General features: G+C 69.0%; 258 protein-coding genes, 2 tRNA genes and 1 riboswitch (1 of these 261 only partly in view). Of the genes, 86 read left to right on the top strand and 174 right to left on the bottom strand.

Annotated elements, in window-relative coordinates; all coding sequences use genetic code 11:
* The 34 genes from ABN273_RS16205 to ABN273_RS16040 form a co-directional block, all read right to left on the bottom strand.
* Window positions 1-530, bottom strand: the 5' portion of a protein-coding gene (locus tag ABN273_RS16205; protein ID WP_349449653.1) for a CHAP domain-containing protein. Its footprint begins 202 nt before the window's first position; only the first 530 of its 732 coding nucleotides appear in the window; the start codon lies at window positions 528-530; its stop codon lies off the left edge, out of view.
* Complete coding sequence (locus ABN273_RS16200) at window positions 511-798, bottom strand: hypothetical protein (RefSeq protein ID WP_349449652.1); 288 nt, start codon at window positions 796-798, stop codon at window positions 511-513. The genes ABN273_RS16205 and ABN273_RS16200 overlap by 20 nt, the downstream gene beginning before the upstream one ends.
* Window positions 799-803: 5 nt before the next feature.
* Window positions 804-1,145: a hypothetical protein gene (locus ABN273_RS16195; RefSeq protein WP_349449651.1), complete on the bottom strand. Its 342-nt coding sequence runs from the start codon at window positions 1,143-1,145 to the stop codon at window positions 804-806.
* Window positions 1,142-1,543, bottom strand: a complete 402-nt coding sequence (locus ABN273_RS16190) for a hypothetical protein (protein WP_349449650.1) — start codon at window positions 1,541-1,543, stop codon at window positions 1,142-1,144. Before ABN273_RS16190 ends, ABN273_RS16195 begins: the two co-directional genes overlap by 4 nt.
* A gap of 39 nt (window positions 1,544-1,582) precedes the next feature.
* Window positions 1,583-1,765 (bottom strand): hypothetical protein, encoded by a 183-nt coding sequence (locus tag ABN273_RS16185; RefSeq protein WP_349449649.1) that lies wholly within the window; start codon window positions 1,763-1,765, stop codon window positions 1,583-1,585.
* Complete coding sequence (locus tag ABN273_RS16180; RefSeq protein ID WP_349449648.1) at window positions 1,758-4,898, bottom strand: phage tail protein; 3,141 nt, start codon at window positions 4,896-4,898, stop codon at window positions 1,758-1,760. Before ABN273_RS16180 ends, ABN273_RS16185 begins: the two co-directional genes overlap by 8 nt.
* 52 nt (window positions 4,899-4,950) lie before the next feature.
* Window positions 4,951-6,096 (bottom strand): hypothetical protein, encoded by a 1,146-nt coding sequence (locus tag ABN273_RS16175; RefSeq protein WP_349449646.1) that lies wholly within the window; start codon window positions 6,094-6,096, stop codon window positions 4,951-4,953.
* A gap of 21 nt (window positions 6,097-6,117) precedes the next feature.
* Window positions 6,118-6,669 (bottom strand): hypothetical protein, encoded by a 552-nt coding sequence (locus ABN273_RS16170; RefSeq protein WP_349449645.1) that lies wholly within the window; start codon window positions 6,667-6,669, stop codon window positions 6,118-6,120.
* Window positions 6,670-6,687: 18 nt separating this feature from the next.
* The gene (locus tag ABN273_RS16165) at window positions 6,688-7,569 is read right to left on the bottom strand and encodes a hypothetical protein (protein ID WP_349449643.1); all 882 of its coding nucleotides are present in this window, start codon (window positions 7,567-7,569) and stop codon (window positions 6,688-6,690) included.
* Entirely contained in the window at window positions 7,570-9,942 is a 2,373-nt protein-coding gene (locus ABN273_RS16160; protein ID WP_349449642.1) for a phage tail protein, read from the bottom strand. It lies immediately after the preceding gene.
* 266 nt (window positions 9,943-10,208) lie between these two features.
* Window positions 10,209-10,712, bottom strand: coding sequence for a DUF7426 family protein (locus tag ABN273_RS16155; protein ID WP_349449640.1), 504 nt, complete (start codon window positions 10,710-10,712; stop codon window positions 10,209-10,211).
* Window positions 10,712-11,185, bottom strand: a complete 474-nt coding sequence (locus tag ABN273_RS16150) for a phage tail tube protein (RefSeq protein WP_349449639.1) — start codon at window positions 11,183-11,185, stop codon at window positions 10,712-10,714. Before ABN273_RS16150 ends, ABN273_RS16155 begins: the two co-directional genes overlap by 1 nt.
* 76 nt (window positions 11,186-11,261) lie before the next feature.
* Entirely contained in the window at window positions 11,262-11,711 is a 450-nt protein-coding gene (locus tag ABN273_RS16145; protein WP_349449638.1) for a minor capsid protein, read from the bottom strand.
* Window positions 11,708-12,109: a hypothetical protein gene (locus ABN273_RS16140; RefSeq protein ID WP_349449637.1), complete on the bottom strand. Its 402-nt coding sequence runs from the start codon at window positions 12,107-12,109 to the stop codon at window positions 11,708-11,710. Before ABN273_RS16140 ends, ABN273_RS16145 begins: the two co-directional genes overlap by 4 nt.
* Entirely contained in the window at window positions 12,109-12,417 is a 309-nt protein-coding gene (locus tag ABN273_RS16135) for a hypothetical protein (protein WP_349449636.1), read from the bottom strand. Before ABN273_RS16135 ends, ABN273_RS16140 begins: the two co-directional genes overlap by 1 nt.
* A gap of 6 nt (window positions 12,418-12,423) precedes the next feature.
* Window positions 12,424-12,816, bottom strand: coding sequence for a hypothetical protein (locus ABN273_RS16130; RefSeq protein ID WP_349449635.1), 393 nt, complete (start codon window positions 12,814-12,816; stop codon window positions 12,424-12,426).
* 53 nt (window positions 12,817-12,869) lie between these two features.
* Window positions 12,870-13,211, bottom strand: coding sequence for a hypothetical protein (locus tag ABN273_RS16125; RefSeq protein ID WP_349449634.1), 342 nt, complete (start codon window positions 13,209-13,211; stop codon window positions 12,870-12,872).
* Window positions 13,204-13,536, bottom strand: coding sequence for a hypothetical protein (locus ABN273_RS16120; protein ID WP_349449632.1), 333 nt, complete (start codon window positions 13,534-13,536; stop codon window positions 13,204-13,206). Before ABN273_RS16120 ends, ABN273_RS16125 begins: the two co-directional genes overlap by 8 nt.
* A 5-nt stretch (window positions 13,537-13,541) precedes the next feature.
* Window positions 13,542-14,486 carry a major capsid protein gene (locus ABN273_RS16115; RefSeq protein WP_349449631.1) on the bottom strand — a complete coding sequence of 315 codons (945 nt, stop codon included), beginning with the start codon at window positions 14,484-14,486 and terminating at the stop codon, window positions 13,542-13,544.
* 45 nt (window positions 14,487-14,531) lie between these two features.
* On the bottom strand, window positions 14,532-15,401 hold the full coding sequence (locus ABN273_RS16110) for a hypothetical protein (protein ID WP_349449630.1): 870 nt from the start codon (window positions 15,399-15,401) through the stop codon (window positions 14,532-14,534).
* Window positions 15,402-15,473: 72 nt separating this feature from the next.
* Complete coding sequence (locus tag ABN273_RS16105; protein ID WP_349449628.1) at window positions 15,474-15,647, bottom strand: hypothetical protein; 174 nt, start codon at window positions 15,645-15,647, stop codon at window positions 15,474-15,476.
* A complete protein-coding gene (locus ABN273_RS16100) occupies window positions 15,644-17,518 on the bottom strand; it encodes a phage minor capsid protein (protein ID WP_349449627.1) in 1,875 nt (624 codons plus the stop codon). The genes ABN273_RS16105 and ABN273_RS16100 overlap by 4 nt, the downstream gene beginning before the upstream one ends.
* Before the next feature lies 1 nt (window position 17,519).
* Window positions 17,520-19,091: a phage portal protein gene (locus ABN273_RS16095; RefSeq protein ID WP_349449626.1), complete on the bottom strand. Its 1,572-nt coding sequence runs from the start codon at window positions 19,089-19,091 to the stop codon at window positions 17,520-17,522.
* Between the two features lie 46 nt (window positions 19,092-19,137).
* Window positions 19,138-19,395, bottom strand: a complete 258-nt coding sequence (locus ABN273_RS16090; protein WP_349449625.1) for a hypothetical protein — start codon at window positions 19,393-19,395, stop codon at window positions 19,138-19,140.
* A 9-nt stretch (window positions 19,396-19,404) separates the two neighbouring features.
* Complete coding sequence (locus ABN273_RS16085; RefSeq protein ID WP_349449623.1) at window positions 19,405-19,704, bottom strand: hypothetical protein; 300 nt, start codon at window positions 19,702-19,704, stop codon at window positions 19,405-19,407.
* A 10-nt stretch (window positions 19,705-19,714) separates the two neighbouring features.
* Window positions 19,715-21,463 (bottom strand): hypothetical protein, encoded by a 1,749-nt coding sequence (locus ABN273_RS16080; RefSeq protein ID WP_349449622.1) that lies wholly within the window; start codon window positions 21,461-21,463, stop codon window positions 19,715-19,717.
* An 11-nt stretch (window positions 21,464-21,474) separates the two neighbouring features.
* Window positions 21,475-21,957 (bottom strand): hypothetical protein, encoded by a 483-nt coding sequence (locus ABN273_RS16075; RefSeq protein WP_349449621.1) that lies wholly within the window; start codon window positions 21,955-21,957, stop codon window positions 21,475-21,477.
* 186 nt (window positions 21,958-22,143) lie between these two features.
* Window positions 22,144-23,433, bottom strand: a complete 1,290-nt coding sequence (locus tag ABN273_RS16070) for a PBSX family phage terminase large subunit (protein ID WP_349449619.1) — start codon at window positions 23,431-23,433, stop codon at window positions 22,144-22,146.
* The gene (locus ABN273_RS16065) at window positions 23,430-23,924 is read right to left on the bottom strand and encodes a hypothetical protein (protein ID WP_349449617.1); all 495 of its coding nucleotides are present in this window, start codon (window positions 23,922-23,924) and stop codon (window positions 23,430-23,432) included. The genes ABN273_RS16070 and ABN273_RS16065 overlap by 4 nt, the downstream gene beginning before the upstream one ends.
* 35 nt (window positions 23,925-23,959) lie before the next feature.
* Entirely contained in the window at window positions 23,960-24,697 is a 738-nt protein-coding gene (locus ABN273_RS16060; RefSeq protein WP_349449616.1) for a ParB/RepB/Spo0J family partition protein, read from the bottom strand.
* The gene (locus tag ABN273_RS16055) at window positions 24,697-24,957 is read right to left on the bottom strand and encodes a hypothetical protein (RefSeq protein WP_349449615.1); all 261 of its coding nucleotides are present in this window, start codon (window positions 24,955-24,957) and stop codon (window positions 24,697-24,699) included. The genes ABN273_RS16060 and ABN273_RS16055 overlap by 1 nt, the downstream gene beginning before the upstream one ends.
* Window positions 24,957-25,244: a hypothetical protein gene (locus tag ABN273_RS16050; protein ID WP_349449614.1), complete on the bottom strand. Its 288-nt coding sequence runs from the start codon at window positions 25,242-25,244 to the stop codon at window positions 24,957-24,959. Before ABN273_RS16050 ends, ABN273_RS16055 begins: the two co-directional genes overlap by 1 nt.
* Window positions 25,245-25,281: 37 nt before the next feature.
* Window positions 25,282-25,995, bottom strand: a complete 714-nt coding sequence (locus tag ABN273_RS16045; protein ID WP_349449613.1) for a GIY-YIG nuclease family protein — start codon at window positions 25,993-25,995, stop codon at window positions 25,282-25,284.
* A gap of 149 nt (window positions 25,996-26,144) precedes the next feature.
* Complete coding sequence (locus tag ABN273_RS16040) at window positions 26,145-26,930, bottom strand: DNA adenine methylase (protein WP_349449612.1); 786 nt, start codon at window positions 26,928-26,930, stop codon at window positions 26,145-26,147.
* Between the two features lie 15 nt (window positions 26,931-26,945).
* Here ABN273_RS16040 and ABN273_RS16035 point away from each other — a divergent pair, with 15 nt between their 5' ends.
* Together ABN273_RS16035 and ABN273_RS16030 are read left to right on the top strand one after the other, a co-directional pair.
* Window positions 26,946-27,113 carry a hypothetical protein gene (locus ABN273_RS16035; protein WP_349449611.1) on the top strand — a complete coding sequence of 56 codons (168 nt, stop codon included), beginning with the start codon at window positions 26,946-26,948 and terminating at the stop codon, window positions 27,111-27,113.
* Window positions 27,114-27,531: 418 nt separating this feature from the next.
* Window positions 27,532-27,849, top strand: coding sequence for a hypothetical protein (locus tag ABN273_RS16030; protein ID WP_349449610.1), 318 nt, complete (start codon window positions 27,532-27,534; stop codon window positions 27,847-27,849).
* 127 nt (window positions 27,850-27,976) lie between these two features.
* Here ABN273_RS16030 and ABN273_RS16025 read toward each other — a convergent pair whose 3' ends face one another.
* The 6 genes from ABN273_RS16025 to ABN273_RS16000 all read right to left on the bottom strand — a co-directional run bounded on the left by ABN273_RS16025 (window position 27,977) and on the right by ABN273_RS16000 (window position 30,147).
* Window positions 27,977-28,864 carry a tyrosine-type recombinase/integrase gene (locus tag ABN273_RS16025; RefSeq protein ID WP_349449609.1) on the bottom strand — a complete coding sequence of 296 codons (888 nt, stop codon included), beginning with the start codon at window positions 28,862-28,864 and terminating at the stop codon, window positions 27,977-27,979.
* An 83-nt stretch (window positions 28,865-28,947) separates the two neighbouring features.
* Window positions 28,948-29,166 carry a helix-turn-helix domain-containing protein gene (locus tag ABN273_RS16020; RefSeq protein WP_349449608.1) on the bottom strand — a complete coding sequence of 73 codons (219 nt, stop codon included), beginning with the start codon at window positions 29,164-29,166 and terminating at the stop codon, window positions 28,948-28,950.
* Window positions 29,163-29,381, bottom strand: a complete 219-nt coding sequence (locus ABN273_RS16015; protein WP_349449607.1) for a hypothetical protein — start codon at window positions 29,379-29,381, stop codon at window positions 29,163-29,165. Before ABN273_RS16015 ends, ABN273_RS16020 begins: the two co-directional genes overlap by 4 nt.
* Window positions 29,381-29,629 carry a hypothetical protein gene (locus ABN273_RS16010; RefSeq protein ID WP_349449606.1) on the bottom strand — a complete coding sequence of 83 codons (249 nt, stop codon included), beginning with the start codon at window positions 29,627-29,629 and terminating at the stop codon, window positions 29,381-29,383. Before ABN273_RS16010 ends, ABN273_RS16015 begins: the two co-directional genes overlap by 1 nt.
* A gap of 56 nt (window positions 29,630-29,685) precedes the next feature.
* Window positions 29,686-29,898, bottom strand: a complete 213-nt coding sequence (locus ABN273_RS16005) for a helix-turn-helix domain-containing protein (protein ID WP_349449605.1) — start codon at window positions 29,896-29,898, stop codon at window positions 29,686-29,688.
* A gap of 15 nt (window positions 29,899-29,913) precedes the next feature.
* Entirely contained in the window at window positions 29,914-30,147 is a 234-nt protein-coding gene (locus ABN273_RS16000; protein WP_349449604.1) for a hypothetical protein, read from the bottom strand.
* Between the two features lie 727 nt (window positions 30,148-30,874).
* Here ABN273_RS16000 and ABN273_RS15995 point away from each other — a divergent pair.
* Window positions 30,875-31,405 (top strand): hypothetical protein, encoded by a 531-nt coding sequence (locus ABN273_RS15995; RefSeq protein WP_349449603.1) that lies wholly within the window; start codon window positions 30,875-30,877, stop codon window positions 31,403-31,405.
* A 1-nt stretch (window position 31,406) separates the two neighbouring features.
* On the opposite strand, the gene ABN273_RS15990 is transcribed toward ABN273_RS15995, so the two are convergent.
* The 27 genes from ABN273_RS15990 to ABN273_RS15860 form a co-directional block, all read right to left on the bottom strand.
* Window positions 31,407-31,832, bottom strand: a complete 426-nt coding sequence (locus tag ABN273_RS15990; protein ID WP_349449602.1) for a hypothetical protein — start codon at window positions 31,830-31,832, stop codon at window positions 31,407-31,409.
* A gap of 486 nt (window positions 31,833-32,318) precedes the next feature.
* Entirely contained in the window at window positions 32,319-33,050 is a 732-nt protein-coding gene (locus tag ABN273_RS15985) for a hypothetical protein (protein WP_349449601.1), read from the bottom strand.
* A 76-nt stretch (window positions 33,051-33,126) separates the two neighbouring features.
* Window positions 33,127-33,825 carry a hypothetical protein gene (locus ABN273_RS15980; protein WP_349449600.1) on the bottom strand — a complete coding sequence of 233 codons (699 nt, stop codon included), beginning with the start codon at window positions 33,823-33,825 and terminating at the stop codon, window positions 33,127-33,129.
* 1,277 nt (window positions 33,826-35,102) lie between these two features.
* Window positions 35,103-35,675 carry a hypothetical protein gene (locus ABN273_RS15975; RefSeq protein ID WP_349449599.1) on the bottom strand — a complete coding sequence of 191 codons (573 nt, stop codon included), beginning with the start codon at window positions 35,673-35,675 and terminating at the stop codon, window positions 35,103-35,105.
* A gap of 891 nt (window positions 35,676-36,566) precedes the next feature.
* Window positions 36,567-37,103, bottom strand: a complete 537-nt coding sequence (locus tag ABN273_RS59465; RefSeq protein WP_502911039.1) for a J domain-containing protein — start codon at window positions 37,101-37,103, stop codon at window positions 36,567-36,569.
* A gap of 47 nt (window positions 37,104-37,150) precedes the next feature.
* Window positions 37,151-37,441, bottom strand: coding sequence for a hypothetical protein (locus tag ABN273_RS15965; RefSeq protein ID WP_349449598.1), 291 nt, complete (start codon window positions 37,439-37,441; stop codon window positions 37,151-37,153).
* Window positions 37,438-37,725, bottom strand: a complete 288-nt coding sequence (locus tag ABN273_RS15960; protein ID WP_349449597.1) for a hypothetical protein — start codon at window positions 37,723-37,725, stop codon at window positions 37,438-37,440. The genes ABN273_RS15965 and ABN273_RS15960 overlap by 4 nt, the downstream gene beginning before the upstream one ends.
* A complete protein-coding gene (locus ABN273_RS15955; RefSeq protein ID WP_349449596.1) occupies window positions 37,712-38,101 on the bottom strand; it encodes a hypothetical protein in 390 nt (129 codons plus the stop codon). The genes ABN273_RS15960 and ABN273_RS15955 overlap by 14 nt, the downstream gene beginning before the upstream one ends.
* Entirely contained in the window at window positions 38,098-38,397 is a 300-nt protein-coding gene (locus ABN273_RS15950; RefSeq protein WP_349449595.1) for a hypothetical protein, read from the bottom strand. Before ABN273_RS15950 ends, ABN273_RS15955 begins: the two co-directional genes overlap by 4 nt.
* On the bottom strand, window positions 38,394-38,711 hold the full coding sequence (locus tag ABN273_RS15945) for a helix-turn-helix domain-containing protein (RefSeq protein ID WP_349449594.1): 318 nt from the start codon (window positions 38,709-38,711) through the stop codon (window positions 38,394-38,396). Before ABN273_RS15945 ends, ABN273_RS15950 begins: the two co-directional genes overlap by 4 nt.
* 15 nt (window positions 38,712-38,726) lie before the next feature.
* On the bottom strand, window positions 38,727-38,861 hold the full coding sequence (locus ABN273_RS15940) for a hypothetical protein (RefSeq protein ID WP_349449593.1): 135 nt from the start codon (window positions 38,859-38,861) through the stop codon (window positions 38,727-38,729).
* A 159-nt stretch (window positions 38,862-39,020) separates the two neighbouring features.
* A complete protein-coding gene (locus ABN273_RS15935; RefSeq protein ID WP_349449592.1) occupies window positions 39,021-39,200 on the bottom strand; it encodes a hypothetical protein in 180 nt (59 codons plus the stop codon).
* On the bottom strand, window positions 39,197-39,754 hold the full coding sequence (locus ABN273_RS15930) for a hypothetical protein (RefSeq protein ID WP_349449591.1): 558 nt from the start codon (window positions 39,752-39,754) through the stop codon (window positions 39,197-39,199). The genes ABN273_RS15935 and ABN273_RS15930 overlap by 4 nt, the downstream gene beginning before the upstream one ends.
* Window positions 39,751-40,017 (bottom strand): hypothetical protein, encoded by a 267-nt coding sequence (locus tag ABN273_RS15925; RefSeq protein WP_349449590.1) that lies wholly within the window; start codon window positions 40,015-40,017, stop codon window positions 39,751-39,753. The genes ABN273_RS15930 and ABN273_RS15925 overlap by 4 nt, the downstream gene beginning before the upstream one ends.
* Complete coding sequence (locus ABN273_RS15920; protein ID WP_349449589.1) at window positions 40,014-40,427, bottom strand: hypothetical protein; 414 nt, start codon at window positions 40,425-40,427, stop codon at window positions 40,014-40,016. Before ABN273_RS15920 ends, ABN273_RS15925 begins: the two co-directional genes overlap by 4 nt.
* Complete coding sequence (locus ABN273_RS15915; RefSeq protein WP_349449587.1) at window positions 40,424-40,810, bottom strand: DUF6197 family protein; 387 nt, start codon at window positions 40,808-40,810, stop codon at window positions 40,424-40,426. The genes ABN273_RS15920 and ABN273_RS15915 overlap by 4 nt, the downstream gene beginning before the upstream one ends.
* Window positions 40,807-41,181, bottom strand: coding sequence for a DUF6197 family protein (locus tag ABN273_RS15910; protein WP_349449586.1), 375 nt, complete (start codon window positions 41,179-41,181; stop codon window positions 40,807-40,809). Before ABN273_RS15910 ends, ABN273_RS15915 begins: the two co-directional genes overlap by 4 nt.
* 5 nt (window positions 41,182-41,186) lie before the next feature.
* On the bottom strand, window positions 41,187-41,546 hold the full coding sequence (locus ABN273_RS15905) for a hypothetical protein (RefSeq protein WP_349449584.1): 360 nt from the start codon (window positions 41,544-41,546) through the stop codon (window positions 41,187-41,189).
* Window positions 41,543-41,821: a hypothetical protein gene (locus ABN273_RS15900; RefSeq protein WP_349449583.1), complete on the bottom strand. Its 279-nt coding sequence runs from the start codon at window positions 41,819-41,821 to the stop codon at window positions 41,543-41,545. Before ABN273_RS15900 ends, ABN273_RS15905 begins: the two co-directional genes overlap by 4 nt.
* Complete coding sequence (locus ABN273_RS15895; protein ID WP_349449582.1) at window positions 41,818-42,213, bottom strand: hypothetical protein; 396 nt, start codon at window positions 42,211-42,213, stop codon at window positions 41,818-41,820. Before ABN273_RS15895 ends, ABN273_RS15900 begins: the two co-directional genes overlap by 4 nt.
* An 86-nt stretch (window positions 42,214-42,299) precedes the next feature.
* Window positions 42,300-42,695, bottom strand: coding sequence for a hypothetical protein (locus ABN273_RS15890; protein ID WP_349449581.1), 396 nt, complete (start codon window positions 42,693-42,695; stop codon window positions 42,300-42,302).
* On the bottom strand, window positions 42,695-44,098 hold the full coding sequence (locus tag ABN273_RS15885; RefSeq protein ID WP_349449580.1) for a hypothetical protein: 1,404 nt from the start codon (window positions 44,096-44,098) through the stop codon (window positions 42,695-42,697). The genes ABN273_RS15890 and ABN273_RS15885 overlap by 1 nt, the downstream gene beginning before the upstream one ends.
* Window positions 44,095-45,057 (bottom strand): YqaJ viral recombinase family nuclease, encoded by a 963-nt coding sequence (locus tag ABN273_RS15880; protein ID WP_349449579.1) that lies wholly within the window; start codon window positions 45,055-45,057, stop codon window positions 44,095-44,097. Before ABN273_RS15880 ends, ABN273_RS15885 begins: the two co-directional genes overlap by 4 nt.
* Entirely contained in the window at window positions 45,057-45,443 is a 387-nt protein-coding gene (locus tag ABN273_RS15875; protein ID WP_349449577.1) for a hypothetical protein, read from the bottom strand. The genes ABN273_RS15880 and ABN273_RS15875 overlap by 1 nt, the downstream gene beginning before the upstream one ends.
* Window positions 45,443-45,637 carry a hypothetical protein gene (locus tag ABN273_RS15870; protein WP_349449576.1) on the bottom strand — a complete coding sequence of 65 codons (195 nt, stop codon included), beginning with the start codon at window positions 45,635-45,637 and terminating at the stop codon, window positions 45,443-45,445. The genes ABN273_RS15875 and ABN273_RS15870 overlap by 1 nt, the downstream gene beginning before the upstream one ends.
* Complete coding sequence (locus ABN273_RS15865; protein WP_349449574.1) at window positions 45,634-46,623, bottom strand: hypothetical protein; 990 nt, start codon at window positions 46,621-46,623, stop codon at window positions 45,634-45,636. Before ABN273_RS15865 ends, ABN273_RS15870 begins: the two co-directional genes overlap by 4 nt.
* Window positions 46,620-46,955 (bottom strand): hypothetical protein, encoded by a 336-nt coding sequence (locus ABN273_RS15860; protein WP_349449573.1) that lies wholly within the window; start codon window positions 46,953-46,955, stop codon window positions 46,620-46,622. The genes ABN273_RS15865 and ABN273_RS15860 overlap by 4 nt, the downstream gene beginning before the upstream one ends.
* Window positions 46,956-47,217: 262 nt before the next feature.
* Here ABN273_RS15860 and ABN273_RS15855 point away from each other — a divergent pair, with 262 nt between their 5' ends.
* Window positions 47,218-47,706 carry a hypothetical protein gene (locus ABN273_RS15855; protein WP_349449572.1) on the top strand — a complete coding sequence of 163 codons (489 nt, stop codon included), beginning with the start codon at window positions 47,218-47,220 and terminating at the stop codon, window positions 47,704-47,706.
* Between the two features lie 21 nt (window positions 47,707-47,727).
* On the opposite strand, the gene ABN273_RS15850 is transcribed toward ABN273_RS15855, so the two are convergent.
* Genes ABN273_RS15850 through ABN273_RS15840 form a run of 3 tightly spaced genes read right to left on the bottom strand, consistent with a single transcriptional unit; the run spans window position 47,728 to window position 49,331 of the window.
* Window positions 47,728-48,693: a hypothetical protein gene (locus ABN273_RS15850; RefSeq protein ID WP_349449571.1), complete on the bottom strand. Its 966-nt coding sequence runs from the start codon at window positions 48,691-48,693 to the stop codon at window positions 47,728-47,730.
* A 30-nt stretch (window positions 48,694-48,723) separates the two neighbouring features.
* The gene (locus ABN273_RS15845; RefSeq protein WP_349449570.1) at window positions 48,724-48,936 is read right to left on the bottom strand and encodes a hypothetical protein; all 213 of its coding nucleotides are present in this window, start codon (window positions 48,934-48,936) and stop codon (window positions 48,724-48,726) included.
* A 59-nt stretch (window positions 48,937-48,995) separates the two neighbouring features.
* Window positions 48,996-49,331 (bottom strand): hypothetical protein, encoded by a 336-nt coding sequence (locus ABN273_RS15840; protein WP_349449569.1) that lies wholly within the window; start codon window positions 49,329-49,331, stop codon window positions 48,996-48,998.
* 297 nt (window positions 49,332-49,628) lie between these two features.
* Here ABN273_RS15840 and ABN273_RS15835 point away from each other — a divergent pair, with 297 nt between their 5' ends.
* Window positions 49,629-49,877 (top strand): hypothetical protein, encoded by a 249-nt coding sequence (locus ABN273_RS15835; protein WP_349449568.1) that lies wholly within the window; start codon window positions 49,629-49,631, stop codon window positions 49,875-49,877.
* A 12-nt stretch (window positions 49,878-49,889) separates the two neighbouring features.
* On the opposite strand, the gene ABN273_RS15830 is transcribed toward ABN273_RS15835, so the two are convergent.
* The 4 genes from ABN273_RS15830 to ABN273_RS15815 are packed head-to-tail and all read right to left on the bottom strand — an operon-like array spanning window position 49,890 to window position 52,208.
* On the bottom strand, window positions 49,890-50,087 hold the full coding sequence (locus ABN273_RS15830; RefSeq protein ID WP_349449567.1) for a DUF397 domain-containing protein: 198 nt from the start codon (window positions 50,085-50,087) through the stop codon (window positions 49,890-49,892).
* Window positions 50,081-50,932 carry a helix-turn-helix domain-containing protein gene (locus ABN273_RS15825; protein WP_349449566.1) on the bottom strand — a complete coding sequence of 284 codons (852 nt, stop codon included), beginning with the start codon at window positions 50,930-50,932 and terminating at the stop codon, window positions 50,081-50,083. The genes ABN273_RS15830 and ABN273_RS15825 overlap by 7 nt, the downstream gene beginning before the upstream one ends.
* 56 nt (window positions 50,933-50,988) lie before the next feature.
* The gene (locus tag ABN273_RS15820) at window positions 50,989-51,702 is read right to left on the bottom strand and encodes a winged helix-turn-helix domain-containing protein (protein ID WP_349449565.1); all 714 of its coding nucleotides are present in this window, start codon (window positions 51,700-51,702) and stop codon (window positions 50,989-50,991) included.
* Window positions 51,703-51,740: 38 nt separating this feature from the next.
* Window positions 51,741-52,208: a GntR family transcriptional regulator gene (locus tag ABN273_RS15815; RefSeq protein WP_349449564.1), complete on the bottom strand. Its 468-nt coding sequence runs from the start codon at window positions 52,206-52,208 to the stop codon at window positions 51,741-51,743.
* Between the two features lie 165 nt (window positions 52,209-52,373).
* On the opposite strand from ABN273_RS15815, the gene ABN273_RS15810 reads away from it, so the two are divergent.
* Window positions 52,374-53,462, top strand: coding sequence for a hypothetical protein (locus ABN273_RS15810; protein ID WP_349449563.1), 1,089 nt, complete (start codon window positions 52,374-52,376; stop codon window positions 53,460-53,462).
* A gap of 275 nt (window positions 53,463-53,737) precedes the next feature.
* On the opposite strand, the gene ABN273_RS15805 is transcribed toward ABN273_RS15810, so the two are convergent.
* Both ABN273_RS15805 and ABN273_RS15800 read right to left on the bottom strand, forming a co-directional pair.
* Window positions 53,738-53,935 carry a hypothetical protein gene (locus ABN273_RS15805; RefSeq protein WP_349449562.1) on the bottom strand — a complete coding sequence of 66 codons (198 nt, stop codon included), beginning with the start codon at window positions 53,933-53,935 and terminating at the stop codon, window positions 53,738-53,740.
* A 13-nt stretch (window positions 53,936-53,948) separates the two neighbouring features.
* Complete coding sequence (locus ABN273_RS15800) at window positions 53,949-54,329, bottom strand: hypothetical protein (protein ID WP_349449560.1); 381 nt, start codon at window positions 54,327-54,329, stop codon at window positions 53,949-53,951.
* 420 nt (window positions 54,330-54,749) lie between these two features.
* Between ABN273_RS15800 and ABN273_RS15795 the strand changes: the two genes are divergently transcribed.
* Window positions 54,750-55,067 carry a hypothetical protein gene (locus ABN273_RS15795; protein ID WP_349449559.1) on the top strand — a complete coding sequence of 106 codons (318 nt, stop codon included), beginning with the start codon at window positions 54,750-54,752 and terminating at the stop codon, window positions 55,065-55,067.
* Between the two features lie 125 nt (window positions 55,068-55,192).
* On the opposite strand, the gene ABN273_RS15790 is transcribed toward ABN273_RS15795, so the two are convergent.
* From ABN273_RS15790 to ABN273_RS15665, 26 genes are all read right to left on the bottom strand, one after another.
* Window positions 55,193-55,801 (bottom strand): hypothetical protein, encoded by a 609-nt coding sequence (locus ABN273_RS15790; protein ID WP_349449557.1) that lies wholly within the window; start codon window positions 55,799-55,801, stop codon window positions 55,193-55,195.
* Window positions 55,802-55,951: 150 nt separating this feature from the next.
* Window positions 55,952-56,260, bottom strand: a complete 309-nt coding sequence (locus ABN273_RS15785) for an HU family DNA-binding protein (RefSeq protein ID WP_349449556.1) — start codon at window positions 56,258-56,260, stop codon at window positions 55,952-55,954.
* Between the two features lie 58 nt (window positions 56,261-56,318).
* Window positions 56,319-56,870 carry a DUF6349 family protein gene (locus ABN273_RS15780; protein ID WP_349449555.1) on the bottom strand — a complete coding sequence of 184 codons (552 nt, stop codon included), beginning with the start codon at window positions 56,868-56,870 and terminating at the stop codon, window positions 56,319-56,321.
* An 89-nt stretch (window positions 56,871-56,959) separates the two neighbouring features.
* A complete protein-coding gene (locus tag ABN273_RS15775) occupies window positions 56,960-57,409 on the bottom strand; it encodes a hypothetical protein (RefSeq protein ID WP_349449554.1) in 450 nt (149 codons plus the stop codon).
* Entirely contained in the window at window positions 57,403-57,681 is a 279-nt protein-coding gene (locus ABN273_RS15770) for a hypothetical protein (protein ID WP_349449553.1), read from the bottom strand. Before ABN273_RS15770 ends, ABN273_RS15775 begins: the two co-directional genes overlap by 7 nt.
* Window positions 57,682-57,691: 10 nt before the next feature.
* Complete coding sequence (locus tag ABN273_RS15765; protein WP_349449551.1) at window positions 57,692-58,432, bottom strand: hypothetical protein; 741 nt, start codon at window positions 58,430-58,432, stop codon at window positions 57,692-57,694.
* A 19-nt stretch (window positions 58,433-58,451) separates the two neighbouring features.
* Window positions 58,452-58,817: a hypothetical protein gene (locus ABN273_RS15760; RefSeq protein WP_349449550.1), complete on the bottom strand. Its 366-nt coding sequence runs from the start codon at window positions 58,815-58,817 to the stop codon at window positions 58,452-58,454.
* Window positions 58,817-59,158 (bottom strand): hypothetical protein, encoded by a 342-nt coding sequence (locus ABN273_RS15755; RefSeq protein WP_349449549.1) that lies wholly within the window; start codon window positions 59,156-59,158, stop codon window positions 58,817-58,819. The genes ABN273_RS15760 and ABN273_RS15755 overlap by 1 nt, the downstream gene beginning before the upstream one ends.
* 81 nt (window positions 59,159-59,239) lie before the next feature.
* Complete coding sequence (locus ABN273_RS15750; RefSeq protein ID WP_349449547.1) at window positions 59,240-61,135, bottom strand: DNA cytosine methyltransferase; 1,896 nt, start codon at window positions 61,133-61,135, stop codon at window positions 59,240-59,242.
* The gene (locus ABN273_RS15745) at window positions 61,123-61,458 is read right to left on the bottom strand and encodes a hypothetical protein (RefSeq protein ID WP_349449546.1); all 336 of its coding nucleotides are present in this window, start codon (window positions 61,456-61,458) and stop codon (window positions 61,123-61,125) included. Before ABN273_RS15745 ends, ABN273_RS15750 begins: the two co-directional genes overlap by 13 nt.
* A 100-nt stretch (window positions 61,459-61,558) precedes the next feature.
* On the bottom strand, window positions 61,559-63,178 hold the full coding sequence (locus ABN273_RS15740) for a DUF3560 domain-containing protein (protein WP_349449544.1): 1,620 nt from the start codon (window positions 63,176-63,178) through the stop codon (window positions 61,559-61,561).
* The gene (locus ABN273_RS15735; protein WP_349449543.1) at window positions 63,175-63,825 is read right to left on the bottom strand and encodes a hypothetical protein; all 651 of its coding nucleotides are present in this window, start codon (window positions 63,823-63,825) and stop codon (window positions 63,175-63,177) included. The genes ABN273_RS15740 and ABN273_RS15735 overlap by 4 nt, the downstream gene beginning before the upstream one ends.
* Before the next feature lie 94 nt (window positions 63,826-63,919).
* Window positions 63,920-64,420: a hypothetical protein gene (locus ABN273_RS15730; RefSeq protein WP_349449542.1), complete on the bottom strand. Its 501-nt coding sequence runs from the start codon at window positions 64,418-64,420 to the stop codon at window positions 63,920-63,922.
* Window positions 64,408-64,836 carry a hypothetical protein gene (locus tag ABN273_RS15725; RefSeq protein ID WP_349449541.1) on the bottom strand — a complete coding sequence of 143 codons (429 nt, stop codon included), beginning with the start codon at window positions 64,834-64,836 and terminating at the stop codon, window positions 64,408-64,410. The genes ABN273_RS15730 and ABN273_RS15725 overlap by 13 nt, the downstream gene beginning before the upstream one ends.
* Window positions 64,833-65,474, bottom strand: a complete 642-nt coding sequence (locus ABN273_RS15720; RefSeq protein WP_349449539.1) for a BAR domain-containing protein — start codon at window positions 65,472-65,474, stop codon at window positions 64,833-64,835. Before ABN273_RS15720 ends, ABN273_RS15725 begins: the two co-directional genes overlap by 4 nt.
* Complete coding sequence (locus ABN273_RS15715) at window positions 65,467-65,772, bottom strand: hypothetical protein (RefSeq protein WP_349449538.1); 306 nt, start codon at window positions 65,770-65,772, stop codon at window positions 65,467-65,469. The genes ABN273_RS15720 and ABN273_RS15715 overlap by 8 nt, the downstream gene beginning before the upstream one ends.
* The gene (locus ABN273_RS15710; RefSeq protein WP_349449537.1) at window positions 65,769-65,966 is read right to left on the bottom strand and encodes a hypothetical protein; all 198 of its coding nucleotides are present in this window, start codon (window positions 65,964-65,966) and stop codon (window positions 65,769-65,771) included. The genes ABN273_RS15715 and ABN273_RS15710 overlap by 4 nt, the downstream gene beginning before the upstream one ends.
* Window positions 65,963-66,103 (bottom strand): hypothetical protein, encoded by a 141-nt coding sequence (locus ABN273_RS15705; protein WP_349449535.1) that lies wholly within the window; start codon window positions 66,101-66,103, stop codon window positions 65,963-65,965. The genes ABN273_RS15710 and ABN273_RS15705 overlap by 4 nt, the downstream gene beginning before the upstream one ends.
* Window positions 66,100-66,384 carry a hypothetical protein gene (locus ABN273_RS15700; RefSeq protein WP_349449534.1) on the bottom strand — a complete coding sequence of 95 codons (285 nt, stop codon included), beginning with the start codon at window positions 66,382-66,384 and terminating at the stop codon, window positions 66,100-66,102. The genes ABN273_RS15705 and ABN273_RS15700 overlap by 4 nt, the downstream gene beginning before the upstream one ends.
* 158 nt (window positions 66,385-66,542) lie before the next feature.
* A complete protein-coding gene (locus tag ABN273_RS15695) occupies window positions 66,543-66,815 on the bottom strand; it encodes a hypothetical protein (protein ID WP_349449533.1) in 273 nt (90 codons plus the stop codon).
* A 13-nt stretch (window positions 66,816-66,828) separates the two neighbouring features.
* On the bottom strand, window positions 66,829-67,107 hold the full coding sequence (locus ABN273_RS15690; protein WP_349449532.1) for a hypothetical protein: 279 nt from the start codon (window positions 67,105-67,107) through the stop codon (window positions 66,829-66,831).
* A 5-nt stretch (window positions 67,108-67,112) separates the two neighbouring features.
* Window positions 67,113-67,370, bottom strand: a complete 258-nt coding sequence (locus ABN273_RS15685; protein WP_349449531.1) for a hypothetical protein — start codon at window positions 67,368-67,370, stop codon at window positions 67,113-67,115.
* On the bottom strand, window positions 67,367-67,669 hold the full coding sequence (locus ABN273_RS15680; RefSeq protein WP_349449529.1) for a hypothetical protein: 303 nt from the start codon (window positions 67,667-67,669) through the stop codon (window positions 67,367-67,369). The genes ABN273_RS15685 and ABN273_RS15680 overlap by 4 nt, the downstream gene beginning before the upstream one ends.
* 83 nt (window positions 67,670-67,752) lie before the next feature.
* The gene (locus tag ABN273_RS15675) at window positions 67,753-68,640 is read right to left on the bottom strand and encodes a hypothetical protein (RefSeq protein WP_349449528.1); all 888 of its coding nucleotides are present in this window, start codon (window positions 68,638-68,640) and stop codon (window positions 67,753-67,755) included.
* A gap of 614 nt (window positions 68,641-69,254) precedes the next feature.
* Window positions 69,255-70,499: a hypothetical protein gene (locus tag ABN273_RS15670; RefSeq protein WP_349449527.1), complete on the bottom strand. Its 1,245-nt coding sequence runs from the start codon at window positions 70,497-70,499 to the stop codon at window positions 69,255-69,257.
* A 94-nt stretch (window positions 70,500-70,593) separates the two neighbouring features.
* Window positions 70,594-70,667, bottom strand: a tRNA-Arg gene (locus ABN273_RS15665).
* 229 nt (window positions 70,668-70,896) lie between these two features.
* Between ABN273_RS15665 and ABN273_RS15660 the strand changes: the two genes are divergently transcribed.
* Together ABN273_RS15660 and ABN273_RS15655 are read left to right on the top strand one after the other, a co-directional pair.
* The gene (locus ABN273_RS15660; RefSeq protein ID WP_349449526.1) at window positions 70,897-71,679 is read left to right on the top strand and encodes a phosphotransferase; all 783 of its coding nucleotides are present in this window, start codon (window positions 70,897-70,899) and stop codon (window positions 71,677-71,679) included.
* Window positions 71,663-72,589 (top strand): cobalamin biosynthesis protein, encoded by a 927-nt coding sequence (locus ABN273_RS15655; protein ID WP_349449525.1) that lies wholly within the window; start codon window positions 71,663-71,665, stop codon window positions 72,587-72,589. Before ABN273_RS15660 ends, ABN273_RS15655 begins: the two co-directional genes overlap by 17 nt.
* 69 nt (window positions 72,590-72,658) lie before the next feature.
* On the opposite strand, the gene ABN273_RS15650 is transcribed toward ABN273_RS15655, so the two are convergent.
* Together ABN273_RS15650 and ABN273_RS15645 are read right to left on the bottom strand one after the other, a co-directional pair.
* Window positions 72,659-72,892 (bottom strand): hypothetical protein, encoded by a 234-nt coding sequence (locus tag ABN273_RS15650; protein WP_349449523.1) that lies wholly within the window; start codon window positions 72,890-72,892, stop codon window positions 72,659-72,661.
* A gap of 91 nt (window positions 72,893-72,983) precedes the next feature.
* Entirely contained in the window at window positions 72,984-73,778 is a 795-nt protein-coding gene (locus tag ABN273_RS15645) for an exodeoxyribonuclease III (RefSeq protein ID WP_349449522.1), read from the bottom strand.
* Window positions 73,779-73,835: 57 nt separating this feature from the next.
* Here ABN273_RS15645 and ABN273_RS15640 point away from each other — a divergent pair, with 57 nt between their 5' ends.
* Window positions 73,836-74,168, top strand: a complete 333-nt coding sequence (locus ABN273_RS15640; RefSeq protein ID WP_349449521.1) for a DUF4326 domain-containing protein — start codon at window positions 73,836-73,838, stop codon at window positions 74,166-74,168.
* 1 nt (window position 74,169) lies between these two features.
* Here the strand turns inward: ABN273_RS15640 and ABN273_RS15635 are convergent, their stop codons facing one another.
* A complete protein-coding gene (locus ABN273_RS15635; protein WP_349449796.1) occupies window positions 74,170-74,799 on the bottom strand; it encodes a hypothetical protein in 630 nt (209 codons plus the stop codon).
* Window positions 74,800-74,820: 21 nt separating this feature from the next.
* Between ABN273_RS15635 and ABN273_RS15630 the strand changes: the two genes are divergently transcribed.
* On the top strand, window positions 74,821-75,015 hold the full coding sequence (locus ABN273_RS15630) for a hypothetical protein (RefSeq protein WP_349449520.1): 195 nt from the start codon (window positions 74,821-74,823) through the stop codon (window positions 75,013-75,015).
* Here the strand turns inward: ABN273_RS15630 and ABN273_RS15625 are convergent.
* A complete protein-coding gene (locus ABN273_RS15625; protein WP_349449519.1) occupies window positions 74,991-76,550 on the bottom strand; it encodes an ABC transporter substrate-binding protein in 1,560 nt (519 codons plus the stop codon). The genes ABN273_RS15630 and ABN273_RS15625 overlap by 25 nt on opposite strands.
* Before the next feature lie 196 nt (window positions 76,551-76,746).
* On the opposite strand from ABN273_RS15625, the gene ABN273_RS15620 reads away from it, so the two are divergent.
* Entirely contained in the window at window positions 76,747-78,609 is a 1,863-nt protein-coding gene (locus ABN273_RS15620) for a sensor histidine kinase (RefSeq protein ID WP_349449518.1), read from the top strand.
* Complete coding sequence (locus ABN273_RS15615; protein WP_349449517.1) at window positions 78,602-78,958, top strand: DUF742 domain-containing protein; 357 nt, start codon at window positions 78,602-78,604, stop codon at window positions 78,956-78,958. The genes ABN273_RS15620 and ABN273_RS15615 overlap by 8 nt, the downstream gene beginning before the upstream one ends.
* Here ABN273_RS15615 and ABN273_RS15610 read toward each other — a convergent pair.
* Window positions 78,936-80,342 carry an MFS transporter gene (locus tag ABN273_RS15610; RefSeq protein WP_349449516.1) on the bottom strand — a complete coding sequence of 469 codons (1,407 nt, stop codon included), beginning with the start codon at window positions 80,340-80,342 and terminating at the stop codon, window positions 78,936-78,938. The genes ABN273_RS15615 and ABN273_RS15610 overlap by 23 nt on opposite strands.
* A gap of 75 nt (window positions 80,343-80,417) precedes the next feature.
* Between ABN273_RS15610 and ABN273_RS15605 the strand changes: the two genes are divergently transcribed.
* Window positions 80,418-80,876, top strand: a complete 459-nt coding sequence (locus ABN273_RS15605) for a MarR family winged helix-turn-helix transcriptional regulator (protein WP_349449515.1) — start codon at window positions 80,418-80,420, stop codon at window positions 80,874-80,876.
* Here ABN273_RS15605 and ABN273_RS15600 read toward each other — a convergent pair.
* From ABN273_RS15600 to ABN273_RS15570, 7 genes are read right to left on the bottom strand one after another with little or no spacing between them, the layout of a single operon-like run.
* Complete coding sequence (locus tag ABN273_RS15600) at window positions 80,869-81,735, bottom strand: ABC transporter ATP-binding protein (protein WP_349449795.1); 867 nt, start codon at window positions 81,733-81,735, stop codon at window positions 80,869-80,871. The two genes, ABN273_RS15605 and ABN273_RS15600, sit on opposite strands and share 8 nt — an antisense overlap.
* 2 nt (window positions 81,736-81,737) lie before the next feature.
* Complete coding sequence (locus ABN273_RS15595; protein ID WP_349449514.1) at window positions 81,738-82,616, bottom strand: ATP-binding cassette domain-containing protein; 879 nt, start codon at window positions 82,614-82,616, stop codon at window positions 81,738-81,740.
* Window positions 82,613-83,455 carry an ABC transporter permease gene (locus tag ABN273_RS15590; RefSeq protein WP_349449513.1) on the bottom strand — a complete coding sequence of 281 codons (843 nt, stop codon included), beginning with the start codon at window positions 83,453-83,455 and terminating at the stop codon, window positions 82,613-82,615. Before ABN273_RS15590 ends, ABN273_RS15595 begins: the two co-directional genes overlap by 4 nt.
* The gene (locus ABN273_RS15585) at window positions 83,452-84,468 is read right to left on the bottom strand and encodes an ABC transporter permease (RefSeq protein ID WP_349449512.1); all 1,017 of its coding nucleotides are present in this window, start codon (window positions 84,466-84,468) and stop codon (window positions 83,452-83,454) included. The genes ABN273_RS15590 and ABN273_RS15585 overlap by 4 nt, the downstream gene beginning before the upstream one ends.
* Before the next feature lie 3 nt (window positions 84,469-84,471).
* Window positions 84,472-86,082 (bottom strand): ABC transporter substrate-binding protein, encoded by a 1,611-nt coding sequence (locus ABN273_RS15580; protein ID WP_349449511.1) that lies wholly within the window; start codon window positions 86,080-86,082, stop codon window positions 84,472-84,474.
* A 23-nt stretch (window positions 86,083-86,105) separates the two neighbouring features.
* Entirely contained in the window at window positions 86,106-87,671 is a 1,566-nt protein-coding gene (locus ABN273_RS15575) for a hydantoinase/oxoprolinase N-terminal domain-containing protein (protein ID WP_349449509.1), read from the bottom strand.
* The gene (locus tag ABN273_RS15570) at window positions 87,664-88,734 is read right to left on the bottom strand and encodes an S-methyl thiohydantoin desulfurase family protein (protein WP_349449508.1); all 1,071 of its coding nucleotides are present in this window, start codon (window positions 88,732-88,734) and stop codon (window positions 87,664-87,666) included. Before ABN273_RS15570 ends, ABN273_RS15575 begins: the two co-directional genes overlap by 8 nt.
* A gap of 112 nt (window positions 88,735-88,846) precedes the next feature.
* Here ABN273_RS15570 and ABN273_RS15565 point away from each other — a divergent pair, with 112 nt between their 5' ends.
* From ABN273_RS15565 to ABN273_RS15540, 6 genes are all read left to right on the top strand, one after another.
* On the top strand, window positions 88,847-89,281 hold the full coding sequence (locus ABN273_RS15565) for an RpiB/LacA/LacB family sugar-phosphate isomerase (protein ID WP_349449507.1): 435 nt from the start codon (window positions 88,847-88,849) through the stop codon (window positions 89,279-89,281).
* A gap of 15 nt (window positions 89,282-89,296) precedes the next feature.
* A complete protein-coding gene (locus tag ABN273_RS15560) occupies window positions 89,297-89,518 on the top strand; it encodes a hypothetical protein (protein WP_349449506.1) in 222 nt (73 codons plus the stop codon).
* Between the two features lie 229 nt (window positions 89,519-89,747).
* Window positions 89,748-90,911, top strand: a complete 1,164-nt coding sequence (locus tag ABN273_RS15555; protein ID WP_349449505.1) for an amidohydrolase — start codon at window positions 89,748-89,750, stop codon at window positions 90,909-90,911.
* Between the two features lie 27 nt (window positions 90,912-90,938).
* A complete protein-coding gene (locus ABN273_RS15550; RefSeq protein ID WP_349449504.1) occupies window positions 90,939-93,398 on the top strand; it encodes a Tex family protein in 2,460 nt (819 codons plus the stop codon).
* 246 nt (window positions 93,399-93,644) lie between these two features.
* Window positions 93,645-94,670: a hypothetical protein gene (locus tag ABN273_RS15545; protein ID WP_349449503.1), complete on the top strand. Its 1,026-nt coding sequence runs from the start codon at window positions 93,645-93,647 to the stop codon at window positions 94,668-94,670.
* A 406-nt stretch (window positions 94,671-95,076) separates the two neighbouring features.
* Window positions 95,077-95,328 (top strand): hypothetical protein, encoded by a 252-nt coding sequence (locus ABN273_RS15540; RefSeq protein ID WP_349449502.1) that lies wholly within the window; start codon window positions 95,077-95,079, stop codon window positions 95,326-95,328.
* On the opposite strand, the gene ABN273_RS15535 is transcribed toward ABN273_RS15540, so the two are convergent.
* Window positions 95,322-95,936 (bottom strand): TetR/AcrR family transcriptional regulator, encoded by a 615-nt coding sequence (locus ABN273_RS15535; protein ID WP_349449501.1) that lies wholly within the window; start codon window positions 95,934-95,936, stop codon window positions 95,322-95,324. The genes ABN273_RS15540 and ABN273_RS15535 overlap by 7 nt on opposite strands.
* A gap of 49 nt (window positions 95,937-95,985) precedes the next feature.
* On the opposite strand from ABN273_RS15535, the gene ABN273_RS15530 reads away from it, so the two are divergent.
* Window positions 95,986-96,933: an NADP-dependent oxidoreductase gene (locus ABN273_RS15530; protein WP_349449500.1), complete on the top strand. Its 948-nt coding sequence runs from the start codon at window positions 95,986-95,988 to the stop codon at window positions 96,931-96,933.
* Window positions 96,934-97,043: 110 nt separating this feature from the next.
* Here ABN273_RS15530 and ABN273_RS15525 read toward each other — a convergent pair whose 3' ends face one another.
* A complete protein-coding gene (locus ABN273_RS15525; RefSeq protein WP_349449499.1) occupies window positions 97,044-97,526 on the bottom strand; it encodes a MarR family winged helix-turn-helix transcriptional regulator in 483 nt (160 codons plus the stop codon).
* A gap of 92 nt (window positions 97,527-97,618) precedes the next feature.
* Here ABN273_RS15525 and ABN273_RS15520 point away from each other — a divergent pair, with 92 nt between their 5' ends.
* From ABN273_RS15520 to ABN273_RS15510, 3 genes are all read left to right on the top strand, one after another.
* Complete coding sequence (locus ABN273_RS15520; RefSeq protein ID WP_349449497.1) at window positions 97,619-98,422, top strand: alpha/beta fold hydrolase; 804 nt, start codon at window positions 97,619-97,621, stop codon at window positions 98,420-98,422.
* The gene (locus ABN273_RS15515) at window positions 98,419-99,324 is read left to right on the top strand and encodes an alpha/beta hydrolase (RefSeq protein ID WP_349449496.1); all 906 of its coding nucleotides are present in this window, start codon (window positions 98,419-98,421) and stop codon (window positions 99,322-99,324) included. Before ABN273_RS15520 ends, ABN273_RS15515 begins: the two co-directional genes overlap by 4 nt.
* 121 nt (window positions 99,325-99,445) lie before the next feature.
* Window positions 99,446-99,640, top strand: a complete 195-nt coding sequence (locus ABN273_RS15510) for a helix-turn-helix domain-containing protein (protein WP_349449495.1) — start codon at window positions 99,446-99,448, stop codon at window positions 99,638-99,640.
* Between the two features lie 76 nt (window positions 99,641-99,716).
* On the opposite strand, the gene ABN273_RS15505 is transcribed toward ABN273_RS15510, so the two are convergent.
* Together ABN273_RS15505 and ABN273_RS15500 are read right to left on the bottom strand one after the other, a co-directional pair.
* On the bottom strand, window positions 99,717-100,598 hold the full coding sequence (locus tag ABN273_RS15505) for a PhzF family phenazine biosynthesis protein (RefSeq protein WP_349449493.1): 882 nt from the start codon (window positions 100,596-100,598) through the stop codon (window positions 99,717-99,719).
* Window positions 100,599-100,873: 275 nt separating this feature from the next.
* Entirely contained in the window at window positions 100,874-101,179 is a 306-nt protein-coding gene (locus ABN273_RS15500) for a DUF1330 domain-containing protein (RefSeq protein WP_349449491.1), read from the bottom strand.
* Between the two features lie 188 nt (window positions 101,180-101,367).
* Here ABN273_RS15500 and ABN273_RS15495 point away from each other — a divergent pair, with 188 nt between their 5' ends.
* The gene (locus ABN273_RS15495; RefSeq protein ID WP_349449490.1) at window positions 101,368-102,270 is read left to right on the top strand and encodes a LysR family transcriptional regulator; all 903 of its coding nucleotides are present in this window, start codon (window positions 101,368-101,370) and stop codon (window positions 102,268-102,270) included.
* A 563-nt stretch (window positions 102,271-102,833) separates the two neighbouring features.
* Here the strand turns inward: ABN273_RS15495 and ABN273_RS15490 are convergent.
* A complete protein-coding gene (locus ABN273_RS15490) occupies window positions 102,834-103,250 on the bottom strand; it encodes an NUDIX domain-containing protein (protein ID WP_349449489.1) in 417 nt (138 codons plus the stop codon).
* A 173-nt stretch (window positions 103,251-103,423) separates the two neighbouring features.
* A complete protein-coding gene (locus ABN273_RS15485) occupies window positions 103,424-103,594 on the bottom strand; it encodes a hypothetical protein (RefSeq protein ID WP_349449488.1) in 171 nt (56 codons plus the stop codon).
* A gap of 36 nt (window positions 103,595-103,630) precedes the next feature.
* On the opposite strand from ABN273_RS15485, the gene ABN273_RS15480 reads away from it, so the two are divergent.
* From ABN273_RS15480 to ABN273_RS15460, 5 genes are read left to right on the top strand one after another with little or no spacing between them, the layout of a single operon-like run.
* Entirely contained in the window at window positions 103,631-104,035 is a 405-nt protein-coding gene (locus ABN273_RS15480) for a GntR family transcriptional regulator (protein ID WP_349449487.1), read from the top strand.
* Window positions 104,032-104,955 (top strand): ABC transporter ATP-binding protein, encoded by a 924-nt coding sequence (locus tag ABN273_RS15475; RefSeq protein ID WP_349449486.1) that lies wholly within the window; start codon window positions 104,032-104,034, stop codon window positions 104,953-104,955. The genes ABN273_RS15480 and ABN273_RS15475 overlap by 4 nt, the downstream gene beginning before the upstream one ends.
* A complete protein-coding gene (locus ABN273_RS15470; RefSeq protein ID WP_349449485.1) occupies window positions 104,952-106,001 on the top strand; it encodes an ABC-2 membrane transporter-related protein in 1,050 nt (349 codons plus the stop codon). Before ABN273_RS15475 ends, ABN273_RS15470 begins: the two co-directional genes overlap by 4 nt.
* Complete coding sequence (locus ABN273_RS15465) at window positions 105,998-107,416, top strand: S41 family peptidase (protein ID WP_349449484.1); 1,419 nt, start codon at window positions 105,998-106,000, stop codon at window positions 107,414-107,416. The genes ABN273_RS15470 and ABN273_RS15465 overlap by 4 nt, the downstream gene beginning before the upstream one ends.
* Before the next feature lie 12 nt (window positions 107,417-107,428).
* Window positions 107,429-108,583 carry an alpha/beta hydrolase family protein gene (locus tag ABN273_RS15460; protein ID WP_349449483.1) on the top strand — a complete coding sequence of 385 codons (1,155 nt, stop codon included), beginning with the start codon at window positions 107,429-107,431 and terminating at the stop codon, window positions 108,581-108,583.
* On the opposite strand, the gene ABN273_RS15455 is transcribed toward ABN273_RS15460, so the two are convergent.
* Window positions 108,574-109,287: a TetR/AcrR family transcriptional regulator gene (locus tag ABN273_RS15455; RefSeq protein ID WP_349449482.1), complete on the bottom strand. Its 714-nt coding sequence runs from the start codon at window positions 109,285-109,287 to the stop codon at window positions 108,574-108,576. The genes ABN273_RS15460 and ABN273_RS15455 overlap by 10 nt on opposite strands.
* 101 nt (window positions 109,288-109,388) lie before the next feature.
* Here ABN273_RS15455 and ABN273_RS15450 point away from each other — a divergent pair, with 101 nt between their 5' ends.
* Together ABN273_RS15450 and ilvD are read left to right on the top strand one after the other, a co-directional pair.
* Window positions 109,389-110,609, top strand: coding sequence for a saccharopine dehydrogenase family protein (locus tag ABN273_RS15450; RefSeq protein ID WP_349449480.1), 1,221 nt, complete (start codon window positions 109,389-109,391; stop codon window positions 110,607-110,609).
* A 48-nt stretch (window positions 110,610-110,657) separates the two neighbouring features.
* A complete protein-coding gene (gene ilvD / locus ABN273_RS15445; RefSeq protein ID WP_349449479.1) occupies window positions 110,658-112,307 on the top strand; it encodes a dihydroxy-acid dehydratase in 1,650 nt (549 codons plus the stop codon).
* A gap of 206 nt (window positions 112,308-112,513) precedes the next feature.
* Here ilvD and ABN273_RS15440 read toward each other — a convergent pair whose 3' ends face one another.
* The 5 genes from ABN273_RS15440 to ABN273_RS15420 all read right to left on the bottom strand — a co-directional run bounded on the left by ABN273_RS15440 (window position 112,514) and on the right by ABN273_RS15420 (window position 117,005).
* The gene (locus ABN273_RS15440) at window positions 112,514-112,960 is read right to left on the bottom strand and encodes a hypothetical protein (RefSeq protein WP_349449478.1); all 447 of its coding nucleotides are present in this window, start codon (window positions 112,958-112,960) and stop codon (window positions 112,514-112,516) included.
* 151 nt (window positions 112,961-113,111) lie between these two features.
* On the bottom strand, window positions 113,112-113,498 hold the full coding sequence (locus ABN273_RS15435) for an STAS domain-containing protein (RefSeq protein WP_349449477.1): 387 nt from the start codon (window positions 113,496-113,498) through the stop codon (window positions 113,112-113,114).
* A gap of 41 nt (window positions 113,499-113,539) precedes the next feature.
* Entirely contained in the window at window positions 113,540-114,517 is a 978-nt protein-coding gene (locus tag ABN273_RS15430) for a phosphotriesterase family protein (protein WP_349449476.1), read from the bottom strand.
* 59 nt (window positions 114,518-114,576) lie between these two features.
* The gene (gene metG, locus ABN273_RS15425; protein WP_349449475.1) at window positions 114,577-115,989 is read right to left on the bottom strand and encodes a methionine--tRNA ligase; all 1,413 of its coding nucleotides are present in this window, start codon (window positions 115,987-115,989) and stop codon (window positions 114,577-114,579) included.
* 605 nt (window positions 115,990-116,594) lie between these two features.
* Window positions 116,595-117,005: a DUF8711 family protein gene (locus ABN273_RS15420; RefSeq protein WP_349449474.1), complete on the bottom strand. Its 411-nt coding sequence runs from the start codon at window positions 117,003-117,005 to the stop codon at window positions 116,595-116,597.
* A gap of 131 nt (window positions 117,006-117,136) precedes the next feature.
* On the opposite strand from ABN273_RS15420, the gene ABN273_RS59460 reads away from it, so the two are divergent.
* Window positions 117,137-117,319 (top strand): Rieske 2Fe-2S domain-containing protein, encoded by a 183-nt coding sequence (locus tag ABN273_RS59460; RefSeq protein WP_502911030.1) that lies wholly within the window; start codon window positions 117,137-117,139, stop codon window positions 117,317-117,319.
* Window positions 117,244-117,963 (top strand): SRPBCC family protein, encoded by a 720-nt coding sequence (locus ABN273_RS15415; RefSeq protein ID WP_502911029.1) that lies wholly within the window; start codon window positions 117,244-117,246, stop codon window positions 117,961-117,963. The genes ABN273_RS59460 and ABN273_RS15415 overlap by 76 nt, the downstream gene beginning before the upstream one ends.
* On the opposite strand, the gene ABN273_RS15410 is transcribed toward ABN273_RS15415, so the two are convergent.
* Window positions 117,933-118,487 (bottom strand): DUF1707 SHOCT-like domain-containing protein, encoded by a 555-nt coding sequence (locus ABN273_RS15410; protein ID WP_349449472.1) that lies wholly within the window; start codon window positions 118,485-118,487, stop codon window positions 117,933-117,935. The genes ABN273_RS15415 and ABN273_RS15410 overlap by 31 nt on opposite strands.
* Before the next feature lie 185 nt (window positions 118,488-118,672).
* Here ABN273_RS15410 and ABN273_RS15405 point away from each other — a divergent pair, with 185 nt between their 5' ends.
* On the top strand, window positions 118,673-119,596 hold the full coding sequence (locus tag ABN273_RS15405; RefSeq protein ID WP_349449471.1) for an anti-sigma factor RsbA family regulatory protein: 924 nt from the start codon (window positions 118,673-118,675) through the stop codon (window positions 119,594-119,596).
* Window positions 119,597-119,625: 29 nt separating this feature from the next.
* Here ABN273_RS15405 and ABN273_RS15400 read toward each other — a convergent pair whose 3' ends face one another.
* Window positions 119,626-120,600 carry an aldo/keto reductase gene (locus ABN273_RS15400; protein ID WP_349449470.1) on the bottom strand — a complete coding sequence of 325 codons (975 nt, stop codon included), beginning with the start codon at window positions 120,598-120,600 and terminating at the stop codon, window positions 119,626-119,628.
* A gap of 250 nt (window positions 120,601-120,850) precedes the next feature.
* Here ABN273_RS15400 and ABN273_RS15395 point away from each other — a divergent pair, with 250 nt between their 5' ends.
* The 5 genes from ABN273_RS15395 (at window position 120,851) to ABN273_RS15375 (ending at window position 126,506) form a co-directional block, all read left to right on the top strand.
* A complete protein-coding gene (locus tag ABN273_RS15395) occupies window positions 120,851-121,468 on the top strand; it encodes a DUF998 domain-containing protein (protein WP_349449469.1) in 618 nt (205 codons plus the stop codon).
* A gap of 53 nt (window positions 121,469-121,521) precedes the next feature.
* Entirely contained in the window at window positions 121,522-121,980 is a 459-nt protein-coding gene (locus ABN273_RS15390; RefSeq protein WP_349449468.1) for a universal stress protein, read from the top strand.
* Between the two features lie 99 nt (window positions 121,981-122,079).
* Window positions 122,080-123,381 (top strand): APC family permease, encoded by a 1,302-nt coding sequence (locus ABN273_RS15385; RefSeq protein ID WP_349449466.1) that lies wholly within the window; start codon window positions 122,080-122,082, stop codon window positions 123,379-123,381.
* Between the two features lie 363 nt (window positions 123,382-123,744).
* Window positions 123,745-123,924 (top strand): hypothetical protein, encoded by a 180-nt coding sequence (locus tag ABN273_RS15380; RefSeq protein ID WP_349449465.1) that lies wholly within the window; start codon window positions 123,745-123,747, stop codon window positions 123,922-123,924.
* A 1,115-nt stretch (window positions 123,925-125,039) separates the two neighbouring features.
* Window positions 125,040-126,506: a DUF2079 domain-containing protein gene (locus tag ABN273_RS15375; RefSeq protein ID WP_349449464.1), complete on the top strand. Its 1,467-nt coding sequence runs from the start codon at window positions 125,040-125,042 to the stop codon at window positions 126,504-126,506.
* On the opposite strand, the gene ABN273_RS15370 is transcribed toward ABN273_RS15375, so the two are convergent.
* Window positions 126,467-127,564, bottom strand: a complete 1,098-nt coding sequence (locus ABN273_RS15370) for a glycosyltransferase (protein WP_349449462.1) — start codon at window positions 127,562-127,564, stop codon at window positions 126,467-126,469. The genes ABN273_RS15375 and ABN273_RS15370 overlap by 40 nt on opposite strands.
* A gap of 38 nt (window positions 127,565-127,602) precedes the next feature.
* Between ABN273_RS15370 and ABN273_RS15365 the strand changes: the two genes are divergently transcribed.
* Genes ABN273_RS15365 through ABN273_RS15355 form a run of 3 tightly spaced genes read left to right on the top strand, consistent with a single transcriptional unit; the run spans window position 127,603 to window position 132,994 of the window.
* A complete protein-coding gene (locus tag ABN273_RS15365) occupies window positions 127,603-128,421 on the top strand; it encodes a PIG-L deacetylase family protein (protein WP_349449461.1) in 819 nt (272 codons plus the stop codon).
* A 49-nt stretch (window positions 128,422-128,470) separates the two neighbouring features.
* Entirely contained in the window at window positions 128,471-129,529 is a 1,059-nt protein-coding gene (locus tag ABN273_RS15360; protein WP_349449460.1) for a lysylphosphatidylglycerol synthase domain-containing protein, read from the top strand.
* Between the two features lie 54 nt (window positions 129,530-129,583).
* Window positions 129,584-132,994 (top strand): ATP-binding protein, encoded by a 3,411-nt coding sequence (locus ABN273_RS15355; RefSeq protein ID WP_349449459.1) that lies wholly within the window; start codon window positions 129,584-129,586, stop codon window positions 132,992-132,994.
* Here ABN273_RS15355 and ABN273_RS15350 read toward each other — a convergent pair.
* Window positions 132,971-133,237, bottom strand: coding sequence for a hypothetical protein (locus tag ABN273_RS15350; RefSeq protein ID WP_349449457.1), 267 nt, complete (start codon window positions 133,235-133,237; stop codon window positions 132,971-132,973). The genes ABN273_RS15355 and ABN273_RS15350 overlap by 24 nt on opposite strands.
* Window positions 133,238-133,389: 152 nt before the next feature.
* Between ABN273_RS15350 and ABN273_RS15345 the strand changes: the two genes are divergently transcribed.
* Window positions 133,390-133,908, top strand: a complete 519-nt coding sequence (locus ABN273_RS15345) for a DedA family protein (RefSeq protein ID WP_349449456.1) — start codon at window positions 133,390-133,392, stop codon at window positions 133,906-133,908.
* Here ABN273_RS15345 and ABN273_RS15340 read toward each other — a convergent pair.
* Window positions 133,888-134,094, bottom strand: coding sequence for a YegP family protein (locus tag ABN273_RS15340; protein ID WP_349449455.1), 207 nt, complete (start codon window positions 134,092-134,094; stop codon window positions 133,888-133,890). The two genes, ABN273_RS15345 and ABN273_RS15340, sit on opposite strands and share 21 nt — an antisense overlap.
* A gap of 102 nt (window positions 134,095-134,196) precedes the next feature.
* On the opposite strand from ABN273_RS15340, the gene ABN273_RS15335 reads away from it, so the two are divergent.
* On the top strand, window positions 134,197-135,033 hold the full coding sequence (locus ABN273_RS15335) for a D-alanyl-D-alanine carboxypeptidase family protein (RefSeq protein WP_349449454.1): 837 nt from the start codon (window positions 134,197-134,199) through the stop codon (window positions 135,031-135,033).
* Here ABN273_RS15335 and ABN273_RS15330 read toward each other — a convergent pair.
* The 4 genes from ABN273_RS15330 to ABN273_RS15315 are packed head-to-tail and all read right to left on the bottom strand — an operon-like array spanning window position 135,030 to window position 137,981.
* Window positions 135,030-135,635 (bottom strand): MBL fold metallo-hydrolase, encoded by a 606-nt coding sequence (locus tag ABN273_RS15330; protein WP_349449453.1) that lies wholly within the window; start codon window positions 135,633-135,635, stop codon window positions 135,030-135,032. The genes ABN273_RS15335 and ABN273_RS15330 overlap by 4 nt on opposite strands.
* Window positions 135,632-136,999 carry a hypothetical protein gene (locus tag ABN273_RS15325; protein ID WP_349449451.1) on the bottom strand — a complete coding sequence of 456 codons (1,368 nt, stop codon included), beginning with the start codon at window positions 136,997-136,999 and terminating at the stop codon, window positions 135,632-135,634. Before ABN273_RS15325 ends, ABN273_RS15330 begins: the two co-directional genes overlap by 4 nt.
* A complete protein-coding gene (locus ABN273_RS15320) occupies window positions 136,992-137,759 on the bottom strand; it encodes an alpha/beta fold hydrolase (protein ID WP_349449450.1) in 768 nt (255 codons plus the stop codon). Before ABN273_RS15320 ends, ABN273_RS15325 begins: the two co-directional genes overlap by 8 nt.
* A 42-nt stretch (window positions 137,760-137,801) precedes the next feature.
* Complete coding sequence (locus ABN273_RS15315; protein ID WP_349449449.1) at window positions 137,802-137,981, bottom strand: hypothetical protein; 180 nt, start codon at window positions 137,979-137,981, stop codon at window positions 137,802-137,804.
* 72 nt (window positions 137,982-138,053) lie between these two features.
* Here ABN273_RS15315 and ABN273_RS15310 point away from each other — a divergent pair, with 72 nt between their 5' ends.
* Together ABN273_RS15310 and ABN273_RS15305 are read left to right on the top strand one after the other, a co-directional pair.
* Window positions 138,054-139,106, top strand: a complete 1,053-nt coding sequence (locus ABN273_RS15310; RefSeq protein WP_349449448.1) for a LacI family DNA-binding transcriptional regulator — start codon at window positions 138,054-138,056, stop codon at window positions 139,104-139,106.
* A 168-nt stretch (window positions 139,107-139,274) separates the two neighbouring features.
* On the top strand, window positions 139,275-139,565 hold the full coding sequence (locus ABN273_RS15305) for a hypothetical protein (RefSeq protein ID WP_349449447.1): 291 nt from the start codon (window positions 139,275-139,277) through the stop codon (window positions 139,563-139,565).
* A 4-nt stretch (window positions 139,566-139,569) separates the two neighbouring features.
* Here the strand turns inward: ABN273_RS15305 and ABN273_RS15300 are convergent, their stop codons facing one another.
* From ABN273_RS15300 to ABN273_RS15280, 5 genes are read right to left on the bottom strand one after another with little or no spacing between them, the layout of a single operon-like run.
* Window positions 139,570-140,007, bottom strand: a complete 438-nt coding sequence (locus ABN273_RS15300) for a group II truncated hemoglobin (protein ID WP_349449446.1) — start codon at window positions 140,005-140,007, stop codon at window positions 139,570-139,572.
* Window positions 140,008-140,057: 50 nt separating this feature from the next.
* Window positions 140,058-141,458: an MmgE/PrpD family protein gene (locus tag ABN273_RS15295; protein WP_349449444.1), complete on the bottom strand. Its 1,401-nt coding sequence runs from the start codon at window positions 141,456-141,458 to the stop codon at window positions 140,058-140,060.
* Window positions 141,459-141,471: 13 nt separating this feature from the next.
* Window positions 141,472-142,266 carry a cyclase family protein gene (locus tag ABN273_RS15290; protein WP_349449443.1) on the bottom strand — a complete coding sequence of 265 codons (795 nt, stop codon included), beginning with the start codon at window positions 142,264-142,266 and terminating at the stop codon, window positions 141,472-141,474.
* A gap of 59 nt (window positions 142,267-142,325) precedes the next feature.
* Entirely contained in the window at window positions 142,326-143,135 is an 810-nt protein-coding gene (locus ABN273_RS15285; RefSeq protein ID WP_349449441.1) for a TrmH family RNA methyltransferase, read from the bottom strand.
* Complete coding sequence (locus tag ABN273_RS15280; protein ID WP_349449440.1) at window positions 143,128-143,898, bottom strand: DUF4184 family protein; 771 nt, start codon at window positions 143,896-143,898, stop codon at window positions 143,128-143,130. Before ABN273_RS15280 ends, ABN273_RS15285 begins: the two co-directional genes overlap by 8 nt.
* 143 nt (window positions 143,899-144,041) lie before the next feature.
* Between ABN273_RS15280 and ABN273_RS15275 the strand changes: the two genes are divergently transcribed.
* From ABN273_RS15275 to ABN273_RS15220, 12 genes are all read left to right on the top strand, one after another.
* The gene (locus ABN273_RS15275; protein ID WP_349449439.1) at window positions 144,042-144,680 is read left to right on the top strand and encodes a cation diffusion facilitator family transporter; all 639 of its coding nucleotides are present in this window, start codon (window positions 144,042-144,044) and stop codon (window positions 144,678-144,680) included.
* A 317-nt stretch (window positions 144,681-144,997) separates the two neighbouring features.
* Window positions 144,998-146,680: a substrate-binding domain-containing protein gene (locus ABN273_RS15270; protein ID WP_349449438.1), complete on the top strand. Its 1,683-nt coding sequence runs from the start codon at window positions 144,998-145,000 to the stop codon at window positions 146,678-146,680.
* 111 nt (window positions 146,681-146,791) lie between these two features.
* A complete protein-coding gene (locus tag ABN273_RS15265; protein WP_349449437.1) occupies window positions 146,792-148,321 on the top strand; it encodes a sigma-70 family RNA polymerase sigma factor in 1,530 nt (509 codons plus the stop codon).
* 522 nt (window positions 148,322-148,843) lie between these two features.
* Window positions 148,844-148,990 (top strand): hypothetical protein, encoded by a 147-nt coding sequence (locus tag ABN273_RS15260; protein ID WP_349449436.1) that lies wholly within the window; start codon window positions 148,844-148,846, stop codon window positions 148,988-148,990.
* Window positions 148,987-150,117 (top strand): GNAT family N-acetyltransferase, encoded by a 1,131-nt coding sequence (locus tag ABN273_RS15255; RefSeq protein WP_349449435.1) that lies wholly within the window; start codon window positions 148,987-148,989, stop codon window positions 150,115-150,117. Before ABN273_RS15260 ends, ABN273_RS15255 begins: the two co-directional genes overlap by 4 nt.
* A gap of 142 nt (window positions 150,118-150,259) precedes the next feature.
* Entirely contained in the window at window positions 150,260-151,090 is an 831-nt protein-coding gene (locus tag ABN273_RS15250) for a glycosyltransferase family 2 protein (protein ID WP_349449434.1), read from the top strand.
* Between the two features lie 10 nt (window positions 151,091-151,100).
* Window positions 151,101-152,042, top strand: coding sequence for a glycosyltransferase family 2 protein (locus tag ABN273_RS15245; RefSeq protein WP_349449432.1), 942 nt, complete (start codon window positions 151,101-151,103; stop codon window positions 152,040-152,042).
* Window positions 152,039-152,842, top strand: coding sequence for a polysaccharide deacetylase family protein (locus ABN273_RS15240; protein WP_349449431.1), 804 nt, complete (start codon window positions 152,039-152,041; stop codon window positions 152,840-152,842). The genes ABN273_RS15245 and ABN273_RS15240 overlap by 4 nt, the downstream gene beginning before the upstream one ends.
* Window positions 152,835-154,151 carry a lipopolysaccharide biosynthesis protein gene (locus tag ABN273_RS15235; RefSeq protein WP_349449430.1) on the top strand — a complete coding sequence of 439 codons (1,317 nt, stop codon included), beginning with the start codon at window positions 152,835-152,837 and terminating at the stop codon, window positions 154,149-154,151. Before ABN273_RS15240 ends, ABN273_RS15235 begins: the two co-directional genes overlap by 8 nt.
* A gap of 8 nt (window positions 154,152-154,159) precedes the next feature.
* Window positions 154,160-156,757 (top strand): hypothetical protein, encoded by a 2,598-nt coding sequence (locus ABN273_RS15230; protein ID WP_349449429.1) that lies wholly within the window; start codon window positions 154,160-154,162, stop codon window positions 156,755-156,757.
* A gap of 110 nt (window positions 156,758-156,867) precedes the next feature.
* Window positions 156,868-158,046 carry a DUF418 domain-containing protein gene (locus ABN273_RS15225; protein WP_349449428.1) on the top strand — a complete coding sequence of 393 codons (1,179 nt, stop codon included), beginning with the start codon at window positions 156,868-156,870 and terminating at the stop codon, window positions 158,044-158,046.
* A 56-nt stretch (window positions 158,047-158,102) separates the two neighbouring features.
* Entirely contained in the window at window positions 158,103-158,735 is a 633-nt protein-coding gene (locus tag ABN273_RS15220; RefSeq protein ID WP_349449427.1) for a GNAT family N-acetyltransferase, read from the top strand.
* Between the two features lie 12 nt (window positions 158,736-158,747).
* On the opposite strand, the gene ABN273_RS15215 is transcribed toward ABN273_RS15220, so the two are convergent.
* Entirely contained in the window at window positions 158,748-159,197 is a 450-nt protein-coding gene (locus tag ABN273_RS15215; protein ID WP_349449425.1) for an ATP-binding protein, read from the bottom strand.
* 196 nt (window positions 159,198-159,393) lie between these two features.
* Here ABN273_RS15215 and ABN273_RS15210 point away from each other — a divergent pair, with 196 nt between their 5' ends.
* Together ABN273_RS15210 and ABN273_RS15205 are read left to right on the top strand one after the other, a co-directional pair.
* On the top strand, window positions 159,394-160,221 hold the full coding sequence (locus ABN273_RS15210) for a helix-turn-helix domain-containing protein (protein ID WP_349449423.1): 828 nt from the start codon (window positions 159,394-159,396) through the stop codon (window positions 160,219-160,221).
* Window positions 160,211-160,423, top strand: a complete 213-nt coding sequence (locus ABN273_RS15205) for a DUF397 domain-containing protein (protein WP_349449422.1) — start codon at window positions 160,211-160,213, stop codon at window positions 160,421-160,423. Before ABN273_RS15210 ends, ABN273_RS15205 begins: the two co-directional genes overlap by 11 nt.
* A gap of 94 nt (window positions 160,424-160,517) precedes the next feature.
* On the opposite strand, the gene ABN273_RS15200 is transcribed toward ABN273_RS15205, so the two are convergent.
* The 3 genes from ABN273_RS15200 to ABN273_RS15190 form a co-directional block, all read right to left on the bottom strand.
* Window positions 160,518-161,795 (bottom strand): xylan 1,4-beta-xylosidase, encoded by a 1,278-nt coding sequence (locus ABN273_RS15200; RefSeq protein WP_349449421.1) that lies wholly within the window; start codon window positions 161,793-161,795, stop codon window positions 160,518-160,520.
* Between the two features lie 261 nt (window positions 161,796-162,056).
* Window positions 162,057-162,806 (bottom strand): SDR family oxidoreductase, encoded by a 750-nt coding sequence (locus ABN273_RS15195; RefSeq protein WP_349449420.1) that lies wholly within the window; start codon window positions 162,804-162,806, stop codon window positions 162,057-162,059.
* A gap of 51 nt (window positions 162,807-162,857) precedes the next feature.
* Complete coding sequence (locus tag ABN273_RS15190) at window positions 162,858-163,892, bottom strand: phosphotransferase family protein (protein WP_349449419.1); 1,035 nt, start codon at window positions 163,890-163,892, stop codon at window positions 162,858-162,860.
* A gap of 156 nt (window positions 163,893-164,048) precedes the next feature.
* Between ABN273_RS15190 and ABN273_RS15185 the strand changes: the two genes are divergently transcribed.
* Together ABN273_RS15185 and ABN273_RS15180 are read left to right on the top strand one after the other, a co-directional pair.
* A complete protein-coding gene (locus tag ABN273_RS15185) occupies window positions 164,049-165,131 on the top strand; it encodes a GNAT family N-acetyltransferase (protein WP_349449418.1) in 1,083 nt (360 codons plus the stop codon).
* Window positions 165,128-166,249 carry a DegT/DnrJ/EryC1/StrS family aminotransferase gene (locus ABN273_RS15180; protein WP_349449417.1) on the top strand — a complete coding sequence of 374 codons (1,122 nt, stop codon included), beginning with the start codon at window positions 165,128-165,130 and terminating at the stop codon, window positions 166,247-166,249. The genes ABN273_RS15185 and ABN273_RS15180 overlap by 4 nt, the downstream gene beginning before the upstream one ends.
* A 13-nt stretch (window positions 166,250-166,262) precedes the next feature.
* Here ABN273_RS15180 and pdxR read toward each other — a convergent pair whose 3' ends face one another.
* Complete coding sequence (pdxR, locus tag ABN273_RS15175; protein ID WP_349449416.1) at window positions 166,263-167,717, bottom strand: MocR-like pyridoxine biosynthesis transcription factor PdxR; 1,455 nt, start codon at window positions 167,715-167,717, stop codon at window positions 166,263-166,265.
* Window positions 167,718-167,752: 35 nt separating this feature from the next.
* On the opposite strand from pdxR, the gene ABN273_RS15170 reads away from it, so the two are divergent.
* The 8 genes from ABN273_RS15170 to ABN273_RS15135 all read left to right on the top strand — a co-directional run bounded on the left by ABN273_RS15170 (window position 167,753) and on the right by ABN273_RS15135 (window position 176,183).
* Window positions 167,753-168,391 carry a pyridoxamine 5'-phosphate oxidase family protein gene (locus ABN273_RS15170; RefSeq protein WP_349449415.1) on the top strand — a complete coding sequence of 213 codons (639 nt, stop codon included), beginning with the start codon at window positions 167,753-167,755 and terminating at the stop codon, window positions 168,389-168,391.
* Between the two features lie 42 nt (window positions 168,392-168,433).
* On the top strand, window positions 168,434-170,719 hold the full coding sequence (locus ABN273_RS15165; protein ID WP_349449414.1) for a serine/threonine-protein kinase: 2,286 nt from the start codon (window positions 168,434-168,436) through the stop codon (window positions 170,717-170,719).
* Window positions 170,720-170,813: 94 nt separating this feature from the next.
* Window positions 170,814-172,496: a serine/threonine-protein kinase gene (locus ABN273_RS15160; protein WP_349449413.1), complete on the top strand. Its 1,683-nt coding sequence runs from the start codon at window positions 170,814-170,816 to the stop codon at window positions 172,494-172,496.
* 20 nt (window positions 172,497-172,516) lie between these two features.
* Window positions 172,517-173,854, top strand: a complete 1,338-nt coding sequence (locus ABN273_RS15155; RefSeq protein ID WP_349449412.1) for a protein kinase family protein — start codon at window positions 172,517-172,519, stop codon at window positions 173,852-173,854.
* 49 nt (window positions 173,855-173,903) lie between these two features.
* Window positions 173,904-174,995 carry a DUF2510 domain-containing protein gene (locus ABN273_RS15150; RefSeq protein WP_349449411.1) on the top strand — a complete coding sequence of 364 codons (1,092 nt, stop codon included), beginning with the start codon at window positions 173,904-173,906 and terminating at the stop codon, window positions 174,993-174,995.
* A gap of 68 nt (window positions 174,996-175,063) precedes the next feature.
* Window positions 175,064-175,657, top strand: a complete 594-nt coding sequence (gene orn / locus ABN273_RS15145) for an oligoribonuclease (RefSeq protein ID WP_349449410.1) — start codon at window positions 175,064-175,066, stop codon at window positions 175,655-175,657.
* A 68-nt stretch (window positions 175,658-175,725) separates the two neighbouring features.
* A tRNA-His gene (locus tag ABN273_RS15140) sits at window positions 175,726-175,801 on the top strand.
* 157 nt (window positions 175,802-175,958) lie between these two features.
* Window positions 175,959-176,183, top strand: a complete 225-nt coding sequence (locus ABN273_RS15135) for a helix-turn-helix domain-containing protein (protein WP_344990895.1) — start codon at window positions 175,959-175,961, stop codon at window positions 176,181-176,183.
* Window positions 176,184-176,488: 305 nt separating this feature from the next.
* On the opposite strand, the gene ABN273_RS15130 is transcribed toward ABN273_RS15135, so the two are convergent.
* Both ABN273_RS15130 and ABN273_RS15125 read right to left on the bottom strand, forming a co-directional pair.
* Window positions 176,489-178,039 (bottom strand): FAD-dependent oxidoreductase, encoded by a 1,551-nt coding sequence (locus tag ABN273_RS15130; RefSeq protein WP_349449409.1) that lies wholly within the window; start codon window positions 178,037-178,039, stop codon window positions 176,489-176,491.
* On the bottom strand, window positions 178,029-178,664 hold the full coding sequence (locus tag ABN273_RS15125; RefSeq protein WP_349449408.1) for an acyl-CoA-like ligand-binding transcription factor: 636 nt from the start codon (window positions 178,662-178,664) through the stop codon (window positions 178,029-178,031). The genes ABN273_RS15130 and ABN273_RS15125 overlap by 11 nt, the downstream gene beginning before the upstream one ends.
* 101 nt (window positions 178,665-178,765) lie before the next feature.
* On the opposite strand from ABN273_RS15125, the gene ABN273_RS15120 reads away from it, so the two are divergent.
* Entirely contained in the window at window positions 178,766-179,986 is a 1,221-nt protein-coding gene (locus ABN273_RS15120) for an NAD(P)/FAD-dependent oxidoreductase (RefSeq protein WP_349449407.1), read from the top strand.
* On the opposite strand, the gene lat is transcribed toward ABN273_RS15120, so the two are convergent.
* The 5 genes from lat to ABN273_RS15095 all read right to left on the bottom strand — a co-directional run bounded on the left by lat (window position 179,976) and on the right by ABN273_RS15095 (window position 184,414).
* A complete protein-coding gene (gene lat / locus ABN273_RS15115; protein WP_349449406.1) occupies window positions 179,976-181,250 on the bottom strand; it encodes an L-lysine 6-transaminase in 1,275 nt (424 codons plus the stop codon). The two genes, ABN273_RS15120 and lat, sit on opposite strands and share 11 nt — an antisense overlap.
* 64 nt (window positions 181,251-181,314) lie before the next feature.
* Window positions 181,315-181,899, bottom strand: coding sequence for an HdeD family acid-resistance protein (locus ABN273_RS15110; protein WP_349449405.1), 585 nt, complete (start codon window positions 181,897-181,899; stop codon window positions 181,315-181,317).
* A gap of 4 nt (window positions 181,900-181,903) precedes the next feature.
* Entirely contained in the window at window positions 181,904-182,269 is a 366-nt protein-coding gene (locus ABN273_RS15105) for a PPOX class F420-dependent oxidoreductase (RefSeq protein WP_349449404.1), read from the bottom strand.
* Window positions 182,266-182,913, bottom strand: a complete 648-nt coding sequence (gene trhA, locus ABN273_RS15100; protein ID WP_349449403.1) for a PAQR family membrane homeostasis protein TrhA — start codon at window positions 182,911-182,913, stop codon at window positions 182,266-182,268. Before trhA ends, ABN273_RS15105 begins: the two co-directional genes overlap by 4 nt.
* A 37-nt stretch (window positions 182,914-182,950) precedes the next feature.
* Window positions 182,951-184,414 carry a penicillin-binding transpeptidase domain-containing protein gene (locus ABN273_RS15095; RefSeq protein WP_349449402.1) on the bottom strand — a complete coding sequence of 488 codons (1,464 nt, stop codon included), beginning with the start codon at window positions 184,412-184,414 and terminating at the stop codon, window positions 182,951-182,953.
* A 122-nt stretch (window positions 184,415-184,536) separates the two neighbouring features.
* On the opposite strand from ABN273_RS15095, the gene ABN273_RS15090 reads away from it, so the two are divergent.
* The 3 genes from ABN273_RS15090 (at window position 184,537) to ABN273_RS15080 (ending at window position 187,070) form a co-directional block, all read left to right on the top strand.
* Window positions 184,537-185,358 (top strand): spermidine synthase, encoded by an 822-nt coding sequence (locus ABN273_RS15090; RefSeq protein ID WP_349449401.1) that lies wholly within the window; start codon window positions 184,537-184,539, stop codon window positions 185,356-185,358.
* A 285-nt stretch (window positions 185,359-185,643) separates the two neighbouring features.
* The gene (locus ABN273_RS15085) at window positions 185,644-185,934 is read left to right on the top strand and encodes a hypothetical protein (protein ID WP_349449400.1); all 291 of its coding nucleotides are present in this window, start codon (window positions 185,644-185,646) and stop codon (window positions 185,932-185,934) included.
* A 5-nt stretch (window positions 185,935-185,939) separates the two neighbouring features.
* Window positions 185,940-187,070 (top strand): hypothetical protein, encoded by a 1,131-nt coding sequence (locus tag ABN273_RS15080; RefSeq protein ID WP_349449399.1) that lies wholly within the window; start codon window positions 185,940-185,942, stop codon window positions 187,068-187,070.
* A 38-nt stretch (window positions 187,071-187,108) separates the two neighbouring features.
* Here the strand turns inward: ABN273_RS15080 and ABN273_RS15075 are convergent, their stop codons facing one another.
* The gene (locus ABN273_RS15075) at window positions 187,109-187,792 is read right to left on the bottom strand and encodes a response regulator transcription factor (protein ID WP_349449398.1); all 684 of its coding nucleotides are present in this window, start codon (window positions 187,790-187,792) and stop codon (window positions 187,109-187,111) included.
* The gene (locus tag ABN273_RS15070) at window positions 187,785-189,524 is read right to left on the bottom strand and encodes an ATP-binding protein (protein ID WP_349449397.1); all 1,740 of its coding nucleotides are present in this window, start codon (window positions 189,522-189,524) and stop codon (window positions 187,785-187,787) included. Before ABN273_RS15070 ends, ABN273_RS15075 begins: the two co-directional genes overlap by 8 nt.
* Window positions 189,525-189,687: 163 nt before the next feature.
* On the opposite strand from ABN273_RS15070, the gene ABN273_RS15065 reads away from it, so the two are divergent.
* Complete coding sequence (locus ABN273_RS15065; RefSeq protein WP_349449396.1) at window positions 189,688-191,025, top strand: serine hydrolase; 1,338 nt, start codon at window positions 189,688-189,690, stop codon at window positions 191,023-191,025.
* A 38-nt stretch (window positions 191,026-191,063) separates the two neighbouring features.
* Complete coding sequence (locus tag ABN273_RS15060; RefSeq protein WP_349449395.1) at window positions 191,064-191,216, top strand: hypothetical protein; 153 nt, start codon at window positions 191,064-191,066, stop codon at window positions 191,214-191,216.
* Here ABN273_RS15060 and ABN273_RS15055 read toward each other — a convergent pair.
* The 6 genes from ABN273_RS15055 to ABN273_RS15030 form a co-directional block, all read right to left on the bottom strand.
* Window positions 191,209-191,538: a nuclear transport factor 2 family protein gene (locus tag ABN273_RS15055; RefSeq protein WP_349449394.1), complete on the bottom strand. Its 330-nt coding sequence runs from the start codon at window positions 191,536-191,538 to the stop codon at window positions 191,209-191,211. The genes ABN273_RS15060 and ABN273_RS15055 overlap by 8 nt on opposite strands.
* A complete protein-coding gene (locus ABN273_RS15050) occupies window positions 191,535-192,623 on the bottom strand; it encodes a low temperature requirement protein A (RefSeq protein ID WP_349449393.1) in 1,089 nt (362 codons plus the stop codon). Before ABN273_RS15050 ends, ABN273_RS15055 begins: the two co-directional genes overlap by 4 nt.
* 52 nt (window positions 192,624-192,675) lie before the next feature.
* Complete coding sequence (locus ABN273_RS15045) at window positions 192,676-193,236, bottom strand: hypothetical protein (protein ID WP_349449392.1); 561 nt, start codon at window positions 193,234-193,236, stop codon at window positions 192,676-192,678.
* A gap of 95 nt (window positions 193,237-193,331) precedes the next feature.
* Window positions 193,332-193,592, bottom strand: coding sequence for a 4a-hydroxytetrahydrobiopterin dehydratase (locus tag ABN273_RS15040; protein ID WP_349449391.1), 261 nt, complete (start codon window positions 193,590-193,592; stop codon window positions 193,332-193,334).
* Window positions 193,593-193,710: 118 nt separating this feature from the next.
* The gene (locus ABN273_RS15035; protein WP_349449390.1) at window positions 193,711-194,316 is read right to left on the bottom strand and encodes a hypothetical protein; all 606 of its coding nucleotides are present in this window, start codon (window positions 194,314-194,316) and stop codon (window positions 193,711-193,713) included.
* Between the two features lie 71 nt (window positions 194,317-194,387).
* A complete protein-coding gene (locus tag ABN273_RS15030; protein ID WP_349449389.1) occupies window positions 194,388-194,696 on the bottom strand; it encodes a winged helix-turn-helix transcriptional regulator in 309 nt (102 codons plus the stop codon).
* A 96-nt stretch (window positions 194,697-194,792) separates the two neighbouring features.
* Between ABN273_RS15030 and ABN273_RS15025 the strand changes: the two genes are divergently transcribed.
* Complete coding sequence (locus ABN273_RS15025) at window positions 194,793-195,395, top strand: NAD(P)-dependent oxidoreductase (protein WP_349449388.1); 603 nt, start codon at window positions 194,793-194,795, stop codon at window positions 195,393-195,395.
* Here ABN273_RS15025 and ABN273_RS15020 read toward each other — a convergent pair.
* Window positions 195,389-196,597, bottom strand: coding sequence for a DUF4032 domain-containing protein (locus ABN273_RS15020; RefSeq protein WP_349449387.1), 1,209 nt, complete (start codon window positions 196,595-196,597; stop codon window positions 195,389-195,391). The two genes, ABN273_RS15025 and ABN273_RS15020, sit on opposite strands and share 7 nt — an antisense overlap.
* Before the next feature lie 22 nt (window positions 196,598-196,619).
* Here ABN273_RS15020 and ABN273_RS15015 point away from each other — a divergent pair, with 22 nt between their 5' ends.
* Window positions 196,620-198,188: a DUF885 domain-containing protein gene (locus ABN273_RS15015; protein WP_349449386.1), complete on the top strand. Its 1,569-nt coding sequence runs from the start codon at window positions 196,620-196,622 to the stop codon at window positions 198,186-198,188.
* Here ABN273_RS15015 and ABN273_RS15010 read toward each other — a convergent pair.
* Window positions 198,183-198,818: a class II aldolase/adducin family protein gene (locus tag ABN273_RS15010; RefSeq protein WP_349449385.1), complete on the bottom strand. Its 636-nt coding sequence runs from the start codon at window positions 198,816-198,818 to the stop codon at window positions 198,183-198,185. The two genes, ABN273_RS15015 and ABN273_RS15010, sit on opposite strands and share 6 nt — an antisense overlap.
* Window positions 198,819-198,856: 38 nt before the next feature.
* A complete protein-coding gene (locus ABN273_RS15005; protein WP_349449384.1) occupies window positions 198,857-199,441 on the bottom strand; it encodes a TetR/AcrR family transcriptional regulator in 585 nt (194 codons plus the stop codon).
* A gap of 46 nt (window positions 199,442-199,487) precedes the next feature.
* Here ABN273_RS15005 and ABN273_RS15000 point away from each other — a divergent pair, with 46 nt between their 5' ends.
* Together ABN273_RS15000 and ABN273_RS14995 are read left to right on the top strand one after the other, a co-directional pair.
* A complete protein-coding gene (locus tag ABN273_RS15000) occupies window positions 199,488-200,405 on the top strand; it encodes a carbohydrate kinase family protein (protein WP_349449383.1) in 918 nt (305 codons plus the stop codon).
* Window positions 200,402-201,616, top strand: a complete 1,215-nt coding sequence (locus ABN273_RS14995; protein ID WP_349449382.1) for an aminotransferase class III-fold pyridoxal phosphate-dependent enzyme — start codon at window positions 200,402-200,404, stop codon at window positions 201,614-201,616. Before ABN273_RS15000 ends, ABN273_RS14995 begins: the two co-directional genes overlap by 4 nt.
* On the opposite strand, the gene ABN273_RS14990 is transcribed toward ABN273_RS14995, so the two are convergent.
* The 7 genes from ABN273_RS14990 to ABN273_RS14960 form a co-directional block, all read right to left on the bottom strand.
* The gene (locus tag ABN273_RS14990) at window positions 201,613-203,580 is read right to left on the bottom strand and encodes a CehA/McbA family metallohydrolase (protein ID WP_349449381.1); all 1,968 of its coding nucleotides are present in this window, start codon (window positions 203,578-203,580) and stop codon (window positions 201,613-201,615) included. The two genes, ABN273_RS14995 and ABN273_RS14990, sit on opposite strands and share 4 nt — an antisense overlap.
* 11 nt (window positions 203,581-203,591) lie before the next feature.
* Window positions 203,592-204,029 (bottom strand): tetratricopeptide repeat protein, encoded by a 438-nt coding sequence (locus tag ABN273_RS14985; RefSeq protein ID WP_349449380.1) that lies wholly within the window; start codon window positions 204,027-204,029, stop codon window positions 203,592-203,594.
* 4 nt (window positions 204,030-204,033) lie between these two features.
* The gene (locus tag ABN273_RS14980) at window positions 204,034-204,525 is read right to left on the bottom strand and encodes a tetratricopeptide repeat protein (protein ID WP_349449379.1); all 492 of its coding nucleotides are present in this window, start codon (window positions 204,523-204,525) and stop codon (window positions 204,034-204,036) included.
* Window positions 204,526-204,688: 163 nt separating this feature from the next.
* Window positions 204,689-205,534, bottom strand: coding sequence for an alpha/beta fold hydrolase (locus tag ABN273_RS14975; protein WP_349449378.1), 846 nt, complete (start codon window positions 205,532-205,534; stop codon window positions 204,689-204,691).
* Window positions 205,535-205,580: 46 nt separating this feature from the next.
* Complete coding sequence (locus ABN273_RS14970; RefSeq protein ID WP_349449377.1) at window positions 205,581-206,258, bottom strand: hypothetical protein; 678 nt, start codon at window positions 206,256-206,258, stop codon at window positions 205,581-205,583.
* Window positions 206,259-206,447: 189 nt separating this feature from the next.
* Window positions 206,448-206,583: riboswitch (cyclic di-AMP (ydaO/yuaA leader) on the bottom strand.
* Window positions 206,584-206,751: 168 nt separating this feature from the next.
* A complete protein-coding gene (locus tag ABN273_RS14965) occupies window positions 206,752-206,952 on the bottom strand; it encodes a DUF5302 domain-containing protein (RefSeq protein WP_349449376.1) in 201 nt (66 codons plus the stop codon).
* A gap of 114 nt (window positions 206,953-207,066) precedes the next feature.
* Window positions 207,067-207,633 (bottom strand): class I SAM-dependent methyltransferase, encoded by a 567-nt coding sequence (locus ABN273_RS14960; RefSeq protein ID WP_349449375.1) that lies wholly within the window; start codon window positions 207,631-207,633, stop codon window positions 207,067-207,069.
* Between the two features lie 136 nt (window positions 207,634-207,769).
* On the opposite strand from ABN273_RS14960, the gene ABN273_RS14955 reads away from it, so the two are divergent.
* Entirely contained in the window at window positions 207,770-208,771 is a 1,002-nt protein-coding gene (locus ABN273_RS14955) for a rod shape-determining protein (RefSeq protein WP_349449374.1), read from the top strand.
* A 117-nt stretch (window positions 208,772-208,888) separates the two neighbouring features.
* Here the strand turns inward: ABN273_RS14955 and ABN273_RS14950 are convergent, their stop codons facing one another.
* From ABN273_RS14950 to ABN273_RS14935, 4 genes are read right to left on the bottom strand one after another with little or no spacing between them, the layout of a single operon-like run.
* Complete coding sequence (locus tag ABN273_RS14950) at window positions 208,889-210,109, bottom strand: ABC transporter permease (RefSeq protein ID WP_349449373.1); 1,221 nt, start codon at window positions 210,107-210,109, stop codon at window positions 208,889-208,891.
* Window positions 210,109-210,804: an ABC transporter ATP-binding protein gene (locus ABN273_RS14945; RefSeq protein ID WP_349449372.1), complete on the bottom strand. Its 696-nt coding sequence runs from the start codon at window positions 210,802-210,804 to the stop codon at window positions 210,109-210,111. Before ABN273_RS14945 ends, ABN273_RS14950 begins: the two co-directional genes overlap by 1 nt.
* Entirely contained in the window at window positions 210,801-211,958 is a 1,158-nt protein-coding gene (locus ABN273_RS14940) for a peptidoglycan-binding protein (RefSeq protein ID WP_349449371.1), read from the bottom strand. Before ABN273_RS14940 ends, ABN273_RS14945 begins: the two co-directional genes overlap by 4 nt.
* Entirely contained in the window at window positions 211,958-212,473 is a 516-nt protein-coding gene (locus ABN273_RS14935) for a hypothetical protein (protein ID WP_349449370.1), read from the bottom strand. The genes ABN273_RS14940 and ABN273_RS14935 overlap by 1 nt, the downstream gene beginning before the upstream one ends.
* A 144-nt stretch (window positions 212,474-212,617) precedes the next feature.
* Between ABN273_RS14935 and ABN273_RS14930 the strand changes: the two genes are divergently transcribed.
* The 4 genes from ABN273_RS14930 to ABN273_RS14915 all read left to right on the top strand — a co-directional run.
* Window positions 212,618-213,274, top strand: coding sequence for a response regulator transcription factor (locus ABN273_RS14930; RefSeq protein ID WP_349449369.1), 657 nt, complete (start codon window positions 212,618-212,620; stop codon window positions 213,272-213,274).
* Window positions 213,271-214,461 carry a sensor histidine kinase gene (locus tag ABN273_RS14925; protein WP_349449368.1) on the top strand — a complete coding sequence of 397 codons (1,191 nt, stop codon included), beginning with the start codon at window positions 213,271-213,273 and terminating at the stop codon, window positions 214,459-214,461. Before ABN273_RS14930 ends, ABN273_RS14925 begins: the two co-directional genes overlap by 4 nt.
* A 14-nt stretch (window positions 214,462-214,475) precedes the next feature.
* Window positions 214,476-215,222 carry a polysaccharide deacetylase family protein gene (locus ABN273_RS14920; protein WP_349449367.1) on the top strand — a complete coding sequence of 249 codons (747 nt, stop codon included), beginning with the start codon at window positions 214,476-214,478 and terminating at the stop codon, window positions 215,220-215,222.
* 144 nt (window positions 215,223-215,366) lie between these two features.
* On the top strand, window positions 215,367-216,384 hold a 1,018-nt coding region (locus ABN273_RS14915; RefSeq protein ID WP_349449366.1), incomplete at its 3' end, for a serine/threonine-protein kinase.

Here is a 216,384-nt window from a genome sequence, read left to right as displayed (position 1 = left end):
CGCAGTAGGGGCAGGGTCTTCACGATCTCCTCCGTCCAGGACACCTCAGGCTTGGGTACGGGCTTGCTCGAGTAGGCCGGGTAGCCGAAGCCCGCGATCACGCTCATGGAACGTTCGCGGCGCTTGACCTGGTTGGAGGTGTTGCCCTCGATCGTCACCACCGTGCCGTTCGAGCGGACGGCCTCCACGATGCCGACGTGGTCGATCGCCGGGATCGACTTCGAGCCGGCCCAGTCGAAGAACACGATGGCGCCCTTGCGCGGGACGCGCCCCCAGCGGTCGCGGGCCTTGAACCACTGCGCGTGCCCAACCGTCCACGCCGAATCGCCCACCACCGCGGACACGCCCACCTGATCGGCCGCCCACGAGATGAACATGTCGCACCACGGCGCCAGCGCCCAATCCTCCGTCTTGCCGTGCCGCTTGCCCCACCACGCGCCGAACTTCGTCCAGCCCGACCCGCTCTCGGTGTAGCCGAGCTGCGAGCGGACGACGTCGAGCAGCGCGTCCTCAGGCTTCTTCGCCACCATCCGCCCCCTTCTCCTCGTCGTCGGGGCTCTCGTCCTCGACGGCCGACCCCGGCTCCTGCGGCAGCCACGACTGATCGGGATCCAGCTCGGTAACGTCCGCGTCCATCCACGGCCGCGGCGGCAGCTCGTCGTCAGGCATCACGTCCTCCTTGAGAGTGTTGAGGCCAAGCCAGTCCGCCACGGTGAGCTTCAAGTCCGCGTTGGACAGGCGCATAGGGAGCACAGCGGGCACGACAAACACGCCGTCCTCGATGGGAAACACGGTCAACGGGGTCAGCCTCGGGTCAGGCTGATCAGCGCGATGACGGCGCTGGCCACGGTCACAAGCACGCCGACGACGGCGATGATCTGCTTGGTCCGGTCGGTAAGTTGCGTGCGCGTCACCGCCTCACGCTCGACGGCGTCAAGACGCGCCTCCAGCGCTGCATGCCGGATGTCGGCCGCCGCCCGGTCCTGCTCGACCCGCTGCACCAGCTCGGCATGCCGGTCGTCGGCCTGTTCCAGGCGCTGCAAGATGAGCTGCGTCAGGCCGTTGTTCTTCTCGAACCCGACCTCGACCAGGCGCCGCAGCTCCGACAAGGCGAGTGCCAGGTTCGGCACCTCCTCACTGGTCACAGCGGCACCGACTCGGCGCCCAGGTCGTAGGTGATCTCCCAGTCGTCGTACTTGCGTACCACCACGGTCCGCCCTCGGGTGGTGAGCCCATGGGCGAACTCCACGGCCGACACTGGCTCCGTCTTGTAACCGGTGAGCCCGGTCGGCCGGTCCACGACGGCGTACAGCACCCACGCCGGCGCCGGGCCGGAGGTGTCGCGCACACACACCAGCCACGTCCGGTCGCTGCGGATCACCGTCTGGCCGCCCGCGTAGATGCCGCGCACCCCGGCGTGGCCGTACTTGTAGAACAGCGTTGCCGCCGCATCGACCTTCGCCACGTCCGGGCCCGGCCCGCCCTGCGGGTCGTCACCGATCGGCAGCTCCATGTCGGTGTCGGGCGGGATGTAAAGCAGCATCAGGTGTCTCCCATCAGGGGCGATCAAGACAAGTGGAGGTCACGCGTCAGCGGATGGCTGCTCGCGGTCGGCGAGCCGGGCGCGGAGCTGATCCCGCTCCGCGATGGCCTGCTCTGCGACGGCCCGCCACTGAGCGGCCTCGTCCAGCGCGGTGTTCCGTTGGGCGGTGACAGCCTGGGCAAATCCGTCCAGGGGAACGGGGAGAGACTGCTGGTTATCCATGAGATTCCTTGATCGTGTAGTAGCGGTACGGCCCGTCGCCATGCACGTCGACTTGCTCACGGCGTGGCTCGACCATCAACGGCGGAATGTCCGCCCGTACGGCCTTGACCAGCCAAGACACCTCAGTGCCGGGCGGGCCATCGAGAGTGAAGCACCCACCGGCAGGACGGCTGGCCGTGATCAGCCCACCGCCAGTCAGCGGCGTGACCAGGACGACCCTGTCCCGCTTCGCAGTGAGCGCCTCGAAGTAGCCAGGCAGCTCCACAACGGCCTTGCCATGCTCGTCCAGAACGGCTTCGCCCCAGTATTCGACCCCGTTGTGCGGGCTCTCCGTCGTGGCGTGGACGAGGTAGGAGTCATCCCGCATGGGGTGATCGATGATGAACGTCTTGGAGTTGCCGTTCACCAAGAGGGAGCCTTCGACCCGGACCGGGTTGCCGAACAGCCAGATCGTTCCGTTGCTGGTGTTGATCGAGATGTTGGTACCCGACAGGGTGGCTTGGCCATCCCAGTTGAGCAAGAGCGTTGAGCCGTGTGGGGTGACTAGATTGATGTGGTTTTGAGTACCGGACACGTAGGTAGCAGCGCCTGCGTCGTCCGTGTGCCAGAGCAGAAACTCTGACTCGGAGATATCGAGACGAGACTTGCTCAGCCATTGGGTGGACGAATGGAGCTGCAGGGTGGTCCGTTCGCCTCGGGGCGGGACAACGATCCGGCAGTAAGATGAGCCGTTGTCGTCGTAGAAGCGGATCTCCGGATCGGAGGCCCCGTCCGGGGAGACGACGATTCGACGCCCAGAAGGCCCTGAACTCAGTTGGCCGATGAGTGTGGCCGTCCCCGTCGCGGACGAGATATCCACGGTCTGCTGACCAGATGCGTTGAACGCCTTCAGCCCGGTGTTGTCGAGCTGAACACGAGGGCCTGACGCTGCGGTGCGTAGTGTGAACGTTCCCGTGTTGGTCAGGCTGATCGTCTCCGTGCCTGAGGCGTTGAATCCGCGTAGCCCTGTTGAGTTGAGCTCCACACGGGCGCCGCTGGCATTGCCCGCGATGACACGTGTGGACAGGGTCAGGATCGCTTGGAGCTTGCCCGCAGTGACCGAGCCGGCCGCGAGCTGGTCCGCCGTGACGGCGTTGGCGCGCAGGTGGGGCGTGTCGATCGCGAGGGCCTGTACCAGGGCACCGGTGATCGTGTTGGCGATCACGGCGTCGGCGGCGTTCACCGTCCCGTTGACGATGTTCGCGCCCGAGATGACTTTTCCGATGAGGTCGGTGTCCACGAGCGGCTGCGTGGAGACGGTGACGTGCCCCGACTGACCCGAGTTGTTGCCGCTGCGGTCCACGGCGGTCAGCCAGATTTCGCGGTCCACGCCGTACGGCTGGCCGCCGACGACGACCGTCTCCATCACGCGCATGGAGTCCACGACACGGGCACTTCCAGCCGCGAGCGGGTCCGCCATCCACACCTGAACACGGTCGAGGTCTGACGGCATATCCTCCCCGGCCGCGCCGAGGCCGTCCCACGCGACGTGGATCATGCCGAGCCGCGTGGTCACGGTCGGCGTAGACGGCGCAGGGGGTGGGGTGGTGTCGTCCGGGATGAGCACGATGATCTCGGCCGAGAACGCGCCCTTCCTCCCGTCGCTGACAGCGCGAACCTTGAAGGCGTGCTCGACATTGACCCGCAGAGGCGAGTACGACGCCGTGGTGGTCCCGCCATCGACAGTGGAAACCTGATGCCAGATGCCGCCCGGTGTGTTCTCCCTCGCGTACACCTCGTACGCATCGACCTCAATCGCGACCCCCGCGGGGTCGGCGACCACCGGCGACCAGGTCTCGGTGATCTGGCCCTGCGCGGTGCCCGACGCGTCGATGTACGCTGCCACGTCCACGACCAGGCCCTGCGGGGCGGCCGGTGCTCGGCCGCCAGGCTCCGGCGCGGGCGTGCCGCCGGTTCCTCCGGAGCCGACGCCGCCAGCCAGAATCCCGGCCGCCTGCCGCGCCAACTTGATCTCGCGTTCGATGAATCTGTCGTTGAGCACCAAGTTGCCAGACAGCGCCCCGCCTCCATCGACGGACAGCGTGATCTGCCGCACACGCAAAGCCTGCATCTGCCCGCCGTCGCCCGGCGCCTTGATGAAGTCGCCCGGCCGGTAGTGCGCAAACGGCAGGAACCGGGCAGCCTCGACGCGAATTCCTCGTGTGAGCTGCGCACGCTCCCGGGAAGCGCGCTCGAGCGCGTTCTGTCCGAGGAGGATCGCCGTGCCCCGATCGCTGACGCCGCCCTGCGACTGGGTGGTCTCCCACCGGCCCCACGGCGAGACCGCCGAGGGGTTGGTGACCTCGACGGCTAGGCCCTTCTCTCCCCTGACGAGGATCGCTGTGGCGAGGTCCTCCAGCGTGGCGCTGTCGGGCGCCTCGTCGATGTCGCGGCCAAGCCTCAGCTCGACAGGGCTGCCCCCGGTGCCGAGCTGGCGGCCAAGGGTGCTGCCCTCGCGATAGACGCGCAGGGTCCGGCCGGACATCGTCCAGTCGAGCACACCCTGCTCGCTGAGGTTGATGAGGAGGGTCATCAGATCGATGCCGGGCTCCAGCTCCACCGTGAGCAGCCTGGTCGTGTCCCAAGCCAGCCCGGCGCTGTCATGAGTGGAGGTGAAGTCGATGACCAGGCCGGGCAGCGCGCCGCGGGCCTTCCCCTCCTGCACGATGGTGCGGAGCAGCGCACCCGGCGTAACCGCCGAGAACTGGCGCTTGCCCTCGACCATGACGCCGCCCGCGTACATGACCAGCTTGCGGAGCTGCCATGACCAGGCCGGACAGTCGTACGTGCGTGTCCCGCCCTGGTCGGTCGCGTCTGCACCCCTCTTGATCCGCAGGAACCGGCAGCCATCCGGCTCCTGCCACTGGCCGCCGTCGATGGCGTACTCGACCGCGATCTCCACCGGCGCGGCCAGCCACTCCGCGCCGACGCCGGCCGCTGGATAGGAGAGCTTGAGCGATGGCACGTCGTTGAGCGGCGCCCCGACCTCGAACCCGAAGTGGTGCGGCAGCGTGCCGAGCCGGGGCCCGTTCGGGTTGTAGGCCACGAGCCGCAGCGCATACCGCTCGGCCTGGCCAGGGACGATAACCTGCACAGATCCCCCGATGTGTCGTTGCGTCTGTGGGCGTGATGAAGCGCGAGGGCGGTCAGGGTCGGGCGGCGAGCGCGGCGAGCAGCCGCGTCATCCGCAGGTCCTGGTCCTCGAACCTGTCGGAAAGGACGAGGTTCCCAGAGACAACGCCGCGCATGGTCCGGGTCAATGTGACCTGTCGGATGCGCAGCGGCTGAAGCACGCCGTCGTTGCCGGGAGCCAGGATCAGGTCCCCCGGACGGTAATCCCGCAGCGGCAGCCACCGCGCCTCGTACATGGTGATCTCGCGAGTGCGCTGCACCCGCTCGGCGATGGCTGTCACCAGCGCGGCCGTGCCGGCCGTATGCGCCGCGGTGGTGTCCGTGATACCTGGCTGTCGCATGCCGATCTCCCACCGTCCCCACGGCAGCGAAGGCGAGACGCTGACGACCTCCTGGCGGACGTCGTTGTCGCCGACCACATACGCAGCCGACGCCAGGTCCTGTAGCGTGCCGACATCCGGCGCGGCTGTGATGTCGCGGCCGGCGCGCAGAATGACCGGGGAGGCGCCCGTGGTCAGGTCGCGCAGAGCGCCAGTGTTCGGCTTCCACGCCGAGAGCTGCCGGGCGCCGCTGAGCCGGAAGTCGAGCAGCCCGTACTCGACGAGCCGCAGCAGCACCGACAGCAGATCGGTACCCAGCGGGATGCCCATGCCCATGAACGGGGACCAGGAGGCGGAGGCCGTGTCGATGCTGCCGGTGAACGTCCACGTGAAACTGCTGAGAGCGCCGCGGGCCTGCGCCTCGGTCATCAGCGTGTGCAAGATGAAGCCGCCCGAGGCCGACGAGCTGAAGACTCTCTGCCCGTTTGTCGGCGGGATCGACGCGTGCGCGAAGGTGACCGCCTTTCGCAGGGTCCACAGGTAGCTGGGGCAGTCGAACTGCCATACCGACTGCTGGTCTATCTGATCGCCTGCGCGGTGAATCAGCAGGAACCGCCCCTCGGGGTACTCCGTCCAGGAGTTGCCGTCCGCTGACCACTGCACACCGATCTCGCATGGCGTGGCGATCAGATCGGCGCCGACCGCCCGCTTGCTGTAGGAGAACTTCAGTGCGGGCAGGTCGTTCAGCGGGAACGCCACCTCGATCTGGAGCGGATGCGGCAGGAGGCCGCGCCTGCTGCCGTTAGGGTCGTAGGCAACGAGGCGGAGGTCAAAAGGCATCGCCCCTCCTCCAGCCGTTGACTACGCGAGCGCGACCAGCGGGATTCTCGGCTCCATCTGCCATCCGACACGGTCGTCGAACCGCGCAGGCGGCCGGTCGTAGGTGCTGGTGCTGTAGCACAGGCCGTCCAGGAATCGCTGGGTGCCCACGGTATTGGCCACGGCGAGGCTGGCCGTGGTGGTCGTGATCGCGAGCATGGCCCACACGTGCCGTGCGATGTCGCTCGCTGGGATCGTCGGGGTGATCGGACGCTCGTGCTTGGAAGCGCGGGCCGTGAACTGGTTGCGCGCCGCCGTGGCGATCGGCAGCAGGCTCAGGCCGTCGTACAAGGTGGCGGACCAGAGGCCCTCCGGCGAAGTCGAGTCCATCAGCGCACCGATCACGATCTTCGTGATCGGAGTATCGGGTGGGATGGTGAGCCGGACCGCGAAGAGCTTCGGGATCGACGCGGGGTCGATCGAGCTGTTGACCGCCCACACGGGTACGGACTGGGCTGCGCCCATCTGGCCGATGGACCAGAATTCGGGGTGCTGATGCGGAGGTACGGGCTCGGTGAGCGACTGGTCTGTCATCGGGTTCCCCTTTCGGATTTAGAGATAGGCGCGGCGGGCCCGGACTTCGAGCTTTGACGCTGCAGTGGTGCCGGTCGCAGTGCACGAAATCAGCACCGCGCGGGAGAACGGATCGCCCACGGCCATCGCCGACGTCAAATGGATCCACCTCGATGCCGATCCCGGCCCGAACACACTGATCACGCCAGTCTTGTCTGTGCCCGTGGCCAGGTCCCACGTGTCCGTGGTGACCACCGCGGCGCGCATCGCCGCGGCGTCGATCAGCAGGCGCTCCGACGCGGTGATTGCGTTGCTGCCGGAGGTGAGCAGGCCGACTGCACCCTGCGTGGCTACGTCTGTGATCGCGATGTTCGTCGCTGGCCCGGTGACGCGCAGCAGCGCATCCGTGATCGGAGCTGTCGAGCCTGCGAGGGTGGCCACCGCCTGGTTGGAGGCGTTCGCGTTCCCCGCCCAGGTGGTGACTGCCTCGTCTCGCCAGTACACGCCCGGCACCTCGACCACCACCGTCAGCCGGGCGCGGGCGGCACCGGTGTTGACCTCCGGCTCGGACGCAGCCGTGATCGTCACGTCGGCGACGCGCACGATCGAGCCCGCCTGGTAGCGCAAGCTCATGAGCCGGTTGCGGACCCCGAGGAGCGCCGTCAACGCCTCCAGGTTGGTTTCCAACTGCTGGAAGCCCCCGTCCGCGCCGGCCGGGGTCGCGCCCGTCACCACGAACGTCAGCGAGAACGACGTCGCCTCGTGGTCGAGACCGACGATCGGGAGCTCACCGGCGCGGCCCGTGACCGAGACGCGCACAGCGCGAGCGCCCGGCAGCGGGCGCCGCTGCGTGCCCCGCTTGAGCTTCCAGCAGCCCGCGGGGTGATCCAGCGCAACCCCGTCCAGCGAGTACGACGGCATCTAGATCACCCCCAGTGCGCCCGCGAGCTGGAGCCCACGGTTGACGCTCGTGCTGGTCGGTTCGGCTTGCGGGTAGTAGTTCGTCTGATGGATCACGGTCCGACCGCTGGCCAGGCCGCCACCCGCGGGCCCGTTCGGGACGTCGATCCCCGGCGACAGGGTCGGCATCGCGGTTGAGGCCGCCATCGCGGCGACCTTCCGCAGCGACGACGTGACCAGGCCCGCGCCTTGGGTGATGCCCTTGGCCATGCCAGCGGGGATCATGCTGCCCACCCACGCGAACACGCGGGATGGGGAGTGGATGCCGAGGGCGTTCTTCGCGCTTTCGACGATGTTGCGGAAGAAGCCGGAGATCTTGTTGTAGAGATCTCCGGCCAGGGATTGGAGCTTGCCCCAGAATCCGGACACCACGTCCTGCGCGATGCCCGCCATGGTTGAGCCGATCCCCGACACGGCGGACTTGATCCGGCCCGGCAGGTCGCGAAACCAACCGACCAAGGTCGTGCCGATCCACCTGCCGATCGCCTCGACCATGTCCGGGATGATCGAATGCCCGACGAGGATGTCGTACATCCACTGGAAGATCGCGACTCCCTTTTCGATCAGCGGCTTGATCTGGGTGACGATCTGGGCCACCTTGACGCCGAGCTGCGCGAACCCGACTCCGATCTTGGTCAGCCATGGCAGGATCGGGATCAGGGCAGGGAGCACCTGCTGAATGACCATGACTGCCAAATCGGTCAAAATCGGAAGAACGGGCAGCATCGCCCGAGCCAGTTCGACAAAGGCAGGAACCAGCCCATTTAGCAGCGAAGGGATCAGCTGAAGGAACGGCGGAAGGACCTGCTGCACGACCGCGGCCGCGATCTGCCCGAAGGCGGCATAAACGGGCTGCATCAGCGGTCCGAGCTGGGACAAAGCGCCCGAAACGGCCACAAGGGCGGGTTGCAGGGCATCTGCCAGCGCCATGATCACTGGCCCGAGCACGGCCGAAAGATTCTGCAGGGCGATCCCCAGGACCTGACCCACGATGCCCGCGAGCTGCGCCACAACCGGCAGCAGAGGCGCCACCGCGGCGAGCGCCGCCGACAGTCCTTGACCGAGCGCGAGCAGTCCGGCCTGCAGCTCAGGCGAGGCGAAGGCCTTCGCGAGCATCTCCGCGACCACGGTCAGTCCAGGTCCGAGCGCCGCCAGGGCCGGTCCCAGGGCCGAAACGGCGGCTGCTAGCCCCGGTCCCAGGGCTACCGCGATGTTGGCGATGTGGGGCGCGATCTGCGCGACCGCGCCGCCCAGTGCCACGAAGATCGGCATCAGGGCGGACCCGACCTGGTTCAGACTCTGGAAGATCGTGACCAGGATCTGTTGGCCCTGCGCCGAGTTCAGGAATTCGTTGATCTTGGACAGCAGCTGACCCACGACGCCGAGCGCGTTGCTTCCGCCGGTCTGCATCGCGGCGAAAACAGCCTTCACAATGCCGATCACGTTGGTCAGGACCCCGCCGAGCTGCCGAAACACCTCCAGAGCGCCGTTCATCCAGCCCAGCGCACGCCCCGACTCGGCCGCGCTCGACAGGAACTCACCGAACCGCTGGGCAGCGGACGCGATCCCCGGCACCAGCCCGGACGACCACTGCGCTCCAACCACGGCCAAATCACGGAACCCTGCCAGCACGGGCTGGATCGCAGGCTGAATCGCCGCGACGGCCGACCGCAGCGCCCCGAAGACCGACGACAGGGCGGACGCCGACGCCGACGAGGAGGCGAACCGCGCCACCTCAGCGCCAGCAAGACCGAACTCCCGCGCAACGCCCTGCATACCGGACCGGAGAGGCCCGATCAGCGCGTCAGCGACCGCCCGGATGTGGCCGGCCAGCGGCTGGAAGAAGGCGTCCTGCACCGACGACTTCAGCCCATCGATCGCTGGCTTGACCGAGCGCAGTTCCCACGCGACCGCCCTCGCGGCCGGGGACAGCTTGACCAGGGAATCCTGGAAGTCCACGACGTTGTTGCTGAGAGCGAGGCCGAAGGCTTCACCCACCCCCGATAGGGCAACCTTGAGCGTGGCCATCCCGGCCGCGCCGAGCGCCAGCGCTCCAGGCAGAGCAGCCACGATCCCGGCCGCGGGGGCGAGCGCCGCCGCCAACGCGACACCGCCCTGAGCGGCCGACGCGAGCCCAGCCGCGGCGACCGACCCGGCCAGCGCCATCGCGGTCAGACGGCCGCTCATCGCGGCCGCGTTCGACGCGACCGATCCCAGGCTGGTGTGGGACTTCTTGGCCGCCTCGTCGAGATCGTTGTTGAACTGCTTGATGTCCGGTCGCGACCGGTTCTTGACGCTGATGGTGGCGAAGAGTTCGCCCACGTTGAGGCCCATGAGCCACCTCTCGGGGTCGCGATCGCAAGGGAAGCGAGGGGAAAGGCGGCAACACACCAGCGCTGGCGCTGGCGCTCAACGCCGTTTGCGGCGGGCTGTGCTGTCATCTCCCGGGTCGAGCGCCCAAGCGATCCGCGTGTCAGCGGTCAGCAGGCCCGCGATGCGGGCCCGCAACCATCGCCACGGCCGGGCACGCATCAGGCCGGGTTCGTCGAGGTCGATCCCGAACTCGCTGTGGAGATCAGCCTCGACGAGCGCCCACCTGGTCAGGAGGTCGTGCCACGTGACCCGGCTGCCTTGCCCTGAGAGGCCGTCTTCCGGGTCGTAGTAGTCGCGGAGCCCCGAGATCGGGTCGATTTCGCCGCCGAGGCTTCCGTCCGAGTCGGGGCTTTCGCTTCCCCCGCTGGGCCGGACTCCCAATGCTTGCCCGCAGCCTCCAGGCCGGCCGCGACCCAGATCAGCGCCGTCTGCCCGATGTGCTGAATCTTCGGCCACACCACCTGGTCGGCGAGCAACTCGTCCCAGGCCGGGCCAAGGATGCGCTGGTAGAGGTCCTTCTCCTGGTCGTCGTCGAGGACGGTTTCGGCGAGCTGGTTCAGGCCGTCCTCGTCCACGTCCTGCCCCGCCTGAACGGCCATGCTGGCGTGCATGAGCCGCTGACACAGCAGGCCCACCTCAGCGGACGGCGGCGGGATGACGTACGTCTTCCCGCCGACCGGCAGCTTCAGCGTCGGGTCGAAGAACTCGTCGAGGTCCTTAAAACCCGCCATCAGGGGGTCACCAGCGGGTTGGTGATCTCGGTGGGAGCGCCCTGGCCCAACAGGGTGAAGCTGAAGGGTTCCAGGTCGGTGGTCTCGCCGCCCTCGGTGTAGTCGGTCACCGTGCAAACGCCTTGGTAGGCGTCGGGTGCGCCATCACGCCTGTACCAGCGGACTTTGATGTTGGCCTTGAAGCCGACGATCTGCCCGGCCTTGCGGATCTTCTCCTGGCCCGGGTCCGGAGCAAACACCGGGTCGTCGGTCCGCTTGCGGCGACCCTCGACATCGATCTGCCACGTCCGCCCGGTGACGACGGAGCTGCCGTAGCCCTCCTCGTCGTCGAAGTCGCCGTCTTCCTCGGTGTTGTCGTCGGAGTTCCGCTCGAACTTGGTCAGGCCCTTGACCGGGGTCCAGATCGGGTCGGCTGCGCCCGGCGCGGATGTATCCACATCCAGCCGCCAGTCACGCGCAAGAAGGCTCCGCATGATGTCTCCTTCGGGTGCATGCGAAAGCGCCGCCCTGCATCAGCGGGACGGCGCGGAAGGAAAAGGGAGGACAGAGCTAGTCGCGGTACGGCGTCGGCCAGACCACCATCAGCTCATACGAGTCCGGCCGCTCCCACCGGCCGGACGAGTCACGGGCCAGCGCCGCCACGATCGTCCGCCGGACCAGCAGCACGACCACGCCCGTGGAAAGGGTGAGATTCGACCGGCCGTGCAGAGCCGCGAACACCTGGTCGGCGTAGTCGCCGACGATGCGCGGATCCGACGCCGTCCGCATCCGCGCCTGCACCAGCACCGTCGAATCCGACTGGTCGACGTCATCGCCGCCCGTGCCCGTGCCGTAGATGGCCAGCGAGATCGCCTCGTCCGGCTTACTCGGCAGGCCGCCGAGCGTGATCGCCCGCTGCCGAGCGGTGTACGCGCCCACCGGATCCCAATGGCCCACGCCGGCCTCAGCCAGAAGAACCGCCAGGCCGGTCAGCAGGTCACGGGAGAAGGTCCCGCTCATCCGCGCAACGCCCTCTCGATCTGGGTGCCGATGATGGCGCGCACGGTTTCCGCCTCGGCATAGAGCGTCTTCTCCAGCCACTTGGGCTCACCCTGGATCGGGTGCTCCCACGTGATCTCTTCGTGCTGGCGGGCCGCGTACACGATGTCGTAGCCCAGGGCGGCCTTCAGCTTGCCCTCATCCACGGCGATCGAGCCCGGCCGCTCGCGAGGATCACCTGACCTCTGCAGATCGCCCGTACGCCATGGCGTACGGGGAGCCGCCTCGGTCAGCACGTGCTCCGACGCCAGATACACGCCACGCGCGGCCGCCTCGTTCAGCTCGTGCTCGATGATGTCAGGCCCGAGATGGAGATCGAGCCGCACATCGACCTTGATGCGCACGTTCGCCTTGCCCATCAGCGGCACACCACCTCTACGTGATCAGGAGTGGGCAGCCCGCCACCGTCCCGCGCGTACGACGCGATGACCGTGGTTACTCTGCCGTTGACGGTGACTCGGCTGCCTTCGGGGCAGCGGGTGCCGGGCGGAAAGAAGATCGTCGTGTCGCTGACGGTCTCGGCGCCTTGAGCGTCCCGGACGAGACGCCGCTCATCATCGACAAGGCACTTCGCTGTCACTGCGGCGCCGAAGATCGGCCCGTACGCGCCATCGCCGAGAAACGGCTCGATCAGGGCCTCATGCCGGAGCAGCCAGTCAGGAAGCATCAAGCATCACCAGGCCGTCGTGTCGAACGCGTACCCCGGCAGCAACCCTGCGGTATGCAGGATGCGGGACGCGTCCGGCGCGTGCCGGGCCGGACCCGCCTCACCGCCACCGGCCCGCCCCAGCCGCACAGAACCGATCTGGATGTCCTTGAATGCGCTGGCCACGCCGTACGGGTCGCCGGTCGCGATCATCCATGCAGCCTGCGCGCACGTCGCACGCATGATCGCGTCCCGCTCCTTCGGGTCGGTCGGCATCTCCTGCTCGTCGGTGGCGTACACCGCGCCGATCAGCAGCTCGTCGATCCGCTCACTGGCGCGGGCCAGCGACGCCTCGATCCCGTCCGGGGCAGTCTTGGCGGTGTAGGCCGCGTAGTCGTCGGCCGTTGCGTACACCACCACCACGAGCCTCCTCTCCACATATGAGAAGCGTCAGCGGAACCGCTGACGCTGTATTAGGCGGGCAGCTCGTACACCGACACCTGGACGCCGGCCGGGTCGTCGTAGTTGATCCACACGGTGTCGTCGCCCTGCCGGTAGATCGGCGTGAACGGCGGCACGAGAACGTCCGCGCCCGCCACGAGCACGTACGGCACGTCCCCCAGAGGCTGACCCTCCACCTGGCCAGGAATGACCACGGTCACCGTGCGCGGCCCAGTCGAGGTGTTCTTGATGCGGAGCTGCCGCTTGGCCGAGTAACCGAACGCATGCCCGTCCACCACGGCGGGCGTGAGCGCCCCAGCGAGGTTCACGCCGGCCCGGGTCATCTTCGTGACAGCGAGGTTTGCCCTAGCCATCGCTCTCCTCCTCCTGGCCGAACTCCTCGACGAGGGCGGCCTTGCTCAGCGCCTTGGCGTCCTTCTCCGGCATGCCGCGCATGACTGCGTACGCCACCCACACGGCCTTGTTCGCGCCCTCGGGCGGAGGACCAGGGGGAAGGACAGGGGCCGGGCCGGCCGGAGCCTGCGCGGTGGCAAGCTCCGGACCGGTCGGTATGGGCGGAGCGGCCGGGGCGTCGGGCTGGGACAGGATCTCCCAGTTCGGCCAGCAGTCCAGGATCGGGTCCCGCTCCGCCAGCGTCACCGTCTGCCCGGTGTTCCGGTTGTGGTACACCCAGCTCATGCCGCCTACGCCTTGGTCTTCGTCTTGCCGGTCGTGATGACCACGGCGCGGTCGGCGTCGAGCGTCTTCACGCCGTAGAGCGTGTCGATCGAGACGATGTCCTGCTTGGCCTTGATGTCGTAGTCCATGACCACCCTCAGCCCAAAGCCGCGGTAGGACTCAACGTGCGCATTCGCGGCACCCTGCGGAAGCACCAATGGGCGCGTCACCAGGGCAAACGCCGTCCGGTGGAACGCGACACCGATCTCGTGATCCGGAAGCGTCGCGCCGACCGGGTCAGTCGCTTTGAACTCCGGCTGGCGAATGTTTTGAGTCTGGTAGCTGTCGAATCCGAAGACGCGGCGACCCAGGTTGGCTTCGCGGAGACCCTCGGTGTCGCCACGGGTGTCCGCCTGGTGGAACAGCGGGTCAGCCAGCCACAGCGCTTCCTGCTCCGGGCCGACCACGATATACCTGTCGGTGGAGGGCACGTTGCGCTGGTTGAGGACCCTTCGCGCGGCGATGGCCACACGCGGGTTGGCGTACTTGAACGCGGCGGTCGTTTCGCTGTCAAGACCAACCTTCTGCACGACGTCGGCCCTCAGCGACAGGATGTCCCGGTCGATCTTCTGCGCGATCGCCTCACACGCGGGCGCAAGAAGCTGCTGATTGAAGTCGACAATGTCCAACGTCAACTCCTCGCTGGTCACAGCGAAGGAGACGTCGGCGAACCGGTCCAGCGTGATCGGGATCGAACCTTCGGTAGCGTTCTGGATCTCGATCCCGGTCGCCCTATTGAAGTTCTTCGCCTCGAATTTGGCGGGCTTGCGGATCGTGATCGTGTCACCGATGCGCGACACGAACTCCTCTTCGTAGTCCCTGTAAACGAGTTGGCTCATGACGGTGGTCTCGTACAGGTTGGCGAGCGCCTGCCGCGCGATCACGGACGGCGTCAGAAAGTTGTTAGCCATCGGGCCTTATCTCCAGAGATAAAGCGTCAGCGGTAACGCTGACGACTACGTCGACGACTTCTTCGCCTGCCGCTGCTTGCGGAAGTCGTCGATGGACGGCTCGGAACCGGTGACGCGTCCGCCAGGCCCGCCGGCGAACTCACCCCCCGAGCGAGAGGGCGGCCCCGCCAGGGAGCCAGCCTTGAACTTCGGGTTCTCCGTGACCGCGAGTTCGATCACTTCGCCGAGCTTGGCGGCGAAGTCCTGCGCGTCGATGTCGAGGTCACGGGCCTTCTTCAGGAACGATCGCGAGTCGAGCAGGGCGTCGGGGTCGGCGCCGAGCTTCAGGCCCTGCCGGTGCACGGCCAGCTCCATCAGCGCGCGGCGGTGCCTCTCCTTCTCCTCGTCCCGCTCCTTCGCGGTCGTGTCCCGCTCACCGGTGAGCTGTTCGATGATCTGCTCCGGGGTGAGCTGCTGCTGCTCCTCGCTGACCAGGCCGAGCGCCTTGCCGATCTGCTTGGCCAGGTCGGACTGGACCTGCGCAGTGAGCTCCTCGGCGGACGGTCCCTGAGACCGCTTGTTCTCCTCCAGCGCCTCCTGAACCTTGCGCAGCTCGGCGCGGTAGTCGCCCGCCTCCTTGCGCAGGTCGCGGAACAGCTTCTGGCCCCACTCCGGGAGCTGGTCCACGCGGAGCGCGTCCGGGTTGACCTGCTCGTCCTTCTGCCGAAGGTTGGTGAGCGGGTCCGGCGCGGGCGGAGCCTCCTGGGCGGGCGGCGTGACCCCGGCCTCAGGAGCACCGCTCTGCGGATTGCCCTGCTGCTGGCCTTCGCCTTCGCCTTCCGGAGCACCTCCGGCGATCAGCCTGATCGGCTGGCCGGACTTGCGGTAGCCGATGATCGCGCCAGGCGTCTTCGGCAGCATGTGATCCTCGAACATTGGCCCTCCCGGAGCCGGACATGGAAAAGGCCCGCGCCAAGCGGGCCTACAGAACGGACAGGTAATCCCAGGTCAGCGCCCGGCCGGCTGGGTCCTGCGGTAGATACGCACCCACAAGAGCGCGAGCGCGCGTTGACGGTTGTCCCCTATGGGGTCGTAGGGGCAGTCAGTGATCGGGCGGCGGTTCAGCGCCGCCCACCGCGCCGTGGTGACGGCCGCCCGGTGGTCAAGTTCCGACAGGCTCACCGGCGACTCTCCTTGATCAGCTTCGCCGCCCTCTTGTCGGAGGCGCGGCCCAGCATCTGTGCGCGGAACTCCACCAGCGTCATGCGGGGGTGCTTCTCCCACCACATCTTCAGCTCGTCGGAGGCCCACTTGTTGGCGACGTCCTGTCTGCCCGACAGCAGCGACCGGCCATCGATCCCCCGGCGCCTGCCTTCGGCGTTGACGAGCACTCCGCGGGTGTAGCGTTCGGCCGCGATGAACTGAAGCTCCAACCACTCATCGAACAGGCGGCGAACCACCTGGTCGAGGGTCTCGCCCGGCAGGCGCTGCGACTCGACGTGAGCGCGGGACTCATCCCGCCGCATCAGGTCCGGGTCCAGCCCGTACACCTGCGCGTACGCGTCGAACTCGTCCACGCCGTCATCGATCAGGTCCGCGACCGCGCGGTCCTCGGGCGTCTCCTCCAGATCCCAGCGCCAGTCCTGGTTCTGCTCGCGCCGGTCCAGCTCGGCCAGCAGCCGCTCCAACGCCGCATCATCGCCGGCGCGTGAGAAGCGCTCCACGAGCTCGAGAACCTGCTCATCGGTGACCTGGGCGAAGTCCTCGGGCAGCTCGCGGACGGCCGCATTCACCTGCTCGTCCCGCTGTGCTTCCCGGTCGGCGTCGCGCTGCTCCAGCACCTGCGTGACCCGGTTTACGGCCCCGGGGTCGTCGCCGTGCTGCCCGAGCAGCGCCGCCAGCTCCTCATCCGACCGCTTCTCCAGGTTCTTCGGCAGCACCTTGGCGCGCTGCCGGTCACGGCGGATCGGCAGTCCCGACTCCTTGGAAAGCTCTCGGATCCGCTCGTTCAGCGCCTTGACCCGCCGCTCAGCCCGGTCCCGGTCCTTCTTGTCCAGCGCCACCGACGCCTGCCGCCGCGCCGATCGAAGATCCCGCTCCAGGCGGCGCATCTTCTGCGAGTCGGCGTAGTCGGCCGGATGCTTGCGCACCGGGGGCCTCTTGGTGGCGCCCGGCAGGTATGCGAGGAGGTTGTGCCCGCATCCGGGATGCAGGAGGCCGGCCGTGCGGGCCTGCTCGACGCTGCCCTCCACGAGCACATCGATCATCTCGTCGGACACGTATGACAGTTCCTGCCGCCACCCGATGCGGCCCGACTGGGCGAGGATCTTCCCCTCCCAGGGAGAGCAACGAGAGCAAGTGAACGGCAGCCGGCTCACCATGACGAGATCGATGCCGTTCTCCTTCAGCGTGGCAAGATGCCCGTCCACCGCGGCGCGGGCCATCGCAGACCGCACGGCCATCTCCGCGTACGCGCCGATCGACCACGACCGGCCGGACGAGTCCGTGAACCCGGTGATGCCCTTGCGGGCGAACATGTCCAGTGCTCGGGCCGTCGCCTGCTCTCTCGTCTCCGCGCCCGTCAGCGCCCGGCCGGCCACCTGCGCGATCACCTGGGAGAACACGTCCTCTGTGGTGCGCAGCGCGCCCATGTGGACGGTCTGCACGCGCTGCACCGTCTGGCGGGCCAGCTCTATCACGCCCTGGCCCTGGCCGATCCGCTTGGCGTTGCCCAGGTGCGTCAGGTCCGTCGTCGCGCGCTGCACGCCGCGCCGCCAAGCCGCGTTGACGCCCGTCGTGACGAGCTTGTCCGACAGCCGCTCCAGGCGGCGCACCACCCGGTCAGCCTCCCTACGCAGTTCGCGCAGCTCCCCGAAGCGGACGCCCTCCCACTCGGGTTCGCCCAGACGCGCGGCCAGCGCCTCCGAGACGACGCGCAGCAGTTCCCGCTCCGCGTCGTAGTAGATCGCCGCCACGGCGCGGGCATGGTCGAGAGCTGCCTCGATCTGCTCCAGGTCTTGCTGCCCGAGGGCCTCGGCCGCCCCGGTAGTCACGTCAGTCCTCGCCGCTCGCGTCCGGGATTAGGACCTCATCGAGTCTGTCCGGGTCAGGTACGGTCAGTCCCAGTTCGTCGCGCAGCCTCTTGACCTCGGCTGTGACCTGATGGTCGTCCCATTCGGCGTGGACCAGGCGCACCTTGGACTCCAAGCTGATCGCCTGGGCCCGGTTGAACAGCTCAACGGTGCGCCCCAACGCCTCCGGGTCAGGTAGGACGCCGTCAGGCCAATGCACCTCCGCCCGTTCGGGCGTGACCTTCGTGCCCCACACGCCGAGGTCCACGGACAGCAGCGCTTCGGCGAGCCACTGCAGAGAAGGGGTCCAGTAGCCAGTCTTCCTGCCTCTGGTCGAGAAGGACTTGCGATCGCGACTGTGAATCTCTGTCGCGGTGAGTTGCCGACCAGAGCCGTCAGCCTCACCAAACGATGACGCGCTGTAGCCCGCGCCGCGAAGAATTTGAGCAATCAGAGCCTTGCCGGACTCGACATGTTCGGTCACGCGGATCGCGAACTGCGAGATTGTCAGCATGGCGTTCGGCGCGGTGCCGGGCGGCGGCAGCATGCCCAGGCCGGAGTAGATCTCCTTGTCCGGATCCCACGTCGCGCCCTTGCCGCGGCCGAGGTTCTCCAGGAACAGGTCGGGCACGACGATCCTGCCCTTACCGAGCCGGATGTCCCGCATGAGGCTCGTCCACACCTCGTCGAGGGCGTCCATCAGATGCTCGACGCCCTGATAGTCGGAGCGCCCGAGTGCCGTGCCCCGGATCAGGCGGTGTGGCCTCATGTTCGGCACGTAGTTGACGAGCAGGCCGCGCGGGAAGTAGGTGTCGAAGCCGCCCGTCTCGTCGACCTTGTCGGCGTAGATCTCAGTCTCCGGATGCTCGGTCAGAGGGATCGGCTTGCCGAGCTTGTCGGAGGTGCCCAGGTACAACCCGTGGTAGACGCGGCCCTTCTCGTGCCGCTCCAGGTGCCGCCACACCTGGCCCTTGTCGTCCTCGCGTAGGATCCGCCAAAACGTCACCGCGAAGATGGCGCCGTACCGAAACTCCGGAACAGCGGCATCCGGAGGAAAGACGGACAGCACGGGGTGGTCGTACATCTCCGTGTCCCAGCCGACTCGCAAGAACACCCCGCCGTACGCCGAAGAGACCTCCGCGGCCTCCAGCAGCGACCCGTAGATGCCCGCCTCATGCATGAGCGAGTCGAGTCGCTTCTGACCGTTCTTGCCCTTCACCCGCAGCGTCGGCGGCTCCGAAAACAGCAGGTCCGCCGACGTGGAGGAGATGTCGCCCGCGATCGGGATGTGAAGCTTCGTGTTCCGGACCTGCCCGGCCGGCGTCGGCGACCCCCAGAACCAGCGGCTGACTCGGTTCATGAAGCCGGTCACGCCCGGCTGCGGCCGGTCCCATCCCTTGGGGTCGAGGCCGATGCCGTGCACCTGGTTCGCGCCGTACACGCGCGCCAGATGATCAGGATCGCCTCCGTACCACGCCCCCCACTGCTCATAAAGCCGCAGCTCACGATGGATGTGCGGCGGCGGCCACGCCTGATCCTGCACCGGCAGCGGCATCTCACGCCCTCGCTCTTCTGTTGTTGATCGCCGAAACGTGGGCCGGTCAGGTCCGGACAGGCCAATGCCAGGTGCCCGGCTCAGAGCCAGGGCCGACGTTGTACTCGTGGAAGCCGCCTTGCTGGCCAGGCGTGAACACCCACAGGTGCACGTGGAAAGCACTGTCGAGCGGCGGGACCGCGCCCAGCCGCACGCCCTCGGGGTCGAGCGTCTCCACATCAGCGGTCACGATCGCCGCCCTCACAGCGTGCAGGCCCTGCTTACCCCGGTAGCGGACAATCCGCCCAGTCACCGGACGTTCCATGCGAACTCCTTAAATGATGTCGATGAGCCCCGCGGGCAGCACCGGCTGCTCGACGGTGGCAGTCACACGCACCCACGCCTGATAGGTGCCGTCCGGCCGTGCCACGGTCCCGCCCGGGCCGAACAGGACCCGGGCGGTCGCGCCGTGCTCGGTGACCGAATCGGGCTTCCACTCGGCGTCGTGCCAGTCGCCTTCAACGGGCTCCGCGCCGGGGACGGTGAACGCCACCTCGACCTGCTCCACGCCCGTCGCGCCGCGCACGAAGAACGGCAAGTACTCGCGCGACAGCGACGAGATCTTCTCCCCCACCACATGCTCCTTACGTGTGCGATGCGGACCAGGTGCGGCGAGGCGGGTCAACGCTCCAGCCGCGCGGGGCCAAACTGGCGCCCCACGTCCTTCGCGGGCCGTCAACGCCGGTGAACGGGCCACCGCGGTACAGCAGCGGCGTGATCGGCAGTGCCACGTCGGATTCGAGCGTGGTGACCAGGAAACCGCCGCTGATACGGGCTGCGGTGTCGGCCTCATGGGCCTGACCCGCGACCCGCCGTTTGACCTTCGTCACCGTGGCAGCCGCGCTCATCTCGGCCACGATGGCAAGCAGTCTGCGGCGCGCGGGCCGGACGGTTGGCGCTGACGCTTTCTCGTTGGCCGGTCCGACAGGCCGCGCCTTGGCAGCGGTGATCGGGAATGCGGTCTCGGCTGTGAGAACGGGAACGACGCGGCTGCCGCCACCGCTGACCAGCAGGGCCGCCAGTGCCTTCTCAGCGGCCTGGCCGATGGTCTGGGCATGACCTGGTCGTATGGTGCTCGTCGTCGAGATGTCGCCGGCCAGGCTGATGCCGCGCATCTTGATTCGGGTGAGCGGCGCGGTCGAGGCCGACTCCAGTGCTGGACCGAACAGACGGGCACGGACAGCTCTGGCGGGCCAGGAGGCGCCCTGCTCTACGGCCTGGCCAGGCTGCCTACGCTTGGCCCGGCCGATCGGCATCGCTTGATTGGCGTTGCCGGGCTGGCCAACGCTGCGGATGATCGTGGTGGGAAGCGGACCGAGCTTGGTCGGGCCGATCGCGATGTCGTCCAGGTACCAAAGCCCCGACGATTCGCGGGTGAGATGGAACTCGGCGTCCTTGGGCTTACCGCCGGGCCAGCTGACGGTGGCTGAGGTCACGTAGTCGCTGTGGGTGGTGGACTCTGGGCTGAGGTATGTCCAGACCTCGACCGTGCCAGATCCTGCTGAGTTGATTGTGTACCTCAGCTCGATCCGGACCCACTGTTGCGCGGGGATCGCGATGGCGGACGTCGCCGCGTTGGTGGTGGCTGCCCCGGTGTAGACGTAGATCCTGTTGTCGCTGTTGATGTACGCCTTGGACACAATGCCGGTGGGCCCAATCAGCGCGAACAGGCCCCGAAATCCTGTGAAGGCCCCGGTCCGATACAGGTACATCCGGGCGCAGAACACGTCACCGACCTGCGTGGCGCCCACCCAGTCGATGTGCGTGTCACTGCCGGACACCGAGTTGACCGCCGAAAAGCCCGACGAACCATGAAAGAAGGCGGTGGTGAAGGTCGGGCTGCCCTGCACGTTTGTGATGGCGTCGCCGCCCTCGCCCGAGAGTCCCGTGGTGATGGCCGTTCCGTTGAGTCCGCTGTTGAAGCTTTGCTTCATGACGCCGGGGACAGTGAACGTCAGGTTGTCGATCCAGGCCCTGTCAGCGCCAGCACTGCCCGAGGAGCTCTTGGCGTACCGAAACGTCACCGTCGAGACGCCGGTCACGTCGTACAGCGCAGATTGGGTCCACCCGGCCAGACCAGTGCTGAGAGCCGTCGTGCCCCCAATGAGGACAATGAATCGATCCGAAGCATCGCAATCGACCCTGTACCAGAACCGCATCGCCGTAGCCCCCGCAGGGACCGTCACCGTGGCGTCGGCCAGTTCACTATCGCCGATTTGTGGACTGACGAGCGAGTAGAGCCCTGTCTGGGACTGCAAGCCGGTCCGGTACCAGGGGCCAGCGATGGGCACGGCGTAGTCGTCGTCCTCGAAGTTCTCCAGGATGACCGGCACGTCGCCCCTCCTTATACGGGTGTGGCTCGGTAGAAGCCAGCAGCCGCGATCTGCGCGACCACGTCCGAGCCGTCCGGTGTGATCGGGAAGTCATGGGAGGTGAGTGGAATGATCTGCGCATCGGTGGAGGACGCCGCAGGCTTGTAGCAGACGACGAGCTTCGCCCATCCGCCTGAAGCGGCTAGGACGCCTGTCCAGGTTTGGTCCGGGATGTCGAGGTCCATCCGGTCGTTGGTGTCGTCCGGAGTGACCACGTTCAGGTCGGTCGCCGTCAGACTCTTGCGGACGTAGCCGTTGCCAACCGGCACCTCGTTAGTGGATCCGGCAACCAGGTCAGCCAACGTGTCCTTGTCGCGCAGCACCGCATCGGACTCGATGCCGGAGGCCGCCAGCGCGGCAATGACGAGAGTAGAGCCTGCCGGGTCGGCGTTCTTGACCCGCCAATAGAACTCGGCCACTCGACCAAGCGCGACGTTCATCACGAAATCAGCCACCAGGAGACTCCTTCAGATGCGTGAAAAGGTCAGGTCCAGCGGTGCGGCCCCGGCCCCGCGCTGCCCCTCAACAGCGGGGGCCGGGGTCGCACCGGGCGCTCGACGCGCGTACGGGGAAGCCGCGCGGAGCGACGCACCTCCGGGCGGCCAGGCCGCCACAACCGGCCGCATGTCCGGGGTGCGCGTCTAATAGACGGGGACGGGCTCGAGGAGCCGAAGCCAGGCCGCCTGTGTGGTGTGGAGGGCGTAGCGCAGGGCATCGACGGAGTGGTCATCGACCTTGACCGGCGAGTCCTCGCCCTTCTCGGCTTTCCGCTCGTCCCACGCGTAGCCGGCGATCTCGTCGAGGAGCCCGGCGCAGCTCTCGTGCACGCGTAGGTGGTCGGCTGAGATCACGTTGGAGACGGTCCGGATACCGTCAAGGACCGCGTTGTCGGCCTGGATGGGCCGGTAGTGGTCCCGGTACAGCTGCTGGATGAAGCTCGCCGCAGAGGGGTCCACAACCAGCCAGTCGGGCCGGACTCCGTGCGTCCCCGGGCCGTACGTTTCGGGGATGTGGTCCAGCCAGCCGGTCAGCCGCTCGCTGTACTCGCTATCCGTCAACTGGCGTCGTTCCGCACGCGAGTCGTAACGCAGCTCGGAGGCGACGTAGATGCGGCGCTGCCCCTCGCGGTCGGGGACGGACACGCCCAGCAGCAGCGCGGCGAACGGGTTCGCCGTGCCGTAGTCGATGCCGACCGACAGCCACTTCTCCATCAGCGGCAGTTCCCGGACGACGTGCTTGTCATCGTCGAACATGTCGTAGATGGCGCCCTCGGCCATGACCCAGCGGCCCTCGATGAAGCGCTTGTACCAGAGCCCGCTGTACTCGGACTTCAGGGCCTTGACGTACGCCGGGTCGAGGCTGTGGTTGTCGTCGAGGCGGAAGTGCCACGACCTCAGGTCGAGCTCCTGGGCCCGGTCGAGGAAGTCCTTCTTCAGCCAGTGCGACGGCGCGTCCGGGTTGGTGGAGCCGAACAGCTTCGCGCCCTTCACGCTGAGCCGCGACAGGAGCATGTCCCAGAACGCGCGATCAAGCAGGGTGATCTCGTCCACGTACGCGCCGGCCGCCGTCATACCTCTCAGCCGGTTCTCGGATCGGGCGTCGTTGGAGCTGATGATCTCGACGCGGCGGCCGAGGATGGTCGCGGTCGGGGCGCCACGCGTGTAGGTGATCATTTTTGCGATCGGGCCGGTGATCGCAGGGTCCGTGAGCGGCTCAAAGACGTTTCGGGCGATGGTGTCGCTCGTTTTGCCGACGATCACCAGGCTTCCACCGCGGGGAGCGTTCGCCACGAAGATCACCCAGCGGATCAACGAGGCGATGGTCTTCCCCGACCGGATGGCCCCCTGCCATAGGTTCAGACGAGCCGTCGACTCGGCGATGCTGCGCTCTTGCTTCGGCGACAGCTTGACCGCCATGGCGAGCGCGCTCATACCTCGCCGCCGGCGTCGTCGTACTCGATCTCGCCCTGAATGACGTCGGCCTGCACGATGAAGTCCGTGTCAGGGTCGGGCACGCGGTGCCGCTCCTGCAGCTGGAGCAGCATGTTGCCGAGCAGGCTGGCCATGTCGTTGTCGGCCGCGCCGTTCCGGTGGATGAGGTCCAGGCCCAGCAAGCTCGACCGCTTGTTCACGATCTTCAACGCGGCTTCGACGGCATTGACCTCGCCCTTGATCACCTTCGGCCAGACCGACGCCATCATGCGGTCAAGCCGGTTGATCTCCAGGTACAGCAGCTCCTCGGCCGCCATCTGCTCCTGCTTGGCCGCCTTCTGCAGGGCCCGCGTGACGTCACTGCTCGCCGCCTGCGGGCTGGAATAGCCCAACCGCTCCGCAATGAGCGTGGGACTCACGCCGGCGATGCGCATCTGCAACGCCTGGTGGCGGCGCTTGGAGATCTCCAGCTTGCGCTGCTGATCGGCCATGAGGGAGCCGCCCTCCTTATTCGTATGCGATACCGCTAACGTTCTGAGTGAGTCCTCAGCGCCGCGAGCACGATCTCAGCCAGCGAAGCGTCACCGTCCCGGGCGCGGATGCGGTCGAGCAGCTCCGTCACCTCCTCGTGCTGAGCAGCCGTCAGGGTGACGATCAGCTCCACCGTCATCCCGCTCTTCGGCCGAGGCGCGGCCGCAGGCTCGGCCGACGCAGGGCCATACTCGTCATCCTCGTCGGGCTCTTCGTCCTCGAGGTCGCCGCCGCTGTCGTCGCACTGGTCCTGGTCGTCATCGGCCGGGGCCGGCACGGGCCGTGTCGGTGGCTGCGGTGTGGCAGCCTCGTCGGCGATGACCTCGACCTCGCCCGCCAGGTCGTCGAGCAGGTCCGCCAGGTCCTCGTCGCGCCAACCTGTGCCGTCGAGCTCGGGCAGCCCTTGCAGAAGCTCGACAAGCTTGGTGTCGTCGTACCCGCCGAACTCTCCGAGCCGGTTGTCGGCAAGAAGGATGCGCAGGGCTGCGTCGTCGTCTACGTCGAGTACCACGGCGGGGATCTTCTTCAGCCCGGCCTTGGTGGCGCCGCGCCAACGGTGCTCACCCGCGATGATCCGCATCCGCGACGACTGTACGACGACTGAGCCGTAGAAGCCGAACCGCTTGATCGAACCGGCGATGAGGTCTACGTCGCCCCGGTGGGGGTTGTCAGGGTGCGGCTCCAGCTCGTCAACCCGGACCATGCGGTACTCCTGCGTGGCGATCTCCGCCATCACATCCCCTCCGCAGGTGGCGAGGTGACATCGTCGAACGGCACGTGATCCACCACGTTCGGCAGCTCGGGCTCGACAATCTCGACGGTCTGGTTGGTCACCCAGATGCCCCTGGCACCGATTTGCTCGGCGAACACTGCCAAGGCAGGTTCCGACCAGCCGCCATTCTCGTACTGCGCCTGGTCCACGATCAGCGCGAACGGCTCCTCTGACACGCCACCGAGCTCTATCAGCGGCAGCCGCAGCACCTGGATACGCACTACTCGGCCACCGCCGCGTAGCCACGCTCGAAGACCGACCGCGACGTCGGCCAGAACGCGCCGGCGCCGTCGTGCACAACGAAGTCGCCCAGGTAAGCGCGCCGCATACCCTCGGGGGTCTGGATGTCGATGTACTCGGCACTGCGGCCTCGGAGCGCAGGCTGGCCGACGATGCTCTTCAGCTTGGAGTTCTCGTTGATCCACTTCACAATGTCGTCCACGTCGAAGCCGTTCACCTCGACTGCCTCGACGATGTCGTTGGTCGGGTTGTAGTGCTTGATCTCCATCACTTCTCCGTTTCGCTCGTCGCCCAGTAGCCACGCATCAGGCCACCACCGCCTCAGCGTGTGCCAGGAGGCCATCGAGCCTCTGCTGCGCCCGGTTCATGTCGTCGATCTGGCGTCGGATTGCCTTGCAGTCGCGAAACCACTCGCCTTCAACGCGGTGATCGGCGAACAGCAGATGGAACGCCTGCTCCTGGTTCCGGCCGCCAGGCGTCGTGGCCAGGAGAGTGACCGGGCCGATGGTCATCCCGGTCGGCATCGAGCTGCCCTTGCCGATGTCGGCGATCCTCTTGCGCGGGTTCTCCGTCGTGCCGATCTTGATGAGGCCCTCGCGTTCGACGAAGTACACCACCGACCCTGAGGTACCCGCCTCGCGCTGCCGTCGCGCCGCCACCGCGGGTGGACGCTGTGAGTCCCGCTCCAGCTCACGCTTGGCGTCCCGCAGGACGCGCCGGAACAGCTCCGAGTACAGGATCGGCACGTTGCCCAGTTCCATCCGCCGGATCGCGGCCACCAGTTCGTCGCTGTGGTCATGGCGGCGTTCATGCTGGAAGCAATACGCCTCACTGCCGTACAGCCTCCGTGTGCACCTGCGTGTGCCGCGCAGGCCGACGCTTGGTTCCAGGCACTGGGTGAGTCGCGGCGAGCGGCAGCCGTGCTCCGCTTGATCAACTTCGTCGGGCCCATACAGCAGCTCGGCCCACATGCAGGCAGAGCAGCCGGGCCGCTCCTCCGACCCTTCGTTGCCGGACATCTGCCCGGTATCGATCACGAGGAAGCGTGCGGGTTCTCCGCACGTGGGGCATCGCCTCGATGAGGACATGACGATCTCCGAGGAGTAGAGGGGCATGCAAAAGGCCCCGAAGCTGTGCGGCTTCGAGGCCCGAGAGAAGGGGCGCAGGTCTACCGGTTGATCCACACCGACTCGACGGCGTGGCGCCGCTCGTCGGAGGAGGATGCCCGGACGCGGTAGTCGACGCGCCTCCACCCGGCGAGCAGCTCGTCGTACATGGCCGAGCGATAGCCGGACAGCACGACAGTGCTCTTGCACCCGGAGAGGAGCTGGAGGAGACGTTCGTGCTCGGGCTCGCGGTCCATCTCTTTCACGTAGTGACCGGACCCGAAAACGTTCCGCGTGGAGCGGAGGTAGGGCGGGTCCACATACATCGCGGTCGTCGGCGAATCCATGCGGCCGATCAGCTCGAAGGCGTCGCAGTTCTCGACGAACGCCTCCCGCAGCCTGGCTGCGTGCCAGCGCAGCGCGGCGGCGGCCCGCTTCGAGCCGGCCGGGTTGTTCACGCGCGTGCGTGACGTCGGCCGCCGCCAGGACGCGCCGGCCTCACCGCTGCGGGACTGCGTGCACTGGACCCACCAGCGACGAGCGCGCTCCAGGTCCGGTGCCGTGGTGTCTCCGAGCTTGGCGGCCTGGTGCTCGGCGCGGGCGTACGGCGTCAGCTCGATCGCGCGAATCAGTGCCCGCGGCTGGTCGCGCAGGGTGCGCATGAAGGCGACGAGGTCGCCGTTGATGTCGTTGATCGTCTCGATCTGGACGGGCTTCTTGGCGAAGAACACCGCGGCGGACCCAGCAAACGGCTCGCAGTACACCTCGTGCGGCCCCAGCAGTTCAGCCAGGAAAGGGGCCAGCCTGCCCTTGGCGCCGTAGTACTGGAACGGAGGGCGCAGCGCCACGGGACCCTCCTCGCTATGGTGACGGAGTGGACGATTAGATCAGGCGTACGAACCGGTCGCACCTACGACGAGGAGGCGTATCCGGTCGCGATACCGCCACTGGTCACGTACTCGCCGCTCGACGAGTTCGACGACCGGGCCGTCGAGGCTAGTGTCAACGTGTTCCAGCACCCCGTCTACTAGTTGTTCGCGTAGCGTCGCAGAACAACGCGATTTGAGGAACATATGCGTCTTCGCTATGTAACGTAGCGATCGCACAGGTATGTCGAGCCGGGCGAAATGGCCAGATTCACATGGGAACATCACAGGAGGATTTGTTAAATTGTCCAACACATCCAAAGGCAGCCTGATCCGCCGCCAGGTCAGCATGGCAGCAGCGGCGATCTTGACCGGAGGGCTGTTGACCGTTTCTCCTGTCCCCCCGGCGAGTGCCGCCGCTCTCGCTCCGGCCGCCCCCCTCTCTCGCCCTAACCTTTCGCCGACACCCTCCCCATCCCCTACTCCCGACCCGCGAGTAACGCCACCGAACTGTGCCGGCCGCTCTAAAACCTACAGAGTGAGAGTATGGCCGAGGAAGGTGGGCAGGAGTAATCCAAGGATCATGAACGACGGCATTCTGAGATGCGGAACCAAGGAATGGGGCTACCGGCACATTGCGCACCGCTGGAGCAAGTCGTTCGAGGGCCGCATTAAAACCACTCTTTACAGGTGGGACAAGTTTGGGGCGGAGAACAATCGAAGGATCTATTGCCTCAAGGTCGCGGCCAGCGTGACGCGGTATTGGTTCAAAGTCGTCTGGACCTCGGCAGAGATTCCGGGTGCCGGTTACAAGCGCTTCTACATCATCACCGCCACCTGGGATTCCAGGCAGGCCGGCATCCCCGAGGACCAGAAGTCGGGCTGTGCCAAGATCAAGTGAGGTCAGAGAACTCGTGGCCGTAATGCCCCCGTCGACCGTCCCCAATCGGGCAGACACGAGAGCCGATGAGACAAGCGACACGGTCGGTGTCTCCCTCGGCCGTACCGGGTTATACCGGGTTGAAACACTACTCCACCGCCGCCGCGACCAACTGGGAAGGATCCCGTTCGAGCTGGTCCGCCGTATGTAGATAAATCATCGTTGTGTTCAAGCTCTCATGATCGAGAGCTTCCTTGATGTCCATCGGGTTCGCACCCAAGTCCTTGGCGATCGACGCCCAGGTGTGCCGGAGCACGTGCGGCGTTACCTTCGATTCGATCCCGGCCTGGCGCCCGATCCGCGTCACCAGCTCCGACGCTGACGACCGATAGAACCGGCCACCAGTGTCCGTGACGAAGATCCGCCCCTCCAGCTCGGCCACCTCGACGCCAGCACGGCGCGCCCGGTCCTCCAGGTAGCGGTCGAGCGCGTACGCGGCCTCCACTGGCAGACGCCTGATCTTCGGCTTGTCGCCCTTGCCGACGATCCGCAGCGTCCGCACCCCGCGCGCCCAGCCGAGCGCGCCGAGCTCGGCCGCGATCGCCTCCTCCACCCGGATCCCGGTATGGACCAGAACCCGGATGAACGCCGCGGTGCGCAGCCGGGCTGGCCCGAAGTCCGCGTCGGCCGCGGCCACCAGGCGGTGCGCGTCATCGCGAGTCAACGCGGTCGTCTCGCTCCGGTTACGCTGGACCTTCGGCCGTCGCGTCGCCTTGAACCGGTTGGCGTCGATCACTTCCTCGTCAACCAGGTAGTCGTACCACGACGACACCGCCGAGAGGCGCCGCGCCATCGTCTTCGCAGGGATCGACGCTCCGGCCTGGAGTTCAAGCCACCGCTTGTAGACGTCACCGTGAGACTTGCGCGCCTTGAGCGGCTCGAGCCCCGTTTCGGTGCAGAACGCGAACCACCGCATGATCTCGCGCCGGTAGGCGTCGCGCGTGTTCCGCGAGTCGAATGACAGCAGCCACGCCATCGTCGTGTCCTGAGCGAAGCCGAGCAGAGTCGGCGGGAAGACGATCCCACCCGCCCCGCTCGGCTCGCGAACTAGCTCCGCGCTCACGCCTGCCGCTCCGGCTCGGCGTACCTGAGGTTGTGTGGGCTGGTGTGCGGCAGCCACCTTGTTTCGCCCGGCGCGATTCCGTACTCCTCGCGGAGGCGTCGCACTGTGCTAACGCTGACGCCCAGTACCCGGGCAATCGTGGGATCGTTGTGCCCGCGGCCTGCGAATCGCGCGGCGATCTCGGCCTGGTTGTCCGTCGAGATCGTGCGCTTCACGGCGCATCACCGCCCGCGGGCATCTCGGCTCGGGCGGATGCCTTGCCGGCTGCATGTCCCGCCTCGAACGACTTCAGCACCAGGTCGAGGACCAGGCGCACGTCTTGCGGATCCATCCCAGTCAGCGCGTTCAGCCGCCGCCGGTCCTGCGGTTCGATGTCGAGGCCCAGGCGGTCGAACACGCGCATGATGTTTCGGACGTTGCCCTCGCGCATCAGGCACCACGCTCGATCTTGCCGAGCTGGTCGCCGACGTACAGCAAGGCGTGGACGATCGCCGGGATCTGGTCGGCGATCAGTTCAGCGATCGCGTTGGGGGTGTCGCTTCGGTCGCCGTAGGTGTTCATGGCGGCGGCGAGCACATCGAGCGCTTCCTGCCGGTGGTCGTGAGCTTCGCTCATGATCGGTGATCTCTTTTCGCGAGGAGATTGGATCTCCGACGCTACCAGATGATCTATGGTCATAACGAAGATTATGACCATCTCTTATCGATCATGAACTAACCGGAGCGAAACGCCTTCTATGCGCTCGCGGCAGCCTTGCGCCGATTCCCGCCGCGCGGCCGCAGAGTCACACCCTCCTCCTCGAGGAGCCGGTGGACGAAACCGTACGAGCGGTTGATCGCCTCCGCGATCTCGCGGACGGACCCGCCGCCGGCGTACCTCTTGGCCACCGCCGCGGCCAGCGCCTGGCGCTCGGCGCCGACGATGCGCTTGTTCTTCATGACCTTCATGAGGGGACTCCTTGTTCAGGCGGCGCGGCCGAGCTGCGCGCGGAGCTCGTCGCGGGCTGCCGGGGTTAGGGGCACATCGTCGCCGCGCCAGATACAGCCCTCGATCGTGGCCAGGTCGTCGAAGTCGTACACGACCTCGCGGCCGGCCCGGCCCAGGACACGTGCGGAGTAGCGGCGCGCCCACTGGCGGATGGTGACGGCCTCGCGGTCGAGGCGCGTTGCGGCTTGGCGGGCAGTCGCTGGGTGCACGTCTCACCCCCACAACGGTCGCGTTCGTGGACGTACTAGGCGATTCCGGACACGCGAGCACGCGAGATCGACGCGTCATGGTCAACGCTCACGAGCGATCTCGCGTATCCGAATAGGGAGAGATAGACACAGAGTCGATCTTGTTAGAAACGCTCTCAGCGCTTCGCAAGAGTTTTCGCAGGTCAACACCCTGCAACCCTGCGACAGGCACAGATCACCTGTCCGCACGAAGTGTTACACACCACGCTGGCCAGCCGCAACGTCAGCGGAACCGCAAACACTCAACGCCGGGACGGCGCGGCCAGCACCTCCAACCACGTCACCGTCACCCGCGATCTCCCAGCTCCGCTTCATCCAAGCTCCACCCGACCTCCTTCGGACACCACCTGCGCGCCGCGTACGGCAGACGCACCATAGAAGCATGCCGCCCGCCCGACGACGCCTCGCCCGGTTCCTCCAGCGCCTCCTTGGCGAGCCCGAACCCCGCCGCGCCGCACGACCTCGGGCCCAAGCGCATCTTAGACACCCGTCGCCGTCACCGCGGTCTACCCGCCGAGCCGCCGAGCGCGCCCGCACCCGGCGCGACCAGGCCGAGCTGCAACGACTCCGAGACGAGCTAGCCGAACGCGACCAGGCCGGCAACCACGACCAACCTCGTCGTAGGCGAGCACGCGACGACTGCCCAGTCCTCTGGTGGACCGCAGTCGGCACACTCCTCGCTGGGCTGATGGCGATACCTGCGCTCGTCATCTCATTGAACGCGCTCAAGGTCAGCGAACAGCAAGCAGCGCAAGCGGCTCAGCAATTCGCGAACCGCATCACAGCGCTACCCACGTCGATTGTCAGGCCCGGGTACGAGGAAGACATAGTCACTATTCCGGGGACTGTCGACGACGACGGCATGATGCTCTTTCACGTCCGTCTCCGCAACACCAACAGCGTGCCGGTCGTCGTGGAGGGAGCCCTGTATGAGTCCGCGGACGGCGGGGACCCTTTTCTGGAGACCGACTTCCTGATCCTGAATCTCCCGGCATGCACGGAAGGAACTTTCGAAATGTCCGGTTCAGAACGCAAACTGCAGCATGCAGGGGTGCGGTTGTACACAAGGAACGCGCTCGATGGTCGCTACTGGACCGTCCCCGAACCTGGACAGCAGGCGCGTCCCGTCGAAGCGGCAGTGAACGCTTCCGCCAACAACAGCTCGATCCAAATGCATGGGAGGCCGAAACAGAGCAAGGTCATCTCCCCGTGCGTGTGACCTAACCTGCCTCCTCAGCGACCAGACCCCGCTCCTCCACCCCCGACACGTGCGCCCCGCAGCCGCCGCACACGAAATACCCCACGCTCCGGTCCCACCTGAGGTTCCGGTCTCCGCACCGGCACCGCGCCGGTGACCAACCCGGCGGCTCCTCACCCACCACGCTCCGCAGACGCTCCTCCCAACGAAGCGCCCACTCCACCAAATGCATCGGCGCGCCCGGCCTCAGCTCGGCCTCCACCACAAGCCCGTCCACCGCCAACACCGCGTCCAGGTGATCCACCAGCCACGCCACCGCCCGCGACCTCGCCACCGCACCCCGAGCACCCGACAGACGCGGCGGAAACCCGAGCACCGCCCGCGCCTGATCCTCGAACCACAGCAGCTCCCCCACCAGCTCGTCCAGCAGCTCCGCATCCGGCGACACCGCAGGCTTAGGCCGCGAACCCGACACGCGCGACCAGCGTGACGCCGGACGAAGACCATCTCCCCGCGCGCCGACGACCGACGCCAGCGAATCCACCTCCAACAACGCCCGCCGACACGTAGCACAACACCGACCACACACCAACGGCTCCCCCGGCCGCCACCTCACCTCAGGCTCCACCGGCTCCGCAGGCGGCTCCCCCTCCGCACCCTCCCGAACCCACCGATCCACCGCATCCGCATGAGCCTCCCGCGCCTCCAAGAACGCAGCCCACGCGCTCCGCGACCCCTCGTTGCACGGCCCCACACACGCTTGACCAGCCACCACACACCACCTCCCGAGACGACCCACCACAGTACAAGATCAACTCCTTTCCGATGCAACCAAGCCGAAGAGGGACTTCTTGAACTGTTCAGAAGTGGTCCGACGCGCGCGAAAAACCCGCGCGGCTGGCTGCCGCGCGGGTCTCGTGTGATCTCGTGCGCGCTAACCGCGCGACGGTCGCTTAGTCGTCTGCTTCGTGAGTACCTCGCGGTACTTCCGCGCGCTCTCGCGCTTCGCCGCGATCAGGTGGACCGCGCCGACGCGCGCAAGCATGCGCATCTCGTCTAGCGCGTCTAGCAGCACGATGGCGTACGTTGCGCGCTCCAGCGCTTCGCCAGTCGCGCCGCCCTTCGCCTTGTACGCCCCGTGAAGGGCCGCGTTGTAGTCGGCTTGCGGGAAGTACACGGCGACGTCGCCTTGCGCGTCGATGTCCACGAGCACGGGCATCACGACCTTGCACAGCGCAAGCGTGGCGGCGATCTCCACGCAAGCGGCGCGTGTGGCCGTCAGAACCTTGTCCCCTACCGGCGTCGGCTCGCCCTGCTTGTGCATGTGGGCGATCTCGACGCGCGCAAGGGTGCGGCCGTTTGGTCCGCCGAGGACGTAGGCGGCTTCCAGCGCTTCGCGGTCGGTGCCGTTGACCCACCATTCGCCGTACATGTCCACGCGGGGGCCGTGGTAGGTCACCGTCGTGCCCACGGGCAGGTACGCGAGCAACGCTCTCTGGCTGGCCTTGCTCGCCTGCCACGTGGCGGTCTGGAGCTTGTTGGACACGTCGCACGGCTGTTCGTGCTTGCACACTCCGCAGGTGTTGCGGTGCTCCAGGTAGGCGCGGGATGCCTTGCGCGCGGCGGTGGCGGCGGCTACTGCGGCGGTGCGAAGCTGGTCGGACATGATCTCTCCCATGTGGCGTTTGGGCTGGTGATAGGGGCCGCGCGCCCCTGCCCCGATCAGGGGCGCGCGGGTTGTGCTACTTGGCGTCGCTGGCCTGCTCGGTGGCCTGCTCGTCGTCAGCGGGCGGCGTGAGCTTCGCATTCGCCCATGCGAGCGTCAGAGCGTCCACATCCGCACCTGCCGCGATGGCCTTGCGCCACGCGGGCGCGGTGTCGAGGTCAAGGTTTGCGAGCGTGGCCGCGTCCGTGACCGACTTCTTGATCACGCGCTCACGTTCGGCCTTGACCTTCTCGGCTGCCTTGACCTCCGCAGCCTTGGACAGGGCTTCGGCCTCCGTGATCGGGTCCTTGGCCTTGGCCAGGGCGGACAGGTCCGATGCGCCCGGTGCCCACGTGGCAAGCACGTGATCCGGGGTGATGCCCAGCAGGCCACAACCGCGCGCGATGCGGTCGGCCGCTCCGGCGCGGGCGGGCACGTAGTACCACGCCGCGCGCTCCTCGTCGGTCGGCTTCGGCGTGGCCGACGCGTACACGGCAGGCGTCGGGCCGCTGTAGAGCGTGCCCCCGGTGGAACGGATGGCGACGACTTCGGCGATCGTCAGCCGCGCACCGGTGAGGCGGTAGGCCAGGGCAAACGGGTTGTTGCTGGTGTGCCCGTCAATGGCGCGCTGAAGGTCGGCAATCGCGTCCGCCAACAGCTCGGCGGGAGTGGGGGTCGGCGCGTCGTCGGTGGCGGCGGTGGCGGAGCTGGTCTTGCCGGTAGCCTTGGTAGCCATGATCTTGCTGTCCTTTCGGTAGGGGTGCCCCCGCTCAGTTGAGCGGGGGCGGGTGGGGTTACTACTCGGAATGTCCGTCAGCGTTGCCGCTTACGGAATCGGCCGCGTCAGCGTGCGTCTTGCGTCGCCGCGCGTACCACCAGAGCAGTAAGGCTGCGAGCGCGAGCGCTCCGCCGACGATCAGCCAGCGCACGAACCACGACGCGGGGGCGTCATTGGCTGCAGTGTCGGCGTGGATCGCAGCGCCAGGGTTGCCCCCGGTGGGGGCGTCGCTCGGCGTCTGGGACGGGCGGCGCGTGCTGGATGCGCTCTTGGTGGGCGTAGCCGTGGCAGTCGCGTTCGTGCCGTCCCTGCCGGGCGTGCCAGGGTTGCCCTGCGCGCCAGTAGGGCCGACCGGACCGGGAGATCCTGCGGGACCGGTCGGGCCAGCCTCACCCTGGAGCCCCTGCGGACCCTGAGGGCCTGCCGGACCCTGCGGACCGGGCTCACCCTTCGAGCCCTGCGGACCCTGGTCACCTTTGGGACCCTGCGGTCCGGGCGAACCGTCCGGACCCTGGGAGCCCTGGGGGCCAGTAGGACCGGGGATGCCCTGCGGACCCTGAGAGCCCGCCGGACCCTGGGGACCTGCCGGACCCTGCGGGCCGATGATGCACTGCACCGGCGGTTCTGTCGTCGGGCACACGGTCGGCGGGTCGGCGATCATGGCGGGGATTCCGAGCAAGTCGGGTGCCGCCCTTCCTGCTGCGATGACCAGCGCGGCAGCGAGTGAGGAGCTTGCTAGCGCGCCCCCTGCTGCCCTGGTCAGTGATCGAATCTGCATGATCGGAAGACTGTTATACGCACAACATGGTGTCAAGTGGTTGTTATCGACACGTTGAAAATATTCAGAATCTCTGTATGAGAATCATGGCTAGATAACTTCACTAGCCTTGCTAATAGTTAGCTAGAGCAACGGTATGCGCCACGGCGAAGCACACCGCCACCGACTTTCCGGCCCGCCGCCGGCAAGGTCCGGCTCTGGCTTGTTGTGGGGGGTCGTGTTGGCGCTGGTCGGTGTGCTGTGGTCGCGCGTGAGAGCTTCTGGTGTTGGTGTCGTCTCTGTGTTCTGGTGTGGTGGTGTTGGTGCGTCTGTGTGGACTATGACGTGTCTTTTGACGGTGTTCTGGTCTGTGTGTCCGCTGGTGTGTGCTGGTGGTGCGCATGCGAAAACCCGTCATCGACGGCCAGGTGGTGTCTGGCGCGGTGTGTCGGTGACGGGTTTCGGGGTCGTGCTGTGGTCAGACCTGGTCGGCGCGGAGGTTGCTGCCGGCGGCGTGGTCGCGTAGCAGGCGTTCCAGTCGTTGCGCGTCCTGGATGAGGTCTGCGATCTGATCCGCTTCCGCGAGGAGTTGCTCGGGGGTGTTGGTGTCGTCGAGGTTGTGCCTGTAGGGGCTGGTCTCGTCGTCGGAGTACGGGTACTCATCAGCGCCGAAGGTGTGAGCGAGTTCTGCGCGTAGCGCTTGGCGTTCCTGGGCAGTGACCAGGTTCTGCCAGTCGTCGCGAATCTTGAGCGCGAGTTCCCATTGTCCGGGCCACGGCTCGGAGTCTCCCAGCTTCCAGTCTTCGTCGAAGAGGTCCCGTGCTGGTTGTGAGAGTGCCTTGCGGAAGGCAGCGAACTCGTGCACCTCGTCGGCGTTCGGGTACGAGTCTGCGAGCCGTTCTATGAAGGGATCGCCGGCCTTCTCGGCAGCGGCCAGGCGGGGGGCGCGCTCGGTGAGCCATGCCCAGTACTTATCTGCCTCGTGGGTGGGGCAGGGACCGAGGCGCACTTCTGATGGGGCGTCGCAGTTGCAGTCGATGTCGGTGGTCACGTGGTCATTCTCCCGCGATGCGGTCGGCTGCGCAGGCTCTGCAGGGTTCGGGCATGAAGGGGTGGGTCGGGCACATGCGGCCTACGCCGCGGTGGTCGCGGGGTAGTGGGGGCAGGTAGCGGGTGGGGTCGGCGCGGAGCGCTCTTTGGATGTACCGGTGGGGGTTCTTCACTGTGCCTCGGGCGCGGCCGAGGATGTCGTGCCTGATGCGTGCGGCTAGCTCGTCTGTGATGGGCTGCGCGGCGAGCGGAGCGAGTTCGCGCTTGACCATCTCGTCGACGTCGGAAAAGTCCTGTCCGTCTGTCAGGTCGTCGTCGTGGTCGCGCGGGGGGTACGGCGGGATAGATGACTGACTAGAGATGTCTACGTGGGATGGGATGGGGTGGGATGGGATTGGGGCAGCGTCTCCAGACTCGTCTCGCGACGCATCTTGAGACGCGTCTCGCTGAGGCTCATTATCCTGCCTCTTCCGGTCAAGCCACCGCTCCTGACGTGCACGTTTGTTCGCGCGATCCTCACGAATCTTGATCGCGGAAGCTTGATATTCGAGGTAGTCGTGAATCTGCCAACCCTCATTGGTTTTAGACCACAAACCAGCGTCGCAAAGCTCACGCGCATACCGTCTCGGACTGCTCACATCGCTCACATACGTGATCTCATGAGTCCGGATCGCGCCGTCCGTCAGGTTGGCGTTCGCCCAGCACAACGCGCTCACGTACAGCCGGAACGCCTTGTCTGACAGCGGCCGTACCTTCCGGTGCATGGGGAACTGATCATCGACACGAACCCACGGCATCGAGCGCCGCCCTTCCCTTCCTGAACACGAAGCGGGGACCCGCCCACCGAGGGAAGTGGTCGAGTCCCCACCGTATGCGGTACCGCTTACGAATGTCATCCAGGCCGTGGCCTGCGCCCGGTCAGGTCGTAGGCTTGCCGCCGGCGCGGGTCGGATAACACGTCGTACGCTTCGGTCACCTCCTTGAATCGCTCGGCCGCCGCAGTGTCGCCCGGGTGCAGGTCGGGGTGGAGCTGGCGGGCCAGACGCCGGTACGCCTTCTTGATCTCCTCCTGGGTGGCGGCGCGCCCGACGCCGAGCCGTTCGTACAGCTCGCCGGTGCGCGGGTGTGGCCGAGGTGGTGGAGGTGTACGCGGAGGCGGGTCCGCCCGACGTCGACGCACCGGGCCTTTGCACGTCGCGAGGTGCGGCATCATCAGCTTCTCATGCGGGAGCAGCGGCCAGTCCTTAGTCACGCGCCTCGACCTGAGTATGCCGTGGACGTCGCGCCACACCGCCGTGTTGCCATCCGGGTCAGGGGCGACGTTGACGGCGAGCGGCCGGCCCGCCTCCGTTGTCGTCCACCGAACGGTCAGGCCGCAGCCCGGTCGGGCGCGTGTGCCGCACCGGCCCAGGTCAGCGCGTGAGAACACAGTCGGCTACACCTCCACCTGGACCAGATGGCGCAGGACGCAGCCCATCAGCTGGCCTTCCGCCCGCCGCGGCGGCGCGTCTCGCGCTCGTCCAGGTAGTTGCGGCCAGCGTGCGTGAGCCGCACCTTCCACACGCCGAACTCGGGGTGCTCAACGGCGATCAGCTTGTACTTGGACGGGACGCGGAACGTCTCCCGGTTGGCTGCGTAGTCGGTGCCGTCGAGCTGTTGGCGGCCGTTCTTGCCCTGGCGGAACAGCACGCCCTGCCCGTGGTCGTGCTCGGCGATTTGTGCCAGCAGGCGGATGGAGGCTCGCTTGAGCAGTTGAGGGGCGGTCACGGGTGGTCCTTCCGGATGCGGTCGATCAGGGATTGCAGGTTGGGGGTGAGCGCGGCGCCGGGCGGGGCCAGCACGTCGAGGACGAGCGCGACAGCGCGCTCTCGCTCGTCTGCGCGCACCCTGGCCACCGCGGGCGCGGGGATGACCAGCAGGTTGTTGGCCTTCAGCGCCGCCAGGACGTCCCGGGCGAGGTTGCGTCGGGCACTGAACTTCAGCCAGTCGCTGGTCTTGGCCAGCGACGGCCCGACCGCTTTGTAGATCACGGTCTCGTCAAAGCTCATCATCGTCGGGGGTTTCCTCGGGGTGTTCTTCCTGCTCCAGGAACCGCTTCTTGGGCAGTAGGGCGATGCCGTACTCGTCGCCGCGTCGGCCGCGCCGCATCTTGGGGATCCAGGTGGCTTCGACGACACCGTGGTCGATGAGCGTGCCGCGCACGACCGGCATCAGGTCCTCGACTGCCATGGGGAATCGGCGAATTCCGTGGACCTCGGCCCATGTGACGTACTTGCCGTACCCGATGGCGGTCTTGGTCTTGACCAGGCGTAGCCGCGCCTCGAACGGCTTGGGGTGGTCCCAGCGAACTTCGATGTCGTCGGACACCAGGCCGGGGTCCCGGATGAGGCTGCCGTGCTGGTCGAACGGCACCTTGCCGTCGATCACGGGTGTTCCTCCTTGTCGTCGAGGTCGTCGGGGCCGCGCTCGAGTAACTGGCGGGCCAGCGCGGCGCCGCGCGCCGTGGTGGCGGTGTTGTCCCGGATGGGCGTGGAGATCCACGGGCTTCTTCGGCCAGCGTTGGTGAGCCGCCAGCCGTGGCCGTGCATGTCTGTGACGACTTCTGCCGCGAACGCATGTGGGTCAGGCCGCTCCTCAGGCGGGAGCTGGTCCCGCTCGTACACACGGCGCGCGAGCTTCGCCACGGCCTCCGCGATCGCACGTCGCTGCGCCGCAACGTTCATCGCGGCCTCCGTCGACGGGGCTGCGCGTTGATCAGCCCGTGGTGCACCGCGGCGGCAAGGTAACGCTGTACCGACCGCGTGCTCTTGCCGAGCATGGTCGCGATCTCCTCGCGTGTCTGGCCTTCGGCGGTGAAGCGGGCGGCCTGCCGCACCAGTTGCCAGCCGTACCTGGTGGTCGGCAGCCACAGCGGCTCAAGCTCGTCCAGTGGTTCGAGGACGGCGATCCCGGCCTTGTTGAGCGCGGCCAGCACCTCGTCCGGGTTTCCGCCTCGGTCGAGTACCTCGCCTATGACATCGGCTGCGGTGACGGACATGGGTCCTCCTGCTGGTCAGGTCGTGCTTTGGGCGGCGCGGAGGGCGAGCATCCGCGCGGCTGCCACGTCGTCGGGGGTGACCGGGCCTTCCAGAACGGCGAGCAGGGTGGTGCCGTCGAGGGACCAGATCGCGGTCCGGCGCATGAGCATCTTTTGTCTGCGGTTCCGCTTACGCTTTGCGCTTTGCACGTCGGCGGGTGTATTCACGGGGTTGTTCCTGGGGGTCCGGGAGTGGGAGTTGGTAGCCGACGACTTCGCCGTCCACGACCACGGGTTCGCCGAGCTCGTCGTCGAAGTTGGGCTGGTCCATCAGTCCTTGGGCTCGTCGTCGCGGGTGACGCCCATGAGCCGGTAGTACGGGACGAGCACGAAGAGGATCATGCCGACGATGAAGACGATCACGCCGACCGGCTTGTGGCCGAGGTAGATACGCCACGAGGAGGCGACGATCACGGCCAAGACGGCGAGCAGGGCGAACAGGCGCGTCATGCTGCCACCGCCTCAGGCCATGTCACCGCGCTGAGGGCCCGGCGGTGTGTCTGCGGCATGGTGACGATCGGATGGCCGAGGTGGTCGGAGCCGAGCGCGGCCAGCACTGCGGCGTCACACATGTCGCTGTTGCCCTTGGTCACGTACATGGGCAGGCGTTTGGCCACGGCGTCTTTGACCTCGTCCTTGGGGGCGTTGCCGCGCCCGGTCGCGTACATCTTCAGCGTGGCCTGCGGCACCTCGACGACGGGGATGCGGATCCGGTGGATCAGCGCGTCCACGATGAGGTAGTACAGGTATGCCCGCTCCCCGGCGCCGCCTGCGCCCGCCTTGCCTCGGGCGAGGACGAACTTCTCGATGAGCACCAGGCCAGCCGTGTCGATGTGGAGCAGGATCTCGTCGGCCAGTTCACGGAGGATCTCGGTACGAAGGTTGATCGGCAGCGTGGTGACGTCGGCGCGGCCTACCTTCAGGCAGTGGCCGGTGTTGTAGGCGATGCCCGTGCTGGTCAGAGACAGATCTACGCCAGCGACCCGGGGTCGGGTTGAGGTCATTCGTCGTCCTTCGGTTGGATCTTGTGGAGGTCGTGGTCGCGCACGAAGTCCAGCCAGAGCGGCAGGCCAGCAGAGCCGCGGACAGCGTCCGGTGTGTGCGTCCAGGCCCGCTTGTCGCGGCGGGCGCGGGCACGGCGCTGGTCCTCGCGATGTGAGGACCAGGCGAACCAGAACACCCCGGCCGCGGCCAGCACCGTCAAGGTGCCGACCACGGCCAGGATGTCCCAGGCCACGTCCGCAGCCGTGCTGATCAGGTCGATCACGGCAGCGGCTGAGCCTCCGCCGCTGGCTGGTCCAGTTCGGCCAGTTCGGACAGTTCGGCGGGCTGGTCGAGCTCGTCGAGACGAGCGCGGAGCCGCGCCTGGTCGGCGTGCGCGGCGCGAAGGTCCTCCTCCGCGCGATACAGCCGCTCGGCCGTCTCGGCGTGCCCCCGTACAGCTGTGCGCGCGGTCTGTAGGGCGTGCTCGTACTGCTGCTCCAGCATCTCGGTCCGCCGGGCGCTGTCACGGCGGCCGCCATCGGCACCGACGACCACCCCCAGCAGCGCGCCCACGATCCAGACCACCAGCGCCGTGATGAACGAGAACACGCCCGCATTGACGAACGACAACACGGTCAGGCCGACTACGAGGCCGAGGCCGAATGCCTTCTGCCACGCGGGACGGTTCTTCACTGAGCAGCCTCGCTGCCTTCGAGCGCGGCCAGGACGTCGTCGAAGGTGCGGCCTTCGTCGTCGTTCCAATCCATGAGCCAGTCCTTCGAGGGCTGGACATTCGACGGTTTGCGGCCCAGCGCGGCGGCGAGCTCGTCGATCGCGTCATCGGCCGCCGCGAACTGGTCAGCGAGATCGGGGTTTGCCTCCTGCATCCGCGGCCTGCTGCCGAGGCTCAAGGCCAGCGGCGGCAGACCTACGGCCTGGCCGATCGCCTCGACGAGGCACAGCGAGCAGCGCCCAGGGTTTCCCGAGTCGGCGAGGTAGTCGTCCTTGATCCAGCCGCACTGGCGCAGGATCTCTGCCGTGTTGCGGCGGATCGTATCCGTGTCGAGCGTGGTCACTGGGCTGCCTCACCTTCGAGCACGGCCAGGACCTCGTCCAGCGTGCGGCCTTTGCGGTCGTTCCAGTTCGTCAGGTGGGCACGCTGCGTCATGCCGCAGCCCGGGTCCCAGCCGAGCCCCACCGCGATCTCGTTCATGAGGTCTTGGGCGGCGTCCCACTTGGGCAGCAGTCGGACGTCCGGGCACTTCGTGCGGCCGAGCGTGGCCGGTGGCAGGCCCACGGCGCGACCGATCGCCTCGACCATGCACACCGGGCGACGGGAGCGGAGGCGGACGGAGCCCTTGGCGATGTAGTTGCCCTGGTGCCAGCCGAGCCGGCGCAGGGTGGTGGCGGCGTCCCGGCGGATGGTGGCGCGGTCGAGTTCGGTCATGGTTGTCACGGGGTGATCTCCGATTCGATGCTGAGGATGTTCGGGTAGGAGGAGGTCACGGGGACGCGCCAGCCGTTGACCTTGACGCGGTAGGTGCGGCCCTCCTTCAGCTCGCCGTAGAGGGTGGAGGAGCTGAACTTGAGGGACAGCCAGGCGTCGGTGTTCTCGTACACGTCGCCGTCGCGGTCCCAGACGAGGTAGCGGCATGACCCGGAGTTGTCGCAGACCCGCCCTTTGTCGGCGACCGTGATCGTCTCGATCCGTCCTGTGCTGAGCTTGATCACGCCGATGATGAGCGCGACTAGCACCAGGACCACCAGAACGGCACAGCCCCACAGGCCGGTGTTGTCGTTGTAGCGGCTCATTCGTCGTCTCCAGACACGGGCACCCCGGCCCAGCTCAGGTCCTCCTCGGTGCACTGGGCGAGTTCGACGACCTCGCCGGTCTTGCCGTCGATCGCCTCCTGCGCGTAGCGCTGGAACTCGTGCATCGCGTACGGCAGCGGCAACGGCCGGTCCGGGCAGACGGGCGTGTCGTCCACGACGACGTACCAGTAAGGGCCTTGCCAGGTGTCGTAGTCGATCACGGTCAGGTCGGCGCGGCCGTCCGGGTTGATGGTCAGCATGGGCTTGCTGGTCATGCGGCCGGGGCCTCCGGGAGCCGGGCCGGCTGGGCGAGATTGGGAAGGAGCGCAGCTTTGCAGGCGTCACCGGCCGGGACCTGCTGGCCGTCCACCTCGTGGTAGTAGCCGAAGCCCACCCGCCAGATCGCCTGACGACCGCATCCGCACATGATCTGCTCCGGGCTGGGCAGGCCTGTGGGAGTGCGGCGCTGCTCGCCGACGCGGATGAACCAGTCGAGCTGCCGCGCGCGGTCCTTCAGCACGGCGATCTCTTGGTCGGCTGCGGTGCGCACCTGGTCCATACGGGCGTGCAGCTCGTCCCGCTTCTCCATGAGCATCTTGAGCGTGTCATCGGTGATGGCCGGTTCGAGGCCGAGCGGGTCGGCGGGGCTGATGCCGTCGCTGGTCATGAAGGGTTCGTCCTTCCGGGAAGGGTTGAGGGGTTGGAGCCGTCCGGGCGCCCGGCCTCGCGCTGGCAGCAGGCGCCCGAACGGGGTCATCGGATGAAGCCGGGCTGACTGCACCGGGTGAAGGCCGAACCACCGATGGAGTAGAGGTCCATGCGACGGGCGATCACACAGCCGGTGCACTTACACTCCGCGATCGGGTCACGCTCGTTGTCATCGCGGTAGGCCCAGGTCGCGTGTCCGGCCAGTTCCTCGCGCAGCACTCGGAGCATGTGGTCCCGCTCCCAGCGCAGCTCCGCAATGTTCTCGGCCAGTTCGGCCTCTCGGCAGTCGCACGCGAGGTGATGGTGATCGCAGGCCACGTACCGGGGGTCCATCGTGTTCTTCGGCAGGGCCAGCGCCAGCGGCACCTCGAAGCGGGGAGCGCGCCAGTGCGGAGCCCTGAAAGTCACCACGTGGCGGATGGCGATCTCCGTAGACGCCATCAGAAGCCGTCGCCCTGCTGCTCGCCCTGAGCCTCGGCCTCGAGCGCCGCCTTGGCAGCGTCGATCATCTTGTCCCAGGTGCCGCGAGGCTGCTCCGTGCCAAGCGCCTGCTCCAGCAGTTCGGCCACCGCGACAACCTCATTGTGGGTCAGGTCTTCAGCCTTCATGACCGGTCGGCCGAGCAGGTCGGACAGGTCGTGGAAGCGTTCCTCGCCGGTGATGCCGAGCCGGTTGAACGACTCTCCGATCTGCTTGGACAGGCTGTTGCGCAGCTTGGCACGCTCGACCTGGAGCCGCTTCAGCTCTGCGACGGCGCGCTGCGCCTGGTCCCGGGTGAGGTCCTTCGTGGAGCCCTCGACCTCGACGCCCAGGAACTCCGACAGCCAGGCGAACCGGGCCGCATCGTTCTTCGCTGTAGCGCCGCGCCCCTTGTTCGCGGTGATCCCGAGGTCCGTCATGAGGATGCCCAGCTCGCGCAGATCCTTAGGGTCAGCGGGCCCGTCCTCGACGATGTCGGCCTCCACCGGCTCTTCCTTAGCGGCGGCCGGAGGCTGCTCAACGGAGGCATGCGCCTCGTCCGAGTCCTGCGAGGCAGGCAGGTTGACGCCGCGGCCGAGCGCGTTGAGCACCTGGTCGGCCTGCGCGGCGGTGAGGTCGTGGGCTGAGTTGAACTCATGGTCGGGGATGAGGGTGCGGATATAGTCGAGCTTGTCCTTGACTCCCTTGGTGTCCATCAGGTCCGCCAGATCCTTCAGCTTCTTCGGGCTGGCCTTGACCACGACGGTCGTCTCTTGAGCGGCCTCGGACGCCTCGCGCACCGATGCGCCTGCCTGCACCGTGGCGTCGGTGACCACGTAGGAGCCGTCCTCGTTCACCTGGGCGCCCAGTTCCTCGGGCAGGTACCCCATACCGAGCAGCGCCTCCTTGCAGGCGTCCCGGGAGACTTCGGCCAGGGCCCGCGCCTTCAGCATCTGCTCGGTGTACTTGCTGTAGTTCTCGTTCTGCCTGGGCAGGCCCGCCAGGTTGGCGCGGGCAAGGGTCCATTCGGAACGGAACTCGAAGTCCGGGTCGTCGTGGCGGTGGATCGTGGCCACGGCCTTGAGCGGCCGTCCCTGATCGTCGCGTTCCACCCACGTGCGCAGCTTGTGGCCGGCCCGGCGCACCAGCGCTGACATGAGCGCGGCGGACGGGCTCGGCTTGCCCTTGATGATGTGGATTTCGGTGACGGCCACCAGGGGTTCGATGTTGACCGCGATGCCGAACTCGATGGCGTACAGGACATTCGGGGGATTCTTGAGGAACGCGGCGGGCATCAGCGCGGCCTTGGCGAGTTCCTCGGCGTACCGGATGCGGTCGGGCACCGGCCACGTTGCGATGGCGGGGAGGTTGTCGGAGGTGGTCATGCTGCTGCGGCTCCTTGCAGCTCGGGGTCAGGGAATGTGGGAAGGTCACTTTCGACGACCAGGTGCGGAGTGCCGCCCTGCTTGGACTGGCGGCGTGCGACCTTCATCCGGCCGTAACGGGCGTGAGCGGTGGTGCCCATCGCTTCCAGCAGCTCGGCGCGGACCTTCATCGCGTCCTTCTTGGCCGCTGCGGCGGCTGCTGCCGCTTGCTTCTCCTCCGTGAGGACGGGGAACCAGCGGGCGGCCTGTTCGTCGGAGATGTCGTAGACGGTGTTCGGCTCGATGAGCGGGTGCCGCTTGTGGAGGGCCTTGACGGTCGCCTTGTGGCCGTCGACGGGCGGCATCTCGTCCCACGCGATCGACAGTTGGAACTCTTCGGCCTGCCTGCGCATCCACTCGGTGTCGGCCTCGTCGGGGAGGATGATGTACTCGCGGAACTCGAGGCCGCGGCCGATGAGGACAGCGACTCGCCACTCGGGCAGGCCGAGCACATCCATGTACCAGCGGACCTGGGTGAGGTAGTAGAACGGGATCTCTGCAGTGCCCGAGGTACCCCACTCGCGGCCGTCGGCGTCGGTCTTGAGCTCCAGCCCGCAGGCCACGCGGCCGCCCTGCAGCAGCAGCCGGTCAGGATTGCACAGCTGCCAGTCCCGGTCCGGGTCGACGTGCACGTACGTCCCGGCTTCGACGACCTCGTACTCCGGGTGCTCGTATGCGAACCAGTTGGCCACGCTGGGCTCCAGGATGTGGCCGCGGGTCTGGTCATCGGTCTGCGGGTCGGGCTCGATGAGCCCTGCCTTTTCGCACCACAGGCTGTACTTGGACTGCCACTTCGACAGGCCGACGATCGCGGCGACGTCGGACCCGCCGATGCGGTGCCGACGCGCTGCGTGCCACTCGGGGCTTCCGGAGGCCCACCGGCCGAGGTACCGGCCGGTGGGCGTTGCGAGAGCGGTCATCAGAACGGGGGCTCGTCCTCGTTGCGGTAGACCAGGCGCCACGGGCCGTTTGTGAGGAGCAGTTCGTCGAGCCCGTCCGCGGGGTAGCTGCCTCGGGCGCTGAACAGGGTGACCTTGTTCTCGTCACCAGGGCGAACGCCGAACCACTTCAGGCCCTGACCGTCCTCCCAAACGTCGTCTTTGCGGGGTGGCCAGGAGTATGGGGTGAGCGCCTCGACTTTGAGGAGTTCGGCTGCGATGGGGAGCGGGCCGACGTTCAGAGTGCCGTGCTGGTGCCGGAAGTTGAGGTACAGGAACCGGCCGCGCGACGTCGTCTCGACCGACTCCGCGTAGCAGTCAAGGATGGTGACCTTCAGCCGGTCGCCCCTTTTGATCTCTCCCTGCATCAGTCCAGGTCCTTCTGTTCGCGGCGGTAGGCCCACTCGTCGAAGGGGGTCATGGCCTGCTCGGCCGGGTTGGTGGGGTCGCGCCACGGCACCGGCTGGCGCGTGAGGAACGGGTCGGCCGCGTACGGGGCGGAGATCACGTGGATCAGGTCCTCGATTTCGTCCTCGCCAGGCAGCGGCGGGAAGAGCTTCACGCGGTCACCTCGCCCGTGGCCATTTCGCGAAGGATGCGTCGCGGGGTGTCGGCGATGCCCCGGGCAACGCAGATCAGGCGCGTGATGGCGTCCGGCGGGGTGTGGATCGGCAGGCCGAGCGCGATGCAGTTGATGCGGTGGACCGCTCCGGTCAGCGGGTGAGGGAATTGCGTGGTCGGCCGCAGGTGGTTGGCCCAGATCTCGATGATGTTGCCGCTGTAGCCGGTGACCTTGCACCGGTAGACGCGGTAGAAGCCATGCGCCGACCCTTCCCAAAGGTGCGGGAAGCGTTCGACGAGGCCGTCGAGGTGGCGAATGACCGTCTCGGTGTCGCTGCCGAGCGCGATGTGGGCTTCGGCGAACGGCACCCGGTCAGCCGTCCTGCGGATACCGGCGAGGACCTCGAATGTGTCAGTGACATCGTTGCCGTCCTTGTCGTGGATGGCGATGTTCCACACCCGGTTGTCGTCGCCGGACGGGAGCGCGGCCCGGCGGGCGAGGTTCTTGCCGAGCCGCCGGTTGAAGAGGCTGCGGGTGATGTCCACGCGGGTCCGCTGACCCCATTTGGTCATCCAGGTGACGGTGTAGGTTGGCGCGATCTCACGGACGGAGATGGCGATGGCGCCGCCCGTCTGTGGGTAGACGTGGCCGTCGCCCTGCTCAAGGTCGATTTCGGCCTTGCACGGCACCTTGTGGTACAGCTTCAGGAAGGTGGCCAGCTTGTCCGCCAGGTCGGCAGCGTTGGCGGCGGCCAGCGCAACCGGGTTCTCCAGCAGAACGCTCTCGACGAGGTAAACGGGGTCGTTCTCGATCTGCTCGACGACCTGGTTGATGAGACGGTCAGCCTCGGCGGTGTCGGCGTTCAGCGCTCGGATGAGGCGGTCGCGGGAGAGGACGCCGATCCCGCAGAGGCGGTGTTCGGCGGCGTTCATGGCCAGGTTGGCGATGCGCTGCTCACTGGTGACGGCGATGGTAATGACGTTCAACGGTTCTCCTTTTCGTCAGCGGTGCCGCTAACGGAATTGGCGATGGCGAAGACAGCGAAGACGCGGACGCGCTTGCTCCCGTCGTGTTCGGTGACGGTTCGGGTGCTGGCGCGAAACGTTCCCGAGGGGTCGTCGAACCCCAGTCGACCGTTGTTGACGGCGTTGCGAAGGCTCGCGGCCTCTGTGCTGCCGCTGGCGATAGCGGTGGGAAACTCCGCGATGATCGCTGTTTCACCAGGCTTGGCACGGAGCTGGTCGGCGATGTGTGAGAGGTCTGGCGCGCCGTGGCGTGGCGCTGGCTTTGTCCAGACGACTTCATCGAAGACAGGCAAAGCGCGCTCCGTTCGTGCTGGTGCTGGTGCGTTCAAGGGCTAATGATCTTGTTCTTGCGTCTCGCGACAAGACGACACTATCGCTCGATGATGCATATGTCTATCTATGATGCAACAGGTGTAACGCATGCATCATGTTATACCGTGCCCACTTAGCGTGATCAACTTTTCGCGTACTTCTGGGCAACGCGACATGCGTGTTGATACAGTTGCAACGCCACGCCACAACGCCAACGCCACCAAGCCAGAGGGGGGCACCCCCGTGCCCAGCATTGTCCCTGGCGTCGCCGTCATCATCCGGCGACGCAAGCGAACCGACACTCTCCAGCGGGAACTGTCCGTCCGGGCCGCAGTCCGCCGATTCAACGAAGTCGCCCCCTACACGATCAGCGACATGAAATGGGGCCGCATCGAGGGCGGCAAGGTCGAGACCGTCTCCACCATCGACCTCGCCTGGATGGCCTATGTGGTCGGCGCCTCCAGTGAAGAACTTGCCGAAGACGGCGCGCACGAGGCTGCCGAGCTACTGCGCGGGATCATCGCCAAGCGCAACGATGACCCCGCGCTAGCAGCAATGGACTTGTCGCTGACACCTGAAGCCGTGCAGCACGGCATTCAGAAGCGGCTGCAGGAGATCCGCTCTCTGCCCCGTGATGACGAGCGAGACCGCATGGAGCGGTTGTTCCTCCAGCAGATCGACATGGTCGTGCGCGTCTACGAGCAGCAGATCGAGATCATCCGTAACCGGTGATCGACATGCCGTCTGTCCAGCTCAGTTCATCCATTCCCGGGCGGCGTGGAAGATCAGCGCGGGACGGGTGTCCACGCCGGCGAGCTTCCGCATGCGCTTGATCCGGCGCAGGATGGTGCTTTTGCTCGTGCCCATGAGCCTGGCCATGTTGTCGTCGGTCTGTCCGGCCACGATGTGCTGGAGGATCAGCAGGTCCTCCTCCTCCAGTTCGGCTCGCGCTCTATTGAAACGGTCCAGGTCCGGCTCCAGCGGCGTAGCCTGCGACCAGTAGTGCTCAAACAGCACGATCATGCACTCAACGAGTGCGCCACCTCGGATCAGCAGCGTGGAATTCTGATCGGAGTAGCCGCGCGGGAAGCGCGGGACCAGCGCGCGTTCCTGATCAGAAACGACCAGCTTGAACGGCAACTCCTTGGCTACCCGCACGTCAGCGCCGAGTGCGATGACGTTGTGCAGGCCTGTCACCGCGGCTTCGTTGCTGAGTACGGCTCTCTCGTAGATGAACCGGCGCTTGGGTCGGCGCACCGTCCCATCCAAGTTGCGACGCGCAGGGTCACCTGGGGCGTGCAGCATTGTCAACGGTACGAACGGCGCAGTGATGAGGTGCAGCACTTCGCGATGCGCCCCAAGCGACAGGTCATCGAAAGCGGCGCCGACGCTCTGACGTGAGGTGAGGACCTCTACGGGAGCGTTCGGGCCTTGTGTCACGGCGGAGATGCTGTCGAACATGTCGCGCAGCCCGTCTGCCTGGGCCCTGAGCCTGGCTAAGGACGCTTCAGCTGTGGCCACGATCGGCTTCAACGCGTAGTCCGGATGACGGGCGGTGGCTGGCTCCCCCACGACCAAGCCCACGTCGCGAAGCCTTGCGAGGGCTTCCTCGGCTTCTGGGCTGATGCGTTCCAACTCTGCCGAAGGCGTGGGCCCCTGCTCGACCAAGCACTGGTAGAGCTGCTCTCCAATTTCGCCGATCCCCAGGCCGGACCTCACCGTTGCACTTCCTTTCGATCCCCGTCGTCTCTATTCGATACCTGCGGTGTGCAGGGCCTCCTCCATCACCGTTGCCGCCCACAGCGTGTGCTCCTGGCCAGCCCGGTAAGCGCGGCGGTAGGCCATCACTGCGCGGGTGAGCGTGATGGCCTTGGTCGTGGTCAGTACAGCAACGACCACCCAGACGAGCGCTACCGATGCTGTGATCCCGGAGGCGGCCGTGGCCGTCACGGCAGCCGCCATGGATGTGGCGACTGCTACGACGGCTACGGCTGCGTGGCGCTTGATGCTTGGCCCCACTATCACCAGCCGCCGGAGTCGGAGTTCGTGCTGCTGGCTGGGGCCTTCGTCACCGTGGTCGTGCTGACCGTGTCGGTGACGGTCTTGGTGATGGTCTTGCTGCCATCGGGGTTGGTGACCGTCTGCGTCGTCTCGGTGTGCGTCTGCACGGTGCCCGGCTGCGGGGCCGGCGACGTGGTGCTGCTGGCGCTTGGGCTCGGTTCCGGCGTGGAGCTGGTGTCCGTGGCCGTCGGTGCGGGGGACGGCACCGGTTCGGCCTGGGCCGACGCGGTGATGGAGACGGTGAGCAGCAGGGCGACAGCAATGGCGGCCAGGATGGCGCGGATGCGCGTGATCATTGGTCACTTTCTGTGATATGAGTGGGTGAAGATGGCGCGTGCGGTCGCCCGGAGAGCGGTTCCTCCCTGTGGACGTTACGCATTGTGCACGCCAGGGGAAACCATGTAAATAGGTTAATACGGGCATGTCCATAATTATTCGTGACGTTTTGGCGGCATGACGCTTTGTTGTCAGTCAAGCCGATCATCGTCATAACGATCATGCATCGGGCAAGTACACGGGCATATCGCGACACAGTCATGACTCGCTAGGTTGACCCGGCACCATAACGAGTTGATCGGACGCGAAGGAAGCCCATGACAGGACGACGTCTCGCCCGAATTCTCGCCGTCGTCGGCAGCATCAGCTACGCCTTGCTGGTCATCGACATGACACGCCAGGGCATCAGCGCGGCTTCCATCGCGCTCGTGGCCGGGTTTGGCCTGGTCAGCGCTATCGCGACGGCCCTGTTCGGACGACTCCGGGTTCAAGAGGACGTGGCTTACGAGCGTGGGCTACGCAGCGTTACGGGAACGGTGTGTAGCCAGAATATAGATCGAATATAGAGCGACGAGCCGCTACTTGCTCCACTCGGGCAAGTCGAACACGCCCCGTCGAGCGCCGCGAACGAACTCCCACCACTCCTGATCCGTGAACCAGACCGTCGCCTCGCCGGGTCTCTTGCTGTTGCGCAGCTCGATACGGTCGGCGCCGGCGCGGCGCGCCTCGACACAGTCGCCAGACTCGGACGCGGTGATCCACTGGTCGCTCAGCACGTGATGCCTTCCCTGATGCGCGAGATCAGATCCGCAGACTCGTCGGCGGGAAGCGCCAGCTCACGGAAGTGGTTGAAGCGCCGCTTGAACTCGCCGACACGCGGCCCCTGGTCGATTATGCCCCCGATGCCCACTTCGAGGAACAGCACCTCGCCCAGGCTGGGCAACGCGAGCAGTACGAACCCGCTCGACAGGCCAACCGATGTCTCGTGCGGGATGACCCGGATGGTGATGTTCGGTCTGCTGGTGTCGGCCACGAGCTTGTCGAGTTGCTGAGCCATCACCGCAGGCCCGCCGATCTGCTGACGTAGGGCCTGCTCCCCGATGAGGGCGTGCACGTGGACGGGGTCGTCGCAGTAGGTGATCCACTGGCGGGCGATCCGGGCGCGGACCTTCATCGCCACCAAAGCCTCATCCTGCTCGATCATGCCTGCTGCGATGACGGCGTGGGCGTACGCCTCCGTCTGGAGCTGACCGGGGACGAGCAGCGGATGCCAGTGACAGATCAGGGACGCCTCGGTCTCCCATACGACGTACTCGACGAGACCGCCCAGGCCGCGCTTGTGCTCCTCCCACGGCGGCGTGACGCGTCCGGTGCGCAGGAGGTGCTGGCACTCCGCGCGGACGGCCGCGTCCTCCACCCGGTACAGGTCAAGGAGCCGCTTGATGTCGCCTGCGGTGGCGTATTGGTTGGCGCCACGCTCAAGGCGGGAGACCTTGGAGGCGCTCCATTGCAGGCGATTGGCGACTTCCCCGCACGTAAGACCAGCCGCGTCACGTAGCTCGACCAGCGTACGCCCGAGGGTAAGCAGCCGCAGCGGCGGGCTTATCCGTGAGTCAGGCATGGGCAGGATTCTCTCGTGCTCAGCGCCGGGCGAAAACGCCATAGCCATGTTTTCGCCTATTTAGGCCATTTATCCTTACTTATCGCGAACGTTCCTCTATGCGGCACTGTGTACGCCCAACCCTGCTCCCTCAGCAGTGCCACGGCCGCCCGCACCGTCAGCTTCGATACTTCGTACTGCCGTTCCATCTCCGCTTCGGACGGCAGCATCTCGTCCGCGCCGAACTCGCCCGCCTGAATGCGCCCGGCCACCGCAGCCGCCACCTTCTCCGTCAGCGTAGGCGGACGCCGACGAGGCGCGCTCTCGGGGCCGACGAACCTTCCTTCACGGCCACGCGAGTAGATCAACCCTTCCTCGCGCAGCGTCCGCAGACTCGATCGGATCAGAGCGGACGACACCCCGTAGGTTTCCATCAGCTCACTCTCGAGCGGGAGCCGGTCTCCTGGCTTCAGGCGGCCGGACGCGACCCCCTCGCGAATATCGGCCACGAGCCGCTGAGAGGCGGGCATGGGCGGCTTCGCTTTGCCACCCTGGCTGGCGACGAACGTCCCGACGCCGGGCACCGTCGTCACCACGCCCTCCTCACGAAGCTGCCGCAACGCCGAGCGAACCGCCGCACGACCGACGCCGTACTCAGCTTGCATCTCGGGCTCGGTCGACAACTGGTCGCCCCGCTTCCACCGGAGCGCCTTGATGTCGTCGCGGACCGCCGCGGCGACGCGGCGGCCTGGAGAGTCCGCGCCCGTACCGTTCTCGGGAGGGTTGATCATGCACCCAACGGTACCGTGAGCGGGCGACGAGATTAGACCTATTCACAAGGAGTGCGGGGGTACGTGCCACGTCCCCGGACGGTGTAGACCAGGCCGCGCTCCCGCAGGAGTGCCAAGGCCCGCCGCACTGTGCCCTTGGCAACGTCGTACTGCTGAGCGAGCTGCGTCTCTGACGGCAACGGCATTTCCTGCTGGAAGTCGCCGGCCTCGACCTTCGCCGCCAGGTCGTCGGCGATCGTCTGGAACACCCATCCCGAGCGGGCCTCGCGCGGAGCCGTCTCCGGGCCGACGAACGAGCCTTCGCCTCTGATCGTGTAGATCACACCCGCCTCGCGCAGCTCCCGAATCGCGTTCCTGGCGGTGATCCGCGCAACGCCGAACTCCGACGTCAGGTCCGCCTCGGACGGCACGAGCGCGCCCGGCCGTAGCTCCCCGCCGTCGATCCGCTTGCGCAGAACGTCGGCGAGCTGACGGTAGAGCGGAACGGGCCCGCGTGGATTGAGCACGGACGAACGCTAGATGTCCTGGCACATGCTTCTATCGGCGGCTACATGTTTTGAAAGTCCTAGTACAAGTCCTATACCGATTGAGATATCTCTCATTACTGTAGGCGTATGCAACACACGTCCTCGCGAACACCTGCTACCTACGGATCACACGCTTCCTAGGCCATGCTCCGAGGCCAGGGCATCGGCGACGACAGCGCTAACGACCTGCCTTCGAACCTGGCAGGCCACGCCATGACGTCGAAGCGCTTCAGCATCGACCGGGGTACCCCACGTCAGCGCCTTGCGATGGACAGGGAACGCGTAAGGGCTGAAGATTGCCGGGTGCCGTCACCTCCGCGCGGGCGCGTGTTCAACTGGATCATCGTCGCCTCAGCCGTTGCCGGTGTGGTTGTGGTCGTGGTGCCGGCTCGCCATCAATGGGGCCTGTGGCTTGCCGGCAAACCGGTTGATACGCTGCCGCTGTTTTGGGACATACCGGTTCTCATATGGGGCCGGATCGGCAAGGTGCTGCAGTTCGCGGCGGGCCTGGTCGCCATTATCGATCTGCTCGATCACCACAAGCTGCGCGCCACGGGACGGCAAGCCGGTCGGCGGCTGCGGGAACGCAGGGCGCAACAGCAGCTCAAGCTCCGCTCCCATCGGCTGTTGGCTCTGCGGCGCAAACTCTACGATAGTTTTATCGACGTCCAGCCTGTGGGGGGCCTATTCGGGGATCCCGTCCTGTTCCTCAATACCCGCCCGCCGACCGACTTCGGCCCAGTAGCGTCCTTCGCCCCCAAGGACTACCTCGGCTTCCGCGAGCGGGTGCTGGCAGGGTTGGACGTCCGCACCGGTGGCGGACTGTCCAAAAAAGAGGCCGAGCAGATCCGCGAGCAGGTCGACGTGTTTCTCAAGGACCACTTGCCACCGGAGGACATAGCCCTGTCCGAGCAGAGCGAAAGAAAATGGGGGGGATTGACCACGCTGGTCTGCGTGGCCCTTCTAGGCAGCGTCGTCTACCACTGGATGGCTGGGCCCATGCTGGAGTTGATGCTCCTTCATGGCGTGCTCATAGCGGGCTTCTTGACGCTCCTATCGCCGGCGGGGCCCTACGTCGCAGCCCTGCCCGGCCTAGCCCGCGAGGTGCCCGCGCTGCTGGCCGGATACCTCGCCACGCACCTGCTCGACCGGACCCACCCGCTGCACGCCTTCCGCAAGATCGCCGTGGTGCTGTTCATCATCGGCTTCGGTCTGGACCTGCTCGCCTCTTGACCGGCACGCGCCTCCAAAGCCCGAGGCCATGATCGGCGTCACCTCGACTAGCCACCCGGCATGCTCACATCGATCTCCCCGACCACGTTCCCATCCAGCGTCCAGTTACGGCCAGCCGCGCTTGATCCAGCGGAGCTCGGGAGCCGGGCGCAAGCAGGAGGCCCCAACCGGTCAGTGATCCGGTTGGGGCCTCCTCGCGCGATACATGCAGATTCGATCGCGGCAGCAATCTACCTCAGGCGCTTCACCTTGCGGCGCCGCTGCGACAGGATGCGCTAGTTCTCCTCCTGATCGAGCGCGGCCTGCAGGGAAAGCTTCAGCTTCTCGGCCTGGTCGAGGCTCATGTCGCTGAGGCTGCCGTCGAGAGTGCGGCCGCCGGGCAATGGGTCGATGTGGATCACGGGGCTGTTGTCGGTACGGGAGACCGCCACAGGGCTTCCGGCGACGGTGTACTCGTACGGTTCGTTTTGCATGGGTGTCGGCTCCTTAGCGTCCGTGACGGGAAGATCTCGATCCGCCCCGGATTCGTACCTTGCGTTCCTCTTCGGGAGTCAGGGCGATGGCAGACAAGGTGGTGACGCCCTCGGCGAGAGCGCGAGAGATGCGGTGCCAGCCGTCGATCGGCATCTCCATGCCAGGTTGGCCAGTGCTGGGGTCTGGCAGAGGCGCGAGCAGAACGGGCTCGGTGAGATCCACGGTGGCGGCGTGGTTTTCATCGATGGACACGAAGCAGAGGAGGTCGGCCCAGTCGTCGACGTTGATGTGGCGGTTCGGCTGACGGCCTTGGATGAGTTCGAGTGCGGCTGTGACGTCCCAGACGAAGGCGAGGGCTTCGAAGATCTGCCGCTCGGTGGGGGTGTTGGACATGTGATCCTTTCTTCGTAAGCGTGTCCGCTTACGCTGTTGCGCTGTGTGCGTTGCTGTGGTGCACGCTGAGCGCCTTTGGTGAGAACTCTGAAGCTGACTACTGACAGTGTTTATGCGTGTAGGAGACGTCCTAGACCGTCTGCGGAACTCGTCGAGTCAGGTGCCATGGCACGCGACAAATTCAGTGCGGCGCAATACGGTGAGGTGAACACCAGCCAGCCACACGCCACGGAGCACGCCACCATGCCGCCCCGCAAGAGGCCCGACCCTCGCAACGCCGCTTTCACTGAGCCAGGCGAAGAGACGTCAGCGGACCCGCTAACGCCGCGACGCACCGCCGCACCCACCCGCGGCCGCGTTGCAACGTGGACCACTCTCCACAACACCGGCACCCGCCTGGACGATGCCACGAACTCCCGCATGACGAAGGCGCACGAACGCACAGGCAAGGGCGTCAGGGATATCTGGGAAGAGGCGATCAACGCCTACTGCGACAAGCTCGGCGTCCCGCAGGAGATGCCCGAGGACGCGGAGCTGAAGATCCCAGCTCCCAAGAAGAACAACATGAGCGGCGGCAAGCTGACCATGGTGCGGCTGACCAGGACCACGCGGGCGCGTCTCGTCGAGGGTTGCCTACGGGAGTACCTGGGCGGCCGGCCGTTCATCTCGGATGCGCTGAACGACTACTTCGACGGTCTGGGGATCCCACGACCGAAGGAGGCTCAGGAGCCCAGGTAGGATTCCCCCGCCTCTGTGATGAGAGATCGAAAGGTCGCTCCCGCTCTGCAGGGGCGGCCTTTCTACGTGCTTGCTGATCCTTTATCTCTGGGATGTTCAGCATCGCGGTCACCAGCGGCGTGCCATCACGTCGCAGGCGGCTCAGGGAGTCGGCGGAACTCCAGCCGGTCCAGCTGATCGCGAAATCCCTCAAGAAGCCGTCCTACACACCCTGATCGGACCACCGCGTAGCCAGTGTTGAGGTTGTGGGCCACGAAGTAGTCGCCAATAAGCTCGCGGGCCCTATCATCGAGGCTCCACCACCTGCTGCCCTTCGTGACCTTTACAAGGATGTGACTCGGGTGGTGACGCCCATTCTCGTCCAGGAAGCGGCGCGTCTTCCCCTTCGTCCAGGCAGCGTAAGGCGATTTCACCTTCACGCCAGCCTCGGCAAGCAGGGCATCTAGGGTAGCCGGACGGTTCTCGACGCAGATCTCTCGGACGATCACCCGGTGTGCGTTCTCACCGAGCCGGCCGAGGAAGCCTTGCAGACGTTCGCTTGGGAGGAGCCTGTAGCCGCCGGAGATGCTGATGTACGTGCGAGGCATTGGCATTTCGTCATCCCAGGCGTCAGCGAAGCCGCTCCAGTCGCCCCGCTTCTTGATTGCCACGTGACCGGCGTAGCGTGTCACGAACTCCCGCCATATCGGCCTAGTCCAGTCCTTGAGCGGGGGCTTGATCTCGATCTCGTTCATGGATCGATCCCTTCAGGAGTGCGGCGCGAGCCGTACGTTACTGCTCGCACCGCGGGCCTGTCTGGTACGTGTCGAGGTTTTGTGTGGCGGGGCGGTACGCAAGGCGGGCCGCACCCATCTGGATACGGCCCGCTCGGTCACATAGATGAGCTACAGCTCGCGTGCAGCCACCTGCCGCTTGAATTCCGTGCCAGGCCGGAACTTGACGACCCACTTGGCCTCAACGGGAACCCGCTCGCCCGTCTGCGGGTTGCGCGCGTCGCGCCCTGCCTGCTTGACGGGCTCGAACTTGCCCCAGCCGGTGACCTGCACCGTGCGACCGTCCGCGACCTGCTCCTGGATGTAGTCGAGCACGCCGGTCACGTACCGCTCGGCGATCCTGCGGCTAGGTGCACCGGCCCGGTCGATGACGGCGTCGATGATGTCGCTCTTCGTCCTGATGTTCTTCTCAGCGTCCATGGGTTCTCCCCTGATCGTTGTTACTGATCGGCAGCGTAGATGTTCGTCAGCGTTATCGCTAACGGAGTTGGTCAAGCAGTGAATCTTGAATAGCCGTGGACGCCACTTCCTTCTTCGGCCGTTGGTGCGGGGACGCTATGTCGTATCCCCCTCCGGGGGCGCGCATCGCCCAGTGCAGCCCGTTGCTCTCTTCGCGCATGGTGATGATGGGACCGCCTCGCTGGAACCAGCCTGGCGGGTACGCCTTCGCCACGTTCTCCAGCCACCGTTGGCGATCGCCGTATGGCGGGGGCGGCAGCACGGAAGGCATGTTCCTCCAGTCGGGGAAGGCGTGGTCGTTCGCATCTTCGATCGCGTCGTTGAGCCGCCGGTGGTCTGGGCCTTCCCAGTCGCAGCCCAGGCAGGCGCCGCAGCGCTGCTGCTTGCCCTCTGGCGTGCGGCGCGCCAGGACGGTCGGTTGGTGCTCCTCGGTTTCCTCGACGTCGTTCAAGCCGCCGCTGGGCCAGCCTGGTTGGTTGATCTGGATGCACCAGACGCCCTGCCTTTCGCCGTGGGGCAGGCTCTGCCAGTAGGTGTGCCTGGCGACTGCTCCGCGCGGTTCCTTCGTCATCGCCCTTCCCGATAGTCCAAGACGGTCTGTCGGCACCAGCCGTGCTTCTGCTCCTGGACGGCACGCTCTCGGCGACGAGCAGATCCCGCTCACGCGTCGCCTGCCTCTGCCAGCCGCCAGCGGGTGATGGGCAGAAGGACGCTGTCATCACGCAGACACGGCACCGCCCGAACGAGGCCCTCGCGCTCCATCTTGCGCAGCGTCGCGTTCAGTGCCGTGCCGTCGTATTCGTCCCCGTACTTGAGGTGATTGCCGTACCTGATGTGGAGCACCCGCGCCAGCTCAGTGGACGTGAACAGCGATCGCGGGTAGCGCTGGAGGTGCTCCAGGACCTGCGGCATGAACTCGTGGTACCGGATGGTGCGACGCGATCGGCCTTCCAGATCGACCAGATACCGCTGGATCGTCCGCTCGGTCACGCGTAGCCGCGCGGCCAGGGCCGGGACACTGTCCTCTTGCTCAAGCAGCTCGCAGAAGGCGCGGAACCGGATCTTCTTGTCCTTGCGCATCTGCGGCACCTTGGCGCCAGGCGTCACCACTGCACGTCCTTGATCATCGCAGCGGCCTTTGCGTGCGCGTCCTTCCACGTCAAGTTCTCTGTTTCGACGAGTGCGCTGATCAGCGTGTGCCAGGCGATCGCGGCGTCCTCTGCGGCCCAGATGGTCATCTGGTTCACGCCGATCGGTGCGACGAGCGACCAGACCCATGTCTGGCGCTCCGCTTCTGCTGCCAGGTAGCCAAGGAAGCTCTGACGGCACACGGTGGTTGATCGTCTGCAAGCGGGGCAGATCGTAGTGTCGAGTTGGGGCATAGTGATCTCCTCAGAACAGGGCATGTTGCGGGAACGGCACCGCCTCGACGGCCGCCGGCTGCGGCGCCAGGCGTTGCCTCGGGATGGACAGGTATGAGTGGTCGAAGAAGTCCCGGACCTCCGGCAGGAACAGCGAGTCCTGGCGGGCGATGGACTTGCGCCAGGACAGCACGTCGCGCAGATTCCGGTCCGGCCCGCGTGTCAGGGTGGTGCCGTCGACCGAGTCGCAGCCGATCGTGGCGGCGTACTGGTACCGCTTGAAGGAGTTGACGCGGCCCATGTGCACCCATTTGCCGAGGTCGATCGCGTACCCGGCGAGATTGGCCGCCGCCACGCTCAGCTTGAATTCGTCGGTCCCGGCAATGAACAGGACGTCGTACTCGTCCTCGATGTCCCACGGGTCGAGGTCCATCAAGTCCTGTGCGGCGTAGGCCGCGGGGAACCCGAGGTCCCGGATCCGAGGCAGCATGTCCCTCGACCGTTCCCAGGTGCGAAAGTGGTTGCCGGGCACGTCCGGCGCGACCGCGAACAGGCACCACTCCCGCAAGGGACGGAGTTTCTTCAACAGCTCCAGGTACTCCTTGTCGCCGGGGTAGCTGCCGCCGAAGCATCCGTTGTCGATGCAGAACGTCCATCCCTCCTCCAGGAGGTTGCCTTGGCCCGGCGACGTGATCGCGCCGAGCCGGTCCGCGCGGATGTGCTTGCGGATCGGATCGGTGCTCGGCGGCGTCAGGTAGAGCGGTGGCCTCATCAGGCCGGGGCGGAGCCCATCACGCGCATGCCTGCGGGCCGTTCGGCGCAAGCTCGTAGGCCAGGAGGAGCAGAGCGCGGATCGGCCAGCTCACGGGCGGGTCGAACGGGGTCCGGTTGTCCTGGCCGCGCAGTTCGCCGGCGTGGGCGGTGGCGGCTTCCAGGCAGGTGGCGAGGTCGTCGCACAGGTCTCCGGCCGGCTCCCACCAGGCTCGGCCCGCCCGGTTGGTGAGGTAGGCGTATGCCTGGTAGGCGGTGCCGGTGCGGAACGGACGGTGCGGGGCCGACAGGATGACGATGGTGGGTGTGGTGTCGCCGGGGGCGGGACGCTGCACGTAGCGGATGTGGATGGCGAGGGCTCGGCCGCCTCGTTTCTTGATCTGCATCAGGCGCCCGCCTCCTCGATGAGGTGGCAGTGCGCGATCTCGACCTGGTCAGCGCGGCCGACGCGCAGGTTGAGGATGCCGCCGGTGTCGAGGCACTCCGCGATCGACAAGCCGTGGTAACGCCCGTTGCTGTCGATCATGTGTTCGGCGATCCGGCCTTCCCAGCCCTTGCTCTTGATCGCTCGGGGGTCGATCACGCGGACGATCGTGCCGACCGGGATTTTCCGGCCTCGGTAGGAGGGGGCGAATCCTGGCGTGGAGTCGTACCAGCCGAGATCGTGGCCCCCCTCGTGGATGGGACGGATGTGCGGACTCTCCCAGTCGGGCTCTCGCTTGGGCATGTGATGTCTCCTTGAGGGGATGGGCCCGCCCCAGATCTGGGGCGGGCATGATCGTAAGCGATACCGCTTACGGAGTTGGCGTTAGGCGATGAGGGCGTAGTCGTGGGCGAACCGGTCGAACTCGACGCCGAGCATCGCCTCGATCACGGCGCACGCCAGGATCTCGGCCATGGGCGGCGGGACCGCGTTGCCGATGAGCTTGACCTTGTGCCGCTGGCTGTTGGCGATGAACCGGTAGTCGTCGTCGAACGACTGGGCCCGCCGCAGCTCGTGCAGCTTGAGCATCCGGAACAGGATCGGGGACACGTCGATCGCGTCCGGGGTGATCTCACCTGTGGTGGCCATGAGCGCCCAACGATCCCGCGTCGGCAGGGTGCCCACCGGTTCGGTCGTCCGCGTGGTCCCGCCGTTGCCGTAGTAGGCCATGAGGAGCGACCGCAGACCCTCGGGTACGGCGACGAGCGACTGATGGCCCGTCGACGTGATGGTGCGCGCGGGCTCGCCGGTGCTGGTGCAGTGTTCCTTTCCGTCACCCTTGCTGCCGTTGTTGCGCATCAGGAACGCGGGCGGCATCCAGTCGGGGTGCACGCCGAGCCCGTGATGGAAGCCGCCAGCCGTGACCGCGTGTGCGGGGTCCTCGAGCGCGGGCCGCGACTTGAACTCGTCGCCACCACCACGGAACGGGAACACGAGCGGCTGCATGTCCGGCTTCGACACGAGTGCGTGGTTGGAGCCGTCCGCGACAAGCGTCGCCGTGGGGTCCGTGGACGGGTCGAACGTCCGCACACGGTTGGAGCGAAACAGGCTGAGGAACGAGTCCGGAGGGAACGCCACGGCGTCCTCCAGCCGGGTGGTGCTCGTCCGCTTAGGATCGGCCGCCGACCGCGCCATCTTGCCGTCACGCCCTTCGCACGGGACGACGAGCGCCTGCGACTCTCGTGTGGTCAGCGTTCGGGCGGGGTCGACCACGCTCGTCGGGTCGTCGTTCCACGTGCCGCCGGCGGGCGACAGGAACGGCGTGATCCAGTGCTTGATCACGCCCGCGCGGACGCGGTCGAGCGTCTTCGGTGCCAGGCCCTCCGGCTTGTCCTTCGTCTTCTTGCGGGAGCCGATGGGCGTGCCGAGGTCGGTCCAGTCGATAGTGGCGGCCGCGGGCAGCACGGGGGGCTGGACCACCTGGTTGCCGCACGACGGCTGCGGGCAAACGTACAGGTATTGGCCGTGCTTGCCGTAGGCGCCCATGTCCTGGCCAGGCGTCTTCCACGCCTGCCGCGCCTGGATCCACCCCTCGTGCTTCGGGCAGTAGGCGTACGGGTCGAACCACTTGGAGTAGTTCGGGACGCGGCCGACGCTCTCGTGAATGCCCGACACCAGCAGCCGGTCTCGTGACTGCGGCGTGAGCGATGTGGTGCGGCCTTGGGCGTGCATGGCGTTGAGCGCGTGCACCTGGATGATGTAGCCGAGCTTCCGCAGCTCGTGGACCCAGCGGTCCCAATGGACCCACAGGCGGGCTTGGATCACGTTCTCCACGCCGAAGCCGAGCACCGGTCGGCCGTACTTCTCCTGGCAGAAGCGCAGGTAGGTGACAACCTCCTCCATCAGCGCCCGCGACCTGACCCCGGCCTTGTCGTCCTCGGTCATGTCGTCGAGGTCCCACAAGGCCATCTGGTTCTCTTTGTCGAACCACCGCTTGTCGCCGCGGGCCGTAGAGAAGCGAGGACACGCAGGGCTGGCCCAGAAGAAGGTGGCGTACGGGAACTTCTCGATCGCGTCCGGCTTCTGCACGTCGCCGAGCCAGAAGTCGACGCCCTGGTGGTTCTCCATGTACGTCCACTGGGCGGGCTCGAAGTGGTTCGCGCCGAACTTCAGCTCTGTACCGGGAACGCGGGCGATGCCTGTGCCGGAACCGCCTGCTCCAGCGAACATCTCGGCGACAGTGACGGTGTCGATGCCCTTGTGCCGGATCAGCGTGCCCACGAAGCCTCCGGCCTGGACTGTTCGGAGGCCGCGGCCTTGGTGGCGCGGGTCTGTGCGACGGCCTTGGCCAGCTTGCCCTTCGTAGGCATCGGGAACCCGCTCATCTCCGGGGCCGGTTCATAGATCCAGCGGTAGACGACCGGGCCGGCAGGCGTCATGATCACCTCGCGGCCCCGGGGAGACGTCCACAGCGTGGACAAGGGCTGGTCGGTGATCACGTGGTCAGTGACCTCGGGCTGGAGGGGCGTCTTTACGTCGTCTATCGCCATCGCGTTGTGGTTCGCCGCTTCAGGGAACGGCAGAGGTGGTGCGTCGCCGAACATGGTTTCTCCATAGGTAGTGAAGGAAATGGCCCCGCCTCGGGCGAGACGGGGCCGTACGATCAGAGGGCGGCGCGAGCCCGGTAGCCTCGGGCTCGCGCCGCTACTCCTCAGGCGCGGGGATGACTACGAGGACCGTGCGCGCGTCCGTGCCCGACGTGGCGAACGCCCCATCAGGCAGCGGCTCGATCCGGCCACCGCGCTGCTCGACCAGTTCGCGGAAGCTGGTGGCGGTGTTGTCCTTGTGCCAGGCGACACCGTTGCTCATGACGGCAACCAGCAACCCGCCCGGCTTCACGAACCGCAGCGCGTGCATGACGTGCTGCATGTCCTGCCCCCTCGAGAACGGCGGGTTCATGAGCACCCGGTCGAACCTCGCCGGGTACTGGTCAAGTGGCACCTCCAGAAAGTCGCCCGTAGTCAGGCCGACGATGCCGGGCACGTCCAGCAGGCCCTTGGACAGCTTCGGGTACCGCTCGACGCAGTGGACCTCGCACCCGGCCGCGGCCGCGGCCCTGGCGAGCGCCCCATTGCCTGCCGAGGGTTCGAGCACCGACATGCCCGGCTCCAGTTCAGCCGCCTCCATGACGCGCTCGACCACCTTCGGCGGGGACATGAACGCCTCCGAATCGAGCGGCACGCCAGTCTGCGCTTCGGCGATCGGCTGCGCCAGCTCGGCCACGTCGATCGAGGGCACCTCGACCTTCGGCCGCGACGTTGCCTTTTCGGCGGGCCGCTTGGCCGCAAGCCGTGTCGGCCCGTCGTCGCCGTGGGGGCATTCGACCTTGCCGACGTCGGTGAATGGAATCTTCGGCCGCCAGTGGTCGCGGAAGTCCACCTGCACCGTCTTGGTGTTGACCTTGATGACCAAGCCGTTGTAGCCCCACGCCCACAGCCGATCTCCGACGTGGACGTTGGCGCGGCTGTACTCGACGTACGCGCCCGCCTCGATCGCAGCCTGCAACTGGGCCTGGTCGTATTCCAGCTGATTCTCGAGCTGGGCTTTCCGAGCAAGAAGCTGGTCCCGGTAGTCGCCCTTCGCGGCGTCATGGGTGTCGACGTAGAACGGGTTGCCCGCATGGTCGCGGTGGATCCGCTGGTAGCCGTCCAGCGATCGCTGAATGCCGCGCAGCTCGGCCTCCGTCTTCTCGATCCGGCGCGCGGTCGTGCCCGGCCGCGCCGAGTGCCGCATCTGGCGGCCAACCGCGTTCGCCCGCTCGGCCGTGCTCTGCGCCTTGTCGTTCTCATCGATGCTCTTGCGCATCGCCTGGTCCATCCGCTTCCGGTCGGCGCGGGCCCGCCGTTCGGAATGGTGACCGACGAGGATGGGCTGACCGCCCTCAAACCGGGCGCCGATCTCATGAGCCCGATCGTGTGCGGCTGCCGCCGCGCCGGCGTGCCGGTCAGCCTTCGCCTCCAACGCGTCACGGCGGTCTTCGAGCCGGTCAGCCTTGTCCGCGAGCACCTGCGCTCGGTCGCGGTGAGTGTCGTCGATCTCAACCTCGACCTCGTACCCGGCCCTGCGCAGGGCCTCGGCCGCGGCGTTAATCGCCCACCGGTCGGCGACCCGGTCGCGGGAGTTACGCAGCCCGATCATGCGCATGGACGGGAAGTACTTGAAGTTGCCGTTCTCCCACTTGCGGACGATGTCGTACACTCCGTCGCCCTTGCGGGTGCCGTAGATGAGCGTGCCGTCCTCATGGTTGTGCTTGATAGTGATCACTGGTCGCCGACCTCGCTCTCGCTGGCGTCGAGGTCGGCCGGGTAGAACTCGACGTCGTCCTTCAGCACCTGGTCGAGGAGTTCGAGGACTTCGTCGCGGGTCGGCGCCGGGCCGCGCACGATCTCGTAGACGGGGCACGCGTCGGGACAGCGCAGGCCGGGATGGGTGCCGCACTCTGGGCACGGCTTGTTCTTGGGCGTGGTGTCGCGCACGTCGAACACCCGCTCCGACGTGAACCCGGTCCAGGCGCCCGCGTCGATCTCCTCGGTCTCGCCGGTCTTGGGGTCGTCGAACTCCTCGACGCGCTTGCCGCCTCGCCGGCGGGCTATGATCCGCATCGGCTCGGCGGCCTCCAGGACCGCGCGGTTCTCCTTCGCCCAGAAGAACGCGCTCTTGACCCGGGTCGCGGACGGGTTCTGCCCCAGCAGCGCCAGGGTGTTGCGCAGGGTACGGTGCGCCTGGACGCGGGCCGCGTACTCGCGGAACGCGTCGATCAGCTCAGGGTGCTCGGCCAGTGCGCGGGCGGCCTTAACGACCGCGTCGTTGGCGATCGCCTTGTCGAGATCCTTACGCTCGCGCCATGCCTGCTTGTCGCCGGGGTTCCAACCGGAACGGGGACGCCTGCGGCGGCCCTTGGTGGTGGTCATCGCGTGGATTGCCTTTCTCAGGTGATAAGCGAAGTGGCCGGACCCTGTGATGGATCCGGCCACTTCGTCAGCGGTACTGATTACGGAATTGGACCTACTGTTGAGGGATGGGGGTAGGCAGCCCGAGCTTGGCGTTGCTCGGGCCGAGGATGTAGGGCACGCCGAGCTTGGCGGCGCGTGCGATCGCGGTCTCTCCGTCCACAACCCACTCTCGGATCCGCCACCGGCCGCGCTGCAGATCCACCAGCGCGTATTCGCCGTAGCGTCGGTCGGACTCGGTGCCGCCCGACATGATCGGCCCCATCGGCCTGTAGCGGCGGGCACCGTCCGGCAGGACGACGTGGTGCGAGGCGTGCGGCTGGCAGCGGGTACATGCGCTTGGAGCACCGCGATCGAGCACGCACAGCTCCCGGTAGGTGCCGACCTGCTCGTAGCCTCGCCCGAGCTCCACCAGATCGGGGCATCCAGGCACGTGCAGCAGCTTCCGGCCCTGCTCGTTGGATGTGACGCGCCAGGTGTGCGAGCCGTCCGGGTCCTGGTAGTGAGCGCCGTTCAGCAAGGTCAGCGTGAACCTGAGCGGCTTCAGCGGGCGCATGACGCCTCCTGCAGACGGGTGGCGAACGTGGTGTACGGGTCGGCGTGGCCGCCCAGGTCATAGGCGACGCGCAGCCGCACCTTGCCGGGCCGGCCCGGGTCGCTTCCCGCCTCGACGTAGATATTGATGACGGTGCCGACGCGCTCGCCGACCGCAGCCCGGTCGCCGATGCGGAAGGCGCTCATCGCGGCTCGGTCGCCCCGCACGTAACGCGCGATGTCGCGCCGGCCGAGGTGCTGGAAGCCCTCCATTCCCGGCTTGCGGATCTGCGCGAACGCTGGGGCGCTGCCGTCGAACGCCACCTGGACGATCCACTCGTCGCGATCCAGGACCAGCATCCGGCCGCCCGTATGCGGCTCGGTGGTGATGGTCCACTCATCCCGCTGGCCGCGGGCCTCTAACGTGTGCGGGTTCATCGGTCTCCTTCCGGTTGGATGATCGTCATGTGCTTGGATCGGGCGTGCCGCCCTACCGGGTCCTCCGGGTGAACCGCCAACTCGACGAGGCAGCCGGGGCCACGCATCGCGCTGCGCTCGATGTAGTGCGCGGCCTTCAGCGTCTCGTTGTCCGGGTGGGGGCCGCCGAGCTCAACGAACCGCCACACGACGACCTGGCCGGTCGTCTCGTACCGGATGTGCACCTCGGCGCCGATCTTCAGGTCGCACCACCGGGTGTCGTCGTCCGGCATGACATCGTCGTCGCGGTAGAGCCGGGGGTCGCGGGGCGCGTAGAAGTCGTTCCACACCGCTTCGACCTCGGCCGCGGCCAGTTCGAACAGGCGTGGCCGCGCGGCCACCTGGGCGTCGCGTCGGGCCTGGTCCTCGTCGCGGCGCGCGACGGTGAGCGCCTGCTTGGCCTTGTCGAACGACTTCTCGGCGCGCTGGCTCGCTTCGGCGCTGCCGTGGAAGCCGTTCTCCTTGGCATCGCGCCGCTGCGCCTCGACAAGGTGCCGCTCGGCGGACTCGAGCATCTGCTGCGGGTAGCGCATGTCACGCGCCACCAGCAGGTAGGCGTCGAGTGCGGCGTCGCCGGTGGCGACGAGCTGGTCACGCACTCTTGATCTCCCATCCGTACGGGGTGATTTGCTTGATGAGGTCGCGGATGTCGTTGGCACCCTCGGCCTTGCGGGTCTTGTGCGGCTGGTCCTGCGGGTGCCACGTGATCGAGACGCGCAGCGCCCGCCCCTTCCACTTGGACACGTACATCACGCCGAACCACCGGGCTCCGGGCTGGTCCAGGACGAGCTCCCACGACGCGCCATGCGCAGCGTCGGGCACCTTGACGGTGAACCCGGCCTCCTCCAGGCGGTCGATGATCTGACTGGCCACACGGTTGGGCTGGAACGCGGTCATGTGATGGTCCCTTCGAACAGGTTGGGGGTGTAGCCGGGAATCAGCTCGGCGTCCTCGTCGCACAGCCGGTATCGGTGCCCGTCGATGACCACCGCGGCGGCCACGAGCGGGACGCTGCATCCGGCCGCCATGCACGGCCCGTGCTCGTCCGCCCGCAGCCGATCCCAGGCGATGCCCTCGGCCGGCCCGGTCATAGGCCCGGGTCGGCGTCGGAGATCCCGTCGTCGAACCATTCGCTCGGGTCCTGCATGAGCACGCAGTCGGGGTCGCAGTCCTGGTCGGCGGCAGCGCCGCACATAGGGCACGGCTCGGTGGTGAGGTACACGTTCACAGGACCCCGGCCTCCTCCAGCCGCGCGTACGAGGCCGTCCGGCTGGTGTTGAACTCCTCCTGCGTGGCGACCTCGCGGCAGAACTTGCACCTGTAGCGCTGCGGGGTGGCGACGGGGGTCTCCTTCACGACCAGCACGACACCGTGCAGGCAGATGCCCATCCGGTCGCAGGCGGCGTACAGGGCGTCGCCTGCGGCGTCCAACTGGGCCTGCTCCAGGTCGGCGTCACGCCGGGCGGTCTCGATCGCCTCGGCCTCTGCGCCGAAGTCGTCGTCGAACATGTGAAACTCCCATCGAGAGGTGTGAAGGGGTGGTGCAGATGTGGAATTCCTGTCGGTCCGGTGCGTTACCGTGGGGGACCTGTGGTTCTCTATGGCGTTGAGAACTGGCTTGGTGATAGGTGGCCGGACCCATGTGGCGTGGGTCCGGCCTTCGCCATTCAGGACGTGGGGAACGTCAGCTCGCGAGCGTCGATGACGGTCTCGCCGCAGCCGCCGCACCAGTAGTAGCCACGCCAGTCGGGGTTCTCCTCACCGTTGGCGTAGGTGTCATTGGCGAGCAGTTCGCCGGTCTTGGTGGAGGGGTGGAACCCGCCGGTTTCGGCGATGTTGCCGCAGCCGCAGACAAACGAGTGGTCGGGCCAGAGGAATACCTGACCGGGCGGCGGAACCAGGTCATGTCCTGGAACAGGAATCGGAATGACGATCTTCAAGATGACCTCCTGGTCAGGCGGGAAGGACCCGCACGCTGTAGTGGTTGATGCGGTCGATCCACACGCCCGCGGGCAGACTCAGCTCAGGCACTTCGGGCCCGTACTCCAGCGCTCCCCCGAAGGGGACGGCGTACGTCCAGCCGTCCGGCCCGTATTCCCAGGCGATGACGCGGCCGGCGCCGTCGTCCCAGTCGGCGTCCATGAGCTGCGGCCCGTAGTCGGGCTGAGCGTCGAACACCGTGGCGATCAGGTCTCGCACCTGCTCGGCGGCCTCGTCGGTGAGAATGCTCATCGACGTCACCCGACTTGGCACGCGATCAGCGCGTCGAGCAGCGGCATGTCGTACGCCATCGCCTTGTAGACCGCCTCGTTGGCCATCCCGCGGCCCCAACCCTCTTCGTGGAGGACCTTGATCAGGGCGTCGCGCACGTCGCCGTAGGCGCCGCCGCGCTGAACGGCCAGCCGCTGGTTGTCGGCCTGGTTGAGCAGTCGCAGCGTCTCCAGCAGGTGCTCAGCGATGGCTCGGGTGCTGGTGTCCATCGTCGGCGCGGTCACAGCTGACCGTCCATCTCGGCGACGGCCTGGTGGATGCCGATGCCGCTGGTGAGCGCATGGTCGATGGCCTCCTGCGCCAGCTTCACGCCCACGGACTGAGTGCGCAGCAGCGACACCAGCGCGACCTTCAGGTCCGAGTACGCGCGGCTGAAGTGCTCCCCGGACTCCACGCGCAGCGCGGCCGCCTTGCGCAACCCGTCGAGCAGGTGGTCCGCCAGCTCGATCGGGCACAGCCGCTCGTCGCCGGGCTCGTCGAAGCTGGCAGCCGCCTGAGCGGTGCCGGGGATCTGGTCGAGCATCGTATGTTTCCTTCCGGATAAGGCGAAGCCCCGCCGGTGGGCGGGGCTTCGGATTCTGTTATCGGTACCGCTTACGGAATTGGCTATGCAGCGAGGTGGGCGAGCAGCGCCGCGTTCTCCTCGGTTGTGAGGTCGTCGTACGTGAGCCCGTCCAGGTCGTGGCTGGTGTTGGCCTCGACCCAGCCCTGCGCCTGCTCGATCACCTCGTTGAAGGCGATGAGAAGGGCATGGTCGCGAGCGCTCGGAGTTTCAGGGGTGGGCGCGGTGGTGTCGGGCCGGATCAGCTTCGCGGCTCGCGCGGAGATGATGCGTCCGATCTTCACGGTGGTGGTCGTCTGCCCGTCCCGCTCGGCCTGCGCGTAGAGGTCGCCGTTGAACAGGTCGTGCTCGACGGCGCGGCAGATGTGGCCACCGACCCCGATCCAGTCGAGTTCCGGATCGGATGGTTCGACGGCGCGCTCGTCGAAGATCCTGTTCAGGACGTCCCACGCTTTGTCCCGGCAGGTGCCGAACGGAATGAACGGATGGTGTGTGTCGAGCAGTTCGGATGCGATGGACCAGGCGATGGCGCCGAGCACATCTTGCTTGTCGGCAGCGGCTGCGCTGGCGTCGGCGGCGATCTCGGCCGTCCCGGGGATGATGCCGGGGCGGATGCGTGACAGCTCGTCGGTGAAGCGGGTGTTCGGCAGCCACAGGTGGAGCTCGTCGTGGCCCGATCCGAACACGTGGCGGCCCAGGTCGGTAGCGAAGTCGTCTCCCTCGACCTTCGCGGCGGTGTCGATGAAGAGGTTCGTCAGCTCGTGGCGGTCGAGGGCGATGCCGGGGAAGGCGATGCAGATGGAGGGTTGGCCCTCGGCCGGGATGGTGGAGGTGATGGCGTGGGCGGGGGTCCCCTGCATGGCGTCGAGGATGCGGTTGAGGGTCTGTCGGTCGAGGGCGCGGGGTTGATCGGTCGCCGTGGTGTCGCTCATGCGGTTCTTCCTTCGATGTTTTGGCTGGTCGGTACGTTTTCGATCTTTGTTGGTGCTGTGAGGACCTTAGCAGAGTCATCACACGTTCGTATACCTATCTAATAGGAGTCATGAAGTGTGATCGTTTACGCAGTTCAGGAGCTCTGTAGTAGGCCCTGAGACGCTTAGGACATCTCATGTACCGATTGACCGGTCACGGTCTGAAAGTCCGTCAGCGTGGACGATGACACGCATTACGCGGTTCTCTGCGCGTCATCTACCGATGTCATCGCTCGCCGAACGAGGCGTAGACAGCCCGGGACCAAGGCGCGCCGCGCGTTCAGCCCGAGCACGCGCCCGGGCCCGCCCCAACGACTCCGCGCGCCGGCGCTCTGCAACGTTGGCACGCTCCTCGCCCTCGGCCTGCACCTCCGCCGTCCCGCGTGTCCTCCGCTCAGTGGCCGCCTGTTCAATGACGTCGGCCGCCGCAGCATCCGCCAGCCTCCACCGCGCCGGGTCTCGCGCAGCCTCCCGTCGGCGTGCCCGCTCCGCCTCAAGGTCGCGCAGCACTGCGGCGGCCTGGGGCGAAGCCTGCTTGAGCACCTCGCGGAGCATGGCCAGACCTTCCTCCCGATTCACCGGCCCCTCCGCGCCAGCGACGCGACGATCTCCGCTTCGCGTTCCTGGCGGCGACGCTCCAACTCGGCACGCGCCACCCGGAACGCCTCGTTCGGATCAGCGCGGCCGACCGCGTCGGCTCCAGGGGGTGGTGCCAGCGCCTCCGCGCGGCTGAGCTTCGACTCCTCACCCAGCTCGATCCCTGCGGCGGCCGCGGCGGCCTGACGCTCCAGCCTGCGCCGTTCCTGTTCCGCGCGGCGCCGCCCAGCGGCCAGGGCCTCTCGCTGCGACCGAGACGCCAGCACGAACCTGCCCTCCGCCAGCCACGCCGCCAGGCGGTGCCGAACCCAGCCTGGGATATGCCGCAGCTCGTCCACGCTCAGCCATGTGTAGGTCCAGGCGCTGCCGTCCGGGCGGACATCAAGTGCGTGCAGTACGTCGGCGGGCGTCCAGCCAGCGATGAGGAAGGGCCGCAGCAACCAGCGCAGGTACCAGGGCGTCATGTGCCGGAGCACATTCGACTCCTGCCGGAGGCGTTCGCACGCTGCGAGTCGATCACGTTTGGTCCTCGGCGATTGGTACAGACGCCACGTCGGCGAGATGCGCGAGTTGCGGTGGGCATGGAGAGGGGCCTCGCGCGTGCGCATGGGATCTTCCTTGTCTCTCCTAGGGAGAGACAAGGAAGGGGGTTCACTTACGCGTTTTACCTGGTCAGAAGAGGTGTCTTCGGTCGGGACAGGCGTGATTTCGCGGGGGATGCACAGCACCCAGAGGGCCGCTCGGTTGCCCATGCCGTCGTCGTCCAGGCCCGCAGCGGTGCCCTTCCGGAAGCGGACCGTGGATCCCTGCTCGACGACGCCGAGCCAGCCATGCTCACGGAGCCAGCGCACCCAGCGCTTCACGGTCGCCTTGGACAGGCTGGTGCGCGCGCAGATGCCTGCAATCGTCGGACGGGAGCACATCGTCTTCCAGTCAGCGGCCCAGGCGATCACCTGGGCGACGCGAAGCAGGTTGCCGTATCCGTCGTAGCGGAGGCCGAGGACCTCAGGGTCCTCACGCAGAGCGCGCAGGAACGCCTGCTGGTCGGGGGTGCGGCGCATGCCGCGCGGCACGGAGGCCAGGATGAGCGCCTTCGACGGCGCGACAGCAAGAACGGGCGCGTCCGACACGCCAGCGGCCGACGCCGTCACTGCGACGCCCCCGCCCGGCAGGTCGCAGCGGACGGCGAAACCAATCCGCGTATAGTCCGTGAACGGCGGCACACGAGGGCCGCGACTGGCACTCGGTGGCACACGCCGAAAGTTGAGCGGTCGGCGTTCCCGCAGGTCAGGCCATGATTTTTCCTGGCCAGAGAAGCGCGCCCTGCAGGATTCGAACCTGCGACCGTCGGATTAGAAGTCCGGTGCTCTATCCAGCTGAGCTAAGGGCGCTCCCGCCTTATTGTGCATGATCCGGCGACTTGTCACGCACACGTTTTCCTCGTGTCAGTCTGTCAGGCCGATCACACCCCACATGACCAGGGCCCCCAGCACTGCCGCTGCCGACGTCCAGCCGGTGGCGCGGCGGGGTGTGTGGGCCTCTGGGAGGATATCGGGCGCGGCGGCCGGGCTGCGAAAAGGCCGGGCGGGGGCGGGGCAAAAGGGTCTAAGCTCTCGTGGCATGGTCGCGACGCTCCTGCATGAGATCCCCTTGCAGGGCGGCGACGTGACTGACGGGGTGGTGCGGGTCGGTGACACCGTACGGAGACCGGCCAGTACGTCGACGCCCGCTGTGCATGCCCTCCTCCGGCACCTCGAGGCCGCGGGGTTCGAAGGGGCGCCGCGGGCGTTGGGGATGGACGAGCTGGGGCGCGAGATCCTCACCTATGTGCCGGGCACGACGGGGCTGCGGATCGAGAGCGTGACCGATGAGGCGCTGACCGGGCTTGCGGTGTTGGTGCGGGGATATCACGATGCGACCGCCGGGTTCCCGCTGACGCTCGACGGATGGGCATACGGGTCGAATGACGACAAAGCGCCAGAAATCGTCGGACACTGTGATTTAACGCCAGATAATGTGATCTTTCGTGAAGAGCGGCCCTGCGCGATGATCGACTTCGACCTGGCCCGCCCGACGACCCGGCTCTTCGACATCGTCACCACGCTCCGCCACTGGGCCCCCATCGCCGACCCCGTCGACCGGCACCCGCTCCTCCGCGACCTCGACGTGGGTGCCCGGCTGCGGCTGTTCTGCGACGCGTACGGCGTGCCGCCCCGCGACCGCCGCCGCCTCCTCGAGCTGGCCAGGCTGCGCTTCCACCGCTCCTACACCGTCATGCGCACCCGCGCATCTGCGGGCGGCGGCTGGGCGAAGATGTGGGCGGGCGGCGCCGGCGAGCGCATCCGCCGCGCGGCCGCCTGGCTGGACGCGCACGAGGACGAGCTCCATGCCCACCTGGTGTGACCCGCTGGGGCTCGCCCTCGGGGTGGCCCTCGACCAGGTGTTCGCCGACCCGCAGAGCCCCGCCCACCCGGTCGCCGTCTTCGGGCGTACCGCCGCGAAGATTGAAAAATCCCTGTACGCGGATAAAAAGGCGCATGGAGTCGTACATGTCGTCATATGCGTGGGGGGTGCGGCCGCGCTGGGCGTGCTCGCACAACGAGTCCCCAAGGCACGTACGGTCGTCACAGCCGCCGCCACCTGGGCCGTGCTCGGCGGCACCACGCTCGCCCGCGAGGGCGAGTACCTCGCGGGCGCCCTCGAACGCGACGATCTGGCACGGGCCAGGGCCAGGCTCCCCCACCTCTGCGGCCGCGACCCCTCGCAGCTCGAGGCCAAGGAACTGGCCAGGGCCACGGTCGAGTCGCTGGCCGAGAACACCTCCGACGCCGTCGTGGCCCCGCTCTTCTGGGGCGCGGTGGCGGGGGTGCCGGGGCTGCTGGCGTACCGGGCGATCAACACGCTGGACGCGATGATCGGCCACCGTTCGCCCCGCTACGAGCGGTTCGGCTGGGCGGCGGCGAGGCTGGACGACGTCGCGAACTACCTACCGGCCAGGGTGACGGGCCTGCTGACGGTGGTGACCGGCCCGAGCCCGGCCCGCGCGCTGGCGGTGCTGCGGAGGGACGGCCACCGGCACCCCAGCCCGAACGCCGGCCGGTGCGAAGCGGCCTTCGCCGGCGCGCTCGGCGTCACCCTCGGCGGCACGAACGTCTACCAGGGCAGGACCGAGCACCGCCCGACCATGGGCGACGGCCCCGAGCCCGACGTCAAGGACATCCGCCGGGCCGTGCGCCTGACCCGGGCGGTCAGTCTGGCCGCCGCCGGGGCGGCCATGCTGACTGCCTGGGCCCTGAAAAATCGCCACAAATAGGTCGTGACAATCGGATTGGAAGATTGCGGACCGCGACGCAATTGCACGAGATCAGCTATTGATGGCTTTTCACATCACGCGGTTGAGGTTGAGCACCAGCCAGACGACGAATAGCGCGACCAAAGTGATCCCGATCATCGACTTCGCGGCGTTCTGCGCAACCTCCTTCCTGGCGACGACCTGCTTGGCGCTCTGCTTCCAGACCTGACGCATAACGATCATGTTCTGGAACCGGCGGCCGAGGGCGAACACGGCGAGCGCGATGATGATGAATAAGATGATGCGACCGTCTGCAGGTTCCACGGAGCTCCCCCTGTGGCCTCGAACGTAACTCTCGCCCCCGAAACATTCAGAGGACTCAGGATACTCGGACGACAGCGGTTTGTAATTGGAATTATGGCTCGAGATCGACCACGATCGGCGCGTGATCGGAGGGGCCTTTCCCTTTGCGGGCCTCTCGGTCGACGTACGCCGAGCGCACCCGTCCGGCGACGTCCGCGCTCGCGTAGACCAGGTCGATGCGCATCCCCATGTTCTTGTGGAACATCCCGGCCCGGTAATCCCAGTACGTGAACGGGTGCGGGCCCTTCATCGGCGTCGGCACCACGTCGTGCAGCCCCAGCCCACGCAGCTCCGCCAGGGCCTGGCGCTCGGCCGGGGTGACGTGGGTGGCGCCGACGAACAGCGCGGGATCCCATACGTCGGCGTCCGTGGGCGCCACGTTGTAGTCGCCGCACGCCACGAGAGGCATGGTCAGCTCGGCCGCCAGCGCCTCCCGCAGGGCGGCGAACCAGTCGAGCTTGTACGCGTAGTGCGGCGAGTCCACGGTGCGGCCGTTCGGCGCGTACAGGGACCACACGCGCATGCCGCCGCAGGTCGCGCCGATCGCGCGGGCCTCGGGCGTGGCCGCGCCCACCCCGTCGAGCTCCCCGAACCCCGGCTCGCCGGGGAAGCTGAGCGTCACGTCGTCGAGCCCGACCTTGGACAGCAGGGCGACGCCGTTCCACCGTCCGTCGCCGTGGGCGGCGGCGGCGTAGCCCAGCGCGCCCACCTCCGCCATGGGGAACGCCTCCGCCGGGCACTTGGTCTCCTGGAGGCAGAGGATGTCGGGCTTGGCCTCGGCCAGCCATTCGAGGAGGCGGGGCAGGCGGGCCTTCACGGAGTTGACGTTCCACGTTCCGAACCGCATGCCTCTACCCTGCCACCCGTCGCGCCCCACGCATAATGGTCACGGAGAGGAGGCGCCATGCCACGCCGCGTCAAGGTCGAGGGTGACCGGTTCCACGGCCGCGTGCCTGAGGGGGCCGTGTACGTGGGACGCGAGTTCCCCGGTCACAAGCGCAGCCCGTTCGCCAACCCACACAGCCTGTCTCCCAAGGGCTGCCGGGTCTGCGGCGGGCAAGTACACGTGCGGTCTCAGGTGATCCCGCTCTACCGGGCCCACCTCCAGGAGCACCCCGAGCTGGTCGAGCAGGCCCGTCGGGAGCTCGGCGGCAAGGACCTCGCCTGCTGGTGCGACCCCGATCAGGAGTGCCACGCCGACGCGCTGCTCGACGTCGTCGCAGGAGAAGCACCGTAAGTCAGGGTCGGCTGCGCGCCACGCCCACGGTGATCTCGTTGCCGAGCCTGCGTCCCATGAGCAGTTCGAGGTCGTCGCCGCTCCAGAACTTGCCCGGGTCGTACCAGTTGGGCCGCCGCCCGCTGGGCAGCAGGCCCATCTCCTCGTACGTGACGGCCACCACCTCGGCGCAGTACGCGCTCTCCAGCGTCTCCTCCTTGAGGCGGCGGCGCAGCCGCGGGATGCGCCCCTTGGCCCAGCGGCCGGCCAGGCGGGCGGTGGAGGGGAACGGGGTGCCGTCGAGCCGGGCCACCGTGCGCAGGGCCGCGTCCTCCATCTCCTGCGTCGCCTCCGGCTCGAGCTGGCGCAGCCAGCCTCGCTGGCCGTAGCGGTCGGCCCACGTGGTCACCGCGTCGCGCAGGTCATGCAGCTGCACCCCGCGGTGGTGGGTGCCCGCCCACAGGTCGAGCAGCGACTTGCCCAGCTCGGCGTGCCACATCATCGGGGGCATGTCCTCGATCACGATGGCCATGCCCACGTGGTTGACCGGGCTGTTGGTCATCGTCTGGATGGCGCGGTCGGGCACCGAACGCCCGCGGAAGATCCACAGATCGCCGGTCCTCGTCACCCTGACGGCCTCGTCGAGAGTCAGCACACCGCTAGCCTAGGCAACATGCGCATGCGCTGGTGGAAGATGCTGGGCCTGGCGGGGATCATGGGGGTGGCGGCAACGGGAGTGGTGATCGCGCGCGCCGAGCGCCGCCGCCGCGCCTACACCCCCGAGGAGATCCGGGCGCGCCTGAGGGAGCGCGTCCTCACGGAGCCGGGCCACGAGGACGAGGGTCAGCCTGAAGGCCGCAGGTCGTAGACGAAGACCACGTCCGGATAGGCCGGGTTGTCGTCGTAGCCCTGCACGGCGCCCTGGTAGGCCCGCTGGTAGTTGACCGCCCAGGGCAGCGCGGCGGCCGCCCGCTGGTCGAGCACCCGCTTCGTGGCCTGCTCGTACGCCCGCTGCGCCGCCCCCTTGTCGGTCACGGTCAGCTCGGGCATGGTGTCGAGCAGCGCGTCCAGGCTGTGGTCGCGCAGGTAGGTCAGGTTGAAGACGGGCGGGTTCCCGCTGTGGAAGACGTTCCCGAACCACGAGTAGCCGTCGGCGTAGTCGGGCCACCAGTACATGACGAAGATGTCCTGACCGCGCTTCTTGCCCAGGTCCCACTGGGCGGTCCAGGGCATCGGCTGGGCGTCGATCGTGACGTTGAGCGGTTTGAGGGCGTACGCGAGCTTGGTGGCGAGCAGGTGCCAGTCCGTGTCGCCCTCCCCGTACGTCATCTTCAGCCGCAGCGGCCGGCCGCCCGGGCCGTACCCCGCCCTGGTCAGCAGCTGGGCCGCACCCGCCAGGTCCTGCCGGGGCACGCGGCCGGGCACGTGACCCATGAGCCCCTCGGCGACGACGCCGCTGGCCGGGGTGGCGGCGCCCTTCAGGTCCCTGATCAGGCCCTGGTAGTCGACGGCCTTCTGGACGGCGCGGCGCACACGCACGTCGCGCATCGGGCCGCTCGCGGTGTTGAACAGCATCATCGCCGTCTGGAACGAGGGCCGCTCCGACGTGCGTACGCCCGGCTCGGTCGAGGCCTCGGCGAACAGGCGCGGGTTGAGCCGCGGCACGAAGTTCGCCTCACCGCGCTGCAGCAGCCGCCACGCCCGGTCGGGGTCGGGCACGACGCGGAACTTCACCGTGTTGTAGTGCGGCCCGTCCCATCCTCCCCAGTACTTGTCGTACGCGCTGAGCGTGAGCTCCTCCTCCTTGCCCTTCTGCCATTTCGTCACCGTGTACGGCCCCGAGCCGGCGTCCCCGCCGGCCGCGAAGAACTTCCCGAGGTCGGGCGCCGCCTGCGTGTCGTAGATGTAGGCCGCGTACGTGGAGGAGGCCACCAGGTCCAGGGGGACGGGGTACTTCAGCGCGAACGTCACCGTGGCCGGGCCGTCGACTCTGATGGACGAGACGGCGTCCCAGATGTAGGAGGCGCCCATCCTGGCCTTCATCGTGCGCTCGATCGACGCCTTGACCGCCGCCGCGTCCAGCCGCCTGCCGGTGTGGAAGGTCACCCCGGGGCGGAGGTTGAAGGTCCACGTCCGGCCGTCGGGTGAGGAGCGCCACGACGTGGCCAGCCGGGGGCTGGACTTCTTGGTGACCGGGTTCCAGAGGGTGAGCGTCTCGTAGATGTTCTGGAAGGCGACGACCTCGTTGGAATAGGACCTGCTCGGGTCCCATTCGGTGATGATGTCCAGGTTCTTGACGTAGACGAAAGAGGACACCCCCGCCGGGGCCTTCGGCGGCTCCGGAGGCGTCGAGCAGGCCGCGAGGAGCATCAGCGCGGCGGCCGCTGCGAGACGACGGCGCAACGCAACTCCCTCTGTCAGCGATGTACTCGGGAAACCTACTCCAAGATCGATAGGATCGGTGCCCAGGTGTCCAAAAGTCCCGAAAAATTGGGCATTCTGGTGATCGAATTGCTATCCTCGGGGCTTGTCCCGTCCGGGGTTGCCAGCAGGGGACCGACCGGAGTGAGGTGCCATGGGTCGTAGCCGAACGATCCGCATGAAGATCATCGGACTACTACTGGTGCCGCTGACCTCCATGGTGGTCTTGTGGGGGGTCATCACCGCCGTCACCGCCACCGAGAGCTTGGAGCTGCGCGAATACAAGACACTCTGGACGAACCTCCGCCTTCCCGCGTACAAACTGATCAGCGAGATTCAGCGTGAACGTCTCGTCTCGGCCAAACTCCTGCGCAATTCGGAGAGCAAGTCGGCCGTGAACGCGCAGCGTACTCGTACCGACGCCGCCAGAGACGCGTTCGAACAGCTCTCCAGCCAATCCAAGGACCGATCGGAAGAAATCCGCACACAAGTGGACGCGGTGAACACGCAGCTCGGCAGGCTCGATGCGATCAGAGGAGAGATCGACACGGGCCTGTCTGACCGTCTGCACACCGTGGAGGCGTACAGCGCGATCGTCGACACCCTGTTCGGCCTGCACAAGCGGGTCGCGCTGATCGACGACATCCCGATCTACGAGCAGTCGCGCGTGGTCATCGACATGGGGTACGCCAAGGAGCTGCTCACCAGGGAGGCGGCCGTCGCCTTCGGGCCGACCACGGCCGCCGAGCGCAGGCTGTTCACCCAGCTCGCCGGCAACCGGCGCTTCCTCGTCAACCAGTCACTAGGCGAGCTCGACCCCGTCCTGCGCGACCCCCAGGTGTCGCTGATCACCTCCCCCGCCTATCAGCGGATGCGGATGATGGAGGACCAGATCGTCGCCGGGCAGGCGCCGCGGGGCTGGCTCGGCACCACGGAGGCGATGGCCAAGTCGTTCCAGGAAGCGCAGATGCAGGCCAGCACGGTGCTGAACGGGCGGGCCGACCCGATCGCCGACCAGGTGCTGTCCAGGGCGCTCCTGCTGGCCGGTACGGCGCTGGGGCTGGTGATCCTGTCGATCGGGTTCTCGCTGCGCATGGGCAACCGGCTGTCGAAGGAGCTGGGCGCGCTCCGGATGGCCGCGCTGGAGGTGGCCCAGGAGCGGCTCCCCCGCGTGGTGGCCAAGCTGCGCAAGGGCGAGACGGTCGAGGTGCCGGAGCTGTCCGTGGCGAGCACCACGGTCGAGATCGACGACGTGGGCCAGGCGTTCTCCACCGTCCAGCAGACCGCCGTCGAGGCCGCGGTCGGCCAGGCGCAGCTCAGCGAGGGCGTCGGGCACGTGTTCCGCAACCTGGCCAGGCGCAGCCAGACTCTGCTGCACCGCCAGCGCATCCAGCTGCAGGACATGCAGCACCGGGCGACCGACCCCGACGCGCTGGACGACCTGTTCAAGCTGGACCACCTGACCACCCGCATGCGCCGCCACGCCGAGGGCCTGATCATCCTCTCGGGCGCCACCCCCGGCCGCGGCTGGAGCCGGCCGGTGCCGATGCTGGACGTGGCCCGCGGCGCGTCGGCCGAGGTGGAGGACTATCAGCGGGTCACCGTCGAGCCGATGTCCGGCCAGCGTCTGGCCGGACCTGTGGTGGGCGACGTGATCCACCTGATCGCCGAGCTCATCGAGAACGCCACCGTCTACTCGCCCGCGCACACCCCGGTCTTCGTGCGCGGCGAGGTGGCGGCCCGCGGCTTCGTCTTCGAGGTCGAGGACCGCGGGTTCGGGCTGAGCGCAGAGGAGCTGGCCGAGTTCAACGAGCGGCTGGCCAGCCCACCGGAGTTCGACCTGGCCGACAGCGACCGGCTCGGCCTTTTCGTCGTCTCCCGCCTGGCCGCCAGGCATGACATCCGCGTGACGTTGCGCGGTTCACCATATGGAGGGACCACCGCGATCGTGTTGATCCCGGAAGAACACGTGGCCGAGCCAGAACCGGAGACCCACGTGACCGAGCCCGCTCGACCCATGCGGGTGGTGCGCAGTGAATGACGAGCGCTGGCTGGACGAGGACGCCGGTCCTATCGTCCCCGCCTACCTGCTGACCAGGGGCCGTACGGTGCCCGCGAGCGAGGCCATCGACCTCATCGCGGTGATCATCACCGCCGGCGGCCTGACGCCGCCGGTGGGCCTTGGCCCCGAACATCTGATCATCCTGCAGAAGTGCACCAAGCCGACCAGGCTCGTGGACGTCGCGGCCGAGCTGAACCTGCCCATCGGCGTGGTCAGGGTGCTGGTCGGCGACCTGCACGCGCAACAGCTCGTGCAGGTCGAGCACCCGCCACCCGCCCCCGACGCGAAGGTGCTGCTCGAGGTGATCAGCGGGTTGAAGGCGCTGTGACCGCCCTGCGGTTGAGGCGCCCGTACCCGGCCGCGAAGACCGCGGCCACGACGCCGGCCAGGGCGGCGGCCCCGAAGACCCGCTGGTAGCCGCCCACGCCCGGCTGGGCGGCCAGGATCGCGGCGATTGCGGCGCCCGCGGTGCTGCCGCCCACGATGCGCACGAGCGCGTTCACGCCCGCCGCCAGGGCCGTCTTGCCGGGGTCCACATGCTCGACGGCCATGGTGCCCAGCGCCGCGTAGCCGACGCCCAGCCCGATGCCCATCAGTGAGGCCGACACGTACAGGTGGGCCGGGCTGCTGTGCTCCACCACCAGCCAGAGCGCCGCCAGCGCGGTGATCGCCGAACCCGCCGCCACCATGGACGAGGCCTGGAAGCGGCGCATGAACCGCCCGGCGAACAGCGAGATCACCAGCATGAAGAGGGTGCTCGGCAGCAGGTAGAAGCCGACCTCCATGGTGGACGCGCCGAAGCCGTAGCCGGTCTTCTCCGGCACCTGGGCGAAGCTCGACATGCCGGTCATGAGGGTGAAGAACGAGAACCCGAGCAGCATCGAGGCCACCGTCGCGCCGATCGTGCCCCTGTGCACCAGCATCGCCATCTCCACCAGCGGCTCGGCCACTCTGCGCTCGACCAGCACCCAGACGACCGCCAGCGCCACCGCGGCGGCGAACAGGCCGAGCACGCCCGGCGAGGTCCAGCCCCACGAGCCGCCCTCGCTGATGGCCAGCAGCAGCGCGACCAGCCAGGCGGTCAGCAGCGCGGCGCCGATCAGGTCGGGGCGGCCCTTGCCGGCCGGGGCGCCGTCGCGGACGAGGAAGGCCACGATCACCATGGCCACCAGCGAGATGCCGCCCGTGATCCAGAACACCATGTGGTAGTCGCCGGACGCGAGCCCGGCCAGGATCATCCCGCCGCCGCTCCCGAACCCCATCGTCGCGCTGATCACCCCGATGCCGGTCGCGAGCTGCTCCCTGGGCAGCAGGTCGCGTGCCACCCCGATGGACAGCGGCACCAGCGCGGCCACGGCTCCCTGCAGCACCCTCGCCACCATCAACCAGGTCAGCGAGGTCGCCAGCGCGGCCATGACCGACCCGACCACCAGCAGGGCCAGGGCCCCCAGGATCATTGGGCGTCTGCCGTACATGTCGCCGAAGCGCGACAACAACGGCGTGGCCACCGCCGCCACCAGGAGGCTCAGCGTCAGTGTCCAGCTCACGGCGGAGAGGGACGCGTGCAGCTCCCGCTGCAGCACGGGAAGCAACGGGACCACCGCGGTGTTCTGCAGTGCGGCGATGGAGGCTGCGAAGGACAGCGAGACCACTGCGGGCCACGGGTTCCTGGTGGACGTGTTGTGTGCCGCGGACGCGACCACTGTCGCCATGTCGGCTCCTTTAGCTAACTTAGGTAAGTAACCAGGCGTTGATACTACATACGTAAGTTAGGTAAGTAAATCAGGATGGACGAAGATCTCAACAGGACGGTCGTGGCGTTCCGCACACTGGTGACCACGCTCCACCGCGCCAAGACGCACGACAGGCTGACCCAGGCCGCCGGCGTCCGGCTCGACCGGCCGGACGTACAGATCCTCGTCCACCTGCTGGACGCGGCCGAGCCGCGCAGGATCGGCGCGATCGCCGAGGGTCTGCAGGTGGAGAGCCCTCACGTGACCAGGCACGTCGCCTCGCTCGAGCAGCGCAAGCTGGTCGAGCGGGTCCGCGACCCCGACGACGGCAGGGCCTGGCGCATCGCGCTCACCGAGGAGGGGGCCGAGGTCGCGAACAGGTGCCGCAGGGTGACGACCGACTGGTTCGAGGGCGCGCTCGCCGACTGGCCGGCGGCGGATCGAGCGGAGCTGTCCAGGTTGATGGGGAAGCTGGCGGACGACCTCTGCTCACATCTGAAAGGCGTTATTTAGGAAGTACGTCCTCCGCGCGGTGGCAGGCGACCTGACGGCCTCCCATGTCCCTGAGCACGGGCGGCTGCTCGCATTCGGGCGCGGCCAGCGGGCAGCGCAGCCTGAAGGGGCATCCGGTCTGCGCGGGCACGGCCTCCGTCCTGCCCTTGGCCTCGGGCGGGGCGCCGCCCAGCTTCGGCACGGCGTCGCGCAGGGCACGCGTGTACGGGTGGGCCGGCTTCGCGAGAAGGTCGCCCGTGGGGCCCGACTCGACCACGCGGCCCGCGAAGAGCACGTGCGAGGTGCGGCAGAGCCGGTCCACGACGGCGAGGTTGTGGGTGATGAGCAGGCGCTCGGTGTCCAGGGAGGCCAGCAGGTCGAGGATCCTGGCCTGGACGGTGACGTCGAGCGCGCTGGTGGGCTCGTCCAGGATGAGCAGGCGGGGTTCGACGGCCAGGGCCCTGGCGATGACCACGCGCTGGCGCTGGCCGCCGGAGAGCTGGTGAGGTCTGCGGGCGGCCACGCCGGGGTCCAGGCCGACCTGTTCGAGCAGGTCCTCCACCTTGGGCCGGGCGCTTCGCGGGAGTGCCTCCGCGATGGAGGCGCCGATGCGCATCCTGGGGTCGAGGGCCTCGGCCTGGAAGACGGGCTGGACGTCTTTACGGAACTTCCGCATGTCCACGTTTTTCAGGGTTTGGTCGCCGTACCAGATGTTTCCGGACATGGGGGTGAGGAGGCCCAGGAACGCGCGCGCCAGGGTCGTCTTGCCCGAGCCGCTCTCCCCTATCAGGCCGACGCCGCCCTCGGTGATGTCCAGGGTCACGTCGTGCACGACCGGGCGGCGGCCGTACCCGAGCGTCACGCCCTCGGCCCTGAGCATGGTCACGGCAGCGCCTCCAGCAGCTCGCGCGTGTACGGATGGGACGGCTCGGCCAGCACCTTCGCGGCGGGCCCAGACTCCACCACCGCGCCGTCCTTCATGACCAGCACCCGGTCGGCGATCGTCGAGACCAGGGCCAGGTCGTGGGAGACCAGCAGGAGCGCCAGGCCGCGCTCCTCTCTCAGCCTGCGCAGGACGCCGACGACCTCGGCCTGCACGGTCACGTCGAGAGCGCTGGTGGGCTCGTCGGCCAGGATCACCTCGGCGCCCAGGGCGATGGCCAGCGCGATGGCGAAGCGCTGCGCCTGGCCGCCGGAGATCTCGTGGGGGTAGCGGCGCAGGATCTCGCGGTCGAGCATGACCGCCTCCACGGCTTCCCCCATGATCTCCTCCAGCCGTCCCTTCCCACCGAGGGGAGGGGTGCGGTTTTTCTGGAGGGAGAGGGACGGGCTGGCGTCCGAGCCCCCACCGGCGCCGGTGTCCGAGCCCTCGCCGGCGCCGGCGTGCGAGCCGGAGTCGGGCCGGCGGTCTGGAGCGCTGCCCACGCCGTGGAGCTTGAGTGCGCGGCGCATCAGGACTCCGAGGCGGGTGGCGGGGCTGAGTGCGGCCTGTGGCGTCTGCATGACCAGCGCCACCCTGGCGCCCCGGATCTCGCGGAGCCGGCGCGGCGCGGCCGTCAGGACGTCAACGCCGCACACCCTTATATGTCCCGAAATTTCGGCGTCTGGGGTGAGGCCGAGCAGTGAGAGCAGCGTGGTCGACTTGCCCGAGCCGCTCTCCCCCACGATCGCGACGCACTCCCCCTGATTCACGTCCAGCTCGGGCACGTCGGCCACGACGCGCCCGCCGTACCGCACCTGGAGGTCACGAACCTCGATCATCTGACCGCCCTTCGCGGATCGAGGGCGTTGCGCAGCCCCTCCCCCAGCACGTTGAACGCGAACGCCGTCACCAGGATCGCGAGTCCGGGGAACGTGACCACCCACCAGTTCGTGGTGAAGAGCGTCTGCCCCTGCTGCACCATCAGGCCCCACTCCGCCGCCGGCTCCTGCGCGCCCAACCCCAGGTACGACAGCGCCGCCGAGGTCAGGATCACGCCGCCGACGTCCAGGGAGAGCTGGACCAGGACGGGGGTGAGGGAGTTCGGCAGCACGTGCCTGAGCACGATCAGCGGCGCGGGCACACCGAGGCACCTGGCGGCGTCCACGTAGCTGCGGGTGGCGATCGAGGCGGCCACGGAGGCGGCCAGCCGGGTGTACCAGGGCCACCACGTCACCGCGATGGCCAGGATGACCGTGTTCACGCTGGGCTGGAGCACCACGGCCAGGGCCAGGGAGAGCAGCAGCGCGGGGAAGGCCAGGAACACGTCCGTGATCCGCATGATCACGTCCCTGATCCAGCCGCCCGCGTACCCGGCGACCACGCCGAGCGTGACCCCGATCACCGACGACACGGCCAGCACCGCGATCGCGATGAACAGCGAGGTGCGGCCGCCGTACAGGACCCTCGTGAGCACGTCCCTGCCCACCTGGTCGGTCCCGAACCAGTGCGCGCCGCTCGGCGGCTGCAGCATTTCCAGCGGCCTGGGCTCGTCCGGGTACGGGGCGAGCCACGGTGCGAAGATCGCGGCCAGGACGACCAGCACGATGAGCACCGCGCCGAACGCGGCGAACCGGTCGGGGATCCTGGGCAGGGTGCGGCGCAGGGGAGCCTCGGTCATCGGGCCCTCGTTCGCGGGTCGACGAAGCCCTGGAGGATGTCCACGACCAGGTTGGCCAGCACGTACACCAGGGCCACCAGCAACGTGACGCCCGCGATGGCCGGGGTGTCCAGCGAGCGGATCGAGTCGGCCGCGTAGCGGCCCAGGCCCGGCCAGTTGAACACGGCCTCGACGAGGAAGCCGTTGACGATGGCGTAGGCGAAGACCAGGGCGATCAGCGACAGGACGGGGTTCAGCGCAGGTCTCAGGGCGAATCTGGTCAGGATGGAGGTCTCGCCGAAGCCGAGCGCCCGTTCCAGCTTGGCGTGGTCCTGACCGGCCTCCTCGATGAGCGCCGCCCTGGTCATCTGGGCGATCACGCCCGTCGGGTACGCGGCCACGACCAGCGCGGGCAGCACCAGGTGCTGGAGCGTGCTGGTGAAGATGGGCCAGTTGCCGGTGATGAGGGCGTCGACGATGGTGATGTTCGTCCAGAGGGTGAGCGGGCTGGTGGTGTCGAGCTTGGAGTCGTACTCGCCCGCGATCGGGAACCAGCCGAGGTTGCTGGCGAAGACCGTCTGCAGGACCAGGGCCAGCCAGAAGACCGGCACGGAGACGGCCAGCATGCTGCCGAACCGCACCCCTATATCCGGAAATTTCGTCTTGTAGCGGGCGGCGAGCACCCCGACCGGGATGCCCACGACGACCGAGATGAGCAGAGCCGTGCCGACCAGCTCAAGAGAGGCGGGAAACGCGAGGTAGAGATCGTCACGCACCGGTTGCCTGGTGTGCAGGCTGATGCCCCAGTCTCCCGAGAACAGGTCGCGCACGTAGTTCAGCAGCTGCACGGGGATCGGGTCGTCGAGCCCGAACTGCTTGCGTGCGGCGGCGAGCTCCTCGGGCGTGGCCTTCGGCCCGGCGAACGCGACCGCCGGATCCCCCGGCACCAGCCGCATGACGGCGAACGTGAGCACGACCACGCCGGCCACGACCAGGAGGGCCTGGCCGAGCCGGCGGGTCAGGTAACGCAGCATGGGTCAGCTTGCGCGCTTGAGGTCGTAGAAGAAGACGACGTTGGGATAAGCGGGATTGTCCACATATCCCGCGACGTCGGCCGTGAGCGCGCGCTGGTAGGTCTGCACGTACGGCACCGCCACCGCCGCCTGCTCCTGGATGATCTTCTTCTGCAGGTCCTGGTACGCCTGGTCGGCCTTGAGCTGGTCGGTGGCCGTGAGCTGCGGCAGCGAGTCGATCTCCGTGTCGATGGCCGGGTCCTTCAGGTACGACAGGTTGAACTGCGGCTTGTCCGCGCTCTTGAACACGTTGAGGAACCAGGAGTAGGCGTCCGGATAGTCCGGATACCAGTACATGACGAAGATGTCCTGCCCCTGCTTCTTGCCCAGGTCCCACTGCGCGTTCCACGCCATGGGCTTGGCCTGCAGCGTCACGTTCAGGCCCTTGAGCGCCGAGCTGAGCAGCGTGACCAGCAGCTTCTGGTCGTCGTCGCCCTGGGCGTAGGTCATCGTGAGCTTGAGCTCCTCGTTGTCGGGGCCGTACCCGGCCTCGGCGAGCAGCGCCTGCGCCTTGGCCAGGTCCTGCTTGGGCTCCATGCCGTTGACGTGGCCGAGCAGCCCCTGCGGCACCAGGCCGCTGGCCTTCTGGCCCGAGCCCTTCAGCGCCGCCGTCAGGCCGTCGTAGTCGATCGCGTACTGGAGCGCCTGCCGGATCTTGACGTCCTTCGTCGGGCCCGCGGCCGTGTTGAACAGGACCAGCAGGTTCTGGAACGACGGCGACGAGGACGTCTTCACGTTCGGGGTCATCCCGGCCTGCTCGAAGAGCTGCGGGTTCAGGCGCTGGACGAAGTTCACCTCGCCCTTCTGCAGGAGCTGCCAGGCCGTAGTGATCTCCGGGGTGACCCTGAAGGCGACCTTCTTGTACTGCTCCGGCTTCCAGCCGCCCCAGTAACTGTCGTAAGCCTTCAGCGTGAGCTCGGTCTCCTTGCCCTTCTGCCAGGAGTCGATCGTGTACGGGCCGGTGCCGGCATCCGACTTGCCGTCCTTGTCCACGGCGTTCACGTCGTAGATGTAGGCGGCGTAGGCGGAGGAGGCGACCAGGTCGAGCGGGGTGGCGTACTTGAGCGTGAACTTCAGCGTGGCCGGGTCCACCGCGTCGATCTTCTTGACCGAGTCCCAGATGTAGGCGGCGCCGCCCTTCTTCTCCATCGTCCGCTCGATGGCCTTCTTGGCGGCCTCGGCGTCCAGCGTGGCGCCGGAGTGGAACTTGACGCCCTGACGCAGCTTGAACGTCCACTCCTTGCCGCCGTCCGCCGAGGACCACTCGGTGGCCAGGCGCGGCTCGGCCTTGCGGGACTGCGAGTTGTACCTGGTCAGGCCCTCGTAGATGTTCTGCATGGCCATGATCTCGTTGGAGTACGAGGTCGCCGGGTCCCAGTCGGTGACCACGTCCAGGTTGGGCACGTAGACGAACGTGCTGTCGTTGGCCTGGGCGGCCGCGGTCGGACTGCCGCTGCTCGCCGCCGGCTTGGGGGTCCCGCCGGCGCCGCGCACCTGGCCGCCCGCGCACGCGGATGCGGTCAAGGCCAAGGCACCGGTGACCCCGGCGACGAGCAGACGCTTGTGCCAGCGCATGGTGGGGGGATCCTTTCGATCATTCACCGGGCGAGGGGTCCGGCTGCTTTGACGTGTACCCGCACCGCGGGCTCGGAGAGGTAGCTCAGTGGCACCTCGAGGAGGTCCACGATCTCGACGCCGGAGGGGTCCGCCCCCGCCGCCACGGCCCGCGCCGCCGCCTCCTCCTTGGCCCTTTCGATCGCTTCTGACCGGCTATCTCCCGCTGGCAAGATCGTATCCACTCTGCCGCTCGCGAGTGCGATGGCGGCGCCTACGGCGTTGGCCACCTCGGCGTGTTCCGGGCGGATGACCCGGCTCGCGCCCGGGATGACATCGGGCAGCAGGAACGCCCCGCCACCCACCGCGACCAGGGGCCTGTCCGTTTTGCCGAGCGCCATCCTGTCCACGGCGTCGATGACCGTCTCGTCCGCGATGGCCACCGCTCTTTCCAGGGTGTCTTCCATTCTTTCCGACATGTCGGCTTCCAGCGCCTGTACGGCCGCTTCGAGGCGATCACGCCACCCGGCCGCCGGGCTCCGGCCCGCCGCCACGGCCGCGTCGGTCATCGTCGCCGTGGCCCCGCCGAACACGAGCGCCTCCCTGACGATCCGGTAGCCGACCGAGTCGGGGCCGATGCCGCCGTTCCGCACCACCGTCCCACCGCCGAGCGCGATGGCCAGGATGTCGGGCATGCGGAAGTTGGTCAGCACCCCGCCGATCTCCACCGCGGCCGCGGACTCCCGCGGGAAGCCACCGGCGAGCACGCCGAGGTCCGTGGACGTACCGCCCACATCCACCACGATGGCGTCGGTCACCCCTGACAGATACGCGGCTCCGCGCAGGGAGTTCGCCGGGCCCGAGCCGATCGTCGAGACCGGCAGCCGCGCGGCGTGCTCGAGCGTCATGAGCGTGCCGTCGTTCTGCGCCAGGTACGGCCGCGCGCCCAGGCCTCGTTCGGCGAGTGCGGTGACCAGGGCCTCGGTCACGTGGGCGGCCACGCCGTACAGGGCGGCGTTGAGCACGGTGGCGTTCTCGCGCTCGAGCAGGCCGAGCGAGCCGATCTCGTGGCTCACCGAGACCGGCAGGCCGTACTCGGCCTTGACCAGTTCCTCGACGAGGCGCTCGTGCTCGCCACTGGCCGGGCTGAACACGCTGGTGACGGCCACGGCGTCGGCCGCCACGCCGTCCAGGAAGCGGCGGACCGCGTCGAGCCCCGGCGGGCCGATCTCGCGGCCGTCGACGTAGTGGCCGCCGGGCAGGATCGCCTCCCCCGCCGAGACGGCCTCGCGCAGGTCGTCGGGCCAGCCGGAGAGCGGGGGGACGGAGGTGGTGGCGGGCGCGCCGAGCCGCAGCACGGCGACGCGACCGAGGTTCCTGCGCTCCAGGATCGCGTTGGTCGCGTGCGTGGTGCCGAGCATGACCCGGCCGATCCGCCCCCATCCACCCTCGAGCTCGGCGAGGACCGCGTCGAGGGCGGCGCGCAGCCCCCCGGTCACGTCCGGGGTGGTCGGGCGCTTGGCCTTGGCGATCACACGGCCGTCGGCGGCGAGCACCACCGCGTCGGTGTTCGTGCCGCCGACGTCGATCCCGATACGCAGGTCAGCCATGCGCCGTCAGCTCCTCGACGGGAACGTAGTCCAGGTCGTACCCGAAGGCCCGCGGCCCGGCCGTCTCCAGGCCCTTGGGAGTGCGCCAGAGCGGGTCACACGGCCAGGCGAGCACCGTGACGCGCTGGCCGTACCTGAGGGCCTCGGTCTGGATCGCGCCGGCGGTCTCGGTGTCCACGACGGTGATGAGGTCGGGCACCATGGCCCGCACCCGGCCGTCCTCGAGGGCGACCAGGTTCTCGTTCTGCAGTTCCAGGGTGAGGCGGCGGCCCCGGTCGTCGCCGGTGCCCTCGATCGTGGCCGTCCCCCTGACGAACCCTCCGGTGGTGCGCCGTTCCACGTCCGCGAGCTTGCCGGTGATCAGCCGTACTGCGCCCAGGCTCTCCTGGAGCGCGCCGAGCGGATCGGCCGCGCCTTCCGTGGCTCTGCCGACCTCGATGGCGCGGGTGACCGTACCCTCGATGACCGCTCCCCTGGCCCGTGCGGTGGTGAGCACGTAGTCGGCCATCAGCGCGGTCGAGCCCGCCGCCACGCACACGGCGCGGGCGAGCCGCTCCGACCAGAGGCCGTCGATGGGGCGGATGGTCACCACGTTGCCCACGATGTCCGACATGATCACCAGGTCGGCCGGGAGCCCCGCCACGTACATGGAGACCATCTGGACCTCGGGGAACGCCCGGCCCATGCCGTCGGCGTCGAGCAGCGGCAGCCCGAGCTGGGCGGCCCAGGCGACGGGCGCCACGCCGTTCGAACCCCCGATCTCGGAGGACATGATCGCGCTCGGGGGGCGGCCGAAGAGGCGTTCGACCTCTTCGGCGATGCGCTTGGGCTCCTCCGCGCTGTGGATCATCTCGTGGCTGACGGTCGGGGCCCCGATGCCGGACAGCGGCACGATCAGCGCGTCCTCGGCCAGGTCGGCCAGCTTGACCAGCGGTACCTCGCCGTGCTCGCGGATGGCCCCGATCGCCGCCAGCGATCCCGTACGCACATCACCGCCGCCTCCGGTGCCCAGAACGGCACATCCCCGGGCGAGCGCCGGAATATCGCTCTTATCTATGCTCATATGGCGTCACAACCAAGCACACTTCCCCTCATCTCGCCAGTCCAGGCATGTGCTCGTGCCTTTGCCTCCGCCCGCGGCCCTTGGTAGACCTGAGATCGGGAAGGGGTCGCACATGCGGATATCGGTGGCCGCCGACAGCAAGGACGGGGTGGCGGAGCGGGTCGTGGCGGAGCTGCGCAGGCGGGGGCACGAGGTGGTGACCCACGGCGCGCTCAGCGACGAGGAGCGCGCCGACTGGGCGTGGGCCTCCGAGCTGGCCGCCCGCGACGTGAGCGAGGGGCGGGCCGACCATGCGGTGGTCTGCTGCTGGACCGGCACGGGCGCGTCGATCGCGGCGAACAAGGTGCCGGGCATCCGCGCGGCGCTGTGCGTGGACGCCTACACCGCCGACGGGGCCAGGAAATGGAACGACGCCAACGTGCTGGCGCTGAGCCTCCGGCTCACGTCGGACGTGGTGCTCGACGAGATCCTCGACGCCTGGCTGGACGGGCGGCCGAGCACCGACTCCGCCGACGTGGCGAACGTCTCCCACCTCGACGAGATCTGACTACGCTGTATAAGCATGAACTTACACTGTACGCATTGCGGTGAAGAGGGGCTGGAGCCCGGGTTCATCATGGACTCGGGCGAGGACTCCAACGGATTCGCCAGATGGGTCGAGGGCGCGCTGGAGCGCGGGATCTTCGGCGGCGCCAAGCTGATGCGCCGGCCGAAGTGGGAGATCGAGGCCTATCGCTGCCGATACTGCCATCATCTGGAGCTCTTCGCCGACCGCCGCGCATGACCGGACCCCGGCTCGCGACTCTCACGACCGCAAGCCACACGGATCCACCTCGGTGCGTCATCCTCGCAGCCGCAAGCCACGCGGCCGAAGCCACGCTCGCGAGTTTCGCGACGGCAAGCCGTGCAGCTCCGCCTCAGAGCGCCGTCCTCGCTACCGCAGGACCCCGGGAGCGGAACCTGTCCCGGCGGAGTGAGGGAAATCGTCGGTGCGGCCGTTTAGGGTGCTTGGCATGACCGACGTCCTGCTCCGCGGCGGGCTCCCCTGGGGGCTCGAGGGCCCTGCCGACATCCTCGTCCGCGCCGGCCGGATCCACCTCGTCGCCCAGGGCATCGACGCGCCCGGCGCCCTGGTCGTCGACATCGCGGGGCAGCTCGTGCTGCCCGGCCTCGTCGAGGCGCACTGCCACCTCGACAAGACCCTCTTCGGCGGCCCGTGGGTGCCCCACTCGGCCGACGACACGCTGGCCGGGCGCATCGGAAACGACCTCGGCCGCCGTGCGGAGCTGGGCGTGCCGAGCGTCGAGCGGATCGGCGCGCTGCTGGAGCGCATGAGCGCGGCGGGCACGTGCCAGGTGCGCACCCACACCGACATCGACCCGTCAGTGGGGCTGCGGGGCGTCGAGGCGGTGCTCGAGGCAGCCGCGAGCTCCCCCGTCGAGGTGCGCCAGGTGGCGTTCCCGCAGCACGGCGTGCTGATCAATCCCGGCACGGCCGAGCTGCTCGAAGAGGCGCTGAAGAGCGGCGTCGAGGCGGTCGGCGGCCTCGACCCGGCGGGCATCGACCGCGACCCCGTACGCCACCTCGACCTGATCTTCGGGTTGGCCGAGCGCTACGGCGCCCATCTCGACCTCCACCTGCATGACGGCGGCTCGCTGGGCGGGTGGGAGCTCGAGCTCATCACCGAGCGGACAAGGGCGCTGGGGCTGGGCGGCCGGGTGACGGTCAGCCACGCGTACGCGCTCGGCCAGCTCGACGAGTCCTACCAGGGCCGGCTGATCCAGGGTTTCGCCGAGGCGGGCGTCGCCCTGGCGACCGCGGCCGTCTACAGCTTCCCGGTGCCGCCGATCAAGAAGCTGCGGGCCGCCGGTGTCACGGTCGCCTGCGGTCATGACGGCATCCGCGACCTGTGGGGGCCTTACGGCAGCGGCGACATGCTGGAGCGGGCGATGCACGTCGCCTACCGCAGCACGTTCCGCAGGGACGAGGACATCGAGCTGGCGCTGGAGGCCGCCACGTACGGCGGGGCCCGAGCGCTCGGGCTGGAGTCGTACGGGCTGGCCCCGGGTGACCGGGCCGACCTGGTCGTCGTGCCGTGCGGCGGCGCGGCGGAGGCCGTGGTTGTTCACCCAGCGCGCACTCTGGTCATGAAAGACGGCGTAGTCCTGCACAATTGACCCGCGGGACCATCGAAAGGCAGGCAAGTGCTCTCTATTCACCAGCGGATCGCGGCAGAGCTGGGCGTGCGTGACGGCCAGGTGCAGGCGGCCGTCGAGCTGCTCGACGGCGGCGCGACTGTGCCGTTCATCGCGCGATACCGGAAAGAGGCCACCGGCACCCTCGACGACGCGCAGCTGCGCACGCTCGAAGAGCGCCTGCGCTACCTTCGCGAGCTCGAGGAGCGCAGGACGGCGATCCTCGAGTCGATCGAGTCTCAGGGCAAGCTCGACGACGAGCTGCGCGAGCAGATCATGGCGGCGGAGACCAAGGCCAGGCTTGAGGACATCTACCTGCCTTACAAGCCCAAGCGGCGCACCAAGGCGCAGATCGCCCGCGAGCTGGGCCTGGAGCCGCTGGCCGACCAGCTGCTCGCCGACCCCACGCTCGACCCCGCCGCCACGGCCGAGGGCTTCGTCACCGAGGGCGTGGCCGACGCGGGCGCGGCGCTCGAGGGGGCCAGGGCGATCCTGATCGAGCGGTTCGCCGAAGACGCCGACCTGATCGGCGGCCTGCGCGAGCAGCTGTGGAGCCGCGGACGGCTGGTGTCGAAGGTCCGCGAGGGCAAGGAGGAGGCGGGGGCCAAGTTCTCCGACTACTTCGAGTTCGGCGAGCCGTTCACGAAGCTGCCCTCCCATCGGATCCTGGCCATGTTCAGGGGCGAGAAGGAGGAGGTGCTGTCCGTCACGCTGGAGCCGGACGACAGCCCCGACTACGAGCTGCGCATCGCGTCCCGCTTCGGCATCTCCGACCAGGCGCGTCCGGCCGACAAGTGGCTGGGCGAGACCGTGCGCTGGGCCTGGCGCACGCGCATCCTCGTGCATCTCGGCATCGACCTGCGGATGCGGCTGTGGCAGGCGGCGGAGGACGAGGCGGTGCGGGTCTTCGCGGCCAACCTGCGCGACCTGCTGCTCGCCGCCCCCGCCGGGACGCGGGCGACGATGGGCCTCGACCCCGGCCTGCGTACGGGTGTGAAGGTCGCGGTGGTCGACGCCACCGGCAAGGTCGTCGAGACCACCACCATCTACCCTCACGAGCCCAAGCGTCAGTGGGACCAGTCGCTGGCCGTCCTCGGCGCGCTCGCGCAGCGCCACGGGGTCGAGCTGATCGCCATCGGCAACGGCACCGCCTCGCGCGAGACCGACAAGCTGGCCGGCGACCTGGTCCAGCACATGCCGTCGATCACCAAGATCGTCGTTTCCGAGGCGGGGGCCTCGGTCTACTCGGCCTCGCCGTACGCGTCCCAGGAGCTGCCCGAGCTCGACGTGTCACTGCGCGGCGCGGTGTCGATCGCCCGCAGGCTCCAGGACCCGCTGGCCGAGCTGGTCAAGATCGACCCCAAGTCGATCGGCGTCGGCCAATACCAGCACGACCTGGCCGAGTCCAAGCTCTCCCGCTCGCTCGACGCGGTGGTCGAAGACTGCGTCAACGCCGTCGGGGTCGACGTCAACACCGCGTCGGCGCCGCTGCTCACGCGCGTGTCGGGCATCGGCTCCACGCTGGCCGAGAGCATCGTCCGCCACCGTGACGCCAACGGCCCCTTCAGGACGCGTGCCGCGCTCAAGAGCGTGCCCCGGCTCGGGCCCAAGGCGTTCGAGCAGTGCGCGGGCTTCCTGCGCATCCGCGGCGGCGACGACGCGCTCGACGTGTCGAGCGTCCACCCGGAGGCGTACCCGGTGGTCCGCCGCATCCTCACCGCGGCCAAGGCGGACCTCAAGTCCCTGATCGGCAACTCGGCGGCGCTGCGCGCCATGAAGCCCGGTGACTTCACCGACGAGACGTTCGGCCTGCCGACGGTCACCGACATCCTGCGAGAGCTGGAAAAGCCCGGCCGCGACCCGCGGCCCGCCTTCAAGACCGCCACCTTCAAGGAGGGGGTCGAGAAGATCTCCGACCTGAGCTCGGGCATGATCCTCGAAGGCGTGGTCACCAACGTCGCCGCCTTCGGCGCGTTCGTGGACATCGGCGTCCACCAGGACGGCCTGGTCCACGTCTCGGCCATGTCCCGAAACTTCGTGAAGGACCCACGCGATGTGGTCAAGCCCGGCGACATCGTCCGCGTCAAGGTCCTCGATGTCGACATTCCCCGCAAGCGCATCTCCCTGACCCTCCGCCTGGAGGACGAGACCCCGGCCCAGGGCGGGGGCGACGGCTCCCGCCGGGGCGCGGGGCGCGGCGACGGCGCACGGGGTGACGGCCGGGGCAACGGCCAGCGCGACCGCGCCCAGGGGCGGGGCGACGACCAGCGCGGGCGCGGGGACGGCCGCCGTGACGGCGGCCGAGGTGGCGACGGCGGCCGAGGCGGCGACGGCGGCCAGCGCGGGCGCGGAGACGGACAGCGAGGGCGCGGAGACGGACAGCGCGGCGGCCGCCGCCAGGACCGCCCCGCACCCACGGGCGCCATGGCCGAAGCTCTCCGCAAGGCGGGCCTCACCGGCGACAACTAGCCCGACGGCATCCGCCCGCGACAGCGGCTGACCGGACGGCGTGCCACCGCGCTGATGCCTGGCGGGAGAGCCACCCCGCCAGGCCGCGCACCGTCGCCCGCCGCCGCACGGACGGGGCGGCGCGGAGAAGCGACGCACACGTCCTCCGTGGTGTGCCGCGGCATGGGGTTGCGGGGACGGGGTTTCCGCGCGCTGGACGTGCGTCGCCTTGCGCCCGAAGCGGGCCGGGGGCGATACGGTCGAAGGGTGAGCACGACAGCGTTTACCACAGCGATCGCTCAGGCCCGCGACCTCCTCAGGTGGCGCTCGCCGCTGCGGACCGAGTTGTGGGCTGCACGGCTCACCGCCGATCTCGAGCCGGGTGAAGTGGAGTCCTTCCTGGGGCGGCTGGTCGAGGACGGCAGCACGGAGGCACGTCTGACCCTCGCCGCCCTCTCCGCCGTCAACACCGCGGCCGGCACGAACCCGCCGACCGGCGAAGGCGCGAGCCCGTCCGCCGATGAAGGCGCGGATGCCGGAGTGTTCGTACGTGCCGGGAACGGCGTGGTGGAGACGCTGCCCGGGTGGGTGCGACGAATGGGGCGGGTGACGTGTGAGGGCGCCTGGTACGGCAAGGCCGACCCGTTCGGCGAGCAGACCCTGGCGGCCCTGTCCTTCCGCTACGAGAACGGCAAGGAGCCGCACCTTCTCGTCGTCGGCATCGATCAGGCGAGCGGAGGGCTGGCCGTTGACGCGGTGGTCGAGGAGGTGAAGTTCCTCGACGACTTGGACCTGCGGGCCGAGGAGCCGGGTGTGGTCGCGGGGCGGGTGCTGGACGCGTTCGAGCTGGGTGATCGGATCATGGGCGCGCTGGTCGCCGGCACACTGCCCGCCGTGCGCTCGGTCGCGTTCTTGCGGGCCCGCGCGGTGCCCGATCTCGTACGACCGGCGCCCGACGACACGGTGAGCCGGTTCCACGAGCTACCGGAGCTGCCCGGCGCACGGGAGGCGTTCGAGAAGCTGGCCGAGTTCGTGGGCGATCGTCCTGCGTGGTGGAGTCCGGCGCGGGTCACCCAGTTCCTGACGTCGTGGCTGCCGAGGGAGGCCATCCTTTCGGAGGCGGGGATCGCCGCCATGCCGGAAGTGGTACGGGCCTGGAGCCGGTTCTCCGGCGGGCATCCCGCAGTGCTCGCGCAGGTCGCGGCGGACGCGCCCCGGCTGCCCGCGCTCATGGCCGACGACTCCCTGGCCGGCCTGGGCAAGCGCATCGCCCAGGCGCAGCGCGACCGCTGACTCCCCATCGTTCCCGCCGCGCGGCTCGGCTGTCGCTGGACACCGCCGTGCAGTCGGGCCAGGTGGCCTACCAGGCGCGCCCTCATCATCGACCCCGGGCGGCCTGATCCAGCTGACCGTCGAGCGCCTGCCCGGCGATGCCCAGCCCAAGCCGGTATGGCCATGGTCATCGGCCACTGACGTGTCCGCCGCCCGGGGTGTAACTGCCGTGGTTAGCTTCGGTGACTCTCAGTTGTACGGCAAGTACTTCAAGTAGTGTGGGCGGCTACTTGGCGCACAGTATCTGGGGGTCCGTACGGCATGTTGGGCAGGTCAGATGCGGCCGAGCGGCACTACCGGGCTGAACGAGCGGTGGCCGCCGATGAGTCGGTGTCGTGGGTGGTGGTCGACGAGGACTTCGGGTTGCATGTCGAGGCGTGCGCGTACCTGGCGGGGCTGCGTGGGGGCGGGCCGGGCGTTCAACACCGAGAAGACGTATGCGGGCCGGATCGCTTTGTACTTGTCGTATGGCCGGGGCCATGGGGTGGACTGGTCAAGGCTGATCCTGGCGCAGCTGATGGCGATGATGCGGTGGCTGGTGGACGAGCCGATGCCGGCCGCGGTCGCGCAGGACGGGGTCGGCAGGAACGCCGGGAGACCGCCGTCGAGACACTACTGAACGGTCGGCAGCAGCCGGACCGCCGGCGGAAGCGGCGCGCGGACGGGGTCGGCACGGAACGACTGGATCATCAGGGCTGCGAAACGGCGCGACGCCGCCGCTCGTTGCTCGGATGACTCGGCGCGGATGCCCTCGTTCGCCATCATCGCCAGGATGAAGTCCTCCAGGACGAAGTCCGCCCGCAGGCCGCCCGCCGCCTTCGCGCGCCGGATGAGTTGGAGCAGCAGCCGGATCGTACGGTCGCGGTCAGCGGTGAAGTACGGCAGTTGCGAGGTGAACGCGCCAGACAGACCCCGGTCGAGGGCGTGCACCTCCATGAGCTTCTCGATCACCAGGCGGAACCCATGCCACGGGTCGGCCTGTGCCAGCCCTTCCTCGACGACCGCCGAGCACATGGCCATCGGCTCGGCGAAGACCTCGCTGAGCAGCGCTTCCTTGGTGGGGAAGTGCCGGTAGACAGTGGCCGCGCCAACCTGCGCGCGCCGGGCGATCTCCCGGATCGGCACATCGAGGCCCTCTGCGGCGAAGGTCGCGCGGGCGACCGCGAGGATGCGCGCGCGGTTGTCGCGGGCGTCCGAGCGCAGTTTCTGACTCACTTCGGCCGTCACCGCTCTCACTTTAGTCAAACGGACGGGGTGTTCCGTTACGGTGCGGCACATGAGAGCTGTTCAGTTTTCGGAATACGGCCCGGCCAGCGTGGTGCATGTCGCCGAGGTCGAGGATCCGCACGCCGGGCCGGGGACGATCCGCATCGCCGTGCGGGCGTCCGGATTGTCGACGGGAGAAACGTTCATCCGCTCAGGGAAGATGCGTGGGGTGGTGCCTGTGACGTTCCCGTACCGGACCGGGTTCGACGCCGCCGGCGTGGTGGACGAGGTCGGCGACGGCGTCACGGGGGTCGGAGTCGGCGAGGAGGTGTTCGGCATGACTGCGACGACCGCGCGCGGCGCCAACGCCGATCACGCGGTCCTGGTCGCCTGGGCGCCGAAACCGGCCGTGTGGAGCTGGGAGGAGGCCGGTGGTGCCGCAGGCAGCGTCGAGACAGCCGCCCGTGTGCTCGACCGGCTCGCGGTCGGCGCCGGGCAGACCGTGCTGGTGCAGGGCGCGGCCGGCGGGGTGGGCGCGGTCGCCGTGCAGTTCGCGGTCGCCCGTGGCGCCACCGTCATCGGCACGGCCGGGGAGCACAACCACGACTTCTTGCGCTCTCTGGGCTGCGAGCCGACGACGTACGGGGCGGGCCTGGTCGAACGGGTCCGCGTGCTGGCGCCGGGCGGGGTGGACGCGGTGTTCGACTGCGCAGGAGGGGCGCTGCCCGACCTGATCGCCATCACCGGGAACCCGGCGCGCGTGGTGACGATCGCTCCCGACCTCACCGCAGCGGCCCTCGGCGTGCACCTGTCGCACGGCGTGCCGGCCGGCGACACAGCAGCCGTTGGAGCCGCCGACCCGCTGGCGGTGCACGGTCTCGGCATCGCGGTCGAGCTCGCCGGGCAGGGCCGGCTGCGGGTGCCGGTCGCGGCGGCGTTCCCGCTCGCTGAGGCGGCTGCGGCGCACGAGCTGAGCGAAAGCCGCCACTCTCGCGGGAAGATCGTGCTGGTGAACTGACCGGCCCCACCCAGGCAACGCCCGCCTCAGATTCCCCCTATGCGTGCGCGCTGATAGCCGTCGGGATGGTGAAACACCCCCTCGCCGAAGACGACTCACCGAGTGACGTGCTATTGATCTGACGTCGCGGCCGGCGAAAGCGAGTCGGTCGGTGATGAGCGGTCCGATCCGGCCAACCGGCTGGATGCTCGGGCCAGCAGCTCGATGAGCTGCGCACGCTCCTTGGGGGTGTAGCCGTCGGCGAGCTCCCGCTCGATCGCCACCGCCTCAGCGTCGGCCTGCCTGAGCACGCGATGCCCCTCGTCGGTGAGTTGAACCTCGGCGACCTTGCGGTGCCAGGGATGGGGGCGGCGGGTGATCAGAGCCTTGGTTTCGAGATTGGTGAGCACGGTGGCGATGGTCTGCGGGGTGACCAGGCAGGCTCGGGCCAGCGCGGCGGCGGAGATGCCCGGGTGCTCGGCGAGCGTGTACAAGGCCACGTATTGAGGCACGGTCAGGCCGAGGGGGCGTAGCGCCGCATGCTTGGCCGCCATCAGCTCCTGCTCGACGCGCTTGATGTGCAGACCGAGGCGTTCCTGAGGTGGCATGTCCATGTACTGATTCTACGAACAACCAGACCTCAGATTGTTAGCAGAGCTCTGTCATCTGTATGATCCCTGGCAGATGGATGGCCATGGAGGTTCTTTTGATCAGTCCCACCGTTCTCGATCACATCACCGCCGGCACCGGTCCAGGACTTGTCCTGATCCACGGCACCGGTGCCGACGCGGCGTCGAACTGGGGAGCCCTCATCGAGGCGGCGAGCGATCGGTACACGGTCGTCGCGCCGAACCTGCCCGGTGCAGGCACACCTCCCGCGCCGGACGGCCCGCTCGATCTTGATGAGCTGGCCGGGCAGGTCCTCGCCACCGCCCGTACGGCTGGCCTGGAGCGGTTCCACTTGGTCGGACACTCAATCGGCGCGGTGATCGCCACCGCTGTCGCGGCTCGCGAACCGAATGCGGTGGTCTCGCTGCTGCTGCACGCCGGCTGGGTGACGACCAGCCCCCGGGAGGTATTCATGTTCGACCTGTGGGCGCGGCTGCTGCGCACCGATCCGGCCTTGCTGGCCCGGCAGCTGATCTTGACCGCGATGGGGCCCACCTTGCTGGGTACGCTCAAGGACGAGCAGTTCGCCGAGTTGACCGCCGGGTTCACGGCGACGCTCGACAAGCGCATCCTGCCCCAGATCGACTTGGACGGCCGGATCGACCTGCGCGACAAGCTCGGGCGGGTTCTGGCGCCTACGCTGGTGCTCGCCAGCGCCGACGACCAGGTCATCCCGTCGCACCACCAGCGGGAGCTGGCCGAGGCGATCAGCGATAGCCGGTATCTGGAGGTTCCAGGCGGGCACGGGTTGCCGTTCGAGGACCCTGACCGGTTCTTCTCGATCATCACCGAGTTCGTCGATGCTCGGCAGGCCGCTGTACAGGCCGGGGTGTCGGCATGAACGTGCACGCCGAAGAGGTCACCTTCCGCAGCGAGGGCGTCGACTGCGCTGGAACCCTGTATGCACCGGCCGACGCCACCGGCCCGCTGCCCGGCCTGGTCATGGGCAACGGGTTCGCCAACGTCCGCCAGATGTACCTGCCGACCTACGCCACCGCGTTCGCCGCGGCCGGGATCGCCGTGCTCACCATCGACTACCGCTACCTCGGCGAGTCCGGCGGGCAGCCACGCCAGCAGGTACTGCCCGAGGCCCAGTGCGACGACCTGCGCAACGCCCTGACCTGGCTGTCGGAGCGATCCGAGGTCGACGCCGGACGGATCGGACTGTGGGGCACATCGTTCGGCGGCGGCCACGCCCTGCGCATCGCCGCCCTCGACCGCCGGGTGGCGGCGGTGGTGGCCCAGGTACCGGGGGTCGGCCTGTGGCGATACTTGCGCCGTGACGAGCCGGCGGTACGGGAACGCTTCCTCGCTTCCGCTCTCGCGGACCGGCTGGCATACGCGCGCACCGGTGAGCCCCGCCCGCTGGCCATCACAGCCGAAGAGGGCACCGAGTCGATTCTCGGCCCGGACGGACTCGACTGGCACCGGCACAACGAACAAGAGCACGACACATTCCACAACTGGATCACCGCGCACTCACTCGACCGGATCGCGCCCTACGACCCAGGCGCGTTCACCGAGGACATCAGCCCCACCCCGCTGCTGATGATCTTCACGGACACCGACACCACAGCCCCACCCGAAGTGGCCCGGCAGATATATGACCGCCTGCGAGAGCCCAAGCAACTCCTCGAGCTCAGCGCCGGGCACTACGACGTCTACGACGTGCCGTCCGTCCGCGAGGCGTGTATCAATGCCACTACCAAATTCCTGGTCAAGCACCTGTCGGCGACGAACTGAGCGAAAGGGCGCTGTGCGCTACCGGTCTGCGCACAGCCACACGCCCCTGAGGCCCCGGCGGGGTCCGGTCCGGCCGCTCGGGCCGGTCTCCGCCATCTCGGCCGGCAGGGTGGGGTTGTTCATGACTGCGGTGGTTCCGGCGGCCGGGCGGGGGCGGTCAGGTCGAGTCGGCGGCCGTCCTCGCGCCCTGACCTCCGAGCAGATCGCCGACGCCCGCATCCTGCTCGGCGCCGGACAAACCCGAACCGCCGTCGCCGCCAAGCTGCGCGTCTCCCGATGGACACTCAGCCGCGCCCTCGACACCGCGTCCCGCTGACGCCCGCCACCGGGTGCCAACGCTTGACCTCAGCGGACAGCCCCAGCCCCATGCGCGGATCGCAGAAGAGGACGGTCTAGTTGTCGCCTCGGTGTCCGTCGCGGACCACCGCTAACCCGCCGACCCGGGTCGTGATGCCCGCCGGCCCGCGTCGGGCCGAAGCGAGCACGCTGGCCGGTCGACCGAGGGTGTCACCCTGCTCCACCTCGATCGCGACCGTCTGCGCCCCTGTCGTGTCGAGCAGGTGGGCGGCCAGGCAGCCGGTGCTGTTGGCGTTGGCGACGTCCTCGTCGACACCGATCGCCGGCGCGAACATCCGCGCCGCACCCGGTCGGTCGCCCACCGGCGGTACGTACACGAAACAGCCGAGGAGCCCGTACCGCTGGCACGCCGCTGTCAGCCTGCCGAGGTGTGGGTGGACTCGGAGCAGCGCCGACCGGTCGTGGACCGGTACCAGCATGCGTGGCGCGCCGGGCGCGGCGATCCGTGGCGCGTCGGTCGGATGCGGATCGTCCGCGGTGAGCCCGAGCGCGGCGACGATCGCGGCGCGCTCGTCCGGCGCCGGGTGACGCAGCGCGACGAGGCCCTGGTCGAACCACACCTCGATGCCGGCGGGGCGGCGGATCGCGACGGTGTCGAACGTGCGCCCGCCGGTGTGTTGGCGGTCGTTCAGCTCGCCCAGCGCGGTGCGGGTCAACCGGACGGCCTGCGCGGCAACGGTGCCATGGCCGCAGCCGGACAGTTCGGCGGTGGCGGTGAAGAACCGGACCGGCCAGCCACCGTCCGGCGTCCGCCCCGGGCCGAGGAACGCCGCGTGCGAGGTGCCGGCCGCAGCAGCGACCGCACGCCGGTCCGCGTCCGTCGCCGCCGGGTCGTCGTCGGTGACGGCCGTGGGGCTGCCGCCCCGGCCGTCGCGCCGCACGCACGCATCAACCACCGTGACATCCGGCCAGGACATCGGCCCTCCTTTGACGCTCAACGAACCGGCAACCGCGAACGGCGTTCCGCCGATAGCCGGACCTGGCCGCAACGGCCGACCGAACACGTCCCGGAGCGTACCGTCCTGCCTCAGCCGGTGCCGTCCTGCACCGGATAGTGGATGATGACCGCACCGCCGGTGGCGTAGTTGCGAACTGGGACGCGGGGCATGGCTTCGAACTCGTCTCGTGAGTCGTCGTTCAACACCGTGTGCGTATCAGGTGACGGATGCTCAGCGATGGCTGGGCCCGCCGGTCAGTCGATGCCTTCGATGATGCGGAAGTCGCGCTCGAAGCCGTCGGGGAGGGCCACCAGCGCCTTCTGGTATGCCTCGCTCTCGTATGCCGCGACGGCCTGTTCAAAGCTGTCGAACTCGATCAGAACGACGCGTTGCGTGATTCCGGCTTCGTGGGCGACGACTCGACCGCCACGGGACGGGATCAGGGACAGGACGCGCCCGCCCCCAGCCTGGACAGCCAGACCGGCCAGCTTGTCGTAGGCAGTCAGCCTCTCAGGGTCGGAAATGGCGGGGTAGACACTGACCCAGTAGCCCTTAGCCATGGAAACCTCCTGTGTTCGGCCGGACACATCCGACTTCGAATTGACACTCAGATCGATCGATCCCGGCGACGGGTACTGCGGTCAGTGGAATCGTCATATGCGCAGGTTAGGGCTTGATGTGCGGTCGAGGGAAAGACCGGTACGGGATAGACTCAGAACGGATCGTTATCAATCGGCAGGGAGGGCACGTGGCGCCGGATACGGTGAGCCTGCGGTACTTCCTGGTGCTGGCGCAGGAGTTGAACTTCACCCGCGCGGCCGCACGGATCGGTATCGCACAGCCCGCACTCAGCGCCCGGATGCGCCGATTGGAGGCGGAACTCGGTACGGCCCTGCTGGTCCGCAACACGCGTAGCGTCGTATTGACCACGGCCGGTGCGGCTTTGGCGGAGTCCGCGCCGCCCGCGCTGGCGGCGCTGGACCGGGCATGGGACACCGCCCGGAGCGCGGCGGCCGGTGAACTGGGCACGCTGCGCATCGGATACAGCCTCAGCACCGGGGCCGAGACGGCACCGGCCCTGGTGGACAGGCTGATTCGCGGCAACAGCGGACTCGAGGTCGGCGCGGTCCCGATGGCGACACCGGAGATCTCCCCCGCGGTCGCCGACGGCCGCATCGATGCCGGGATCACCCGCGGTGAACAGCCGGGCTGTGACGTGCGCCGGTTCCTGCTGCGGCGTCAGCGCATCGGGGTCCAGCTGGCGCAGCACCATCCGCTGGCCGAACACCCGGAGATCGAGATCGCCGACGCGGCCGCGTATCCGCTGCGACTCCCGGACCGTGCGGCCAACCCCGTGATCCACGATCAGCTGTCCGCACTGTTCCGAGACACCCGACCACACCCCCGATTCCACACGCCCGCAGTCTCTTTCGACATGTCTCAGCGCGACCTGCGCGACGGGGTCACCCTCGCCCCGGCCGGAGAAGCCGCGGTCACGGCACAACCGGCCGGTCTCACCTGGCGACCGCTGCGGGGCGCGCCCAGCCTGACGATCCACCTGGTCCTCCCACGCGAGCAGTCGCCACTACACCGGCGCATCCGTGCCGTCGCCAAAACCCTGGCGCACGAGCTGCACTGGCTGCCGGACTGACGCGCAAGAGATCAAGCGAGACGGACGTCTGCGGTGGCGAGGCCGAAGACCTTGCGCCCTGCGGACTTCGCGGTGATGACGACGACGGCGGTCTTGCTGAATGTCCGACACGACCTCGCTACGCCGGCGGATCAGCATCCGATGATGGCCCCGGGTCCGCTCCGAGTCGTACACCGCGGCGACGTCCTCGCCCAGCCGGAGATCTCGGCGGATGTGGGCTCCATGGCGATCTGCATCCGGCCAACGTCCTCACCTCGAACGCCGCAACCCTGCGCCGCGCCCGCGGATGGGCAGTGCTGCAAGCCCTCAGCGGCATCTGCATCGGAGAAGCCGGCGTCCGCGGACGCCCAGGCGGCAAGGCCACGTGGGGCCCACCCGCCCACGCCGCACTGCGACGCCTCATCGCAACAGCCCATCGCTGATCGATCACGCTCGCATACCTTCGCGCCAGACCCCACCATGCTCGGCATGCTGGGGTCCTACTTGTCTGACGTGGCTGACAGGACTCCAAACGGCTGACCAGCAAGTTCGCTTGACAGCCCAAGATAAAGGGCGGAGCGACGTCACGTGACGAGCACGGCGGTGAGCATCGAGAGATACGACTCGTGGGCGAGACGCAGGCTGTCAAGGTCGGATGTCTCGAACCACGCCACAGCGTCGTGCTCGTCCGGCGCGGCGTTGACGGGTGTTCCGGTCCACCTGTCGACCAACCAGATCTGCATGTCGAACGTCGCGGTCCGGATCTCATGCATCGGCGGGCCGAACGGCTCCGATGCCGTGATTCCCAACTCCTCCCGAAGCTCGCGGACAAGGCTCTCTTTCGGATCCTCCCCCTCCTCAACATGACCGCCCGGCAGGTCCCACACGTCGGGATACCAACGGCGTCCGGCGCTTCGATGACACAGCAACACCCGATCGCCGTCGCGAAGAACGGCCGTCACAATCCGGACCGGACCGGAGCCGTCAGCGGAGATCGACATCGGCCCATTCTGACCCATGCGGATCTGAGTTCGGTCAACTTGGCCTACGTGAAAGAAGAGATCATCATCCTCTGACCTGCTGGAAGGGTCCAACAACCCTAGATAACAGCGGCAGGCACTGGGGTGTCGGTAAGACGCTGTCTTCTCATCCGCGCGGGGGACGTTCACCCCGGTCAGAGATCTTCGACGTAGCCGGCGGCGATGTCGTCGGGTGGATCGGTGTAGAGCCGTAGGTACCGGTCGTCGGCGTGGCGGAACGGCGCGGCGATGGCAGCCGCGGACGGTAACAGCGCGGTGGACTCGGGGCCGGCGTCCCCGTCGAACGCTTTCTTAACCGGCTCCATACATGCAACCATCTAAAGTACTAGGACACTAGATAAATGGAGATACCGGTGATCGAGTTCCATCTGGATGCGAAGTCCGGCCTCTCGCCGTACCTGCAGTTGGTCCAGCAAGTACGACATGCGCTACGGCTCGGCCTGCTGCGCGAGGGCGACCAGCTCCCGACCGTCAAGGAGGTCGTGGCGCAGTTGGCGATCAACCCCAACACCGTCCTCAAGGCCTACCGGGAACTCGAGCACGAGGGCCTGGTCGCCGCACGGCCGGGGGTGGGGACGTTCGTGACGGCGACGCTCACCGGCACTTCGCTGGCCGCGCACGGCCCGCTGCGGCTGGAGCTGCAGCGCTGGCTGGCCAAGGCCCGACGGGCCGGCCTCGACGACGAAAGCATCGAGGCCCTCTTCATGACCACCTTTCGGAACACCGCTCAGGAGGACATAGCGTGACCGAGCGAAGCGCGGGCACCAACAAGCACAGCACTTCTGTCCTGCAGGCCCAGGGACTGGGCAAGAAATACGGCAAGCGCTGGGCGCTGCGCGACTGCGCCGTCGACATCCCGGCGGGCCACGTCGTCGGTTTGGTGGGCCCCAACGGAGCCGGCAAGACCACTCTGCTGAAGCTGGCCTGCGGCCAGCTGGAACCGACGGCGGGCGGCATCACCGTGCTCGGCGGCCGACCCGCGGCCACGCCCGCGCAGCTGGCCAGGGTCGGGTTCGTCGCCCAGGACACCCCCGTCTACGCGGGACTGACCGTGGCAGATCACCTGCGGTTAGGGGCTCGGCTCAACCCCCGCTGGGACACGACCATGGCGCGGGAACGGATCGCGCAACTCGGTCTCGTCCCCTCCCATCGGGCGGGCAAGCTGTCGGGCGGCCAGCGCGCCCAGCTGGCCCTCACCCTGGGTCTGGCCAAGCGGCCCGAGTTACTGATCCTGGACGAGCCGGTCGCCTCGCTCGATCCGCTGGCCCGGCGGGAGTTCATGCAGGGGCTGATGGAGGCCACGGTCGAGCACGAGTTCAGCGTGGTGCTCTCCTCCCACCTGGTCTCCGACCTGGAACGGATCTGCGACTTCCTGATCGTCCTCGTCGACTCTCGCGTCCAGGTCGCCGGGGAGGTCGACAAGCTGCTGGCCACCCATCACCGGCTCACCGGTCCGCGCCGCGATCCCGATCGGCTCCCCGCCGACCAGCACGTGGTCTCCGCGCGCCACACCGACCGGCAGAGCACGTTCGTGGTCCGTACCGACGCCCCGATTCACGACCCCGCCTGGACGGTCACCCAGCTCAGCCTGGAGGACCTCGTCCTCGCCTACATGGACAAGCGCACCGCCGAGAACCGGCGAGTCGCTCTGGAGGTGCAGCGATGATCTGGCTGACCTGGCGCCAGTTCCGCGGCTCGGCCGCGATGCTGGCCGCCGTACTCGTCATCCTCGCCGTCGCCCTGGCCCTGACCGGCCCGGACCTGGCCTCCGGCTATTCCGCCGGGATCGCCCAGTGCGTCCAGGACAACAGCTGCGGCCAGTTCTACGACCGCTTCTTCGGCGAGCACGACCTTCCCTTCATGGCCGTCAGCCTCGTCGTGCTGCTCCTGCCCGCTGTCGTCGGGATCTTCTGGGGAGCACCGTTGATCACCCGCGAGCTGGAGGCGGGCACGCACCTGTTGGTATGGAACCAGAGCATCTCCCGCAATCGGTGGCTGGCGGTCAAGCTGGGGCTCACCGGCCTGGTCGCCATGGCCGCCGCCGGCGTGTGCGGCCTCGCGGTGACCTGGTGGTCCGCTCCCCTGGACAAGTCAGCTCCGGACAGCTTGGCCCTGATGGCTCCCCTGGTGTTCGGCGCGCGCGGCATCGCCCCGTTGGGGTACGCGGCCTTCGCCTTCGTCCTGGGCGTGACCGTGGGCATGCTGGTGCGCCGCACCCTGCCCGCCATGGCCCTCACCCTGGCCGTCTTCGTCGCGATCCAGCTGGCCATGCCGCTGCTGGTCCGTTCCCATCTGATGCCTCCGGTCACGTCGACCTTCGAGCTCGGCCCGGCGAACGTGGGGATTTTCAGCATCAATAGGGATGAAGGCGGACGTGTGCGCATTCTCCTCGAATCGGCCGTTCCTGGCCACGCGGGCGCCTGGGTCCTGTCCGGCAACCTGATTGATCCGTCCGGACACACGATCTCCAACAGCGACGGCGAAGCCGAAATCCAGATCTCCACGACGTCGGGACCCTGCGCACCGTCGGGATCAGTGATCATGGACGCGTGCATGGCCGAGGTCAACCGGCTCGGCTACCGGCAGCAGGCGACCTACCAGCCCCTTGAGCGCTTCTGGCCCTTCCAGTGGATCGAGACCGGGATCTACGCCCTGCTCACCCTCGGCCTCACGTGGTTGTCCTTCTGGTGGATCCGGAGGCGCCTGTCATGACCGTCATCAGGACCGCGACCGCCGGGCTCGCCCTCCTCCTGGCGGCGGCCTGCACGGCCCCGGCGCCGCCGCGCAGCCAGGCGAGCACGGCAACCAGTACGGCCTGCGGGCAGCCCCAGGGCCGTACGCAGGCGGAGACGGCCACCACCGTCGACGTCATCGAGCAGGCGTACTTCTGTATCCTCGGCAACTACTACAGCGGCGCCACGCTGGACGCGCGCTCGCTGCTGACCGCCGGGTTCGTCGCCCTGACGCAGGAGCTCAACCGCAACGGCCACGACCTGCCCGAGGCGACCATGCCGGCGCTGACCGGTGACCGGAAAGCCGACTGGGCAGCTTTCGAGGCCGTCTATCGCAAGACCACCGATCGGGTCCCAGGTCTCCGCGACAAGCTGGCCATCGTCACCCTCGAGGCCATCGTGGCCAGCCTCGGCGACAACCACGCTCGCTGGGCGCACGACGTCGAGCGGCCGCCCGACTACTACGACGGCGACGGCTACGGCCTGGGTTTGCAAGCGAACGTCGACGGCTCGCAGGTGGAGGGCAACCCCGGTGTCGCCCTTCCCCCGCTGTTCGTCACCACCGTGCAGGGCGGCGCGGCGCAGGCCGCCGGACTGCGCCCGGGCGACGTCATCGAATGGATCAACGGATCGGCGCCCTTCATCGACGGGAAGGCCACCCCCGCGATCGCCGCCCTCTACCCGCGATACCCGGAGGCGCGCCCGGTCCGGCTGCGGCTGCTGCGGCAGAGCACCGGCCGCCGCTGGACCGTGACGCTCAAGCCCGGTCTCTACCAGCGGGATCTGGCCGCCCTGCAGGTGGTGCAGTCGAAGCTACTGGACGACGACATCGCCTATGTACGGATGCGCGGGTTCGCGCCCGACTCCGCGGACCGGGTTCTCAAGGCGATCTCCAGACTACGCAAGGGCCGGACACTCGCCGGCGTCGTGCTGGACCTGCGCGGCAACGGCGGCGGCAGCCCCACGGAGGCGACCCGGCTGGTGAGCGCGTTCGGTCACGGCAAGGTCACCGCCTACCAGTGCACCGTGGACGGCAAGTGCGAAACCTCGTGGACCGACGACACCGTGGAGCTGGTCAACCTGCCGCTGGTCGTGCTCACCGACCGCGGATGCGCCTCGGCCTGCGAGCACTTCAGCTCCGCGGTCAAGGACCTGCGCCTCGGCCGGCTGGTCGGCACCAGGACCGCCGGGGTCATCTCCGGACCGGCACAGCCGTACCTGCTCAGCAACAACACCACGCTGGGCTTCCCCGCCAGGCACCACCTCGGACCCGATCGCGAGGTGATCGACAGGATCGGCGTGCCTCCCGATCACTACGTGCCCCTGACCTCGAAGGACGCGGCCGCCGGGCGCGACCCCGCCCTGGCCAAGGCCCTGACCTTGCTGCAGAAGTGAAGGGACCTCTCGATGAGACACCTCCTGGCAGCCGCCGCGGGACTGGCCGTCCTCGCCGCGTCCGCCTGCTCCGCACCCATGCCGCCACGCTCCGCTGCCCCATCGGCGACGCCCACCGGCCCCGCCACCCTGCCCGCCCCCACCGGCGCCCACCCGGTCGGCACCACCGCCCTGTATCTGAAGGACACCTCCCGCCCCGATCCCTGGAACCTCGACGTCGAAGCCAGAGAGCTCAAGGTCACCCTGTGGTATCCGACCGAGCAGCGCGACGGGCAGCGGGCGCCGTACATGACGCCGAAGGAATCGGAGCTCGCCATGAGGCGCTATGGGATCGCGGGCGTCCCGGACGACACGCTGAGCAAGACTCGCACGAACGCCGTCAAGGACGCCGAACCCACGGGGCGCAAGCTTCCGCTGGTGGTGCTCTCCCCGGGCTTCACCAATCCGATGAGCACGCTCACGTCCCTGGCCGAGGATCTGGCCAGCCGCGGGTACGTCGTGGCCGGGATCGACCACACCTACGAGAGCTACGCCACGACCTTCCCCGACGGGCGGGTCGCCGAATGCCTCGCCTGCGACAGCGACACCGACCCGGGCTTCGGCACGGGGGTGGTCGCGGGCCGGGCGGCCGACGTCTCCTTCGTGCTCGACCAGCTGCCATCGAAGTGGGACGGTTCCGACCGGATCGACCGCTCCAGAATCGCAATGGCAGGCCAGTCGATCGGCGGGGCCAGCGCCATGGCGGCCATGGTGAAGGACCCCCGGGTACGTGCCGGGATCGACATGGACGGCACCACCTACGCCCGGATCCCCAAGAGCGGGTTCTCCCGGCCGTTCATGTTCCTGGGCTCGGCGCAGCACGTCCCCGGCGGCCGCGACAATTCGTGGGACCGCGACTGGAAGCTGCTGACCGGGTGGAAGCGCTGGCTCGTGCTGTCGGGCGCGGAACACCAGTCCTTCACCGACGGCCCGCTGATTGCGGGCGCCCTCGGCATCACGCCCGCCTACGGCGTTCTGCCCGCGGCGCGCGCCGCCGAGCTCACCCGCACGTACGTGGCGGCCTTCCTCGACCAGCACCTGAAGTCTCAGCGGCAGCCTCTCCTGGACAAGCCGTCATCGCGCTACTCCGAAGTCGGGTTCTGCCCCGCGAGCTGCGGTCAATCCTGAGGGCGGAGACCTCTGAGCTGCGCGGACGCGCTGGACAGGAGCATGTCCAGGGCTGTCGGGTAGGCGCTGTCGTTCATCTGGGCCACCAGCAGCGGCGCCGTCGCGGCGATGTTCGGGTGGGTACGGGCGGGCAGCCGGGCGTACGTGGCGCGCCACACCTCCTCATCGGCCTCCCGCGCGGCCTTCGGCAGGGCCAGCGTCGCGGCGTCCAGGATGGCGAAGGCCAGGCTCTGGTCGATGAACGCGTGATAGATCCGCACCGCGTCCGCGTCCGCGAACCCGGCCCCGCGCAGGATGCCGAGGATGGTCTCGTCGCCGGCCACCTCGTTCGGCCGGCCGGTGACCCGGCTGGCGGTCAGCAGCGCGGCCTGCGGGTGCGTCAGGTACGCGTGGTGGATGCGAAGGCCCAATTCGCGCAGGTCGGCGCGCCAGTCGCCCTGGGGCCGCCAGTCGGCCATCGCCGTGCCGAACAGCTCGTCGGCGATCGCCAGGACCAGGTCGTCCATGCCGCGGAAATAGCGGTAGATCGTGCTGGCGTCGGCGCCCAGGGCGAGGCCGAGGCGGCGGGCGGTCAGCCCGGCGGCCCCGTGCTCGCGGAGCATGCGCAGGGCGGTCTCCACGATGAGCTGGTGGGTGAGGACCTGCCCCTGCTTGGTGGGACGTCGCCGCCTGCGCGCCGCCTCCGGCACCACCCGCTTGGCCATCCGTACGTCCCTCCTTATGCCAACGCCATTGACGTTGATGAGCCTAGCGGGATTGGATGCACGAAACCCCCCGAAAAGCATCCAAAAGGGGCTCATTTGTCATGCGTATCCTTCTCATCGGAGCCGGCGGCGTAGGAACCGCCGTCACCCGCATCGCCGCGCGCCGCCCGTTCTTCGACCACATGGTCGTCGCCGACTACGACCTGCCCCGCGCCAAGGCGGCCGTCGCCGCGCTGGGTGAGCGGGCGGGCAGGTTCACCGCGGCCAAGATCGACGCCGCCGACCCGGCCGCGGTCGTCGCGCTGCTCGAAGAGCACCGATGCGACGTGCTCCTGAACGCCACCGACCCGCGTTACGTGCTCCCGCTGTTCGACGCGGCGCTCGCGGCCGATGCCGACTACCTCGACATGGCGATGTCGATGTCCAGGCCGCACCCGGACCGCCCGTACGAGGAGGTGGGGGTCAAGCTGGGCGACGACCAGTTCGCCCGCGACGGCGAGTGGGCGGCGAAGGGCCGGCTGGCGCTGGTCGGCATGGGCGTGGAGCCCGGCCTGGCCGACGTCTTCGCCCGGTACGCCGCCGACGAGCTGTTCGACGACATCGAGGAGATCGGCATCAGGGACGGCGCCAACCTGACCGTCGACGGCTACGAGTTCGCCCCGTCGTTCAACATCTGGACCACCATCGAGGAGTGCCTCAACCCGCCGGTCATCTACGAGAAGGACCGCGGCTGGTACACCACGGAGCCGTTCAGCGAGCCCGAGGTCTTCGACTTCCCCGACGGGATCGGCCCCGTGGAGTGCGTGAACGTGGAGCACGAGGAGGTGGTGCTCGTCCCGAGGTGGATCCCGGCCCAGCGGGTGACGTTCAAGTACGGCCTCGGCGAGGACTTCATCGGCAAGCTCAAGACCCTGCGCGCGCTCGGCGTGGACAGCACCGAGCCGGTCGCCGTCAGGACCGACGACGGCACCGCCCGGGTCGCCCCGCGCGACGTGGTCGCCGCCGTGCTGCCCGACCCGGCGGGCCTCGGCGACCGCATGCGCGGCAAGACCTGCGCCGGCACCTGGGTGAAGGGCGTCAAGGACGGGCGGCCGCGCGAGGTGTACCTGTACCACGTGGTGGACAACCAGTGGTCGATGCGCGAGTACGGCTCCCAGGCCGTGGTCTGGCAGACCGCCGTGAACCCGGTCGTCGCCCTGGAGCTGCTGGCGAACGGGCGGTGGAAGGGCGCGGGCGTGCTGGGGCCCGAGGCGTTCGAGCCGCGCCCGTTCCTTGACCTCCTGATCGAGTACGGCTCCCCCTGGCAGATGCGCGAGCAGTAGGCGCTGGGATCATTGAGGGCAACAACCGGCACGACGAAGGACTGCGCCTTGAGCATCGCCGACGACCCCGACCGCGCACCGGCCCGCTCCCACCTGTACGCCATGGGCTGGTCGGAGGAGGATATGCGCCGCCCCGTGGTCGGCATCGCCTCCACCTGGACCGGCACCATGCCCTGCAACCTCAACCACCGCGAGCTGGCCGCCCACGTCGCCGAGGGGGTGCGTGCGGCGGGCGGCACGCCGATGGAGTTCAACACGATCGCCGTCTCCGACAACCTCACCATGCACACCCCCGGCATGCGCGCGTCGCTGGTCAGCCGCGAGGTCATCGCCGACTCGATCGAGCTCATGGGCCGCGCCCACGGCTTCGACGCGCTGGTGGCCATCGTGGGCTGCGACAAGACCGTGCCCGCCGGGATCATGGCGCTCGCCCGCCTGGACGTGCCCTCCGTCGTCCTCTACAGCGGCAGCATGATGCCCGGCAGGTGGCGCGGGCGGGACGTCACCATCCAGGACATGTGGGAGGCGCTCGGCGAGCGCGCGGTCGGCCGCCTCGACCAGGCGGAGCTGGACGATCTGGCCAAACACGCCTGCCCGGGCGCCGGCACCTGCGCCGCCCAGTACACCGCCAACACCATGGGCAGCGTCGCCGACTTCCTCGGGCTGGCGCCGTTCGGCCTGGGCGACATCCCCGCGGTGGCCGAGGAGAAGAACGCCGCGGCCCGCCGGGTCGGCGAGATCGCCATGGAGGCGCTGGCCCGTGACGCCCGCCCCTCCCGCGTGCTCACCGAGGACGCCCTGCACAACGCGATCGTCTCGGTCGCGGCCATGGGCGGCTCGACCAACGCCGTCCTGCACCTGCTGGCCATCGCCCGCGAGGCCGGGCTGTCGCTGCGCATCGACGAGATCGGCGAGGTGTGCCGCCAGGTCCCGATCATCACCGGACTCAAGCCGAGCGGCGGCGACCACACGGCCCTGGACCTGTGGCGGGCCGGCGGCACCTCACTGGTGGTGCGCCGCCTGCTGGAGGCCGGGCTGCTGCGCGAGAACGTCACGCTGGTGGACGGCCGCACGCTGGCCGAGGTCGCCGCGGACGCCGAAGAGACGCCGGGGCAGCAGGTGGTGGCGAGCGTCGCGGAGCCGTTCAAGCCGCGCGGCGCGCTGGCCATCCTGCGGGGCTCGCTCGCGCCCGACGGCTGCGTGCTCAAGCTGGGCGGCAAGGACGACTTCCGCCACGAGGGCCCGGCCAAGGTGTTCGACTCGGAGAACGACTGCTACGTCGCCATCCAGGAGGGGCTCATCGTGCCCGGCGACGTCATCGTCCTGCGTTACGAGGGCCCCGCAGGCGGTCCCGGCATGCGCGAGATGCTCTCGATCACCGGCCCGCTCGTCGGCCGCGGCCTCGGGTCCTCGGTGGCCCTGGTGACCGACGGGCGCTTCAGCGGGGTCTCGCACGGGCGGGTGATCGGGCACGTGGCGCCCGAGGCGTACCATGGCGGGCCGATCGCGCTGGTGCGCGACGGCGACACGATCGTCATCGACAGCGCGGCGGAGACGATCGAGCTGGTGGTGCCGGAGGAGGAGCTGGAGCTGCGCCGGGCCTCGTGGAAGCGGCCCGACAGGGAGGTCGAGCGAGGGGTGCTGACCAAGTACATGGCGACCGTGGGCTCCGCCTCGGACGGCGCGGTGACGGCCTGAGCGGGATCGAGCAGCTGTTCGGGGCCGCTATGCTGCGCAGAGACGTTCGCCGGATCCGCAGAAGGAGACTTACGCGATGTACAAGGACTTCGCTGTCGAGGCCGTGATGTGGCTCGTCCCGGTCGTGGTGCTGATCGGGGTGGCACTCCTCGTCACCGCGTGAGCCAGGGGCCCAGCCGGGGGTCGGCCCGGCCCCTGGCGGTCACTCAGCGGTAGTACCTGTACGACACGTAGGTGCTGGCGTACGGCCTGAATGAGGCGTAACCGTCCAGCGTGTTGTTCCACATCTGCGTCAGTGTCGAGGTGCGCACGGTGCAGGAGGCCCAGCGGACCCCGTAGGGGCGGATGGTGCCCACGTAGTCATAGCACGACCCGGCCTTCCTGCCGTTGACCTTGAGCCGCGCGTTGAGCTTGACCTGGTAGAGCCTCTTACCCGACCGGTTCTTGACCCGGACCTTGATCGAGCAGGTGTCCTTGCACCGGCCGAAGTAGATTCTGGTGCGGATGAGCTGAGCACTGGCCGCGGCGGTCGTCGCCTTCGTCGCCGCCGTGACGCTCGTCGATGCCCCCGCGGTCGCCGCACCGGCGGGTGCCGCCATGAGCGTGGTCGCGGTCGCCGCCACTAAGGCCGTGCCGGCAAGGCGCTTGATCATTTTGCCCCCTGTTACAGAGAACAGCCGCTCCCCCCTGTCGGCAGCGGCTCGTACTTGTCCGACTACTATCAGGAAAGCGGCAATGCCACCCTTTCGCCGCGAAGATCCGATACGAAACGGTTATCCGCTTATATCGGGCTTATCCCGTGGGCTACTCGGTGTACGGCGGCGCGGCGTCGGTGTCGTTGAGCTCGGCGATGGCCAGCTCGGCCGTGCTGCGGATGTCGAAGAACTTGTCGAGCGCGGTGATCGCGAACAGGTGCTTGCACCTGCCGTTCAACCCCGACAGCAGCAGCCGCCCACCCGAGGCGGTGACCGCCTTGTGCAGGTAGACCAGCACGGACAGGCCGGAGGAGTCGCAGACGCTGACGGCCTGCATGTCGATGACGAGCATCGGGGGCTGGGTGAGATCGAGAGCCTTGGTGACGCGGTCGCGAACCTCCGCCGCGGACCCGAAGTCGAAATCCCCCGTCAGCCGCGCGATGACGCAGGGTCCCTGGAGTCCGAGGCTTATCGACAAGGCCTGCTCCGAAGTCACCCAGCTCCACCTACCCGCGTTGCTCGTCCGATCCGACTACCTTACGAGAAGTAGCGCTTCGGGTTGAACACCAGCATCTGCTCAATCTGGTCATCGGTCACACCCGAGTCCAGCAGTGCGGCCAAGACGTCGTCGTGAATGTGATCGTAGCGCCAGTCGGGTGCGAGCGTTGAGCGGGCCTCGTCCCAGGCGCCGCCGAAGTAGTCCATGAAGCAGGCGGTGTCGTGGCTGAGGACCATGCGGTCGGCGTATCCGTGCTGGCAGAGCGCCGCGACCGTGGCCACGCGCTGCGCGGTCGGGTTGTACGCGTCCAGCCCGAACCGGTCCATCCCGAGCGTCGCGCCGGTGTCGGCCAGGCGCATGAGGTAGTCGAGGTCGTTGCTGTCGCCCGCGTGCCCGACGATCACCTTCGCCAGGTCGACGCCTTCCTTGGCGAACAGGTCGAGCGCGATCAGGCCGCTCTGCGTGAAGGCGTTCGTGTGGACGGTGATCGGGGCGCCGGTACGCAGGTGCGCCTGCGCGACGGCCCGGCAGATGCGTTCGACTCCGGGCGTCAGGCCCTTCTGCTCGACCACGCACTTCAGGAACGCGGCCTTCACGCCGGTGTCGGCGATGCCCTCGGTGAGATCGCGTACGAAGTCGTCGATCATCGGGTCCGGCATGTCGAGGAACAGGCCGGGGCCGCGGTGCTCGTACTGGTGTGGCAGCTCCTCGAAGGCGTAGATGCCGGTGGCGACGATGATGTTCAGGCCGGGCACCTGCTCGGCGATCCGCTGGATGCGCGGGAGGTACCGGCCGAGCCCCCACACCGTCGGGTCGGCGATCGTCCGCACCCCCTTCGCGACCACCGCGTTGAGCTTGGCGACCGCGTCCGCCACGCGGTACTCCTCGTCCCACCAAGCACCTTTGCCGTAGTTGTCCAGATGCTCGGTGGACAGGACGAACACGTGCTCGTGCATGAGCGTCTGCCCGAGCCGGTCAACATCCACAGGTCCGCGAACGGTGTCGACAGTGGGCACGAGCGCCTCCATACCGCCTGGTCTGTAGGCGCTCAACCTAGGCTCGTCCACGATCTGCGTCAACCACCCGCCCCGGCACGGGCGAGCCGCCGGAACAGCGGCGCCGGCCTCGGCAGCCGCTCACCGCCCACCGCCGCGGCCACGCGCGCCGCCGCGGTCGGCAGGAAGGGCTCGAGCTGTACGGCCAGCTCCCGGCACGCGTGCACCAGTGTCCCCAGGGAGACCTCCTGCTGGGCCCGCGTCTGCTGCCACGGCTGGGTGCGCTCGACGTACCTGTTGGCCTCCTCGACGATCGCCCACACGGCCACCGCCGCCCGGCGGAAGTCGAACGCCTCCAGCGCCTCGTCCACCGGCACGTCGACGAGCGCCTCCCCGGCAGGGGGCACGTGGCCGTCCAGGAAGCGATGCACCATGGTGGCGACCCGGTTGACCAGGTTGCCCAGACCGTTGGCCAGGTCCTCGTCGGCCCTGGCGACCAGCCGTTCCTCGGTGAAGTCGGCGTCGCCCACGCGCGGCACCTCGCGCAGCAGCCACCACCGCACGGCGTCGACCCCGTACGCGTCGACGAGCGCCAGAGGATCGGCCGTGTTGCCCGCCGACTTGCTGATCTTACGACCGTCCACGGTGAGGTAGTCATGCACGAAGATCCCCGTGGGCAGCGGCTCGCCCGCGGACAGGAGCATCGCGGGCCAGTACACCGCGTGGAACCTGATCACTCCCTTGCCCATCAGGTGCACCTTGCGCGGCTCGGCGACCCACCAGCGGTCGTAGTCGTCACCTTCGAGCGCGGTGATGTAGTTGGCCAGCGCGTCCCACCACACGTAGACCACCTGGCCCGGGTCGCCGGGCACCGGGATGCCCCAGCCGCGGGCCCGGGCGGCGGACCGCGAGATGCTGATGTCGTCCAGGCCCGCCTCGATGAACGCCAGCACCTCGTTCCGCCGCGCGACGGGCTCGATCCTGAGCTGTCCGGAGCGGATGAGCTCGCTCAGCGCGTCCTGGTACCGGGACAGGCGGAAGAACCAGTTCTTCTCGGACACGTGCTGCAGCCGCGCCGCATGCCCTTCGGGACAGGGGCCCTCCGGGTAGAACTGCTCGCAGCCCACGCAGTAGAGCCCCTCGTAATGCCGCTGGTAGAGGTCGTCTCTCGTGGCCTGCCAGATCCGCTCGACCCCGGCGCGGTGCCCGGGGTGGGCGCTCGTCCGGATGAACGAGTCGAACGACAGGTCCAGCGGCCCGCGCAAAGCCTCGAACGCGGCCGCGTTCCGGTCCACCAGCTCCCGCACCGGGACGCCCTCCGCCTCGGCGGCCAGCACGTTCTTGAGCGAGTTGTCGTCGGTGCCCGTCTGGAACCGCACCGGCTCGCCCCGCCGCCGATGGTGCCTGGCCAGCACGTCGGCCTGCACCAGCTCCAAGGCGTGCCCGAGGTGGGGTCGGGCGTTGACGTAGGGGATGGTCGTCGTGATGTACATCGGTTGCCTCCAAAGGGCCCCGAACACGACGAGAGGCCCCGGGTCGCAGGGCCTCAACAAGACGTCGCCGATGAAACCCCCTAGGGGGCCATCATCACCAGGCACGTCGTCATGCCGCTCATGCTAGCGGCCTTCGGCCGCCCCGAGCCATCCGGATTCGCCCGCCGACGCGGCGGGAACGGGCGGCCGTGGCAGCGCCTCTCGTCACAGGACAGAACAGCAAGGCGAGGATTGGTGGCAAACAAACATGGCCGAGGATATGCGCAGCCCCGCATCGGTCCGGGTCATCTGTCCATTGGCTGGGGAGGTGCAGCTCGCGGTCGACGAGGGCTTGGCCGGACTGGGTGGCCCAGGTTGAACGTGGTGGCCCGGAAACATGGCCAGCTTGACGAGCCTCAGCACGGCGTAGGCCACCGCGGAGACGGGCGCAAGCGCGCCCACGCGGTGGCCGGACAGCCGGGTTCTCCACAAGGCGGCGGACGCCCCCGTTTGCGCCGCCAGCGTCTCACCCGTCACGGGCAGCAAGACTAGAACGAATCCACCCGAACGCTGCGCGGCCGCCGCACCGTCCTGCCCCCCACAGGCGGAACGGCGACCGCGGGCCGTCAGCCGCAGGCCTTGGCGGCCTTGGCCTGGATCTCGGGGAGCTTCGCCATCGCGTCTGCGGCGCCCGAAGGGTTGTCGACCTTGATGCTCTCGAAGACGGCCGCCATGTCGTTCACCGCGCTGGCAAGATCCCCGTCGTACTTGCTCGCGAGGGTCTTGAGCTTGCCCGCAGTCTCCTGGCTCGCCTTCTCAATGGCCTTGGGGTCGGTCGCAGAGCTGGTGAACTCGCTGGTGATCTTGCTGATCTCCTGACTGACCTCGGCACAGTCAACGGCCTGGCCGACCGCGCCACAGGCGGTGGTGAGAGCGGCAAGGGTCAGCGTCGCGGCCGCGACGGCCAGGCGACGACGAGGGGGAGTCATTTCATGCCCTTCGTAGGTTTTTCGAACGAAGGGAACATTATGGATCACTCCTTGACCGTCACTTGCACCCCACTAACACCATCCGTATCAATGGGGCGTAAAACCCTCGGTGGGCCCAGTGTGCGCAAGTTGGGCACCTGCCGCGCCGAGGAGCAGGCCAAGATCTTCGAGAGCCTCTCGTGGTGGGTGGCCGGGACGATCGGCTGCGTGCCTTCCTCAACGTCTGCAGGCACTGCGGCGCCCGCCTCTGCCTCGAGCCGGAGGGCGAAGTCAGCAGGACGATCAGGTGCGCGTACCACGGTGGCTGGGGTACGCGTGGGTGTGCCTGGCTGCGGAGCCGCCCTCGTTCGAGGAGACGGTGACGTACGCGGCCACCGGGCGGCTCGGCGACCCGGCCGCCATCGAGCGATACCGCGTGGCCGAGCTCGCGCTCGGCCGCAGGACCGTCTACGACGTCAAGGCCAACTGGAAGCTCGTCGTCGAGAACTTCGTGGAGTGCTACCACTGCGCCACCATCCACCCCGAGCTGGTCAGCGTGCTGCCGGAGTTCGCGGGCGGCTTCGCGGCGCAGTACCACGTGGGTCACGGCACGGAGCTCGCCGAGCGGGCCGAGGGGTTCACCGTGGACAGCAGCCCGGGCTTCGGCAAGCTGCCGGACGTGTCGCAGGACCAGGACCGCCGCTACTACGCGATCACCGTCAAGCCGCAGGTGTTCGTCACCCTCGTGCCCGACCACGTGATCCTGCACCGGATGTTCCGGCTGGCGGTGGACAGGACCGTGGTCGAGTGTGACTGGCTCTACCATCCCGACGTGGTGGTCTCCGGCGCCGACCTGTCACTGTCGGTCGAGCTGTTCCACCGGGTCAACGAGCAGGACTTCGACGCCTGCGAGCGGACACAGCCCGGCATGTCGTCACGCGGGTACCGCGACGGCGGGGTGCTCGTGCCCGGCGAGCACCACATCTCGCTCTTCCGTCAGTGGCTGAACCAGCGCCTGCGCGGATAACGCACCGCGAGCCCGCCGTACTTCGTCCGGCCGCTGATCACGACGTAGAGGGCGCCGGGGCGGGGCCTGCTCGGCACGTCGGAGGTCGTGACCTGGCCGTAGTCGCTGCGGAACGCGTCGACGTTCGCCACTCCGCCGTCAGGCAAGATGATCTTGGCGGAGCCGTACGCGAGATCGAGCTCGATGTCCACAACCGGGTTGGTGACGACGGCCTCGGAGAGGTCCAGTTCGACGCTGCCGTACTTGGAGGCGACCCGCAGCCGCCGGGGGACGGCCCAGTCGCCGGAGCGCTTGATGTGGCCGTTCTTCGACTCCAGCTCGACCACGTCGTCGACCTGCGGCTCCTCGACGGGGAGATCGTCGATCAGGCCCAGCAGCTCACCATAGGTCTTCGCGGTCAGGGCGATCTCGAGGCGGTCTTCGAGCTCCAGCTGGGTGAGGCGGCCCTCGCTGAACGCGTGCTGCAGTTGTTGCGTGGTCCGCTCGCGGTCACCGTCGGAGACCCGCATCTGCAATTCCGACATGTCTCTGAGCATAGGAGCGTAACGCTCAGAACGGGAGGCGTCGGCCGGATGGGGTGCGCAGATCCAGAGGGAGTAGCGTGCCGGCAGGGCGGGGGCGGCGGATAAGCCGGATTCTGCTCTTCACACCCATTTAGGTACCCAACGGATTGCCGTGAAGTCATCAACCTTGGGTAGCGTGAACTCTGATGTTGGCGGAACCATTCGTTCATCCGGCGCTCTTCTACCGGGGCGACCGGGAATATGTGGCTGCCACCACCGAGTTCGTGCGCGCCGGGCTGGCTCTCGGCGAGCCGGTCGCGGTCGCCGTCCCCGCCGCGAATCTCGCGCTGATCGAAGCCGGGCTGGGGGATGACGCCAAGTCGGTGCTCCTGCTCAACATGCAGGAGGCCGGGCGCAACCCGGGGCGGATCATCCCCGCCGTGCTGCGCGAGTTCGCCGACCGGCATCCCGGTCACCACGTCCGGATCATCGGCGAGCCGATCTGGCCAGGACGCACCGACCCGGAATACGGGGCCGCGGCCCAGCACGAGGCGCTGATCAACCTGTCGTTCACGGGGCGGCGGGTCACGATCCTGTGCCCGTACGACGCCGTCCGGCTGGCGCCGGAGGTCATCGACGAGGCGGCGCGCACCCATCCCGTGCTGCGCGACGTCACGAGGGAGTGGCCCAGCGCCGACTACGCGCCCGAGCTGGTGATCTCGGGCCACAATCGGGCGCTGGAGGAGCCCGCCGAGTTCGTGTCGCTGCGCTTCGACCGCACCAACCTGTCGGCGGCCCGTGGCCTGGCCGCGCGGCGGGCCGCCGAGATGGGGTTCTCCGGCGACCGGCTCGACGACGTCCGGCTGACGGTGGCCGAGCTGGGCGCCAACAGCCTCGACCACGGGGGCGGCTCCGGGACGATCCGGGTGTGGGCCGAGGGCGCGCGGCTGGTGTGCGAGGTCAGCGACTCGGGGCACATCACCGATCCGCTCGTGGGGCGCCGGCCGGTCGACCCCCGCCAGGCCGGCTCGCGCGGGCTGCTGATCGTCAACCTCCTGAGCGACCTCGTACGCATCCACAGCCGCGCGGGGGCGACCACCATCCGCGCCTACTTCGACGTCCCCAAGTAAGCCCGCCCCGAGTCGCTGTTTTTCCGGGATTACGCCTCGATTTCCGACATATCCGGGTAGCGGGTCCCGGCGACGGCGTCGGCGGGGACGGCGCGGTCCAGGGCGTCGAGCTGGTCGGCCGTCAGCGTGACGTCGGCCGCCGCGGCGTTCTCCTCCAGGTACTTGAGCCGCTTGGTCCCCGGGATCGGCACGACGTCGTCCCCCTGGGCCAGCACCCAGGCCAGGGCGAGTTGCGCGGCGGTGATCCCGGCCGCGTCGGCGATCTTCAGTACCTCCGCCACCAGCGCCGCGTTGCGCGCGCCGCCCTCGCCCGCGATGCGCGGCATCCACCGGCGGACGTCGTCCTCGGGCAGCTCGTCGACCGGCGGCAGCGCGCCGGACAGGAGGCCGCGGCTGATCGGCGAGTACGCCACCAGCGCCACGCCCAGATCCCTGGCCGCGGGCAGGATCTCCGCCTCCAGCCCCCTGGTGAACAGCGAGTACTCGCTCTGCAGGGCCGCGATCGGGTGCACGGCGGACGCCCTGCGCAGCGTGTCCGCGCTCACCTCCGACAGCCCGAGATGGCGTACCTTGCCCTGCTCGACCAGCTCGGCCATCGCGCCGACCGACTCCTCGACGGGCACGTTCCTGTTGCGCCGGTGCATGTAGTAGAGGTCGATGTGGTCCACGCCGAGGCGCTGGAGCGAGGCGTCGCAGGCGGCCCTGATGTACTCGGGGCTGTTCTCGATCGAGCGCGCGCCGCCGCCGCGCTTGACGCCGAACTTGGTGGCCAGCACGACCTCGTCCCGCCGGTCCTTGATGGCCCGGCCGACGAGCTCCTCGTTGGCTCCCAGTCCGTACGTGTCGGCCGTGTCCAGGAAGTTGATGCCCAGGTCGAGGGCGCGGTGGATGACGGCGATCGACTCCTTCTCGTCGCCTGGGCCGTAGAAGTCGGACATGCCCATGCAGCCGAGGCCCAGCGCCGAGACCTGCGGGCCGCCGTTTCCGAGAGTGCGCCTGTTCATGCCAGTCCCCTGTAATGAGGCTTTTCGGATGGTCGTATCTTTCAGCCTCCCCCCTCGAGCGCGCTCCAGGTCAAATCGGGGGTGTGCCCCGTACGCACCCTGAGAGGGCAGTCCCTACCAGGGTCACGTTCGCGCAGGTCGCGAAAGATTTCCAAGGGCTGCTCCGACCAAGGTATTAGGGGATCGTTCAGGGCCGTTTCGGGTCCATCTCCGATACTCGGCGAGCGCGTATTCCCCGAGTTTTGAGGGCATGAAGGGATTGCTCGTCAGCGGATTCGCGGCCATCGGCACCGGAAGCGGCGCCATGCTCACCCTGCACGCCGAATCCGGCCTCGACCCGATGCACAGTGTCATCAGCGAGTACGCCTTCCAGGCGTCCGGCTGGCTGCTGCCCGCCTCGCTGACGTTGTTCGCGGTGGGTTCCGCGTTGTTCGCCGAGGCGCTGCGCCGGGCGGGGATGAGCCGCTGGATCGTCGCGCTGCTGCTGGCGTGGGGGGCGAGCATGTTCCTGATCGGCGCCTTTCCCACCGACCGGCCGGGCGTGCCGCTGTCGTTGTCCGGCGGCATCCATCGGTACGCCGCGTTCGCCGCGTTCCTGGTGATGCCCGCGGCGGGGATGCTGCTGGCCAGGGCGAAGATCCGGTACGCCAGGGCGGTGCGGATCCTCAGCGGGCTGGCCCTCGGCGCGCTGCTGCTGGTCGTGATCCCGTACGTGGTGCGCATGTTCGGCATCCCGCTGACCAACGACGACATCCCGGCCGGGCTGACCCAGCGGGCGGTGGTCGTCACCGAGCTGGGCGTGCTGGCGCTGGCGGGGCTGTCGATGCTGACGCCGTTGGCTCAGCGTCGTCGGCTGGTACAGGCGTGAAACGGGCCGCTCGGGAAAGAGGTATGCCCTGAGCTCGTAAAGGAGTGGCTGGAATGACCATCTTGATCGCGTACGACGGTTCGGACGACGCCAAGGCGGCGATCGCCTTCGCGGGGAAGATCATGCCGGGCGAGTCCGCGGTCGTCCTGACGGTGTGGGAGCGGGTGGCGATGACCTCGGCCAGGGCCTCCGCCGGGCTCATGATGCCGGTCGACCAACTGGGCGAGGAGGACAAGGCGATCGAGGAGGCCATGAAGGAGCTCGCCCAGAAGGGCGCGAACCTGGCGAACCAGGCCGGGCTGGACGCCACCCCGCGGTGCGACGTGGACTCCCTGGCCGTCTGGTCGACCATCGTGGACGTGGCGAACGAGATCGACGCCAAGCTCATCGTGACCGGCACCCGAGGGCTGGGCGGGGTGCGCTCGCTGCTGCTCGGCAGCACGTCCGACCGGGTGCTGCACCACGCGCACCGGCCGGTGATGGTGGTGCCGGCCCCTGAGCAGAACACGTGACCACGGCCGGCGCGGGGAAAGTTCACCCGGCCGTTGCGGGGATTGTCGGCGGGATGCGGCAGAGTGGGAGCCTCCCGAGGCGGGAGAGGAGGCGGAGACGTGCCCGAGGAGCTGGCGCGGCGGCTCGGCACCGCAGACGCGGTCGTCGTGGGCCTGAGCGCGATGATCGGGGCGGGCGTGTTCGCGGCCTTCGCGCCCGCCGCCGGCGCCGCGGGCCACTGGCTGCTTCTCGCGCTCGTGCTCGCCGCCGTCGTGGCCTACTGCAACGCCACGTCCTCCGCCCGGCTGGCCGCCCGCTACCCGGAGTCCGGTGGCACCTACGTCTATGGCAGGCGGCGGCTGGGCCCGCTGTGGGGCTACCTGGCGGGCTGGGGTTTCACGATCGGCAAGACCGCCTCGTGCGCGGCGATGGCCCTCACGTTCGGCGCGTACATCGCCCCTGAGCTGGCGCGGCCCCTGGCCGTCGGCGCGGTCGCCGCGCTGACCGCGCTCAGCGTGTTCGGCGTGCGGCGCTCGACCGGGGTCGCCAAGGTGATCGTGGCGTTCGTGCTGGCCGTGCTCGCCGCGGTGGTGGTCGCCGGCCTGTTCGGCGACGACACGGTCACGTTCGGCTGGTTCGCCCACACCCCGCTCGCCGAGTCTCCGTACGGCCCGGCAACGGCCCCGCTCGGTCCGGAGCGCGTCGACGTGTGGGGCGTGCTGCAGGCGGCCGGGCTGCTGTTCTTCGCGTTCGCCGGTTATGCCAGGATCGCCACTCTCGGCGAGGAGGTGCGTGACCCGGCCCGCACCATTCCCCGGGCGGTCGGCATCGCGCTGGGCATCACGTTCGTCGTCTACACGCTGGTCGCGCTGGCCGCGCTGCGCGCCCTCGGGCCGTTACTGCTGGCCAGGTCCCCGGCGCCGCTGGCCGAGGTGGTCAGGGAGGCCGGGGCCGCGTGGCTGGTGCCGGTGGTGGGGGCCGGCGCCGCGGCGGCGGCGCTGGGCGCGCTGCTGGCGTTGCTGCTCGGCGTCTCGCGCACCGTGCTGGCCATGGGGCGCGAGCGTGACCTGCCCGGCGTGCTGGCCGCCGTGGATCCCGTGCGTCAGGTGCCGCGGCGGGCCGAGCTGGCGGTCGGGGGCGCGGTGATCGTGCTGCTGCTGGTCGCCGACCTGCGGGAGGCGATCGGGTTCTCGTCGTTCGGCGTGCTGGTCTACTACGGCATCGCCAACGCGTGCGCGCTCACGCTCCGCCCCGACGAGGGCGCGCCGCCGAAGCCGGTCCCCGTGCTCGGGCTGGCGCTGTGCGTGCTGCTGGCGGCGACGCTCCCGTCGTCGTCGGTGCTCGCGGGGCTGGCGGTCTTCGCGGTCGGCCTGGTCGTGTGGCTGGTACGCCACCGCACCGGGCGCAGGGGAGCAGGCTGACACGTGCGGCGGGTACGCCATCACACTGGGCGCGCGAGGGCAGGCTGGCAGATGATCGAACGGATCCTTGCTCAACCACCCGAGGGGAAGGCGTGGATCGCGGCCGATGAGGTCTACGGACGTAACGGGCGTTTCGTGCCTTCTTGAAAGAAGACTGTTTACCGCATGTGACGCTCCAGGCCAACCAGACCGTACTGCCCCGCCCCGCTGGCGGCACATGACCCGCCCAATCGAGCGCGCCGCTGGTGAGGTGGATTGGGTCGGCCCCTCTAAGTGTAAGTTGGGCGCCCGGATTTGGCAGTGGTGGGTGCGCCGCATCGCCGACCCGACGTCGAGATCGGCGAAGGAGCATGGGCGCGGTAATTGATCGCCCGTCGCCGCCCCGACGAACCGGACGAGCGTAACTACCATCTCGCCCGGAGCCCGGCCGACACCCCGGTGAAGGAACTGATCATCGCGTCCGGCGCCCACTGGCGCGTAGAGGAGGCGATCAAGTTGGCTAAGTTCGCTTGCGGCCTGGCCGACTACGATGTGCGCTCGTAGCACGGGGTGGTACCGGCACATCACACTCCACCCAGTTGGCCGAAGCGTTCCTGGCCGTCCAGGACGCCCCCATGGCCCACGAGCAGTGCCCCCAAAGTTCCGCGCCCGGGTATTCGAGGACATCGTCGGCCTCACCGCCCACACAGAGGCTTCGGACCGAACCCACCAGCAGCATTCCGTCTCTGTGGTTCATGTCTATGAGATCCGCCACGTGATCACCGGCAAACTCCTCCGGCCGGCGCGCCCCCGAGTCGATCCGGCACGACATGCACTGGTACCGATGGTGGCGCCGCCACCAAACCGTTGCCCGCGCCTGCCACCGAGCCCGACACGCAACCATCCGTCCACCGCCCAGTACTGCCACGAAACACTCGAACCAGAGCCTCTTCAGCGATCTACAACCGAAGGGCCTGAGCGACAACTCAATACTCTTCGTTTGACATGGGCAAATAACCATTCGCACCAGAAGGCCTACCATCTGCCATCAAGACAATATCCATAAACGATGGAGGCGAATCTAGACACGCCAACTTGTCAAGCGTTTATCTGACCCTAAGGCTAATTATAACAGAAATATAACGGCGATCTGCGGACCTTGATCGCTGCGGACGCATATGGGTACATTTCTTACGCATCAACCGCCAGTCCGCCAGCTAGTAAAGCAGTACATCACGAAGGGCACCGCATGAAGATTAGCTCGGCATTCGTAGGCCTCTCTGCTGCTGCAATCGCAGCTACTACTTTATTCGCCGCACCAGCTTCCGCCGCGACACCCGCTGAGTCCACAAACATTTCGACGGGACCAGCAGGGCCGTTCGCATGGGTTCACGTCAATAGTTTCTGGTACGGACCTGGTACAGGTAGAACTAGCAGTCAGGCGCGCCTTGATTGCGAAATCGCCCGAACTCCATGGTCCGGCCAGGGGATCACTACCCAGTGCTCTGACACCGGCAGTTCCTGGGATCTCCTCCGCCAGATCTAATACTTATTGAAATGTCTCCTCAATAAGTATTATTACGCACACGCCGCGGCCGCCGCTTTTTATAAAGCGTCGGCCGCGAGACATCCCGGACATGACTTGTCTATGCTTGCTCGTCGTGACGGAAGCTACACCTGTGGCGCCAGTGAGGGCCAGCCCCGCCGCCCCGTCGCTGAAGAGCCGGCTGTCCGGCCACCGCGTGCGTGTGGGCGCTCTCGCGCTCGTCTCCGCGGTGGCCTACGCCGTGTTGGGGCTGGTCAAGCTGGCCACGTTCCGGGCCACCACGTTCGATCTGGTGATCGTGGACCAGGCGGTGCGCAACTACGCCGCCTTCCGCCCGCCGTACATCCCGGTCCGCGGCGTGTTCTCCGACCGGGGCATGGACTACGTCCAGCTCGCCGATCACTTCTCGCCGATCTACGCGTTGCTGTCGCCGTTCTACTGGATCCACGACGGGCCTGAGACGCTGATCGTGGCGCAGGCGGTGCTGTTCGCCGCGGCGATCCCCGTCCTCTGGCGCTACACCAGGCGCGTGCTGGGCGTCGCGCCCGCCTACCTGGTCTCCCTGGCGTACGCGCTGTCGTGGCCCGTGGCGCAGGCGGTCGCGTTCGACGTGCACGAGGCGATGTTCGTCCCGCTCCTGACCGCGATCATGATCGAGCGCTACCACGCCGGCCGGACATTACCTGCCCTCCTGGCGATGCTCGGGCTCCTCCTGGTCAAGGAGGACATGGGGCTCATGGTGGCCGGCGTCGGGTTGTGCCTGATCGTCATGGGCGACCGGTGGCGCGGCGTGCTCTGCGCGATATTCGGCGTTGGCGGTGTGCTGCTCGCCCGCGGCCTGGTGACGTCGGTCTTCGGCGGCGACGCCAAGGACTACTGGGCCTACGGGCACCTCGGGGACGATCTTCCCGGCGCGATCCTGGGGATCGTACGGGACCCCCTCGCCGCGCTCCTTCTGCCGTTCAGCGAGGAGGCCAAGGTCGACACGCTGCTCCTGCTCGCCTGGCCGACGTTGATGCTCTGCCTGCTCTCGCCGCTGTCGCTGGCGGCCCTGCCGCACGTGCTCGTACGCATGCTGTCCGACCGATCACAGTGGTGGCAGGCCGACTTCCAGTACAGCGCGTTCACCGTGATCATCCTCTTCTGCGCCGGTGTGGACGGGCTGGCCAGGCTGCTGCGCTGGGCGAAGCGCTCCGACGACATCTCGCTCAAGCTGGCCTGGTCGGCGGCGGCCTGCGCGGTCGCGCTCACCCTGGTGCCCAAGTTCTCGCTGGACCAGCTCTACCATCCGGCCTTCTACACCGAGCCCAAGGCGGCGGCAGCCGCGGAGGCCGCGAGCAAGGTGCCCTCCGGAGCCACCGTCGAGGCGGTCAACTCCGTCGGCCCCAACCTGACGTCCAGGACCACGGTCCTGCTGTGGACGGCCAAGTCGCACGGGGCTCCGTGGGTGGTGGCCGACACCGCGCGCTGGGAGTTCCCCTTCGGCTCCACCGACGAGCAACTCGAAGTGGTCGGCCGGTTGCAGGCCGACGGGTACACGAAGGTCTTCGAGCGCGACGGCTACGTGGTGCTGCGGCGCGACTGGACCGCCTCCTCGTAGGCCCGCTCGAACCCGGCGAGCACCGTGGGCCACGAGCCCGCGGCCGGCCGCGTCGCGCGGTTGTGCGCGGCGATCGACTCGCGCAGCCCGGTGTCCGTGCACAGGCGCGCCACCGCGCGGGCCAGGTCGCCGAGGGTGCGGCCGAGCAGCCCCTCCGTGCCGTTACTGACGAAGTCGGCGACCCCGCTCTGCGCCCTGGCCACCACGGGCAGACCCGCCGCCCGCGCCTCGAGCGCCGCGATGCCGAACGACTCGCGCGGCGCGGGCGCCACGAACACGTCCGCCGACTCCAGCACCTTCGCGATCTGCTGCCGGGTGTAGCGGCCCGGCAGGGAGACCCACTCGGCCATGCCGTGCCTGGCGAGAAAACGTTCCATCTGACCGCGAGCGGGCCCGTCGCCGACGATCGTGGCGCGCATGGGGATCCGGGCGGGCACCCGCGCCCTGGCCGCCTGGAGCAGCCTCAGCAGGCGCACGGGCTGCTTGCGCGGCGCCAGCCTGCCCACGGCCACGATGTGCACCTCCGCACGCCGGTCAGGCGCTCCTGGAGGGGGCGCCCAGCCCGACAGGTCGAGGCCGTTGGAGACCACCCGCACGGGCACCTCGGGCCCGGCCACGGCGCGGATCGGGGCCGCGGCCGCGTTGCTCACCGTGGTCGCCACCAGCCGCCACCGCTGCCAGCCGAACGCCAGCCGCAGCAGCCGGTAGACCAGCCGCGTGACCGGGTCCCACATGCTGTGCACGGTCACCACGCACGGCACCCCGGCCCGCGCGGCGGCCCGCACGCCCATCCAGGCGAACGGCGAGACCGCACCCGTGTGGACGTGCACCACGTCGGGGCGCAGGGAGGTGATGCGGCGCGTGAGATGCCCCACGCCGAACGGGTGCACCGGCAGGTCGAACGGCATCCTCGCGACGATCCTGTGGACGCCCGGCAGCGCCTCGCCCCTCGTCGCCGTGGCCACGCAGACGTCGTGTCCCGTCTCCCGCTGCATCCGCACGAGATCGGCCACCTGGACCTCGATCCCCCCGAGTCTCGGCAGGTAACAGTCACTCACGTGAAAGATCCGCACCCCTCCCAGACTAATCTGGGCGTGTGCCTCCACGTACCGCTGTGTTCTTCCATGCCCATCCCGACGACGAGGCCCTGCTGACGGCGGGCACCATGGCGATGCTCGCGGCCGAGGGGCACCGCGTGGTGCTCGTGGTGGCCACCGCGGGCGAGCGCGGCCTGGCCGACATGGAGCCGGGCGAGGCGCTCGGCGAGACCAGGCTCAAGGAGCTCTACAAGTCGGCGGCGCTGCTCGGCTGCGCGCGCGTGGAGTGTCTCGGCTACGGCGACTCGGGGCTGAGCCCCAAGGGCGGCATCGCCGAGGACCGGCCGGAGAACGCCTTCATCGACGCCGACACGGAGGAGGCGGCCAAGGCACTGGCCGCGATCCTGCAGGAGGAGGAGGCCGATCTGCTGGCGATCTACGATCCGGCGGGCGGCTACGGGCATCCCGACCACGTGCAGGTGCACCGGGTGGGCAAGCGGGCAGCGAAGATCGCCGGCACGGAGATCGTCCTGGAGGCGACGGTCAACCGGGATCCGCTGGTCAAGCTGCTGCGGCTGGCGGGCCGGTTCTACAAGTTCCCGCCGGAGTTCGACGTGCGGACGTTCGAGAGCGCGTACTCGTCGAACGAGACCATCACCCACCGGGTAAATGTCCGGAAATATACGAAACAGAAGCGTGCGTCCATGGCGGCGCACGCCTCCCAGGCCAGCGGCGGCGACAGCGACCGCACGCTCGCCGTCATGCTGAAGGTCCCCGGCCCGATCTACCGCCTGGTCTTCGGCACCGAGTGGTACGTACGCCGTGACCTGCCGCCCGGCGCCCGGCTCACTCATCCCTTCGACCGGTGGCCCAAATAATCCCTTCGGAGGACGTTGCCGGTCCGGCGACGCGTCAGACTGGACCCCGATGAAGAACAAGTGGCTCCAGATCACCTTGTCCGTGCTGTCGCTCGGGCTGGCCGTGCTGCTCGTGGTGTACCTGCCGCAGATCGTGCGCACACTCACCGGCAAGCCCGTCTCCTGGCACGAGATCGGCATGGTCTTCGGCGCGCTCGGCCCCGGCCAGATCGCGCTGATGGCCGCGCTGTGGCTGCTGAGCCTGCTGGCGTACACGTTCGTGCTGACCAACTCGCTGCCCGGCCTCACCAATTTGCAGGGCCTCACGATCAACGCGGCAGGCAGCGCGGTCAGCAACCTGCTGCCGTTCGGCGGGGCGGTCGGCGTGGCGGTGACGTTCGCGATGACCAGGGGCTGGGGGTTCCGCAGCCGGTCCATCGTGGTGATGACGCTGGTCAGCGGCATCTGGAACACGTTGTTCAGATTCATCCTGCCGGCGATCGGGATCATCGGGCTGCTGTCGGCGGGCGAGGCGCCCAACGCGACCGTGGCCAAGGCCGGCTGGACGGGCGCGATCTCCATCCTCGTGCTCTGCCTGATCGTGGCCGTGGCCCTCTACTGGGACCGCGCCGCCGACCTGCTCGGCCGCGCGCTCGACGGGATCACCCGCCTGCTGCGACTGAAGATCCACGCCTCGGACGCGTTCCACAAGCTGCGCGCCGACACCGCAGGCGTCGTCAGGACGAGATGGCCCGGGCTGTCGCTGGGGATGGTGTTCTTCCTCGGGTTCCAGTGGTCGATCATGGCGGTGTGCCTGCACGCGACGGGCGCCTGGCCGGGCTTCGCCCAGTCGATCGCCGTCTTCGCCCTCTCGCGGGTGCTCACCAGCGTCCTGCTCACGCCCAGCGGGGCCGGGATCATGGAGGGCGGGGTGGTGCTCCTCCTCACCGAGGGGTTCGGCGTCGGAGTCGCTCCGGCGACCGCGACCGCACTGCTTTTCGGCTTCTGGACTTACACTATCGAGATCCCGTTCGGCGGCCTGGCACTGGGCGCATGGGCGCTGCTGCGCAGGCGCAACGGCCGGAACGCCGGCGCGGAGCCCCCGTCCGCGATCTCTAAGGCCCCGTAGTGACAATCCCAAACCCATCAAAGACCTTGTGCGTGATTCCTAGGCCCGCATAGCGTGGCGGCTGACATGGTGGCGTTCCGAGTTCTGGGGCCAGTCGAGGCGTACGAACACGACGACGAACTCGACCTCGGCGGGTTGCGGCAGCGGGCCGTCCTCGCCCGGCTTCTCGTGGCCAGAGGTCAGGTCGTGCCCGTTGACACGCTTCTTTACGATCTGTGGGACGACGACGCGGCAAAGGGCGCGCAGTCGGGCCTGCAGGTCTACATCTCGCGCCTGCGGCGGGTGCTGGAGCCCGGCCGCCCGCGCGGCGGGCCCAACCGGCTGCTGGTGACGGTCGCGTCCGGCTACGCGTTGCGGGTGGCCTCCGACCAGGTCGACGCGCTCAGGTTCGAGCAGCTCGTACGCGCGGCGGGCGAGCATCTCGAAGAGGGCGATCCACAGTCCGCCCGCGGCCGCCTGGAGAAGGCTCTGGGCCTGTGGCGCGGCACCCCGTACTCCGACTTCGCCGACCAGTCGTGGGCGGAGGCCGAGGTCAACCGCCTGGCGGAGCTGCGTCTCGTGACGCGCGAGCGGCACGCCGACACCGGGCTGCGGCTGGGCCTGCACGCCGAGACCGTGCCCGACCTGGAGGCGCTGACCACCGAGCACCCGCTGCGCGAGGAGGGCTGGCGGCTGCTGGCGCTCGGCCTCTACCGGTGCGGCCGGCAGGGCGACGCGCTGGCCGCGCTGCGCAGAGCCAGGAACATCCTGGCCGACGAGCTGGGCATCGACCCCGGTCCCGCGCTGCGCAAGCTGGAGTCCGACATCCTGGCCCAGTCCCCCGAGCTGGACCTGGCCGTCCCGGCGCGGCCCGCACGGCCCGCCCCGCCGGTCACCGACACCTGGCCGCCCAGGCCGGCCGCGGCCGTCGAGCCGCCGCCGCTGGAGCCCGAGCCGTTCGTCGGCCGCGACGCCGAGCTGGCCAGGCTGACCACGGCGGCCTCGCGCACGGGCAGGTTCCAGGTCGCGATCGTGACCGGGGTCGCGGGCGCGGGCAAGACCACACTGCTGCGCCAGCTGGAGGGCAGGCTCGCCGCCGACGGCTGGATCGCCGCGTCCGGCGCGTGCCCCGACTCCAGCACCACCCCGCCGGGCTGGGCGTGGGTGGAGATCCTGCGCACGCTCACCGGCACGACCGGCGCGGGCGAATACGCGCAGCTGCTGGCGCCACTGCTCGACGACGCCGCCCCCGACCCCGACGAGGACGAGGCGTCCGGCGGCTTCCGGCTGCACCGCGCGGTCGGCGGCTACCTGGCCGGAGTCGCGCGCCGGGCGCCGGTGCTGCTGACGCTCGAGGACCTGCACTGGGCCGACGACCAGACGCTCGCCCTGCTGCGCGCGCTGCCGAGCCTGCTGGCGACCAGCCGGGTGCTGCTGGTGGTGACGTGCAGGGACAACGAGCTGGACGACCGCCAGTCCGACGTGCTGGCCGCGCTGGCCAGGCTGGGCCCGGTGCGCGTGGGCCTGTCGGGGCTCGACCCGAAGGCCGTGGCGGAGCTGGTCAAGGCGACCTGCGTACGCGAGATCGACGAGGACGCGGTCGAGTCGATCGTCGAGCGCACGGGCGGCAACCCGTTCTTCGTCCGCGAGACCGTGCGCCTGCTCGACGCCGAGGGCGCGGCCGACCGGGCCAGCGCGACCCAGGTGCTCTCGCGGGTGCCCTCCGGCGTGCGTGACGTGCTGCGGCGGCGCATTTCTCGGCTGCCCTCGGGCGCGCAGCAGATCCTGCTGCAGGCCGCCGTGATCGGCCGCGACGTGGATCTCGACGTGCTGATCGCCGTGTCGGGCGACGCGGACGCGGTGATCGAGGCCGTCGAGGCGGGCCTGCTGGCCGGGCTGGTGACCGAGCCGGGGCCCGGGCAGCTCAGGTTCGACCACGACCTGGTGCGCGACACGATCTACTCCGACGCCTCCAGGCTGCGCCGCACCAGGCTGCACGCGGCCGTGGCGGCGGTCATCGAGCAGCATCGGCCGTCCGACGTGGCGGCGCTGGCCCACCACTACTTCCTGGCCGACGCGGCCGAGAAGGCGGTCCACTACGCGGGTCTCGCGGCCGAGCAGGCCGAGCGGCGCTTCGCCCACCGCGAGGCGGCCACGCTGTGGGAGCAGGCCATCGCGGCGTTCGACCGCTCGCGTAACGACGAGCAGAGCGGCGAGCAGTCGCCGGAGCGCGCGAAGGAGCGCCTGCGGCTCATGCTCCGCCAGATCAGGGCGCTGGCCCTGTGCGGCGACATGACGGCGGCCCGGCTGCTGCGGCGCCAGGCCATGGACGCCGCCCTGCCGCTGGGCGACCTGGAGATCACCGCGAAGGTGGCGGCGTCGCTGGCCGTGCCGCACAAGGGCATCGCGCGCGACTTCACCCGCACCGCGTGGGAGATCGTGGACGTCACCGAGAAGGCGCTCATGGAGCTGCCCGAGGGCGAGCAGCGGCTGCGGGCCAGCCTGCTGACCACGCTCGCCCTGGAGCTGGAGGGCTCCTCCTCACCTGAGCGCGGGCGCCAGGCGTCCCTGGAGGCGCTGGAGCTGGCCAGGCAGAGCGGCGACCCGACGCTGATCGCGGCGGCGCTGAGCGGGCGGCTGCGGCAGTCGTACGACATCCCGGCGGTCGACACCCGCGAGAGCATCGGCAGGGAGCTGCTGGAGGTCGCGCAGCGCTCGGGGCAGATGGCCACGCAGGCGCTGGCCCACCTGGTGCTGCTGGAGTGCGCGGCGGCCAGGGGCGAGTTCGCGGTGGCCGACGAGCACGCGGCCGCCGCCGACCGCTTGGCCAAGCAGTACGACCTGTCGGCCCCCGCCGCGGTCGTGGTCTGGTACTCGGGCCAGCGGCTGATGATCGCCGGCGACTACGCTGGCGCCGAGCGGGCCTACCGCGAGGCGGCCAGGATGACCGCTCGGGCGGGCATGCTGGAGGGCCGCCAGGACCTCCCGCTGATCACGAACTTCTGCCTGCACCTGGTGGACGGCCGGGCGGCCGAGATGGTCGACCTGCTCGGCGAGAAGCACCAGCGTGGGGCCAAGTGGACGCTCGACGCGTACGCGCTGGCCCTGGCCTCGGCCGGGCACCTCCAGGACGCCAAGGCCGTGGCCGCCACCCGCCCGCCGGTGCGCCCCGACTTCCTCTACGAGCTGGCGATGACCTGGCGTGCCCTGGCCGGCATGCTGCTCGACGACCGGGAGCGGATGGTCGACTGCTACGACAAGCTCAAGCCGTTCGCCGACCGGGTGGCGGGCGCGGGCACCGGCGTGGTGGCGTTGTGGCCGGTGGCGCTGACGCTCGGCGACCTCGCCATCCGCCTGGGGCAGCCCGACGCCGCGCGCGACCACTACAAGAAGGCGCTGGAGGTGGCCGAGCGGGTCGGCGTGCCGCGCTGGGTGGAGGCGGCGCAGCGGTCGGTCAGCAGCTCACCTGGGAACGGTCGTTCTTGACGGTCTGTGCGCCTTCGGCCGGTTGAGGACCGCGCTGCGCTCCACGTCGGCCAGCGCCAGTTGCTCGGTGCAGGGCACCTCGCGGGCCGACAGGGTGACGGTCTCCACCTGGCCGGGCGCGGTGCCGGCGCTGTCGTGGGCGGAGGCGCCGACGTACGCGCCGGCGAACGCGAGGGCGGCCACGAAGAGCTTGGCCGTGTTCGCGACTCCACCGGCCAGGACGGCTGCCCTCGTCGTCGGCATGTTCAACCCCCTTTTGCCTCACGCATAGAGTGAGACCGGGTGATTGAGTCCTGGTTGTCGCCTGCTTGCGGCGGCTTGCAAGCCGGTGTGGCAGAAGCTTGCAACTTGAACTAAGGTAAGCCTGACCTAAGGCTTCGGGGAGGGGTGGGCGGATGAGCGGCATTGCCGATCCCATGAAGCCGTCCTTGTTCGGCCTGCCGTACTGGCTGGTGGGGGCCGTGCTCATCCTCGCCCTGTTCGGCGCGTTCCAGGTGTACTACTGGGTCGGCCGCAGGCTCGGCGACAAGCTCTACGACTCGCGCGTGGGCGTCCGGCTGGGGCGCGAGCGGATCGCGAAGATCGAGCACGTCGTGGAGAAGTGGGGCGCGCTGGCCGTCTACGGCTGCTTCTGGGTGCCCATGCTGCGGCACACGCTGCCGTGGGTGGCGGGTGCGCTGCGGGTGTCCTATCCCTGGTACGTGGTCGCGAGCGCGCTGGGCTGCCTGACCTGGGCGCCGATCTGGTGGTTCGGCCTGACGGCCATCGTGTGGGGTTGGCTGGAGCTGGCCGCGCGCTCGCCCGTCACGGCGGCGGTCGTGGCCGTGCTGGCCGTGGCCGCGATCTCCTGGATGGCGGTGCGGCGCAGGCGGAAGAAGCGGCAGGCCGCCTCCTCAGAGGCCCTGGTCTCCTAGACCCGCCCTGGTCTGGTCGTCGATGACGGCTTCCGGAGCGTTCCTGCGCACGGTCTCGATGCCGTTCACACAGGCGATCTTGGTGGGGTAGCCGCCGCCGACGGCGAGCGTCTGCCCGTTGTTCGCGACGAGCGTGAAGCGGAAGCCGCCCTGCCCGTCCTCATCGATGATGAACCTGCCCGCCACGGCCGCCCACTCCCCTCGTCCAGCTTGGATTTACCCCATCCGATCTGGCCATATGGCGTAGTTCGGCAAACGGACCCTTGATCTCCTGCCAACATGTTTGGCATGCGTATTGGGGGTTTCATTGGCTCTGCCGCACTCGCGCTGGTTGTAGGGACTGCTGCCCCGGCCGCGGCGGCGGACGCGCCGGAGGTCGAGGCCAGGTCCGCGTACGTGGTCGACTCGGGCGGAACGATCCACTTCGGCAAGCGCCAGACCCGCCGGGTTCCGGTGGCCAGCCTGGTCAAGGTCATGACGGCGTACGTCGTGCTGCGCGAGGCCCGGCTGAGCGACACGATCACGATCACCGCGGCGGACGTCAAGTACGCGGCCGGCAACGGCGCGATGACGGCGGGGCTGAAGAAGGGCGAGCGGCTCACGGTCAGGGACCTGCTGTACGGTCTCCTGCTGCGGTCCGGGGCGGACGCGGCCAACGCACTGGCGCGGCACTACGGTCCGGGCAAGACGGCGTTCGTCGCCAAGATGAACCGCGCCGCCCGCTCCCTCGGCATGTCCGACACCCGCTACACCAACGCCGACGGCATGCCCACGCCGGGCCACGGCGGCCATTCGACCGCGGTCGACCAGGTCAAGCTGGCGCAGCGGGCACTGGACGACAGCACCTTCGCGGCCGTGGTCGGGAGCAAGGTGCACAAGGTGGCCAAGACGTCGGTGCACGGCGCGCACACCTGGCGCAACTCGAACAAGCTGCTGTCGCGTGCCGACGGGGTGCTGGGCGTGAAGACCGGGTACACGAATGCCGCCGGATACTGCCTGCTCTTCGCCGGGGAGCGGAGCGGCAGGCGCGTGGTGGGCGTGCTGCTCGGCGACCAGGACGAGCGCCGTTTCAAGACCGCCGAGCGGCTCCTGGACTACGCCGGGGAGCAGATCGCGGGCGGCTAGCCGAGCGGGTAGGTGCGGCCCTCGACGCCCCACTCGCCGAACAGCGGGCGCTCGCCGCGGTCGATCGCCCGGATGGAGGGGCGGCCGATGTGAGCGAAGACCACCCGTCCCACCTGCAGCTCGTGGGCCTGCCGCGCGACCTGGAGCACGCTCGCATGCCCGCCCACCCCGCCGGCGAAGCGGATCGGCCGGTCCCAGCCCGCGGCGTCGGCGAACATCAGGTCCACCCCGGCCGCCCAGACGGGAAAGGTCCAGAACTCCGGCGCCCAGGCGGCGTTCGCCCGCTCCGTCCTGATCAGGTAGCCGTAGGTGGGGTGGGAGGTGTGGCTGACCGGCAGCGGCACGATCTCCACGCCCGCGGCCTCGTAGCCCGCCACCCCGGCGGTCATCCCGAGCGCCCGCGCCGCGCGGCGGATCTGGGGCATCAGCTCGGCCCGTTCGTCGCAGACCAGCCAGCCGCTGAGCCGCTCGCCGCCCGCGGCCTCGCCGCCCCCGTCGAGCAGGACGCGGTGGCCCTGCCAGCCGGCCAGCAGCCCGGCGGGGCGGTAGCGCGGGGAGTTCATTGCGCCGACGCCCACCAGGCGCAGCCGCACGACCGTCATCCGGCGGTCCAGGTCACGTCCCCGTACGCCCTCAGCGCGTCCTCCGCCTGGGACAGGGGCAGAGCCAGCGGCATCGGGTACGTGGTGCGCACCCGGGACAGCTCGCGGTGCATGCGGGCGAAGACGGCGAAGTCACGCGGGAACGCCCGGGGATCGACCCCGGCGAAGACCCCGATCTTCCGCGCCCTTTCCAGCACTTCCCGCCACGCGTCGATCGGCGCGATCCCCGGCGACTCCACGCCGTGCGAGAAGAGCGTCATCCGGATCTCGTCGTACGGCTCCCCGCCGTCGAGGTACGACAGCAGCCCCTTGCGCGAGCTCTCGGAGTTGAAGACCATCCAGTACGGCACCGATCCCGTGCGCAGCGTCCACCACGGCTCCAGCAGCAGGAACGACTCCACCAGCAACCGGTCCCCCGGGAGGCCGCGGGCCTCGTACCAGGATCGGTAGAGGTCGGCCACCGCCGGGGTCAGCGCCTCGGGATCCGGGAAGCGCAGCACGGCGACCCTGCCGGCGGCCTCCCGCAGATCGTCCATGAGCTCGGCTTCGAACCCCCACTCCGCCTCGGGGCTCTCGCCGTCCGGCTCGGGAGCGTCCCAGTGCCGGTACGGGGAGCCGTGACGCGCCAGGTAGCCGGCGATCTCCGGGCTCCCGAGACGGTACTCGTCAGGGGTGAGCCCGCCCAGCGCGCCGTGCTGGAAGACGTACCGCTCGCCGATGCGGGTCGTCGGCCAGCGCAGGCCGCAGTCGGAGACGACGAGCGTGCCGTCGAGGCACTCGCGGAGGAAGCGCCGGTAGGCCTCCGGCAGCCGCCGCCACTTGATCCGGAAGTAGGACATTCCCGCGATCATCAGGCGGTCCTGGTTCGCGTCGTGCATGTGGTGCAGGATCAGGTCGGGGTTGGCGGCGAGCATGGCCTCGCCTGCCGGGCGGACGCGGCGGAGGCAGTCCTTGGGGGCGTCGGGGTGGCCGCCGTGCTGGCGTACCGGGACCAGCAGGGTCTGGGGCAACCACGGCGCGCCGAGCGCCGCGGCCAGGTGCACCAGCGCGCCGGAGGCGGAGCCCACGAAGACCACGGGGTAGCGGCGGCGCGGATAGTGCTCGACGACCCACTCGGCCATTTCGTCCGCGCGCAGCCCGGCCAGCTTCGACGGCGCGCCGGCCTCGCTCCACCCGGACAGCGCGTACGCCCGCTCGGCGAGGCGGCGCGGCAGCCGGTTCGCCACCCCCAGCACCCCTGAGGCGATCGGCTCGATGGCGGCGGGGAACTGCCCGAGCGCCGGGAAGTCACGTCCGCGCAGGTAGCGGGAGAGCGCACGGAGCATCCCCGTGGCCGAGTCGAAGGAGGCGGCGTACCTATGCATCGGCCACGAACCCCCTGATGATCGGCACGAGGGCCGCCGGATCCCGGAACGGGATCATGTGCGGCGCCCCCGGCACGACGACCAGCCTGCCCCGCGGCGTCCTGCGGGTGACCTCCTCGGCCCAGTCCTGCGGCACCAGCCGGTCGAACTCCCCTCTGACGACCAGTGTGGGCACCGTGACGTGCGGGAGCTTGTCCTCCACGCGGTCGCGGACCGCCGCGTCGAAGCTGGTCAGGACCTGCCGGAGGCCGGCGTCGCGGTAATCGGCGACGTTGAGCGGCGCCATGCGCGGGTCCTCCCGTCTGGAGTTGCGGACCCACCGGGCGATGAGCCGCGGCCACGATCTCGCCGCCGGGTCCACGGTGGGTCCCATCAGTACGAGCGAGCGCACCCGTTGCGGGTGACGCACCGCGACGTCAACGGCGATCTGGCAGCCGAAGGAGCAGCCCGCCAGGCAGGCGGCGGGCAGTTGCTCGGCCTCCAGCCAGTCGGCCAGCGCGTCGGCGAGCCCGGTCAGGCCGAGCGCGTGGGGCGGTTTCGTGCTCTGTCCGAATCCCGGCAGATCGACGGTCCAGGCAGGCAGGTGCTCCCCCAGCGCGGCGACCAGGGGGCGCAGTTCCCTGCTGGACACGCCCGCGCCGTGCACGCAGACCACGGGCGGGCTTTCGTCCGCATCTGGTGGGATGCGCCGCCATCCGGTCACCGACCAGTCGCCGACCTTGGCTGTCCGTCGTTCGAGTTCGATCTCTGTGCTCTTCATGGCACAACACAGGTGCCCACAGGAAGGCCGGGCTCACTTTCTTCACATGGTTCTGCAGGCGGGATCCAGGCGGTCCGCCGTCCACCTGAGCGAGTGCGCCACCCGTACCCGCACCTTGGCCCTCGGGCGGTGCGGCCGGCGCGGCGCGCCGGGGAGCGCTTCGCCCAGCGAATCCCGATAGCCCATCGCCGTCTGATGAGAGAGGACTTGCATAGCGTCCATGACTCCTCCTTAATCAATTAAGACCTTAATCAATTAAGATGGACCAGGCAAGCTCTTCGATACCGTGGGACGATGGCCAGGGTGACACTGCAGACGATCGCCGACCGGCTGGGCGTGTCCCGGGCCACCGTGTCCTACGCGTTCTCCCGGCCCGACCAGCTCAGCGAGGGGCTGCGACAGCGGATCATGGAGGTGGCCGACGAGCTCGGCTACGCGGGCCCCAATCCGACGGCGCGCTCGCTGCGGCTGGGGCGGGCGGGGGCGCTCGGGCTGATCTTCAGCGAGACGCTGGCGTACGCGTTCGCCGACCCGTACGCGATCGGGTTCTTCCAGGGACTGGCCACGGCGGCGGAGGACGCCGGGGTGGGGCTGCTCATCCTGCCTCTGCCGCACGGCGACCGGCGCAGCGAGACGGTCAGGGACGCGGTGGTCGACTCGTTCTGCGTGATGTCGCTGCCCGACGGGCATCCGGCGCTGGCCGAGGTGTTCGCAAGGAAGCTGCCCGTGGTGGTGGTGGACGAGCCGTACGTGCCAGGGCATCTGTTCCTGGGGATCGACGAGCCCGCCGCCGCGGCCGCCGCCGCACGGCACGTGCTGCGGCTCGGGCATCGGCGGCTGGGGGTGGCCATGGTCGGGCTGCACGACGACGGCTACACCGGCTGGGCCACCCAGGAGCGGCAGGAGAGCGCCGCCTTCGAGGCCATGCGGCGCCGGCGGAGCGGCTACCAGCAGGCCTGCGAGGAGGCCGGGATCGACTGGTCAGGTGTGCCGTTCTACGAGGTCGCGCGCAACTCGCGAGAGGCCGGGCGGAAGGCGGGGCACGCGCTGCTCGGGCGCGACCCGCGCCCCACCGCGATCCTCGCCAACACGGACGTGCTGGCGCTGGGGGTCCTCGACGCGGCGGCCGACCTGGGGCTGGAGGTGCCGGGGGAGCTGTCGGTGGTGGGCTTCTCCGACAGCGCGGCCGAGGAGGCGGGGCTCACCACGATCAGGCAGGCCAAGCAGGAGATGGGGGCGGCGGCGGGGCGGCTGCTGCTGTCGGGGGCGACGGCCGAGCCCGAGCGCCTCACGTTCCCGCACGAACTGATCGTCCGCACCTCCACCGCTCCCCCGGCTCGGACCTGACAGGTCATCACCCCAGCACGAGCACGAGGCCCGCCGTGGCGGCGGCCTCGGGGACAAGGAAGAGGAGCCTTGGGGTACCACCACCTGGTCCACCTGATCCAGAAATCGGTTACCGGCGGGCGGTCCCGCGGATAGGGTTGGTCTCGCAGCCATCCCGGAGGGCATCCCATGGCGGAATTCATCGAGGTCCGGGCGACGATCGAGGGCCACGAGAGAGCGGCCGCGCTGGCGCACGCCATTCTCGGCGCGGGCCTGGCGGCCTCGATCGACATAGCGGAAGTGCCGTCCGCGCGCCCCGGCGAGATCACCTGGGAGCTCATCCTCATCACGACGGACCGGCAGGCGGCCACGCTCGAACGGCACATCAGGGAGACCGGGGAGGGCTGCTCCGTCGTCAGCGCGCCGGTCACCCACGAGCTTGACGGCTATCCCGACTGGCTCACCGGCGGCCGGCCCTGACGCCCTACTCCCAGTCCCAGCGCGGCACCTCGCGCAGCGGGTGAAGCTGATCGTCCGTCTCCGCATGGGAGTTCTGCACGGCCACCTCCGTGCCGAACTCCACATGAGAGCGCAGCGCCGCCCTGAACGGCTCGTCGCCCGGCAGCCCGGCCTGGTCGGCCGCCGCCATGTACAGCTCGACGAACCGCCGCCGCTGCTCCTCATTGATCTTCAGACCCCGGTGGGCGTCGATGAGCAGCGGGAACCCGCCCATCTCCGATGAGAAGGTGTCGGGGCCGCCGAAGGTCTCCACCGTGAAGGCGGTCAAATTGTCGACGTGGCCCGCCCTGCCCGCGCCGAAGAGCGGCTGGAGCAGCGGGTCGGCCAGCAGGCTGCCGTAGAAGATCTCGATGAACGCACGCAGGCGCTCCTCGCCGCCCGCGTGCTCGAATAACGTCTCCATGATTACAGCATTACAGGGCAGTGGAGGCGGTGCCAGGCCCACTTTCTGAGCTAGGCGACGGTCAGGCGGAGCAGCGGCGACACCGACGGGGCCGACGGGAGGTTCCCGACCGCCGCCAGGAGGGCGTCCACGTCGTCCGGCGGCAGCGCCCGTCCCGCGTTGGCACGGAACTTGACCGCCAGCTCGTCCTGCGTCAACGGGTGCTCCGGCCCGCCACGCGAGGAATCGACGCGATGCTCCAGCACCGAGCCGTCACGCAGCCGTACCCGCAGGACCGCTGCGAACGCACGAGGAAAGATCTCCGACGCCCGCTCGTCCGCCACGCAGCGCACCCGCTTCGCCAGTTCCAGCCGTTCGGGAGGCAGGGAGGCGAAGTCGTCCAGCGAAAGCCCGAGCCCGCCGCCGCCGTACAGCGCCGCCGCCACCGCGTAGGGGCCGGAGAACTTCGCATGGTACGGCGACCTAGGGTTGATCTTGTCTTCCCGGGGCTCCGCGATCGTGCGCAGCACCGGACCCGGCACCCCGAGCTCGATGTCCTCGACCTCGGCGGGAGAAAGGCCGCCGGCCCGCAGCGCCAGGGCGCAGTCGATGGCCGGGTGGGTGAAATGGTTCGTCGGATAGGGCTTGTAGACCGTGCGCAGCAGCTCCCACCGGTCGCCCAGGTCCGACAGCAGTGCCGAGGCGTCGAAGCGGCCGTCCAGCCAGGCCTGGAAGAAGCCGAACCGGCCCTCCAGCACGGTCGGCGGCCCGGTCACGCCCTCCGCGGCGAGCACCGCGGCCGAGACGCCCGCGTGAGCGGCCCAGCCGCAGTGAACCCGCTTGATCGTCCCGCCTGTGCGGTTGGCCTCGATGAGGCCAGAGCCCATGCTGGCCGCCACGCCGACGGCGTCGGCGATGCCGTCCGCCGCCAGACCGAACAGGAGCCCGGACGCGACCGCGGCGCCCAGCGTGCCGCAGATGGACGTCGCGTGCTGGCCCTTCTCGAAGAAGAGCGAGTTGCGCGCCTCGGGCAGGTAGGAGGCCATCCCCAGGCGGTTGCACACCTCGACGCCCGCCGCGATCGCCGACGCCAGTTCGGCGCCGCTCGCGCCTGTGGCCTCGGCGACGGCCAGTGCGGCGGGCACCACGGGAGCGCTCGGGTGCAGCACCGACGGCAGGTGCGTGTCGTCGTAGTCCAGCGCGTGCGCCAGCGTGCCGTTGACCAGCGCCGCCGACGGCGCCGGCAGCCGGTCGCCGCTGCCGATCGCGGTGGCCTCCGCACTGCCGCTCCACCGGCGTACGGCCCGCAACACGGCCGGTCCCGCGTCTCCCTCCGGCTCGGCATAGGCGGCCAGGCAGTTGCCCAGCACGTCGAGCACGCGTCCGGTCACGTCGTCGCGCACGCGGCCGGGAACGCCCTCGTCGCGGCAGGCGGCGGCGAACTCGGCGAGCCGCTGGACATGGGTGGTCATGGCCTCTCTCGGATCAGTCGATGACGGCGAGCGGTCGGACCGGGGCGCCGGTGGCGCCGACGATCGGCAGGGGGTTGAGCACGAGCGCGAACTCGCGCGCCCCCGAGTCGAGCAACTCGGCCAGCCGCATGGTCTCCACGATGTTGATGCCCGACTCCACCAGCATGATCCGGTGAACGGGCAATGTGGCGTGCCCGCGCCCGGGCGCGATGTGCTCGAAGGCGATGGTCTCACCACCCACCACGCGCGGGCGGTGACCGGCCAGCCAGCGTGCCGCCTCGGCGCCCGGCCCGGGGACGCCGTTCCGGTGACCGATGAACTCCTCCCCCGACAACCAGAGCCGCGACCATCCGGTGCCGATGAGCACCGCGTCGCCCGCGCGGATCTCCGTGTCACCGGCGGCCTCCGCCAGGTCGCCAGGGGTGATCTCGTAGCCGGGCGGCAGCGTGTCCACGCCGTGCACGGCGGCCACGTCGAGCAGCACGCAACGGCCCACGTACGGCTCGAACTCGTCGATCCCCAGCGAGCCGAACCCCTCGTGCGACATCACCTCGCCCGCGGGCCGCCCGCCGTGCAGCAGCCCGTCCTGCGAGACGTGCGCGAGGGCGTCCACGTGCGTGCCGACGTGCCCGCCCGTGACGATGATCTCGTTGGCGGCCGAGCCGCCGTCGGGCCTGACCATGTCGCCGTGCCTGCGCTCCAGCGTCATCCGGAACGGAGGATGGTTGGGCGACTGCGGCATGCCTCTCCGCATCGGCTGCGCGAGATCCAGGACACGCGACCCTTCCAGCGCCTTCCACAAGGACATCTCTGACGGCTCCCCCTTATTCCGATCATTGGCTGCAACGTTGGCGGCCGTAGCCCAGGTCAATTCGCTCGCATCAAGCCATGGCAGGCGATCGCGGCGGCGGCCACCACGTTCAGCGAGTCCACGCCCGCGGCCATCGCCGCAGCGCTCATCGGGATGCAGACCGCCTGGTCCGCCTCGTGCAGCCAGTGCGATGACAGGCCGTCGCCCTCGGAGCCGAGCAGCAGCGCCACCCGATCCGCCAGCTTGACCGTGTCCATGGGGGTGGCCGTCTGATCCGGGGTCAGGGCCAGCGTCTGGAAGCCCGCCTCCCGCAGCTGCGAGAGCCCGTCGAACCAGTTGTCCATCCGCGCGTACGGGATCGAGAACACCGCTCCCATCGAGACCTTCACCGCCCGCCGGTACAACGGATCGGCGCACCGGGGCGACAGCAGGATCCCGTCCACCCCCAGGGCGGCGGCGCTGCGGAAGATGGCACCGACGTTGGCGTGGTCCACCAGGTCCTCCAGCACGAGCAGCCGCCGCGCGTTGCCCTTCATGAGGGTCTCGACGGAGGGCAGAGGGATGCGTTCCATCGAGGCCAGGGCGCCGCGGTGGACCTGGAAGCCCGCGACGCGCGACATGGTCTCGTCGCTCACCACGTAAACGAGCGCGTCCCCAAGGACGTCCTCGAGCGGGGTCAGCCAGCGGCGCGTGGTCAGGACCGAGCGGATCGGGTAGCCGGCGCCGATGGCCCGCCTGATCACCTTCTCCCCCTCGGCCAGGAACAGGCCGCGCGAAGCCTCCAGGCTCTTGCGCAGCTCCACGTCCCTGAGCCGGGTGTAGTCGGACAGGCGGGGATCGTCGGCGTCGGTTACGTACTCAAGCACCTTCCGATATTGCCATGCGCCGCCTGAGCTGCCAGACCGCCGCATAGCCGACCAGCACCAGGCCCATGCCGATCAACGTGCCCGCGCCGATCTTGGTGAGCACGCTGGCGATGCCGAGCTCCGGGGCGGGCTCGTCCACGAGGGGCCAGAGGAGCGCGCCCGCGACCGTGCCGATCGAGCACATCAGCATCACGAGCCTTCGCACGTATGGGCGGATCTGCAGGCGGTCGGGCACAGGGGCGGCGGCCATCCGGGACAGGCCGCGCCATCCCCACCACAGCAGGATGGCCAGGCCGATCACGGACGAGACGTACTGCAGCAGCCGGAACAGCCTGATCACGCCGAACACCCGGATCGACAGCCAGTCCCCCCACTCCTCCGGCCCGCTGGAGTGGGTGAAGGAGTCCCACAAGACGTGGGAGGCGGCGCCGATCGCCGCTCCGACGGCCATGGGCACGACGTGGGGCCGCGACGGGGCCAGGAGGGCGGCGCGGCCGGCGAGCGACGGCGGCAGCAGGGAGATCAGAGGTTCCCTGAAGACGCCGTGGAAGAGCGGCAACAGCAGCAGTACGGCTGCGACGTCGACGGTGAACACACCGAGCCAGGAGTGCCATTTGCCGTAGTCGGGCAGGAACGTCAGGAAGATCGGCAGATCGGGGACCATCGCCCCGAGCGCCAGCGCCCATGGATCGGCGAACTTGCGTACGCGCGGCGACGCAATCAGCGGCACCACCGCCGCCATGTGGCTCGGCGTGAACGGCAACCTGGCCCCCCTCCGTTGCGATCAGCGCTCATTATGCGGGCAAACTTGACCATCCTTTGCTGCCCCGAGGCGACGTTACATTACGTAGTGGGTACATTACCCATCGCTGTCGACGGCCGGATAGCCGGGGAGTGCGGAGGGTCATGGTGCCTGACCAGCGAATTCATGAGCGTCCGGCCGCGTCAGCCGACTGGCTGCGCGCTGCCCGCGCCGCCCGTTCGCTTTCGGTGGCCACGCTGGCCTGGCTGGGCGTGGAAAGCACGCTCGGCCTGGCCGCCGGCTTCTCGGCCCACTCCCTGGCGCTGATCGGGTGGGGATTGGCGTCGTTCGTCGAGGCGGCGGCCAGCCTGATCGTGGTGTGGCGCTTCACCGGCGCCCGCACGCTCTCGGCGAGCGCCGAGACCACTGCCCGGCGGGCGGTCGCGGTGAGCTTCTGGCTGCTCGCGCCCTACCTCGTCCTGCACGTCGCCTACGACCTGGACGCGGGACAGCGGGCCGCGCCGAGCGTGCTGGGGATCGTGGTGACGACGTTCAGCCTGATCAGCATGCCTGCCTTGGGGCTGGCCAAGCGGCGGCTCGGGGCGCGGCTGACGTCCGCGGCCACCTCAGGAGAGGGCACCCAGAACCTCATTTGCGCTGCCATGGCGGCGGGGGTGCTGGCGAGCCTGTGGCTCAACACGCTGGGCTGGTGGTGGGTCGATCCGGCCGTGGCGGTGGCGCTGGCGGCAGTCGCCGTACGGGAGGGCAGGCGGGCCTGGCACGGCCACACCTGTCGCCATTAGAGCCTCAGGAAGCGATCTCTCGGTCACGGGGTGAACGCGGTCCGCCGATCACATGTACCTCTCAGAAACCATCACTCAAGCCGGGAACGGCGCTCGCAGAGCGTAATCACTGCACCAAAAGGGCTGTTTTCCCACACTGAGCACACCGAGTATCGTTCCCGGAGTATTGCGGAGCAACTCCCGCTAGGGTCTCCGAGAAAGTCTCAAACCATATCTAAGAGGACATCGTGGGGCGACACCGCACAGACGAGCTCGATGGCGGATACAGAGCGCAAGAACCCCCGGCCCGCAGACGCTCCGGCAGCGGTCGCGGCAGGGTGATCGTGCCACTGGCCGGCGCCGTCGCGCTGGCCGTGCTCCTCGGTGTCGCCGCATTCGTCATCTTCAATCGTGATCACGACTGCTCGGCCGGCAAGCTGGGGCTGCGCGTCGTCGCGACCCCGGACATCCAGCCCGCGCTCAACAAGATCGCGGGCAACTACAACAAGGCCATGCACTCGATCGACAGCAAGTGCGTCGAGGTGACGGTGGCCAAGGAGGCCGCGGCCAGAACCGCGAACGCGGTGGCCGCCGGCAAGGCCAAGGCCGACTTCTGGGTGGCGGACTCCAGCCTCCTCATGGAGAGCCTGCGCAACACCCCGGCGGGCGAGGCACTGCCGCAGGTGGACGGCTCGATCGCGACCTCACCCGTGGTGCTGGCGGCGGCCAAGTCGTCCGCGTCGAAGCTGACCGGCACGCTGCAGCCGAGCTGGGCGGCCATGATCTCAGCGGCGAACGTCGCCAACGTGGACGGGCCTGGCAAGAAGGTACGCGTGCTCGCCCTCGACCCCCAGAAGAACTCCGCCGGGCTGGCCGCGCTGCTGGCCGCCGCCGGCACGGCGAAGGAGGCCAAACAGGACAAGGCGCTGGTGGGCGCCATGAAGGAGCTGTCGGGCCAGCTCGCGTCCGACTCGACGGCGCTGCTGGCCAGCCTCACGGTGAAGTCGGGCAGCAGGGTGCCCGTCGGCGTCGCCTCCGAGCAGGCCATCTACGCCCACAATGCGAAGAAGCCGGAGGCTCCGGTGGTCGCGCTCTATCCCAAGGAAGGCACGCTGAGCCTCGACTACCCGGTCACGATCCTCACCAAGGATCCGTCGGTGCTCAAGGCCGCGGCGGACTTCAAGCAGGACCTCGCCACGGAGTCGGCCAAGAAGATCCTGCGCGAAGCGGGCTTCCGCAGCACGGACGGCAAGGCGGGCGACGCGCTGTCGAAGGACAAGGGGTTCACGCCTGAGACGCCGCCGGCCCTGGAGCCGCCGGACGGCGCGACCGTCGCCAGGATGGTGCAGACCTGGTCCAGGCTGAACCTGGGCTCCCGCCTGCTCACGCTGCTCGACGTCTCCGGCACGATGGCGCTGCCCGTTCCCGGTACGGGGATGACCCGCATGCAGGCCATCACCAAGATCGCCACCGAGGGCATGGGCCTGTTCCCCGCCGACTCCGAGCTGGGCCTGTGGACGTTCTCCACGCACATGGACGGGCAGGGCAAGGACTGGAAGGAACTCGTCTCCGTCGGTCCGATCAGCGAGTCGGTCAACGGGACGCTCCGCAAGGAGATGCTGGCCAGGAATTTCGCATCGATCAAGGCCAAGGCCACCGGCGACACCGGGCTGAACGACACCGTCAAGGCCGCGTACACGCAGCTGACCAAGACCTACCAGGAAGACAAGATCAACACGCTGCTGGTCCTCACGGACGGCGCGGGCAACGACGACCCGGACGGCGGCGTCGAGAACGCCGAGCTCCTGCAGTTCCTGAAGAAGACGTACAACCCGAAGCGGCCCATCAGCATCCTGCTCATCGCGTTCGGCCCGGAGGCCGAGAAGGGCAAGCAGCAGATGGACGCCCTGGCCAAGGCCACGGGCGGCGAGGCGTACATCGCCAAGAACATCCTGCAGGTGCGCGACTTCTTCCTCCAGGGCATGGAACGCCGCCTCTGCACCCCCAACTGCGACGGGTGAGGGCGCCGGCACTTCATGCCTGTTGGGCATAGGGGGCGAACCCGGTAGAAGGTGGCGGCGTCCTCTCCGCGTGGGGCTTGAATGCCCGTTCTACCCGCGGGGAGGGAATCCGTGCCTGGATGGCCGTCCGTCGATCGCGCCGAGGAACATGAGCTGGTCGAGGCTCTGCGCCGGGCGCACACCGACGCTCCCGCCAAGCTGTACGACTCCTACGCCGAGCGGCTGCACGACTACGCCAGCTCCTTCGCCAGCGACCTGGCCGCCGACGCCGTGCACGACGCCCTGGTCACCGCGCAAGGGTGCGTGCACCGGCTGAAGGAGCCCGCCCGGCTTCGGGCCTGGCTGTACGCGCTGACCAGGTTCCAGGTGCGGGCCAGGATGGCGCATCGGACGCCGGTGGAGGGCCTGCCGCTGCCGGTCCTCGAGGAGCACGACGACCCCGAGCTGGCGGACCTGGTCCACGAGACGCTGGGCGAGCTGAGCAGGAGCGAGCGCGAGATCCTGGAGTTGTCGGTGCGCCACGGCCTGACCCCGGCGGAGGTGGGCGCGGTGCTCGGGCTCACCTCGCGGCAGGCGGCGAGCCGGCGCGGCAGGGCCCGCGACCACCTGGAGAACGCCGCCGCCGCCGTGGTGCTGGCCAGGACGGGACGGGCGCACTGCCCCGACCTGTCAGCCATGCTGGACGGATGCGAGGGCCCGCTCACCCCGCTGCTGCGACGGAGGCTTTCTGGACACATCAGCGGGTGCGAGGTGTGTACCGAGGGGCGGCACAGGCAGGTCTCGGCGGCGCGGCTCCTGGACATGGTGCCGGTCGCGTTCCCGCCCATCTCGCTGCGCCGCCGCGTGATCGACACGTGCGTCAACCCCGAGCGGGACCAGACCCGCACCCTGATCACCGATCGCGGGGACAGCTTCGACAAGACCGGCTTCCCCGTGGCCGTCGAGCACCGCTCGCGGCGGCGCAGGCCGCGCCGCCTGGCGCCGGTGCTGCTGGCGGGCGCGTGCGTGCTGGCCGCGACCGGGGCCATGGTCGCGATCAACGGCGGCGACACGTCCAGCGGCACCCCGCTCCGGGCGGGTCCCTCGTCCACACTCCCCGTCAAGGAGACCCCGACCGCCCTCGAGGAGACCCCGACGCCCGAGCCGGCGGTGGAGCAGGACGAGCTCACACCGGCCCCCACCCCCAGCCGCACCCCCTCCAGCCGGGCCACGCCGACCGTACGGCCGAGCACCAGGCACGCCGCCGCGCCGACGCCCACCCGCCGCAGGCCCGCAGCCGGCGCCCGGCTCGGCACGTCGTGCCCGGAGGCGATCGACGGCGCGGCCAAGATCGGGCTCAGCGCCCGCAACGCCGCGGTCTCGTGGGTGGCGACCGCCTCGCAGGGGCTGGACGTGTTCCCGGCGAGCGGCTCGATCAAGGCCGGACGCTCAGTGGCGATCTGGGTGACGATCCTCGACCCGGACAGCGCCGGCAGGGGCCGCGTCGCCTTCACCTCGAACGGCGGCACCGCGACCTGCTCACTCGCCTGGGACGGGCGGCAGCCGTCCGAGCCGACCGGCGAGCCGACGGCCTCCGCCGAGCCCAGCGCCTCGCCCTCCGAGACCGCGTCCGCCGACGACGCGGAAACCCTCGACGAGTAAAGTGATCTTTACCGCCGAATAGATCTTTTTACCCCCAAGCAAATCGGAATTTAGAGCCGACAAAAAAGGGTGATTCGGACCTTCGCTCGAAGACTCGCGGTCACATAGGGCATTCTGGTGTGCCTGGGAGCCGTTCCGGGACCCGGAACCTCTTGATCACGTATTGAATCTGCGCGAGAAGAATCTTTGCGTGCCGGTAAACCGGGGCATGTTGCCAAGCGTCGGCATTGACGTCCCTGCCGCGGATTGGTCCCATGAATTGCGATCAGTAGTGCTTTGATAACGGAGCAGGAGAGAAGAGGGATGCTCAAGCAGCACCGCAGAGCGCTGACCTGGCTGGTGGCGCTCGCTTGCATAGCTGGAGCGGTCGTGGCGCTTTTCGACATAGACACACCGCTGCGCCCATTTTTGATCTCTCTGTTCCTTCTGGTCGTTCCAGGTGCGGCGGTAGTAGGACTGTTGCGTGATCGTGACCCCCTTGCCGCGATATCAGTAGGAGCTGCGGCAAGTCTCGTAATCAACGTGCTTCTCGCTCAGGCGATGCTGCTGTTCGGCGCGTGGTCGCCCCGAGCAGGCGTCGCGACGGTCGCCGTGCTCGGAGGGTTCATGTACGTGCTTCGCGTGTTGTACCGGGGGAAGAGCATGCAGACCCAGCAGGGGGCCAGGTGAACATCCAGGTGACGCGGCCGGGAGAGCTCGGGGAGTCCGAGCGGAGCCGATGGCGGGCGCTGCAGAAGGCCGATCCGAGTCTGGACAATCCATTCCTGTCCGTCGAGTTCGCCGTGGCGATGGACCGCTTGCGCGACTACGTGAGGGTGGCAGTCATCTCCGACGAAAGCGACATCGTCGGATTCTTCCCGCATGAGCGGCACAGCTTCGGCATCGGCAAGCCGCTCGGCGGCTTCCTGACCACATGCCACGGGTTAATCGCGGCCCCGGATCTGCAGCTCGACGCCAAGGCCCTGCTGCGGGCCTGCAAGCTCAGCGTCTTCGACTTCGACCACCTGGTGGCGGGACAACCGACGTTCGCCCCCTACGAGCAGGATGTCCGGCCCGCGCCGGTCATGGACTTCACCTCCGGGTTCGCCGCCTGGATCGAGCAGGTCAAGTCCAATTCCCCGAAAAACCTCAAGACCGTCCGCTACAAGGAGCGCAAGCTCGGCAGGGAGCAGGGCGAGCTGCGCTTCGAGTGGGCCTCGGCCGACCCGGAGGTGCTGCGCACGCTGCTGGCGTGGAAGTCCGACCAGTATCGAAGAACTGGCCGGGTGGATAGATTCGCCCAGCCGTGGATCGTCGAATTGACGGACATGATGCATGCCGAAAAGTCATCGGACTTCGCGGGCGTCCTGACCATGCTTTATGCCGGGGACGTACCGGTCGCCGGGCATTTCGGCCTCCGGACGAGCACCACGCTTGTAGGGTGGTTCCCCGCCTACGACACCGAGTTCGCCCGTTATTCGCCGGGCATCGTCCATCATCTCCAGATGGCCGAGGCCGCCGCGAACGACGGAGTGCACATGGTGGACATGGGCAAAGGCGGCAAAGAGTACAAAGACTGGCTCAAGAGCGGAGTCTTGTACGTCGCCGAAGGCCGCATCTCGAGACCGTCCGCGGCTGCGGCGGTCCACTGGATGGGCCGCACTCCTTTCAACAAGGCCCGAACAATCGTCATGGACAGACCGTCCCTTTACAAGGCGGCCGACCGTGTACTCAAGGGCTTCGGTCGCATGCGCACTTCGATGCAGCAGCAAGAGTCACCCAACGCAGTAGTGAAAGAACCAACGGGAGCACGCTGAGCGCTTCCGAGTCCCGGCAGAACACCCTCACAGCACAGGACCCTTCGATGCATCGTTCACCGGCTTCGCCATTCCCTCAGCACCCGGGTGTGGCCGCGTCCGGCTCGTGGCGGGGAGGGGTCCCGGAAGGATCTCCCTCGCCATGAGTCCCGAGATAGCCAAGCACAACGGCAAACCGCAACCACCCTTGCGGTCGATGCCGCCACCCACGAGCTTCACGCCGGTCACACCTCACCTGGCCATTTCCCCGACGGTGAGCGTGGTCGTGCCGGCGATGAACGAGGCAGAGAACCTGCCGCACGTCTTCGCCACGATCCCGCACTGGGTGGACGAGATCGTGCTCGTCGACGGCAACTCCGTCGACGAGACGGTGGCCGTGGCCAGGCGGCTGCGACCGAACCTGAAAGTCGTCACGCAGACCGGCAAGGGCAAGGGTGACGCCCTGGCAGCCGGTTTCGCCGCGTGCACGAGCGACATCATCGTGATGATCGACGCCGACGGCTCGACCGACGGCCGCGAGATCATCTCCTTCGTCGGGGCACTGGTGACGGGCGCCGACTTCGTCAAGGGGTCCCGTTACTCCCCCGGCGGCGGCAGCGACGACCTGACGCTCAACCGGCGGATCGGCAACAAGGTCTTAACCTCGCTGGTCAACGTCCTGTACGGCACCAAGTACACCGACCTGTGCTACGGCTACAACGCCTTCTGGGCCCGCCACCTCGACGTGCTCGACCTCGACTGCCCCGGCTTCGAGGTGGAGACGCTGATGAACGTGCGCGCGGCCAAGGCCGGGCTGAAGGTGCACGAGGTGCCGAGCCACGAACGCACCCGCATTCACGGCGAGAGCAACCTTCGCGCCGTACGAGATGGCTTCCGCGTGCTCAAGACCATCCTGAAGGAGTGGCGTCGCCAGCCCGCTCCCGCTCAGCCTGAGCCGACCGCCACTCCCGCCGCTGACCGAGGCGTCGCATAAAGGAATCCCTGTGAACACGTCTGTTGTCATCTGCGTCTACACCGAGGAGCGGTGGGAGGACATCAGGCAGGCAGTCGAGTCGGTCGAGAGCCAGACACGCCCGGCACACGAGCTGATCCTGGTGGTCGACCACAACCCCGACCTGCACCTCAAGCTCAAGCGCGCGTATCCACGGGCCATTGTGGTGGACAACACGCATGAGCAGGGGCTGTCGGGAGGCAAGAACACCGGCGTGGCCATGGCCAACGGTGAGATTGTCGCGTTCCTCGACGACGACGCGGTCGCCGACTCGGGGTGGCTGGAGGCTTTGGAGGAGGGCTTCCAGGTACCCGGCGTGGTGGGCGTCGGAGGTCGTACGGATCCGCTGTGGGCGTCCGGGAGGCGCCCGCGGTGGTTCCCGGACGAGTTCGACTGGACGGTCGGCTGCACGTACCGCGGCATGCCCGCCGTACGTGCGCCGATCCGTAACGTGATGGGCGGCAACGCCGCCTTCCTGCGCGACGTCGTGTCCGAGGTGGGCGGGTTCCACAGCGGCATCGGGCGCAGCGTGCAGGGCCGCAAGTCGCGCCCGCTGGGGTGCGAGGAGACGGAGTTCTGCATCCGGCTGAGCCAGCGCAAGCCTGGCTCGGTCATGCTCTTCGAGCCGCGCGCGGTGATCGGGCACAAGGTGTCCAGACAGCGCGAGCGGTTCGCCTACTTCAGATCCAGATGCTATGCGGAGGGGCTGTCGAAGGCCCTGGTGACGCAGGAGGTCGGCACTCAGGACGGCCTGGCCAGCGAGCGCGCCCACGCGCTCAGGACGCTGCCGCTCGGCGCGCTGCGCGGCGTGCGCGAGGCGCTGCGGGGCGACCTGGGCGGGCTCGGCAGGGCGGCCGCGATCGTGGTCGGGCTGGCCTGGACGACCTGGGGTTACGCGGTGGGTTCCGCACGGTTGAAGGTGGCACGCTCATGACCCGGATCCCGATCCTGATGTATCACTCGGTCACCGACGCCCCCAACGACGAGACCAGACCCCATTCGGTGCGGCCGTCCGACCTGGCCGAGCAGCTCGCGTACCTGTCGGAGAGCGGCTTCACCCCGCTCACGCTGGGCGACCTGGTGGCCTCGCTCCACCACAACAACGGCCGCTCGATGCCCGGCAAGCCGATCGTGGTGACGTTCGACGACGGCTACGCCGACTTCCACAGCCACGCGCTGCCCCTGCTCGAGCGCTACAACTTCCCCGCCACGGTCTTCCTGACCAGCGGCTGGGTGTCCGACGCGGGCGACGATGCGGCGGGCCGCCCCCTCGACAAGATGCTGAGCTGGGGCCAGGCCCGCGAGGCCGCGCAGACCGGCATCGAGATCGGCGGCCACAGCCACAGCCATCCCCAGCTGGACCAGCTCCGCACCGAGGACCTCCGGCAGGAGCTGCGCAGGAACAAGGGTCTGCTGGAGGAGAAGATCGGCGCGCCGGTCGCCACCATGGCCTACCCCTACGGCTACTCCAGTGCCCGCGTCCGCCAGGAAGTCCGCAAGGCCGGATATTTCGCCGCCTGCGCCGTGAGCAACACGATCGCCGCCGACCGCCACGACATGCTCGCCATCCCCCGGTTGACGGTCGGCAAGGGCACGACCATCGCCATGTTCAAGCGGGCTGTCGAAGGCACCGCCGTTCCCCTCATCTACCTGCGCGAACGCATCCTCACCAAGGGGTACGCGGTCGTGCGCCGGACGAGGTACGGGCTGCGGCGGGTGCGCGGAAATGTCTGACGTCTGGGGCAAGATCCTCCGCGATCTGCGTAATCCGCTGTTCCGCCAGGGCTACGCGCTCATGGCGAACACCGTCATCACCGGCGTGCTCGGCATGGGCTACTGGCTGCTGGCGGCACACCACTACTCGCCGGAGGAGTTCGGCCGCGGGCAGGCGTTGATCACCGCGATGCGGCTGTTCGCGTCCCTGATCGCGCTGGGGTTCGTGGGCGCGCTGGCCCGCTTCCTGCCGGTGGCCGGCCGCCGCACGCCCGAGCTGGTCCTGCGCGGGTACGGCCTGGCCGCCGCCACGGGCGGGGTCGCGGCGCTCGGGTTCCTGCTGACCCTGCCGATGTGGGGAAAGACGTACGCGGTGCTCAGCGGCTTCTGGCCCGGGCTGTTCTTCCTGGCGTCCGTGCTGGTGTGGGCCGTCTTCACGCTGCAGGACGTGGTGCTGACCGGGCTGCGCAGGGCCACGTTCGTGCCGATGAACAACCTGGTCTTCGGCGTCGTCAAGATGGGGCTGCTGGTCGCCCTGGCCGGCGCGCTGCCGTCGGGCGGGATCTTCGTCTCGTGGGTCATCCCGACCGCACTCGCGCTGATCCCCGTGAACTGGCTGATCTTCGGCGTCGTGGTGCCCAGACACGTCAAGGAGTCCGACGCCGCGCAGGAGCCGCCCCGGCTGCGCCAGGTCGGCAGGTTCCTGGCCGGGGACTTCCCCGGGACGCTGTCCATCCTGGGAATCGTCTACCTGGTGCCCGTGGTGGTCGCCACGCAGGTGGGCGAGGCCACGTTCGGGCGCTTCTCCATGGCGCACACCCTCGCGAGCATGATCGAGCTGCTGGCCATGAACATGGCGGTGTCGCTCACCGTCGAGGGCTCCTTCGACCGTGCCCGGCTGGCCGAGAACTGCCGTCGGGCGCTGCGGCGGGCGTTCCTGATCGTCACGCCGATCATCGCGGTGGCGATTGTCGCCGCGCCGCTGATCCTGACCATCTTCGGGTCCTCCTTCGCGGCCGAGGGCACGACGCTGCTTCGGCTGATGTCGCTGGCCGTGCTGCCGCGGGTGCTGATCGAGGTCTACCTGAGCGCGCTGCGGGCGCAGTCGCGGGCGCGGATGCTGGCGGCCGTGCAGATCGGGCTGGCCGTGCTCGTGCTGGTGTCCACTGTGGCGCTGTTCCCGTACGCCGGCGTGAACGCGGTGGGATACGGGCTGCTCTTCAGCGAACTGCTCATGGGACTTTTGATTTTCGGGAATCTCCGCAAAATCCTCAGGTACGGAGAAACAGGGTCGCAGGCCGTTACCCACGGGTCGGCCGGGGCCGCATGATGGTCAACGTGACGCAACGGGACGGCGACGGCATCGAGCCGGACGCGGACACGACGAGGCTCGTACGGCTGCCCGCCACCTTGCACATCGGGCACCCGCCCACGACGGAGGCGGACACGGACCCGGACGCCACGGGCACGGTGGTCACGCCCGTACAGGATGTCTCCGCGCCGGTCACGGACGCGCCCGCCAAGGAGGCAGATCCCGACGAGGAGCCCTCGGCCGAAGCGTCGGCCGACGAGGAGCCCACCACCGACGCGTCAGCCGACGAGGGGCTCACAGCCGACGCGTCAGCCGACGGCACCGTGCCCATGACCCGTCCTGCGGCCACCGGAGGGGCACCGGCCGTAACGCCGTCGACCGAGGCCGAGCCCGCCGCGCCCCAGCAAGAAGCCGAACCCGAGCAGGCCGCACCCCAGCAGGTGGCGCCACAGCCGGCCCCGGCCAAGCCGCGCCCCCGGGGCGGTCGGGTAAGGGGGCTGGTCGCCAGTGCGCCCAAGTGGGTGCCCGTGCTGCTGGTCCTCGAGGGCCTGGCCATGTACATCCTCGCCCTCAAGGTCCCCCCGGGCCCGCTGCGGGGCGTGGATCCGAACAACATCGACGGCCTGGGCCTGATTTCGGCGCTCCCGACGACCGCGTTCATCGCCATCCTCATCATGATCGGGTCGTTCTTCATCACGGTCGTCCAGAGCTCCGACCGCAAGTTCCTCCTGCTCTTCCAGATCGCGGCCATCACGTTCGCCCTGCACGGCGCCGGGGCCCTGGTCGCGACGGAGCCGCGCTTCCCCACGGCGTACATCCATGCCGGTTTCGTGGAGTTCATCAGCAGGACCGGCGAGGCGGCCATCAGCATCGACGCCCGCATGGGCTGGCCCGGCTTCTTCGCGCTGTTCGCCTTCGTGACGCGGGCCGCCGGGATCAGCGACCTGACGACGATCCTGCAGTGGACGCCGCTCGTCTCGAACCTGCTCTACCTGCTCCCGTTCGTGCTGATCCTGCGCCAGGTCGTGGCCACCACGCGGGCCCGGTGGTTCGCGGCGCTGCTGTTCGTGCTGGTGCAGTGGATCGGGCAGGACTACTTCTCGCCGCAGGGCTTCACGTTCGCGTTGTATCTGGCGTTCGTGGCGATCCTGCTCAGGTGGTTCGGCCGGGTCGAGCCGCGTACGAAGCCGGTCCCGCCCAAGGGGCTGCGCAAGCTGCTCGGCAAGCTGGACTCGATGACCCCGGGCGAGCTCGCCAACACCGGCACGTTCCGGGCCGACAAGCTGCTCATGCTGCTGATGCTGCTGGCGCTGTTCGTCGCGTCGGTGGCCTCGCACCAGATCACGCCGTTCATGATGCTCGGGGTCGTGACCGCGTTCCTGATCTTCAAACGGACCTCGTTGTCCTGGGCGCTGCCGTTCTTCCTCGGGCTGGCGGTGCTGGCCTGGATCAGCTACATGACGGTGGGCTTCTGGTCCGGCCAGATCGACGCCATCTTCGGCGGCCTCGGCCGGATCCTGCAGAACATCCGCAGCAACACCGGCGACCGGATCGAGGGCAGCGACCCCGCGCACGCGCTGGTGCTCAAGGCGCGGCTCGGCATCCTCGTGGTGATCCTCAGCCTGGCGGCCTCGGGGCTGATCAGGCGGTTGCGGCGCGGGGTGTTCGACCGGTCGGCGCTGATCCTGCTCTGCGTGCCGGTGCTGGCGCTCGGGCTGCAGAGCTACGGCGGCGAGATCGGGCTGCGGATCTACATGTTCGCGCTGCCCGGGGCCTGTCTGCTGGCCGCGTACGCGTTCTTCCCCAACCTGCCCGCCGACAGCGCGGACGTGCGCGAGGAGACCGTGCCGCTGCGCAACCGGAAGGTGCGCGTCAACCCGCAGCTCACCAGGAAGATCTCGGTCGCGCTCGCGGCGTGCTTCGCGGTGCTGTTCGCGTTCGCGTTCCTGCTGACCAGGTACGGCAACGAGAAGTTCGAGCGGGTCACCACGGGCGAGGTGGCCGCCCTGCACTACATCTACGAGCACGACAAGCCGAGCGCAAAAGTGCTCTACCTGGTGCCCAAGAAGGGGCCCGAGGTCACCCCGACCCTGCCGTGGGGCGAGCGGGACGTCGAACTGGTCAACTTCGGCGGGCAGGCCCTCGTGCACAAGGACCCGGCGCAGATCGCGGACACGGTCCAGGCGCTCAAGGAGCAGCCACGGAACTCCTACCTGATCGTGAGCCGCGGCCAGGTCAGCTACCTGCAGCTCAACGAGGGTTTCCCGGAGGACTGGGGGACGAGGTTCCGCGCGGCGCTGGACGCCTCGCCGGACCTGAAGCGGGTGTTCTCCAACGAGGACGCCGCGCTCTACACCTGGAAGAAGTTCGTCAGGGGCACCGAGATCCCCGATCCTCAGCCGTACAAGGGGCGCGGCGACCCCACCTCGCCCTGGACGCCGGTGGGCATCGGCGCGCTGGGCGTGACCTGGGTGGCGCTCTTCGCGTACGAGATCATCTGCTTGAACGGCCGGAAGCGCGCGCGCAAAACCCGCAGGCGCCTGCTGTTCCTGGCGGTTCCCGCTTTTTTGGTGGCCCTAGCCGTGATCATCGAGAGATTTATCTATATCGCACAAAATAACTGAATTCCCAGGAAACACTCAGCTTGTGCGGGATGATGTAACCCGATGTGAGGACACAGGAGACATTTCCCGCCATGCCCAATGCGCGACCCGCAGCCGCGAGGATCGCTTCTGTGGACGCCCTACGAGGCTTCTCGCTCCTGGGCATCCTCGTCGTCAACATCGCCTTCCTCGCCTCCGGCTACCGCATGGCCGGGATGGCGGAGCCCGCGTTCCAGTCCTCGCTGGACTGGAGCGTGCGGTGGGTCGTGACACTGCTCGTGGAGAACAAGTTCTACCTGCTGTTCTCCTTCCTGTTCGGCTACAGCTTCACGCTCCAGGTCGACTCGGCGGAGCGGCAGGGCCGGCCGTTCGGGCCGATGTTCCTGCGCCGGCTGGCCGGGCTGTTCCTGATCGGGCTGGCGCACGCCGTGCTGCTGTTCCCCGGGGACATCCTGACGACGTACGCCGCCGTGGGGCTGGCTCTGCTGGTCTTCCGCAAGATCAGGCCCAAGACGGCGGTGGTGCTGGCGGTGGTGCTGACCGCGATGCTGGCGCTCGGCTTCGTGCTGCTGGCGCTGCTGGCCATGTCCGGCCTGGACACGGCAGGCACGGTGGCCGACACGGCGGCGGAGGCCGCCCGCTCGGACACCGCTCTGGCGGCCTCCTTCTGGCAGATCGTCGCCGAGCACCTCAGGAAGCTGTCGCTGATCATCCTGTTCCGCGTCTTCTTCCAGGGTCCCGCCGTGCTGGCCGCGTGCCTGATCGGCCTGGCGGTCGGCAAGCTGGGCGTCCTGCGCGACATCTCCGCCCACACAGGGACATTACTCACACTGCAATGGGCCGGATTCACGATCGGGCTCGCAGGTGCGTTCGTCTACACGGTGTCGGCCTGGCAGGGCACGTTGCACAAGTTCTGGGGCGAGGCCGTGGATCTGGTGACGGCACCGCTGCTGGCGGCGGCGTACGCGGCGACGTTCCTGCGGCTGCTGCCGTACATGCCGCGCGCCGCGCGAGTGCTGGCGGCGCCCGGCCGCATGGCGCTGTCCAACTATCTGGCGCAGTCGCTGATCTGCTCGCTGATCTTCACCGGGTACGGGCTCGCGCTCGTGGACCGGGTCAGCCCGCTGCTCGAGGTGTTGCTGGCGGTCGGCATCTTCGCCGTTCAGGTCGTTTACAGCCGTTGGTGGCTCAAGAGCCACCGTTACGGTCCGGTGGAGTGGTTGCTGCGTTTCCTGACGTACTGGCGCAGACCCACCCCCAGCCGCGCGTCCGAGGCCCGCCACTCCCCCTCCGCCGCCCTCCCAGAGTGATCGACCGGAGTTAATTGGGGTGATCTCGTCGGCGGGGCTCGGAACAATGGACCGGTATGCGCCACTGGCCGGTACTCAACCTGCGCCTGACCACGCCCCGGCTCGAGCTGCGGCTACCCTCTCTGGACGATCTCGACGAGCTGGCCGAGCGGGCGCTGGAAGGCGTCCACGATCCTGACGTGATGCCGTTCGGCGTCCCGTGGACCGACGTCCCCGCCGCCGAGCTGCCCGGGAACGTCGTCCGCTACCAGCTCGGGATCATGTCGCGATGGCAGCGCGAGCAGTGGTGCTGCAACTTCGTCGTCGTCCACGAGGGACGCGTAGTCGGCACCCAGGACCTGTCCGCGCACAGCTTCCTGGTCACCCGCGAGGTGCACACGGGCTCGTGGCTGGGCCGCGCCCACCAGGGCAAGGGGCTCGGCACCGAGATGCGCGCCGCCGTCCTGCACCTGGCCTTCACGGGGCTCGACGCCCAGACGGCCGTCTCCAGCGCGTTCCTGGACAACCCCGCGTCACTGGGCGTCTCCCGCAAGCTCGGCTACCGGCCCGACGGGCTGTCAGTAGACGAGGTACGCGGCCGGCGGGCGGTCCAGCAACGCCTGCGCCTCGACCGGGCCGGCTTCACCGACCCCGTCCCGGTGCGGATCCACGGACTGGAACCGTGCCTGCCGCACTTCGGGCTGGGCTGACGCGGGAGACGGTCACAGAGCGTGGACGGGTACGTGGCACCAGACCACGCGCTCTTCCCGCTCGGTGAGGTAGGTCCCCCAGGCCCCGCCGCAGATCGCGATGATCGTGGCGATACCCATGCCGCCGGGCTGCGTCATCCGCGGGATCCAGTCGTCCCAGTCGGCCGGGAACGGCAGGCATGTCGGCTCCGACCCGGGATTGCCGGGATCCGTCACGTCCAGGCGGACGCAAGACGGGTCCTCGTCCAGACGCAGCCGCACCCAGTCGCGATCAGGGCCTTTGAGCGCGTGTCTGACGGCATTGGTCACCAGCTCCGATACGACGAGCTCGGTGTCGTACAGCGCGGGATGCGTCATTCCCAGCCATGTTCTGACGGCGAGCCTGGCGCGGTGCGGCGCGTACGGATCCTGGCGGAGCGTGGCACGCCGGAGTTGCGTTGGGGCTGTCCCGCCTGACCGCATGGGAATCACCTCGAAGCGCAATAGACCGGACGGCGCAGTGAGGAATTACAGCGCCTAAATCTCCGGAGCCTCTGCACAGCATGGCGTCATGCGATTACTTTGTGTTGCGGAACAGGACTCCACTTTCCTCCAAGTACCGCCGACGGTGTGTGTGAGCTTTGTAGGGGCGTTAGAGCATAAGGCAAAAGGGCATGGTATGACGGCTAACGGGCAAGAGCCTCGCCTACGGGCACGAGCGGAGTACGGCGCACGAATGCGGAAGTTTCGGACAGGCCACGGCCTGTCGCAGGAACGCCTTGCCGCAGCCCCTGGGGTGACCTACAGCGAGAGCCAGATCGGAGCCGTCGAGCGTGGCAAGCGCACGCCCAGCGAGGCTTTCACGGAGGAAATAGAGCGTGTTCTCGGGCTCAACGGCGAACTGAAGGAACTACTTCCCGAAATCCACACGGACCTGGGGCCGGCCTGGTTCAGACCATGGCCGGGCATCGAGGCCGCGGCCCACGCCATCCGGACGTCCGAGCCTTTGGTGATCCCCGGGCTTCTCCAGACGGAGAGATACGCCGAACAGGTCCTTCTCGGCGAGCCCGGCACCACGCGGGACCAGGTGCAGAAAGCGGTCAAGGTCCGGCTCAAACGCCAGGCCGTGTTCGACCAGCCGAAGCCACCCATGTATTCGACCCTCATAGACGAGAGCGTGCTGTTTCGACCCATCGGCGGGGCAGAGGTGATGCGGGAGCAGCTCGCACACCTCCTGACCGTCATGGAGCACCCGTGCATCACCGTACGGATCGTCCCCCTGTCCGCGGGGATGACCACCGGCCTGCTGGGTGCGTTCGAGATCGCACAGGTGGACGGCTCGCCCGACGCCGCTTACCTGGAGAGCGCGCTGACCGGCGAGGTGATCAGTCGTATCGACAAGGTCCGAGACCTTGGCGTGCGATGGGATGCGTTGAGCAGCATGGCGCATCCGGTGAACATCAGCGAGAAAGTCATTCGCAAGATGATGGAGAGGTATGGAGACTGACAACGAACTGCTCACTGCCGCGTGGCGCAAGGCCAGGGCATCAGGGAGCAACGGCGGCAGCTGCGTCGAAGTCGCACCCCTCAGCGGTGGACGCGTCGCCGTGAGAGACAGCAAGGACCGCAGCGGTCCCGCCCTCGTGTTCACCGCGGCAGAGTGGGCCGCCTTCAGAGACGGCATGTCCAAGGGCGAATTCAACTTCTGACGAAAACCCGGAAGAGGGGCTCGATCCTTTCCGAGCCCCTCTTTCATCTGCACACCAAGATCCCTACATCGGAAACACGGCGACGGCATTGCGTTCAGGCGCCGCCGTGACCGGACCACTTGATCTCGTACGGCTTCAGCGTCACCCGCTTGCCGTCCACCGTCGCGGAAACAGGCCGGTCCGAGGTGTTCACCATGACCACCTGACGCTCCTGGGCAAGCGTCTTGATCTTGGGGTCCGAAGTGGCCACCTGCTCCACGCGCACCCCCGCCGGGAACCACCTCGTGAAGCCGCTGAGCAGGCCCGCCATCGGCATCTCCCCGCCGGCCTTCGGAGCCCACAGGCACCCTGGGCACGCACCCCTGTCCCGCTGCTGCGGGTTCCAGTAGAGAGCGCTCGTCACGCCGCTCTTGGCGAACTCCATCAGCGCCGCCGCCTGCACCGCCGTGCGCTTCTCCTCCGACCAGCCCGAGTTCTCCGGCTCGACGTACCACTCCGCCCACCACACGGGCAGGTCGTGGCTCTTCTGCCGCAGCCACGTCGTGATCGCGCTGAACTTGCCCAGGGCCGCGAAATCATCGGGGACATTGCCCCGGTCGTTGGTCATGGAAGCGCCGTCCACCACGACGAAATCGGCGCCCTTCTTGTTGCGCAGCCAGTATTCGACCGCGTCCAGCGCTCTCTGGTCGACCGTGCCCCACGGCCCGCTCAGCTCGGACGGGCCGCCTTTCGAGCTGCTCTCTATCGGAATGTACGGGCCGCCGATCTGGATGCCTTTGTTGACCTTCTTCAAGGCCGTGTAGACCTTGTTGTAAAGCTCGGTATAGGCCTCGGCGTCCCAACGGTTCGTGCTCGGGTCCCAGAAGCCCTTGAACTCGTTCCACACCAGATAATGCTTGACGGTCGGATACTGCCTGGCGACCCTGGCGGCCAGTTTGGCGTAGTCGTCGAAATGTTCGCGCTTCGGCGCGACCGTGTGGTTCTTGCTCCAGTCCGTGTGCCCGGCCTGCCCGCCCTTCATCCAGTCGGGCGCGCAGCACAGCGTGATCACCGGCACGGCCCGCGACGACGCCATGAACTTCAGCCGCCGGTTCAGATCCCGGAGGTTGAACTGCCCCGGACTGGGCTCGGGGTTGCCGACGCCCCAGCCCATGATGTGCTGGTTCTGCAACATCGGGACGCGGCCGAGCATGCCCCTGGCCTGCTCGACGACCCGCGGCGGCTCGTTGTCGGCGCTGTACTGGGTGTGGGTGATGCCCCAGCGCGGCCAGTTCTCGAGCGCGGGTGGCTGCTCCAGCTGCGGCGCGGGCTCGTTGGGCATGGCCGGGGCGACCTCGGCGCCCTGGAAAACGCTGCGGGCCTTGGTACGCATTGAGGCATAAACCATGATGCCCGCCACCAGGATTACCGCGAGAATGCCCGCTCCCAGTGCGAGCGGCCATGGCGATCGTCGGCGTGCGCGCCGGCCGTCGGTGGGAATCACTGGACGCTCCTCATCCTGCGCAAATGTACAAGGACTCGCGAGCCGGTGAAGGTTTTTCACGGCGCGCGAACATAAGGAAACGTGCAAGCGCCGGGTAGTCCCCAGCACTAATTACGTTATTCGTCCCGCTTGCAAGCCACTTGCCGTTTATCAGAGCGCGGGTGGGCGCTGGCCGCCCGCGGGGCCCGGAACCCCGGCATAGCGGTACGGAACCGGCTGCCTGCCGGGCTGCACAACCAAAAGCGTGCCGGGGGTGTCGGCATAGAAGGCGCTTTCGACGGCGGCGGCCACGTCCTCCGCCGTGAGCAGCGGGAACCCCGCATTGACGAACATCTCCCGCGACTCGGCCACCAGCGGAGTGTCGGTGAAGCCCGGGCAGACGGCATTGATCCGGATGTTCTGGACGGCCAGCGGCTCGGCGAGCGCCCTGACCAGGCCGACGACGGCGTGCTTGGTCATGGTGTAGATCGGGTCGCCGGAGAATCCGACGAGGCCGGCGAGCGACGAGGTGGCCACGATGGCTCCCCCACCGGACCGGACGAGCAGCGGAACGCTGGCCCGCACGCCGAACACGACGCCGTCCACGTTCACGCCGACCACCTGGCGGTAACGCGCCACGTCGAAGTCCGCCAGGTCCACCCGGCCAGAGATGCCCGCGTTGAGGTGGACCAGGTCGAGCCGGCCGAAGCTCCGCCCGGCCAGCTCCACCGCCTCCAGGGACGCCTCCTCGCGGCTGACGTCGGCGGCCAGCCATACGCCGCCCAGCTCCTTGGCCAGCCGCTCGGCGCCTTCGCCGTCGAGGTCGACGAGGACACATTTCACACCGCCGGCCGACAGCCGCCGCGCCACGGCGGCGCCGATGCCGCTGGCCGCTCCGGTGATGAGTGCAACTGTGCTCATGGCGCTCCTTGAGGGCTGAGGACCAGGGGTACGGAAGGCGCCCCCGTACGGTCAGGGCTGGTCGAGCATGCGATGTGCGCGGGAGATCAGCGTGGGCACCGCGGAGCCGATGCGGTCGAATCCCTCCCCAACGGTCTTACCTTGCCGGAACCGGGCGTGGATACCCTCCACGATGACCGCGAGCTTGAAGTTTCCAAAAGCCACATAAAACCCAAGATCTGAAATATCCCGGCCTGACACCTTTGCGTAGTGCGCGGCGAACTCCGCCGAGTTCATGAACCCCGGCGCCACCGTCACATCCCCCGCCACCGGAATCCCCGCCCGCTCCGAATCCCCCCGATCGTGCCAGTACGTCAGCGCCAGCCCCAGATCGGCCAGCGGATCCCCCAGCGTGGACATCTCCCAGTCCACCACAGCCATGATCTCCAGAGAGTCCCCAAGCTTGATCAGCGTGTTGTCCAGCCGGTAGTCACCGTGCACCAGCGTGCTGTCGGACGAGGCGGGCAGCCGCTCCCGCAGCCGCTCCACGAGCCGGTCGTACTCGGGCAGATCCGTCGTCTTCGACCGCTCCCACTGCTGCCCCCACCGGTCGAGCTGCCTGGCCATGTACCCCTCGGGCCGCCCGAAGTCCGCCAGCCCCACCTCGCGGTAGTCCACCGCGTGGATGGCCGCCAGCACCTCGGCCAGCCGCTCCGACAGCCGCCGCGTCCGCTCAGGCGAAGGCGGAGGCGAACCCAGCTCTTCCCGGGTCCGTACGGCGACCCCCTCCACGTACCCCATGAGATAGAACGGCGCCCCGATGACGGACTCGTCCCCGCAGAACGCGACCGGCGCGGGCACCGGGACGGGCGTGGGCGCCAGCGCCGAGATGACCCGCCACTCGCGCCGCATGTCGTGGGCGGTGGGCAGTACGTGGCCGAGCGGCGGCCGGCGCAGCACCAGGCGGCGGTCGCGGGCCTCGACAAGATAAGTCAGGTTGGACCTGCCGCCCGAGATCAGCGAGACGGACAGCGGTTCGCCGGCGTCGGGCACGTTCCGGCCCATCCACGCGACCAGAGCGGGCCAGTCAATGCCAGGTACGGTCATGCACACACATTAGAACGTCACTCGGTCCTGAACACCAGCTGGGAGTTCTGTAACGTTCCGACCTGCGGTGATGACGCTCCGAGTAATAGTCTTTACGCTGACCGTACAGGTCCCCCCTCAACTTCGAAAACAGCGGCATGCCAACGGTAGGAGCCCATGCGCGTCACCCTTGCCCTGCCCCATGAGCTGGGACATTCCGAACTGAGCCGATGGCGGGACCTGCAGGAGGCGGACCCTTCGGTCGACAGCCCCTTCCTGTCGCCAGAATTCACCATCACGGTGGGCGAACTTCGAAATATCGTACGAGTCGCCGTTCTTTACGACGGCCCTGACATTGTGGGTTTCTTCCCTTTTGAACGGCACCCCATGGGGATCGGCAAACCGGTCGCCGCGGGACTGACCGACGCGCAGGGGCTGATCCGCGCCAAGGACCTCGAGATCGAACCGCGCAGCCTGATCAAGGCCTGCGGGCTCGCGGTGTACGAGTTCGACCACCTGGTGTCCGGCCAGCCGCTGCTGAGCGAGCGGCACACGCGGCACCCGTCGCCGATCATCGACCTGCGCGGCGGCTACGACCACTACGCGGAGGAGCTCAAGAAGCACGCCGGCAAGACGTACAAGTCCACCCTGGCCAAGTCCCGCAAGCTCCAGCGCGAGGCCGGGACGATCCGCCACGACTACGCCACCACCGACCTGGCGCCCCTGCACACGCTGCTCGGCTGGAAGACCGACCAGTACCGCCGCACGGGCCGCACCGACAGGTTCGCGCACCGCTGGATCGTGGAGCTGGTCGAGCGGCTGCTGGCGAGCCAGTCGGAGAGCTTCGCCGGGGTGCTGGACATGGTGTACGTGGACGGACAGCCGATGGCCGGGCATTTCGGGCTTCGTACGCGTACGACGCTCGCCGGGTGGTTCCCCGCCTACGATCCCCATTTCGCCAAGTACTCCCCCGGCCTCATCCACCACCTGGCGATGGCCGAGCGGGCCGCGGAGCACGGCATCCAGATGATCGACATGGGCCGCGGCGAGAAGGAGTACAAGGACAAGCTCAAGACAGGCCAGCTCGAGGTGGCCGAAGGGCGCGTGGCGAGGGTCGGCGCGGCGGCCGGCCTCCACTGGATGGTGCGGGTGCCGGTGCGCAAGACGCGCGCCACGGTGCTGGCCAACCCGTTGCTGCTCAAGACGGCCGACAAGGCGTTGAAGACCTACGGGCGGCTCCGTACCGTCCTGCAAGGGTGAGGCTCATCAGGGAGCGCACGGGCCGCCGCTGCCTGCCGCTCCCGTCCAACCGCCTCGGCCTCTACCTGGCGTTACGGCACTGGTGCGAGCCGGGGCAGCGGCTGCTCATGTCGCCGATCTCGGCCGACGAGATCCTGTTCCTGGTGCTCGCGGCCGGCCTGCGCCCGGTGATCGCGCCGCTGTCCGCCCGTGACGGCAACATCGACGTCTCCCGCGTCCACCTCGCCGAGGTGGACGCCGTCCTGACGACCAACCTGTACGGCCTGCCCGACAACGCCCCCGCCTTGTCCGGAAAAGTGCTGATCGAGGATGTGGCGCACGCCATGGAGACGAGCCTCGGCGGCCGGCCGCTGGGCACCTTCGGCCAGGCCGGGGTGTTCAGCCTGGCCAAGCATCCGGGGGCGGGCTCGGGCGGCGTGCTGGCCGTCGAGCACGAGTGCGACCTGCGCGCGCTCCAACGCGCCCGCGACGCCCTGCTGGCGCCCGGCTCGCTGAGGGCCGACCTGATCAGCGTGGCCACCTCGGTGGCCCGCCAGGCAGCCCTCAGGCTCGACCTCGTACGCCCGGCGCTCTGGCTCATGCGCACCTTCGGCATGCAGGAGCAGCGCGAGGGCTACCGCATCCCCCTGAACCCGCAGTCCCTGGAGCGGGCGCTCGAACGGGCCCCGGACCTGCCGCCCTTCGACCGCTGGGTCCGCGCCGACCTGCACGACTACCGTGCGCGGCGCGGCCCGGTGGCCCGCTGGTACCAGTCCAGGCGCCTGGCCGAAGTCCCCGCGGACAACGAGAGCAGGCAAATGGGCGTCGCGCGCCTGGCCGAGTTGCCCACGGTCGCCCCCGCCGTGCGCGACGACGTGCGCCGGCCGCTGTTCCGCGTGCCGTTCCTGGTGCGCGACCGGGACACGGCCATCGCCGACCTGGAGCGGCGCGGGGTGGCCACGGGCTACCTGTACGACCCGCCGTACGACGACTACGCCCCCGCCTTCACCGAGCCGTCCCCCGACCCCGGCCCCGCGCGCTGGTGGGCGCGGCACGTGCTCCCGGTCGACCCGGTCTACGCCGGCCGCGCCCTCCCTCTCCTGCGCGGCCTGGAACCCCCTATGCAGGGTCCGCCCTGATCAGCCGAACCCCCTATGGGGCTTCTCCACGGTGATCCACCGCACTCCGGCTGGGATCCTGGGCGTCGCGGATGAGCTCGGCCAGGATCCGGCAGCCGCGCCGCACCTCGGCGAGCGAGGCGGAGCCGTACCCGATCACCAGGCCGTGCAGGTGGGCACGGCCGTGGTGGTGGCGCATGGTGGAGTCGAGCAGGACGCCGCGCTCACCGGCCCGCGCGATCACGTCCGGCGCGACGGCGGCGGGCAGCTCGGCCAGGACGTGCAGCCCGGCGGTGTCGCCGCGCAGGCGGCAGACGGGCCCGAGGAGCTCGACGACCGCGGCGCGGCGGCGCGCGTACTCCAGGCGCATCCTGCGCAGGTGCCTGTCGAGGTCGCCGTGCTCCAGCAGGGTGATCACAGCCTGCTGTACGGGGCCGCTGGTGCGGTCGGCGACGCTGTGTCGTAGCCGGGCGATCGTGGCGACCAGCTCCGGGTCGCCGACGAGCCAGCCGACGCCCACGTCCGGCGCGAGGGTCTTGGACAGCGTGCCGAGGAGCACCACCCGGGACGGGTCCAGGCCGTACAGGGCGGGCAGCGGGGCCACGTCGTAGCGGAACTCGGCGTCGTAGTCGTCCTCGACGATCGTCGCGCCGGTGCTTCTGGCCCAGGCGAGCAGCCGCTCCCGGCGCGGAATCGGCAGCCGCCCGCCCAGGGGGTACTGGTGCGCCGGGGTGGTGTAGAGCACGCGGAGATCGCCGGGCAGCCCGTCCACGATCACGCCGTCCTCGTCCACGGGGCACGGCACCACCTCGGCCCCCCTGGCCGCGAACACCGTCCGCGCCACGTGGTAGCCCGGGTCCTCGACGCCGGCCCGCGTGCCGCCGCCGAGCAGGGCCAGCGCGCACAGGTCGAGCCCGTTGCCGGTGCCCCTGGTGACCAGGATGTTCTCCGGGCCGACGGCCATGCCTCTGGCCCGTCTCAGGTGGTCGGCCAGCAGCTCCCTCAGCCGGGGCAGGCCGTACGGGTCGGGCGAGGCGCCCGGCGGCAGGTCGGCGGCCTTGCGCCAGGCCCGCCGCCACGCCGCCCGGTCGTAGTCGCGCACCCAGGGCTCGCCGGGCGTGAGGTCGATCGAGTCGGCCGGGGCCGGCGGCGGCGCCGGCACGTACGTGCTCTGACTGGGCTGCGGGCTGGTGACCTCCATGTCGGCCACGAACGTGCCCGAGCCGTGCCGCCCGTCCAGCCAGCCCTCGGCGTACAGCTGCTGGTACGCCTCCGTGATCACGGTCCTGCTCACCGCGAGCTGGGCCGCCAGGGAACGCGTGGACGGCAGCCGCTCGCCGGGCGCCAGCGTGCCGTCCAGCATGGCGCGCCGCAGCCAGTCGGCGAGCTGCGCGGTCAGCGGCGTGTCCGAGTCGCGCGAGAGAGATATGGGCAGGTCAACATGGGTACGCACGGAAGTGGTCTCCGCGAAGGGCTCGATAGTGGCCATACAGGATAAGTCCACTTCGGGGTTACGGTCGAATCATGCTCTCCACCACTCCCCGCACCAAGCTCGGCCGCGAGAAGCAGCGCGGCAGCACCGACAGGAACGATCTCTACGAGGTGCTCGACACCGGACTGATCTGCCACCTGGGCGTGGTCGTGAACGGCCATCCCATGGTCGTGCCCACAGGCTACGGCCGCATCGGCGAGACCCTCTACCTGCACGGCTCCACCGGGGCCACGTCCCTGCGCGCGGGCGACGGTAGCGACGTGTGCGTCACGGTCACGCACGTCGACGGCCTCGTGCTGGCCCGCTCGATCTTCAACCACTCGGTCAACTACCGTTCGGCGATCATCTACGGGCCGGCGAGGCTGGTGACGGACCCGGAGGAGCGGATGGCGGGACTGCGGGCCCTGTCCGAGCAGCTCGTGCCCGGCCAGTGGGACTACGTCAGACGGCCGTCGCGCAAGGAGCTGGCCGCCACGGCGGTGCTGGCGCTGTCGCTGGAGGAGGCGTCGGTCAAGATCAGGAGCGGGGCGCCCAAGGACGAGGAAGAGGACTACGACCTGCCGGTATGGGCCGGGGTGCTGCCCCTGGTCACCTCATGGGGCGAACCGGAGCCGGATCCGGTGCTCCCAGAAGGTATCGATATGCCGGTTCACATCCTCCATCGGGAGTAGTTCCATAAAGCAGGCACCACCTGCTCCTGATGGGAGACGGCGATGGAGTGGAGCGCTCCCGGATACACCGAAGTCAAGCAGCTCGGGGCGGGCGCCAGCGGGCGGGTGGCACTGGCCCTGCACGACGAGACCGGGGTCAAGGTCGCGATCAAGTACCTCTCCGAGGAGCTGCGGCGCGATCCCGCCGCGCTGGCCAGGTTCCAGTCGGAGGCGCGGCTGCTGACCACGCTGCGCGACCCGAACATCGCCACGATGTGGGAGTACATCCAGGAGGCCGACGGGGCCTGCATCGTGATGGAGCTGGTCAACGGCGTCTCGCTGCGGGCCCTGCTGCGCGAGAACGGCACGACCGAGCCGGAGGCGGCGCTGACCGTGCTGAAGGGCTCGCTGCTCGGGCTGGCCAGGGCGCACGACCTCGGGCTGGTGCACAAGGACTACAAGCCCGAGAACGTCCTCGTCCGGGACGACGGGGTCAGCAAGCTGGTCGACTTCGGCATCGCGGTGCGGCAGGGCACGGCCGCGCATCCGGAGGGCACGCCGCCGTACATGGCTCCCGAGCTGTGGGAGGGGCTGCCCGCCTCGCCGGCGACCGACGTGTACGCGGCCACGGCCGTCTTCTTCGAATGCCTGACCGGGCATCGGCCGTACCGGTCCACCGAGCCGAGCGTGCTCGGCTACCAGCACATCCACGCGCCCGTGCCCTTCCACGACGCGCCGGATCCGGTGCGCGAGCTGGTCAGGCGCGGGCTGGCCAAGGATCCCGCGCAGCGGCCGGCCAGCGCGCACGCGTTCGTGGCGGAGCTGGAGGCCACGGCCAGGGCGGCGTACGGCGAGGACTGGGAGGAGCGCGGCAGGCGGCGGCTGGCGGCGCTCGTGGCGCTGCTCGCCTTACTGTTCCCCACGCCGCAGACGACCACTCCCGCGGCGACGACCTCGCTGGCCAGGACGGTGTTCCGCGGCCTGCGCTCGAACGCGGCACGCGTGGCCATGGGCGGCGCGCTGGCCGTGGCGGCCGCCGTGGCGGTGGTGGTGGTCGTGCTGGCCAACCGCCAGTCGCCGCCACCGCCCACGGAGCCCATCGGCGCCGCGGTGGCCGTACCGCCGTCGCAGGTCACGACGGAGCCGCCGGCCGATCCGCCGACCACTCCCTGGACGCCCCCTGAAGCGACCCCTTCGCCGACGACGCCCCCGAGCACGCCGGAGGCGGTCGTACCCGTCAAGAGCCCCGTGAAGAGCCCGGTCAGCACCCCGTCGGCCGTCAAGCCGGTGAAGAGTCCCAAGGCCACGCCGAAGCCCACTCCCAAGCCGACACCGACCCCCACCCCGACCCCCACGCCGACCCCGACACCGACGCCCACTCCCGCGCCGGTGACCGAGGTGCTCGGGGTGAGCGTGGGCGGCCTCACGGTCGACGAGGACGGGGTCGCCGCCGCCACGGTCACCGTGCGCACCAGCGGCACCGCCGCCGTCACCACCACCGCCACCTGGACCGCCACCGGCGCGGACGGCCGGGTCCAGCGCCTGCGCCTGTCCGGCGCCAGGTCCTACACCCGCGCGCTCACCTGGGACATGGGCGAGCGCCCGTGCGGCAGCACGGTCACGCTGACCGTCACCACCTCCCCCGCGGCCCAGGGCGGCGCCAGGTCGGCCTCGTTCTCCGTGCCGTCCTGCCCCACGAGGGTGACCGGCCTGCGCGTGTCGCTGAACCTGTCCGCCGCGCCGGGCCGTACCGCGAACGCCCTGGTCAGGGTGGCCGCGAGCGGCACGGGGGAGATCCCCGTGGCGGCCGAGTTCGCGGTGAACGGCGACCCGGTCGGCACCCGTACCGCGAGCCTGTCCGGCCGGACCTCCTACTCGCGGTCGTTCGCCCACACCTTCAAGTCCCGCCCCTGCGGCGCGACGCTGTCGGTGCGGGTGAGCGCGGGTGGCAGGAGCGCCACCGCGCGGGCCTCGGTGCCCTGCCCGCCGCAGGTGGAGCGGGTGTCGATCGTCAGGGCCGGTGCGGGTGAGGGCGGGCTCGTCGCGACCGTCTCGGTGACCACGTCGAACACCCAGCCGGTACGGCTCGTCGTGTCGTTCTCGGCCGGCGAGGGCGGGGGCTCGGAGTCGGTCACGCTGTCCGGCGACACCTCGTACACCAGGACCTTGAGCCGCTCCGTCAGGCTCCCGTGTGGCACCAAGTGGTCCGTGACGGCCTCCACCGACCCGGCGGCGGGCAACGGGAGCGACAGCGCGGGCGGCGCCACGCAGGAATGTCCCAAGGAGGAGGAGCCGAGCAGGACGCCAAGTCCCGGCTCTGATGACACATCGGGTGACATTCCTGACTAATCGGGATACCAGTAGCGGGAAAGCGGTTCCCTCTGGTTAAGCTACGGCCGATTGATGAGGGTGGGGGCCCGGAATAGTCCAGAGGAGAACCGTTATGCACGGTGATGGGCAGTGGGGGGTCCCCGGCTATACCGAGGTACGCCAGCTCGGTTCGGGGGCGGCCGGTCGCGTGGTCCTGGCTAGGCGCCACCACGACGGCGCCGAGGTGGCCATCAAGTACCTCAGCGACGAGCTCAGGTCCGACGTGGGGTTCGTCGCGCGGTTCCGGCACGAGGCCAGGCTGCTCAGCACGCTCCAGAGCAAGTACCACGCCCGGCTGATCGACTACGTCGAGACCGGCCGGGGCGCGGCGATCGTCATGGAGCTGATCAACGGGGTGTCGCTGCGCGAGATCCTCAGGTCCGAGGGTCCCACCGGGCCCGAGGCGGCGCTGGCCGTGCTCAAGGGCTCGCTCCGGGGTCTGGCCTCGGCCCACGCGATCGGCGTCGTGCACCGCGACTTCAAGCCAGAGAACGTGATGGTCCAGGGCGACGGCACCAGCAAGCTCGTGGACTTCGGCATCGCGGTCAGGGCGGGCGAGGGCGCCGGCGCCGCCGGCACGCCGCCGTACATGGCGCCCGAGCAGTGGTCGGGCGGCCGCCCGGCACCCGCGACCGACGTGTACGCGGCCACCGTCGTGTTCTTCGAGTGCCTGACCGGCACCCGGCCCTTCCAGGCGGCCAACATCGCGGCCCTGGCCCGCCAGCACCAGACCTCGCCGCCGCCGGTGGACGAGGTGCCCGCGCAGCTCCGGAGCCTGATCGAGCGCGGCCTGGCCAAGGACCCGGCCGGGCGGCCGCCGTCCGCGGAGGCGTTCCTGACCGAGCTCGAGGCGGTCGCGGCCGAGGGGTACGGACGCGACTGGGAGGAGCGCGGACGCCGCCGCCTGGCCGCGCTCGCCGGCCTGCTGGTCCTGCTCTTCCCGAGCGAGCTCGCCGAACCAGGCCAGGCGCAGACCTCGCTGGCCGAGACCCGGTTCCGCAGCCCGTTCCGCAGCCTCAGCAAGGTGCCCGCGAAGATCGCCGTCGGCGCGAGCGCCGTCGCCGTGCTGGCCGTCTCGGCCGTGGTCATCGCCAACGTCGCGGCGGACGAGCCGGCGCTGCGGGCGCAGACCAGTGCGGTCACGCCGACCACGGCCACCCCCGCCACGCTCGAACCTGCGGAGACGGAGGAGGAGCCGGCGCCGACCCCGGAGGAGAGCACGCCGGAGGAGAGCAAGCCCGAGCCGACGCCCAAGCCCACGCCGACGCACACGCAGAGCGCCGCGCCGCCGCCGGTCCAGCCGACCGCGAGCACGCGGCCCACGCGTACTCCCACCCCCAGGCGCACGCGCACCCCGGTCAGGACTCCGCCTGCCAAGACCAGGAAGCCGACCCCGACGGCCACGTCGGAGCAGCCCCCGATCACCGGGAACGCGCAGGATCCCGAGGGCCAGCAGCCGCCGTCCTCGTCCGCTCCCACCCCGACGCCGCCCCCCACGACGCCCACGAGCCGGCCGAGCGAGCCCTCCGGGGCGCCCAGCGAGGTGCCGGAGGGCGGCGGGAACGCCGGCGGCGAGGCGCCCACGAGGGGCGAGCCGACGGGGGGTGAGCCGACGGGGGGTGAGCAGCCGCGGCTCGACGGCGCGAGCAGGGCGTCGGCCGCGCTCGTCGCCTTCGGCCTGATGACGTCCGGCGCGGTTCCGGTCACACTTGCGGTGAAACGCCGTATGGCGGGACGGCACCGAAGGAAGCGCTAGGAAGCGCCGGGGGGACGGCGATGAGCAACCCTGCACACGGTATCGCCGGATTCCGGCTCACCGAGCACACCTGGATGACCGAGCTCGGCAACTGGATCGACGCCATCTCACCCGACGGCCGCAGGGCGGGGGCGCTGCTGTTCGATCCGAAGATCATCGCTCTGCCCGGCGTGCGCGACCGCGTGGTGCACGCGGTCATGACCGACCAGCGGCTCGTGCTGGGCGGGCTGACCGGGCTGATCCCGGTGGCCGACGTGGTGGCGGCGGGCGACCAGGTGTGGCTGCTCACCGCGCAGGCGGTCAGCCCCACGCTGTCCGAGCTGCTCGCCAGCGGGCCGATCGACCCACCCGGCGCGGTGTCCGTGCTGATGGAGACCGCGCAGACGCTGCTCGCGCTGCACACGGCGCAGGTCACCCACGGCTCGGTCCACCCGGGCACCGTGGTGATCACGGCGGAGGGCGCCGCGCTGCTCTCCGAGCGCGGCCTGTCCGACGCCGTCCGCGGCCAGGCCTCCCCGCGTGAGCGGGACGCGGCCGGCTGGGCGTCGCTGGCGCGCGGGCTGGCCGCCTCGCTCGGGCAGGGCCACTCGCGCCTCGCCGAGCTGCTGGAACGTGCCGCGGCCACGGCCGGCCCCCTGGGTCTGGCCGCCGCCCGCGACCTGTTGATCGGCGAGGCGGCCGGCCGGGACGGGCTGGCGCAGACCGCTCGAGGGCGCTCGGCGTTCGCGCAGGCGCGGTCGTACGCGCAGCCGCCCGTCCTGCCGCCAAGGGACGAGGGCGACATCGTCACGCTGCTGCACGTCCCTGGCCGGTCCTCGGGCTCCGTGCAGTTCGGGCCGGGGGTGGGCACGCAGGTGCAGCGACCCGAGACGACGGCCGAGCGAATCTGGCGGTCCGGCCGCGACCAGGCGGCCACCGAGCACCGCCCCGTGAGCAGGCTGACGAAGGCCTCGCGGGCACGGCGGCGGCGCACGATCATCTCCTCGGCCGTCCTCGCCGCCGTCATGGCGGGGGCGGTTCTGGCCTGGTTCTACGCGGGCGACTCGCCGGAGCTGGCGGTCATGTCCATCGACGTGGTGGCGCCGAAGAAGACCCAGGGCTGCGGCAAGGCCGTCCTGATCACCGGCACGGTCGTCACCAACGGGGCGCCCGGCGAGATCACCTACGAATGGCGCAAGAATCTGGACAAGGAAGTCGTCAAGGGAACTCTGCGCACCAAGTCGGACCAGACGACGTACCAGGTGCCGTTCAGGTGGACGTTGCAGGGGAAGAGCAACGTCAAAGCCACCGCCACGCTGCGGATCCTGACGCCCGGCCCGGTGCGCACGGACAAGGCCAGCTTCACGTACAAGTGTTGATGCCGTCCCAGCAATGCATATCAAAGCGGTTCTTACTAATCTGGCCAGCATGACCACGCAGACCCCCGCGGGCTGGTACCCGGACCCCTACGGAGAGCCCCAGCTCCGCTGGTGGGACGGCAACCAGTGGACCGATGCCGTCCACGCGCAGCAGCCGGGGCAGGGCCAGCCCCAGCCCGGCTCAGGACCCCAGCCGCCACCCCAGCCCCAGCCCCAGCAGCAGCCGGGCTCGGGGCCGCAGTCGGGCCCCAACTGGTCGGCGACGCCCGCGAACCCCACGCTCCAGTTCGGCCAGCCGACCTTCGGCCAGTCGGCTTACGGCCAGCCCGCGCCGACCGCCCAGTGGCCGGGCGCGCCCCTGCAGGGTCCCGGCTACGGCCCGCCGCCCAAGCAGGGCAATCCGCTGCCGTGGGTGTTCGGGGGGCTGGCCGCGCTGGTGGTGGTCGCGCTGATCGTGGTGGTCGGCATCTTCTTCATCAACGGGTACAGCTCGGTGACCGCCTTGCCGACTCCGACGGACACGTTCGAGCAGCAGCCGCCTCCCAACAACGAGCCGCCGTCCAACCCGCCGCCCAACCAGGGCGCCGTCGAGCTGCCGCAGCCGGTCGACGGGCGCATCACCGACGCGCAGGCCGGCCTCTCCTTCGAGGTGCCCGCCAACTGGAAGGTGCCCCCGTCCAACGAGATCAACGGCACGGACCCGGCCCAGCAGACGTGGTCGAGCGCGGTGCAGGCCACCTCGCAGGAGAAGTACGACGGCGAGGGCGACTGGGTCGGCAACGTCTACACGGGGCTGCTCAACGAGCTCTACCCCTACACCGGCCCCTCGGGGCTGGGTGAGACGGCCAAGGCGGTCTTCGTCGACTTCACCACCAGGTACTACCAGATCGCCCACGAGACCAAGGTCGTGCAGGACAAGGCGATGAAGATCGGCGGCAAGGACGCGTGGGTGTTGCAGTTCGAGCTCGACTTCTCGAAGATCTCGCAGGAGAAGGGCTACAAGTGGAAGAAGGAGAACGGCGCGGTCGTGCTCATCGATCGCGGCGAGGGCGAGCGACCTGCCATCGTGTACGCGTCCGTACCCGACAATCTGGGGACCGACGTGCTCGGCAAGGTTCTCAGCTCGCTCAAGCCCGCCTGACCGGTGGCACTAGGCTGGTGGGGTAACAAGCGGGCGGATTGCTCCGAGCCGCTGGGCGAGGAGATCGAATGAGTGACTTGCTGGTTTGGATCGACTGCGAGATGACCGGGCTCGACCTGAGCCGCGACGCGCTCATCGAGGTGGCGTGCGTCATCACCGACAGCGAGCTCAATCAGCTGGACGAGGGCGTCGACGTGGTCATCAAGCCGCCGCCGGAGTCGCTGGAGCAGATGTCGGAGGTCGTGCGCCAGATGCACACGGCCTCGGGGCTGCTGCCCGAGCTGGGCAGTGGGGTGACGCTGTCGGAGGCCGAGTCGCTCGTGCTCGACTACATCCGCCGCCACATCCCCGAGCCGAAGAAGGCGCCGCTGTGCGGCAACTCGATCGGCACCGACCGCACGTTCATCTCGCGTGACATGCCCGGGGTCGACGGCTATCTGCACTACCGGATGATCGACGTCTCGTCGATCAAGGAGCTGGTCCGCCGCTGGTACCCGCGGGTCTACTTCGCCGCGCCGGAGAAGCAGGGGGGACACCGGGCTCTGGCGGACATCAGGGAGAGCGTCAGGGAGCTGCGTTACTACCGCGCGGCGATCTTCGTGGCGCAGCCGGGACCCGACTCGGCGACCGCGAGATCGCTGGCAGAGCATGTCAGCGGCTAAAGGAGTGGCGTAAAGACTCCCGATTCCCGCTACACTTTTCCTGTGCCGCCACACGAGGGCGGTTCATGGTGGGTGTAGCTCAGTTGGCAGAGCGCCAGGTTGTGGTCCTGGATGTCGAGGGTTCAAGTCCCTTCACTCACCCCAAGTGCGCACGGCCGGTCCTTCGGGACCGGCCGTTGGCGTTTTCTCCCGACAACGGCCCCAAAACACGGAAATGCGAGTTATGCTCGCTGTCTACCGCTCACGCCGGAAGCACGGGGGCCATCGGCGATCTGACCGTCTGCGCGCCCCCGGAGGCCGGATGAGAGTCGACGACGCAGCGTTCGATAGCGTGTTCACGTCCCTGAGCAAGCGCGAAGCCGAGGTCATGGACCTGATCGCGACCGGCCAGTCCAACGGCCAGATCGCGCAACGGCTGTTCCTCAGCGAGAAAACGGTCAAGAACCACGTCAACCGCATCTACGCCAAGCTGGGCGTGGACTCCCGGGTCACCGCCATCGGGCTGTGGCTGTCCCGCCAGGAGTGACCCCGGATCACACCACCCGGCGCAGCGGCCCGCCCCCGAGACACGAACCGCTCCGCCGGTCTGCTTCCGTGTGCCAGGGTCTCGCCGCGCGGCCACGCCCACGCATCCCTGGGGCGCCTGCCTCGGCTGTGTGACGTCCCCCCGTCGCGGCGCCTTGGGGGCGTCGGTGCGCATGAGGGGCGACATGCGCACGCTCGGTGGCGGCCCTGGGATGCGGTGAAGTGGTTGGGCGCCGTGATGGCGCTGGGCCCCGCCGTGGAACCGCCCGACCGTGCACCAACCCGCCGGGGACGGCTGGGGGTGGGTCAGCCGAACCAGCGTTCCAGGGCTGATTGGAGGGCCTTCAGTTCCTCCGGGTCCGGGCGGGGCGAGGACGACGCCCAGGCCACGTAGGAGTCCGGCCGGAGGAGGAGGGCGGTGGCACCGGGCGCAGGAGGCTCGGGGCGGGCCGTCACGAGGTCCACGGCCGCCTCGTGCCGCCCGGACAACGTTCCCGACAGCTGCCCGGACTCGGTCAGGTCCAGGAGCAGGGGCCGCGCGTTCCGGGTCAGCTCCGCGAGCCGGACGGAACCGTCCGGGGTGAGCAGCGACATGTCCGGCGCGAACCGGCCGACGAGCGGGTGCGCGCCCGGCTCCCCCATGTCGTAGCGGACGTCGGCGCCCGCGATGAGCTCGGCGAGGTGCTGGACGTTGTCCCGGTGGCCGAGCAGCTCGGTGAACAGCTCGCGCAGCGCGGTGACGTCGCTGCCCGGCCCGATCAGCGCGGACTGCGCCTGGGCGTTCATGATCATGCGGCCGGCCGCCTGCCTGCGCTCGGTCTCGTAGCTGTCCAGCAGCCCGGCCGGGGCACGGCCGCCGATCTCGGCGGCGAGCTTCCAGCCGAGGTTGATCGCGTCCTGCAGCCCGAGGTTGAGCCCCGGGCCGCCGCCCGCGGCGGCGTACACGTGGGCGGCGTCCCCGACCAGGAACACGCGCCGGTCGAAGAACCGTTCGGCCATCCGCGTGTTGCCGCGGCTCAGCCGGCGCAGCACGTGCGGCCCCTCGCCGGCGGGCGGGCCGAGCGGCACGTCCACGCCGAGCACCCGGCCGATGCTCTCCCGCAACTCCTCCAGGCTCATCGGGACGTCGGGCTCCGGCTGGTCCCACTCGGTGGTGTTGATCAGCGGCGGGTGGCCGGGGAAGGGCGCGTACGAGAACCCGCCGCGCTCGGTGCGGTGCGGCAGGAACGGCGGGACGGCCCCGTAGCCGGGGACGTTCAGCGCGCCGGTGGCCGGGTCCACCCACTCCGCGGGAACAGTCACGTGCGCCGACCGGACGGTCGTCCGGTCGTAGGTGACGCCGGGGAAGCCGATGCCGGCCAGCTTGCGCGTGATGCTGTGCGCCCCGTCCGCGCCGACCAGGTAACGGGCGCGCAGCCGGTACGTCCCGTCCGGCCCCGAGACGTCCACCGTGACCGAGTCGTCGTCCTGCGCCAGGCCGGTGACCTCGTGCTCCCGCCGGATCTCCACGCCGAGCTCACGGGCGCGCTCCTCCAGCACCTGCACGATGCGGAGCTGCGGCACCGCCAGGCCGTAGATCGGGCTGTCCGCCAGCACGCTCAGGTCCAGGCTCATCGCGGCGAACATGAAGTACGCGGAATTCGGCTGCGGCGCTCCCGCGGCGCCGCTGAGGCGTTCGTAGAGGCCCCGGCGGTCGGCCATCCTCACCACCTGGCCGAGCAGGCCGTTCGCCTTGGGCTCCGGGCTGGGCGCGGCCAGGCGTTCCAGCACGATGGGGCGGACTCCCGCGAGGGTCAGCTCGCAGGCCAGCATGAGCCCGTTGGGGCCGCCGCCGGCGATGACAACGTCAGTGATCATGGTGTTCTCCTGTGTCGGACGGGATGGGAAGGCCCGCGGCGAGCCGGTCGAACACCTCGCGCAGCACCTGGCCGAGCGGGCGGGGCCGCTCGGCGCGCAGGCAGTGCTCGATGGCCACGGCGCTGCCGGCGCCGACCACCGCGGCGACCAGTTTCGGGTAGACGTCCTGCGCGGGATCGGTGCCCGTGCGCTCGGCGATCGCCCTGGCCAGCTCGTCCTGGGCGACCGCGTTCGCCTTGAGCACCTCGCCCTGCAGCGCCGGCTCGGCCAGCATGAGCCCGACCCCGTCCCGCCAGCGCCCGAACTCGGCTCCCGTGCTGTCGCCTGGTGCGAAGTTCGCCCGCACCGCGGCCACGATCGACTCCCACAGAGGTTCGCCGGGCGGGCTGGCGCGGATCTCGTCCGCGATCCGCAGCGTGCGCTCGACGTGGGCGGCGGCGACGGCCTCGGCCTTGTTCGAGAAGTAGTTACGGAAGGTGCGCACGGACACGTTGGCCGCGGCCGCGATGTCCTCGATGGTGACGTTGTCCCAGCCACGCTCGACGCACAGCCGGATCGTGGCGAGGCTCAGCGCGACTCGGGTCTCCCGCTTCTTGCGTTCGCGCAACCCGTTGCTGGTCTGCATGGCGCCAACGTAACAGATCTTGCCGAAAAGGCAAAAATGCCTTTTGGGCAAGAGAGTCGCACGCTGGTTTAAGCGGCGCCGACGAGGCCATGGACCTTGGCATGGTGCAGAGACCGCGAGTCGTGGTGGTGGGGGCGGGGTTCGCCGGGCTGGCCGCCACCAAGGAGCTGGCCAAGGCGGGGGCGCTGGTGACGCTCGTCGACCGCAACCCGTACGCGACCTTCCAGCCGCTCCTCTACCAGGTGTCCACCGCCAGCCTGGGCAGCGCGGACGTGTCGTACCCCCTCCGCACGTTCGCCGCCAAGTGGCCGAACGTGCGGGCACGCCGGGCCGCCCTGAGCAAGATCCTCCCGGCCGAGCGGCGGGTGGAGCTCGACGACGGCAGCGTGGTCGACTACGACTACCTCGTGCTGGGCACCGGCGTCACCACCAACTGGCTCGGCATCGAGGGCGCGCAGGAGAATGCGCTGCCGATCTACTCGCTCAGGGACGCGGCGACGTTGCGCCGCCGGTTCCAGCACTACCTGGAGGACACCGCGGCGGGCCGGCGCAAGAGCATGCACGTCGTGGTGGTCGGCGCGGGCGCGACCGGGGTCGAGATGGCCGGCACGCTGGCCGAGCTGCGGCGGCGCACGTTGCCGCTGACGCATCCCGAGATCCAGCCGGGCCAGACCAGCGTGACGCTGGTGGAGCGGTTCGACTTCGTGCTGGCGCCGTACAAGCCGAGGCTGCGGGACGCGGCGGCGCGGGCGCTGCGCCGGCGGGGGGTGCGACTGCGGCTGGGCGCCACGGTGGCGTCCGTCGGGCCGGACGCGGTGGTGCTGGCCGACGGCACGCGGCTGCCGAGCGACGTGACCGTGTGGGCGCTCGGCGTCACCGCCCCCAAGCAGGTGGGCAGCTGGGGGCTGCCGCAGAGCAAGGGCGGCAGGATCAGGGTCACGGAGGCGCTGAACGTACCCGAGCACCCCGAGATCTTCGTGGCCGGAGACCTGGCGGGGCCGCCCAACCCGCTGCCCCAGCTCGCCCAGCCGGCGATGCAGATGGGCAAGCACGTGGCCACGCAGATCATCGCGGCCGCGCAGGGGCGGCCGCTGAAGGAGTTCTCATATCGGGATCCGGGCATCATGGCCACCGTGGGCAAGGCGGAGGCCGTGTTGCAGCTGTCCAACGGGCTCACCGTCCGCGGGCTGCCCGCCTGGCTGGTGTGGATCTTCGTGCACCTGGCGTACCTGCTGGGCGGGCGCAACCGCATGACCGTGCTGCTCAACTTCTTCTGGCGCTACTTCGGCCCCCGCCGCGCGGCCACCAGCGTCACTCAGTGAGCGCCTCCGACATCGCCTGCAGGCCGTGGTCGACATCGGCCTCCGAGATGTTCAACGCCGGGCGCAGGCGGATCGAACGGTGTCCGCAGGGCAGCACCAGCACCCCGTGATCCTCCCTGAGCCGGGTCACCAGCGCGTCGCGCGTGGCCTGGTCCGGCAGGTCGAACGCGCACATCAGGCCCCTGCCACGGACGTTGGAGACCAGCTCCGGGCGCTCGGCCTCCAGCTTGGTGAGGCCGTCGAGCAGCGCGGTGCCGAGCGTGCCGGCTCGGGCAATCAGGCCGTCGCGCTCGACGATCTCCAGGATGCCCCGGCTGCGGACCATGTCCACCAGGCCGCCGCCCCACGTGGAGTTGATGCGCCCGCTCTGCTGGAACACGTTGTCCGGCACCAGGTCGACCCTGCGCCCCGCCATGATCCCGCCCACCTGGACCTTCTTCGCGAACGCCACCACATCCGGAGCAAGACCCAGCTGCTGGTACGCCCACGGCGTGCCGGTCGTGCCGCCCCCCGTCTGGACCTCGTCGAGGATGAACAGGGCGTCGTACTCGTGGCACATGTGCTGCATAGCCTGCAGGAACTCGGGCCGCATGTGGTTGTCGCCACCCTCGCCCTGGATGGGCTCGGCGATGAAACAGGCGATGTCATACGGATTCCGCTCGAACGCCGCACGCGCCTGCGCCAGCGCACGTTCCTCGGCCGCCTCGACGTCGCCGAAATGGATGGCGGGCACATCGATCCGCGGCCAGTCGAACTTCGGGAAGCGGTCGGTCTTGCCCGGCTCGGTGTTGGTCAGGCTCAGGGTGTAGCCGCTGCGGCCGTGGAAGGCCTTCGTCAGATGCAGGACCTTGGTGCCCAGGTCGCGGGAGCGGCCGGCGGCCTCGTTGCGGCGGCTCTTCCAGTCGAAGGCGGTCTTGAGCGCGTTCTCGACGGCCAGGGCGCCGCCCTCGACGAAGAACAGGTGGGGCAGCGCCGGATCGCCCAGCACCCGGACGAAGGTTTCGACGAAGTCCGCAAGGTGCTCGGTGTAGATGTCGGGGTTAGCCGGCTTGTTCCGGGCGACCTGGCCGAGCAGGTGGGCGAAGTCGGGGTCGAAGGGCGGGTTCACGCCGAGCGGCGCTGAGGCGAAGAACGTGTAGAAGTCCAGGTAACGGCGGCCGTTTCGGGCGTCGACCAGCCAGGAGCCGCGGCTGAGCTCCAGGTCGAGCACGAGGCGGTATCCGTCGACGAGCAGGTGGCGGGCAAGGCGGGCGTGTACGTCCATGGCGACTCCACGTGCGTCGAACAGCTTATGTTCCTCTTGTGAAAGGCGGGCATCTACATAAAATTTACGGGATACCTACCCCAGGAGTGAAGTTCTTCACACGCAAGGCCAGGGCGATCTCGGCGATGCCGTGCAGGATCGCGAAGACGCCGACCAGCCAGACGAGGCTGAGCAGGCCGGCGCCAGGCCAGATGAGCAGCAGGACACCGAAGATCGCCGAGAGGATGCCGCCGACGATGAGCATCCACTCCTTGTCGATGACCTTGCGCAGCTGGATCCCGGCCACGATCTCCAGAACGCCGGTGACGATGGCCCAGAAGGCCACGAGGTAGAGCAGGGCAAGCGACGTGATGGCCGGCCAGATGAACGTCGCTACGCCGATCAATATGCCGATAATTCCGGAAATGATGAGCCAGGCTCTCGACCTCGCCCCGTGCCGGAACCCGGCGAACAGCTCGAACACCCCGCTCACCAGCGCGTACGCACCGAAGAAGATCACCAGCACGAACAGCGTGATCCCCGGCCAGATGAGCGCCAGGAAGCCGAACAGAATGGCCGCGAGGCCGCGCAGGAGCAGCAGCCACCACGATCCAGCGATATCTCCCATGCTGATCTGGTTTCCGAGCAGTGCCGGTAAACAGACCAGCATGGGGTCAAATGTCGGTGATGCGGACCCCCACGGTGCCGGTGCCGCCCCTGCGGAGCTTGCTGCCGAGCAGCGTGATCCACCCCATGAGCCCGTACTTGCGCCGCAGCAACCCGCGCACGCGCTCGGTCTCCGCGGCGTCCAGCACCACGGCCCGCCCCTTGACCGGCTCGGTCCTGAGATTGCCCCTGAAGTCGCACCCCGCCACGCTGACCTCGGGGTTGTTCCTGATGCGCTTGACCTTCCCCGAATCGGCGACGGTCCAGATGACCACCGCGTCTCCGTCCTGCGCGGCCCACACCGGGGTGGCGACAGGCGTGCCGTCCCTGCGGTACGTCGTCACCGAGATGTACTGCTCTGTCCCGAGATTCACATGTGCGAATAAACCACAATCGACACCGCGATGTACTGCACGAGGTACGCGGCGAGGGTGAGGGCGTGGAAGACCTCGTGGAAGCCGAACCACTGGGGCGACGGGTCCGGGCGGCGCAGGCCGTACACGATGGCTCCCGCCGAATAGAAGACGCCGCCGACGGCCACCAGCACGACGGCGGCCACGCCCGCGCCCTGCAGCAACTGCGGCATCACGAAGATCGCCGTCCAGCCCAGCGCCAAATAGAGCACGGTGTAGAGCCAGCGCGGCGCGCCCATCCAGAGCACCCGGAACAGCACCCCGGCCAGGGCCCCGCCCCAGATCACGGAGAGCACCGCGATCCGCGCCGCCCCGTCCAGCGCCAGCAGGGCGAAGGGCGTGTAGGTGCCGGCAATGATCAGATAGATGTTCGCATGATCGAACCGGCGCAGGAACTCCGCCAACCGCGGACCCAGTGTGCCCCGGTGGTAGGTGGCCGAGATCCCGAACAACAAACCGGACGTTGTTGCGTAAACGGCGGCGGCCAGACGCGCCTGCAGGGTCGGGCCGAGGGCCACGAGCACGAACCCAGCGAGCAACGCCACGGGCAGCGCTCCGGTGTGCAACCAGCCTCGCAGCCTCGGCTTCACGGTGATGGTCGTCATGAAACCTACGGTACCGTAGGTTACCCTCCCACTCGGGTTAGAGGCCGTTGAGGAAGCGGGCGGCGACGGGGACGGCGGCCTGGCGGCCCGAGCCGCCGTGCCGTACGAAGACGCAGAAGGCCAGGTCGTCCCGGTAGCCGATGAACCACCCATGCGACTCGTCGCCGTCACCCACCTCGGCCGTCCCCGTCTTGCCCGCCACGCCCTCCGGCAGCCCCATGTCGCTGGCCGTGCCGTGCTCGACCACGGCGGCCATCATGCCCCTGAGCGCGGCCACGACCTGCCCGTCCATCGGCACGTCCTTGTGCGGGGTGCCGTCGATGCGGCGTACCTGCGGCTCCGACAGCAGCCTGGGCGAGCGCCAGGTGCCGCTCTGCACGGCGGCGGCGAGCGCGGCCATGCACAGCGGCGTGGCGACGACCTGGCCCTGGCCGATGACGTCCGCCGCGAACATGTCCTGGTCGTCGGTGTCCGGCACGGTGCCGCAGGTGCCGCCGATGCCGGTCGCGATCGGCCGCCCGAATCCCCACTCGTCGGCCGTCTCGCGGAGCTGGTCCGCGGTGAGCCTGGTGGTGGCCTGCTCGACGAACGTCGTGTTGCAGGAGTAGGCGTACGCATCGGTGAAGCTGACGAGGCCGCGGTCCACTTTGCCGTCGTTGTCGAAGGAGCTGTGGAAGGGGATCGTGTACGTGCCCGGGCACTGGACCTGGGCCGCCGGGTCGAGCCCGTTCGCGAGCAGCGCCGCCGCCGTGATCGTCTTGAAGACGGATCCGGGCGGGAAGACGTCGCGTACGGCGCTGTAGTTGTCCTTGAGGCGGTCGGCCAGCGCGAGGATCTCGCCGGTGCTCGGCCGGATGGCGATGATCGTGGAGTCGTCGACCCCGTCCAACGCCCTGGCGGCGGCCGCCTGGACGCTGCGTGACAGGGTGGTGCGCTCGACGTTGGCCTCGGGCTGACGGGTCATCAGCTGCCTGACGGGCTGTCCCGGGATCTTCGAGACGAGCTCCCAGCCGTGCCCGGCCTGCGTGAACTCGGGTTTGAGCTGGTTGAGGTACGAGTCCGCGTAGCTGTCGTTCGGGATCCTGTCGCCCTCGCTGGTGACCAGCTCGGCCGCCGCGGCGTCGATCTCGTCCAGCTCCAGCGTGCCGCCGTCCTTGAGCAGGGGGTGCAGCGTCTCCGGGGCCCACAACACCTTCCAGGCCCGATCCCGTACGCCGAGCCGCAACGTGCTGTCGAACGGCCACGCCCCGAACTCGGCGAGCTGCCGCACCCCCGCGAACGGCACCTCGGCCGCCCCCTCCCCCGTGCTCTTCAACTGCCCGGGAGTCAGCTTGACGGACTCGACGTGGAGGTCCTCCGTCAACCGGTGGTGCTGGACGGCGAAGTCCGGGGGCGGCTGGTACACCAGGCGCGCCATGCGAGGCACATCACCTTTGCGCCAAGCGTCGAAGTATGCCGCGGCGGTCTGGGAAGCGCTGCCCTTGACCCGGTTCGACGCCATGACGGCGAAAGCACCCGCCCCAACTACCGCGACAAGAGCGATAACGAGCACAATCAGCCTTCGTCGTCGCATACGGTTTCTCCCAGGAGGGGATCAGCGTGGCACGTGGACAGCGGGAACCGATGCCTGGCCTGTATCCGGTGACGTTCGGCGAGATCGAGCTGCTCCGGGATCTGGACAGGCAGGACGGCTGGGTGCTGTCCAAAGATGGCGTACCGCAGTCGTACGTCGATCTACAAGACCCGACATTTCTGGAATTCGAGTATGTACGACTCATGGCGGATGTGATCGACCTTTTGCCCGAGGGGCCGCTGAGCTGCGTACACGTGGGCGGGGGCGCCTGCACCATCCCCCGCTACATCGCCGCCACCCGCCGGGGCTCCCGCCACATCGTCATCGAGCCCGACGGCCTCCTGATCAATCTGGTACGCGAGCAGCTGGACCTGCGGTCGGTGCCCAAGCTGAAGGTCATCGTGGAGGGCGGCCGGGAGGGCACCGCCAAGATCTGGGACGCATCGGCGGACCTGGTGGTGCTCGACGCCTTCACCGGGGCGACGATGCCCGTGGAGCTGGCCACACTTGAGTACATGGGGGACCTCGCCCGCGTCCTCCGGCCGTCCGGCACCCTGTTGATCAACATGGCCGACGGGAAGGGCCTCGCCTTCGCCAAGCGCCTGCTCGCCACGGTGACGCGCACGTTCGGGCACGTGGCCCTGCTGGCGGAGCCGGGCATCATGCGCGGCCGCCGCTTCGGCAATCTGATCGTGGCGGCCTCCCGTACGGCGCTGCCCGTGGACCTGCTGACGCGACGTGCCGCGGGCGGCCTCACGCAGGCTCGATGCGTGCACGGGGAGGCGCTGACGAACTTCATCGCAGGCGCCTCCCCCATCAAGGACGGCGACCCGGTCCTGGCCCCGGTCCCTCCACCAGCGGTCTTCGGCTGACCGTTCCCAAGGACTGAGCATGAGTTGCGCATGCTCAGCCGGGACGGGCCGTCACCATCCAGCAGCAGATCACTCCAATGCCGCTCAGCGGCCCCTCACCTACCAACGCGTTCGTCGAACTCGTCGCCGCCGACAGGCCCGCACGCGCACCGCGCCGCGACTCCACCGCGCGAGATCATCTCAAATGTAATCGCCAGGTTAAAAAAGTCCTACTAGCCCGCTGAGAGCGGCCGTGAATATGCTACATATGCCACCAATGCGACAGATGCGACAGAGGGGGCTTTTGTGGCGGATCGCGAAGACGGGCTGGCGTACTCGGCGTCCGGGCTCCTGGACGGCACGAAGGGCTATCTGGACGAGGGCGAGGCGATGAGCATCATCGCCGAGCGTTTCAAGCAAGACGCCCGTCTCAGCACGTGGAACTTCGCGATGGTCGCCGGCACGATCGATCTCGCCGACGCCTACCACGAGCGCCACGCCGACGTCTCCGCGTACCTGGACGATCTGCAGAGGGCCATGAAGGAGGCGTCCGCTGGCATCGCCGCCAGCAAGCGCAACTACGACAAGGTCAATTAGCCGCGATGGACACCTTCGACCTCACCCCGCTGCGCGACCTCGTCATCAACCTGATCGCCGCGCTGTCCAACCTCGGCGACGCCAGCGACGAGCAGCGGCTCAAGGACGCGGCGCAGGCCCACCGGCAGCTCGCGCGGGACCTGGACATGCTCCGGATCGACCCGGTCATGAACGCGCTCAAGGAGTGGCGCGGCGCGGCGGCGAACGAGTTCAGGCGGCACTGGCGCAAGGTCGCCGACACGAAGGTGCTCGACGACGTCATCGAGGGCAGCGAGAAGGTCGCCGAGGTCCTGGACCAGGCCGCGTACGCCGCGCACCAGACCAGGGAAGCGCTCATCGAGATCATCAGGGCGGTCCTGGAGGCCATCGCCATCGGTTACGCGCTGTCCATGGTGTCCGCCTGGTTCTCGGCCATCGCGCAGTACAAGCGGGCCATGGAGGTGGCCTGGCAGGGCGTCACGCTGCTGCAGAAGCTCGGCCTGATGATGCGGTCGCTCAGGCTGGCGCTCAGCACCCTGCCCAAGATCAGCAGGCTGGCCAGACTGGGCCGGCTGAACGTCGCGCCGCGCGGCCTGGTCGGCAAGGGCGCGGAGTTCGACAAGATCTTCACCCAGAGGTTCCTCACCAACCTCGCCACGTTCAAGAAGACGTGGAAGATCGCCTTCGGTCCCGCGGTGATCGGCACCGAGATGCTGGGGCAGGGCTTGTCCGGCAACAGCATCTTCAACCTCAACCTGACGTCGTTCGCGCAGGCCTCCAGGATCTCCACGGCCGCGGCCTCGTTCGGCACGGTCGGTGGCGCGCTCGGCGCGGCCGGGAAGGCCAGGCTGCTCGGCTCGAAGCTGGCGGCGACGAAGTGGGAGTTCGGGGCCGGCCTCCTGCAGGGCGCGTCCGGGGCGGCGTGGGCGGCGACGCTGGTGAAGTCCGGCTGGCAGATCGCCGAGTCGTCCGCGTCGTTCGGCGGCTACGTCGCGCTGCGCAACGGGCTGATCTCCCTGGTTCCCCAGTGGAGCAAGCTGAGCCCGGTCATGCAGAAGCAGCTGATCGGCTTCGTGCCGACGGCCGGCTTCCGCGTGTGGCGGCCGCTGTCCACGCCGGAACAGCTGGACATCGAGCCGTTCAACCGGCCGAGGTGACCGGTTAGGGGCCTATCAGTCGATTTCTGGAACGGCTGCTAGGCCACATCGGGGCCGAGGTAGGCGAGCACGGCGGCCACCCGCCTGTGCACGTCGCCGCTGTTCTCCAGGCCGAGCTTGGTGAAGATGGCGTTGACGTTCTTCTCCACCGACGAGATCGACAGGTGCAGGGCCCGGGCGATGGCCGAGTTGGAGCGGCCGTGCGCCATCTCCCTCAGCACATCCCGCTCACGCGCTGTCAGGGCCTCCCGCTGCCCTCGTACGTCGCGCCTGGCCAGGAGCCCCTCCACCACCTTCGGGTCGATGACCGAGCCGCCGGAGGCGACCGCCCTGATCGCTCCCAGCAGCTCGTCGAGGTCCCCCACCCGGTCCTTGAGGAGATACGCGTAACCCGCCGTGCCGTGCTTGAACAGCTCGAACGCGAACAACGTGTCCGAGAACTGCGACAGCACCACCACCCCGACCGCCGGGTGGGCGGCGCGGATGCGGTGGGCCGCGTCTATGCCCTCGAAACCGGGCCGCCAGTCCCCGCCCGGCATGCGGATGTCGGTGATCACGACGTCGGGGGCGAGGCGGCGGACGGCGTCCATGAGCTCGTCGGCGTCGCCCACCGCGCCGACGACGGTCACCTCGCCGGACATGTCGAGCAACTGGCGGGTGCCCTCGCGTACCAGGTAGTGGTCGTCCGCCACCACCGTACGGATGCGCGCGAGATCATTCATCCGCCGGCACCCACGCGGTCAAACGTGTCCCCTTCCCTGGCGAGCTGTCCACGGTCAGGCCGCCGCCGAGGGCGTCCAGCCGGTCGGACAGCGTCGCCAATCCTCTGCGATCCGTGGCGGACGGGTCGAAGCCCGTGCCGTCGTCGGCGACCGTGGCACACAGGCGCCCGTCCGCCTGCGACAGGCGTACGTCTATGGTGGCGGCCGCCGCGTGCTTGAGCGCGTTGGCCACCGCCTCGCTCACGGTGAAGTACATGGCGCCCTCGATCTCATCGGCGAACCGCCTGGAGCGCAAGGAGGGCGGAACGGTCACCGTGGTCTGCACGGGCAGGCGGGAGCAGCGCTCCTCCACGGCCTCCACCAGGCCGCCCTGGCTGAGCGCGGACGGGTGGATGCCGGCCGCCAGCTCGCGCAGGTCGGCGAGCGTCTGGCGGGCCTGTTCGCGCAGGTGGGCGAGCATGTCGGGGCCCGCTCCCGTGGCACGGGCCAGCTCGAGCCCGGCGATGAGCGCGACGAGCTGCTGCTGCACGCCGTCGTGGATGTTGCGCTCAATGCGACGGCGCTCCGCCTCCTGCGCGTTGACCAGTCGGGTGACCAGCCCGGCGCTCTGGATGGCCAGCCCGGCGGGCACGGCCAGGGCTTCCAGGAGCCGCCGGTCCTCACGGGTGAGCGAGCGAGGCAAGGAGCCGGGCAGTGAGCCCGTGACGAGCGGTGGGCCGCATTCGATCTGCCCGAGGCCCCCGCGTACCGGCACCGCCAGCACCGCCGCGCCCTCCTCCTTGCCCGCGACCACGCGTCGGCCGTCCGCGAGCGCCACGGCCGCCCACCTGACCTCCAGCCCGGCACGCACGGCCGCGGCCAGCCTGCTGAGCAGTTCCACGGGCTCGGGCGCGTCGTCGAGCGCCGTGCCGAGGTCGGACAGCACCTCGCCCACCGTCGGGCGCACGTCGAACATCAGCAGCAGCCGCGATCCCCTGATGCGGATCCTGATGTCGAGCAGCCGGTGCCGGACGACCGCCACCCCGATGGCCGCCGGCAGCGCTCCGATCAACATCATCACCCCCGCCAGCCCGGACACTCCCACCCTGGAGCTGAACACCAGCACGCCTCCGGCCATGGTCGCGGCCACGCCCCCGACCATCCAGGCGTACTGCCCGCGCTCGGCCCGCTCGCTGCGCCGCCAGCGGACCACGAGCCCGCAGAACACGATCGCCGCCATGATCCATGTGACGAACTGCCCGCCACCGGCCAGGAGAGCGGCCGCCGGGGACACGTCCGCCATGCCGTACGGGCTGAAGCCGATCCAGGCGAGCCCGGCGGAGTGCGCGGCGACGGCGACGCCCGAGATCCACGCGACGGGCCGCCACCGGCGCGAGGGCAGCCGCCCGTCGGGGAAGAGCAGCGGTACGAAGATCCAGGTCAGGCCGTAGAATCCGGCGGACATGCAGCTGAGCAGGGTGACCAGGAGGTCGGGATACCCGCCGCGGACCGACAGCCCCACGCCCAGCGTGCCGAGCCCGAGGCATAACCCGCTGGCCAGCAGCAGCCAGCCGTAGCGGATCTCCGGACGCCTGAACGCCAGCAGCCAGCCCAGCGCGGGCAGGATCAGGCCGAGCGCGATGAACATCCACTCGGTCGCCGGGACAGGCCACCTGCTCGCCAGCAACGTGCCGGCCACGATGCTCCCGGCCGCGATCGTCGCCAGCAGCCCGGCCACCAGCCTGGAACTCATAGGCCCCCATCGTCGCGGGCGTTCGGGAGATCGTCTATGAGGTTATCCGCATATTTCCTGCGGCCATCCTCACCTGCCAGAACGGCGGCCCGCTTGGTGGCCCGCGGCCCCGCGCCCCGGTTCGCTGGAAACACGCGAAACCCGAGTTGAGGAGGAACCTCTCATGTCGAAACCCGCCCGCGTCCTGGCGGCGGCTGCGGTGGCGGTCACCATGACCGCGTGCGTGAATCAGCCCGTCCCGGTCCAGGCCACCGTAAACCCTGCCACCGCCGTGGCCGCACCCGAGATCCCCGACACGCCTGCCGGCAGGCAGCTGCGCTGGCTGCTCGACGCCGTCTCCCGCACGCCGATCCCCGAGAGCGAGCTGGCCGGGCACTTCGCCGCCGGCTTCCTCAAAGACATCCCGGCCGACCAGATCAACCAGGTCCTGGCGGCCTTCAAGGGCATGCGACTGGAACGGCTCGCGCAGTCGCAGGACCGTGCGCTGGTGGCGGTGGTCGTGGCGGGCGGCACGGCGCAGGAGGTCCTGCTCTCCGTGGACGCCGCCAGCCTGATCGACGGCCTGCAGTTCCGCGTCCCGGAGCCCAAGAGCTGGGCCGAGCTGGACGAACGCCTCCGCAAGGTGGCACCCCAGGCCGGCTTCATGGCGGCCGAGCTCGGCAAGGGCGGCGCCTGCCGCCCCGTGCACGCCACCGCCCGCGGCGTGGCGCGCCCGCTCGGGTCGATGTTCAAGCTGTACGTGCTGGGCGCGGTGGCCGAGCGCATCCGCGGGGGCGCGTTCGGCTGGGACAGCCAGCTCACGATCAGGCCCGAGCTGAAGAGCCTGCCGTCCGGCCAGTTGCAGGACCGCCCGGACGGCAGCAAGGTCTCCGTCCTGGAGGCCGCCAAGCTGATGATCTCCATCAGCGACAACACCGCCACCGACCTGCTGATCCACAAGGTTGGCCGGAAGGCGGTCGAGCGCACGATGCGGGCCTGGGGCGGGCACGACAAGCGCAACGTGCCCTTCCTCACGACGAGGGAGCTGTTCGTGCTCAAGGGCGCCGGCTATCCCCGCCACGCCAAGCGCTACCTGTCGCTGGGGACGGCGGAGCGGCGCGCGTACCTGGACGAGGTCGTCGCCAAGGTGCCGCTGTCCGGCATCACGCCGTGGACCGCGCCGCGCGAGCTGGACACGATCGAGTGGTACGGCTCCCCCGCCGACCTCTGCGAGGTCTACTCCCGGCTGGCCAGGCTGCCCGACGAGCACATCGGCCAGGTGCTGTCCGTCAACGACGCCGGGCTGCGGCTGGACAAGGGCCGGTGGCCGTCGGTGTGGTTCAAGGGCGGCTCGGAGCCGGGCGTGCTCGACATGAGCTTCCTCGCCCGGACGTCGAACGGCGAAAAGTACTTCGTCACCACGATGGCGATCAACCCGAGCAGGCCGTTCGACGACACGAAGACGGCCCAGCAGCTCCTCGCCCTGACCCGCGGCGCGTTCAGCCTCGCCAAGGGGCGCTGACCGGACTGGCGATCGGAGAGCTGGCCCAGTCGGCGGGCGTGAGCTCGAGGAACGCGACCGGGCTCGTCGACACCCCTGAGCGCCCAGGAGGGCCGACGAGCACGTTCAGGCTGCACGACGGCAAGATCACCACGATCATGCTGATCTTCGACGCGGCGCCGTGGCGGCCGATGGCGGCGGCGATCAGGTGAGCGGCATGGCGGCCGCCGTCTGGCGCCAGATCTTGCCGTCCCTGATCACCAGGGTGCCGTACGTGGTGACGCGGTTCCCGTTGATCGTCATCAGGGCGTTGTAGAAGATCACGTCGTCGGTCGTCCGCGCCGAGACGATCTCGTCGACCCGGGGCTCCGCCGAGAAGTACGCGGTGAACAGGTCCTTGATCTCGGCGTGCCCCCGGGCGACGCGGTCGAAGCGGACAACCGTGGCGTCGTCGTGGTACTGGCTCAGCAGGGCCTCCAGGTCGCGGTCGGCGATGGCGGCGAGCTGGCGGTCGAACAGGTCCTGGGCGGTCATGCGGCACCTTCCGGCTGGGGGCGGTTGATCAGGTCGTACGTCACTTGCGCCGCAGCGTAGAGGAGGATGAGCGGGAGCGCGGCCACGATCGGAAGCGCCGAGGTGGCGAGCGTGAGCGCCGCCGCGGCGAGGCGGATCGTGCCCGTGCGCCGGTCGGACGAGCACAGGTGCTGCAGGCCGAGCACGGCGAGCACCAGGGCGGCGGGCAGCCCGACGGACCAGCTCGTCGAGGCCGGGTGCTCGATCGCGTGCTCGATCCCGATCCCGAACGCCACCAGGCCGAGCGAGAGCGGCAGGTGCGAATAGACCCACACCTGACCGGCCAGCCGGGTACGCAGCACGACGGACTCGTCGATGTGGCCGAAGTACGACCACCAGAACCCCATCGCGATCGCCACTCCCGCCAGGGCGATCAGCAGCGTGCCCGGCGTGACGTCGTGGCCCTTCAGCCCGACGACGACCGCCGCCACCACCTCGCCCAGCACGATCACCACGAACAGGCCGAAGCGCTCCGGCAGGTGCTCGGTCTGCGGCGGCAGCTTGCCCTGGTGACGCCTCCCCAGGAGGGGCGTGGCGAGGTCGATCACGGCCGCGACGGCCCAGAACGCGTAACGCTGGGGCGGCTCGACGGCCAGCGAGGCCAGCCAGATGAGCCCGGCCACCGTGAACCCGACGGCGTAGTGGGTCGTCAGCGGCCTGGCCTCGGGAACGTGACGGCCGGCGCGGACATAGGCCACGACGAGCAGCACCCTGGCCACGGCGTACGAGATGGCGAAAAGCCCGGAACGCTGGCCGATGTCGCCAACGCTGGCCGCCATCGTCGCCACGGCCAGGATCTGCGGCAACGCGAGCAGCCGGTGACTGACGTCGTCGGTGTCGAACCTGTTGGCGTAGAAGACGTATCCCGCCCAGGCCCACCAGACCGGCACGAACAGGCCCACGAACGCCGGCAGGCTCTCGGTGAGCACGTCGGCCAGCTCGGCGACGGCCACGACGAAGACGAGGTCGTAGAGTAGCTCCAGCCAGGTCGCCCGGCGGTGCACGTCTTCGAACAGCCGTAATCTGGGGGGCTGCCACTGGGTCACGACTACTCCTGACTTCGCTATGTAATTGTGTAATTATGCCCGGTTCTGGCGGTCAGGGCACCTTTTTCAGGGTCAGGCAGGCCACGCGAACCCCGGCCGTGCCCACCTCCGGGCCCGAGGTCTTGGTGGGCTGGGAGTGGAGGACGAGCGAGCCGGGCGGGTTGAGCGGGTCGAGGGCCCAGTCGTTGCGCGCGGTCGAGCGGCCTCCGCCGTCGCCGTTCGTGGTCACGTCGAGCCAGACCTCGCTGCTCGGGCTGATCTCGCCGCGACGGTGCTGGTAGTGGGGCCCGGAATCGTCGGGCTTGGCACCGCAGGGCTTGGTGTGGAGATGGACTCCGTAGTGGTGGTTCGGCAGCAGGCCCTCGACCACGAGAGCGGTGCGGGTCTTGTTGCCGGACGACTCGACGGTGACGCTCGCCTGGGCGCCCTGCGGGACCAGCTTGCGATCGTAGGCGATGGCGGAGGTGTCGGAGGTGCTGAACTCGCCCCCACCGGACAGTTTGACCTCCCCGGTCGGCGGGACTTCGCTGGCGCCCGCGAAACCGTGGACCGAGGCGGGCGGCCCCGCGCAGGCTGTGGTGAGCATGGCGAGCAGGAGTGCGGGCATGCGCATGAAACCCTCCATGGTTCGAGCCCTGACGGCACTGCGGGCTCCGGGAGGGCACCCACTCTAACGAGTAATCGACCTACTACGGTTCGTATTCGCGCTCAGGCGCCATGTTTCGCCGCGATGTCGTCGATGATCGCGGCCAGCGTGAAGTCGAGGTCGGTGAGACCGCCCTTGTCGTGGGTGGTGAGGGTCAGATGGAGGGTACGCCAGCGGATGTCGATGTCGGGGTGGTGGTTGAGCTCCTCGGCCTGCACCGCGATCTCGTCGACGATGCGGATGGCGGTGGGGAAGTCGGGCGCGGTGACCGTGCGCCGGATCTCGTCACCCTCGCGCCGCCATTCGGGCAGATTCTTGTCCATGGCGTCACGTTACCGAAGGCCCAAGGAATGCCTCATGATCTTGCCGTGCTCCCCCGCCTGCGGCTTCCCGGGATCAGACGAAAGCATCGTAGACGGGGGCGAGGACAGCAGAGCAGGTTCAGTGCTTCCACCAGTCGGGGCCCTCGAGCGGGGCGGCTCTGGGCAGCGAGTTCAGCGGCACCCCGGGACCGGCTTCGATATACACCCAGACAGCGTCGGACGCGGTCTTGCGAGCAGTCTCGACGGTCCAGTCGTCCTTGATGTACGCGTCGTCCACGTGGTATCCCTCACCGCTGCCGTCGGCGCTGACCCACATCACCACGTAAGTGATCTTCAACCCGAGCCGCTCCATGTCGGCCCTGACCTCGGCGACACTCCTGCCGCGAGCCTTGTAGCCGTCGATGGGCCCGCCGTCGGGAGGCGGGGAGATCAGGGCCGAGGTGGCGTAGCGCTCCCCTGGCGCCGCCGGTCGGCCGATCCCGAAGACGACCTTTCCCTTGAAGTGGACGGGGATGGAGACCGTGCCGCACCAGGCGGAAGGGCAGTTCTCTCGCTGCGATCTGGTCACGCCCGTGCCGGGCGGGAACTTTCCGTCCATGATCGGGCCGACCAGCTCGCCCACCATCTCCGGCGGCACCGGGGCCTTCTTCACCTCGGCGTCCAGCCCGACCGCCCGGAACGCCTCAGTGAACTCCGCCGCTTCGGCCTCGGGATCGACTCCCATCCGTTCTCCCTTGTTGCGGCGGTGTCACCACTCACCCCATGTCCGGAATGTAGGGAGCATTACCGGGCGGTTCAGACGGATTGGGTGCGATAGCGGAGGATTTCGCCCACGTGCTCCTCGGCCCACGAAGCCACCACCGAGACAGGATCGCGCAGCGACCGCCCGAGCGGGGTCAGCTCGTACTCCACGCGCGGCGGCACCTCCGCGAACACCTCCCGCGTCACCAGCCCGTCCTGCTCCATGGCCCGCAACGTCTGCGTCAGCACCTTCGGCGTGACCCCGCCGATGCGTGCCCTGAGCTGGGTGAAGCGCATCGGCCCTTCGGTGAGGCTGAGGAGCACCAGCACCGACCACTTGTCGCCAATCCGATCCAAAACCACTCGCGTCGGACAGTTAGGGTCGAAGACATCGCCGGTATCCATAAGGTACTTATAGCACGATGAAGTAACCAGTATCCGATGGATACTCTGACGCACATGAAGATCCTGCTCTTTGGCGCGACCGGCATGATCGGTCAGCGCATCGCCGCAGAACTGACCAGCCGCGGCCACCAGGTGACCGCCGTCAGCCGCAAGGGCCCGGTCAAGGGCGACGTCCACGACGCCGCCACGCTGGCCAAGGGCCACGACGCCGTCGTCTCCGCCATCGCCCCGCCGCGTGACGGCACCGAGCCCGAGCCGCCGTTCCTCGACGCCAACCGCGCCCTCATCGACGGTGTGCGGGCGGCCGGGGTGCGCCGGCTGATCGTCGTGGGCGGCGCCGGCAGTCTCAAGGTCGGGCCCGGCCAGGACCTGGTCGACACGCCCGGCTTCCCGGAGCTCTACAAAAAGGAGGCCCTGGCCCAGAGATCCGCCCTCGGCCTCTACCGGGACGTCGCGGACCTCGACTGGACGTACATCTCGCCGGCCGCCGAGATCGCGCCGGGTGAGCGTACCGGTGTCTACCGCATCGGCGGCGACACGCTGCTGGCCGACGCCGAGGGCCGCAGCTTCATCTCGGCCGAGGACTACGCGGTCGCCGTCGCGGACGAGCTGGAGAACGGGGCCCACCTGCGCAAGCGCATCACGGTGGCCTACTGAGGCGGTTCGTCCGGGAGGAGCGCCTTCTCGTCGGGCTTGTGCACGAGCACGTTGTCCACGTACGACTTCACGGCCGTGGCCAGCCCCACGTCGGAGCCCTGCTCCTCCGACAGGTACCAGCGGTGATCGAGTATCTCGTGGAAGAGCTGCGCGGGCTCCAGCTTCCCGCGCAGCTCCACGGGAATGGCATCGACGGTCGGCTGGAACACCTCCGCCAGCCACCGGTGCGCCACGATGGCCTCGTCCTCGTGCCGCAGCCCCTTGGCCACCCGGAACCCGTCGAGGTCGTTGAGCAGCCGCCGCGCCTGGTTCTCCTCCACGTCGAGGCCGGTCAGCCGGAGCAGCCGCCGCTGGTGGTGCCCGGCGTCCACGACCTTGGGCCGGACGATGAGCCGCCCGGTGCCGACCTTGCGCCGCACCATCATCTCGGCCACGTCGAAGCCGAGCAGGTTCAGCCGCCGGATCCGCTGCTCCACCCGGTGCCAGTCGACCTCGTCGATGATCTCGCTCTGGGTGATCTCGTCCCACAGGCGGTGGTAGCGGGCGACGACGTCCTCGGCGGTGTCCATGGGATCGATGGACGGGTGCAGCAGCCCGCCGGCCTCCAGATCGAGCATCTCGCCGAAGATGTTCGTGTGCGCCGCGTCGATGTCGGCCAGCCGCTGGCCCTCGCTGATCATCGGGTGCATCTCACCGGTCTCGGCGTCCACGAGGTAGGCCGCGAACGCCCCCGCGTCCCTGCGGAACAGCGTGTTGGACAGCGAGCAGTCACCCCAGTAGAACCCGTTCAGATGCAGCCGCACCAGCAGCACGGCCAGCGCGTCCAGCAGCCTGGTGAGCGTGTCGGGCCGCAGCGTGCCCGACATGACCGCCCGGTAGGGAAGCGAGAACTGCAGGTGCCTGGTGATCAGCGCCGCGTCCAGCCCGTCCTCGCGGCCGGTGACGTACGCGACCGGCTCCACGGCGGGGGCGTCGAGACGGGCGAGATCCCACAGCAACTGGTACTCCCGCTTGGCGTAACGCTCGCTGATCTCCTTGATCGCGTACACCTTGCCGGACAGCCGCGCGAACCGGACCACGTGGCGGGAGATGCCGCGCGGCAGATCGACGAGGTGGTACTCCGGCCAGTCTTGCAGGGGGACCTCCCAGGGGAGGCGGATCAGGTCAGGGTCGCCTAGCGCGCCGGTGATCTGCAGGGGCATTTGCACAGGATATGGTGCATCGGTGGACGAGTTTCTCAAGTGGTACTTTTCCGACCGTCCCGTCGTGGCCGCCTCATTAGGGGCCGACGGTTACGACCACACCCTCGGCGACTTCACCGCCTCCGCATGGACCGCCCGCGCACGGGAGGAGGTCCGCTGGCTCGAACACCTCTCGAGCGTCCAGACGACGTCCCTGGATGACGCGATCGACAAGGAACTGGTCCTCTCACACCTGAGAGGCTCCATCGCGCTCGCGTCCTGGCCCGAATGGCGGCGCGACCCCGCCGTCTACCTCTCGGCGATCTTCGCCTCGATGTACACGCCGTTCCAGCGGCGGCTCAAGCCGGAGCCGGAGCTGGTGTCGTCGGCCGTCTCCCGGCTGGCCGAGGTGCCCGGCGTGCTGGCCGCCTGCCAGGCCAACCTGGACCCCGAGCTCGCCGCGCCGCTGCTGATCAAGCGCGGGCTCGGCCAGGCGCGCACCGGCCGCAACTTCCTCACCCGTACGGTCCCGTCGATGGTCGAGGACCCCGAGCTCGCCGCCAGGCTGGCCGAGGCCGCCGAGCCGGCCGCGCGAGCGTTCGACGAAATTGTCACGTTCCTCGAGGGCTTCCAGTGCGGCGGCACCTGGCGGATGGGCGAGCGGCTCTACTCCACGTTGCTGCGCGAGAAGGAGCTGCTCGGGTACGGCGCCGCCGAGCTGCACGAGAAGGGCAAGGCCGCATGGGCCGAGCTGGACGCGCGGATGCGCGAGGTGGCGGTCAAGGTCAACGGCAGCGCGGACTGGCGGGCGGCCATGGAGTTCCTCATGGACGACCATCCGCCGACGTTGGCCGACATGCGGGCCGAGTACGCGGCGGAGACCCGGCGGGCCAGGGAGTTCGTGCGGGAGCGGGACCTGGTCACGTTCGCCGAGGGCGAGGAGTGCGACGTGCTCCCCTCGGCCGAGTACACCCGCCCGATCCTGTCCGTCGCCCACTACCTCGCGCCGCCCCCGCTGAGCGCCTCGCGCAAGGGCGTCTTCTTCGTCCCCTACACGCCTGACGACTTCACCCCAGAGCAGGTACGCCAGCGGCTGCGGACGAACTCACGGGCCCAGATGCCCTCGATCGCCGTGCACGAGGCCTACCCGGGGCATCACTGGCACCTGTCGTACATGGCGGGCAACCCCCGTACCGTCAGGAAGGTCTTCCGCACCCCGTACTTCGCGGAGGGCTGGGCCCTGTACGTCGAGAAGCTCCTGCACGAGCAGGGCTACTTCGACACCCCGGCCACCGAGCTGGCCCACCTGGACTGCCGGATCTTCCGTGCCGCCAGGATCGTCGTGGACACGGCGCTGCACTGCGAGGACATGTCGATCGAGGAGGCGGAGACGTTCATGGCGAGCAAGGCGTCGCTGTCTCCCGGCACGGCCCAGGGCGAGGTGAACCGCTACTGCGCCTGGCCCACGCAGGCGCCCTCCTACCTCACGGGCGCGATCGAGATCGACCGCATCCGGCAGTCGTTCAAGGGGTCGCTCAAGGAGTTCCACGACCGGATCGCCGGATCGGGCGGCCTGCCCCTGGGGCTGGCCGAGCGGGTGGCGCTGTCATAACCGGCGCGGGAACGTGGGAGGGTTCAGCGCGCGCTCGACCACCGCGTTGAGCTGCTCGTCGGTGAGCACGGTCGGTTTGCCGACGCTGAGCCCCCGCACGTACACCTCGCACAGCCACTCCAGCAGCCGGGTGGCCTCGAACGCCTCCTCCATCGTCGCCCCGATGGTCACCCCGCCGTGGTTGGCCATGAGGGCGGCCCGCTTGCCCTCCATCGCCGCCCGCACGTTGGCGGCCAGCTCGGGGGTGCCGTAGGTGGCGTACGCGGCTACCTTGACCGTGCCGCCGAGCAGCAGCGCGTTGTAGTGCACGGGCGGCAGCTCGGTCATGGTGGTGGCCACGACCGTCCCGAACACCGAGTGCGTGTGCACGATGGCCTGGGCGTCCGTGGTCTCGTAGACGGTCAGGTGCATGGGGGTCTCGCTGGACGGCTGGAGCTCGCCTTCCACGAGGTGACCCGCGACGTCCACGATGGGGCACATCTCCGGGGTCAGCCGGTCGAGCGCCACCCCCGAGGGCGTGACCGCGACCAGTTCCCCCTGGCGCACGCTCAGGTTGCCCGACGTGCCGATGACCAGGCCCAGCTCGACGGCGCGGCGGCCGTACTCGCACAACTGCTCGCGCAGGCTCATGCGCTTGGAATGTAGTCGGTCGTCCGAATTACAGCAATTCATAGCCGGTCGAGCGCCCGGAGCATGAGGCGCTCGATGTCGACGCGCTTGAGCCGCCCCGGATAGAGGAGCAGGTGCAGGCTGAGGCCGTCCACCAGGGCGAGGAGGTGCTCGGTCAGGTCGTCGAGGTTGTCGTCCGTGCTGAGCTCGCCGGCCGCGCGGGCCTGCCCCAGCAGGTCGCGTACGGCGGCGCGCAGCTCGCCCGCCTCCGTGCGCTGCACCTCGGCCAGGCGCTCCGAGGCCAGGCTGCGGCTCCAGAAGCTGACCTCCAGCCGGGTCTCCTGGGTGCGTTCCGCGTCGAGCGGCAGGTTGTCCAGCAGCAGCTCGCGCAGCGCGGCCAGCCCGGTCACGCCCTCGATCTTGGTGGTGAGCCGGTCTCGGATGCGCTGGTGCGACTGGCGCAGCGCCGACAGCAGGATCTCGTCCTTGTCGGCGAAATAGTGGGCGAGCACGCCGTTGGAGTATCCGGCCTCCTTGGCGATGGCCCGCGTGGTGGCGGCGTCGATGCCGTCCCTGACGATCACCCGGCGGGCGGCTGACAGGACCTCGCGCCTGCGCTCGTCGTGATCGACGATCTTGGGCATCGGCTCCTCCATTGACTTTTTATTCGGACGTCTGTCTATTTAGACTATGACCGTCGTCACCGTCGGCGTCCACATCGTCGACATCCTCACCAGGCCCGTCGATCACATTCCCCAGGGCCAGGACACCGTGCTGGTGGACCAGATCCGCCTCACCGCCGCGGGCGCCGCCGCCGGAACGGCCGTCGACCTGGTCAAGCTGGGCAACTCCGTGGTCACCATGGGCGCGATCGGCGACGACGAGCTGGGCGACTTCCTGGTCGCGGTGCTCACCAAGCGCGGCGTGGACGCCTCACGTCTCGTGCGCAGGGCGGGCGAGCAGACGGCCGCCTCGATCCTGCCCATCAGGCCGGACGGCGGGCGGCCCAGCTTCCACGTGCCCGGGGCGAACCTCACGGTGACGTACGCGGACCTCGACGCCGAGCTGCTGCGCGGCGTGCGGGCGATCCACCTGGGCGGGATGGACGTCACGTTCGGCCTGGGCGACCCGGCGTTCTTCGCACTCCTGGACTCGGTACGGGCCGCGGGCACCATCATCACGATGGATCTCCTTTCGGAGATGCCTGATTTATTGGGAATGGCCCGCGCTTTTCTGCCACACGTGGACTACGTGCTGCCGAACGAGTCGCAGGCGCTGCTCATGACCGGCTGCTCCGACGTCCAGGAGGCCGCTCAGGCGCTGCTGGCGGACGGGCCGCGCGGCGTGCTGGTCACGCTCGGCGCGTCGGGCAGCCTCGTGGTCACTCCCGATGGCACGGAGCCGGTGCCCGCCATCAAGACGGACGTCTCGGACACGACCGGCTGCGGAGACGCGTACTGCGCCGGCTTCCTGACGGGGCTCCTGCACGGGCAGGACGTGCTGACCGCGGCCCACTGGGGCACGGCCGCCGCCGCCCGCGTCGCCACGGGGCTCGGCTCGGACGCCGGCCTCACCGACCTCGACTCGACTCTAAGGATCCTCGGATGACCGACGCAGAACTCCGCCGGCGGGCCTCGAAGGTCGTCCCCGGCGGCATGTACGGGCACCTCAACGCCGCGCTCTTCGCCCCGGGCTTCCCGCAGTTCTTCGAACGTGGCGAGGGCTGCCGGCAGTGGGACGTGGACGGTCGCGAGTACATCGACTTCATGTGCAGCTGGGGCCCGGTCGTGCTCGGACACCGGCACCCGCGCGTGGAGGAGGCCGCCGCCAGGCAGGCGGCGCTCGGCGACTGCCTCAACGGCCCGGGCCCGATCATGGTGGAGCTGGCCGAGCTGCTCGTGGACACCGTGCCCAGCGCCGATTGGGCGATGTTCTCCAAGAACGGCACCGACGCCACCACCCAGGCGCTCATGGTCGCCAGGGCCGCCACCGGCCGGACCAAGGTGCTGATGGCCCATGGGGCCTATCACGGGGCGGACCCCTGGTGCACGCCGTCCCTGTCGGGCACGACGCCCAACGAACGGGCGGACCTGGTGGAGTTCACGTACAACTCCCTGGAGTCGCTGGAGGCCGCGGCGGCGACCGTGGAGGGGGACGTGGCGGCGATCATCGTGACGCCGTTCAAGCACGACTCGTTCGAGGACCAGGAGCTGGTGGAGCCTGTCTTCGCGCGCGGCGCCCGCGCGCTGGCCGACCGGCTCGGGGCGGCGCTGGTGATCGACGACGTGCGGGCGGGGTTCCGGATCGACCTGCGCGGCTCCTGGGAGCCCTACGGGGTACGCCCCGACCTGACGGCCTGGTCGAAGGCCATGGCCAACGGCCACCCCATCGCGGCCGTCACCGGCACGGACGCGCTGCGCGGACCGGCGCAGACGCTGTATTCCACGGGCTCGTTCTGGTTCTCGGCGGTCGCCATGGCGGCGGCCAAGGCGACCATCGAGACCCTGCGCGACACGGACGGCATCGGGGCCATGGAGCGGGCCGGCACGCAGCTCCGCGAGGGGCTGTACGCGCAGGCCAAGTCCCACGGGTTCGTGGTGAACCAGACGGGACCGGTGACGATCCCGTGGCTCAGCTTCGACGGGGACGCCGACCTCTCCGTCGCGATGTACTGGAGCGACGCCTGCCTGCGGCACGGGGTCTACCTGCACCCGTGGCACAACTGGTTCATGTCGGCCGCGCACACGGAGGCGGACGTGGCGAAGGCCCTGGAGGGCACGGACCAGGCCTTCGCCGAGACCCGCGCCCACTTCGGCTAGGACGCGCTCATGTGCGCGAGCCTGAGCTCGTAGACCTCGCGGGCCTGCTCATGCAGATCCCGGTGGGCGGCGCGCTGCGCGGCCGAGCTGAACTTGCCGTCCGCTTCCAGCAGCGGCTCCAGGAGGTCCAGCCAGCGCAAGCACCACTCGACGTCGGCCCGCCTGGCCACGTGGTCTCCGACGTACACCGGGCTGGTGTGCGCGTAGACGCCCGCGGGATGCAGGGACCGGGGATGTGGCCCGCCTCCCGCCACAGCCACCACGTAGGTCGGTTCGCGCACGGTGAGCTCGGCGGTGAGCAGGTGTGGACCGCCCTCCGCGATGACGCCGTCGGCGGTCCTGATCTGGAGCCACTCCACCTCGGGGCCGAGGGTCCGCGCGGTGATCACGATGGTGTCGCCCTCGGCCGCCCGTATCGTGTCGCCCGGCTGGTGTCCGCCGACGTCGAGCTCGAGCCAGGGTCCCGTGGTGGCGAACGTGCGGCCGCGCCGTACGGCCTCGGCGAAGGAGTCCGCGGTCAGCGGCCCGTCGACTCGCGCGTACACCCGCTCCCAGCCCGGCGGGCTGGACGCGGTGCCGCGCCGGGTGATGGACAGGACCGCGTCGGTGCCGGCGGTCAACGCCAGCCGGTTGCCGGCTCCGACGAGCCGGCGATAGACCACGGCAGTCGCCTGGATGGAGGAGTGATTGAGCACGTCCAGGGCGTCGATCAGGCCGAGTGCCGCGTCCACCACGATCTCCCTGGCCGAGCAGTTACGGCCGGCGGCGACGACCTTCTCCGGAGGGTCGGTGTCGCTCAGATCGGTGTGGAACGGGTGGCCGTAGCCGGTGAGCGCGCCCAGGCCGCGCAGCTCCGCCAGCGGTGCGCTGTTGGGATGCGTGTCCGGACTGTCGCCGAAGCCGCTGTGGAAGCGCGTGGGCATGCCGGTGAGGCCGAAGGCGGTGAAGTGCCCGAGCAGGTCGTTGCGGTATTCCACGCCGAACCGGGCGACGTGCCGCTCGTCCGACCACGGCAGGTCCCGCCCGGCCCACTCCTCCAGCAGTTCGCGGTCGTAGACCCGCTCGCCCGCCACGTTGCCCGCGACCAGGTTCAGCACGTGCAGGTCCTCGCCGAGCTGCGCGGCGGCGGCCCGGTCCGGGGTCGCCGGCTCGTCGCCCATCCAGTTGAGGTGGACGTGCAGGTCGCCGCCGTACCAGCCGCGGGCGGCCGCGTCGTAGACACGTTCGGGCGTCAGTTCCACGGTCAGTTCCTCTCCCGGTGCGGGCGACACCTCCACCGTGGCGGAGCCGTACTCCATGCCGCGCGTCACGGAGATCGTGAGGCGCTCGGCGGGGACGTCGACCACCAGGTCGTCGCCGTGGAAATACGGTCTCCGGTGGGCGTCCAGCGCGCGAACGGCACCCGGTGGATACCAGCCCTGTCCGTCCTTGCTGGTGACGGTCCACCGGCACGGGAACCCGGCGCGCAGCCGCACGCGGGCCGCGGGCGCCCGCCTGGCGAGCCCGGCCAGATCGATGCGTTGCCCGGCGATCACCGTGCTGGCGCTGGTGATCGCCACCAACTTGGCGCCGCCCGGTGGAACGACGTGCGCGACGCCGTCGACCAGCACGGTGACCTCCTCTGCCGTGCTGGAGTCCAGCAGCAGCGTGGTCTGGAGCGGCGTGTCGTCGAGCACGGCCAGCGGCCTGCCCTCCAGCCGGGCGCCTTCGGGAGTGAGGCGTAAAGCCGCCAGGTTGTCCAGGACGTCGCCGCCCAGCGCGTCTCGCACCACGCGGTCCAGGTCGAGCTCGCCCATCCGCGCGTCCATGTCACGGCGCGCCCCGCCGAGCTGGCGGAAGCAGGCGGCCCAGTAGTCGTAGCCGTTCATGAGGTAGGCGCTCGTGCGCACCTCTCCCACGTAGGGGATCAGTTCCTCACCCCACGTCACCCCATGTTGGTCGAGCAGCCGGCGGTACTCCTGCACGGATCCCTCCCTCAGAGAGTCGAAAGCAAGGCCCGGATGTCATCGTCCCCGGGATCCAGCCGGGCCGCGCGCTCCAGATCCGACCGCGCGCTCTCCTGTCTTCCGAGATCGCGCAGGACCACGGCCCGGTTGAACAGGAAGGCCGGGCTCTCCTCCAGCTGGATGGCGCGGGTCAGGTCGGCGACCGCCCCGTCCAGGTCGCCCGTCTCGTACGCCAGGACGCCCCGGCCGGCCCAGGTGGCCGCCGCCTCCGGATCGAGGTCCAGCGAGGTGCGGAACGCCGCCTGCGCCGCGTCGTTACGGCCCAGCGCGGCCTCAGCCTGCCCCAGGGCCGCCAGCAGGTAGGCGTTGCGCGGTTCCAGCTCCAGGCCGCGCAGCGCGTCGGCTCTGGCCCGGTCGTGCTCACCAAGAGCTCCCAGGATCCCGGACCTGTTCACGTACGCCGCCACGAACTCACACATAGGAGAGGTCGGCCAGCGCCCCCTGGAGGTCGCCCCGCGCGAACCGGATCTCGGCTCGGTTGTAGTACGGCTCGGGCAGCGGCAGGCCGACCTCCATGGCGGTCTCGTAGTCGGCGACCGCTTCGTCGTCCCGTCCGAGCTGGTGCAGCAGGTTTCCCCGGTCGATGTAGTAATCGGGATAGCCGGGGTCGGCGGCGATGGCGGCGTCGAGATCGGGCAGCGCCTGTTCCGGCTCCCCCGCCATGGCCAGGAGTGTGGCGCGGTTGGCTCGCAGCACCAGCCGGTGAATCGGGTGCTCGCCCTCGGCCAGGTCACGCTCGGCCAGCTCGATGGCCTGCGCCACCAGGTCACGCGCGGCGCCGTGCTCCCCTCGCCGTACCTGGACCAGCGCCGCGCCGTTGAGGTCGAAGCTGAGGTGGAAGGCGCGCTCGCGCCGGCCGGGCGTCCAGCACCGAAGCTGACCGGCGCGGCCACCCCGAAGCACGCCGACCCGACCTGCTAGTAAGGCGGCCGCTTTGCACCATCTGACCTGCGATTTGATGGTCGTAATGGTCGGATGAGGAACGTTGGCAGTCAGCGGCCACCGCGTGATTTCATTCGGTGTTCTGTGACGACCGAAGAGGACGCGGTGGCCGTTCGCATGGCGCTCAGGTGAAGGTGAGCTTGGCGATCTCCGCCACGATGGCGGGCCAGAGCGGGCGCGGCAGGTCGTGGCCCATGCCCGGATAGGTCACCAGGCGAGCGCCGGGGACGGCGGCGGCCGTGGCGTGGCCGGCGGCGACCGGGATGAGCTGGTCGGCCTCCCCGTGCAGCACCAGCGTGGGCACCTGTACGCCCGCGAGCAGCGCCGTGCGGTCGCCCGAGGCCATGATCGCGGCGAGTTGCCTGGCCGTGCCGTCGGGGTCGAAGCAGCGGTCGAACGCCAGCCCGGCCACCTCGCGGATCCGCTCGCGGTCCAGCTCGTACCCGGGCGAGCCGATGATCGACCAGGTCTGCACCGCCTGGGCGAGGACGGTTTCGCGGTCGGCCGGGGGCCTGGCCAGGAGAGCGGCGAGCGCGGTCTCCGTCGGCGGGGCCACCGAGGGGCCGGGCGTGGACATGATCGAGGTCAGCGTCAGCACCCGGTCCGGGTGGCGGATGGCCAGGGCCTGGGCGATCATGCCGCCCATCGAGGCACCGACCACGTGCGCGGCGGGCCAGCCGAGGGCCTCCATGAGCCCCGCGGCGTCGTCGGCCAGGTCGTCCAGCAGATACGGCGAGGGCGCCCCGAAAGTGGGAGCGCCCTCGTCGTGGAAGTGTGTGGAGAGGCCCGCGTCGCGGTTGTCGAACCGTACGACGTGGTGTCCCTGCTCCGCCAGCAGCTCGCAGAGCCCTTCGTCCCAGTGGATGAGCTGCGCGCCGAGGCCCATGATGAGGAGCAGGGGACGGCCCTCGTGCAAACCGAAGCTCTCGTAGGCGATTTCGATGCCGTTAGCGGCTACACGGGTGGTCACGAGGACCAGAATGACATTCTGTTAGCGACCCGTAAAGACCGTGAAGTCAGAGATTGATGAGGCCGCGGATGCGGTCGCTGGTGAGCGCCGCGCTGCCGCCGGCCACGGCCACGGCACCGGCCAGAACGGCGGCCGTGGTCTTCGAGAACGAAGTGGGCGCGGTCTCAGTGGCCGCGGGCGGCGGCTCGGCCGGGTTGTTGTCCTGCTCGGCCCAGGCGCCGGTCGAGAACGGAACCGGATAGTTCTTCCTGCCCGGACCCTTGCCCCACTTGGTGATGACGTAGTCGACCTCGATGTGACCCTGGCCGCCGTTGCCGTCAACATGCAGCGTGTCGGAGTTGAACGTGCCGCCGGTGAGCTCCGCGAACGTCTTGGCGTCCAGGTCCAGCATGATCCCGCGGTTGGAGGGCACGCCCGGGCCGCGGTCGCCGACGAAGAAGGGCATCTTCTTGCCCTTGTAGACCACGTAACCCTCGGTCATGAGCGGCCAGCTCGGGCTGGCGGCCAGGCCCTTCTGCATGGGCTTGCCGCTGGCGGGCAGCCCGGTGTCGCCGGCGCGGCCGGAGGCGTCGTCCCAGAAGTACGAAGCCGTGGTCGAGCCCTTGAGCAGGACCTTCTCATCATCGTTCGAGTCGGCGTGAGCCGCGGTGCCCGCGACGGCGAGCGCACTTACGGTGCAGGCGGTGAGCAGGACGAGAGAACGCAGGCCAAAACGTGCAGACATGAAAAGTAAAGTCCTTCGCGACGGGGGCAGGGAGTTGCGCTCGCTCGAAAAAGGGCGTAGCTGGGCAGAGCACCTGGCAAAGGGGAGGAAGCTACGCGGAGCGCGAAACGAGCCTGAGGAAGGGACCGCTCAGTAGGCGGCGGCTATCACGCTGTCCGGGGGTGCGACGCGGTCGGGCATGGCGTTCATATGTCCTCTCCATCTCGCCTACCGGGTTAGCTGGCGGGTTCGGGCGTGGAGATGCCCTACCGACACGTGGTCGGATTCACCCCAACTGCGGTGGGTCCCCGGTTCCCGAGTGATCGGGATTCGGCGCCAGCCGGCTGTTCCTCCTGGGTGAGGTCCACGCCACCGGCTGTGAATTGGGCAACACTCTAACCACGCATTCCGGACATACGCAAACACTTCGTCATGAATCGGGCAGAAGATCTACCTTCCCGCACAAAGAAAAAAGGGGGCACGGCAGTGCCGTACCCCCTGGGAAATCCCAGCCTCAGCCGCCGCTCTTGCGCCTGAACGATCTTTTACTCGCAGCCGGACCGTGCGACCCATGGATCTTCGACGGGTCACCGCCCCTGCCACCCGCGCCCGAGCCCGCGTGCTGGTTGCGCTTACGCTCCAACGCCTCGCGGAACTTGCGCTTCATCTCGTCCTCGGGATTTTCGCTGACTTCCTGCTCCGGTGTATCCGCCATGAGGACCTCCATGGTGTTGGGGACAGTCACAGCTTCGCATGGCCCCGCTTATGACGCGAAACCGGCTTCCCCACTGCCTTTGCGGGGCTGCACTGCCACCCCGCCCGGCGCCGTTCAGTCGCGGGTGAACGCCATCAGGCGGAACACCGGGTCCGGGCTTGAGCGGCTTTGCCCGTGTCCCACGAATCGGGTCTCACCGCTCGGCCGGAGCCCGTGCCTGGCCGCCTCCTCGACGACCAGTCCGGCCCGGTCGGACGGCTCCCGGCGCCCTCCCGTACCGTGCGCGGCCCGCTTGTCGACCGTCGTGACGAACACTCCACCTGGCCGCAGCACGCGGGCGGCCTCGGCGATCACCGGGCGGGCGTCGTCCAGCAGGTGCAGCAGCCAGATGGTGGTGACGGCGTCGACCGAGCCGTCGCGTACGGGCAGCGTACGGGCATCGCCCAGCACCACGTCCACGCGCCCGGCGGCGATCCGCGCCATCCCCGCGGAGGCGTCCACCCCGAACACCCGCAGCCCCCGACCGGCCAGCTCCCTCGTCACGAGCCCGGTGCCGCAGGCGATGTCGAGCAGCGTGCCGCCGGATACGAGGCGGCGCACGGCGTCGGCGGCGGCCCCGGCGCGCGGCAGCCCGCCCCGGGTCTCGTCGTAGTGTTCGGCCTCGAGGTCGTAGTCGAGCACTGCTGGTCCTCCTGGCGTCCGGGGTGCTGCCGGACAAGATACGCCTTAGGTAAAAGGGAACCGTTCGGTTCCTGGTGTTGGGTTGGAGCAGCTCAGGAAATAGACCCGGCATGATGGTCAAGCCCCCGGTCCTGCCATGAGCCTCCTCGGCCGTGACCTGGCGGTGGATCTGGGAGGCACGAGCACGCGCATCTATGCGCGGGGCAAGGGCATCGTGCTCGACGAGCCCTCGGCGGTCGTGCTCGACGACCGCACCGGCAAGATCATCGCGTACGGCGCGGACGCGACCGACGGCGAGACGTGCTGGCCGGTCAGCGGCGGCCTGCCGGTCGACGGCGAGCTCACCCGGCGCATGGTCAGGTACTTCCTGAGCAAGGTGCAGCGCAATCCGTTCGCCAGGCCGCGCCTGGTCATGGCGCTGCCCGACAGCTCCACCCCGATCGAGCGGGCGGCGCTGAGCGACCTGGCGTTCGAGGCGGACGCCAGGCGGATCGAGCTGATCCCGCACTCGCTCGCGGCGGCACTCGGCGCCGGGCTGCCGGTCGACAGCTTCGCCGGGCACATGGTGATCGACATCGGGCGCGACTCCGCCAGGATCGCCGTGCTCTCGTCCGGGGCCGCCGTGGCCACGACAGCCGTCCCCGGCGGCGGCGAGGCCGTCAACAGGGCCATCGTCCGCCTGGTCGAACACGAACACGGCCTCCTCCTCGACGTGCACGAGGCCGAGTCGGGCAAACGCCGCATCGGCGCCGAGTGGGAACCGCTGAACCGGCACGTGACGATGCGTGCCCGCGACCCGGACACCGGCCAGGAGCGCGAGGTACGACTGCCGGTCCAGCAGGTTTACGAGGCGACCAGGCAGCCGGTCGAGGCGATCGTGCGGGCGGCGATGGACACGGTCGAGCGATGCCCGGCCGAGCTCGCCGCGGACCTCGGGGGGCGGGGCGCGGTGCTGATAGGAGGCGGCGCGCTGCTGCGGGGGCTCGCGCGGCGGCTGCGGGCGTCGTTGCGAATGCCGGTACGGAGGGCGGAGCGGCCCCTGGAGTGCGTGGCCCTCGGCCTGGGCCGGTTCGTGGACGACCTGGGCCTGATCGCCCGGCTCCGCAACGCCCTCGCCTGGGCCGGGCCGGACAAGTGACCGCTCAGCCGAGTTAAGCGTCGCGACCGAGCCCGAGGCCCCGTCGCGCATGATACGGCGCACCCGGGCCGTGCGGCGTGGTCGTGTGCGAGTGTGCGGGGACGGGGCCGAGTGGCGTCAGGGGGTGGAGAGGGCTTCGGTCGGGGACAGGCGGGAGGCGCGGATCGCCGGGTAGAGCCCCGCTGCCGCGCCGATGACCAGGGTCGCCGCGAGGCCGCCGACGGTGGCCCAGGCGGGCACCACCGAGGGCCAGCCGCTGTACAGCGCGTACCCCATCGTGACACCCGTCCCCAGCAGGATCCCCCCACCCCCGCCGAGAGCCGACAGCAGGAGCGACTCCGCGAGGAACTGGGTGCGGATCTGGCCGCGCGTGGCTCCGAGGGAGCGGCGCAGGCCGATCTCCGCGCGGCGTTCCAGCACCGAGATGACCATGGTGTTGGCCACGCCGACCCCGCCCACGAGCAGGGCCACCGCGCCCACCCCCAGCAGGAGGTTGGCGAACGCCTGGCTGGTCGCCTGCTTGGCGGCGAGGGCGTCGGAGGGCCGGGAGACGTCCACCTCGTTGGGCGCCTCCGGGTTGGCGGTCCCGGCCAGCACCTGGCGTACGGCCTCTAGCTTGGCCTCGTCCGAGCGGGTGTAGAGCGTCGTCGGGTGCCCGTCGAAGCCCAGCCTGGACTCCGCCACCGGCCAGCCGACCAGGACGCCGCTGTCCAGGTCGGTGGCGAGCGCCACCGGGTCCAGGATCCCGATGACCGTGAAGCGGATCCCGCCGACCACGACCTGCGTGTCGGGCGAGGCAGAGCCCACGCCGAGCCGCTGGGCCGCCAAGGAGCCGAGCACGGCGGCCGGGTAGCGTTCGGTGGCCGCGTTGAGCCAGGTCCCGTTCCGCAGGGTCGCGCCCACGGTGGCGGGCAGGTCGAGTCGGGCCGCGTACGTGGCGATGCCGCTGGTCTGGGCCTCGGGGATCTCCTCCGACCGGTAGACCTTGACGTCGCCCATGCGCCCGATCGACGAGACGGCCTGGACGGGGCCGATGCGCTCGATCATCGACTCCGCCTCCTTCGGCATCTGCGCGGCCTCGCCCGCGAGCGTGGTGCCGGACGAGACCGTGAGCAGGTTGGTGCCGAGCGCGGAGAGCGTACGGTCGAGCTCGGCGCCCGACGAGGACGAGAGCCCGACCACGCCCACCATGGCCGCGATGCCGATGGCGATGCCCAGCGCGGACAGGAACGCCCGCAGCGGCCGGGTGCGCAGGCCCACCGCCCCGACCCGCATCACGTCGCGGGACCGCATCCTGGCCGGGCGCAATTTCGGGCGCGCCACCTCCACCGTGGACATCACACCGCCTCCAAGGGGACCCGCGCGGTGTCGGAGATGATCTGGCCGTCGCGCATCCGTACCTGCCTGGGCAGGCTGGCGGCGATCTCCCGGTCGTGGGTGATGATCACGATGGTGGTGCCGCTCGCGTTCAGCTCGTGCAGCAGCTCCATCACCCCTGTGCCCGACACCGAGTCCAGGGCCCCGGTCGGCTCGTCGGCCAGCAGCAGCGGCGGGTCGCCCGCCACGGCCCTGGCGATGGCCACGCGCTGCCGCTCGCCGCCGGACAGCTCATGCGGCTCGTGGTCCATCCGGTGCCCGAGCCCAACCCGTTCCAGCGCCTGGGCCGCACGGCGGCGCCGCTCCGACCTGCCCAGGCCGGTGTAGACGAGGCCGTCGGCCACGTTGTCGAGCGCCGGGACCTTCGCGGCGAGGTGGAACGACTGGAACACGAACCCGATCGTGGTGGCCCGCAGCGCCGACAGCTGACTGTCGGACAGCTTCGACACGTCGTACCCGTCGATGTGGATGGACCCGGACGTGGGCCGGTCGAGGGTGCCGACGACGTTGAGCATCGTCGACTTGCCCGACCCGGACGGGCCGACGATGGCGACCAGCTCGCCGTGCTCGATCCGCAGCGACACCGACGCCAGCGCCGCCACGCCGCCCGGGTACGTCTTGCACACGTCCGTCAGAGCGATCATGGGGTACGTCATTTCGGCATCCCCACGGTCATGCCCTCGGCCAGCCCGTCGCCGCTGACCTCGACCCGCCCCCCGGAGAACAGACCCGTCTCAACCTTGATATATCGGGACCTGCCCCCTTCGATGATCTCCAGCCCGTACCCGCCCTCCTGCAGCGCCACCAGCGCCGCCACCGGCACGGTCAGCACGTTCTTGCGCTTGGAGGCCGTGAACGTCACGTCCACCGCCGCCTTGTCCAGCCCCTTGGCGGCCTTGGCGGCCCCGATCGAGACGAGCGCCTCCACCCGGGTCTCCGGATCCGCGTTCTGGCTCTCGGCCGGCTCGATGACCGTGGCCACCTCGGTGACCTTGCCCGGCACACTCTTGCCGTCCGGCAGCGTGACCTCGACCTTGGCGTCCTTCTTGGCCATCCGCTGGTCCTCGGCCTCCAGCTTGACCGTGACCACCTTGGACGTGCCCGTATAAGTCAGGACCTTCTGCCCCGGAGCGGTCGGCTGGCCCTCCTCCGACTCCAGGCTCTCCACCCGCACCTTGCCGGGGGCGAACACGACCCGGCCCAGCTCGACCACGCCCGTCTCGTCCAGGCCGCGGTCCTCCTGCCATTCCCTGACCGCCTCGGCGGTGTCATAGGTGTACTCGTCGTCGACCGTGAACCCGTCGTAGCCGAGCTTGCTGAGATTCCGCTCGAGGTTCTCGACGTCCTTGCCCGCCACGCCGACCTTGAGGTCGCGGTACGCGGGCGTCGAGCCGTACATGAGCACGACCGGCTTGTTGTCCACCCGGTACAGCGACCTGCCGCGGGTGATCTGCGCGCCGCTGTCGGGCAGCCAGGTGACCGTGCCGGGCTTCCTGCTCGTTGCCGTGGTCACCGGGCCGTAGCCGAGCTCGCCGTCGGCGTCCCTGGTGTCGTTCAGGGTCTGCCTGGTCACCGTGGTGGTGGCCGGGGGCAGGGCGCCGGCCGACGCGGTCGGGCCGGCGCTGCCTTGGAGCAGGCCCGCGCTGTTGACGGCCACGAACCCGCCGCCGGCCACGGCCACCACGGTCAGGAGCCCGGCGACCAGCTTGCCCCGGCCGCGGCGCCGGCGCGGCCGGGAGGCCGGCGCGTCCGGCTCCGCCCTCCCTCCAAGGGTGGCCCCGTCTGTCACCCCGTCTGTCACTGGGCCCATCAAAGACCTCCCATACCGGCCTCGGCGGACTCCTTCTGGCACTTCTGCTGGGCCGCCTTGAAGTCGGGGTCCTTGCCGATTTCGCCGGTGATGCGCATGGCGCCGCCGTCGGGGTCGGGGAAGCTCTCGACGCCGTTGTCACGCATGCACTGCGCGAGCTTGCGCAGCGCCTCGCCCCGCTTCGGGTCGGCCTGGCCGGCCCGCTCGCCGCTCGGGGCGTACTGCTTGCACGTCTCCTGGGCCTTGTCGACCGTCTCCTTCGGGATGCTCCCGTCGAGCTTCATCATGATGCCCTTGCCCGGCTGCGGGTCGTCCATGGGCACGCCGTTCTCGCGCATGCACTGGGCGAACTTGAGCATCTTCTGGTGCGGGTCTTCGCTCGGCTTCGCGCTGGAGGCGGCCTGGGTGCCGGTGCCGCTGACCGACGCCACGTCGGCTCCGCCGCCGTCGTCCGCACCGCAGCCGGCCAGGAACAGTGCGGCCGCCGCCAGCGCGCCGAGGACTCGTACTCGCATGAGATCTTCCCTCTGTCGGATGGATGCCGTCTCGAGGGGAGATGCAATAGGGGCCGCTGTTTCCTCAGCGTTTCCATTCGCGCTTATTTTCAGCAAATGCCGCCTAGGCCACACTCAGCTCCGTAAGCGAATGAAAGGTGCGCCATGCGGGTGCTGGTGGTTGAGGACGAGCGGCTGCTCGCCGACGCGATTGCCGAGTGGCTGCGTGAGGAGACCCACGCGGTCGATCTGGCGCACGACGGCGAGGCAGCGCTGGAACGGATCGCCGTCAACGACTACGACGTGGTCGTGCTGGACCGGGACCTGCCGCGGGTGCACGGCGACGAGGTGTGCAGGGAGCTGGTCGAGTCGGAGCGGGACGCGCGGGTGCTGATGCTGACGGCCGCCGCCCAGCTCGACGACCGGGTGACCGGCCTGTCCCTGGGAGCCGACGACTACCTGGCGAAGCCGTTCGCGTTCCCCGAGCTGGCCGCCCGCGTGCTGGCCCTGGGGCGGCGCTCGCGCCCGGCCGTCCCGCCCGTGCTGCGGCGGGCCGGGATCACGCTCGATCCGGCGCGCAGGGAGGTGTTCAGGAACGGGCGGTTCGTGCCGCTGTCGAAGAAGGAGTTCGCGGTGCTGGCCGAGCTGCTGCGGGCGAACGGGAGCGTCGTCTCGGCCGAGCAGCTGCTGGAGAAGGCGTGGGACGAGAACGCGGACCCGTTCACCGGGGCGGTCCGGCTCACCATTCTCAAGCTGCGCCGCAAGCTCGCCGACCCGCCGGTCGTGGAGACCGTGCCGGGGGTGGGGTACCGGATCGCATGACCCTCCGGCTGCGCCTCACGCTGATGTACGGGGGCGTCTTCCTGGTCGCCGGGCTCACCCTGCTCGGCGTCACCTATCTCCTGTTCAACCAGCAGCTGACCCAGACGTTCGAGAGCCGGTTCGAGCCCGAACCCGGCAGGATGAAGAAGCTGCTCGTGGCCCAGGACGGCGTCGTGCTCACCGGCGACGCCGCGGTGGATTGGCTGCGCCAGCAGGAGGAAGAGCTGCGCGGCGCGGCCGTCACGTCACTGATCACGCAGGGCGCGATCGCGCTGGTCGTGGTCGGCGGCGCGGCGCTGGGGCTCGGCTGGGTGGTCGCGGGCCGGGCGCTGGCCCCGCTGCACCGGGTGACCGACACTGCGCGCAGGATCGCGGCCGCCCCCATGGCCGAGCGCGGGCTGCACGAGCGGATCGCGCTGGAGGGACCCGATGACGAGGTCAAGCAGCTCGCCGACACGTTCGACACCATGGTGGAACGGCTGGACCAGTCCTTCGACGGGCAGCGCAGGTTCGTGGCGAACGCCTCGCACGAGCTGCGTACGCCGCTGACCCTGAACCGGGCGCTGGTCGAGCTGGCCATGCACCGCCGTACGGCCCCTCCTGAGATCACGGAGCTGGGCGAGAGCCTGCTGGAGATCAACGCCCGCCACGAACGGCTCATCTCCGGCCTCCTCCTCCTGGCCCGCTCCGAACAGGAGATCGCGGACCGCTCGCCGGTGGACCTGGCGGACGTGGTGACGCACGTGGTCGCGCAGACCGCCGGGGACGCTCACGAGGCGAAGGTCACCGTGTACGAGGTCACCGCCCAGGCGCCCACCACCGGGGACGCGCTGCTGCTGGAACGGCTGGTGCACAACCTCGTCGAGAACGGCATCCGGCACAACGTGGACGACGGGACCGGGTGGGTGCGGGTGGTGAGCCGCACCGTGTCCGACGGGAAGGTGGAAGTCGAGGTCAGCAACACCGGCCCGAGTGTGCCACCGTACGACATCCCGCTGCTGTTCAAGCCGTTCCACCGGCACGGGGCCGAGCGCGTGGTCACGGCGAGGAGCGCGGGGCTGGGGCTGTCGATCGTACGGTCGGTGGCGGTCGCGCACGGCGGGGACGTCAGAGCGCAGCCACGGGAGGGCGGCGGCCTGATCGTGACCGCCTCACTGCCGCGCCCCACTCAGCTCCCTGGCTTGTGATTCCATGATCACCCATGAACGCAGCCGAAACGAATGTGCGGAGAAGACTGATCAAGCTTCTCGTGGCCCTTCTCGCCGTCCTTCTCCTTGGCGCGATGGGCCTGTATCAGCTGATGAACGCCCGGACCTTCCAACTGGCGGGAGAACTGACCGACCGGGTGGCGACCGAGGAGAAGGTCGTTGCCCTGACCTTCGACGACGGCCCTGACGAGAACACCCCCGAGATCATCGACATCCTCGCCGAGCAGCGCGTTCGCGCGACGTTCTTCGTCATCGGCGCACAGGTCGAGGCCCGGCCGCAGGACGCGCAGGCGCTGGTCGCCGCCGGCCATCAGCTCGCCAACCACACCTACACCCATCGGCGAATGGTCTTCGTTTCGCCCGCCACCGTGGCGAGTGAGGTTGAACGCACCGATGCGGCCATCCGGATGGCGGGGCAGCGCGGCGAGATCCTGTTCCGTCCGCCGACGGGCAAGAAATTGCTGGTGCTACCGCTGTATCTGGCTGACAACCAGAGGCGCACGGTGATGTGGGATGTGGAGCCGGACTCGGGCAAGGCTCCAACCGCCACCGAGATCGTCGCGGCTGTGCGCGAGGAGACAAGGCCAGGATCGATCATCTTGCTCCACCCGTGGTATGCCAATGGGCGGAACACTCGCGAGGCCGTCAAAGGCCTGATCACTGGCCTCCGTGACCAGGGATACCGATTCGTCACGGTCTCAGAGTTGCTCGCCGACCGAGCAGGACGGCGGCCTCGTTGAGGGACTGCAGAACATCACTACAAATCCGTATTGCAGTCGCTATGGTACGTAAAGATCACCGCCCCCGTCTCAGGAGTCACTTCTCTCATGGCGCATGTCGAACCGCTCCGGGAGGATGACCCAGCGGCGTTAGGCGCGTATCGCTTGCTCGGCCGGCTGGGAGCGGGCGGCCAGGGGACCGTCTACCTCGGGCAGAGGCCCGACGGTCAGCGTGTGGCGGTCAAGCTGCTGCGCGAGGGCGCGGGTTTCGACGACAGGCTGGCGAAGGAGATCGCGGCCGCGCGGCGGGTGGAGCCGTTCTGCATCGCGCAGGTGCTGGACGTCTCGCTGGGCGAACGGCCGTACATCGTGACCGAGTACGTCGACGGGCCCTCCCTGCAGCAGGCAGGTCGCCACAGCGGGGCGGACCTGCAACGGCTGGCGGTCGCGACGGCCACCGCGCTGGCCGCCATCCATCAGGCGGGCATTGTGCATCGGGACTTCAAGCCCGCGAACGTGCTGCTCGGCCCCGGCGGGCCGCGCGTCATCGACTTCGGCATCGCCCGGGCCATGGACGACGCCGTCACGCACACCAGCAGCATCGTCGGCACGCCTGCGTACATGGCTCCCGAGCAGTTGGCAGGGCAGCCGGTGGGGCCGCCCACCGACGTGTTCGCCTGGGCGTCGGTCATGGTGTGGGCGGCCAACGAGACGCCGCCCTTCGGGCACGACACGCTGCCTGCCATCATCAACCGCATCCTGCACAACGAACCGCAGCTGGGTGACCTGGCGCAACCGTTGCGGTCGATCGTGTACGACTGCCTCGCCAAGGATCCACGTGCTCGGCCGACCATGCGGGACGTGATCCTGCGGCTGTTGAGCGGGCAGAACTCTGCGGTCCCGAGCTCTCCCCCGTACCAGGGCTTCCAGGCCCAGCCACAGGCGCAGGGGCAAGGACTCTTCGGACCGCTGCCGGGGGCCGGGGCTGGGTCGATGCCTGGGCCCGGCTATATGCCGGGGCAGGCGTCGGGCCATGGGCCTGCGCCTATGCCTGGGCACGGACCTGGGCCGATGCCCGGCCACGGATCGGCACCCGGCCACGGGCCGATGCCGTTCCACGGGCCGATGCCGGGTCACGGGCCGATGGCGCCGGGTCAGGGGCCGATGGCGATGGGTCAGGGGC

This window comes from Nonomuraea sp. B19D2 (assembly GCF_040137845.1).
Taxonomy (GTDB): Bacteria; Actinomycetota; Actinomycetes; order Streptosporangiales; family Streptosporangiaceae; genus Nonomuraea.
Note: the sequence above shows the minus strand (reverse complement) of the source record. Positions and strands in the feature narration are given on the sequence as shown.

Bases quoted from the DNA above. Each gene is read 5' to 3' on its own strand.
- ABN273_RS15510 (WP_349449495.1), top strand. From the start codon at position 99,446: ATGACTGCGGTGGTTCCGGCGGCCGGGCGGGGGCGGTCAGGTCGAGTC.
- ABN273_RS16165 (WP_349449643.1), bottom strand. From the start codon at position 7,569: ATGCCGTCGTACTCGCTGGACGGGGTTGCGCTGGATCACCCCGCGGGC.
- ABN273_RS15480 (WP_349449487.1), top strand. From the start codon at position 103,631: ATGGAGATACCGGTGATCGAGTTCCATCTGGATGCGAAGTCCGGCCTC.
- ABN273_RS15575 (WP_349449509.1), bottom strand. From the start codon at position 87,671: ATGGCTGACCTGCGTATCGGGATCGACGTCGGCGGCACGAACACCGAC.
- ABN273_RS15595 (WP_349449514.1), bottom strand. From the start codon at position 82,616: ATGATCGAGGTTCGTGACCTCCAGGTGCGGTACGGCGGGCGCGTCGTG.
- ABN273_RS15400 (WP_349449470.1), bottom strand. From the start codon at position 120,600: ATGAACAGGCGCACTCTCGGAAACGGCGGCCCGCAGGTCTCGGCGCTG.
- ABN273_RS15660 (WP_349449526.1), top strand. From the start codon at position 70,897: ATGGTCGCGACGCTCCTGCATGAGATCCCCTTGCAGGGCGGCGACGTG.
- ABN273_RS15770 (WP_349449553.1), bottom strand. From the start codon at position 57,681: ATGCCCCAACTCGACACTACGATCTGCCCCGCTTGCAGACGATCAACC.
- ABN273_RS16015 (WP_349449607.1), bottom strand. From the start codon at position 29,381: ATGCGCGAGGGCAACGTCCGAAACATCATGCGCGTGTTCGACCGCCTG.
- ABN273_RS15465 (WP_349449484.1), top strand. From the start codon at position 105,998: ATGACCGTCATCAGGACCGCGACCGCCGGGCTCGCCCTCCTCCTGGCG.
- ABN273_RS16090 (WP_349449625.1), bottom strand. From the start codon at position 19,395: ATGGAACGTCCGGTGACTGGGCGGATTGTCCGCTACCGGGGTAAGCAG.
- ABN273_RS15715 (WP_349449538.1), bottom strand. From the start codon at position 65,772: ATGACCGCGTTCCAGCCCAACCGTGTGGCCAGTCAGATCATCGACCGC.
- ABN273_RS15765 (WP_349449551.1), bottom strand. From the start codon at position 58,432: ATGAGGCCACCGCTCTACCTGACGCCGCCGAGCACCGATCCGATCCGC.
- ABN273_RS15080 (WP_349449399.1), top strand. From the start codon at position 185,940: ATGGACACCTTCGACCTCACCCCGCTGCGCGACCTCGTCATCAACCTG.
- ABN273_RS15725 (WP_349449541.1), bottom strand. From the start codon at position 64,836: ATGAACCCGCACACGTTAGAGGCCCGCGGCCAGCGGGATGAGTGGACC.
- ABN273_RS15295 (WP_349449444.1), bottom strand. From the start codon at position 141,458: ATGACCACCCATGTCCAGCGGCTCGCCGAGTTCGCCGCCGCCTGCCGC.
- ABN273_RS15190 (WP_349449419.1), bottom strand. From the start codon at position 163,892: ATGACCGTACCTGGCATTGACTGGCCCGCTCTGGTCGCGTGGATGGGC.
- ABN273_RS15680 (WP_349449529.1), bottom strand. From the start codon at position 67,669: ATGCTCGACCAGATCCCCGGCACCGCTCAGGCGGCTGCCAGCTTCGAC.
- ABN273_RS15960 (WP_349449597.1), bottom strand. From the start codon at position 37,725: ATGATGAGCTTTGACGAGACCGTGATCTACAAAGCGGTCGGGCCGTCG.
- ABN273_RS16010 (WP_349449606.1), bottom strand. From the start codon at position 29,629: ATGACCATAGATCATCTGGTAGCGTCGGAGATCCAATCTCCTCGCGAA.
- ABN273_RS16175 (WP_349449646.1), bottom strand. From the start codon at position 6,096: ATGCCTTTTGACCTCCGCCTCGTTGCCTACGACCCTAACGGCAGCAGG.
- ABN273_RS15005 (WP_349449384.1), bottom strand. From the start codon at position 199,441: ATGCCCAAGATCGTCGATCACGACGAGCGCAGGCGCGAGGTCCTGTCA.
- ABN273_RS15655 (WP_349449525.1), top strand. From the start codon at position 71,663: ATGCCCACCTGGTGTGACCCGCTGGGGCTCGCCCTCGGGGTGGCCCTC.
- ABN273_RS15410 (WP_349449472.1), bottom strand. From the start codon at position 118,487: ATGTCGGAATTGCAGATGCGGGTCTCCGACGGTGACCGCGAGCGGACC.
- ABN273_RS15800 (WP_349449560.1), bottom strand. From the start codon at position 54,329: ATGTCCAACACCCCCACCGAGCGGCAGATCTTCGAAGCCCTCGCCTTC.
- ABN273_RS15150 (WP_349449411.1), top strand. From the start codon at position 173,904: ATGACCACGCAGACCCCCGCGGGCTGGTACCCGGACCCCTACGGAGAG.
- ABN273_RS15070 (WP_349449397.1), bottom strand. From the start codon at position 189,524: ATGAGTTCCAGGCTGGTGGCCGGGCTGCTGGCGACGATCGCGGCCGGG.
- ABN273_RS15395 (WP_349449469.1), top strand. From the start codon at position 120,851: ATGAAGGGATTGCTCGTCAGCGGATTCGCGGCCATCGGCACCGGAAGC.
- ABN273_RS15995 (WP_349449603.1), top strand. From the start codon at position 30,875: ATGGCGATACCTGCGCTCGTCATCTCATTGAACGCGCTCAAGGTCAGC.
- ABN273_RS15630 (WP_349449520.1), top strand. From the start codon at position 74,821: ATGCGCATGCGCTGGTGGAAGATGCTGGGCCTGGCGGGGATCATGGGG.
- ABN273_RS16140 (WP_349449637.1), bottom strand. From the start codon at position 12,109: ATGGGCAAGGCGAACGTGCGCATCAAGGTCGATGTGCGGCTCGATCTC.
- ABN273_RS16060 (WP_349449616.1), bottom strand. From the start codon at position 24,697: ATGGCGGAGATCGCCACGCAGGAGTACCGCATGGTCCGGGTTGACGAG.
- ABN273_RS15195 (WP_349449420.1), bottom strand. From the start codon at position 162,806: ATGAGCACAGTTGCACTCATCACCGGAGCGGCCAGCGGCATCGGCGCC.
- ABN273_RS15065 (WP_349449396.1), top strand. From the start codon at position 189,688: ATGTCGAAACCCGCCCGCGTCCTGGCGGCGGCTGCGGTGGCGGTCACC.
- ABN273_RS15895 (WP_349449582.1), bottom strand. From the start codon at position 42,213: ATGACCAGCGACGGCATCAGCCCCGCCGACCCGCTCGGCCTCGAACCG.
- ABN273_RS16115 (WP_349449631.1), bottom strand. From the start codon at position 14,486: ATGGCTAACAACTTTCTGACGCCGTCCGTGATCGCGCGGCAGGCGCTC.
- ABN273_RS15845 (WP_349449570.1), bottom strand. From the start codon at position 48,936: ATGGCGGCTGCCGTGACGGCCACGGCCGCCTCCGGGATCACAGCATCG.
- ABN273_RS15000 (WP_349449383.1), top strand. From the start codon at position 199,488: ATGACCGTCGTCACCGTCGGCGTCCACATCGTCGACATCCTCACCAGG.
- ABN273_RS15785 (WP_349449556.1), bottom strand. From the start codon at position 56,260: ATGGACGCTGAGAAGAACATCAGGACGAAGAGCGACATCATCGACGCC.
- ABN273_RS15980 (WP_349449600.1), bottom strand. From the start codon at position 33,825: ATGGCTACCAAGGCTACCGGCAAGACCAGCTCCGCCACCGCCGCCACC.
- ABN273_RS15455 (WP_349449482.1), bottom strand. From the start codon at position 109,287: ATGGCCAAGCGGGTGGTGCCGGAGGCGGCGCGCAGGCGGCGACGTCCC.
- ABN273_RS15170 (WP_349449415.1), top strand. From the start codon at position 167,753: ATGCTCTCCACCACTCCCCGCACCAAGCTCGGCCGCGAGAAGCAGCGC.
- ABN273_RS15315 (WP_349449449.1), bottom strand. From the start codon at position 137,981: ATGGACGCTATGCAAGTCCTCTCTCATCAGACGGCGATGGGCTATCGG.
- ABN273_RS16125 (WP_349449634.1), bottom strand. From the start codon at position 13,211: ATGGCTAGGGCAAACCTCGCTGTCACGAAGATGACCCGGGCCGGCGTG.
- ABN273_RS15240 (WP_349449431.1), top strand. From the start codon at position 152,039: ATGACCCGGATCCCGATCCTGATGTATCACTCGGTCACCGACGCCCCC.
- ABN273_RS15675 (WP_349449528.1), bottom strand. From the start codon at position 68,640: ATGAGCGACACCACGGCGACCGATCAACCCCGCGCCCTCGACCGACAG.
- lat (WP_349449406.1), bottom strand. From the start codon at position 181,250: ATGGACGTACACGCCCGCCTTGCCCGCCACCTGCTCGTCGACGGATAC.
- ABN273_RS15745 (WP_349449546.1), bottom strand. From the start codon at position 61,458: ATGTTCGGCGACGCACCACCTCTGCCGTTCCCTGAAGCGGCGAACCAC.
- ABN273_RS15540 (WP_349449502.1), top strand. From the start codon at position 95,077: ATGTCGAGGCGTGCGCGTACCTGGCGGGGCTGCGTGGGGGCGGGCCGG.
- ABN273_RS16095 (WP_349449626.1), bottom strand. From the start codon at position 19,091: ATGCCGCTGCCGGTGCAGGATCAGGCGTGGCCGCCGCCGCACATCCAT.
- ABN273_RS15600 (WP_349449795.1), bottom strand. From the start codon at position 81,735: ATGCTCAGGGCCGAGGGCGTGACGCTCGGGTACGGCCGCCGCCCGGTC.
- ABN273_RS16050 (WP_349449614.1), bottom strand. From the start codon at position 25,244: ATGGAGATCAAGCACTACAACCCGACCAACGACATCGTCGAGGCAGTC.
- ABN273_RS15825 (WP_349449566.1), bottom strand. From the start codon at position 50,932: ATGCCTGACTCACGGATAAGCCCGCCGCTGCGGCTGCTTACCCTCGGG.
- ABN273_RS14970 (WP_349449377.1), bottom strand. From the start codon at position 206,258: ATGTCTGCACGTTTTGGCCTGCGTTCTCTCGTCCTGCTCACCGCCTGC.
- ABN273_RS15320 (WP_349449450.1), bottom strand. From the start codon at position 137,759: ATGAAGAGCACAGAGATCGAACTCGAACGACGGACAGCCAAGGTCGGC.
- ABN273_RS15570 (WP_349449508.1), bottom strand. From the start codon at position 88,734: ATGAGCATAGATAAGAGCGATATTCCGGCGCTCGCCCGGGGATGTGCC.
- ABN273_RS15835 (WP_349449568.1), top strand. From the start codon at position 49,629: ATGACAGGACGACGTCTCGCCCGAATTCTCGCCGTCGTCGGCAGCATC.
- ABN273_RS15905 (WP_349449584.1), bottom strand. From the start codon at position 41,546: ATGAGCCGCTACAACGACAACACCGGCCTGTGGGGCTGTGCCGTTCTG.
- ABN273_RS15485 (WP_349449488.1), bottom strand. From the start codon at position 103,594: ATGGAGCCGGTTAAGAAAGCGTTCGACGGGGACGCCGGCCCCGAGTCC.
- ABN273_RS15095 (WP_349449402.1), bottom strand. From the start codon at position 184,414: ATGGCGTCGAACCGGGTCAAGGGCAGCGCTTCCCAGACCGCCGCGGCA.
- ABN273_RS15555 (WP_349449505.1), top strand. From the start codon at position 89,748: ATGACCGACGTCCTGCTCCGCGGCGGGCTCCCCTGGGGGCTCGAGGGC.
- ABN273_RS15325 (WP_349449451.1), bottom strand. From the start codon at position 136,999: ATGCATAGGTACGCCGCCTCCTTCGACTCGGCCACGGGGATGCTCCGT.
- ABN273_RS15210 (WP_349449423.1), top strand. From the start codon at position 159,394: ATGACGGCTAACGGGCAAGAGCCTCGCCTACGGGCACGAGCGGAGTAC.
- pdxR (WP_349449416.1), bottom strand. From the start codon at position 167,717: ATGGCCACTATCGAGCCCTTCGCGGAGACCACTTCCGTGCGTACCCAT.
- ABN273_RS15590 (WP_349449513.1), bottom strand. From the start codon at position 83,455: ATGACCGAGGCTCCCCTGCGCCGCACCCTGCCCAGGATCCCCGACCGG.
- ABN273_RS15710 (WP_349449537.1), bottom strand. From the start codon at position 65,966: ATGACCGGGCCGGCCGAGGGCATCGCCTGGGATCGGCTGCGGGCGGAC.
- ABN273_RS15300 (WP_349449446.1), bottom strand. From the start codon at position 140,007: ATGGAGACGTTATTCGAGCACGCGGGCGGCGAGGAGCGCCTGCGTGCG.
- ABN273_RS16035 (WP_349449611.1), top strand. From the start codon at position 26,946: ATGGTGACGGAGTGGACGATTAGATCAGGCGTACGAACCGGTCGCACC.
- ABN273_RS15760 (WP_349449550.1), bottom strand. From the start codon at position 58,817: ATGCAGATCAAGAAACGAGGCGGCCGAGCCCTCGCCATCCACATCCGC.
- ABN273_RS15460 (WP_349449483.1), top strand. From the start codon at position 107,429: ATGAGACACCTCCTGGCAGCCGCCGCGGGACTGGCCGTCCTCGCCGCG.
- ABN273_RS16170 (WP_349449645.1), bottom strand. From the start codon at position 6,669: ATGACAGACCAGTCGCTCACCGAGCCCGTACCTCCGCATCAGCACCCC.
- ABN273_RS14920 (WP_349449367.1), top strand. From the start codon at position 214,476: ATGAACGCAGCCGAAACGAATGTGCGGAGAAGACTGATCAAGCTTCTC.
- ABN273_RS15810 (WP_349449563.1), top strand. From the start codon at position 52,374: ATGCTCCGAGGCCAGGGCATCGGCGACGACAGCGCTAACGACCTGCCT.
- ABN273_RS15135 (WP_344990895.1), top strand. From the start codon at position 175,959: ATGAGAGTCGACGACGCAGCGTTCGATAGCGTGTTCACGTCCCTGAGC.
- ABN273_RS15470 (WP_349449485.1), top strand. From the start codon at position 104,952: ATGATCTGGCTGACCTGGCGCCAGTTCCGCGGCTCGGCCGCGATGCTG.
- metG (WP_349449475.1), bottom strand. From the start codon at position 115,989: ATGTACATCACGACGACCATCCCCTACGTCAACGCCCGACCCCACCTC.
- ABN273_RS15275 (WP_349449439.1), top strand. From the start codon at position 144,042: ATGGTGCCTGACCAGCGAATTCATGAGCGTCCGGCCGCGTCAGCCGAC.
- ABN273_RS14925 (WP_349449368.1), top strand. From the start codon at position 213,271: ATGACCCTCCGGCTGCGCCTCACGCTGATGTACGGGGGCGTCTTCCTG.
- ABN273_RS15205 (WP_349449422.1), top strand. From the start codon at position 160,211: ATGGAGACTGACAACGAACTGCTCACTGCCGCGTGGCGCAAGGCCAGG.
- ABN273_RS15155 (WP_349449412.1), top strand. From the start codon at position 172,517: ATGAGCAACCCTGCACACGGTATCGCCGGATTCCGGCTCACCGAGCAC.
- ABN273_RS15605 (WP_349449515.1), top strand. From the start codon at position 80,418: ATGGACGAAGATCTCAACAGGACGGTCGTGGCGTTCCGCACACTGGTG.
- ABN273_RS14995 (WP_349449382.1), top strand. From the start codon at position 200,402: ATGACCGACGCAGAACTCCGCCGGCGGGCCTCGAAGGTCGTCCCCGGC.
- ABN273_RS15075 (WP_349449398.1), bottom strand. From the start codon at position 187,792: ATGAATGATCTCGCGCGCATCCGTACGGTGGTGGCGGACGACCACTAC.
- ABN273_RS14930 (WP_349449369.1), top strand. From the start codon at position 212,618: ATGCGGGTGCTGGTGGTTGAGGACGAGCGGCTGCTCGCCGACGCGATT.
- ABN273_RS15690 (WP_349449532.1), bottom strand. From the start codon at position 67,107: ATGAGCATTCTCACCGACGAGGCCGCCGAGCAGGTGCGAGACCTGATC.
- ABN273_RS15820 (WP_349449565.1), bottom strand. From the start codon at position 51,702: ATGATCAACCCTCCCGAGAACGGTACGGGCGCGGACTCTCCAGGCCGC.
- ABN273_RS16025 (WP_349449609.1), bottom strand. From the start codon at position 28,864: ATGGCGTGGCTGCTGTCATTCGACTCGCGGAACACGCGCGACGCCTAC.
- ABN273_RS15305 (WP_349449447.1), top strand. From the start codon at position 139,275: ATGGCGGAATTCATCGAGGTCCGGGCGACGATCGAGGGCCACGAGAGA.
- ABN273_RS16185 (WP_349449649.1), bottom strand. From the start codon at position 1,765: ATGGATAACCAGCAGTCTCTCCCCGTTCCCCTGGACGGATTTGCCCAG.
- ABN273_RS15885 (WP_349449580.1), bottom strand. From the start codon at position 44,098: ATGACCACCTCCGACAACCTCCCCGCCATCGCAACGTGGCCGGTGCCC.
- ABN273_RS15935 (WP_349449592.1), bottom strand. From the start codon at position 39,200: ATGACGCGCCTGTTCGCCCTGCTCGCCGTCTTGGCCGTGATCGTCGCC.
- ABN273_RS15515 (WP_349449496.1), top strand. From the start codon at position 98,419: ATGAACGTGCACGCCGAAGAGGTCACCTTCCGCAGCGAGGGCGTCGAC.
- ABN273_RS14935 (WP_349449370.1), bottom strand. From the start codon at position 212,473: ATGCGAGTACGAGTCCTCGGCGCGCTGGCGGCGGCCGCACTGTTCCTG.
- ABN273_RS15490 (WP_349449489.1), bottom strand. From the start codon at position 103,250: ATGTCGATCTCCGCTGACGGCTCCGGTCCGGTCCGGATTGTGACGGCC.
- ABN273_RS15790 (WP_349449557.1), bottom strand. From the start codon at position 55,801: ATGAACGAGATCGAGATCAAGCCCCCGCTCAAGGACTGGACTAGGCCG.
- ABN273_RS15025 (WP_349449388.1), top strand. From the start codon at position 194,793: ATGAAGATCCTGCTCTTTGGCGCGACCGGCATGATCGGTCAGCGCATC.
- ABN273_RS16160 (WP_349449642.1), bottom strand. From the start codon at position 9,942: ATGGGCCTCAACGTGGGCGAACTCTTCGCCACCATCAGCGTCAAGAAC.
- ABN273_RS15950 (WP_349449595.1), bottom strand. From the start codon at position 38,397: ATGAACGTTGCGGCGCAGCGACGTGCGATCGCGGAGGCCGTGGCGAAG.
- ABN273_RS15945 (WP_349449594.1), bottom strand. From the start codon at position 38,711: ATGTCCGTCACCGCAGCCGATGTCATAGGCGAGGTACTCGACCGAGGC.
- ABN273_RS15505 (WP_349449493.1), bottom strand. From the start codon at position 100,598: ATGTCCTGGCCGGATGTCACGGTGGTTGATGCGTGCGTGCGGCGCGAC.
- ABN273_RS16150 (WP_349449639.1), bottom strand. From the start codon at position 11,185: ATGCGGAGCCTTCTTGCGCGTGACTGGCGGCTGGATGTGGATACATCC.
- ABN273_RS15125 (WP_349449408.1), bottom strand. From the start codon at position 178,664: ATGCAGACCAGCAACGGGTTGCGCGAACGCAAGAAGCGGGAGACCCGA.
- ABN273_RS14940 (WP_349449371.1), bottom strand. From the start codon at position 211,958: ATGGGCCCAGTGACAGACGGGGTGACAGACGGGGCCACCCTTGGAGGG.
- orn (WP_349449410.1), top strand. From the start codon at position 175,064: ATGAGTGACTTGCTGGTTTGGATCGACTGCGAGATGACCGGGCTCGAC.
- ABN273_RS16005 (WP_349449605.1), bottom strand. From the start codon at position 29,898: ATGAAGGTCATGAAGAACAAGCGCATCGTCGGCGCCGAGCGCCAGGCG.
- ABN273_RS15620 (WP_349449518.1), top strand. From the start codon at position 76,747: ATGAAGATCATCGGACTACTACTGGTGCCGCTGACCTCCATGGTGGTC.
- ABN273_RS15010 (WP_349449385.1), bottom strand. From the start codon at position 198,818: ATGAGCCTGCGCGAGCAGTTGTGCGAGTACGGCCGCCGCGCCGTCGAG.
- ABN273_RS15160 (WP_349449413.1), top strand. From the start codon at position 170,814: ATGCACGGTGATGGGCAGTGGGGGGTCCCCGGCTATACCGAGGTACGC.
- ABN273_RS16065 (WP_349449617.1), bottom strand. From the start codon at position 23,924: ATGGCCGATCAGCAGCGCAAGCTGGAGATCTCCAAGCGCCGCCACCAG.
- ABN273_RS15330 (WP_349449453.1), bottom strand. From the start codon at position 135,635: ATGACGGTCGTGCGGCTGCGCCTGGTGGGCGTCGGCGCAATGAACTCC.
- ABN273_RS15780 (WP_349449555.1), bottom strand. From the start codon at position 56,870: ATGACGAAGGAACCGCGCGGAGCAGTCGCCAGGCACACCTACTGGCAG.
- ABN273_RS15730 (WP_349449542.1), bottom strand. From the start codon at position 64,420: ATGCGCCCGCTGAAGCCGCTCAGGTTCACGCTGACCTTGCTGAACGGC.
- ABN273_RS15090 (WP_349449401.1), top strand. From the start codon at position 184,537: ATGCCTGGCCTGTATCCGGTGACGTTCGGCGAGATCGAGCTGCTCCGG.
- ABN273_RS15055 (WP_349449394.1), bottom strand. From the start codon at position 191,538: ATGACCGCCCAGGACCTGTTCGACCGCCAGCTCGCCGCCATCGCCGAC.
- ABN273_RS15345 (WP_349449456.1), top strand. From the start codon at position 133,390: ATGAGCGGCATTGCCGATCCCATGAAGCCGTCCTTGTTCGGCCTGCCG.
- ABN273_RS15130 (WP_349449409.1), bottom strand. From the start codon at position 178,039: ATGATCACTGACGTTGTCATCGCCGGCGGCGGCCCCAACGGGCTCATG.
- ABN273_RS15405 (WP_349449471.1), top strand. From the start codon at position 118,673: ATGTTGGCGGAACCATTCGTTCATCCGGCGCTCTTCTACCGGGGCGAC.
- ABN273_RS15610 (WP_349449516.1), bottom strand. From the start codon at position 80,342: ATGGCGACAGTGGTCGCGTCCGCGGCACACAACACGTCCACCAGGAAC.
- ABN273_RS15530 (WP_349449500.1), top strand. From the start codon at position 95,986: ATGAGAGCTGTTCAGTTTTCGGAATACGGCCCGGCCAGCGTGGTGCAT.
- ABN273_RS15585 (WP_349449512.1), bottom strand. From the start codon at position 84,468: ATGCTGCGTTACCTGACCCGCCGGCTCGGCCAGGCCCTCCTGGTCGTG.
- ABN273_RS15440 (WP_349449478.1), bottom strand. From the start codon at position 112,960: ATGATCAAGCGCCTTGCCGGCACGGCCTTAGTGGCGGCGACCGCGACC.
- ABN273_RS15930 (WP_349449591.1), bottom strand. From the start codon at position 39,754: ATGACCTCAACCCGACCCCGGGTCGCTGGCGTAGATCTGTCTCTGACC.
- ABN273_RS15120 (WP_349449407.1), top strand. From the start codon at position 178,766: ATGGTGCAGAGACCGCGAGTCGTGGTGGTGGGGGCGGGGTTCGCCGGG.
- ABN273_RS15795 (WP_349449559.1), top strand. From the start codon at position 54,750: ATGACGAAGGCGCACGAACGCACAGGCAAGGGCGTCAGGGATATCTGG.
- ABN273_RS15875 (WP_349449577.1), bottom strand. From the start codon at position 45,443: ATGCAGGGAGAGATCAAAAGGGGCGACCGGCTGAAGGTCACCATCCTT.
- ABN273_RS15500 (WP_349449491.1), bottom strand. From the start codon at position 101,179: ATGGCTAAGGGCTACTGGGTCAGTGTCTACCCCGCCATTTCCGACCCT.
- ABN273_RS15450 (WP_349449480.1), top strand. From the start codon at position 109,389: ATGCGTATCCTTCTCATCGGAGCCGGCGGCGTAGGAACCGCCGTCACC.
- ABN273_RS15390 (WP_349449468.1), top strand. From the start codon at position 121,522: ATGACCATCTTGATCGCGTACGACGGTTCGGACGACGCCAAGGCGGCG.
- ABN273_RS14950 (WP_349449373.1), bottom strand. From the start codon at position 210,109: ATGTCCACGGTGGAGGTGGCGCGCCCGAAATTGCGCCCGGCCAGGATG.
- ABN273_RS15250 (WP_349449434.1), top strand. From the start codon at position 150,260: ATGAGTCCCGAGATAGCCAAGCACAACGGCAAACCGCAACCACCCTTG.
- ABN273_RS15215 (WP_349449425.1), bottom strand. From the start codon at position 159,197: ATGCGGTCAGGCGGGACAGCCCCAACGCAACTCCGGCGTGCCACGCTC.
- ABN273_RS15560 (WP_349449506.1), top strand. From the start codon at position 89,297: ATGAACTTACACTGTACGCATTGCGGTGAAGAGGGGCTGGAGCCCGGG.
- ABN273_RS15580 (WP_349449511.1), bottom strand. From the start codon at position 86,082: ATGCGCTGGCACAAGCGTCTGCTCGTCGCCGGGGTCACCGGTGCCTTG.
- ABN273_RS14955 (WP_349449374.1), top strand. From the start codon at position 207,770: ATGAGCCTCCTCGGCCGTGACCTGGCGGTGGATCTGGGAGGCACGAGC.
- ABN273_RS16145 (WP_349449638.1), bottom strand. From the start codon at position 11,711: ATGAGCGGGACCTTCTCCCGTGACCTGCTGACCGGCCTGGCGGTTCTT.
- ABN273_RS16135 (WP_349449636.1), bottom strand. From the start codon at position 12,417: ATGCTTCCTGACTGGCTGCTCCGGCATGAGGCCCTGATCGAGCCGTTT.
- ABN273_RS16030 (WP_349449610.1), top strand. From the start codon at position 27,532: ATGAACGACGGCATTCTGAGATGCGGAACCAAGGAATGGGGCTACCGG.
- ABN273_RS15645 (WP_349449522.1), bottom strand. From the start codon at position 73,778: ATGCGGTTCGGAACGTGGAACGTCAACTCCGTGAAGGCCCGCCTGCCC.
- ABN273_RS15805 (WP_349449562.1), bottom strand. From the start codon at position 53,935: ATGCAAAACGAACCGTACGAGTACACCGTCGCCGGAAGCCCTGTGGCG.
- ABN273_RS15020 (WP_349449387.1), bottom strand. From the start codon at position 196,597: ATGCCCCTGCAGATCACCGGCGCGCTAGGCGACCCTGACCTGATCCGC.
- ABN273_RS15045 (WP_349449392.1), bottom strand. From the start codon at position 193,236: ATGCGCATGCCCGCACTCCTGCTCGCCATGCTCACCACAGCCTGCGCG.
- ABN273_RS15640 (WP_349449521.1), top strand. From the start codon at position 73,836: ATGCCACGCCGCGTCAAGGTCGAGGGTGACCGGTTCCACGGCCGCGTG.
- ABN273_RS15910 (WP_349449586.1), bottom strand. From the start codon at position 41,181: ATGACCGAACTCGACCGCGCCACCATCCGCCGGGACGCCGCCACCACC.
- ABN273_RS15200 (WP_349449421.1), bottom strand. From the start codon at position 161,795: ATGCGTACCAAGGCCCGCAGCGTTTTCCAGGGCGCCGAGGTCGCCCCG.
- ABN273_RS15035 (WP_349449390.1), bottom strand. From the start codon at position 194,316: ATGGGAGTCGATCCCGAGGCCGAAGCGGCGGAGTTCACTGAGGCGTTC.
- ABN273_RS15700 (WP_349449534.1), bottom strand. From the start codon at position 66,384: ATGTTCGACGACGACTTCGGCGCAGAGGCCGAGGCGATCGAGACCGCC.
- ABN273_RS16110 (WP_349449630.1), bottom strand. From the start codon at position 15,401: ATGTTCGAGGATCACATGCTGCCGAAGACGCCTGGCGCGATCATCGGC.
- ABN273_RS15165 (WP_349449414.1), top strand. From the start codon at position 168,434: ATGGAGTGGAGCGCTCCCGGATACACCGAAGTCAAGCAGCTCGGGGCG.
- ABN273_RS15565 (WP_349449507.1), top strand. From the start codon at position 88,847: ATGCGGATATCGGTGGCCGCCGACAGCAAGGACGGGGTGGCGGAGCGG.
- ABN273_RS15900 (WP_349449583.1), bottom strand. From the start codon at position 41,821: ATGACCAGCAAGCCCATGCTGACCATCAACCCGGACGGCCGCGCCGAC.
- ABN273_RS15985 (WP_349449601.1), bottom strand. From the start codon at position 33,050: ATGTCCGACCAGCTTCGCACCGCCGCAGTAGCCGCCGCCACCGCCGCG.
- ABN273_RS15185 (WP_349449418.1), top strand. From the start codon at position 164,049: ATGCGCGTCACCCTTGCCCTGCCCCATGAGCTGGGACATTCCGAACTG.
- ABN273_RS15755 (WP_349449549.1), bottom strand. From the start codon at position 59,158: ATGCCCAAGCGAGAGCCCGACTGGGAGAGTCCGCACATCCGTCCCATC.
- ABN273_RS16155 (WP_349449640.1), bottom strand. From the start codon at position 10,712: ATGGCGGGTTTTAAGGACCTCGACGAGTTCTTCGACCCGACGCTGAAG.
- ABN273_RS15890 (WP_349449581.1), bottom strand. From the start codon at position 42,695: ATGGCGTCTACGGAGATCGCCATCCGCCACGTGGTGACTTTCAGGGCT.
- ABN273_RS16190 (WP_349449650.1), bottom strand. From the start codon at position 1,543: ATGCTGCTTTACATCCCGCCCGACACCGACATGGAGCTGCCGATCGGT.
- ABN273_RS14965 (WP_349449376.1), bottom strand. From the start codon at position 206,952: ATGGCGGATACACCGGAGCAGGAAGTCAGCGAAAATCCCGAGGACGAG.
- ABN273_RS15880 (WP_349449579.1), bottom strand. From the start codon at position 45,057: ATGACCGCTCTCGCAACGCCCACCGGCCGGTACCTCGGCCGGTGGGCC.
- ABN273_RS15525 (WP_349449499.1), bottom strand. From the start codon at position 97,526: ATGGACATGCCACCTCAGGAACGCCTCGGTCTGCACATCAAGCGCGTC.
- ABN273_RS15310 (WP_349449448.1), top strand. From the start codon at position 138,054: ATGGCCAGGGTGACACTGCAGACGATCGCCGACCGGCTGGGCGTGTCC.
- ABN273_RS15335 (WP_349449454.1), top strand. From the start codon at position 134,197: ATGCGTATTGGGGGTTTCATTGGCTCTGCCGCACTCGCGCTGGTTGTA.
- ABN273_RS15735 (WP_349449543.1), bottom strand. From the start codon at position 63,825: ATGACCACCACCAAGGGCCGCCGCAGGCGTCCCCGTTCCGGTTGGAAC.
- ABN273_RS15235 (WP_349449430.1), top strand. From the start codon at position 152,835: ATGTCTGACGTCTGGGGCAAGATCCTCCGCGATCTGCGTAATCCGCTG.
- ABN273_RS15350 (WP_349449457.1), bottom strand. From the start codon at position 133,237: ATGCCGACGACGAGGGCAGCCGTCCTGGCCGGTGGAGTCGCGAACACG.
- ABN273_RS16045 (WP_349449613.1), bottom strand. From the start codon at position 25,995: ATGTCCGGCAACGAAGGGTCGGAGGAGCGGCCCGGCTGCTCTGCCTGC.
- ABN273_RS15940 (WP_349449593.1), bottom strand. From the start codon at position 38,861: ATGCTCATGCGCCGGACCGCGATCTGGTCCCTCGACGGCACCACCCTG.
- ABN273_RS15840 (WP_349449569.1), bottom strand. From the start codon at position 49,331: ATGATCACGCGCATCCGCGCCATCCTGGCCGCCATTGCTGTCGCCCTG.
- ABN273_RS14945 (WP_349449372.1), bottom strand. From the start codon at position 210,804: ATGACGTACCCCATGATCGCTCTGACGGACGTGTGCAAGACGTACCCG.
- ABN273_RS15290 (WP_349449443.1), bottom strand. From the start codon at position 142,266: ATGTCCTTGTGGAAGGCGCTGGAAGGGTCGCGTGTCCTGGATCTCGCG.
- ABN273_RS15040 (WP_349449391.1), bottom strand. From the start codon at position 193,592: ATGGACAAGAATCTGCCCGAATGGCGGCGCGAGGGTGACGAGATCCGG.
- ABN273_RS15220 (WP_349449427.1), top strand. From the start codon at position 158,103: ATGCGCCACTGGCCGGTACTCAACCTGCGCCTGACCACGCCCCGGCTC.
- trhA (WP_349449403.1), bottom strand. From the start codon at position 182,913: ATGACGACCATCACCGTGAAGCCGAGGCTGCGAGGCTGGTTGCACACC.
- ABN273_RS16120 (WP_349449632.1), bottom strand. From the start codon at position 13,536: ATGAGCTGGGTGTACCACAACCGGAACACCGGGCAGACGGTGACGCTG.
- ABN273_RS15110 (WP_349449405.1), bottom strand. From the start codon at position 181,899: ATGCTGGTCTGTTTACCGGCACTGCTCGGAAACCAGATCAGCATGGGA.
- ABN273_RS16070 (WP_349449619.1), bottom strand. From the start codon at position 23,433: ATGAGCGCGCTCGCCATGGCGGTCAAGCTGTCGCCGAAGCAAGAGCGC.
- ABN273_RS15360 (WP_349449460.1), top strand. From the start codon at position 128,471: ATGAAGAACAAGTGGCTCCAGATCACCTTGTCCGTGCTGTCGCTCGGG.